At 66.4% G+C, this 225565-nt stretch carries 208 protein-coding genes, 1 pseudogene and 1 riboswitch (1 of these 210 only partly in view); of the genes and pseudogenes, 122 read left to right on the top strand and 87 right to left on the bottom strand.

The annotated features are described in order from the left end of the window. Window positions 1–924, bottom strand: the 5' portion of a protein-coding gene (locus C8C96_RS04275; RefSeq protein ID WP_121941545.1) for an ABC transporter substrate-binding protein. 666 nt of this gene lie to the left of the window's left edge; 924 of the gene's 1590 nt are visible here — the first part of the coding sequence; the start codon lies at window positions 922–924; its stop codon lies beyond the left edge, outside the window. Window positions 925–1093: 169 nt separating this feature from the next. Next, window positions 1094–1633 carry a BON domain-containing protein gene (locus C8C96_RS04270; RefSeq protein WP_121941544.1) on the bottom strand — a complete coding sequence of 180 codons (540 nt, stop codon included), beginning with the start codon at window positions 1631–1633 and terminating at the stop codon, window positions 1094–1096. A 317-nt stretch (window positions 1634–1950) separates the two neighbouring features. Here C8C96_RS04270 and C8C96_RS04265 point away from each other — a divergent pair, with 317 nt between their 5' ends. From C8C96_RS04265 to C8C96_RS04245, 5 genes are all read left to right on the top strand, one after another. Next, a complete protein-coding gene (locus tag C8C96_RS04265; protein WP_121941543.1) occupies window positions 1951–3015 on the top strand; it encodes a ligase-associated DNA damage response exonuclease in 1065 nt (354 codons plus the stop codon). Then, entirely contained in the window at window positions 3012–4709 is a 1698-nt protein-coding gene (locus C8C96_RS04260; RefSeq protein WP_121941542.1) for an ATP-dependent DNA ligase, read from the top strand. The genes C8C96_RS04265 and C8C96_RS04260 overlap by 4 nt, the downstream gene beginning before the upstream one ends. Continuing rightward, window positions 4706–7438 (top strand): ligase-associated DNA damage response DEXH box helicase, encoded by a 2733-nt coding sequence (locus C8C96_RS04255; protein WP_121941541.1) that lies wholly within the window; start codon window positions 4706–4708, stop codon window positions 7436–7438. Before C8C96_RS04260 ends, C8C96_RS04255 begins: the two co-directional genes overlap by 4 nt. A 5-nt stretch (window positions 7439–7443) precedes the next feature. Next, window positions 7444–8181 (top strand): ligase-associated DNA damage response endonuclease PdeM, encoded by a 738-nt coding sequence (gene pdeM, locus C8C96_RS04250; protein ID WP_121941540.1) that lies wholly within the window; start codon window positions 7444–7446, stop codon window positions 8179–8181. 241 nt (window positions 8182–8422) lie between these two features. Further along, window positions 8423–10660 (top strand): NADP-dependent isocitrate dehydrogenase, encoded by a 2238-nt coding sequence (locus C8C96_RS04245; protein ID WP_121941539.1) that lies wholly within the window; start codon window positions 8423–8425, stop codon window positions 10658–10660. Between the two features lie 107 nt (window positions 10661–10767). Here the strand turns inward: C8C96_RS04245 and C8C96_RS04240 are convergent, their stop codons facing one another. Both C8C96_RS04240 and C8C96_RS04235 read right to left on the bottom strand, forming a co-directional pair. Further along, entirely contained in the window at window positions 10768–12180 is a 1413-nt protein-coding gene (locus C8C96_RS04240; protein ID WP_121941538.1) for a hypothetical protein, read from the bottom strand. A gap of 224 nt (window positions 12181–12404) precedes the next feature. After that, window positions 12405–13304: a LysR substrate-binding domain-containing protein gene (locus C8C96_RS04235; protein ID WP_121941537.1), complete on the bottom strand. Its 900-nt coding sequence runs from the start codon at window positions 13302–13304 to the stop codon at window positions 12405–12407. Window positions 13305–13465: 161 nt separating this feature from the next. On the opposite strand from C8C96_RS04235, the gene C8C96_RS04230 reads away from it, so the two are divergent. Genes C8C96_RS04230 through C8C96_RS04220 form a run of 3 tightly spaced genes read left to right on the top strand, consistent with a single transcriptional unit; the run spans window position 13466 to window position 15391 of the window. Then, complete coding sequence (locus tag C8C96_RS04230; protein WP_121941536.1) at window positions 13466–14092, top strand: FMN-dependent NADH-azoreductase; 627 nt, start codon at window positions 13466–13468, stop codon at window positions 14090–14092. A 46-nt stretch (window positions 14093–14138) separates the two neighbouring features. Continuing rightward, complete coding sequence (locus C8C96_RS04225) at window positions 14139–14450, top strand: YciI family protein (protein ID WP_121941535.1); 312 nt, start codon at window positions 14139–14141, stop codon at window positions 14448–14450. Next, window positions 14450–15391, top strand: coding sequence for an alpha/beta fold hydrolase (locus tag C8C96_RS04220; RefSeq protein ID WP_199737434.1), 942 nt, complete (start codon window positions 14450–14452; stop codon window positions 15389–15391). Before C8C96_RS04225 ends, C8C96_RS04220 begins: the two co-directional genes overlap by 1 nt. Here the strand turns inward: C8C96_RS04220 and C8C96_RS04215 are convergent. Then, window positions 15373–15885, bottom strand: coding sequence for a DUF1993 family protein (locus C8C96_RS04215; RefSeq protein ID WP_121941534.1), 513 nt, complete (start codon window positions 15883–15885; stop codon window positions 15373–15375). The genes C8C96_RS04220 and C8C96_RS04215 overlap by 19 nt on opposite strands. A gap of 144 nt (window positions 15886–16029) precedes the next feature. Further along, window positions 16030–17307 (bottom strand): MFS transporter, encoded by a 1278-nt coding sequence (locus C8C96_RS04210; RefSeq protein ID WP_121943868.1) that lies wholly within the window; start codon window positions 17305–17307, stop codon window positions 16030–16032. Between the two features lie 65 nt (window positions 17308–17372). Here C8C96_RS04210 and C8C96_RS04205 point away from each other — a divergent pair, with 65 nt between their 5' ends. The 3 genes from C8C96_RS04205 (at window position 17373) to C8C96_RS04195 (ending at window position 20717) form a co-directional block, all read left to right on the top strand. Next, entirely contained in the window at window positions 17373–18320 is a 948-nt protein-coding gene (locus C8C96_RS04205) for a helix-turn-helix domain-containing protein (protein WP_056742430.1), read from the top strand. 239 nt (window positions 18321–18559) lie between these two features. Further along, the gene (locus tag C8C96_RS04200; protein ID WP_121941533.1) at window positions 18560–19198 is read left to right on the top strand and encodes a flavin reductase family protein; all 639 of its coding nucleotides are present in this window, start codon (window positions 18560–18562) and stop codon (window positions 19196–19198) included. Window positions 19199–19310: 112 nt separating this feature from the next. Beyond that, window positions 19311–20717, top strand: coding sequence for a hypothetical protein (locus tag C8C96_RS04195; RefSeq protein ID WP_121941532.1), 1407 nt, complete (start codon window positions 19311–19313; stop codon window positions 20715–20717). A gap of 62 nt (window positions 20718–20779) precedes the next feature. Here the strand turns inward: C8C96_RS04195 and C8C96_RS04190 are convergent, their stop codons facing one another. From C8C96_RS04190 to mnmG, 15 genes are all read right to left on the bottom strand, one after another. Next, window positions 20780–21850 carry an alpha/beta hydrolase gene (locus C8C96_RS04190; protein WP_121943867.1) on the bottom strand — a complete coding sequence of 357 codons (1071 nt, stop codon included), beginning with the start codon at window positions 21848–21850 and terminating at the stop codon, window positions 20780–20782. Between the two features lie 116 nt (window positions 21851–21966). Then, window positions 21967–22929, bottom strand: a complete 963-nt coding sequence (locus C8C96_RS04185) for a hypothetical protein (RefSeq protein ID WP_121941531.1) — start codon at window positions 22927–22929, stop codon at window positions 21967–21969. A 170-nt stretch (window positions 22930–23099) separates the two neighbouring features. Further along, window positions 23100–23714: a penicillin-binding protein activator LpoB gene (lpoB, locus tag C8C96_RS04180; protein WP_121941530.1), complete on the bottom strand. Its 615-nt coding sequence runs from the start codon at window positions 23712–23714 to the stop codon at window positions 23100–23102. 47 nt (window positions 23715–23761) lie between these two features. Continuing rightward, a complete protein-coding gene (locus tag C8C96_RS04175) occupies window positions 23762–24175 on the bottom strand; it encodes a YcfL family protein (RefSeq protein WP_121941529.1) in 414 nt (137 codons plus the stop codon). Window positions 24176–24210: 35 nt separating this feature from the next. Beyond that, complete coding sequence (locus tag C8C96_RS04170) at window positions 24211–25734, bottom strand: COG3014 family protein (protein WP_121941528.1); 1524 nt, start codon at window positions 25732–25734, stop codon at window positions 24211–24213. Window positions 25735–26067: 333 nt separating this feature from the next. Next, entirely contained in the window at window positions 26068–26811 is a 744-nt protein-coding gene (locus C8C96_RS04165; protein WP_056742442.1) for a class I SAM-dependent methyltransferase, read from the bottom strand. A 10-nt stretch (window positions 26812–26821) separates the two neighbouring features. Beyond that, window positions 26822–28180, bottom strand: a complete 1359-nt coding sequence (locus C8C96_RS04160; protein WP_121941527.1) for a hypothetical protein — start codon at window positions 28178–28180, stop codon at window positions 26822–26824. Between the two features lie 237 nt (window positions 28181–28417). Beyond that, on the bottom strand, window positions 28418–29335 hold the full coding sequence (locus tag C8C96_RS04155; protein ID WP_056742446.1) for a ParB/RepB/Spo0J family partition protein: 918 nt from the start codon (window positions 29333–29335) through the stop codon (window positions 28418–28420). Between the two features lie 39 nt (window positions 29336–29374). Continuing rightward, the gene (locus C8C96_RS04150; RefSeq protein WP_056056978.1) at window positions 29375–29671 is read right to left on the bottom strand and encodes a cupin domain-containing protein; all 297 of its coding nucleotides are present in this window, start codon (window positions 29669–29671) and stop codon (window positions 29375–29377) included. Window positions 29672–29696: 25 nt separating this feature from the next. Further along, window positions 29697–29903, bottom strand: a complete 207-nt coding sequence (locus C8C96_RS04145; protein WP_233584148.1) for a hypothetical protein — start codon at window positions 29901–29903, stop codon at window positions 29697–29699. A 65-nt stretch (window positions 29904–29968) separates the two neighbouring features. Continuing rightward, window positions 29969–30511: an alpha/beta hydrolase gene (locus C8C96_RS04140; protein WP_121941525.1), complete on the bottom strand. Its 543-nt coding sequence runs from the start codon at window positions 30509–30511 to the stop codon at window positions 29969–29971. Window positions 30512–30545: 34 nt separating this feature from the next. Continuing rightward, entirely contained in the window at window positions 30546–31358 is an 813-nt protein-coding gene (locus C8C96_RS04135; protein WP_121941524.1) for a ParA family protein, read from the bottom strand. A 24-nt stretch (window positions 31359–31382) separates the two neighbouring features. Further along, the gene (locus tag C8C96_RS04130; protein WP_056742455.1) at window positions 31383–31997 is read right to left on the bottom strand and encodes a LysE family transporter; all 615 of its coding nucleotides are present in this window, start codon (window positions 31995–31997) and stop codon (window positions 31383–31385) included. 117 nt (window positions 31998–32114) lie between these two features. Next, window positions 32115–32792 (bottom strand): 16S rRNA (guanine(527)-N(7))-methyltransferase RsmG, encoded by a 678-nt coding sequence (gene rsmG / locus C8C96_RS04125; RefSeq protein ID WP_370107387.1) that lies wholly within the window; start codon window positions 32790–32792, stop codon window positions 32115–32117. Between the two features lie 2 nt (window positions 32793–32794). Then, complete coding sequence (gene mnmG / locus C8C96_RS04120; RefSeq protein WP_121941522.1) at window positions 32795–34792, bottom strand: tRNA uridine-5-carboxymethylaminomethyl(34) synthesis enzyme MnmG; 1998 nt, start codon at window positions 34790–34792, stop codon at window positions 32795–32797. A 326-nt stretch (window positions 34793–35118) separates the two neighbouring features. Here mnmG and C8C96_RS04115 point away from each other — a divergent pair, with 326 nt between their 5' ends. The 9 genes from C8C96_RS04115 (at window position 35119) to gstA (ending at window position 43656) form a co-directional block, all read left to right on the top strand. Next, window positions 35119–35715, top strand: a complete 597-nt coding sequence (locus C8C96_RS04115; protein ID WP_121943866.1) for an NADPH-dependent FMN reductase — start codon at window positions 35119–35121, stop codon at window positions 35713–35715. Window positions 35716–35727: 12 nt separating this feature from the next. Further along, on the top strand, window positions 35728–35994 hold the full coding sequence (locus C8C96_RS04110) for a YkgJ family cysteine cluster protein (protein ID WP_121941521.1): 267 nt from the start codon (window positions 35728–35730) through the stop codon (window positions 35992–35994). Window positions 35995–36171: 177 nt separating this feature from the next. Then, window positions 36172–37050 (top strand): RNA polymerase sigma-70 factor, encoded by an 879-nt coding sequence (locus tag C8C96_RS04105; protein WP_121941520.1) that lies wholly within the window; start codon window positions 36172–36174, stop codon window positions 37048–37050. A 224-nt stretch (window positions 37051–37274) separates the two neighbouring features. Beyond that, window positions 37275–37730 carry a carboxymuconolactone decarboxylase family protein gene (locus tag C8C96_RS04100; protein WP_121941519.1) on the top strand — a complete coding sequence of 152 codons (456 nt, stop codon included), beginning with the start codon at window positions 37275–37277 and terminating at the stop codon, window positions 37728–37730. Window positions 37731–37978: 248 nt separating this feature from the next. Next, window positions 37979–39559: a tail fiber domain-containing protein gene (locus C8C96_RS04095; protein WP_147455642.1), complete on the top strand. Its 1581-nt coding sequence runs from the start codon at window positions 37979–37981 to the stop codon at window positions 39557–39559. Window positions 39560–39573: 14 nt separating this feature from the next. Next, window positions 39574–41271: a tail fiber domain-containing protein gene (locus C8C96_RS04090; protein WP_121941517.1), complete on the top strand. Its 1698-nt coding sequence runs from the start codon at window positions 39574–39576 to the stop codon at window positions 41269–41271. Beyond that, window positions 41268–41987 carry an Ig domain-containing protein gene (locus C8C96_RS04085; protein WP_121941516.1) on the top strand — a complete coding sequence of 240 codons (720 nt, stop codon included), beginning with the start codon at window positions 41268–41270 and terminating at the stop codon, window positions 41985–41987. Before C8C96_RS04090 ends, C8C96_RS04085 begins: the two co-directional genes overlap by 4 nt. A 170-nt stretch (window positions 41988–42157) precedes the next feature. Then, window positions 42158–42931, top strand: a complete 774-nt coding sequence (locus tag C8C96_RS04080; protein WP_121941515.1) for a class II aldolase/adducin family protein — start codon at window positions 42158–42160, stop codon at window positions 42929–42931. A 116-nt stretch (window positions 42932–43047) separates the two neighbouring features. Next, a complete protein-coding gene (gene gstA, locus C8C96_RS04075) occupies window positions 43048–43656 on the top strand; it encodes a glutathione transferase GstA (protein WP_121941514.1) in 609 nt (202 codons plus the stop codon). Between the two features lie 165 nt (window positions 43657–43821). Here the strand turns inward: gstA and C8C96_RS04070 are convergent, their stop codons facing one another. After that, the gene (locus C8C96_RS04070) at window positions 43822–45048 is read right to left on the bottom strand and encodes a YbfB/YjiJ family MFS transporter (RefSeq protein ID WP_121941513.1); all 1227 of its coding nucleotides are present in this window, start codon (window positions 45046–45048) and stop codon (window positions 43822–43824) included. Window positions 45049–45485: 437 nt separating this feature from the next. Here C8C96_RS04070 and C8C96_RS04060 point away from each other — a divergent pair, with 437 nt between their 5' ends. Continuing rightward, window positions 45486–46589 (top strand): alkene reductase, encoded by a 1104-nt coding sequence (locus C8C96_RS04060; RefSeq protein ID WP_099731640.1) that lies wholly within the window; start codon window positions 45486–45488, stop codon window positions 46587–46589. A gap of 104 nt (window positions 46590–46693) precedes the next feature. Here C8C96_RS04060 and C8C96_RS04055 read toward each other — a convergent pair whose 3' ends face one another. The 3 genes from C8C96_RS04055 to C8C96_RS04045 form a co-directional block, all read right to left on the bottom strand. Next, entirely contained in the window at window positions 46694–47281 is a 588-nt protein-coding gene (locus C8C96_RS04055) for a hemerythrin domain-containing protein (RefSeq protein WP_056056944.1), read from the bottom strand. A gap of 153 nt (window positions 47282–47434) precedes the next feature. Next, a complete protein-coding gene (locus C8C96_RS04050; protein ID WP_121941512.1) occupies window positions 47435–49102 on the bottom strand; it encodes a methyl-accepting chemotaxis protein in 1668 nt (555 codons plus the stop codon). 118 nt (window positions 49103–49220) lie between these two features. After that, window positions 49221–51410, bottom strand: coding sequence for a cation-translocating P-type ATPase (locus tag C8C96_RS04045; protein ID WP_233584308.1), 2190 nt, complete (start codon window positions 51408–51410; stop codon window positions 49221–49223). A 238-nt stretch (window positions 51411–51648) separates the two neighbouring features. On the opposite strand from C8C96_RS04045, the gene C8C96_RS04040 reads away from it, so the two are divergent. The 7 genes from C8C96_RS04040 to C8C96_RS24980 all read left to right on the top strand — a co-directional run bounded on the left by C8C96_RS04040 (window position 51649) and on the right by C8C96_RS24980 (window position 55446). After that, window positions 51649–51855 carry a heavy-metal-associated domain-containing protein gene (locus tag C8C96_RS04040; RefSeq protein ID WP_056742486.1) on the top strand — a complete coding sequence of 69 codons (207 nt, stop codon included), beginning with the start codon at window positions 51649–51651 and terminating at the stop codon, window positions 51853–51855. A gap of 36 nt (window positions 51856–51891) precedes the next feature. After that, window positions 51892–52407, top strand: a complete 516-nt coding sequence (cueR, locus tag C8C96_RS04035; RefSeq protein WP_233584147.1) for a Cu(I)-responsive transcriptional regulator — start codon at window positions 51892–51894, stop codon at window positions 52405–52407. A 139-nt stretch (window positions 52408–52546) separates the two neighbouring features. Then, window positions 52547–52741, top strand: coding sequence for a hypothetical protein (locus C8C96_RS24845; protein WP_158605744.1), 195 nt, complete (start codon window positions 52547–52549; stop codon window positions 52739–52741). After that, complete coding sequence (locus C8C96_RS04030; RefSeq protein WP_121941510.1) at window positions 52735–54054, top strand: AAA family ATPase; 1320 nt, start codon at window positions 52735–52737, stop codon at window positions 54052–54054. Before C8C96_RS24845 ends, C8C96_RS04030 begins: the two co-directional genes overlap by 7 nt. Further along, on the top strand, window positions 54051–54620 hold the full coding sequence (locus tag C8C96_RS04025) for a hypothetical protein (protein WP_121941509.1): 570 nt from the start codon (window positions 54051–54053) through the stop codon (window positions 54618–54620). The genes C8C96_RS04030 and C8C96_RS04025 overlap by 4 nt, the downstream gene beginning before the upstream one ends. A 190-nt stretch (window positions 54621–54810) precedes the next feature. Continuing rightward, a complete protein-coding gene (locus tag C8C96_RS24840) occupies window positions 54811–54969 on the top strand; it encodes a hypothetical protein (RefSeq protein WP_158605743.1) in 159 nt (52 codons plus the stop codon). A gap of 30 nt (window positions 54970–54999) precedes the next feature. Beyond that, window positions 55000–55446: a hypothetical protein gene (locus C8C96_RS24980; protein ID WP_199737433.1), complete on the top strand. Its 447-nt coding sequence runs from the start codon at window positions 55000–55002 to the stop codon at window positions 55444–55446. A 70-nt stretch (window positions 55447–55516) separates the two neighbouring features. On the opposite strand, the gene C8C96_RS04015 is transcribed toward C8C96_RS24980, so the two are convergent. After that, window positions 55517–56353: a TetR/AcrR family transcriptional regulator gene (locus C8C96_RS04015; RefSeq protein WP_121941508.1), complete on the bottom strand. Its 837-nt coding sequence runs from the start codon at window positions 56351–56353 to the stop codon at window positions 55517–55519. A 155-nt stretch (window positions 56354–56508) separates the two neighbouring features. On the opposite strand from C8C96_RS04015, the gene C8C96_RS04010 reads away from it, so the two are divergent. The 11 genes from C8C96_RS04010 (at window position 56509) to C8C96_RS03960 (ending at window position 68338) form a co-directional block, all read left to right on the top strand. Further along, window positions 56509–57351, top strand: coding sequence for an ABC transporter ATP-binding protein (locus tag C8C96_RS04010; RefSeq protein WP_121941507.1), 843 nt, complete (start codon window positions 56509–56511; stop codon window positions 57349–57351). Continuing rightward, window positions 57348–58238: a branched-chain amino acid ABC transporter permease gene (locus C8C96_RS04005; protein WP_056056932.1), complete on the top strand. Its 891-nt coding sequence runs from the start codon at window positions 57348–57350 to the stop codon at window positions 58236–58238. Before C8C96_RS04010 ends, C8C96_RS04005 begins: the two co-directional genes overlap by 4 nt. Then, window positions 58238–59275, top strand: coding sequence for a branched-chain amino acid ABC transporter permease (locus C8C96_RS04000; protein ID WP_056056930.1), 1038 nt, complete (start codon window positions 58238–58240; stop codon window positions 59273–59275). Before C8C96_RS04005 ends, C8C96_RS04000 begins: the two co-directional genes overlap by 1 nt. A 17-nt stretch (window positions 59276–59292) precedes the next feature. Further along, window positions 59293–60471, top strand: a complete 1179-nt coding sequence (locus tag C8C96_RS03995; RefSeq protein ID WP_121941506.1) for an ABC transporter substrate-binding protein — start codon at window positions 59293–59295, stop codon at window positions 60469–60471. A 13-nt stretch (window positions 60472–60484) separates the two neighbouring features. Continuing rightward, on the top strand, window positions 60485–61303 hold the full coding sequence (locus C8C96_RS03990) for an ABC transporter ATP-binding protein (protein WP_094289924.1): 819 nt from the start codon (window positions 60485–60487) through the stop codon (window positions 61301–61303). Beyond that, window positions 61300–63099, top strand: coding sequence for a long-chain fatty acid--CoA ligase (locus C8C96_RS03985; RefSeq protein ID WP_199737432.1), 1800 nt, complete (start codon window positions 61300–61302; stop codon window positions 63097–63099). Before C8C96_RS03990 ends, C8C96_RS03985 begins: the two co-directional genes overlap by 4 nt. An 86-nt stretch (window positions 63100–63185) precedes the next feature. Next, complete coding sequence (locus C8C96_RS03980; protein WP_233584146.1) at window positions 63186–64019, top strand: enoyl-CoA hydratase/isomerase family protein; 834 nt, start codon at window positions 63186–63188, stop codon at window positions 64017–64019. Between the two features lie 86 nt (window positions 64020–64105). Beyond that, window positions 64106–64513 carry a DUF3592 domain-containing protein gene (locus tag C8C96_RS03975; RefSeq protein WP_121941504.1) on the top strand — a complete coding sequence of 136 codons (408 nt, stop codon included), beginning with the start codon at window positions 64106–64108 and terminating at the stop codon, window positions 64511–64513. 232 nt (window positions 64514–64745) lie between these two features. Further along, complete coding sequence (locus C8C96_RS03970; protein ID WP_121941503.1) at window positions 64746–65519, top strand: pirin family protein; 774 nt, start codon at window positions 64746–64748, stop codon at window positions 65517–65519. Window positions 65520–65551: 32 nt separating this feature from the next. Further along, window positions 65552–66295: a gamma-glutamylcyclotransferase gene (locus C8C96_RS03965; RefSeq protein ID WP_121941502.1), complete on the top strand. Its 744-nt coding sequence runs from the start codon at window positions 65552–65554 to the stop codon at window positions 66293–66295. A 186-nt stretch (window positions 66296–66481) separates the two neighbouring features. Next, window positions 66482–68338, top strand: a complete 1857-nt coding sequence (locus C8C96_RS03960) for a beta-galactosidase (protein WP_121941501.1) — start codon at window positions 66482–66484, stop codon at window positions 68336–68338. A 12-nt stretch (window positions 68339–68350) separates the two neighbouring features. Here the strand turns inward: C8C96_RS03960 and C8C96_RS03955 are convergent, their stop codons facing one another. Then, window positions 68351–69421: an acyltransferase gene (locus tag C8C96_RS03955; protein ID WP_121941500.1), complete on the bottom strand. Its 1071-nt coding sequence runs from the start codon at window positions 69419–69421 to the stop codon at window positions 68351–68353. Between the two features lie 210 nt (window positions 69422–69631). Further along, window positions 69632–70672 carry a recombination-associated protein RdgC gene (locus tag C8C96_RS03950; protein ID WP_121941499.1) on the bottom strand — a complete coding sequence of 347 codons (1041 nt, stop codon included), beginning with the start codon at window positions 70670–70672 and terminating at the stop codon, window positions 69632–69634. A 334-nt stretch (window positions 70673–71006) separates the two neighbouring features. Between C8C96_RS03950 and C8C96_RS03945 the strand changes: the two genes are divergently transcribed. Continuing rightward, window positions 71007–71579, top strand: a complete 573-nt coding sequence (locus C8C96_RS03945; RefSeq protein WP_121941498.1) for a Spy/CpxP family protein refolding chaperone — start codon at window positions 71007–71009, stop codon at window positions 71577–71579. A gap of 1237 nt (window positions 71580–72816) precedes the next feature. Here C8C96_RS03945 and C8C96_RS03940 read toward each other — a convergent pair. Then, window positions 72817–77709 carry an EAL domain-containing protein gene (locus tag C8C96_RS03940; RefSeq protein WP_121941497.1) on the bottom strand — a complete coding sequence of 1631 codons (4893 nt, stop codon included), beginning with the start codon at window positions 77707–77709 and terminating at the stop codon, window positions 72817–72819. A gap of 310 nt (window positions 77710–78019) precedes the next feature. On the opposite strand from C8C96_RS03940, the gene C8C96_RS03935 reads away from it, so the two are divergent. Together C8C96_RS03935 and C8C96_RS03930 are read left to right on the top strand one after the other, a co-directional pair. Further along, window positions 78020–78475 carry a MerR family DNA-binding transcriptional regulator gene (locus C8C96_RS03935; protein WP_121941496.1) on the top strand — a complete coding sequence of 152 codons (456 nt, stop codon included), beginning with the start codon at window positions 78020–78022 and terminating at the stop codon, window positions 78473–78475. A gap of 105 nt (window positions 78476–78580) precedes the next feature. Further along, window positions 78581–79012 carry a PaaI family thioesterase gene (locus C8C96_RS03930; protein WP_121943863.1) on the top strand — a complete coding sequence of 144 codons (432 nt, stop codon included), beginning with the start codon at window positions 78581–78583 and terminating at the stop codon, window positions 79010–79012. A gap of 53 nt (window positions 79013–79065) precedes the next feature. On the opposite strand, the gene C8C96_RS03925 is transcribed toward C8C96_RS03930, so the two are convergent. The 4 genes from C8C96_RS03925 to leuA form a co-directional block, all read right to left on the bottom strand. Further along, window positions 79066–80166 (bottom strand): 3-deoxy-7-phosphoheptulonate synthase, encoded by a 1101-nt coding sequence (locus tag C8C96_RS03925; protein WP_121941495.1) that lies wholly within the window; start codon window positions 80164–80166, stop codon window positions 79066–79068. 171 nt (window positions 80167–80337) lie between these two features. Next, window positions 80338–80844, bottom strand: coding sequence for a C40 family peptidase (locus C8C96_RS03920; protein WP_056742526.1), 507 nt, complete (start codon window positions 80842–80844; stop codon window positions 80338–80340). A 122-nt stretch (window positions 80845–80966) separates the two neighbouring features. Further along, window positions 80967–81470, bottom strand: a complete 504-nt coding sequence (locus C8C96_RS03915; protein ID WP_121943862.1) for a GNAT family N-acetyltransferase — start codon at window positions 81468–81470, stop codon at window positions 80967–80969. Between the two features lie 11 nt (window positions 81471–81481). Further along, entirely contained in the window at window positions 81482–83182 is a 1701-nt protein-coding gene (leuA, locus tag C8C96_RS03910) for a 2-isopropylmalate synthase (protein WP_121941494.1), read from the bottom strand. Window positions 83183–83622: 440 nt separating this feature from the next. Between leuA and C8C96_RS03905 the strand changes: the two genes are divergently transcribed. Continuing rightward, entirely contained in the window at window positions 83623–83988 is a 366-nt protein-coding gene (locus tag C8C96_RS03905; protein ID WP_056056900.1) for a YciI family protein, read from the top strand. A 1-nt stretch (window position 83989) separates the two neighbouring features. On the opposite strand, the gene C8C96_RS03900 is transcribed toward C8C96_RS03905, so the two are convergent. From C8C96_RS03900 to C8C96_RS03890, 3 genes are read right to left on the bottom strand one after another with little or no spacing between them, the layout of a single operon-like run. Next, window positions 83990–85903: a bifunctional diguanylate cyclase/phosphodiesterase gene (locus tag C8C96_RS03900; protein ID WP_121941493.1), complete on the bottom strand. Its 1914-nt coding sequence runs from the start codon at window positions 85901–85903 to the stop codon at window positions 83990–83992. After that, a complete protein-coding gene (locus C8C96_RS03895) occupies window positions 85900–86448 on the bottom strand; it encodes a YfiR family protein (protein WP_121941492.1) in 549 nt (182 codons plus the stop codon). The genes C8C96_RS03900 and C8C96_RS03895 overlap by 4 nt, the downstream gene beginning before the upstream one ends. Before the next feature lie 3 nt (window positions 86449–86451). After that, window positions 86452–88404 carry a TonB-dependent siderophore receptor gene (locus tag C8C96_RS03890; RefSeq protein WP_233584145.1) on the bottom strand — a complete coding sequence of 651 codons (1953 nt, stop codon included), beginning with the start codon at window positions 88402–88404 and terminating at the stop codon, window positions 86452–86454. Between the two features lie 410 nt (window positions 88405–88814). On the opposite strand from C8C96_RS03890, the gene C8C96_RS03885 reads away from it, so the two are divergent. The 5 genes from C8C96_RS03885 (at window position 88815) to C8C96_RS03865 (ending at window position 92192) form a co-directional block, all read left to right on the top strand. After that, window positions 88815–89231: a YciI family protein gene (locus C8C96_RS03885; RefSeq protein WP_121941491.1), complete on the top strand. Its 417-nt coding sequence runs from the start codon at window positions 88815–88817 to the stop codon at window positions 89229–89231. A gap of 26 nt (window positions 89232–89257) precedes the next feature. Beyond that, a complete protein-coding gene (locus C8C96_RS03880) occupies window positions 89258–89794 on the top strand; it encodes an SRPBCC family protein (protein WP_121943860.1) in 537 nt (178 codons plus the stop codon). A gap of 75 nt (window positions 89795–89869) precedes the next feature. Continuing rightward, entirely contained in the window at window positions 89870–90277 is a 408-nt protein-coding gene (locus C8C96_RS03875) for a VOC family protein (protein ID WP_121941490.1), read from the top strand. A gap of 46 nt (window positions 90278–90323) precedes the next feature. Then, window positions 90324–91616, top strand: coding sequence for an RNA polymerase sigma factor (locus C8C96_RS03870; protein WP_199737431.1), 1293 nt, complete (start codon window positions 90324–90326; stop codon window positions 91614–91616). Window positions 91617–91664: 48 nt separating this feature from the next. Next, on the top strand, window positions 91665–92192 hold the full coding sequence (locus C8C96_RS03865) for a GFA family protein (RefSeq protein ID WP_121941489.1): 528 nt from the start codon (window positions 91665–91667) through the stop codon (window positions 92190–92192). Window positions 92193–92214: 22 nt separating this feature from the next. Here the strand turns inward: C8C96_RS03865 and C8C96_RS03860 are convergent, their stop codons facing one another. The 4 genes from C8C96_RS03860 to C8C96_RS03845 form a co-directional block, all read right to left on the bottom strand. Continuing rightward, window positions 92215–92712: a ribonuclease HI family protein gene (locus tag C8C96_RS03860; RefSeq protein WP_121941488.1), complete on the bottom strand. Its 498-nt coding sequence runs from the start codon at window positions 92710–92712 to the stop codon at window positions 92215–92217. Further along, complete coding sequence (locus tag C8C96_RS03855; RefSeq protein WP_015011863.1) at window positions 92709–92972, bottom strand: DUF3297 family protein; 264 nt, start codon at window positions 92970–92972, stop codon at window positions 92709–92711. Before C8C96_RS03855 ends, C8C96_RS03860 begins: the two co-directional genes overlap by 4 nt. Window positions 92973–93050: 78 nt before the next feature. Continuing rightward, entirely contained in the window at window positions 93051–93632 is a 582-nt protein-coding gene (locus tag C8C96_RS03850; protein WP_056742546.1) for an NnrU family protein, read from the bottom strand. Window positions 93633–93917: 285 nt separating this feature from the next. Then, window positions 93918–94529 (bottom strand): PolC-type DNA polymerase III, encoded by a 612-nt coding sequence (locus tag C8C96_RS03845; protein ID WP_121941487.1) that lies wholly within the window; start codon window positions 94527–94529, stop codon window positions 93918–93920. Window positions 94530–94675: 146 nt separating this feature from the next. Here C8C96_RS03845 and C8C96_RS03840 point away from each other — a divergent pair, with 146 nt between their 5' ends. Beyond that, window positions 94676–96097, top strand: a complete 1422-nt coding sequence (locus C8C96_RS03840; RefSeq protein WP_121941486.1) for a serine hydrolase — start codon at window positions 94676–94678, stop codon at window positions 96095–96097. A gap of 59 nt (window positions 96098–96156) precedes the next feature. Beyond that, window positions 96157–97188, top strand: coding sequence for a M28 family peptidase (locus C8C96_RS03835; protein WP_121941485.1), 1032 nt, complete (start codon window positions 96157–96159; stop codon window positions 97186–97188). A 33-nt stretch (window positions 97189–97221) separates the two neighbouring features. On the opposite strand, the gene C8C96_RS03830 is transcribed toward C8C96_RS03835, so the two are convergent. From C8C96_RS03830 to dinG, 5 genes are all read right to left on the bottom strand, one after another. Then, a complete protein-coding gene (locus C8C96_RS03830) occupies window positions 97222–98493 on the bottom strand; it encodes a PHB depolymerase family esterase (RefSeq protein ID WP_121941484.1) in 1272 nt (423 codons plus the stop codon). Between the two features lie 58 nt (window positions 98494–98551). Further along, entirely contained in the window at window positions 98552–98977 is a 426-nt protein-coding gene (locus C8C96_RS03825) for a CopG family transcriptional regulator (RefSeq protein ID WP_121943858.1), read from the bottom strand. Window positions 98978–99274: 297 nt separating this feature from the next. Then, the gene (locus C8C96_RS03820) at window positions 99275–99778 is read right to left on the bottom strand and encodes a pyridoxamine 5'-phosphate oxidase family protein (protein WP_121941483.1); all 504 of its coding nucleotides are present in this window, start codon (window positions 99776–99778) and stop codon (window positions 99275–99277) included. A gap of 148 nt (window positions 99779–99926) precedes the next feature. After that, a complete protein-coding gene (locus tag C8C96_RS03815; protein WP_116750216.1) occupies window positions 99927–100286 on the bottom strand; it encodes a zinc ribbon domain-containing protein YjdM in 360 nt (119 codons plus the stop codon). A gap of 62 nt (window positions 100287–100348) precedes the next feature. Beyond that, the gene (dinG, locus tag C8C96_RS03810) at window positions 100349–102511 is read right to left on the bottom strand and encodes an ATP-dependent DNA helicase DinG (RefSeq protein ID WP_121941482.1); all 2163 of its coding nucleotides are present in this window, start codon (window positions 102509–102511) and stop codon (window positions 100349–100351) included. A 163-nt stretch (window positions 102512–102674) separates the two neighbouring features. Here dinG and C8C96_RS03805 point away from each other — a divergent pair, with 163 nt between their 5' ends. Next, window positions 102675–102974, top strand: a complete 300-nt coding sequence (locus C8C96_RS03805) for a hypothetical protein (RefSeq protein ID WP_121941481.1) — start codon at window positions 102675–102677, stop codon at window positions 102972–102974. A 100-nt stretch (window positions 102975–103074) separates the two neighbouring features. On the opposite strand, the gene C8C96_RS03800 is transcribed toward C8C96_RS03805, so the two are convergent. The 3 genes from C8C96_RS03800 to C8C96_RS03790 all read right to left on the bottom strand — a co-directional run bounded on the left by C8C96_RS03800 (window position 103075) and on the right by C8C96_RS03790 (window position 106640). Then, entirely contained in the window at window positions 103075–104943 is a 1869-nt protein-coding gene (locus C8C96_RS03800) for a radical SAM protein (RefSeq protein ID WP_121941480.1), read from the bottom strand. 344 nt (window positions 104944–105287) lie between these two features. After that, the gene (locus C8C96_RS03795; protein WP_055401191.1) at window positions 105288–105815 is read right to left on the bottom strand and encodes a gamma carbonic anhydrase family protein; all 528 of its coding nucleotides are present in this window, start codon (window positions 105813–105815) and stop codon (window positions 105288–105290) included. 87 nt (window positions 105816–105902) lie between these two features. After that, window positions 105903–106640, bottom strand: coding sequence for a TetR/AcrR family transcriptional regulator (locus C8C96_RS03790; RefSeq protein WP_121941479.1), 738 nt, complete (start codon window positions 106638–106640; stop codon window positions 105903–105905). Between the two features lie 152 nt (window positions 106641–106792). On the opposite strand from C8C96_RS03790, the gene C8C96_RS03785 reads away from it, so the two are divergent. After that, window positions 106793–107902: an MBL fold metallo-hydrolase gene (locus C8C96_RS03785; protein ID WP_121941478.1), complete on the top strand. Its 1110-nt coding sequence runs from the start codon at window positions 106793–106795 to the stop codon at window positions 107900–107902. A gap of 16 nt (window positions 107903–107918) precedes the next feature. Here C8C96_RS03785 and C8C96_RS03780 read toward each other — a convergent pair whose 3' ends face one another. After that, complete coding sequence (locus C8C96_RS03780; RefSeq protein WP_121941477.1) at window positions 107919–109370, bottom strand: PLP-dependent aminotransferase family protein; 1452 nt, start codon at window positions 109368–109370, stop codon at window positions 107919–107921. Between the two features lie 97 nt (window positions 109371–109467). Here C8C96_RS03780 and C8C96_RS03775 point away from each other — a divergent pair, with 97 nt between their 5' ends. Together C8C96_RS03775 and C8C96_RS03770 are read left to right on the top strand one after the other, a co-directional pair. Further along, entirely contained in the window at window positions 109468–109947 is a 480-nt protein-coding gene (locus C8C96_RS03775) for an OsmC family protein (RefSeq protein WP_121941476.1), read from the top strand. 1 nt (window position 109948) lies between these two features. Next, entirely contained in the window at window positions 109949–110584 is a 636-nt protein-coding gene (locus tag C8C96_RS03770; RefSeq protein ID WP_121941475.1) for an FMN-binding negative transcriptional regulator, read from the top strand. Window positions 110585–110696: 112 nt separating this feature from the next. On the opposite strand, the gene C8C96_RS03765 is transcribed toward C8C96_RS03770, so the two are convergent. The 3 genes from C8C96_RS03765 to C8C96_RS03760 all read right to left on the bottom strand — a co-directional run bounded on the left by C8C96_RS03765 (window position 110697) and on the right by C8C96_RS03760 (window position 112719). Continuing rightward, the gene (locus C8C96_RS03765; protein WP_121941474.1) at window positions 110697–112100 is read right to left on the bottom strand and encodes a homoserine dehydrogenase; all 1404 of its coding nucleotides are present in this window, start codon (window positions 112098–112100) and stop codon (window positions 110697–110699) included. Between the two features lie 122 nt (window positions 112101–112222). Next, the gene (locus C8C96_RS24835) at window positions 112223–112372 is read right to left on the bottom strand and encodes a hypothetical protein (RefSeq protein WP_156358827.1); all 150 of its coding nucleotides are present in this window, start codon (window positions 112370–112372) and stop codon (window positions 112223–112225) included. Between the two features lie 101 nt (window positions 112373–112473). Beyond that, window positions 112474–112719, bottom strand: coding sequence for an ATP-binding protein (locus C8C96_RS03760; RefSeq protein WP_121941473.1), 246 nt, complete (start codon window positions 112717–112719; stop codon window positions 112474–112476). Between the two features lie 70 nt (window positions 112720–112789). Between C8C96_RS03760 and C8C96_RS03755 the strand changes: the two genes are divergently transcribed. Beyond that, window positions 112790–113092: an acylphosphatase gene (locus C8C96_RS03755; protein WP_121941472.1), complete on the top strand. Its 303-nt coding sequence runs from the start codon at window positions 112790–112792 to the stop codon at window positions 113090–113092. On the opposite strand, the gene C8C96_RS03750 is transcribed toward C8C96_RS03755, so the two are convergent. From C8C96_RS03750 to C8C96_RS03740, 3 genes are all read right to left on the bottom strand, one after another. Beyond that, window positions 113070–113882, bottom strand: a complete 813-nt coding sequence (locus tag C8C96_RS03750; RefSeq protein ID WP_233584144.1) for a DUF72 domain-containing protein — start codon at window positions 113880–113882, stop codon at window positions 113070–113072. The two genes, C8C96_RS03755 and C8C96_RS03750, sit on opposite strands and share 23 nt — an antisense overlap. Before the next feature lie 61 nt (window positions 113883–113943). Further along, window positions 113944–115263 carry a HAMP domain-containing sensor histidine kinase gene (locus tag C8C96_RS03745; RefSeq protein WP_121941471.1) on the bottom strand — a complete coding sequence of 440 codons (1320 nt, stop codon included), beginning with the start codon at window positions 115261–115263 and terminating at the stop codon, window positions 113944–113946. After that, window positions 115260–116018 (bottom strand): response regulator, encoded by a 759-nt coding sequence (locus C8C96_RS03740; RefSeq protein WP_116750215.1) that lies wholly within the window; start codon window positions 116016–116018, stop codon window positions 115260–115262. Before C8C96_RS03740 ends, C8C96_RS03745 begins: the two co-directional genes overlap by 4 nt. Before the next feature lie 179 nt (window positions 116019–116197). On the opposite strand from C8C96_RS03740, the gene C8C96_RS03735 reads away from it, so the two are divergent. The 5 genes from C8C96_RS03735 (at window position 116198) to C8C96_RS03715 (ending at window position 121119) form a co-directional block, all read left to right on the top strand. Next, window positions 116198–116710 (top strand): DUF2147 domain-containing protein, encoded by a 513-nt coding sequence (locus C8C96_RS03735; protein WP_121941470.1) that lies wholly within the window; start codon window positions 116198–116200, stop codon window positions 116708–116710. Beyond that, window positions 116707–117429 (top strand): cytochrome c biogenesis CcdA family protein, encoded by a 723-nt coding sequence (locus tag C8C96_RS03730; RefSeq protein ID WP_121941469.1) that lies wholly within the window; start codon window positions 116707–116709, stop codon window positions 117427–117429. Before C8C96_RS03735 ends, C8C96_RS03730 begins: the two co-directional genes overlap by 4 nt. 35 nt (window positions 117430–117464) lie before the next feature. Then, the gene (locus tag C8C96_RS03725; protein WP_121941468.1) at window positions 117465–118037 is read left to right on the top strand and encodes a thioredoxin family protein; all 573 of its coding nucleotides are present in this window, start codon (window positions 117465–117467) and stop codon (window positions 118035–118037) included. A gap of 71 nt (window positions 118038–118108) precedes the next feature. Beyond that, the gene (locus C8C96_RS03720) at window positions 118109–119431 is read left to right on the top strand and encodes a serine hydrolase (protein ID WP_121941467.1); all 1323 of its coding nucleotides are present in this window, start codon (window positions 118109–118111) and stop codon (window positions 119429–119431) included. Between the two features lie 47 nt (window positions 119432–119478). Then, window positions 119479–121119 carry an AMP-binding protein gene (locus C8C96_RS03715; protein ID WP_121941466.1) on the top strand — a complete coding sequence of 547 codons (1641 nt, stop codon included), beginning with the start codon at window positions 119479–119481 and terminating at the stop codon, window positions 121117–121119. Between the two features lie 78 nt (window positions 121120–121197). On the opposite strand, the gene C8C96_RS03710 is transcribed toward C8C96_RS03715, so the two are convergent. Both C8C96_RS03710 and C8C96_RS03705 read right to left on the bottom strand, forming a co-directional pair. Further along, window positions 121198–121611: a YkgJ family cysteine cluster protein gene (locus tag C8C96_RS03710; protein ID WP_121941465.1), complete on the bottom strand. Its 414-nt coding sequence runs from the start codon at window positions 121609–121611 to the stop codon at window positions 121198–121200. Window positions 121612–121745: 134 nt separating this feature from the next. Beyond that, window positions 121746–121955: a Wadjet anti-phage system protein JetD domain-containing protein gene (locus C8C96_RS03705; RefSeq protein WP_121941464.1), complete on the bottom strand. Its 210-nt coding sequence runs from the start codon at window positions 121953–121955 to the stop codon at window positions 121746–121748. 6 nt (window positions 121956–121961) lie between these two features. Between C8C96_RS03705 and C8C96_RS25105 the strand changes: the two are divergent. Beyond that, window positions 121962–122144: pseudogene (locus tag C8C96_RS25105) on the top strand (hypothetical protein); the annotation flags it as partial. 183 nt (window positions 122145–122327) lie between these two features. Next, window positions 122328–123275, top strand: a complete 948-nt coding sequence (locus C8C96_RS03695) for a helix-turn-helix transcriptional regulator (protein ID WP_121941463.1) — start codon at window positions 122328–122330, stop codon at window positions 123273–123275. Window positions 123276–123308: 33 nt separating this feature from the next. Here the strand turns inward: C8C96_RS03695 and C8C96_RS03690 are convergent, their stop codons facing one another. The 5 genes from C8C96_RS03690 to dnaA all read right to left on the bottom strand — a co-directional run bounded on the left by C8C96_RS03690 (window position 123309) and on the right by dnaA (window position 130946). Continuing rightward, window positions 123309–124181 carry a nucleotidyl transferase AbiEii/AbiGii toxin family protein gene (locus C8C96_RS03690; protein ID WP_121941462.1) on the bottom strand — a complete coding sequence of 291 codons (873 nt, stop codon included), beginning with the start codon at window positions 124179–124181 and terminating at the stop codon, window positions 123309–123311. Next, window positions 124162–125181 carry a type IV toxin-antitoxin system AbiEi family antitoxin gene (locus tag C8C96_RS03685; protein WP_121941461.1) on the bottom strand — a complete coding sequence of 340 codons (1020 nt, stop codon included), beginning with the start codon at window positions 125179–125181 and terminating at the stop codon, window positions 124162–124164. The genes C8C96_RS03690 and C8C96_RS03685 overlap by 20 nt, the downstream gene beginning before the upstream one ends. Before the next feature lie 291 nt (window positions 125182–125472). Continuing rightward, complete coding sequence (gene gyrB / locus C8C96_RS03680; RefSeq protein ID WP_056056815.1) at window positions 125473–128091, bottom strand: DNA topoisomerase (ATP-hydrolyzing) subunit B; 2619 nt, start codon at window positions 128089–128091, stop codon at window positions 125473–125475. 155 nt (window positions 128092–128246) lie between these two features. Continuing rightward, window positions 128247–129365, bottom strand: coding sequence for a DNA polymerase III subunit beta (gene dnaN, locus C8C96_RS03675; protein WP_056056813.1), 1119 nt, complete (start codon window positions 129363–129365; stop codon window positions 128247–128249). Between the two features lie 156 nt (window positions 129366–129521). After that, the gene (dnaA, locus tag C8C96_RS03670) at window positions 129522–130946 is read right to left on the bottom strand and encodes a chromosomal replication initiator protein DnaA (protein ID WP_121941460.1); all 1425 of its coding nucleotides are present in this window, start codon (window positions 130944–130946) and stop codon (window positions 129522–129524) included. A 387-nt stretch (window positions 130947–131333) separates the two neighbouring features. Between dnaA and rpmH the strand changes: the two genes are divergently transcribed. The 7 genes from rpmH to C8C96_RS03635 all read left to right on the top strand — a co-directional run bounded on the left by rpmH (window position 131334) and on the right by C8C96_RS03635 (window position 137202). Next, window positions 131334–131468 carry a 50S ribosomal protein L34 gene (gene rpmH, locus C8C96_RS03665; RefSeq protein WP_005798102.1) on the top strand — a complete coding sequence of 45 codons (135 nt, stop codon included), beginning with the start codon at window positions 131334–131336 and terminating at the stop codon, window positions 131466–131468. A gap of 73 nt (window positions 131469–131541) precedes the next feature. Next, the gene (locus C8C96_RS03660; protein WP_121941459.1) at window positions 131542–132045 is read left to right on the top strand and encodes a ribonuclease P protein component; all 504 of its coding nucleotides are present in this window, start codon (window positions 131542–131544) and stop codon (window positions 132043–132045) included. Then, a complete protein-coding gene (yidD, locus tag C8C96_RS03655) occupies window positions 132042–132335 on the top strand; it encodes a membrane protein insertion efficiency factor YidD (RefSeq protein ID WP_082522278.1) in 294 nt (97 codons plus the stop codon). Before C8C96_RS03660 ends, yidD begins: the two co-directional genes overlap by 4 nt. Next, window positions 132332–134029, top strand: coding sequence for a membrane protein insertase YidC (gene yidC, locus C8C96_RS03650; RefSeq protein WP_121941458.1), 1698 nt, complete (start codon window positions 132332–132334; stop codon window positions 134027–134029). The genes yidD and yidC overlap by 4 nt, the downstream gene beginning before the upstream one ends. An 89-nt stretch (window positions 134030–134118) precedes the next feature. Next, window positions 134119–135540 (top strand): tRNA uridine-5-carboxymethylaminomethyl(34) synthesis GTPase MnmE, encoded by a 1422-nt coding sequence (gene mnmE / locus C8C96_RS03645; RefSeq protein ID WP_121941457.1) that lies wholly within the window; start codon window positions 134119–134121, stop codon window positions 135538–135540. An 81-nt stretch (window positions 135541–135621) separates the two neighbouring features. Continuing rightward, entirely contained in the window at window positions 135622–136113 is a 492-nt protein-coding gene (locus tag C8C96_RS03640; protein ID WP_043565827.1) for a Crp/Fnr family transcriptional regulator, read from the top strand. 111 nt (window positions 136114–136224) lie between these two features. Continuing rightward, window positions 136225–137202, top strand: a complete 978-nt coding sequence (locus tag C8C96_RS03635) for a hypothetical protein (RefSeq protein WP_121941456.1) — start codon at window positions 136225–136227, stop codon at window positions 137200–137202. A 60-nt stretch (window positions 137203–137262) separates the two neighbouring features. Here C8C96_RS03635 and C8C96_RS03630 read toward each other — a convergent pair whose 3' ends face one another. Then, window positions 137263–137817, bottom strand: a complete 555-nt coding sequence (locus tag C8C96_RS03630) for an adenine phosphoribosyltransferase (protein ID WP_108498439.1) — start codon at window positions 137815–137817, stop codon at window positions 137263–137265. A 222-nt stretch (window positions 137818–138039) separates the two neighbouring features. Between C8C96_RS03630 and C8C96_RS03625 the strand changes: the two genes are divergently transcribed. Further along, window positions 138040–141093: an EAL domain-containing protein gene (locus tag C8C96_RS03625; RefSeq protein ID WP_121941455.1), complete on the top strand. Its 3054-nt coding sequence runs from the start codon at window positions 138040–138042 to the stop codon at window positions 141091–141093. A gap of 114 nt (window positions 141094–141207) precedes the next feature. Here the strand turns inward: C8C96_RS03625 and C8C96_RS03620 are convergent, their stop codons facing one another. Continuing rightward, complete coding sequence (locus C8C96_RS03620; RefSeq protein ID WP_056056799.1) at window positions 141208–143193, bottom strand: monovalent cation:proton antiporter family protein; 1986 nt, start codon at window positions 143191–143193, stop codon at window positions 141208–141210. 213 nt (window positions 143194–143406) lie between these two features. On the opposite strand from C8C96_RS03620, the gene C8C96_RS03615 reads away from it, so the two are divergent. From C8C96_RS03615 to C8C96_RS03600, 4 genes are read left to right on the top strand one after another with little or no spacing between them, the layout of a single operon-like run. After that, on the top strand, window positions 143407–144408 hold the full coding sequence (locus C8C96_RS03615; RefSeq protein ID WP_121941454.1) for an SIS domain-containing protein: 1002 nt from the start codon (window positions 143407–143409) through the stop codon (window positions 144406–144408). Window positions 144409–144410: 2 nt separating this feature from the next. Further along, a complete protein-coding gene (locus C8C96_RS03610) occupies window positions 144411–144980 on the top strand; it encodes an HAD family hydrolase (protein WP_121941453.1) in 570 nt (189 codons plus the stop codon). Further along, the gene (gene lptC, locus C8C96_RS03605) at window positions 144977–145597 is read left to right on the top strand and encodes an LPS export ABC transporter periplasmic protein LptC (protein ID WP_121941452.1); all 621 of its coding nucleotides are present in this window, start codon (window positions 144977–144979) and stop codon (window positions 145595–145597) included. The genes C8C96_RS03610 and lptC overlap by 4 nt, the downstream gene beginning before the upstream one ends. A 40-nt stretch (window positions 145598–145637) precedes the next feature. After that, window positions 145638–146420: an SDR family oxidoreductase gene (locus C8C96_RS03600; protein WP_121941451.1), complete on the top strand. Its 783-nt coding sequence runs from the start codon at window positions 145638–145640 to the stop codon at window positions 146418–146420. A gap of 118 nt (window positions 146421–146538) precedes the next feature. Here C8C96_RS03600 and C8C96_RS03595 read toward each other — a convergent pair whose 3' ends face one another. Both C8C96_RS03595 and C8C96_RS03590 read right to left on the bottom strand, forming a co-directional pair. Then, window positions 146539–147093, bottom strand: a complete 555-nt coding sequence (locus tag C8C96_RS03595; RefSeq protein WP_056742615.1) for an RNA-binding protein — start codon at window positions 147091–147093, stop codon at window positions 146539–146541. 272 nt (window positions 147094–147365) lie between these two features. Then, window positions 147366–147749 carry an RNA-binding protein gene (locus tag C8C96_RS03590; RefSeq protein ID WP_056056787.1) on the bottom strand — a complete coding sequence of 128 codons (384 nt, stop codon included), beginning with the start codon at window positions 147747–147749 and terminating at the stop codon, window positions 147366–147368. 245 nt (window positions 147750–147994) lie between these two features. After that, a riboswitch (yybP-ykoY riboswitch) is annotated at window positions 147995–148180 on the top strand. 16 nt (window positions 148181–148196) lie between these two features. On the opposite strand from C8C96_RS03590, the gene C8C96_RS03585 reads away from it, so the two are divergent. The 4 genes from C8C96_RS03585 (at window position 148197) to C8C96_RS03570 (ending at window position 151941) form a co-directional block, all read left to right on the top strand. Continuing rightward, the gene (locus C8C96_RS03585; RefSeq protein WP_056056786.1) at window positions 148197–148763 is read left to right on the top strand and encodes a TMEM165/GDT1 family protein; all 567 of its coding nucleotides are present in this window, start codon (window positions 148197–148199) and stop codon (window positions 148761–148763) included. 246 nt (window positions 148764–149009) lie between these two features. Continuing rightward, window positions 149010–150140, top strand: coding sequence for a homoserine O-acetyltransferase (locus C8C96_RS03580; protein ID WP_108498593.1), 1131 nt, complete (start codon window positions 149010–149012; stop codon window positions 150138–150140). Beyond that, window positions 150137–150721 (top strand): methionine biosynthesis protein MetW, encoded by a 585-nt coding sequence (gene metW, locus C8C96_RS03575; RefSeq protein ID WP_055402134.1) that lies wholly within the window; start codon window positions 150137–150139, stop codon window positions 150719–150721. The genes C8C96_RS03580 and metW overlap by 4 nt, the downstream gene beginning before the upstream one ends. Before the next feature lie 83 nt (window positions 150722–150804). Next, window positions 150805–151941, top strand: coding sequence for a glycerophosphodiester phosphodiesterase (locus tag C8C96_RS03570; RefSeq protein ID WP_121941450.1), 1137 nt, complete (start codon window positions 150805–150807; stop codon window positions 151939–151941). Here the strand turns inward: C8C96_RS03570 and C8C96_RS03565 are convergent. Together C8C96_RS03565 and C8C96_RS03560 are read right to left on the bottom strand one after the other, a co-directional pair. Then, on the bottom strand, window positions 151919–152560 hold the full coding sequence (locus C8C96_RS03565) for an NAD(P)H-dependent oxidoreductase (protein ID WP_121941449.1): 642 nt from the start codon (window positions 152558–152560) through the stop codon (window positions 151919–151921). The genes C8C96_RS03570 and C8C96_RS03565 overlap by 23 nt on opposite strands. 72 nt (window positions 152561–152632) lie before the next feature. Beyond that, on the bottom strand, window positions 152633–153103 hold the full coding sequence (locus tag C8C96_RS03560) for a MerR family transcriptional regulator (protein WP_121941448.1): 471 nt from the start codon (window positions 153101–153103) through the stop codon (window positions 152633–152635). Between the two features lie 169 nt (window positions 153104–153272). On the opposite strand from C8C96_RS03560, the gene C8C96_RS03555 reads away from it, so the two are divergent. From C8C96_RS03555 to C8C96_RS03535, 5 genes are all read left to right on the top strand, one after another. Further along, window positions 153273–154106, top strand: a complete 834-nt coding sequence (locus C8C96_RS03555) for a hydroxypyruvate isomerase family protein (protein ID WP_121941447.1) — start codon at window positions 153273–153275, stop codon at window positions 154104–154106. Window positions 154107–154254: 148 nt separating this feature from the next. Continuing rightward, a complete protein-coding gene (locus C8C96_RS03550) occupies window positions 154255–156318 on the top strand; it encodes a methyl-accepting chemotaxis protein (protein ID WP_121941446.1) in 2064 nt (687 codons plus the stop codon). 102 nt (window positions 156319–156420) lie between these two features. Further along, window positions 156421–157647, top strand: a complete 1227-nt coding sequence (locus C8C96_RS03545; RefSeq protein WP_121941445.1) for a GGDEF domain-containing protein — start codon at window positions 156421–156423, stop codon at window positions 157645–157647. A gap of 70 nt (window positions 157648–157717) precedes the next feature. Continuing rightward, on the top strand, window positions 157718–159199 hold the full coding sequence (locus C8C96_RS03540) for a M20 family metallopeptidase (protein ID WP_121941444.1): 1482 nt from the start codon (window positions 157718–157720) through the stop codon (window positions 159197–159199). Between the two features lie 155 nt (window positions 159200–159354). After that, complete coding sequence (locus tag C8C96_RS03535) at window positions 159355–160239, top strand: alpha/beta hydrolase (protein WP_121941443.1); 885 nt, start codon at window positions 159355–159357, stop codon at window positions 160237–160239. A 69-nt stretch (window positions 160240–160308) separates the two neighbouring features. Here C8C96_RS03535 and C8C96_RS03530 read toward each other — a convergent pair whose 3' ends face one another. Together C8C96_RS03530 and C8C96_RS03525 are read right to left on the bottom strand one after the other, a co-directional pair. Further along, window positions 160309–160791 (bottom strand): YidB family protein, encoded by a 483-nt coding sequence (locus tag C8C96_RS03530; protein ID WP_121941442.1) that lies wholly within the window; start codon window positions 160789–160791, stop codon window positions 160309–160311. Between the two features lie 130 nt (window positions 160792–160921). Then, entirely contained in the window at window positions 160922–162292 is a 1371-nt protein-coding gene (locus C8C96_RS03525; RefSeq protein ID WP_121943856.1) for a M20/M25/M40 family metallo-hydrolase, read from the bottom strand. 158 nt (window positions 162293–162450) lie between these two features. On the opposite strand from C8C96_RS03525, the gene C8C96_RS03520 reads away from it, so the two are divergent. Continuing rightward, window positions 162451–163377 carry a LysR family transcriptional regulator gene (locus tag C8C96_RS03520; RefSeq protein WP_121941441.1) on the top strand — a complete coding sequence of 309 codons (927 nt, stop codon included), beginning with the start codon at window positions 162451–162453 and terminating at the stop codon, window positions 163375–163377. Here the strand turns inward: C8C96_RS03520 and C8C96_RS03515 are convergent. Further along, window positions 163363–164547 (bottom strand): MFS transporter, encoded by a 1185-nt coding sequence (locus C8C96_RS03515; RefSeq protein ID WP_121941440.1) that lies wholly within the window; start codon window positions 164545–164547, stop codon window positions 163363–163365. The two genes, C8C96_RS03520 and C8C96_RS03515, sit on opposite strands and share 15 nt — an antisense overlap. Before the next feature lie 240 nt (window positions 164548–164787). On the opposite strand from C8C96_RS03515, the gene C8C96_RS03510 reads away from it, so the two are divergent. The 7 genes from C8C96_RS03510 to ubiD all read left to right on the top strand — a co-directional run bounded on the left by C8C96_RS03510 (window position 164788) and on the right by ubiD (window position 170692). Beyond that, window positions 164788–165840: a peptidase U32 family protein gene (locus tag C8C96_RS03510; RefSeq protein ID WP_199737430.1), complete on the top strand. Its 1053-nt coding sequence runs from the start codon at window positions 164788–164790 to the stop codon at window positions 165838–165840. A 155-nt stretch (window positions 165841–165995) separates the two neighbouring features. Continuing rightward, entirely contained in the window at window positions 165996–166958 is a 963-nt protein-coding gene (locus C8C96_RS03505; RefSeq protein ID WP_121941438.1) for a U32 family peptidase, read from the top strand. Window positions 166959–166975: 17 nt separating this feature from the next. Next, the gene (locus C8C96_RS03500) at window positions 166976–167596 is read left to right on the top strand and encodes a hemolysin III family protein (protein WP_121941437.1); all 621 of its coding nucleotides are present in this window, start codon (window positions 166976–166978) and stop codon (window positions 167594–167596) included. A 15-nt stretch (window positions 167597–167611) separates the two neighbouring features. Then, a complete protein-coding gene (locus tag C8C96_RS03495; RefSeq protein ID WP_121941436.1) occupies window positions 167612–168133 on the top strand; it encodes an SCP2 domain-containing protein in 522 nt (173 codons plus the stop codon). Between the two features lie 2 nt (window positions 168134–168135). Next, window positions 168136–168549, top strand: a complete 414-nt coding sequence (locus C8C96_RS03490; protein ID WP_121941435.1) for a putative zinc-binding protein — start codon at window positions 168136–168138, stop codon at window positions 168547–168549. Further along, window positions 168542–169138 (top strand): UbiX family flavin prenyltransferase, encoded by a 597-nt coding sequence (locus C8C96_RS03485; protein WP_121941434.1) that lies wholly within the window; start codon window positions 168542–168544, stop codon window positions 169136–169138. The genes C8C96_RS03490 and C8C96_RS03485 overlap by 8 nt, the downstream gene beginning before the upstream one ends. A 66-nt stretch (window positions 169139–169204) precedes the next feature. Then, window positions 169205–170692, top strand: a complete 1488-nt coding sequence (gene ubiD / locus C8C96_RS03480) for a 4-hydroxy-3-polyprenylbenzoate decarboxylase (protein ID WP_121941433.1) — start codon at window positions 169205–169207, stop codon at window positions 170690–170692. Between the two features lie 91 nt (window positions 170693–170783). On the opposite strand, the gene C8C96_RS03475 is transcribed toward ubiD, so the two are convergent. Next, complete coding sequence (locus tag C8C96_RS03475) at window positions 170784–171440, bottom strand: HNH endonuclease (RefSeq protein WP_147455641.1); 657 nt, start codon at window positions 171438–171440, stop codon at window positions 170784–170786. Window positions 171441–171775: 335 nt separating this feature from the next. On the opposite strand from C8C96_RS03475, the gene C8C96_RS03470 reads away from it, so the two are divergent. The 7 genes from C8C96_RS03470 to C8C96_RS03440 all read left to right on the top strand — a co-directional run bounded on the left by C8C96_RS03470 (window position 171776) and on the right by C8C96_RS03440 (window position 180142). Further along, window positions 171776–173410: a long-chain-fatty-acid--CoA ligase gene (locus C8C96_RS03470; RefSeq protein WP_121941431.1), complete on the top strand. Its 1635-nt coding sequence runs from the start codon at window positions 171776–171778 to the stop codon at window positions 173408–173410. 50 nt (window positions 173411–173460) lie between these two features. Then, complete coding sequence (locus C8C96_RS03465; RefSeq protein WP_082564848.1) at window positions 173461–174720, top strand: branched-chain amino acid ABC transporter substrate-binding protein; 1260 nt, start codon at window positions 173461–173463, stop codon at window positions 174718–174720. A gap of 615 nt (window positions 174721–175335) precedes the next feature. Then, on the top strand, window positions 175336–175815 hold the full coding sequence (locus C8C96_RS03460; RefSeq protein ID WP_121943855.1) for a rhodanese-like domain-containing protein: 480 nt from the start codon (window positions 175336–175338) through the stop codon (window positions 175813–175815). A 65-nt stretch (window positions 175816–175880) separates the two neighbouring features. Beyond that, entirely contained in the window at window positions 175881–176813 is a 933-nt protein-coding gene (epsC, locus tag C8C96_RS03455) for a serine O-acetyltransferase EpsC (protein ID WP_056742654.1), read from the top strand. Then, window positions 176810–177079: a helix-turn-helix domain-containing protein gene (locus C8C96_RS03450; RefSeq protein WP_056742656.1), complete on the top strand. Its 270-nt coding sequence runs from the start codon at window positions 176810–176812 to the stop codon at window positions 177077–177079. Before epsC ends, C8C96_RS03450 begins: the two co-directional genes overlap by 4 nt. A 75-nt stretch (window positions 177080–177154) precedes the next feature. Then, window positions 177155–178087 carry a family 2A encapsulin nanocompartment shell protein gene (locus C8C96_RS03445; protein WP_094289813.1) on the top strand — a complete coding sequence of 311 codons (933 nt, stop codon included), beginning with the start codon at window positions 177155–177157 and terminating at the stop codon, window positions 178085–178087. A gap of 84 nt (window positions 178088–178171) precedes the next feature. After that, entirely contained in the window at window positions 178172–180142 is a 1971-nt protein-coding gene (locus C8C96_RS03440) for a family 2A encapsulin nanocompartment cargo protein cysteine desulfurase (protein WP_370107385.1), read from the top strand. Window positions 180143–180256: 114 nt separating this feature from the next. Here C8C96_RS03440 and C8C96_RS03435 read toward each other — a convergent pair whose 3' ends face one another. Together C8C96_RS03435 and C8C96_RS03430 are read right to left on the bottom strand one after the other, a co-directional pair. Further along, entirely contained in the window at window positions 180257–181069 is an 813-nt protein-coding gene (locus tag C8C96_RS03435; protein ID WP_121941430.1) for a VOC family protein, read from the bottom strand. 26 nt (window positions 181070–181095) lie between these two features. Then, window positions 181096–181680, bottom strand: a complete 585-nt coding sequence (locus C8C96_RS03430) for an OsmC family protein (protein ID WP_121941429.1) — start codon at window positions 181678–181680, stop codon at window positions 181096–181098. A 324-nt stretch (window positions 181681–182004) separates the two neighbouring features. On the opposite strand from C8C96_RS03430, the gene C8C96_RS03425 reads away from it, so the two are divergent. The 7 genes from C8C96_RS03425 to C8C96_RS03395 are packed head-to-tail and all read left to right on the top strand — an operon-like array spanning window position 182005 to window position 189666. Further along, entirely contained in the window at window positions 182005–183663 is a 1659-nt protein-coding gene (locus tag C8C96_RS03425) for a TIGR04028 family ABC transporter substrate-binding protein (protein ID WP_233584143.1), read from the top strand. A 60-nt stretch (window positions 183664–183723) separates the two neighbouring features. Further along, the gene (locus C8C96_RS03420) at window positions 183724–184665 is read left to right on the top strand and encodes an ABC transporter permease (protein ID WP_121943853.1); all 942 of its coding nucleotides are present in this window, start codon (window positions 183724–183726) and stop codon (window positions 184663–184665) included. Between the two features lie 11 nt (window positions 184666–184676). Then, window positions 184677–185657 (top strand): ABC transporter permease, encoded by a 981-nt coding sequence (locus C8C96_RS03415; RefSeq protein WP_116748394.1) that lies wholly within the window; start codon window positions 184677–184679, stop codon window positions 185655–185657. Then, window positions 185654–187372, top strand: a complete 1719-nt coding sequence (locus C8C96_RS03410; RefSeq protein WP_121941427.1) for an ABC transporter ATP-binding protein — start codon at window positions 185654–185656, stop codon at window positions 187370–187372. The genes C8C96_RS03415 and C8C96_RS03410 overlap by 4 nt, the downstream gene beginning before the upstream one ends. Further along, entirely contained in the window at window positions 187305–188408 is a 1104-nt protein-coding gene (locus C8C96_RS03405; protein ID WP_121941426.1) for a putative FMN-dependent luciferase-like monooxygenase, read from the top strand. The genes C8C96_RS03410 and C8C96_RS03405 overlap by 68 nt, the downstream gene beginning before the upstream one ends. Continuing rightward, window positions 188405–189061 carry a CMD domain protein gene (locus C8C96_RS03400; protein ID WP_121941425.1) on the top strand — a complete coding sequence of 219 codons (657 nt, stop codon included), beginning with the start codon at window positions 188405–188407 and terminating at the stop codon, window positions 189059–189061. The genes C8C96_RS03405 and C8C96_RS03400 overlap by 4 nt, the downstream gene beginning before the upstream one ends. After that, window positions 189058–189666 carry an alkylhydroperoxidase domain protein gene (locus C8C96_RS03395; RefSeq protein ID WP_121941424.1) on the top strand — a complete coding sequence of 203 codons (609 nt, stop codon included), beginning with the start codon at window positions 189058–189060 and terminating at the stop codon, window positions 189664–189666. The genes C8C96_RS03400 and C8C96_RS03395 overlap by 4 nt, the downstream gene beginning before the upstream one ends. Before the next feature lie 45 nt (window positions 189667–189711). On the opposite strand, the gene C8C96_RS03390 is transcribed toward C8C96_RS03395, so the two are convergent. Beyond that, a complete protein-coding gene (locus C8C96_RS03390) occupies window positions 189712–190473 on the bottom strand; it encodes an SOS response-associated peptidase (RefSeq protein ID WP_121941423.1) in 762 nt (253 codons plus the stop codon). 208 nt (window positions 190474–190681) lie between these two features. On the opposite strand from C8C96_RS03390, the gene C8C96_RS03385 reads away from it, so the two are divergent. Together C8C96_RS03385 and C8C96_RS03380 are read left to right on the top strand one after the other, a co-directional pair. Further along, window positions 190682–191980: an acyl-CoA dehydrogenase family protein gene (locus C8C96_RS03385; RefSeq protein WP_121941422.1), complete on the top strand. Its 1299-nt coding sequence runs from the start codon at window positions 190682–190684 to the stop codon at window positions 191978–191980. Between the two features lie 129 nt (window positions 191981–192109). Next, window positions 192110–192664, top strand: coding sequence for a DUF3617 domain-containing protein (locus C8C96_RS03380; protein WP_121941421.1), 555 nt, complete (start codon window positions 192110–192112; stop codon window positions 192662–192664). Here C8C96_RS03380 and C8C96_RS03375 read toward each other — a convergent pair. The 3 genes from C8C96_RS03375 to C8C96_RS03365 all read right to left on the bottom strand — a co-directional run bounded on the left by C8C96_RS03375 (window position 192648) and on the right by C8C96_RS03365 (window position 196012). Further along, on the bottom strand, window positions 192648–193805 hold the full coding sequence (locus C8C96_RS03375; RefSeq protein WP_056056740.1) for a diguanylate cyclase: 1158 nt from the start codon (window positions 193803–193805) through the stop codon (window positions 192648–192650). The genes C8C96_RS03380 and C8C96_RS03375 overlap by 17 nt on opposite strands. Window positions 193806–193993: 188 nt before the next feature. Further along, a complete protein-coding gene (locus tag C8C96_RS03370) occupies window positions 193994–194758 on the bottom strand; it encodes a 16S rRNA (uracil(1498)-N(3))-methyltransferase (protein WP_121941420.1) in 765 nt (254 codons plus the stop codon). 99 nt (window positions 194759–194857) lie between these two features. Further along, complete coding sequence (locus tag C8C96_RS03365) at window positions 194858–196012, bottom strand: aminoglycoside phosphotransferase family protein (protein ID WP_233584142.1); 1155 nt, start codon at window positions 196010–196012, stop codon at window positions 194858–194860. A 153-nt stretch (window positions 196013–196165) separates the two neighbouring features. Between C8C96_RS03365 and C8C96_RS03360 the strand changes: the two genes are divergently transcribed. Genes C8C96_RS03360 through rsmA form a run of 3 tightly spaced genes read left to right on the top strand, consistent with a single transcriptional unit; the run spans window position 196166 to window position 200819 of the window. Continuing rightward, complete coding sequence (locus C8C96_RS03360) at window positions 196166–198547, top strand: LPS-assembly protein LptD (RefSeq protein WP_056742682.1); 2382 nt, start codon at window positions 196166–196168, stop codon at window positions 198545–198547. Window positions 198548–198550: 3 nt separating this feature from the next. Then, window positions 198551–199984 carry a peptidylprolyl isomerase gene (locus tag C8C96_RS03355; RefSeq protein WP_121941419.1) on the top strand — a complete coding sequence of 478 codons (1434 nt, stop codon included), beginning with the start codon at window positions 198551–198553 and terminating at the stop codon, window positions 199982–199984. Between the two features lie 55 nt (window positions 199985–200039). Beyond that, window positions 200040–200819, top strand: a complete 780-nt coding sequence (rsmA, locus tag C8C96_RS03350; protein ID WP_121941418.1) for a 16S rRNA (adenine(1518)-N(6)/adenine(1519)-N(6))-dimethyltransferase RsmA — start codon at window positions 200040–200042, stop codon at window positions 200817–200819. A 275-nt stretch (window positions 200820–201094) separates the two neighbouring features. On the opposite strand, the gene C8C96_RS24590 is transcribed toward rsmA, so the two are convergent. The 7 genes from C8C96_RS24590 to C8C96_RS03320 form a co-directional block, all read right to left on the bottom strand. After that, a complete protein-coding gene (locus C8C96_RS24590) occupies window positions 201095–201304 on the bottom strand; it encodes a hypothetical protein (protein ID WP_015016367.1) in 210 nt (69 codons plus the stop codon). Beyond that, window positions 201283–201708 (bottom strand): barstar family protein, encoded by a 426-nt coding sequence (locus C8C96_RS03345; RefSeq protein WP_015016366.1) that lies wholly within the window; start codon window positions 201706–201708, stop codon window positions 201283–201285. The genes C8C96_RS24590 and C8C96_RS03345 overlap by 22 nt, the downstream gene beginning before the upstream one ends. 138 nt (window positions 201709–201846) lie before the next feature. After that, window positions 201847–202254: a ribonuclease domain-containing protein gene (locus C8C96_RS03340; protein ID WP_056056729.1), complete on the bottom strand. Its 408-nt coding sequence runs from the start codon at window positions 202252–202254 to the stop codon at window positions 201847–201849. A 154-nt stretch (window positions 202255–202408) separates the two neighbouring features. Beyond that, window positions 202409–204751 carry an NADP-dependent malic enzyme gene (locus tag C8C96_RS03335; RefSeq protein ID WP_056742688.1) on the bottom strand — a complete coding sequence of 781 codons (2343 nt, stop codon included), beginning with the start codon at window positions 204749–204751 and terminating at the stop codon, window positions 202409–202411. Between the two features lie 405 nt (window positions 204752–205156). Further along, a complete protein-coding gene (locus tag C8C96_RS03330) occupies window positions 205157–206674 on the bottom strand; it encodes a CoA-acylating methylmalonate-semialdehyde dehydrogenase (protein ID WP_121941417.1) in 1518 nt (505 codons plus the stop codon). 70 nt (window positions 206675–206744) lie between these two features. Further along, on the bottom strand, window positions 206745–207374 hold the full coding sequence (locus tag C8C96_RS03325) for a DJ-1/PfpI family protein (protein WP_121941416.1): 630 nt from the start codon (window positions 207372–207374) through the stop codon (window positions 206745–206747). 29 nt (window positions 207375–207403) lie between these two features. Further along, complete coding sequence (locus tag C8C96_RS03320) at window positions 207404–208765, bottom strand: aspartate aminotransferase family protein (RefSeq protein WP_108496902.1); 1362 nt, start codon at window positions 208763–208765, stop codon at window positions 207404–207406. A 129-nt stretch (window positions 208766–208894) separates the two neighbouring features. Between C8C96_RS03320 and C8C96_RS03315 the strand changes: the two genes are divergently transcribed. Beyond that, on the top strand, window positions 208895–209875 hold the full coding sequence (locus tag C8C96_RS03315) for a LysR family transcriptional regulator (RefSeq protein ID WP_099731720.1): 981 nt from the start codon (window positions 208895–208897) through the stop codon (window positions 209873–209875). 94 nt (window positions 209876–209969) lie between these two features. Beyond that, window positions 209970–210275 (top strand): flagellar basal body protein, encoded by a 306-nt coding sequence (locus C8C96_RS03310; RefSeq protein WP_015016359.1) that lies wholly within the window; start codon window positions 209970–209972, stop codon window positions 210273–210275. A 218-nt stretch (window positions 210276–210493) separates the two neighbouring features. Here the strand turns inward: C8C96_RS03310 and C8C96_RS03305 are convergent, their stop codons facing one another. Further along, complete coding sequence (locus tag C8C96_RS03305) at window positions 210494–210766, bottom strand: DUF2061 domain-containing protein (protein WP_121941415.1); 273 nt, start codon at window positions 210764–210766, stop codon at window positions 210494–210496. Between the two features lie 275 nt (window positions 210767–211041). On the opposite strand from C8C96_RS03305, the gene C8C96_RS03300 reads away from it, so the two are divergent. The 7 genes from C8C96_RS03300 (at window position 211042) to C8C96_RS03270 (ending at window position 222255) form a co-directional block, all read left to right on the top strand. Continuing rightward, entirely contained in the window at window positions 211042–212091 is a 1050-nt protein-coding gene (locus tag C8C96_RS03300; RefSeq protein WP_056056717.1) for an SPFH domain-containing protein, read from the top strand. A 114-nt stretch (window positions 212092–212205) separates the two neighbouring features. Continuing rightward, a complete protein-coding gene (locus tag C8C96_RS03295; RefSeq protein ID WP_121941414.1) occupies window positions 212206–213720 on the top strand; it encodes a DUF4178 domain-containing protein in 1515 nt (504 codons plus the stop codon). Between the two features lie 70 nt (window positions 213721–213790). Continuing rightward, window positions 213791–214009, top strand: coding sequence for a DUF350 domain-containing protein (locus C8C96_RS03290; protein ID WP_015016355.1), 219 nt, complete (start codon window positions 213791–213793; stop codon window positions 214007–214009). Between the two features lie 77 nt (window positions 214010–214086). Next, a complete protein-coding gene (locus tag C8C96_RS03285) occupies window positions 214087–215661 on the top strand; it encodes a polyamine aminopropyltransferase (protein ID WP_370107347.1) in 1575 nt (524 codons plus the stop codon). A 122-nt stretch (window positions 215662–215783) separates the two neighbouring features. Then, window positions 215784–219536 (top strand): PAS domain S-box protein, encoded by a 3753-nt coding sequence (locus tag C8C96_RS03280; protein ID WP_121941412.1) that lies wholly within the window; start codon window positions 215784–215786, stop codon window positions 219534–219536. Continuing rightward, on the top strand, window positions 219533–220525 hold the full coding sequence (locus tag C8C96_RS03275) for a two-component system response regulator (RefSeq protein ID WP_056742703.1): 993 nt from the start codon (window positions 219533–219535) through the stop codon (window positions 220523–220525). Before C8C96_RS03280 ends, C8C96_RS03275 begins: the two co-directional genes overlap by 4 nt. A gap of 11 nt (window positions 220526–220536) precedes the next feature. Then, complete coding sequence (locus tag C8C96_RS03270) at window positions 220537–222255, top strand: NAD(P)-binding protein (RefSeq protein ID WP_199737428.1); 1719 nt, start codon at window positions 220537–220539, stop codon at window positions 222253–222255. A gap of 20 nt (window positions 222256–222275) precedes the next feature. On the opposite strand, the gene C8C96_RS03265 is transcribed toward C8C96_RS03270, so the two are convergent. Next, window positions 222276–222527, bottom strand: a complete 252-nt coding sequence (locus C8C96_RS03265; protein WP_056056709.1) for a hypothetical protein — start codon at window positions 222525–222527, stop codon at window positions 222276–222278. A 194-nt stretch (window positions 222528–222721) separates the two neighbouring features. Between C8C96_RS03265 and C8C96_RS03260 the strand changes: the two genes are divergently transcribed. The 3 genes from C8C96_RS03260 to C8C96_RS03250 all read left to right on the top strand — a co-directional run bounded on the left by C8C96_RS03260 (window position 222722) and on the right by C8C96_RS03250 (window position 225377). Next, window positions 222722–224077, top strand: coding sequence for an esterase-like activity of phytase family protein (locus C8C96_RS03260; RefSeq protein ID WP_199737427.1), 1356 nt, complete (start codon window positions 222722–222724; stop codon window positions 224075–224077). Window positions 224078–224154: 77 nt separating this feature from the next. After that, complete coding sequence (locus C8C96_RS03255) at window positions 224155–224859, top strand: riboflavin synthase subunit alpha (protein ID WP_121941410.1); 705 nt, start codon at window positions 224155–224157, stop codon at window positions 224857–224859. Window positions 224860–224876: 17 nt separating this feature from the next. Continuing rightward, window positions 224877–225377 carry a GNAT family N-acetyltransferase gene (locus C8C96_RS03250; RefSeq protein WP_121941409.1) on the top strand — a complete coding sequence of 167 codons (501 nt, stop codon included), beginning with the start codon at window positions 224877–224879 and terminating at the stop codon, window positions 225375–225377. Window positions 225378–225565: the final 188 nt, after the last annotated feature.

Here is a 225565-nt window from a genome sequence, read left to right as displayed (position 1 = left end):
CAGCGCCCTGCGCACGCGCAGGTCTTTCAGCGGATTCTTGCCCTTGATGTTGCTGCCCGCCAGTTCGTCGCGGAACTGGTCCATGGCCAGGTACACGGTGCGGTTCTCCACCATCTCCATGACCTTGAGATTGGGGTTGGCCTTGATCCGCGCCAGGTCCTGGATACTGGTGTCACGCACCATGTCCACCTCGCCGGACAGCAACGCGGCAATGCGCGTGGCCTCGGACTTAATGGGCAGATAGGTGATCTCAGTCACGTTGCCCTCTACCTTGCCTGCGTTCCACCAGCCCGGATTGGCAGCGAACATAATCTTCTGGTCGGGCACCCATTCCTTGAGCACGAACGGGCCTGTCCCCATGGCGTTGCGGTGCGAATAGGTCTCGTCCTTGGCCTTGATGTCCTTGGGCTCCACCGCGTTGTTTTTCTCGGCCCAGGCCTTGCTCATCACGCGCAGCTCGGTCAGCTGGTTGAGCAGCACCGGGTTGGGGTTCTTCAGAAAGATGTCGATGGTCTCGCCATCCACCTTGGCAATGCGGTCTATGCCCTGGGTGTAGATGGCGTAGGTGGAGGTCTTGCTCATCGCACGCTGCAGTGAATACACGACGTCGTCCGCCGTCATGGCAGAGCCATCACTGAACTTCACGCCCTGGCGCAGCTTGAAGCGCATCTGCGTGGGGCTGACCTGCTGCCACGACGTGGCCAGCAGCGGCTCCACCCTGAGCGTGCGGCTGTTGAACATGACCAGCGACTCGTACACCGCCGCATGGATGCCGTTGCCCAGAGCGCTGTTCTGCGAGTGGATGTCCATGGTCTGGATGTCGCTGGAACCGGACCACTTGAACGGCTTGGCCAACACGGCAGGAGATGCAACAACTGCCAGGGCCAGGGTGGCTGCCACCGGCAATGAGAACTTGAATGGCATGAAAAGTCCTCCGTGAAGAATGAAGCATGACAAACCGGCAATATGCAGCAGGACGCGCGCCAGCCAAAGCGCCTGGCACGCTAGTGTGGTGCTGGCGATTCATCGTTGACGCCAGGACCATTGCGCAATCACTGCACCTGGGATAGGCACAGCCAACTGGCCCAGCATGTCACGGCTTTTGCGGCACAGCCAACGGGTACCGCGCCGCCGCCGCATCCGTACCCACCTGCAGCAGGTTGATCACCCCCATTACATCGTCTACCAGCCACACAGCCTTCTCCAGCGCATCAGACTGCGCTTGCGACTGCACGCAGCCCTTGAGCGTCACCAGCCGCCGCTCGCCCAGCACCCACACGCTGGTGTCGTCAAAGCGGCCGTCCTGCTGGATGTAGCGCTGCACGCGCGGGATGATCTCGGCGTCGTACAGGTAGGAGTTGGGCAGGCGACAGCGCCCCACGCGGTGGCAGCTGCCGCCATGCTGAGAGCGCACATGCGCCAGTTCGCGCACCTCGGCCTCGGTGTACAGAGGCCCTTCGGGAACGGGGCATTGCGGGATGGCCCGGGTGACCTGGACGAAGGGGTCGTTGAAGGCGTTGGTGCGCGGCGCGGCGCCCGAAGGGGCCTGGGCAGCGGCTGATGCGGCCACGAGGCCCAAAACCGGGCCGTAGAGCACGACAAAAAGCGACCGATACGACGGATACAAGCGCATGGATGAGTCCCTGGCTGCGGGTCTGGGCCGCAGGCGACCGCCATCGTACGGGCGTGGTTTTCTGCCGTAAAGACAGCCGACCATGCGCAGAACGCGGCGCAGTCCTGCAGACGGCGCAACCGATGGCGGGATGATGGGCAAGGACGCGCCTTCAGCGGCACGGCCCAACAGCTCAATATGCTTCATTATTGATAGCAAATGAGACATAAAACACCGGCGCTTGCTGCAGATTGGACGTCAAAAGTGCCTGCAACACCCCACCGGGCAAACCCGGGCAGCCCCACCGGCTTTGCCTTGCCGCCTACGATGCCACACGCATGTCCTGCAACGAATTGATCGTCCACCGCCCCGAAGGCCTGTACTGCCCACCCGGCGACTTCTACATCGACCCCTGGCGGCCGGTGGAGCGGGCCGTGATCACGCACGCGCATTCGGACCATGCGCGCATGGGTTCGGCCCACTACCTGGCACACCACGACAGCGCGGGCACGCTGCGCAACCGGCTGGGGGCGGACATCGCGCTGCAGACGCTGGCCTACGGCGAGGTCATCAACCACCATGGCGTGCGCGTTTCGCTGCACCCGGCCGGGCACGTGCTGGGGTCGGCCCAGGTGCGCGTCGAACAAGGTGGCCAGGTGTGGGTAGCCTCGGGCGACTACAAGCTCGAAGACGATGGCACCTGCCCGCCCTTCGAGCCCGTGCGCTGCCACACCTTCATCACCGAATCGACCTTTGGCCTGCCCATCTACCGCTGGCCGTCGCAGCCCGCGCTGTTTGCCGACATCAATGCCTGGTGGGCTGCCAATGCAGCGGCGGGCAAGGCCAGCGTGCTGTATGCGTACGCCTTCGGCAAGGCGCAGCGGCTGCTGCACGGGGTGGATGCCAGCATCGGGCCCATCGTGGTGCATGGGGCGGTGGAGCCGCTCAACGCCGTGTATCGCGCGGCGGGCGTGGACCTGCCGCCCACGCTGCGCGCGACGGACCCTGGCTTCACCAAGGCCGACCTGAAACGCGCGCTGGTGCTGGCGCCGCCCTCGGCAGCGGGCACCCCTTGGCTCAAGCGCTTTGGTGATTTTTCCGACGCGTTTGCCAGCGGGTGGATGCTGGTCCGCGGCGCACGCCGGCGCCGTGGGGTGGACCGGGGCTTTGTGATGAGCGACCACGCCGACTGGCCCAGCTTGCAAAAAGCCATTGGCGCCACGGGCGCGGAGCGCGTCATCGTGACACACGGCAGCACGGCCGTGATGGTGCGCTGGCTGTGCGAGCAAGGGCTGCACGCCCAGGTGTTCGCCACCGAATACGGCGCCGATGACAACGAGGACGATGCAGGGGCGGCGCTTGAGGTGCCAGGCAGCACACCCACACCTGAGGCAGCCGCATGAAGGCCTTTGCCCAGCTTTTCCAGGCGCTCGACGCTACCACCGCGCAGTCGGCCAAACTCGCGGCACTGGTGGCTTACCTGCGCGTGGCACCGCCCGCCGATGCAGCCTGGGCCACGTACTTTCTCGCAGGCGGCAAACCCCGCCAGATGGTGCCCACCAAGCGCCTGAAAGCGCTGGCGCAAGAGGCCGCAGGCCTGCCCGAGTGGCTGTTTGAAGAAAGCTACCAGGCCGTGGGTGACCTGGCCGAAACGTTGGCGCTGCTGCTACCCCCGCCTGCCCAGCCCACCGAACTGACACTGGCCGAATGGATGGCCCAGCTGCTGCCCCTGCGCACCCTGCCGCCCGATGAGGCCGATACCCGTCTGCGCACGCAATGGGACAGGCTGGCACCTGAGCAGCGCTTTGTGTACTTCAAGCTCATCACCGGCAACTTCCGCGTGGGGGTGTCGCGCCTGCAGGTGACGCACGCGCTGGCCACGGTGAGCGCGCTGGACCCCAAACGCATCGCGCACCGGCTGATGGGCTACACGCAGATCGGCCGGCAGCCGCAGGCCAGCGACTACCAGGCGCTGATCGCGCCGGTGGACGACGATGCCGGTACGCAGGATGCTGCCGATGCGGGCCAGCCCTACCCGTTCTTCCTGGCCCACCCGTTCAACCAGCCCGTGGCTGAGATGCCCGCACTGCTGGGCACGCCCGGCGACTGGCTGGTGGAATGGAAGTGGGACGGCATCCGCGCGCAGATCGTGCGGCGTGCGGGCGCGGTGTGGATCTGGTCGCGCGGGGAGGAGCTGGTGACTGACCGCTTCCCCGAACTGGCCGAGGCCGCGATGGCGCAGCTGGCCGATGGCACGGTGGTCGATGGCGAGATCCTGGTGTGGCTGCCGGGCGAGCCCCAACCCCGCCCCTTTGCAGATTTGCAAAAGCGCCTGGGCCGCAAGACGCTGACCCCCAGGCTGCTGCGCGAGCTGCCCGTGGTGCTGATGGCCTACGACCTGCTCGAACACGCCGGGCAGGACCTGCGCCAAGAGCCGCAGCAGGCCCGCCGCACGCTGCTGGAGGCCACGCTGCAACAGCCTGATGACACCACCATCGCACCCGCACCGCACCAGGCCCTGCACCTGAGCGAGTTGCTGCATGGCGCCGACTGGCAAGACCTGGCACGCCAGCGCGAGGCCGCACGCAGCATGGGCACCGAGGGCTTCATGCTCAAGCACCGCAGCGCCCACTATGGCGTGGGCCGAACCAAGGAGGTGGGCGTATGGTGGAAGTGGAAGATCGACCCCATGAGCGTGGATGCGGTGCTCATCTACGCCCAGCGCGGCCATGGCCGCCGCGCCAGCCTCTACACCGACTACACCTTTGCCGTGTGGACCGGACCGCAGGGCGACCCGGAGCGGCAACTGGTGCCGTTTGCCAAGGCCTATTCGGGCCTCACGGATGCCGAGATTGCGCAGGTGGACGCCATCATCCGCAAGACCACGCGCGAGAGCTTTGGGCCCGTGCGCAGCGTGGACGCGACGCTGGTGTTTGAGCTGGGCTTCGAAGGCATTGCGCGCAGCCCGCGCCACAAGAGCGGCATTGCGGTGCGCTTTCCGCGCATGCTGCGCTGGCGGCAAGACAAACCCGTGGCCGAGGCCGATACCTTGCAAACGCTGATGGCATTGCTGCCGGGGCAGGACGCGGCCATATGAGCACGAAACGCCGCCCGCGCAAGCCCCTGCCCCCGGTGGCAATTAGTGCCGCAGCCGCCTGGATGGCGGCGCGCGGGTGGCAGCCCTTCGGCTTCCAGCAAGACGTGTGGCGCGCGATGGGCGAGGGCCGCTCGGGCCTGCTGCATGCCACCACGGGCGCGGGCAAGACCTATGCGGTGTGGCTGGGCGCGCTGCAGCATCTGGTGCAGGCAGATGCTGCACCACCACCCGAAGAAGCCCCCAAAGTCCCCAACGCCCGCACCGCCTTGCGCACGCGCCGCGCTGCGGCTCCACCGCTCACCGTGCTGTGGATCACGCCCATGCGTGCACTCGCTGCCGATTCGCTGCGCGCCCTGCAGGCACCGCTGCCCGAACTGGCCCCCACCTGGACCAGCGGCCTGCGCACCGGCGACACCGCCAGCGGCGAACGCGCTGCGCAAGACCGCCGTCTGCCCACGCTGCTGGTGACCACGCCCGAAAGCGTGTCGCTGCTGCTGGCCCGCGCCGATGCGCGTGAGCGCTTGGCCAGCGTACGCCTGGTGGTGGTGGACGAATGGCACGAACTGGTGGGCAACAAGCGCGGCGTGCAGGTGCAGCTGGCGCTGGCGCGCCTGTCGGGCTGGAACCCGGCGCTGCAGGTGTGGGGCATGTCGGCCACGCTGGGCAACCTGGAGGAGGCCCTGCACACCTTGCTGCCGCAGCCCGTGCCCAGCGCGGCGGGTGCGCCACTGCCACCGCCTGCCGTGCTGGTGCAGGGTCGCATCGACAAGCGGCTGGAGGTGCAGGTGATGCTACCCGCGCGTGCCGACCGCTTTGCGTGGGCGGGCCACATGGGGCTGAGCCTGTTGCCGCAGGTGGTGCAGTCGATCGAAGCGGCGGCGTCCACCTTGGTGTTCACCAACACCCGGTCGCAAGCAGAGCGCTGGTACCAGGCGCTGCTGGAGGCGCGGCCCGACTGGGCGGGCGCCATTGCGCTGCACCATGGGTCGCTGGGGCATGAGGTGCGCGACTGGGTCGAGCAAGGCCTGAAGGCCGGGCAGCTCAAGGCCGTGGTGTGCACATCGAGCCTGGACCTGGGCGTGGACTTTTTGCCGGTGGAGCAGGTGCTGCAAATCGGTTCGGCCAAGGGCGTGGCGCGGCTGGTGCAGCGTGCAGGCCGCTCGGGCCATGCGCCGGGGCGCAGCTCCAGCATCACGCTGGTGCCCACGCACAGCCTGGAGCTGGTGGAGGCAGCCGCTGCGCGCCACGCACTGGCGCAGGGCCGCATTGAAGACCGGCACACGCCGCATGCGCCGCTTGACGTGCTGGTGCAGCACCTGGTCACCGTGGCGCTGGGCGGCGGCTTTGTGCCCGATGCGCTGCTGGCCGAAGTGCGGCGCGCACCGGCCTATGCTGCATTGGCCGACAACGACTGGCAGTGGGCGCTGCAGTTCGTGCGCCAGGGCGGCGCATCGCTGGCCACCTACCCGGATTTTCACCGCGTGGTGCCCGACGACGAGGGTGTGTGGCGCGTGCCCGATGCGCGCCTGGCGCGCCGCCACCGCAGCAACATCGGCACCATCGTGAGCGATGCCAGCATGCAGGTGCAGTTTGTGAGCGGCGGGCGTCTGGGTTCGGTGGAAGAGAGCTTCATTGCCCGGCTGCGCAAGGGTGATGTGTTCATGTTTGCAGGCCGGCTGCTGGAGCTGGTGCGCACGCAGCAGATGACGGCCTATGTGCGCATCGCCCCCAAGGGCAGCGCTGCGCTGCCGCGCTGGAGCGGCGGGCGCATGCCGCTGTCGAACACGCTGGCCGATGCGATGCTGGAACAGCTGGCGCAGGCCGAGCACGGCGAATTCACCACGCCCGAGATGCGCTGCGTCCGGCCGCTGCTGGAGCTGCAGCAGGCCTGGTCGGCCCTGCCCACCCCGGGCCGCCTGGTGGCCGAAACCCTGCACACGCGCGAGGGCTGGCACCTGTACCTGTACCCGCTGGCGGGGCGCCTGGTGCACCTGGGCCTGGCCGGGCTGCTGGGCTGGCGCGCGTCGCAGCAGGTGCCCAACACCTTCTCCATCGCGGTCAATGACTACGGGCTGGAGCTGCTGTCGGCCAAGCCGGTGGACTGGGCCACGCTGCTTCCGCGGCTGATTGGCGAAGGCACGCACACCACCATCGGTCGCGGGCTCGAAGACGAAGTGCTGGCCAGCCTGAACGCCACCGAGATGGCGCGCAGGCGCTTTCGCGAGATCGCGCGCATCGCGGGCCTGATCTTTCAGAGCCACCCGGGCGAGCAGCGCAGCAGCCGCCAGCTGCAGGCCTCGTCGTCGCTGTACTACGACGTGTTTGCGCAGTACGACCCCGACAACCTGCTGCTGGCCCAGGCACGCGCCGAGCTGCTGACGAACGAGCTGGACATGGACCGGCTGGCCCGCACGCTGCGCGGCATGCAGGCGCAGACCCTGTCCATTCACGCCCTGGAGCGCCCCACCCCGTTTGCCCTGCCGCTGATGGTGGAACGCTTTCGCGAGCGCCTGAGCACCGAGACCCTGGCCGACCGTCTGGCGCGCATGGTGCAGGCGCTGGAGCAGGCGGCCGACGCGACCACGGGCACCCACCTGGCGCAGCACGCGGTGCAGTCCACAGATATGGCGTGGGATCTGCCCGATAGATCCGACGCCCGCACACAACGCGCGCGCCGTGCAGCGGGCGGGGACACCCCCCGCCGCACCCGCAGACGCCACGGATTCTGAGGACGATGACCACGCTCCCTCTTCACACTGCAGCCCTCGGCACGCGGGCTGTCCCTACGCCCCCCATCGGTGCGCACGCCATTACCCTGCCCTGCGGCACCGCACTGCAACTGCTGCCCCAGCGCGCCCTGTGGTGGCCCGCCGCGCACATGGTGCTGGTGGCGGATGTGCATTTCGGCAAGGCGGCCACTTTCCGCCGCGCGGGCCAGCCGGTGCCCCACGGCACCACGGCCGACAACCTGGCGCGGCTGGACGCGGTGCTCGCTGCCACCGGCGCCGATCACCTGGTGTTCTTGGGGGACTTCCTGCACGCGCGCAGCGGCGCGGCCGATGCGCTGTGGCAGCAGCTGCTGCCCTGGCGCCAGCGCCATGCCCGTGTGGCGATGACCCTGGTGCGCGGCAACCATGACCTGCATGCGGGCGACCCGCCGGCCGCGCTGGCAGTGGCGCTGGTCAACGAGCCCTGGTTGCCCTGTGCCGATGCGCCGGTGCTGGCCTGTCACCACCCTCAGGCTGTGGCAGGCCACACGGTGCTCGCCGGGCATCTGCACCCCACGCTGCGGCTGCGCGGCCCGGCGCGCGATACGCTGCGGGCGCCTTGCTTTGGCTGGGGCGACGGGCAGTTGATCCTGCCCGCCTTCGGGGCTTTCACCGGCACGGCGCCCGACACCCTGCCCGCGCACTGGACGCAGTTTGCCGTCCTGCCTGGCCGGGTGGTGGCGGTTCCTGGGGGGAGTTCATAGGGTCTGCCAGGGGTGGCGCGCGAGCGCCAACGGGGTCAAACTGCAGAAGGCCGCAGGGTGATTACCACCTATTTGGTGAAAAAAAGTGCCCTGGGCTTATGATAATTTTGCATTGTGAGATTCGATTGCAAAAACAGCGGGCAGTGACAGCCCCGAGCAAGGAGAATCAGAGAGCATCCGCGTTTGGCCCCGCTGCGACGCAGCCGGGGGCATCTACCTACTCTGTTTCGTGAGACAAGCCATGACGACCCAGCAACCTTCCATCATCTACACCCTGACCGACGAAGCACCCCGTCTGGCCACGGCTTCCTTCCTGCCCATCATTCGCACGTTCGCGGCACCGGCAGGCATCAACGTGCTGGAGAGCGACATCTCGGTGGCAGCGCGCATCCTGGGTGAGTTCTCCGACTACCTGACCGAAGAACAGCGCGTGCCCAACAACCTGGCCGAGCTGGGCAAGAAGACGCTGCAGCCCGATGCCAACATCATCAAGCTGCCCAACATCTCCGCGTCCGTGTCGCAGCTCAAGGCAGCCATCGCCGAGCTGCAGGCCAAGGGCTACGCCCTGCCCGACTACCCGGACCAGCCCAAGGACGACAAGGAAAAGGAAATCAAGGCCCGCTACAGCAAGTGCACCGGCTCGGCCGTGAACCCCGTGCTGCGCGAAGGCAACTCCGACCGCCGTGCGCCCAAGGCCGTGAAGGAATACGCCCGCAAGAACCCGCACAGCATGGCCGAGTGGAGCCAGGCCTCGCGTTCGCATGTGTCGCACATGCACGCCGGCGACTTCTACCACGGCGAAAAGTCCATGACGCTGGACCGCGCCCGTGACGTGAAGATGGAGCTGATCACCAAGAGCGGCAAGGCCATCGTCTTGAAGCCCAAAGTCAGCCTGCTCGACCGCGAAGTGATCGACAGCATGTTCATGAGCAAGAAGGCGCTGCTGGAGTTCTACGAGAAGGAAATCGAAGACGCGCGCAAGACCGGCGTGATGTTCTCGCTGCACGTGAAGGCCACGATGATGAAGGTGTCCCACCCCATCGTGTTCGGCCACTGCGTGCGCATCTTCTACAAGGACGCGTTCGCCAAACACGCCAAGACCTTTGAAGAGCTGGGCGTGAACGTGAACAACGGCATGGTGGACCTGTACACCAAGATCGAGACCCTGCCGCAAAGCCAGCGCGACGAGATCAAGCGTGACCTGCACGCCTGCCACGAGCACCGTCCCGAGCTGGCCATGGTCGACTCGGCCAAGGGCATCACCAACTTCCACTCGCCCAACGACATCATCGTGGACGCCTCCATGCCCGCCATGATCCGCAACGGCGGCAAGATGTGGGACGCCAACGGCCGCCTGAAGGACGTGAAGGCCGTGATGCCCGAATCGACCTTCGCCCGCATCTACCAGGAGATCATCAACTTCTGCAAGTGGCACGGCGCGTTCGACCCCAAGACCATGGGCACGGTGCCCAACGTGGGCCTGATGGCGCAGCAAGCCGAGGAATACGGCAGCCACGACAAGACCTTCGAGATCCCCGAAGACGGCGTGGCCAACATCACCGACCTGGCCACCGGCGAAGTGCTGCTGAGCCAGAACGTGGAGCAAGGCGACATCTGGCGCATGTGCCAGGTGAAGGACGCCGCGATCCGCGACTGGGTGAAGCTGGCCGTGAACCGCGCCCGTAACTCCGGCATGCCCGTGGTGTTCTGGCTCGACTCGTACCGTCCGCACGAAGCGCAGCTGATCACCAAGGTCAAGATGTACCTGCACGAGCACAACACCACCGGCCTGGACATCCAGATCATGAGCCAGGTGCGTGCGATGCGCTACACGCTGGAGCGCGTGATCCGTGGCCTGGACACCATCAGCGCCACCGGCAACATCCTGCGTGACTACCTGACCGACCTGTTCCCCATCATGGAACTGGGCACCTCGGCCAAGATGCTGTCCATCGTGCCGCTGATGGCCGGTGGCGGCATGTATGAAACCGGTGCAGGCGGCTCGGCCCCTAAGCACGTGCAGCAGCTGGTGGAAGAAAACCACCTGCGCTGGGATTCGCTGGGTGAGTTCCTGGCGCTGGCCGTGTCGCTGGAAGACCTGGGCCTGAAGACCGGCAACGGCAAGGCCAAGATCCTGGCACAGACGCTGGACGCCGCCACAGGCAAGCTGCTGGACAACAACAAGAACCCCTCGCCCAAGACCGGCCAGCTGGACAACCGTGGCAGCCAGTTCTACCTGGCCCTGTACTGGGCGCAAGAGCTGGCCACGCAAACGGCCGATGCCGAACTGGCCCAACTGTTCGCCCCACTGGCCAAGCAACTGGCAGACAACGAGCAGACCATCGTGGCCGAGCTGGCTGCCGTGCAGGGTGCACCCGCCGACATCGGCGGCTACTACCTGCCCGACGTGGCCAAGCTGGACGCCGTGATGCGCCCCAGCAAGACGCTGAACGAAGCCCTCAAGGCCGTGGCGGCCTGAGTCCGGCCCCACCGCTGCTGCGGCCCTGTGCTGCAGCGGCAAATGAAAAAGGCCCCGCTCTGCGGGGCCTTTTTCATGGCGCGGCGGGAACCGCAAGAGAAAACAATCTACGGCCGCTCGCGATCGGCCACGCGGGTGTTCAGCGCCGCCGGCACATAGCCAGGCAGGAAGGCGCAGCCCTTGCCGAACGTGGCCTCCATGCCTGCGCACTGCTGCGCAATGCCCTCGGGCGTGGGCTTGTCGCCCGCTTCCACCCAGCGCAGCAGCGCGGTCATGAGCGTGGGGTAGGTGGGGTCGCTCAGGTAGCTGTGGGTGTTGTGCTGGGTGAAGGTCTGCACCAGGCGCGCCGCGCTGCCGCCTTGCGCCATGGTGGCCCGGAAGGCTGCGTCCAGCTCGACAAAGGCCGTGGGGTCGTCCACGCCTTTCACGGTGAGCACGGGCACGGGGATGCGGCCGGTCAGGTCGGTGTCCTGCGCAAAGCTGGCCACAGCGGCAGGGTCTGCACGGTAGCGCAGCACGGCGGCGTTCAGAGCTGCGTCGTCGGGCGAGCCCCGGTACGACACCCCCCGGTTGCCAAACGGACTGGCGCCGCCCGTGCGGTGCTGCACCACGTCGCGGAAGTGGAAGGTGGCCCAGTTCATGTGGCCCTGGATGGAGCTGGCCGGGATGCGGATCACATCCACGATGGTTTTGACTTTGCGCTGCTGCTCGGGCGTGCGCTCGGCCACCGGCTTGTTCAGCGCCAGGCATTCGTTCACGCGTGCGGCCAGGTCCGCCTGAGTCATCGCCGCATCGGCAGGCAGGCCGATGTTCAGCGGATACTGCACCTCGGTGGGCCGGGGGTGGTTGTTGCACAGGTACTGGTAGACCACGCGCAAGTCGGTGCGAAAGTCGTAAGAGCGCGTTCCGCCCGCCAGCACGCCGCTGGTAAGCAGCACGGCGTCGTAGGGGCGCTTGCCATCGGCCGTGGTCTGGAACATCTCGGCCCCCTTGGCCGCCACGCTGGCGCCCCAGGACTGGCCGTGCAGGATGGTGCGCTGCGGCTGGGCGACGTGGCGCACGAAGATCTGGCGCAGCCGCTCGGTGTCCTCGGCCGCGGCACGCACCTCCACACCGCCCTGGCGGAAGGTGCTGCCCGCCCAGGCGTACCCCGCGCGGACCATGATGGCCCAGCGCTCCAGGTCCTCCACCGACCGCTCCATCTTCGGCGCGCCGAGTGCCGGGCCACCGTGGGCGTGCAGCACCAGGTGGCCGTTCCACTGCTGCGGCAGGGCGATCAGGTAGTAGGCGCCAGCACTGTCCCGGCCCGCCAGGCAGCGCGCCAATTGCGCAAGCTCCGCAGGGCATGTGCTTGCTTGGGGCGCCGCCTCGGGCGTTGCGAGTCCTTGCACCGGCGCAGGCGGCGCAGCACCCGCGCAGCCCCAAAGGCTGGCACATAAAGGCAGGGCCAGCGCCAGCCGCCGGGCAACCAGGCGGGCACGGAGCGGGCTACCGGGGGGATATCGCAGGGTGTGAGGCATGGTACGGGCGAGTAAAAAAGAAAAAGCAACGTGCGTACGGGCACATCGTAGGGGCGCCGGGGAAATGCCGGCTTCGGGCCGACCCGCAGACGATGCCGAGGGGGCGATCTTTTCGGTGTTGGAACTTCTGTCGGCAGCACACGGAGAAGATGCTACTGAGAGACATTGCAGATGTATATGGCGCTGCGCCACCGCGTGTGCTGTGTAAGCCCTCTTTCCTGGGGCTACGCAGAAGAAGCCGCCTTCGCCACGGCTTGGCGGAACTGCGCTACCCAGGGCCGGGGGTCATCCGCGCGCCACACCAGATGCACGCTCACGCGCAAGTCCAGCCACGGCAGCTCGCGCAAGAGCACGTCCCGAGGTGCATGGGCGGTACCCAGGCTGGCCTGCACTACGGCCAGTCCCAGGCCGGCCCCCACCAGTTGCAGCGCGGACTGCGGGTCTGAGGTTTCGTACACGATGTCGGGTGTGAACCCGGCGCGCTGGCAGCCCGCCAGCAGCGCGGGACGGATGGTATCCACGGGCTGGCGGGCCACGGCAATCCAGGGGCGCTCGTGCAGCTGCGCGGGCTGCAGGTGCCGCACCTTGCGCAGCGGGTCGTCCGGAGGCAGGGCCAGAACCAGGGGTTCATCCACCACCTGGGCGCTGTGCAGCCCGGATGCCTCGGGCGGGGCCCGGTAGGTCAACCCAAGGTCCAGCGTGTGCTGGTGCAGGCGCTCGAACTGCACGCCCGAGCCCAGCCCCTGCAGAGACAGCGCCACCCCGGGGTGCGCGCGCCGGAACCGGCGCAGCGCAGGGCCCAGCACGTTGGCCTGCATCGCCCCTTCCACGTAGCCCACCGCCAGATGCCCCGCCCCCCCGGCGCCGAGGCGGCGACCGAAAGCCTCCACACGCTGGGCGTTGGCCATCAGCACGCGCGCCTCGACCAGAAAGTCGCGTCCCTCCTGCGTGAGGTGGAGGCGCTTCTTGCTGCGCTCGAACAGCTGCACACCCAGCTGCGCTTCCAGTTGCTGGATCTGCCGGCTCAGCGGCGACTGCGAGATGTGCAGCAGCTCCGCCGCACGGCCCACGTTTTCGGTTTCGGCGACGGCAATGAAGTAACGCAGCTGGCGCAGTTCAAACATGGCGGGTTCAGTCCTTTCAGGTCTGAACTGTCCCACATTCCGTCTTGGACAGGTGCGGCGCGTTTGCGGATGCTTGGGGCCTGGACACCGCGCTCACGCGGCCGGCCGTTCCGGGCCCCGCGCCACCGCTTTTCGACGACCTCTTCACAACCAGGCATTCCATGCAGATTCTCCATCTCGACTCCAGCATCCTCGCCGACAGCTCCGCGTCCCGCGCACTCAGCCAGGCCATCGTGGCCGGGCTGCTGCGTCAGCACCCCACAGCGACCGTGACCTACCGCGATCTCGTCGCGGAAGCCATACCACACCTGGACGGCGCCATCGCTGCGGGCTTTCGGCCCATCACGCCACCCGCGCAGGCGGCCACGGTCGCCGAACACGCGCGTTCGCAAACGCTTGTGGCCGAACTGCTGGCCAGCGACATCCTCGTCATCGGCGCCCCGATGTACAACTTCTCAGTGGCCAGCCAGCTGAAGGCGTGGATCGACCGTGTGGTGCAGCCGGGTCGCACGTTCCAGTACACCGCGCAGGGTCCGGTGGGCCTGGCCACAGGCAAGCGGGTGTTCATTGCGTCGAGCCGCGGTGGCCTGTATTCGAGCGGCGCGCTGGCGCCCATGGATTTCCAGGAGCGCTACCTGCGCGCCGTCCTGGCGTTCATCGGCATCACCGACGTGCAGGTGGTCCGGGCCGAGAACCTCTCCCGCGGCCCCGAGGCGCGGGAAACGTCCATGCGAGGGGCCTACGCCGCCGTGGCCGAGCTGTCACCAGATTCCTCCGCAGCGCACTGAGCGCAGCACCGCTACAGCCATTTTTTTCAATCCACAGGAGAACCCCATGCTTTACCTTGTCACCTTGCGCTACATCCGCCCCGTTGAAGAGGTCCACGCGCACCTGGATACCCACCGCGACTGGCTGGTGGAACACACTCGCGCTGGCCGCATCCTGGTGGCGGGTCCGCTGGAGGACCGCACAGGCGGCCTGGTGCTGGCGCGCTGCGAGAACCGCGAGGCACTGGACCAGATGCTTGCGCAGGATTCCTTTGCCCAGCACCGCCTGGTGGAGCACGCTGTGCTCGGCTTTGGCGCAGCCCTGCGCGCCGGGGTTTTTCCGGCAGACTGGGCCCCCGAGGCCAAGGTGGTGGCGTGATGCGCGCATCAGCCATGCCGGGGGCATCCTGGCTCAAACGCTGGCCTGCATCGCTGCTGGTCATGCTGGCGACCAGTTGTGTAGTGCCGCAGTCAGTCGCCTGGGCCGGTCCCGCTGTGCCTGGCGTGCGCAACATCGTGCTGGTGCATGGCGCTTTTGCCGACGGATCGAGCTGGGGGCCCGTAATAGAGCGGCTGCAGAGCAAGGGCTACCACGTCACGGCGGTGCAGAACCCGCTGACCTCGCTCGCGGAGGATGTGGCGGCCACACGCCGCGTGCTGGCGCGGCAGACGGGCGACACCCTTCTCGTCGGCCACTCATGGGCTGGCGCCGTCATTACCGAAGCCGGCATGGCCGACAACGTCCGCGGCCTGGTGTATCTCTCTGCACTGGTGCCCGACGCAGGTGAATCGGTCACCGACCTGCTCGCCAGGCTGCAAGCCCCCATGGACGGGCTCGCGCCCGATGCGCAGGGGCTGGTCTGGCTGGACGATCCGGAGGTCTACCGGCATGTCATGGCCGCCGACGTGCCCGCAGCCCGGGCCGCACAGCTGGCGGCTGTGCAGCAGCCGATCTCGGCCCGCGCATTTGGCGACAAGCTGGGTGCCGCGGCCTGGCGCCACAAGCCCAGTTGGTACCTCGTCACGGAGAACGACCGGGCCTTGCCGCCTACGGTACAGCGCGCCATGGCGCAAGGCATCGGCGCCACAGTGGCCACCGTGCGCTCCAGCCACATGTCGCTGGTGAGCCACCCGCAGGCCGTGGTGGCACTCATCGAGCGGGCGGCGTCGGGCAGGCGATGGAAAGCGCTGACGGGGCCCCTCCTACGGGGCGTGGTGTGGGTCTCTTTGGGCGTGAGCGGTTCCGGTGGATGGATGCCGAACCACGATGGTTCAGCAACCGCGGAGCCGCTCAAGCGGCATCAAATCTTGCCCATGTAGTCGCGCTTGCCCAGTTCCACGCCGTTGTGGCGGGCGATGGCGTAGGTCGCGTTCACGTGGAAGAAGAACTGGGGCAGGCCGTAGTGCAGCAGGTAGTGTTCACCCACAAACTGCTTTTCGCGCGGCGTGCCGGGCTGGATGGTGATCTGGCGCGTGGCGGCCTCGGCAAAGGCTGCCTGCGGCAGGCCTTCGATGAACGCCAGCACCGTGCGGATGCGCTCGGCCAGGTCGGCAAAACCGGGGCGCTCGGCGTCGGGCAGCGAAGGCACCTCCACACCGGCCAGGCGCGCGGCAACGCCCTTGGCAAAGTCGCAGGCGATCAGCACCTGGCGGGCCATGGGAAACATGTCGGGGAACAGGCGGGCCTGCAGCAATGCGTCCGGCTCGATCTTGCGGGCCGTGGCATGGGCCTCGGTCTTGGCCAGGATGTCCTGGAGCGAGCCCAGCATCTGGCGAAAGACAGGGATGCTGGCGTTGTACATCGGGTTCGTCATGGGCGGTGTCCTGGAAGTGTGTTGAAAACAAAGGGCGCCGTTGCGAACCCTGCCAAACAGGGCCCCGGCGCCACCGACCGCGATTGCAACACAGGCCCGCGCGGCGTGCTGGGCGCCGTACAGAGCCCCCGCCCCGTGGACCCTTCAGGCCGCTGCAGGCACGGGCCGTGCCGCCCGCGCTGCCACGCCCACCCCCACGAGCGCCGCCGATACCACGCTCAGGCCCAGCGTCACGGCCGAGCCGTAGAAGATGCCCGCCGTCATGCCGTGGTCCAGCATGGCGCCAAACACCGGTGCCGCCAGGCAAAAGCCCAGGTCCAGCCCCGAGTACACCGTGCCATACACGCGGCCCGTGGCACCGGGGGGCGCGGCGCGCTTGATCAGCATGTCGCGCGAGGGGCCCGCCAGGCCCGTGCCCAGCCCCGCCACCGAGGCCACCACCAGCGCCGCCATGCCGGGCAGCAGCCCCGAGGCCACCACCACCAGCAGCGCGGCCGAGCCCAGCAGGCACACGGAGATGATCTTCTCCAGCCGCTGCACACGCCCCACCAGAAAGCCGCCCACCAGCATGCCCGCCGCGCCACACAGCATGTAGCCCGTGACCACCATGGCCGTCACGCTCAGCGGCAGGCCGTACATGGACTGCAGCGCCGGGCTGGCAAAGCTCTGGATGGCGCTGAGTGCGCAGGTGCTCCAGAAGAAGAACGAGAAACACAGCCACACCGAGGGCAGCCTGAGGAAGGCCATGGGGTGCTCGGGCTGCGCCGCCGCGGCGCCGCCCTTGGCCTGGTGGGCCCAGGCTCCCTGGCGGTCGTCAATGGCATCGCGGTTCCACACCATGATGGCCAGCACCGTGAGGGCCAGCAGCGCGCCGCACAGGCAGGCCGTGCGCCACGAGCCCGTGGCAGTGGCAATGCCCGCCATGAACACCGGCGCCGTCGCCCAGCCCAGGTTGCCGCTGATGCCGTGCACCGAGAAGCCATGCCCGAGGCGCTGGGGCGACACGCGCTTGTTCAAAATGGTGAAGTCCACCGGGTGGAACGGCGCATTGCCCAGCCCGGCCAAAGCCGCCGCGAGCAGCAGGCCCGTGTAGCCCTGCGCCGTGCCCGCCGCCAGCCCCGCCGCGGCAAAGCTGGACAGCGCAAAAAACATCACCGGCCGCGCGCCCACACGGTCCACCAGGAAACCCGACAGCGCCTGGCCCACGCCCGAGATCACGAAGAACACCGACACCAGCAGGCCCAGCTCGGAATAGCTGAAGCCGAACTCCCCGATCAGCCACGGAAACAGCGGCGGCAGCAGCATGTGAAAGAAGTGCGAGCTGCCGTGGGCCAAGCCGATGAGGCCAATGGTGCGGGCGTCCTGCCGCAGGGGGACGGGGTTGGCAGTGGTGGCGGTAGCGCCGGAGGTGGAAGCAGTCATGGGTTGGATCTTAGGCAGCATGCCCTCGGCAGGTTTACGATAGACGGCCAATTTCTATCGCAAACATGCCAAACCCACCCACCAGGCCCCCCACCCCTACCGAACCGGTGGTGGAACACTTCGCCGCCGAGGTCGTGCCTCGCGCCCAGGCCGGCAAGCCGCGCGGGATGTCGTACGTGGACTCGCTCACGCCCGAGCTTTTTGTGCCCACCGCCGCCCGCCCGGTGCGCGCCAAGCTGCGCTGGCTGGCCGCCGACACGCAGGTGATGCCCCACAGCCACCCCTGGGCGCAGGTGGCAATATCGACCACGGGCGTGATCAGGCTCACGGTGAACCACGGCACCTACATCGTGCCGCCCTCGCGCGCGCTGTGGATTCCGCCCGGTGTGGAACACGCCGTGACCATGGTCGAAGACGCCGATCTGCGCACGCTGTACTTTCACCAGCCCCGGGGGCGCTGCGGCCCCGGCGTGCCGCGCGACCAGGAAGACGCATGGCGCCAGTGCCGCGTGCTGGAGGTGTCCGACCTGCTGCGCGCCCTGGTGCGCGAGATGCCTACCGCACCCGACGGCGGCGCCGCGATCAGCCCCGCCGACCTGCGACGCGAGCAGCACCTGAGCGCCCTGGTGCGCGACGAACTGGCCCGCGCCGCTGCCGTGAAGCTGGGCGTGGACCTGCCCCAGGACAAGCGCTTGCGCCACCTGTGCGAGGCCGTGCTGGCCGACCCCACGCGCCACGACACCCTGGCCGACTGGGCGCAGGACACGGGCGCCAGCCCCCGCACGGTGGCACGCCTGTTCCGCTCCGAGCTGGGCAGCACCTTCACCCAATGGCGCCAGCAGGTGATCCTGGCCAAGGCCGTGTCGCTGGCCGCCGGCCGCATGCCCATGGGCCAGATCGCCGCCGAGCTGGGCTACAGCGCGAGCGCCTTCAGCGCCATGGTGCGCAAGTCGGTGGGGCAGCCGCCGGGGCGGTTTCTGGGGCAGCAGCAGCCGGCAGCCGTGGTCCCGTAGCCCCGTGCGGTGCGTGCTACCGAGGCTGCCGGGCGTTACGGCATGACCACGCCGTGCTGAGCCTTAACCAGGGTATACGGGAGCTCTGTAGGCCGATATCTGCCTCCTGTTGCCCCTGTGCGCTAGAACCATATGCCCGGACAGCTATGAAAAAGTGAGCAACCAGATATCCTGATGACTGCAGCGCGCCGCGACTGCCGCTAAGGTGTCGGCCTGTTCGCCCCACCCTGCCGAGCCCCATGACCACTCCACAGCCCCCACGCACCTTCCACAGCTACGAACCCCGCCAGGGCCACGGCCTGCCGCACGACCCGTTCAACGCCATCGTGGGGCCGCGCCCCATCGGCTGGATCTCCACGCAAAGCGCCACGGGCGCGACCAACCTCGCGCCCTACAGCTTCTTCAACGCCTTCAACTACGTGCCCCCCATCGTGGGCTTTGCCAGCATTGGCTACAAGGACACAGTACGCAACGTGCAGGCCACGGGCGAGTTTGTGTGGAACCTCGCCACCCGCGACCTGGCCGAGGTGATGAACCAGAGCTGCGCCGCCGTGCCACCTCAAGTGAGCGAGTTCAACCTGACCGGTCTGACCCCCCTGCCCTCCACCCGCGTGCGCCCCCCACGCGTGGCCGAAAGCCCGGTCACCTTTGAATGCCGCAGCACGCAGATCCTGCAGCTGCAGGGGGTGGACGGGGCCCAGGTGGATACCTGGCTGGTGCTGGGCGAGGTGGTGGCCGTGCACATCGATCAGGCGCTGCTGAAGGACGGCGTGTACGACACCGCGAACGCGGGGCACATCCTGCGCGGCGGCGGGCCGGCGGACTATTTCACTGTGGGGCCAGAGCAGCTGTTCAGGATGTATCGGCCCCGGCCCTGACTGCGGCCAGCAGGTAACAGGCTGTCACGTGATAGCCCTGGCACCCCCTGGAGGTTTGCGCTATACCCACCTGTCGGGAGGCTGTTGCCCTCCCCCCTCGGCCGGAGACCCTATGAAGTTCGTACGTGCAACCCTTGCCTGCCTGTCGGCCGCCCTGGTGCCGCTGGCCATGGCCGGACCACCGCTCATCGGCAACTGCCCGGTGCTACCGCCAGACCACCTCTTCAATACGCCCATCGACAACTTTCCGGTGCACCCTCAGTCGGCAGCTTTCCTGCAGACCATCAGCAGTACCCCACGACGCCTGCACCTGGACCTGGGCCAGAGCGAGGACATGCGCAGCCCCGAGTACTGGGGCATCCCGTACAACGTGGTCCAAGGCCGCAGCTTCGGGTGGCCGACGGTGCACTTTGATGGCGATGGAGCCCCCGACGAGAGCGACTGCGCGCGGGGTGACGGAAGCCTTGCGCGGCCTTGCACAGGCCTGCGCGAGCCCGCACGCTTGCCCATTCCGCCGCAGCCCCTGGTGGAGGGCGGCATCAGCGGCAACAAGGCGGTCTACAACGACCACCATATCCTGACCGTGGACACCGACACCTGCACGCTGTGGGAAAGCTACCTGAGCTACACCCGGCCCGATGGGGGCTGGGACATCTACGGCAGCGCCGCCTTCGACCTGCGGTCCAACGCGCTGCGGCCTGCGGGATGGACTTCAGCAGACGCGGCCGGGTTTCCGATACTGCCCCTGCTGCTCAAGGCCGACGAGGCGAGCGCTGGCGACATCCGCCATGCGCTTCGCTTCACCATCCAGAGTCACAAGATCCGAACCAGCTACACCTGGCCCGCACGGCACCTCACCCGCAATGGGGACGCCTCGGCCAGCAAGCCCCCCATGGGCCAGCTGTTCCGGCTGCGTGCGGACTACCCCGTGCCTCAGACCTACAGCGTGCAGGCACGGGCCATCCTGCAGGCACTCAAGACCTACGGCATGTACATCGCCGATGGTGGTTCGGACATGTACATCACCGGCGACCCCAGCCGCCTGTGGAGCGATGCCACCATCTCGCAGGTCCAGTCCGTGCCGCACACGGCTTTCGAGGCGGTGGACCTCAGTCCGGTCATGGCCCAACCCGGCTTTGACAGCGACAGTGCGCGGGTACCGTACACCAGTGCCACCCCTGTGTTTTCAGCCTCCACATCGGGTCCACTGCAGCAGCTGAACCTGTGGGCGGTGATCCAGGTTTCGGCACCCGACGCCGGGCGCGCCGGAGGCCTGTACGTGGCAGCCCTGGTGCCAGGCGCGGGACTGTTTGCGCTGTCGCCCGGAGGCTGGGTGCCTGTAGCGGACGGGAACCTGCCCGCAGCCAGCCCCGCCACGCTGGGCAGCCACATGGTGCCCATCCTGGCAGCTGCCGATGTGTCGGGCTTGCGCGGCACGCGGGTATTTGCGGGCTATGGCACCTCACCCAGCGAGATGCTGGAGCGCGGAACGTTTGGGCAAATCTACGCCGTGCCTTGAGCAACCGCCGACAGAGTCCCAGGCCCGTTCAGGGTAGGTGACCTGGCCGGGCGAGGCAGGCGTCACTGGGCAGGCTTGATGACGCCCTGGGCGCCCAGCAGCGAAGCACACAGACCTGCTGTGGGGGCCCGCGCCCACTGCTCCGTCCAGGCCCACACCTGCTGCACACCATCCTCTGTCCCCTCGCTGGCATGGCGGCGTTGCAGTCCATGGTCGGCGCCGTCGATGCGCCGCGCACAATAGGGCTCAGTACGGGCGGATGCCAGCACCGCAAAGCGTTCGTACGCCACCTGCGGCACCAGGGCATCGTCCCCGCCCCACACCTGCAGGAGCGGCCAGGGACTTTGCACCAGCGGCAGGGCCAGTGGCCAGTTCCACAGGTCACGCCAGTAGCCCAGGCTGCGGCCTTGCAGCACGGTGCTGTCGGGCATGCGCCCCCGCTGGGAACGTCCCAGCGCATCCCAATCGGCCTGGGCACCCAGGCGTTGCGCCTGCAGCGCGCCCGCTTCCTGCGGGTCCAGGCCGCTGGAAGCCAGCACCACCAGGCCAGCGAGCCCCGGCACCTCGGGCGCCAGGGCCGTCAACAGCTCCGCACCTTCCGAAATGCCCACCAGCAATTGCGGCAGCGCCGGGGCACCATCGCGTTCGCGCTGCAGGGCATCGGCCTGCAGCGCGACGCGGGCGTGCGCAACCCACGCCGACAACCGGTCTTGCTGCACAAAGTCGGGCCCGCAGTCTGCAGATGCCGTGCGGGTCTGAGGGTCTACGCCGGGCTTGTGCAGCACCAGCACCTGGGCATGCAGCAACCCCGCAAAGTAGCGCTCCGCAATGGGCCCCATGCCTGCACAGCCGGAGCCAGGGATCACGATCACCCGGTAGCGCAGCGGCGGCGTGCGCCCGTTGCGCTGCAGTGCCTGCAGCGTGGCCCCTTGTGCACCCGGCAGAGGCCGGGAGGTGAAAGTGGAGGGCGACATGGCATCCGGGTCCGGCGCTACGGTTCGCGCTGCTACAGCGCCTGACGGATCGTTGCCATACACCTGGACCAGCGGTTCAGAGGCCGCAGCCGCATAGAAGGTCTGGGGCGGTTGCGTGCACCCGGCCAGCACACCCGCCATACCCATCAGCACAGGCATAAAAAAAGCCAGCACATGGCTGGCCTGGGCGGACCGAAGCGCCCTGTTTGCCGCAGCAATGTGCGGCGCAGGGGCCGAGCAGTGCGTCATCCTCAAGAGGTGGTCAAAAATCTCGGCTACTTGAGGATCAGCACCTGCTCAGGCTGCTGGGGCTGGGGCACGGGCATGGGCTGGCCGCCCTGCTGGTACACCGGTGCCGGGCGCACGCCGCGCGCCAGGTGGGCGTCGGTGTAGCCCAGTTGCATGGCCATCTGCTGGTACACGTCCTGCGCCAGCGACAGCGAGGTCTCGCGGATCACCTTGGCGCGGTTGGGCGGGGCGATGTCGCCACGGATCGACAGGATCTTGGTGTCGTTGCCCTCGCCCTGGGCGGAGAACGCCGCCTTGATCTCGTACGTCTTGGTGTTGATCAGCGAGAAGTCCGCCAGGAGCTGCAGGCCGTACTGGCGCGTGGCGCTGGTGGTGCCCTGCAGCGGCGAGAGCGCGTCGGTGAAGTCGATGCTCGAGACCACGCCGAACAGCACGTAGTCGGCGCCGTTGAACTCGCCCTTCTTGATGCGGCTGATCACGTCGTTGACCTGGGGCTGCACCTGCGGCGTGGCCATCTTGCCGCCCTGCACCTGGTTAAGCACCTGCTCCGCCTTGGAGGGCTGGGGCTTGCCTGCGTCGAAGCCCTTGCCCTGGATCAGGCGGAAGTAGGTGCCCTGCAGGATGGCGCCCTTGATGTCGTTGGTGTAGCCGCCCAGTTCGCGCTGCTCGATGTAGCTGTAGCGGCCGGCCACGTAGGTGCCGCTGGCCTGCTCGGACGCCTGCATGGACTGCTGGCCGGAGTACGAGCCCCCGCCGCCATACATGCCATGGCTGTAGCCACCGCCCTGGCTGCCCTGGGCGCTCATCTGGCTGCTGCGCTGGTAGGTGCCGGCCATGAAGTACTCGGACACGCGCTGGGCGTAGGCCAGGTCGGTCACGGCGATCTTGGGCGCCGCGCCGGGCTGCTGCGCCAGGGCGGTGCCGCCCCAGGCCATGGTGGTGGCGGCGATCACGGCCAGGGCCGTGTGCAAAGTGGTTCTGCGTTGCATGGTGTGCTCCTTGTGAGCGTCTTCAATGATTCATTCGGACGGCGCCGGAGGGACCCCCACGCCGCATGAAGTGAGCGCGCCGCCCGCCAGCGCCACCGTGGAACTGGCTCCGCCAGGCCACGGGTGGCGTCCCCCTCGGGGAAAGGCGCGCAGCGACTCAGGGGGGCTTCTTACCTTTTGCTTGTTTTGCGGATCTCTTTTTCATCCTGCCATTCGATCGTGCCTTCCTGCACATCAAACAGCTTCAGCGTGAACTTGTAGTACACGTCCTTGGTGTTGTTGTTCTGCTTGACGATGCTGGTCAGCTCGCCTTCCATGGTGTACTTGGCGGCCGTCATCTGGCCGACCTTGGCGGTGGTGCCCTGCTTGTACAGGCCGCTCTGGTTCTGGCGCTGCAGCTCGTCCACGCCCTGCTGCATTTCGTTGATGGAGCGCACGAAGCGCACCTTGCCCGACTTGACCAGCGCGGTCTGGATCGAGCTCATCACGTTGGTGGTGTCGATGTATTCGCTGGTCTTGTTCTTCACGGTCGAGATGGTCACCGTGGGGCGGCCCTGGAAGATGCCGGTTTCCAGCAGGCCGCCGGTCATCTTCTCGGCAATCATCTGCAGGTCGGTGGAGCCGAACTCGTTGGTCACCAGCTCGACCGCCTTGGCGTCGCCGTAGTTGACCTGGCGGTCAAAACGCACGGTGGGCGAAGACAGGTTCTGGCAGGCCGACAGGGCCAGGGTGCTGGCCGCGAAGGCCAGGACGAGCGCACTGCGCCGGATGGTGTTCTTTGTCATGGTTTTCTACTCCTCACTCAACAATATTTCGATGGGACAGCGCTGGTTCAGCGGGGCTCAACGTTCATTTCAAGGCGCAGGTCGACCGCGGCGGCGGTAGGGGCCACGCTTTTCACGGTCTGCTGGCCCAGGCCCAGCACGCTCATCTGCTTCCAGGATTCGCCGTCGCCCACCTGGTTGCCGACGTTGTCCAGCCACTTGAAGCGGTAGAACACGGTGCGGTCGGTGCGGCCCATGTTGGCCATGTCGGCCTGCACCACCAGGATGTCGTTCTTGCGCACGATGCGCATCTCGCGCACGGCGATGCTGTTGGCTTCGCCGCGCAGGGCGACCTTGGAGGCCACGGCCAGCGGGGTGGCCGGGTCGTGCAGCTGGGCGCGGGCCGCGGTGGCCAGGGTCAGGGTGAGCGCCGCGCACGCAATGGCAGGTGCTGCGGCAGCAAGGGCGATACGGGTTCTCATGCCAGAGGCTCCTTGGATGTGGGACATGGTGGTTTTCAGTTCTTCGCGGCAGGCGCGGGCTTGGTCGAGGTGGACTTGACCGCCGACCGCGGCACTTGGCGGGCGCGGTTGTTGGTGGTGGTCGTTGTCGTCGTTGCGGCAGGCTCTGCGACGGGTGCGGCGGCCACCGTGGGCAGCTGGCCCAGCATGGCCACGTCGCCGGTCAGCACGCTGTTGTCGTACATGCGCAGGGGCACCAGGGCGTACTGGCCGTCGATCTTGATGGGCTGGGGCAGTGCGCGGCCGTTCACCGTCACCACGTGCTCGCCCGGTGGCAGGTAGCCGCGGGCCACGTACACGCGGCCGGGCAGCATGCGCCACATGCGGTCGTCCGCCTGCTCGGTGGCCACCGAGGCGGCTGCGCCGATCAGGCCGCCGACCAGGCCGCCGCGCTTTTGCAGCTCGTTTTGCAGCACGCCCTTGGCCACGGCGCGGGTGAAGCCACGCAGCACCATGCCGGGCATTTCGTCCTTGAGCGCACGGCGGGCCATCACGTTCACGTCCACCACTTTTTCCAGCTTGAGGTTGGTGCCGGCGGCAGAAATGGTGGTCAGCGGCGCGTCCTTGGAGGGCTCGATCACCGGGTAGGAGATGCTGGCCGTGACCAGGCCCCGGCCCGTGGGCACGGGCAGCGTGAACGCCTTGGGCTTGCGGGCGGGCGCGTCACCGGCTTCGACGATGAAGAGCACGTCCGTCATGCGCTGGCGGCGCTTCCAGGTGAAGCCGGTGCGCGTGTCCAGGCCGCGCAGGCCTTCTTCGAGCACGCCGGTTTCGGGCTTGAGCTCGATGGCCTTGCGGTAGCCGGGCGCTGCCAGGCCAGGCTCGTTGAGCATTTCGTACAGGAAGCCGGCCAGGTAGTGGCTCAGGGCATTCGAGTAGCCGTTCTTGAGCGCCAGCACTTCGGGGTCATTGAGCGTCTCGACGGGGTAGCCGTTGAGCTCCTTGCCGCCCGAGGTCGCGCCCTTGGACTTGGCTTCTTCTTCGGCCGCCAGGGTTTCCTTGGCGCGGAACTCGGCAATGATGGCTTCGCGCTCGTGCGTGCGCTTGATGTCCACGCGGGCGTTTTCAAAATCACCCACGGCCATGCGGTTGAGCGCCAGGCGCGTGGTCACCCACACCTTTTCGTAATCCTGGCCTTCGTAGACCTTCAGGCGTTCGCTGATCAGCGCCGCGCCCACGGTGCCCATGAGTTTGCTGGGGTTGGTCTTGGCGGTTTCTTCCCATTCCTTGACCTTGTTGTCGGCCAGCAGGAAGGCGTTGGTGCTGTCGGGGTAGCGGCGGTCCATGCGCAGCAGTTCGCCGCGTTCCATGTTGTAGAGCAGCGCCGTTTTTTCTTCTTCGGTCTTGGCCGTGCTCTCCAGGCTGGCCAGCGCGGCAGGGATGCCGCCACTGCGCCCCGCGGTTTGCATGTCGGTGGCCAGCTTGTCATGGCTCTGCATGGTGGCGCAGCCGGTGAGGGCCGCGCTCAGTGCCAGGGCCCATAGCAGGCGCGGACGGAAACGGGGTGGGTGGGCGGTCATGGATGCTCCTTGCAGATCGGTCGGTTGCTCACCAGAAACACCCCGCGCTTACCACGCGCAGCCGTGCAACAGCCCCGCCAGAGGGAGGGTGCTGTGAATACGGCGTGCGTGGTGGAAGTCCGGTCAAGGCGGGTGCTGGCAGCCCGTGCGCCCCCTCCCGGCGCGGATACGTGCTGTGTGCGGCCCCCTCTGGCTGTGAGTTTCTTGGTTGTTGTGTATGGGGTTGTAGCCAGCCGCGCAATGTAGCAAAAGCTTGTATCTTTTCTGTAACCGTGTGGGGCCGGTGACACAGACGGACACAGGGACCGGCACAGTGGGAGCATGGTGTGCATGTCATCCCTCCTGCTGCTGGCGCGGCATGCGGTACAGCCACACCACCCGCCCGCCGGGCGCGCGCAGCTGGGCGCTGGGCAGCCAGCCAGGCACCGCAAACTCCAGGCTCACCAGCCACGCGCCGGTCGCCAGCTCGGCCTGGGCCTTGGCGGCCGCGCGGGCCATGCTCTCGGGCCGCTGGAACAGGTACACCATCTGGTAGGCGCTCCAGTCGGCCTTCCACATGTCGGCACGCTGCACCCGCGCCCAGGGGCAGCGCAGGGCGCACAGCAGGCGCAGCGGCCAGCTCCACTCCAGCCCGTCGAGCTGGGCGGCAGGGTAAGCATGGCGCAAGGCCTTGAGGCCATCGCCCAGGCCACAGCCTGCGTCGAGCACCCGCGCACCCAAAGGCAGCGGCGCCTGCACGGCCAGAGACTGCAGCGCGTGGCGCGGCGTGGGGAACAGGGGCGCATCGCGCCACGCATTGAGCGGGTAGACCAGCAGCAACAGCGAGAGCGGCACCAACCACGCCCAGGTGGGCAGGCTGGCCGCCCCCAGCAGCGCCAGCGACAACGGGAACCCGGCGGCAATCAGCCCGCGCCGCCACCAGCTGTCGCCCAGCACACTGGCAGCCGTGCCAAGCAGGCAGGCGACCAGCAAAGCGGCCACCGGCGGAACCGCCCGCTGCAGCGCCACAAAGATCAGCCATGCGCACGCCCACGCCGCCAGCGCGGGCAGGGGCCAGGGCATGCGCAGGGCCAGCATGGTTCCGTTCTCAGCGGCCAAAAATGCCGCGCAGCAGATTGACGGGGTTGACCACGTTGCCCGCGTCCGTGCCGCCGTCGCCCGCAGGTGGCTGGCCTGCGGGTGCACCGCCCATGCCGCTGGAGTAAGCGCCTGTGCCGCCCGACGGTGCGCCGGGTGCCGCGCCCATGCCGCCACGGCGCCCCTGCATCTCTTCACCCAGCATGGCCATAGTGTGCGACTTCACGCGCACGCGCACCGACCATTCAGGCTCCCACGCAGCCTTGGGGTCGGCCGGGCGGGGTGGGTACACGATGTGGCTCTCGCCACCATAGGCCATCATGCGCAACATGGGCGTGGCATCGCGCCCGCCACCCGCAAAGATGCCCTGCGGGATGGCGCATTGGGTGGTCTCGGGCTGCAGCAGCACGCGCTCCTTGAGCCAGCGGTCGATGGTGGCGGGCGAGAGGTAGTCGAACAGGCCCATGCCGGTGTCCGGCGTCTCGGCGCTGGACCACATGATGAGATCGTCCCCGCTCTGTGACATGGCATGCAGGTAGTAGGCACGCGCATTGCGCACGGGCTGCCAGCTGGTGCCCATGCTGTCCTGCGGTTTGCCGGTGGTGCGCAGGTCGATGGCGGGCATCAGGTCCTGCGCCGCGCCCAGGGTAAATTTCATGGACGCAGGCACGCCGTCGCCACGCACCTGGTGCTCGCCCGCCACCGAGCTGTCCCGCGACAGGCTGACCTGGTTGCGTTCGTTGGGGTACAGCGCATAGGCCGGGCCCACGCGCGGGCCCCGATCCGGCACGGCACGGCCCGCGAAGGCCTGGGCGTAGTCGGAGGGCTTGGCACGTGCCAGATCGATCACGCGGGGCTGGCCCGCACGCACCGCGCTACCGCAGCCCCAGTACAGCAGGATGCGGCCCTTGGGCTGCTGTTGCTGGTACTCACGCGGCACTTCGCCCGGCTCGGTCTGGGTGGGCTGGGCACGCGGCGGGATCAGCGGCAGGGACTCGCCCATGCGCATGCCGGGCGGGATGGACTGGCTGGCCTCGACGCCGGGGCGCAGGCTGTTGTGCAAAGCGATATCGATGACGCGCGGCGGCATGATGGACATGGCGCGGGCGTTGCCATACGACGTGTTGCTGCCGCCCCCCATGCCCGGCGCAGCGCCGCCGCCGCCCATGCCCCCCATGAGGCCGCCGAGCATGCCGCCACCACCGGGCAGGCTGTCCATCTCGGGCATGCCGGCCATGGTGCCGGTGGACAGGTCCATCCACAGCTGCACCTTGGGAGCTTTGGTGTTTTGGGCCTGGGCGCCCAGGCTGGCAATGCACAGGCCAGCGGCCAGGCAGGCGGGGGTCAGGTAGCGCAAAGGGGTTGTCATCGGGTCTGCTCCAGGAGATACATGGATCACCCGGCAAACCATCATGGGCCGCAAAGCAGCGTCGTCGCCGCCCTGTGAAAAGGCCTTGCGGTCAACCCGGGTGTGTTGAACGCAGCGCAGTGTAGGCCCCGCAAGGACGCATTTTGCCCCTGCAAGTTACTTGTGGAAACCGTTTGTGTGCGCTATTTCACGCCATCTTGCGCGGCGACAACGCCGCACCCCGGAGCGATGAGAGGGTCAGCCGCGCAGGCGGTCGATCAAGCCGTTCAAAGCCTCCAGCGACCCGAACTGGATCGCCAGCTCGCCCATGTCCTCCACCCGGCCGTTGCGCTTGACACGTTTCTTGACGCGCACTTCGACCTCGGCCATGAGCAGGTCCGACAGTTCTTCTTCCACACGCTTGAGGTCGCGCGACTTTTCCTTCTGGGGCTTTTGCGGCACCAGGCTGAACTCGGCACCGATCTTTTTGACCAGGGCCTCGGCTTCGCGCACCGACAGCTTCTTGGCCGCGATCTGGTTGCCGGCCGTGATCTGCGCGGCGCGGTCCAGCGACAGCAGTGCACGCGCATGGCCCATGTCGATGTCGCCCGCCATCAGCATGGTCTGCACCGGCTCGGCCAGATTCAACAGGCGCAGCAGGTTGCTGGCGGCGCTGCGCGAGCGGCCCACGGCCTGGGCAGCCAGCTCGTGCGTCAGGCCAAACTCCTTGACCAGGCGCTGCAGACCCTGGGCTTCTTCCAGCGGGTTGAGGTCTTCGCGCTGGATGTTTTCGATGAGCGCCATGGCGGCGGCCGACTCGTCCGGCACATCGCGCACCAGCACCGGCACCTCGGCCAGGCCCGCCAGGCGGGAGGCCCGAAAGCGCCGCTCGCCCGCAATGATTTCGTACTTGCCCGCGTGTTCACCCCCCGTGAGGCGCCGCACCAGGATGGGCTGCATGACGCCCTGGACCTTGATGGACTCGGCCAGCTCGTACAGCGCGCCCTCGTCCATGCGCGTGCGCGGCTGGTAGACACCCGGCACCAGCTCGGAGAGCGGCAGGCTGCTGGGCAGGCCCGCTTCGGCGGCCTGGGCCTGCTCCACTTTGTCTTCGACCTTGGGGCCCAGCAGGGCTTCCAGGCCTCGGCCGAGGCCCTTGGGTTTTTTGGTGACCATGAAATGCGTCTCGCGAAAGGAAAAGGAAAGGGCTAAGAATCAGCGGTCGATGATGACCAGCGTGCCGTGGCTGCCGGGCGCCACGGCGTGGGGCACGCCAGCGGGCACGATGAACACCTCGCCCGCGTTCACCTCGGTGACCTGCCCTTGCAGGGCGAGGCGCATGCAGCCGTCCAGCACCAGCAGGGCTTCGTCAAAGTCGTGCGATTCATCGGGGTAGGCCGCGTCGTCCATGCGCAGCACCTTGACGTTGGCGCCCGCAGCCTGGCCCACCACCGTGGAGTTCCAGGCGCGGGGCAGTTGGTCGGCAATGGCGGGCAGGCTGATTTTGGTCATGGGTCGGCAACAAGGGTTCAAAACATCAACGCGCAGAGCGGCTCGCCACGCGGCGCCGCATGCGACTGCGCCACAGGCGCAGCCACACACCGAACCCGATGGCCAGCATCACCAGGGCCAGCATGAACTGCCCCAGCGCGCCCACCACCACCGCCCCGCTGGGCAGCAGCCAGGCGAGCACCACTTGCAGCGCATCGAGCGGCCAGTAGAGCGCCGCAGGACGCCGCGCCATCGTGGGTAATTGGCTCTGTGCAGCACCCGCCGTATCCGGGCGCTTGCGCCAAAAAGCCCAGCGGCTCATGCCGGGGTGGCGAGCTGCATCAGCCAGCCGCGCCCCTCGTCCCAGTCGCCCAGCCCGGATTCGGCATTGATGTGCCCGCGCTCGCCATAGTCCTCAAACCGCGCACCCCAGGCCTGGGCCAGACCTTCGGCGCGCTCGAAGCTGCAGTACGGGTCGTTGCGGCTGCCCACCAGCACGGCCGGAAACGGCAGCGGCTGGCGCGCAATGGGCGCCCAGCCGTGGATCTGCGCAGCCAGGTCGGGCCGCTCCACATCGCCCGGCGCCACCAGCAGCGCGCCGCGCACCTTGGCCGCGTGGCGGGTGTGCGCCGCCCACCAAGCGGTGAGGATGCAACCGAGGCTGTGCGCCGCCAGCACCACGGGGCCATCCGCATCGGCCACAGTTTCTTCCAGGCGCGCAGACCAGTCGCCGCGCAACGGGCGCATCCAGTCGTGCTGCTCCACGCGCTGGTAGCCGTGCGCGGCCTCCCAGCGGCTTTGCCAGTGGTCGGGGCCAGAGTTCTGCCAGCCAGGCAGCAGCAGGATGTTGGAGGCCTTCATTACTATCAAATTAATAGCTGCTGCCGCATATTCTTCAAGCGCCTGCGGCCATTCTGGCCATGGAAGAGGCTGCTGGAGGCATGGTTTGCACGCGCTCGACCATCTCCTGCGCAAACTCCACAAAGGCTTGGCTGCCCTTGGCGGCCGGGTCAAACACCACGCCGGGCAGGCCATAGCTGGGCGCCTCGGCCAGGCGCACGTTGCGCGGAATCACGCTGTTGAACACCTTGTCGCCAAAGTGGCCCTTGAGCTGGTCGCTCACCTGCTGCTGCAGCGTGATGCGCGGGTCGAACATCACGCGCAGCAGGCCGATGATCTGAAGGTCGGCATTGAGGTTGGCGTGCACCTGCTTGATGGTGTTGACCAGGTCGGTCAGGCCTTCCAGCGCGAAGTACTCGCACTGCATGGGCACGATCACGCCGTGGGCGCTGCACAGGCCGTTGAGGGTGAGCATCGACAGCGACGGAGGGCAGTCGATCAGCACGAAGTCGTAGTCACCATCGGCCTCCGCCAGCGCGGATTTGAGGCGCTTTTCGCGGTGCTCCAGCGCCACCAGTTCCACCTCGGCCCCGGCCAGTTCGCGGTTGGCGCCCAGCACCCAGTAGCCACATTTGTCCGACAGCACGGCCGCCTCTTTGACCGAGGCGGATTCGAGCAGCACGTCGTACACCGTGAGGTCGAGGCTGCGCTTGTCCACGCCCGAGCCCATGGTGGCGTTGCCCTGCGGGTCCAGGTCCACCATCAGCACGCGCTGGCCGATCTTGGCCAGGCCGGCGGCGAGGTTGACGGTGGTGGTGGTCTTGCCCACCCCACCCTTTTGATTGGCAACGCAAAAGATCTTGGCCATGTGGGTGCTGCAGTTCGTGTGGTGTTATTTGGAGATGGCCAGCTTGATGCCAAAGCCGATCAGGAAGACGCCTGCCACTTTCTCCAGCACGCGGCCGATGCGCGGGTTGGCGCGCATGCGCTCGGCCAGGTGGTGCGTGAGCAGCACGGCCGTCAGGCCATAGAGAAACGTCAGTGCCGCCACCGTGGCCGCCATCACGCCAAAAGTCAGCATGCCCTGGTGCCGGGCCGGGTCCACGAACAGCGGAAAGAACGCCATGTAGAAAACGATGGCCTTGGGGTTGAGCAAGGTGATCAGCCCGGCCTGCTTGAAATAGTGGCGCGGCTCGATGTTCAGGATGGGCTGGGCGCCCGGCTTGGCCGTGACCATCTTGAAACCCAGCCACGCCAGATAGGCGGCCCCCAGCCACTGCACCGCGTGGAAGGCCGTAGGGTAGGTGGCGAGCAACGCAGCCACACCGGCCACTGCCGCCCACATCAGCACCTGGTCGCCCGCAATCACGCCCATGGTGGCCGCCATGCCGCCGCGAATACCGCCCTTGCTGGTGGAGGTGATGAGCGCCAGATTGCCAGGGCCCGGAATGAGCAGGAACAACACGATGGCGGCGACAAAGGCGCCGTAGTCTGCGATGCCGAACATGGTTTCTCCTGGTGCGCGGGGAGGGTGCGACCGAAAGATGCACCCGGGTGAGGAGCCGAGTTTACGCGAGCCCCCTGCCCCACCCGCCGAAAAGTCGGCGCACTGAGGACAGAGCCATCAGGCCGGCTTCATCCAAATGATGCAGCGTTCCGCGTCCAGACCCGGCACCGTGAGCTGTTCCACGTGAAACACTGCCACATCCTCAGGCAGCGCAGCGATTTCCTCATGGGGATGTTTGCCCTTCATGGCCAGCCACGCGCCATGGGGCGCGGCCAGTGCGCTGCGCGACCAGGTCACGAAGTCTGGCAACGAGGCAAACGCACGGCAGCTGATGACATCGAACGGCGTGCTCAACATCTCAACCCGAGCATGCACGCCGTGCAGGTTGCGCAACTTGAGCGCCACTGCTGCCTGCTGGATGAACGCTGCCTTCTTGCCCACGGTGTCCACGCAACTCACATCCACATCCGGGCAGCAGATGGCAAACACCACGCCGGGGAGGCCGCCGCCCGACCCGACATCCAGCAGCTTCACCGCCGCCACCCCACCCTGCTGCAGGCCCGCCACATGCCGCCGCAGCGGCGCCACGGCGGCCAGGCTGTCCAGCAGGTGGTGCGTCATCATCTCCTGCGGGTCACGCACGGCGGTCAGGTTGTAGACCTTGTTCCACTTTTGCAGCAGAGCCAGGAAATCCATCAACAGGGAAACCTGCGCATCGCTCAGGCCCAGCGCCAGAGCGTCGACCCCGGCTTGCAATTGTTGGTGCAGGCTGTCGTGGTTGCTGTTCACCGCCATCGTCATGCCGCCACTTCGCCTTCTGCCTTGGATGGCATGGCGGGTGCCACGGCGAACTCCTTGAACCCACCCTTCTTCAGATGCACCAACAGCAGCGAGATCGACGCAGGCGTAATGCCCGTGATGCGCGAGGCATGGCCCAGGGTCTCGGGCCGGTGGCGGGTGAGCACCTGGCGCGCCTCGATGCTCAGTGCGGTGACCTGCATGTAGTCCAGGTCGGGCGGCAGGCGCAGCTTCTCGAAGTGGGCAGCGCGCTCCACCTCGCCCTTCTGGCGGTCGATGTAGCCTGCATACTTGGCGGCAATCTCCACCTGCTCCAGCACAGGGTCGCTCAGGTCACCCAGGGTTTCACGTGAAACATCGGCCGATGCGTACTTGCCGCCGTCCATCGACACCAGGTTGGCGTAGCTCACATCGGGGCGGCGCAGCAGTTCGAACAGGTTGTATTCGTGCTCGATGCTCTTGCCCAGCACCCGCTCCGACTCGGCGGCAGGCAGATTGCGCGGGTTCACCCAGGTGGCCTTCAAGCGCTCTGTTTCACGTGAAACCGCATCGCGCTTGCGGCTGAAGGCATCCCAGCGCGTATCGTCCACCAGGCCCATCTGGCGCCCCACTTCCGTCAGGCGCATGTCCGCGTTGTCCTCGCGCAGCTGCAGGCGGAACTCGGCCCGGCTGGTGAACATGCGGTAGGGCTCGGTCACGCCCTTGGTGATCAGGTCGTCCACCAGCACACCCAGGTAGGCCTCGTCGCGGCCGGGCAGCCAGGGCGCATCGCCCCGACACTGCAACGCGGCGTTGATGCCGGCAAACAGCCCCTGCGCTGCCGCCTCTTCATAGCCCGTGGTGCCATTGATCTGCCCGGCAAAGAACAGGCCCTGGATCTGGCGGGTCTCGAAGCTGCTCTTGAGCGAGCGCGGGTCGAAGTAGTCGTATTCAATGGCGTAGCCAGGGCGCAGGATGTGCGCGTTCTCCAGCCCCGGCATGCTGCGTACCAGGTCGTACTGGATGTCGAACGGCAGGCTGGTGCTGATGCCGTTGGGGTAAAACTCGTGCGTGGTCAGGCCTTCGGGCTCCAGAAAGATCTGGTGGCTGTCCTTGTCGGCAAAGCGGTTGATCTTGTCTTCCACACTCGGGCAGTAGCGCGGGCCCACGCCCTCAATCTTGCCGGTGAACATGGGGCTGCGGTCAAAGCCACTGCGGATGATCTCGTGCGTGCGTTCGTTGGTGTGGGTGATCCAGCAGGGCACCTGCTTCGGGTGCAGGGCGGCCCCACCGTACGCATGCGCCATGAAGCTGAACACAGGCACCGTGCCCTCGTTCACGCCGCCGGGCATGCCGTCGCCGGGTTGTTCGGTGCACTTCGAGAAGTCGATGCTGCGCCCGTCGATGCGGGGCGGCGTGCCGGTTTTGAGGCGCCCTTGCGGCAGCTTCAGCTCCTTGAGGCGCGCCGACAGCGACACCGCCGGCGGGTCCCCTGCCCGGCCAGCCGCGTAGTTGTTCAGGCCCACATGGATCTTGCCGTCCAGAAAGGTGCCCGCCGTGAGCACCACGGTGCGGCTGCGGAAGCGGATGCCCACCTGCGTCACGGCGCCCACCACGCGGTCGCCTTCCACCATCAGGTCGTCCACCGCCTGCTGGAACAGCCACAGGTTGGGCTGGTTCTCCAGCATGCGGCGGATGGCGGCCTTGTACAGAATGCGATCGGCCTGGGCGCGCGTGGCCCGCACGGCCGGGCCCTTGGAGCTATTGAGGATGCGGAACTGGATGCCACCCTCGTCCGTGGCCAGCGCCATGGCCCCGCCCAGCGCATCCACCTCTTTCACCAGGTGGCCCTTGCCGATGCCCCCAATGCTCGGGTTGCAGCTCATCTGCCCCAAGGTCTCGATGTTGTGGGTCAGCAGCAGCGTTTTGCTGCCCATACGGGCAGCGGCCAGCGCGGCCTCGGTGCCTGCATGGCCACCGCCGACAACGATCACATCAAATTCCTGGGGGTACAACATGGGGGTGCTCCGGGGCCCGGGGGGCCCGACATTCAAAACCGCCCTCCCTCCTGCGACGGCCCAACGAGGGCGGGTCGCACGACGGCGGGATGCATCATTCGCCAGCCATCGGGGCGGCAAGGGTGCAAGGGGAAACCCACGATTTTCCCACCTTTGCATGCTTTTTGTGCAAAGCCCTGGTGACAGCGGTTGCGCCACCCATCCGCGGCGCTACCAGCCCCTGCTGCCTTGGGCAGGTGTTTCACGTGAAACAAGCGCCCGCCCCACACGCCGGAGGGCGGCAGCTTGCAGTATTCCTGCCGTGGCTTTGTGCTCCAATGGCCCGCATGACCACCCAACTTCTCATCTTCGCGGGAAGCACCCGCCAGCAATCCTTCAACCGCAAACTGGCCCACGCCACCGCTGCCATCGCGCGCGATGCAGGGGCCAGCGTCACGCTGATGGAGCTGTCGGACTTCAACATCCCGCTGTACAACGCCGACCTCGAAGCCCAGGGCACGCCTGCCGACGTGATCCGGCTCAAGGAAATCCTCTGGCAGCACCCGGCCTGGATCATCTGCTCGCCCGAGTACAACGGCAGCTACACCGCCCTGCTCAAGAACACCATCGACTGGGCCTCCAGCCCCGTCAAGGGCAACCCCGACTGGCAGGACGGTGGCAAGAGTTTTCGCGGCAAGGTCGTGGGCATGCTGAGTGCCTCGCCCGGCGCACTGGGCGGCCTGCGCTCGCAAAGCCACCTGGCACCCCTGCTGATCAATGCCGAATGCTGGCTGGCGCCCAAGGCGTTTGCCCTGGGCTCGGCAGCCAGCGCGTTTGACGATAGCGGCGCCCTCGTCCAGCCAGCCCACCGCGACCGCGTGCGTGCCGTGGTGGACCAGGTGCTGTGGGGCGCCAGCCGCCTGCAGCCCGCTGGCGGCCAATAAGGCGGCCCGCCCGTGGACTGCCGCCCCGGTTGCGGCGCCTGCTGCACCGCCCCCTCCATCAGCTCGCCCATCCCCGGCATGCCACTGGGCAAGCCGGCCGGGGTGCGGTGCATTCAGCTGGCGGATGATGCGCGCTGCCGCATCTTTGGCCAACCCGAGCGCCCGGCGGTGTGCGCGGGGCTGATGCCCTCTGCCGAGATGTGCGGCAGCAGCCAGGCGCACGCCCTGCGCTACCTGTCGCGGCTGGAATCGCTCACGCAGCCGGCCGCGCGCCCGTAGCCTGTCTCCCGGTGCCACGGAGGGACACTGCAGGCGTTTCAAGCCCCAAAGTGAACTCAAGCGCTAGTGCCACATGCACTAGCAGCTATAAAAACGATAGTTCCAAGCCAGGCTGTCACAAACCGCAGGTGTGCGCCGTCTGTGCTTCACTGAAAGCACTCCACCGCCGCCATTGCCATGACCACCTCTACCGACCCCTTCACCACCCTGCGCCCTCGCCTCTTTGGCATTGCCTACCGCATGCTGGGTGTGCGGGCCGACGCCGAGGATGTGCTGCAGGACGCCTGGCTGCGCTGGAGCCGCACCGACGCCAGCACCCTGCAGTCGGCCGAGGCCTGGCTGGTGACCATTGTCACGCGGCTGTCCATCGACCGGCTACGGGCGGCCAAGGCCGAGCGCGAGGCCTATGTGGGCTGGTGGCTGCCCGAGCCGCTGGTGGAGCTGGACGCGCACACCCCCGAGTCGGCGGCGGAACTGGCGGGCGAGCTGTCGGTGGCGTTCATGTATGTGCTGGAGCGGCTGGGGCCCGAGGAGCGCGCGGCCTTTTTGCTGCGCCAGGTGTTCGACTACGACTACCCCGAGATCGCCGCCCAGCTGGGCAAGACCGAGGCCAGCTGCCGCCAGATGGTGCACCGCGCCAGCGAGCGCGTGCAGCAGGCGCGCACCCGCTTTGAGGTGCCGCAGGCGGTGCACCACCAGCTGCTGCAACGCTTCATGAATGCCGCCCAGAGCGGGGACCGCCACGCCATCGAGGCGCTGCTGAGCGAAGACGCCCAGCTCATCGGCGACGGCGGCGGCATCGTGCCCTCGTTTCCCAAGCCGCTGGTGGGGCCGTTTCGCATCACCAACCTGTACTGGGCGGTGTTCCGGCGCCTGGGCGCGCAGGTGGTCTACCGCATGGCGCTCATCAATGGCGAGCCGGGCCTGCTGCGCTATGTGGACGGGCGCATCGAGTCGGCCCAGGCGTTTGTGACCGATGGCGAGCGCATCGTGGCCATCTACGCGGTGCGCAACCCGGACAAGCTGGCCGGCATCCCGGCCATGCTGCCGCTGTAAAGATACGGGCATAGCACCGTTCGCGCAGACCATCACGCGGGCAGCTCCGGCGAGTGCGCCAGGGCAGAAAAAACGCAGTCCACCTGTCACAACCCGGCACGGTGCAGCGTCTTGAAGGGTATGGAAGACGGCAGTGTGGCCACACGGTAGCAAGGCCACAAGGCTACACACGAGCGCCGTCTTTCACCACCGTTATCAACACCCTTTCACACCAGGAGTTTTCCATGTCGCAACACAGTGCCCGCCTGCCCTACCACCAACTGTCGTCCAAGGCCTTCATGGGCTTGGTCAACGTCTCTGAAACCATCAAGAAAGGCCCACTGGGCACCCGGCTGGCCGAGCTGGTGTTTCTGCGCATCTCGCAGATCAACGGCTGCGCCTACTGCATGGACATGCACTGGAGCGCGCTCGTCAAGGACGGCGCCGATCCGCGCCACCTCAACGCTGTGGCTGGCTGGCGCGAGGCACCGTTCTTCAGCGAACGCGAACGCGCCGCCTTCCGCTGGGCCGAGATCATCACCGCCACACCCCACAGCGACGCGAGCGATGACGAATACGCCAAGCTGAAGGCCCTGTTCTCCGACGCCGAGATTTCCGACCTGGGCTTTGCCATCGCCATCATCAACGCCTGGAACCTGCTGAACGCGGGCATGCGCGCACCGATTCCAGGAGCAGCCTGACCGCGCTCGGCAGGGCGGCAAAGCGGCGGCGCGCTCGGCGAGAACACACCCGCCAACCCGCCCGCATGATGTATCACAAAAACAACAATCGCCCTCGCGCATTTCTCGATTGACGCATCAGCACTGGTCATTCAGACTCAATTTGTTTCTACGAGTAACCAACGGCAAGCACGCGGCGAACATGCCACCCTGACCGTGTCGGTGCTCCTTGGTAGCCCTTCTCCGCCCGCGCTTTCGAGAACACCGCCATGAACCTTCTGCACCGAGCCTCGATGGCCCTGGTGGCGAGCCTGATCGCCACCACCTGCGCTGCCCAGAGCGCTGCCCCGTCCATCGCCACCACCCGCCAGGCCGATCGCATCACCTGGACCCCCAGCACAGCCCACGGCGCGGCCAAGCTGCGGCTGGCGCGCCCCGACGGCAGCACCACCGATCTGGCGTTCGCGCGCGCGCCCATCGTGCTGGAACCCCGCAGCGCGGGCCTGGCCGACGGACGCTACTTTTATGAACTGAGTCTGGACCCGCCTCCGCTCATGGACCCCGCCCTGGCCCAGGCCACGCTATCCCAGCGCATCGTGTCAGGCTCCTTTGTCGTGGCTCAGGGTCAGTTACAGGTGGGCGGCACCGAATACAGCGTGCCGGCGCCACGCACCAAGGCGGCAGCCACGTTCTCCACCAAGGACCAGGTGGTTGCCGACGACCTGATCGTGCAGGGCAGCCTCTGCGCCGGGCTCGACTGCGTGAACAACGAGTCCTTCGCCTTCGACACGGTGCGGCTCAAGGGCGCCAACCCCATCATCCATTTTGAGGACACCAGCACCGGCGCCTTCCCCACCAACGACTGGCGCATCAGGGCCAACGACGCTGCCTCGGGCGGCGCCTCCTACCTCGCCATCGAGGATGCGGCCACTGGCAACCAGGTTTTCAGCGTCAGTGCCGGGGCCCCCACCAACAGCCTCTACGTCAGCTCCGGCGGCGACCTGGGCTTGCGCACCGCCACACCGGTGCTGGACGTACATGCCCTGACGGGTGACACGCCAGGGGTCCGCCTGGAGCAGTCCTCAGCGGGCGGCTTCACGGCGCAGACCTGGGATATCGCTTCCAACGAGGCCAATTTCTTCGTACGCGACGTCACAGGTGGCTCACGCCTACCGCTGCGCATACGCCCTGGAGCACCCACCAGCAGCCTGGACATCGCGGCATCGGGCAATGTCGGCCTGGGCACTGCCTCGCCAGCCGCTGCACTGCATGTGTTGCGCACCGACGGCACGGCCCAAGTCCTGGTCCAGGAAACCAGCGGCACAGCCGCACAGCGCACCCTGCTGAACCTGACCAACAACGGCCCGGCCACGCTGCGCTTCACCACGGCAGCGGCCACCGGTTGGGACATGACAGCCGGCACCACGCTCACACTGGCCACACAGGGCGCGGGTACCCCTCAGTTCACGCTGGCGGCCAACGGCAACCTGGCCATCACCGGAACGCTGAGCACCGGCTCCAGCCGCACGCTCAAGACGGGCATCGAGCCCATCAACGGCAGCAGCCTGCTGGCCAAAGTGCTGAGCCTGCCGCTGTACCACTGGCGCTACACCGCGAGCCCCACACAGGAACGCCACGTCGGCCCCATGGCCGAAGACTTCCGCAAGATCTTCCAGCTCGGCCAAGACGACAAGAGCCTGGCGCCCGGCGACCTCGCGGGCGTGACCCTGGGGGCCGTGCAGGAGCTGGCTCGCAAGGTGACAGAGCGCGAGGCCGACATTGCGGCGATCCGGGCCCGCATCTCCCTGCTCGAAGCCCAGATGGCGGTCCCCGCCAAGCCCGTACGCTGAAGGGGTCGCTAGCCATGCACCACCACAACCCCTCGCAGAGCCGGCCAAAACCGCGCACTGCCGCCCTGCTGATGATGGCCACGGCACTCGCAGCGTCGCTGCTGTGCCAGAACGTGCAGGCACAACAACCGGAGGCCGCCGCCAGCGCCGCCGCTGTCACAGTCCGCCTGCTGGCCCAGCGGCTGGAGTGGACACCCGCCGCGCCCCATGGCCGTGCCGTGCTGCGCGTCGCGCGCGACGGCGGCACGCCCCAGGACTTCGTGCTGCGCAGCCCGCTGGTGTTCTCCCTGCAGGACACCCCTCTGCCCGACGGGCGCTACGTCTACGAACTGACACTCGCACCTGCCACCAGCGCAGTGCGGCGCGACGATGCCGCTGTAGCTCCAGCAGCGCCCGCAGCCAGCCCCTTAGGTGCCCAGTTCAGCGGCTACGTGACCGTGGCCGGTGGCTCTTTCGTGCTGCCGCCTCAGGCACCGCCGCGTGGCGAGGTCGGTGCGGCGGACAGCACCACCACAGCACCTGCCGCCATCCGGGCCAGCACGCGCATGACCACCAAGGACCAAGTGGTCGCCGACGACCACATCGTCCAGGGCAGCGTCTGCACCGGACTCGACTGCGTCAACAACGAGGTTTTTGGCGATGACACCCTGCGGCTGAAGGAAAACAACACCCGCATCGGTTTCTGGGACACCCGGCTCACGCCATTTCCCAACAACAGATGGACCCTGGTCGCCAATGACACCGCCAGCGGTGGGGCCAGCTACATGGCCATCGAGGATGCCACGGGCGCCAAACTCCCCGCACGCTGGATGGCCGGCGCACCGGCCCACAGTCTTCACGTGAGCCCACAGGGGCGGGTGGGCATCCGAACGGCCGTGCCCGCGCTGGACCTGCACATGCTGACCACCGATACCCCAGGGGTACGGCTCGAGCAAAGCAACACCAGCGGCTTCACAGCCCAGACCTGGGACATTGCCGGCAACGAGGCCAATTTCTTCGTGCGCGACGTCACGGGCGGCTCGCGCCTGCCCCTGCGCATCCGGCCTGGGGCACCGCACTCCAGCCTCGACATCGCCGGCAGCGGCAACGTCGGCCTGGGGACTCCCCGCCCCGTGGCGTCGCTGAACCTGCGCCGAAGCGACGGCACCGGCACCTTGCTGATTGACAACAGCGCGGCGCCCCCCGCCACGCGCGTGCAGATGGAGCTACAGAACAACGGCGCCATCGCAGCGCGCCTGGCGCATGGCACGGGCTCAGCGTACTGGACCCAGCACACCACTACGTCCAGTGTCAGCCTGGCCCCGAGCGGCAGCGGCAGCAACGCGTTGTCGGTACAGTCGAGCGGCGGCCTGGTGATCGCCGGTACGCTCAGCCAGGGCTCCAGCCGCACGCTCAAGCACCACATCACAGCGGCGCCGGTCCATGTCATTCTGGGCGAGGTGGCGCAGCTGCCGCTGTATGCCTGGCGCTACCTGAGCGACCTCAACGCCAGCCTGCACCTGGGCCCCATGGCCGAAGACGTGCACCACCGCTTCCAGCTGGGCGCTAGCCCGCAGACGCTTGCACCCAGCGATGTCGCGGGTCTGGCCGCCGCGACAGTCCAGGCTTTGCACCAGAAGCTGGCTGCCAAGGATGAGGAACTCCTGGCCTTGGCGGAACGCCTCTCAGCCCTGGAACGGCAGCTCCAACGCAAGCGCGGAGGTGCGCAATGATGGCCCGCGCAGCCCGGGCTGCGGCCACCTGGTGCCGACAACTCCTGGCAGGAGCAGGGGCCGCAGGCCTCTTGCTGTGGAGCGCTACCGCCGCAGCCCAGAGCATCAACGTCACGCCCTCCTCCATTCCCGTCCCGGTGCAGGGTGTGCCTTATAGCGTGACCTTCGTGGGCAGCAATGGCGTGGCGCCGTACCAGTTCCTGGTCAGCACCGGTGTGCTACCCGTCGGCCTGAGCCTGTCAGCCAGTGGCGCCCTCACGGGAACCCCTACTACCGCAGCGGCCTACAGCTTCACCATCACGGTGTCCGACTTCCTGGGCCGCGAGCTGGACCTGACAGGCACGGGCGCCGTGACCAGCACGCTGGTCATCACCCCGCCTCCCGCACTCCTTGTCAACATTCCCTACAGCGGACAGATACAGGTGACTGGCGGCACAGGTCCCTACACCTTTGCCATCAACTCGGGCACGCTGCCACCAGGCATGTCGCTCAGCGCCAGCGGCATGCTGGTCGGCACACCCACGGCTCCCGGCAGCTACGTGCTGGTCATCCAGGTCACAGATGCCAATGGCCTGTCCTCGGTCATCACGCTGAACATCAATGTGACGGCCCTAGCCACGGGGATTCCTGTCAATGAGCCCTGGATGCTGGCTCTGGCGGCGCTGGGACTGGGCTGGCTCGGGCGGCGGCAACTTCGGCAGCGTCAGCAGTACTGACGCGCTGACGCTGAACGCACAGGCGGTCAGACTGCAGTGTGGCTGCTCCTGGACCACAGGGGCGGCCATTCCGTCCGTTGTGCGTCAGGTGTAGCCTGCCTGACAGACCCTCGGGCAAGACCGCCCTACAGTGGCGTTTCCCACCTCTACAAAAAGCGGAGACACCACCCATGCTCAACATCCCCTCGCTGCAAGGCAGCGTCAGCCCAGAAGAATGGCAGCTGCGCTGCGACCTGGCCGCCTGCTACCGGCTCGTCGCGCTGTACGGCTGGAGCGACCTGGTCTTCACCCACATCAGCGCCAAGCTGCCCGAATCGGTGTCGGGTGCGGGCGAGCACCACTTTCTCATCAATCCCTACGGCCTCATGTTCGACGAGATCACGGCGTCGAGCCTGATCAAGGTGGACATGCTGTGCAACAAGCTGCACGACTCGCCCTTCCCTGTGAACCCTGCCGGGTTCGTGATCCACAGCGCCGTGCACGAGGCCCGGCCCGAGGCGGGCTGCGTGCTGCACACCCACACACGCGCCGGCGTGGCAGTGAGCGCGCAAAAGGGCGGCGTGCTGCCCATCAGCCAGCAAAGCACCTTTGTGCTGGGCTCGCTGGCGTACCACGAGTACGAAGGCGTGGCCTTCCGCGACGAAGAAAAGCCGCGCCTGCAGGCCGACCTGGGCGAAGCCAACTTCCTCATGCTGCGCAACCACGGGCTGCTCACCGTGGGCAAGACCATTGCCGACGCCTTCCTGTCCATGTATACCTTCGAGAACACCTGCCGCATCCAGATCGACGCGCAGGCCGGCGGCGAACTGACGCAGGTGAACCCGCAGATCGTGAGAGGCGTGGCCCAGGCCATGCGCGTGCAGACCGGCGGCCTGGGCGGCGCTTTTGCCTGGCCCGCGCTGCTGCGCAAGGTGCAGCGCGACCTGCCTGGATACGACAGCTGACGCGACCCCTCCCCGCTGCACCACGCAGCGGGCGCCGGGGTTGCGCCCCGGCGCCTGCAAGAATCCGGCGCAGCGCATAGGATCGGCGGTTTCCGACCGTTTTCAAGGACCGATCCATGAAGCTTTACTACTCCCCCGGCGCCTGCTCCCTGTCCCCCCACATCGCCTTGCAAGAGGCCGGCCTGGCCTACACCCCCGTGCTGGCCAGCACCAAGAGCCACAAGCTGCAGGACGGCACCGACTACTACACCATCAATGCGCTGGGCTACGTGCCCGTGCTGGAGCTGGACAACGGCGACCGCCTGCGCGAAGGCCCGGCCATCGTGCAATACATCGCCGACCAGGTGCCCGACAAGCAGCTCGCCCCTGCCAACGGCACCCTGGCGCGCTACCGCCTGCAAGAGTGGCTGACCTTCATCGGCACCGAGCTGCACAAGGGCTTCAGCCCCCTGTTCAACCCCGCCACCCCCGAGGAATACAAGCCCATGGTGCGCGAGCGCCTGCTGCAACGCCTGCAGTGGGTGGATGGCCAGCTCGCCGGCAAGCAGTACCTGATGGGCGACCAGTTCACCGTGGCCGACGGCTACCTGTTCACCGTGACCAACTGGACCCAGCCCACCAAGCTCGACATCTCCGGCCTGGCCAACCTGGCGGCCTACCGTGAACGCGTGGGTGCGCGGCCTGCGGTGCAAGCGGCGATGAAGGCAGAAGGCCTGCTGAAATAGGGACACCCCCCTGAGGGGCTGCGCGCCTTCCCCCCGCTCTCGCTACGCGGGCAGGGGGACAACGCCATCGCTGCGGGGCGGCCCTTGCTCGGCGTTCCTGGCCTAGGCCCCGCCAGTATCGATTGGGAGCGCGCAGCTCGACGCGCAGCCAAAACTCCAGATGCGCTACAGCGGCTTCTGCCTCCAAGCCACCAGCGCCCCCACCCACAACGCGCAGGCTGAGAACACCAGCCCGCGCGCGAGGCCTCCAGCGCCATCGGCAATCCAGCCCACCACCGTGGGCCCCACGATCTGCCCGGCCGCAAACACGATGGTGAACGCGCTGATGCCGCTGGCCCACAGCGCCTGCGGCAGGTTGTGCCGCACCAGCGCCGTGGTCGAGGCCACCACCGACAGGAACACCCCGCCAAACAACAGCCCCGAGGCCAGCACCACGGGCCAGGCGCCCGTGATGGCGGGCAGGATCGTGGCCACGCCCAGCAGCGCATTGAGCCGCGCAAGGGCCTCTCCGCCCCGGCTGCGGTCCAGCAGCCCGGCCCAGATGCGCGACGACAGCACCACGGCCAGCCCCAGCAGGGCGTAGAACAGCGTCACCTCGCCCGCACCCCGGCCCTGCTCGCGCAGCAGCGCCACCACAAAGGTCATGTAGCCGATATAACCCACGCCAAACAGGCCGTAACCCAGCAGCGCAGGGGCCAAGGCCCGCCAGCGCACGCGGTCGGGCGCCACAGCCCCCGGTTTGCTCCCGGATGCAGCTACCACAGGTGCAGCCAGCCCGCTCAACACCCGCGCCGGCCACAGCAATGCAACCGTAGCCACCACACAGGCCAACGCCAAGGCCCACCAGGCCCAGGTCCAGCCATGCGGCGCGGGCGCCACACCCAGCACGGCTGGCACCAGCAAAGCCGATAGGCTGATGCCCCAGCCCGTGCCGCCGTAGTACAGGCCCAGCAGCAAGCCGCTGCGCCCCGGCACCTGGGCACCCAGCCGCGCCGCGAGCAAGCCCCCGGCAATGAACACCAGCGCACTGGCCCCGCCGGCCAGCAGGCGCTGCACCAGCAAGGGCGCTGCCTGTGTGAAAAAGCCGCTCAGACCCATGAACACCGTGGCCATCACCGCACCCGCCAGCAGCACTGCCCCGGGCGCCGCGCGCCGCAACAGCCAGGGTGTGGCCAGAGCGCCCAGCAGATAGCCCAGCGCGTTGGCCGTGTTCATGCCCCCGGCCAGCGTGTACGACCAGCCCAGGTCTTCGCGCATGGGCGGCAGCAACAGGGCATAGGCAAACCGCGTGATGCCCAGCGAAATGGCGGCGCCCATCGACAGGGCCACGGCGAGCCACAGGCTGTGCAACGGGGAGATGGAAAGCGGTGCGAAGGACGGTGGCGAAGGCATGGCGGTCCATTCTCATGCAACAGCACCCGCGCCGCTTGCCCCGCCGGGACAGCACGGGGCTAACACAAAACCGGAGCCCTTGTTGACGCCAGTGCGCTGCACGTTTTGCGCTGCAGCATTAAGCTCCAAGAGCCTGTTGGCGATCTCGCAGGGGATCGCGTTGGAGCGCAATCGGGATGAGTGGATGCTTCGGATGCGCCGCATGGGCTCATGCCCATGCAAGCAGCTGGGGCGTCCAATCACCCGATTTCGCTCCAACCCTTCGGGCAGTGGCCTTTGCGGGCGGTCTGCGGCGTTGCGGCGCTTGTGGATAGCGGGGCTATCCACTGCGCCGCGCCTTGCATCCCCTCCCGCAAAGACCGCTGCGCGACCCCTGGGAGATCGTCAACAGGCTCTTTGCTGCTTTTTTTGCACTGAGCTTTTCAGGACCACTCACCATGACCTCATTGTTTGAACCCACCCGCGCGGGCGACCTCCAGCTGGCCAACCGCATCGCCATGGCGCCGCTCACGCGCAACCGCTCGCCCGAGGCCATCCCCACCGACCTGGTCGCCACCTACTACGCGCAGCGCGCCAGTGCCGGCCTCATCATTTCCGAGGCCACGGCCATCAGCCCGCAAGCCCAGGGCTATGCCGATGTGCCCGGCCTGTACGGCACCGAGCAGCTGGACGGTTGGAAGAAGGTCACCCGCGCCGTGCACGACGCCGGCGGCAAGATCGTGGTGCAGCTGTGGCATGTGGGCCGTGTCTCGCACACCGACCTGCAGCCGGGCAACGCCGCACCCGTCGCACCCTCGGCCGTGCAGGCCAACACCAAGACCGTGCTCATCAAGGACGGCGTGCCCACCTTCACCCCCACCTCCATGCCCCGCGCACTCGACGCCGAAGAGATCCCCGGCATCGTGCAGGACTACCGCCACGCCGCGCGCAACGCCATTGCGTCGGGTTTTGACGGTGTGGAAATCCACGCGGCCAACGGCTACCTGATCGACCAGTTCCTCAAGACCGGTGCCAACCAACGCACCGACGACTACGGCGGCAGCATCGCCAACCGCGCCCGTCTGCTGCTCGAAGTGACCCGTGCCATCGTCGAGGAAATCGGCGGTGGCCGCACCGGCATCCGCCTGTCGCCCGTCACGCCCGCCAACGACATCGTGGACGCCGACCCACAACCCCTGTTCGACCACGTGGTGCGCCACCTGGGCCCGCTGGGCCTGGCCTACATCCACGTCATCGAAGGCGCCACCGGCGGCCCGCGCGAGGTGGAAGGCCGCCCCTTCGACTACGCCGCGCTCAAGGCCGCCTACCGTGCAGCGGGCGGCAAGGGTGCGTGGATGGTCAACAACGCCTACACCCGCGAGCTGGCCGATGCCGCCCTGGCCAAGGGCGCCGACATCGTGGCCTTTGGCCGCCCCTTCATCGCCAACCCCGACCTGGTAGCGCGCCTGAAAGCCAACGCACCGCTCAACGAGGTGAACCGCGCCACGCTGTACGGCGGCGGGGCCGAGGGGTACACGGACTACCCGGCGCTCAGCGCCTGAGTCCGCACCGCGCCGGAACGGCCCCATGGGGCCGCACCGGTTGCAGCTGCCGCTGCACGAGCCAGCGATCGCCTGCCGCAGTCAGCACCAAGCGGCGCAGTCGGTCAGGAGGGTGAGCCGAGCCCGATCGGACTGGGCGCCCGCATGACGATGCGGGTGAAGAGCCGGTCATAGGCCGCGTCGCGCGGCTTGCCCGGGGCCAGCGGGTTGGTGTTGCTGGCAAAAGCTGCGTCGATGGCAGTCCAGTCGCCCGGCTGCAGAGTCTCCTGGGCGGCGGGCAGCACCACGGTTTCTTCCAGGCGCATGTGCTCCAGGTAAAAGCGGATGTAGCGCTCCAGCGCCAGCGCAAACGCCTCGCGGCGCGCGTCGCCCATCAGCTCCCAGCCCAGCAGCAGGTGCTGCAGTTCGCGCACGGCGGCCTCGCCGCCCTCATGGTCACGCTCCAGCTGGGCGATGGCCTCGGCCGCCTGGGGTGAGCGCTCAGCCACCCTGGGGAACAGCCACTGCGACTCCTTGGGGTGGTGCTGGCGCTCGGGAAACTCGTCGATGTAGAACAGCATCGCCCGCATCACGTCAAAGAACGCGGCGGGCTCGTCGCCCGGGCCCTGGTCCAGCATCAGGCGCAGCGAGTGCAGCACCGCCGCAAGCGACGCATGCTCTTCGCGAATGGTTCGCAGACTGATCGACGGCATGGCGCACTCCCCAGGTTCAACAAGGCCCCAAGGGTGCCACGCGCGCACGGGTGCGCCCATGACGCAGGTCAATAAACTGCCGGGCAGCTCTGCCCACAAAAAAGCCCCGCAGACCAGGCCTGCGGGGCTCATCGGAAGAAAAGGCCAGTGCGGTCAGTGCGTCAGGCGCGCCTGCGCGGCGCCTGTTGCCAGCACCTGGGTTTGCGGCCCTGCATACGGTGCGGCCACGGCACCGCCGTGGCCGTAGCCGGCGGCCGATTCGGCCAGGCGGAACTGCTGCACCACGTGCGACAGGCGCGCGGCCTGCTCGCGCAGCGACTCGGCAGCGGCGGCGGATTCTTCCACCAGCGCCGCGTTCTGCTGCGTCATGCGGTCGATCTCGCCCACCGAACTGTTCACCTGGCCGATGCCAGCCGACTGCTCGGACGCAGCCGCCGTGATCTCGCCAATGATGTCGCCCACGCGCTGCACGCTGCTCACGATGTCCTTCATGGCCGTGCCAGCTTCTTCCACATGGCGCACGCCGCCGTCCACGGCCGTCACGCTGCTCTGGATCAGGCCCTTGATATCGCTGGCCGCCGCTGCGCTGCGCTGCGCCAGGCTGCGCACCTCGCTGGCCACCACGGCAAAGCCCCGGCCCTGCTCGCCCGCACGGGCGGCTTCCACCGCAGCGTTCAGCGCCAGGATGTTGGTCTGGAAGGCAATGGAGTCGATCAGGCCGATGATGTCGCCGATCTTGCGGCTCGATGTCGAAATCTCGTGCATGCTGGCCACGGCCTGCTGCACCACGCCACCACCCTGTGTCGCCATCTGCGAGGCCGACGCGGCCAGCTGGTTCGCCATCTGCGACGACGATGCCGTCTGCTGCACCGTGGACGTGAGCTGCGACAGCGACGACACGGCCTCCTGCGCGTTGCTGGCCGTCTGCTCGGTGCGCTGCGACAGGTCCTGGTTGCCTGTGGCGATCTCCTGGCTGGCCGTGGCGATGTTGCCGCTGGCATCTCGCACCTGCGCCACCAGCGCACTCAGGCCCTGCTGCATGTCGCGCAGCGCGCGCTGCAAATCGGCCACTTCGTCCTTGCCCTCGGCAGCAATGTGCTGCGACAGGTCGCCGCCCGCAATCGCCTGGGCCATCTTGCGTGCGTCTTCCAGCGGCTTGCAAATGGAGTTCATGTTCATGAGCGTGGTGGGCACCACTACCACGACGGTGATCAGCACCGCCAGCACAAACAGCCACTTGGTCTGGTTGGACACTTCGCTCTGCTGCGCCACGGACTTGGCCACCTCCGCGCGCAGCACCGAGTCCAGCTCGGCCATCAGCTTGTCGGCCTCGGCAAACTCCGCCACGGCCTTGCCGCTCATGCGGTTGGCAATGGTGGCGGTGTCATAGCCACCCGCCTCCAGCTGGCGCGCCACGTGCGCAAACAGCTCGCGATAGCTGTCCAGGCGCTTGACGATGTTGCGCACCACCGGGTTGTCAGAGTCCTCCTCACCTTCCAGGAACTTGTTGGCAATCTTCTTGGCCTTGTCCTGGCTCTCCACCCACTTGGCATACGCGGCCTTCACGGCTTCGGGCTTCTCGTAGCCAATGATCATGTCCTTCTCGAACTGGCGGATGGCACCCATTTCGCCCCGCAGCTCGGCCATGTAACCCACCTCGGCGAACGAGTGGTCCATGAAGTCCTGGCTCATGTTGTGGATGCGGAACATGCCCAGCATGCCCGCGCCCCCCAGCAGCCCCAGCAGGCCCAGTACCACGCCAATGGCACCCAACATGCGCAAACGTATGGTGAACTGCCGCATGAGCGAGAAGAGATTCATGATCTGTCGTCCTTGATATAGCTATGCCAATGCGGTCGCCGCACCTCCCCCGAGGCGACGGATTCGCAACAAATCGTTGCAGTTTGCCAGACATCGATGACCGTGCTGTACGTATTTATCACATGCGCCACCGCTTGAGTAAGAGGGCATTCGCCATCACGCTGACCGAGCTCAGCGCCATGGCCGCGCCCGCCACCACTGGGTTCAGGTAACCCAGCGCCGCCAGCGGAATGCCCGCCACGTTGTATGCAAACGCCCAGAACAGGTTCTGGCGGATCTTCATCACCGTGCGGTGCGAAATGTCCAGCGCCGCCGCCACCAGCATCGGGTCGCCGCGCATCAGCGTGATGCCCGCTGCGTGCATGGCCACATCAGTCCCGTTGCCCATGGCCATGCCCACATCCGCTGCCGCCAGCGCGGGGGCATCGTTAACGCCGTCGCCCACCATCGCCACATGATGGTGCTTGCCATCGGTGCCCTGTTGCAACGCAGCCACCTTGGCGGCCTTGTCGCCCGGCAGCACCTCGGCCATCACCTCGCCCGCGGCCGGGTCCAGCCCCAGGCGCCGGGCCATGGCCTCGGCCGCGCCCCGGTTGTCGCCCGACACCATCACGGTGCGAATGCCGCGCGCCTTGAGCGCCGCCAAAGCTTCGCGCGCGCCCGGCTTGGGCTCGTCGCCAAAGGCCATCAATGCCCGCAGCGCCAACCCTTCCGTGACCCGCTGGGCCACGGCGGACACGGTGGCGCCTTCGCGCTGCAACGCCTCCGCGCGGTCTGACAGCGGGCCCAGGCCCACCCCCAGCTCCTGCATCCAGCGCAGGCTGCCCACCAGGTAGCTCTGGCCGTCCACCTCGCCCTCGGTGCCGCGCCCAGGCACGGCGCGCACGTCCTGCGCGGTGGCCACGTTGATCTGCCGCTCGCCCGCAGCCGCCACCACTGCGCGCGCCAGTGGGTGTTCGCTGCCACTTTGCACAGCGGCCACCGCCGCCATCACCGCGCTGTCATCCAGGCCGGGCACCACCTCAAACGCCGTGAGCCGGGGCTGGCCCACGGTCAGCGTGCCGGTCTTGTCAAAGGCCACCGTGTCCACCTTGTGCGCCAGCTCCAGCGCCTGCACGTCCTTGATCAGGATGCCGTTTTTGGCCGCCACGCCCGTGCCCGCCATGATGGCCGCGGGCGTGGCCAGCCCCAGCGCACAGGGGCAGGCAATCACCATCACGGCCACGGCGTGGATCAGCGCCGCCTCCAGCCCCGCGCCCATGGCCAGCCAGCCCGCCAGGGTCACCAGCGCCACCACCAGCACCACCGGCACAAAAATAGCCGACACCTGGTCCACCAGCCGCTGGATGGGCGCCTTGGCTGCCTGCGCGTCTTCCACCAGCCGGATGATCTGGGCCAGCACCGTCTCGGCGCCCACGGCCGTCACCGCCATCACGATGCGGCCATCGCCGTTGATCGAACCGCCCGTGAGCGCTGCACCCACATCGCGGGCCACCGGCAAGGGCTCGCCCGTCAACATCGATTCGTCCACCTGCGTGTGGCCCTCATGCACCGTGCCATCCACCGGGATGCGTTCACCCGGCCGCACCACCAGCCGGTCGCCCACCAGTACCTCGGACACCGGCACATCCACCTCGCCCTGCTTAGTCAGCAAATGCACCACATCCGGCCGCAGCGCATGCAGCGCACGGATGGCCGCCGTGGTCTGGCGCTTGGCGCGCGCCTCCAGCCACTTGCCCAGCAGCACCAGCGTGACCACCACGGCCGAGGCCTCAAAGTACAGATGCGGCACATGCCCCGGGTGGTCCGTGGGCGCCGTGAGCCACAGCCACATCGACAGGCCCCAACCCGCGCTGGTGCCCAGCGCCACCAGCAAGTCCATGTTGCCGCTCAGCGCCTTGGCCGCATGCCAGCCCGCCTTGTAAAACCGCGCCCCCAGAATGAACTGCACCGGCGTGGCCAGCACAAACTGCACCCAGGCGGGCAGCATCCAGTGCTGGCCGAACAGGTCGCCGATCATCGGCAGCACCAGCGGCGCCGACAGCAGCAGGCCAATGCCCACGGGCATAAAGCCGGCCCAGGGCGACAATTCCTCCGGAGCATCCTCCTGCCCCGCCGCACGCGGCTCGTAGCCCGCATTGCGCACCGCGCGGCGCAGGACCGCCTCCATGGCCGCGGCGTCAGCGCCCACCTGCGTGACAAAGGCAATGCGCGCAGACTCGGTCGCCAGATTGACCGAGGCCTCCTGCACGCCCGGCACCTTGCGCAGCGCGCGCTCCACACGGCCCACGCAGCTTGCGCAGGTCATGCCAGAAATGCCCAGGTCCAGCGAGTGCACAGACCCGGGCGCGGTGTTGGGGGGGTGGTGATGGTGTTCATGGCCGGGATGCTGATCCTTGACGTGATGGCAAGGTCAAGCATTGATATTGATCAACCCTCACATCATGAGTGTCTTGAACGGCGTTTGACTCTGCCACGATGTCAAGCTTCAACATTCGCTTCGGTCGCATCCACGGCCACATTTCCAAACCCAACAAGGACACCCCATGGCAACCACCACCACGACTTTCCAAGTGCAGGGCATGACCTGCGGCCACTGCGAACGCGCCGTCACCCAGGCCGTGCAGCAGGTAGACCCCAATGCCCAGGTGCGCATCGACCGCGCCAGCGGCAAGGTGGACGTGGACAGCACCGCCCCCCGCGAAGCCCTGGCCGCCGCCATTGCCGAAGAAGGCTACACCGTCGCGGCCTGAGCGCCGCGCCACCACGCACCCAGCGAGGGCCACACCATGACCACGCCCCATTCCCCCGATGCCGCGCCGACCACGCGCGCCAAGGCCACAGCACCCCGCCCCATCGCCTGGCCCGTGCCCATCGGCGTCGCTGCCAAGCGCGCAGGCATCTCGGCGCGCATGGTGCGGCACTACGAATCGCTGGGCCTCATCAACGGCGTGGCGCGCACCGACAGCGGCTACCGCCAGTACACCGAGGCCGACGTGCACGCCCTGCACTTCATCCGCCGCAGCCGCGACCTGGGCTTTTCGATGGAAGAAATCGCCGAGCTGCTGGGCCTGTGGCACGACCGCAGCCGCGCCAGCAGCCAGGTCAAGCGCATCGCGCAGCAGCATATCGACGACCTGAGCGAACGCATCGCCCAGATGCAGGCCATGCAGCGCAGCCTGCAAACGCTGGTGTCCTGCTGCCAGGGCAACGACCGGCCGGACTGCCCAATCCTGGACGACCTGGCAGCGGGGCACAGCGATCCCCGCAGCATGGCACCGCGCAAGACGCTATCAAACAAATAGCTACCAAGGCTTATCCATCGCGCGGTGGAGGCCAAAAAAAACCTCAAAACTTCTGCCCACTGCACGGCCCACATCTCCGCGGCAAGCCCCACATGGCAGACTCTCAGGCTTTCTAACAGCCTGCTACTGCCTGCCCTCCATGCTCACCGGTGACCTGCGCAACAAAGTCGATCAAGTCTGGAACGCCTTCTGGTCCGGCGGCATCGCCAAGCCACCCACCGCCGCGCCCTGGCTGCGCTGGATGCGCCGTTTGCCTCGCTGCAGCAGCAGGCGTTTGCGAGGCAGTTGTAAAGTCTGCCCCACCAATCTCTTCACAACACCACACCTATGCTGAAGTACCTGCATTTGAACCACGTCGGGCTGGCCCCGGATGTCCAGGTGGAATGGGCAGACCGTTTGAACCTCATCGCAGGCGATAACGGGCTGGGCAAGAGCTTTTTGCTGGACTTGGCTTGGTGGGCTCTCACCCGCACCTGGGCGGGAGCAGTGGCCCTGCCCACAGGCACCAAAAAGGCCACGATCACCTACGGGGTGCAGGGCAAGACCTCCAGGGTCACCGAAGTGCAGTCAGTGTTTCACCGCCCCGACGCCAGTTGGACGCTGCCCGCCGCCCGGCCCGTGATGCCGGGCATCGTGGTCTACATCCGCATCGATGGGGGCTTCTCGGTGTGGGACCCCGCGCGCAACTATTGGCGTACCGACCCCAACCGCCCTGCGGCGTATCACTTCAAGGCCGACGAAGTGTGGAACGGGTTGGAAGTGAACGGCCAGCGGGTGTGCGAAGGGCTGGAGCGCGATTGGGTGAACTGGCAGGAAGGCCGCAAGCCACAATTCACCGCCCTGGCCAAGGTGCTGGAGGTCATGTCGCCCCTGCAAGAGCCCCTGCGGGCGGGGCCACCGCAACGCGTGTTCATCGGCGAGGGGCGTGACCGCCCCACCCTGCTGGCGGGCAACCAGACCGTACCTGTTGCTCTAGCATCGGCGGGGGTGAGGCGCATTTTGGCGCTGGTGTACTTTTTGGTGTGGGCCTGGCACGAGCATGCCGTGGCGGCCAAGCTGCTAGGCAAGAAGCCGGAGGATCGTTTCGTCATTCTGTTTGACGAGCCCGAAACCCACCTGCACCCCCGCTGGCAGCGCACGGTGTTGCCCAGTCTGTTCAAGGCGGTGGATGAACTGCGCGGCCAGGCCAGCACCTTGCCACAGGTGTTGGTGGCCACGCATTCGCCCCTGGTGGCGGCTTCTGTCGAGCCAATCTTTGAAGAGTCACAAGATGATTTGGTGCACCTTTCACTGCACAACGGCGCTGTTGCCATTGAGCAAGGTGGCTGGGCGGTGCAAGGGGACGTGACGAACTGGCTGGTGTCAGAAACCTTTGGCCTAGAGCAGGCGCGCTCTAAAGAGGCCGAAGAGGCCATTGAAGCGGCAGAGGCCTTCATGCGCGGTGAAGGCCATTTGCCCAAAGGGCTTGGCACCAAAGCCGCCATTCATGCACGCTTGCAAAAGCTGCTGCCTGCGGGCGACGTGTTCTGGCCACGCTGGATTGTGAACACGCAGCTGAACACCCAGACCGCAGCACGCAAGCGGGCCCAGAGCACCGAAGCACCCAAGGCCACCCGCAGCAAAAAGAAGCCCAAGGCCAAGCCATGATTCCGGTCGCCAAAGTAAAGAAGCCCAAACGGTTTGATGCCGAGGTGCAGACGCCTGGCAACCAATGGCTCAAAGCCAGCCCCCATGCCAAGCGCCCCAAAGCCCTTTGGCTACCGTACACAAAGGACCTCAGTGACGGCTTTGCAGGCCTGTGCGGCTACGCGGCCATGCACGACCCGACCGGCGGCACGGTAGACCACTACCTAAGCTACAAAAACCACCCCGACAAAGCCTACGCGTGGGATAACTACCGGTTTGCCTCCGGCACGCTCAACTCCTCCAAGCGCACGTTGGACGACACCGTGCTCGACCCTTATGAGGTGGGCGCTGGCTGGTTCGAAATCGAGTTGCCATCCCTGCAAATGCGTGTGACCAACGCCGTACCGGCCAGCCACCGCGCCAAAGCGGAGTTCACGCTGAAAAAGCTGAAGCTACGCGATGGTGAGCGCGTCATTCGCTGGCGGCAGTCGTGGTACCAGTTGTTTTTAGCTGGCGAGCTGAATCTGGAGGGCTTGCGAAAAATGGCACCGCTGATTGCGCAAGCCGTTGAGAAAGCTGGTGGGTAGCCGATGTCTCCCTCATTCATGAGGGAGACATCGGGACAAACCAAGGTTCAACACGCAACGATCAACTGCCAGTCAAATCGAGGGTGCTCGGTAACCTTTTATCAGCCAAAGACTTTTCTTGGTTCCTTTGACCGGAAAGCGTCTCCGATCAAATACCAATCAAACAAAGTCAATGCACTGGGAGAGGTGCATGAGCACGTTGTCATCGAACTTCAGCTTTCTACAACCCGACTCGCCCGACCTGTTGGCCGAAGCCCGCCGTGCCGAGGCCGCTGCCCATGTCGACCCGCGCACAGCCTGCTTCTACGCCCGCCGCACGCTGGAACTGGCGGTGGCCTGGCTCCACTAGGCAGAAGGGGGCCGGAGTGGCTGCCTGCGCATGCCGTACAAGGCGGATTTGTCAGCGTTTTTGTTTGAGCCGCGCTTTCAGCAACTGGTGCGTCCCCGGCGCCGCTGGGTAGAGGCCTGGGCTGGGCCGGATGCGTGGAAGCGACCCAGCCCCGAGCAGCTGACTGAGGTATCCACCCACCTTTCCGGCCTGCCCACCGCAGTACGCGATGACGACGAAGACGCCAAGCGCTTTGACGCCATGCTGCTCAACACCCAGCTAGCCCTACTACGCACCGAGCCCGCCCTGGCGCGGCTGCAAACCAAGGTGCAGCAAATTGCCAATGCTTTGCTGAAGAAAGCCAACATCCATATGCCGACAAACACAACTCACACTGCACACGCCAAGTACCACGTGAGGTTGTTACAAGCTCAACTTAGACGGGTGCACAAGCATCAGGGATGCAAACGCAACGCCCTGCAAAACGCTATCAAATAAATAGCTATAGAGACATACCCATCGCGCGGAAGAGGGCAAAAAACCTTGAGATACTAGCCCCTGGAAAGCATCAGGCCTTGCCGGACCGCGCCGGGGTCTTGGCCTTGGCACCCCCCACCTTGCGCTGGGCGGCAGGGACAGGCCCCACCTCCGGCACAGCAGCCTGGGCAGGCCGCCGCAGCACACCGTCACACAAAGTCGCAATGCACTGCTGCGCGACCTGCTCGGCCGTGTACTCGCCGCCGGGCTGGTACCAGCGGCCGATCCAGCTCAAGGCGCCCGCAATCACAAAGGCCGTGATCTTGGGGTCGCAGGGCTGGATCGAGCCCTCGGCCACGCCCTCGGCCACCAGGCGGCGGAACTCCTGGTCGATGGCGGACTTGAGGCGGCGCAGCTCCTTGCGGCTTTCGGGGGGCACCTGCTCGTCGCCCACGCGGATCAGGCACATGCCGAAGTCCATGGTGACGATGCGCGCATACACCTGCATGCAGGTCATGAGCTGGTCGATGGCCTTGCCGCCTGCGGCGCGGGATGCGTCGATGCCTTCGAGCATCATCGCCAGCCCCTTGCCCACGCACTGCAACAGGATCTCGTCCTTGTTCTTCACGTAGTAGTACAGCGTGGGCTTGGTCACGTTCAGGCGCGCAGCGATGTCGTCGAGCGAGGTGGCGTGAAAGCCGCGCTCGTTGAACAGCTGGGCCGCCGCCTGCAGCACGGCGTTGCGCTTGGCCTCACGCTGTCGTTCGCGGTGCGACACAGGGGCCCAGGGCGAAGCGGCGTCGGGCGCGTCTTCGGGCCCGGGGGCCGGGGCTGAGGATGAGGGCTTGGGGGCCGCGCGCTGGGGGCTGCTGCCGCTCGTGCTGCTTTTGCTGCTACGTCGGGTCGATGCCGCTTTGGCCTGGGGCATGGGTGGCGATTCCTCGGGAAAGTACGGATGCTGAATGGGGTGGCGGCTTCCAGAATCTACTCACGAGTAAACAGTTTACGCACAAGTAGGAAATTTCTGCAGGGTTCCAGAGAAATTTCTGTCAGAAGCTGCGAACAACCCGTATTAGAAAGCCAATGGAGACAACCCCTTCCGGCCCCTTTGCTGCCACGCCCCTGCTCCAGGTGCAGGGCGTGACCCTGGCGTTTGGTGGCGTCAAGGCGCTGACCGGTGTGGGGTTTGATGTGCAGCCGGGCTCCATCACCGCCGTCATCGGCCCCAACGGCGCGGGCAAGACCTCGCTGTTCAACACCATCTCGGGCTTTTACCGGCCCAGCCAGGGCTCGATCCGCTTTCAGGGGCAGGACATCACCCGCGTGCCCGCGCCCCAGCGCGCCAAGCTGGGCCTGGGCCGCAGCTTTCAGAACATCGCGCTGTTTCGCGGCATGACGGTGCTCGACAACATCAAGCTGGGCCGCCACGCGCACCTCAAAACCAACGTGCTCGACGCGCTGCTGTACTTCGGCCGCGCGCGCCGCGAAGAGGCCGAACTGCGCCGCGACATCGAGGAGCGCATCATCGACTTCCTCGAAATCGACCACATCCGCCACGCACCCGTCTCGGCCCTGCCCTACGGCCTGCAAAAGCGCGTAGAGATGGCCCGGGCCCTCGCCATGCAGCCGCAGATCCTGATGCTGGACGAACCCGTGGCCGGCATGAACCGCGAAGAGACCGAAGACATGGCGCGCTTCATCCTTGACGTGCGCGAGGAGTGGGGCGTGACGGTGCTGATGGTCGAACACGACATGGGCATGGTGATGGACCTGTCGGACCACGTGGTGGTGCTCAACTTCGGCCAGGTCATCGCGCAGGGCACGCCCGCACAGGTGCAGGCGGACCCCGAGGTCATCCGCGCCTACCTGGGCGCAGGCGACGTGGGCGACCTGCGTGCCAAGCTGCAGGGGGTGACCACCGCATGACCGGCAACTTCGACTGGGCCTACCTGTTTGAGATCAGCCTCACCGGCATCGCCGGTGGCGGGCTCTACGCACTGGCCGCACTGGCTTTCGTCATGGTCTACAAGGCCACGCGCGTGGTCAACATTGCCATTGGCGAGCTGCTGATGGTGGGCGCGTACCTGTTCTTCACCTTTGCATCAATGTTTGCGCTGCCGCTGTGGCTGGCCATCCCCGCCGCCGTGCTGGGCACGGGCCTGCTGGGCGCGGTGATCGAGCGCACCATGATCCGCCCGCTGCTGGGCGAACCGCCGATCTCGGTCTTCATGGTCACCGTGGGCCTGGCCTCGGTGCTCGTGGGCCTGGTCGAGATGATCTGGACGGCCGACCAGCGCCGCCTGCCCGACTTCATGCCCACGCAGCCCATCATGGTGGGGGATGCATTCCTCGCACCCAAGGTGTTCTGGGGCGCCGTGATCGCCATCGTGTTCATCGCGGCAGTGCTGGTGGTGTTCCGCTTCTGGCGCGGCGGCGTGGCCTTGCGCGCCACGGCCAGCGACCAGGCCGCCGCGTACTCGGTGGGCATCAACGTGCCGCGCGTGTTCTCGCTGGCCTGGGTGGCCTCGGCCATGCTGGCTGCCATCTCCGGGATCATCGTTGGCTCGATTGGCGGCATCTCGTCCAGCATGGGCGTGTTCGGTCTGTCGGTGCTGGTGGTGGTCATCGTGGGCGGGCTCGACAGTGTGCTGGGCGCGCTCGTCGGCGGCATCCTCATCGGCCTGATCGAGGCGCTGGCCGGGGCCTACCTAGGTGGCGAATACAAGCTGCTGGCCACCTTCATCGTGCTGGTGGCGGTGCTGCTGGTGCGGCCGTACGGCCTGTTCGGCACCCATGAGATAGAGAGACTCTGATGCGCATCGGAACCCTCAAGGAAACCTACATCGCCGACGCGGCGCTGTTCGACTCGCGCACGCAAAAAGTGTGGCTGGCCGTGGGCGCTGCGCTGCTGGTGCTTTTCCCCTTCATGGCCAGCGACTACTGGCTCTACCTGGCCTGCCTGGTCAGCATCAATGTGGCCAGTGCCACGGGGCTCAACATCCTCACAGGCTACACGGGCCTCGTCAGCCTGGGGCAGGCGGCCTTCATGGGCCTGGGGGCTTACACGGTGGCCGTGCTGGAAACCAAGGTGGGCACGCCCTTTGTGCTCAACCTGCTGGCAGGTGGCTTTGTCGCCATGCTGGGCGGCATCGTGGTGGGCATTCCTTCGCTGCGCGTGAAAGGGCTGTACCTGGCGATTGCCACCATTGCCGCATCGTTCATCGCGCACTTCATCTTTGCCAACTGGAAGTTCACCGGCGGCACCGGTGGCCTGAGCGTGCCGCCCGCCAAGCTGTTCGGCATGGCGCTCGACACCTCGTTCAGGCTGTACTGGCTCATCGTGCCAGTCACCATCCTCATGCTCCTGGGCGCGGCCAACCTGTTTCGCACGCGCGTGGGCCGTGCCTTCATCGCGATTCGCGACCGCGACATCTCGGCCGAGGTGCTGGGCATACCGCTGCTGCGCTACAAGCTGCTGTCGTTTGGGCTGTCGTCGTTCTATGCGGGCGTGGCCGGGGGCCTGTGGGCGTATTTCTTTCGCGTGGTCACGCCCGAGAGCTTTCCTCTGCTCATGTCCATCTTCTTCCTCGCGGCCATCATCGTCGGCGGCATGGGCTCCATCCTGGGCGGCATCCTGGGCGCGGTGTTCATGACCATGGTGCCCGAGCTGCTCAAGCTCGTGGTGGACCTGATGCCCGGCGGCAGCGAACTCACCGTGTTCCTCTCGCCCGTGCGCACGGTCATCTTTGGCCTGCTCATCATCGGTTTTCTCGTCTTCGAGCCCCATGGCCTGGCCGAAGTGTGGCGGCGCGTCCGTCGTTTCTTCCATCTCTGGCCTTTCAGAAACTAACCCCCAAGGAGACACGCATGCAGCCCACCCCCACCTCCCCACGCCGTCGCACCCTACTGGCAGCCGCTGGCGCCGCCGCCCTCACCAGCCCGCTGTCGGTGCTGGCCCAAGGCGCTGAAGAGATCGTGATCGGCGGCTCCATCCCGCTCACCGGCGTGTTCGCGTTTGCGGGCGTGGGCATCAACGCGGGCATGGGCGACTACGTGAAGATGCTCAACGACGCGGGTGGCATCAAGGGCCGCAAGGTCAAGTACGTGCCCGAGGACACGGGCTACAAGGTCGATGTGTCGGTGGCTGCGTTCAAGAAGATCACCAGCCAGAACAAGGTCAACCTGTACTACGGCGACTCCACGGGCTTCTCCAAGACCATCAATCCCGAGCTGGACCGCAACGGCAACATCCTGATGGCGGGCGCGTCGTTTGCCACCGAACTCAACGACCCCAAGAAGTACCCCAACCAGTTCCTTGTGGGCCCCGACTACACCGAAATGTTCGGCATCCTGCTCAAGCACATCGCCAAGGAAAAGCCAGGTGCCAAGGTGGCCTTCGTGTACTCCGATTCGGAATTCGGCCGCGACCCCATCGAGTCCAGCGAAGCCATGGCCAAGCAGTTGGGCCTGTCGGTGCCCATCAAGATCATGACGCCCGCCGGCAGCGTGGATGTGTCCACCGAGGTCATCAAGTTGCGCCGCGCGGCTCCCGACTACACCATCTTTCACGGCTACATCCTCGCGCCCATCCCTGAGTTCATCACCCAGGGCAAACAGCAGGGCATGACCAGCAAGTGGATGGGCACCTTCTGGACCATGGACAGCTCCACCGTCATGAAGATGGGCGACGCCGCCGACGGCTTCATGGGTGTGATGCCCTACCGCTACTACTACGACACCGAGAAGGCGCCGATGCTGGAGAAGATCCGCGCGCTGCGGCCCGAGTACCAGAGCACGGCCTACATCCAGGGCTTCCTGGCCGCGATGCTGTTCACCGAGGCAGCCAAGCGCACGCTGGATGCGGGCAAGCCCCTCACAGGCCCCAACCTGAAGGCCGCGCTCAACTCCATCAAGGACTTCGACACCGGCGGGCTGATCGGCGTGCCGATCACCATCAGCGGGAATTCGATCCCCGTGGGCCGTGTGTACCGCGCCGATATGAAGGCGCAAAAAATGGTCGCGGCATCGGACTGGATCAAACTCTGACACTGCCTGCGCCATGACCCAGCCAACCCCGGCCCACGTCCTCGAAGTCAACAACATCGAGGTCATCTACAACAAGGTGGTGCAGGCCCTGCGTGGCCTGTCGCTGGCTGTGCCGCGCGGGCAGATCGTGGCGCTGCTGGGCAGCAATGGGGCTGGCAAGAGCACCACGCTCAAGGCAATCTCGGGCCTGCTGGCGCTGGAGGATGGTGTGGTCGAAAGCGGCAGCATCCACTTCAATGGCCAGCCCACGGCCGCCGTGGCCCCGCAGCAACTGGTGCGCAACGGCCTGAGCCACGTGATGGAAGGCCGCCGCGTGTTTGAAGACCTCACGGTCGAAGAGAACCTGGTGGCCGCCACCTATGCACTCACGGGGCGGAAAGACGCAACACCGGATTTCGACCTGGTCTACAGCTACTTTCCGCGTCTGCATGAGCGGCGCAAGGGCCTGGCCGGGTACCTGTCGGGCGGCGAGCAGCAGATGCTGGCCATTGGCCGCGCGCTCATCGCGCAGCCCCAGCTCATCCTGCTCGACGAGCCCTCGCTGGGCCTCAGCCCCAAGCTGGTCGAAGACATCTTCACCATCATCGCGCGCATCAACGCCGAGCGGGGCACCAGCATGCTGCTGGTGGAGCAGAACGCCACCGTGGCGCTGGCCGTGGCGCACCGGGGCTACATCATGGAGAACGGCAAGATCGTGATCGACGGCACAGCCGAGCGCCTGGCCAACGACCCCGATGTGCGCGAGTTCTACCTCGGCATGGGCGGTGGTGGTGAGGCGAAAAGCTTCAAGGACATCAAACACTATAAGCGCCGCAAGAGATGGCTGTCATGACGCTCCCCGACCTCACTCTGCCCCAGATGCTGCGCGAGCGCGCACGCACCGACGCGCAGCGCATCGCCATCCGGCAAAAGGACTTCGGTATCTGGAAGCCCTTCACCTGGGCGCAGTACCACCAGCGTGCCAGCCACTTCGGCCTGGGGCTGCGCGCTCTGGGCCTGCCTGCGGGCGGGCATGTGGGTGTGATCTCCGAGAACCGCATCGAATGGGTGCTGGCCCAGATGGGCGCAGGCCTGGTGGGCGCCGTGACCGTGGGTGTGTACCCCACCAGCCCCACCAACGAGGTGGCCTATGTGGTCGGCCATGCCGACATCGAGATCATGGTCTGCGAAGACCAGGAACAGACCGACAAGCTGCTGGCCGCGCTGCCCGATCTGCCGCGCCTGAAAAAAATCGTGGTCATGGAGACCAAGGGCCTGCGCAGCTTTGCGCCTGAGGTGCGGCAGTTCATCACCACCTTTGACGAGGTGGAGCAGCTGGGCGCGGCGTCGGGCCAACAAGCCATCATCGACGACGCCCTGGCGCGCCAGCGGCTGGATGACGTGGGCCTGATGATCTACACCTCGGGCTCCACCGGCAAGCCCAAGGGCGCGATGATTTCGTACCGCAACATCCGAGGCGTGGTGCCCGGCATCGTGGACCGGCTGGAGCTGTCGCGCGAGACCACCCACCTGTCGTACCTGCCGCTGTGCCATGTGGCCGAGCAGATGCTCACCAGCTTTGTGCCCGTGTACATCGGCTCGCAAGTGAACTTTGGCGAGTCCATCCGCACCGTGCAGGAAGACCTGCGCGAGGTCGCTCCCACCATGTTCCTGGGAGTGCCGCGCATCTGGGAAAAGCTGCACGCGGCCATCCACATCAAGCTGCAAGAGACTGGCGGACTGCGCCGCGCGCTGTTCCACAAGGCCTACAACGCCTGCAAGCCGCTGGCCGAAAAGCCGCGCAGTGCCTGGAGCGCTGCCGACAAGCTGACCTTTGCCGCCAGCTACTGGCTGGTGTTCCGTGCGCTGCAGAACTTCATCGGCCTGCGCAATGCCCATGTGGCACTCACCGGCGCGGCGCCGATTCCGCCCGACGTGGTGCGCTTTTTCCGCGTGCTGGGCGTGCCGCTCATCGAGGTGTATGGCCTGACCGAATCGACTGGCATGGTCACGGGCCACCGGTTTGACCACGTGGTGGTGGGCACCGTGGGCGTGCCCACACTGGGCGTGGAGCACCGCATTGCCGACAACGGTGAGCTGCAACTCAAAGGCGACATGGTGTTTGCGGGCTACTACAAGAACCCCGAAGCCACGGCCAGCAGCATCGTGGACGGCTGGTTGCACACGGGCGACGTGGTGCGCGAAGAGCAAGGCCAGATCAAGATCGTGGACCGCCTCAAGGACATCATGATCACGGCCGGCGGCAAAAACCTCACGCCGTCCGAAATCGAGAACACCATGAAGGGCAGCCCCTTCATCAAGGAATGCATCATCGTGGCCGAGGCGCGCAAGTTTGTCGGCGCGCTGGTGATGATCGACTACGAGACCGTGGGCAAGTGGGCTGAGGCGCGGCGCATTCCGTTCACGCACTTTCGCTCGCTGGTGGAGCACCCCGAGGTGCGTGGCCTCATTGACGCCGAAATCAACCAGGGCAACCAGCGCCTCGCGCAAGTCTCGCAGATCCGCAAGTTCCACCTGCTCACCAAGGAGCTGGACCACGACGACGGCGAAGTGACCGCCACCATGAAGGTGCGCCGCGCAAGCATCTACAAGACCTACGCGGCCGAGATCGAGGCGCTGTACCAATAGCCCAGGGCTCAGCGCATGGGGACCTATTCACTATCAAAACAGGAGCCGATAGCGCAATATCCACAAGCGCTTGAAGCGGATTGGACATGAAGAATACCGCCACAGACCCTGCAGCATCCTCCAATGCACCGTCCGCGCCCGCCCCACAGCCGCCCCTGCTGCTGGAGCGCCACGGCGCCGTCGCCACGCTGCGCTTCAACCGGCCCGAGGCACTCAACGCCATCGACGTGCCCATGGCCAATGCCTTCCTCGCCGCCGTGCAGGCCATCGCTGCCGACCCCGGTGTGCGGGCCGTGGTGCTGCGTGGCAACGGCCGGGGCTTCATGGCCGGGGGCGACCTGGCCACGCTGCGCGCGGACCCGGTGCAGGGCGCCATCGACATCCTCACGCCGCTGAACCAGGCACTGCTGCTGCTGGCGCAGATGAACGCGCCCGTCATCGCGCAGGTGCACGGTGCGGCCGCCGGCGCGGGCTTGAGCCTGGTGCTGATGGCCGACTACGTGATCGCTGCAGAAGGCACACGCTTCAACTTGGCCTACATCAACCTGGGCACCAGCTGCGACGTGGGTGCATCGTGGGCGCTGCCGCGCATCGTGGGCGTGCGCCAGGCGCTGGAGATTGCGTTGCTGGGCGAGGCCCTCACCGCCGACGACGCCCTGCGCCTGGGCCTGGTCAACCGCGTGGTGCCCGGCGCCGAGCTGGACAGTGCCACCACCGCCCTCGCCCAGCGCCTGGCCAGCGGCCCCACACTGGCCTACGGTGCGATGAAGCGCCTGATGCGCGCGTCGATGGACCACACGCTGCCCGAGCAACTGGCCGCTGAAAAGGACGCCTTTGTGCACTGCGCGGGCACCGAGGACTTCCGCGCTGGGGTAGAAGCGTTTCACCAGCGCCAGAGCCCGCAGTTTGTGGGGCGGTAAAGCAAGCGCAACTGCATCGCCGGCAGCCTCTTTCTTATCTTCAAGCAGAGCCCTTACACTCCCGCCAAAACGGAGGGAGAGAGGGTATGAAACCATCACGCCAACAAGGCAAGCTGCTGTTCAAAATCGCGGGCGTCCTCGCCGGAGTCGTGTTCGTTGCTTTTGGAATGCAGGAGCGGTCCGAGCTTTCCAGAACGCTCAAGCTCGGCAAACACGCCGTGGTCGAGCCCATCACGCAGTACACAGAGTTCAAGAAAAGCGGTTCTTCCACCTACACCGCCGAGTTCCACTACAAGACCGACAGCGGCCAGCAGATGGTGGTGAAACATAGTTTCCCGGAAGAGATCCTGGCCGAATTCAAGGCCCATCGCCCGGTCGAGATCGCTTACATGCCCAACGACCCCAGCACGTTTGTGTTTGTGAAGCAGCAGTCTTCATGGACGCTGGTGGCGGTGGGCTGCGCATTGATGCTGGCCGCGCTGCTGCTGGCCTGATCGACGGTCCAACCTTCTGCACCGTACGCTCCTTGTGCCAGGGGCGGGGCTGGGGGAATGCCCCGGCACACAGCATTGGACTGAATCGCGGAACAGTGAGTTGAGCTGCCAGCCATTGATGGCGAACCCATCGGCCCTTAGAGTGAGGCCATGGCGACGACAACCTACACGGCTCCACGCACTCTCTTGCCCCTGTGGTGCAACATCGGCCGGATACCCCCGCAATAAAGCCATGATCACCGTCCGCCCCTCCTCCGAACGGGGCCGGTCCTCCACCGGCTGGCTGCACAGCGCCCACAGCTTTTCGTTTGGCGACTACTTCGACCTGCGCCACCAGGGCCATGGCAATCTGCTGGTGCTCAACGATGACACGGTGGCGCCCGGCAAAGGCTTTGGCACGCATGGGCACCGCGACATGGAGATCGTGAGCTACGTACTCGACGGCGCCCTGGCCCACCAGGACAACCTGCACGAACGCACCGGCCAACAACCTGGCGGCCCAGCGGCCTCGGGGGCGCCAGGGGCTGATCCGGCGGAGGCCCCCACCGGCATCCTGCACCCGGGCGACGTACAGCGCATGAGCGCCGGCTGGGGCGTGCGCCACAGCGAATTCAATGCACTGCCCGACCAGCCCACCCATTTCCTGCAGATCTGGATCAAGCCCCTGTTCACAGGCATCCGCCCCAGCTACGCACAAAAACACTTCCCGTCCGCAGACCGCCGGGGCCGCCTGGTGCGCATTGCCTCACGCCGGGGAGAGGACGGCTCGGTGACCATGAACGCCGACGCCTCCATCTGGGCAGGCCTGCTGGATGGCAGCGAAACCGCCACCCAAGTGCTGAACCCTGAACGCCTGGCCTATGTGCACGTGGCGCGGGGGGCGGTGCAGGTCAACGGCATCGCGCTGTCGGATGGCGATGGCGCCTTGCTGGACGGCGAAAACACGCTGACCCTGCACGACGGCCACCACGCCGAGGTGCTGGTGTTTGACCTGGCGCGGTGTTGAAACGCGTCACCCCAGCGCATGGAACTGGCACGATGACCCCCGACAAAGCCTTCCTTCACCTGCCTGAGCTGCAAGGCCGGCTGACCCCCGCCCATGCCTCGGGCCTGCGCCTCACCGACGAGGTGCTGGCCGAGTGGGACGCCCAGGCGCGCTGCCAGGGCCTGCCCGCCCATTGGCGCCTGCCAGACCACGAGGTCGAGCAATCCCGCCGCGAGGTGCTTTCCACGATCACCGCCGAGCAGCAGGATCTGTGGGTGTTTGCCTATGGCTCGCTGATGTGGAACCCAGGCTTTCACTTTGGCGAAGTGCGCCGCGCCTGCCTGCCCGGCTTTGCACGCCGCTTTGCCCTGAGCACCACCATCGGCCGGGGCACCCCTGATTGCCCGGGCCTGGTGCTGACCTTGCAGCGCACGGGCGACGAAGAGCCACAGGGCTGCGAGGGCCTGGCATTCCGCATCCCGGCGCCCCTGGTGGAGGACGAGTCCCGCATGCTGTGGCGGCGCGAGATGATCACCGGCGCCTACTGCCCACAACTGCTGCCCCTGCCAACGCCCCAGGGCGAGGTGCAGGCGCTGGTGCTGGTCGCCAACACCGCCCATACCCATTACCGGGCCGATCTGTCGCTGCAGGCCACGGCCGCGACCATTGCCACCGCCTGCGGACGCATCGGCAGCAACCGGGACTACCTGGAGCAGCTGGTGCAGCAGTGTGGGGTGCTGGGAATCACCGATCCCTACGTACACAGGCTATCCGCCATGGTGCGGGCCGCACACTGAAAGCCCCCGCTGACCGGTCTGTGCAAGGGAGCCATCGCGGCCGTGTGTGCCCCAGGCCGACCAGCAGTTCATGGAACAATGGAAAAATCGCCCCGGTTGACCAGAATGCCTGGCTCAACCGACGGACTCCTCTCTCCGGGTCCCACGCGGCCACCAAAGCGCCCGGGTCCTTTCGCCAGTGATTCCATGAAAAAAATCCTTCGTACCGCAGCCGTCCTGTTTTCTCTGGTTGCCTCGGTCTGCCATGCGGCTGCGGCATCTCCCGTGTCCAGCATCATCGTGATGCCGTGGGACCTGAACCAGAACAAGAACCTGCCCAGCGAACTCAAGGCCCAGGGTGTGAGCCATGCAACGGTGTATCTCAACTGGTCCGACATCGAGAGCCGCAAGGGACAGTACGACTTTGCCCACTACCACCGCTATGTGGATGCCATCGTCCAGGGCGGACTGTCGCTGCTGCTGGTGATAGACATGGGCGGACGCCCCTACAAGGACGAAACCGGGCAGATCGTCCCCAACCTGTCCACCGTGCCCCAATGGATTGTTGCGGCACACCCGGACATGGCCATGCGCAATTTCTCAGGCGAGGCAAGCTGGCAGCCCGACTTCGCAGATCCTGCGGTCAGAAAGTACGCTGACCCGTTCATCGCGCAAACGGTAGAGCATTTTTCCAAACGCTACCCGGGCAAGGTGCTGGGCTACGCCATCGGCCTTCAGGAAGAACACGAAATCAAGTACGGCCAGATGGGCTACCAGTGGAGAGACTACAAAGACTCCACACAGCAAGCGTTCGCCAAAAAATACAACGCCAAGCAACCGGTCATCAACTACAACAACAACATAGCCGCAGGCGTGCCGAAGGCAGAGCCACTGCTGCATGCCCACAAGGAATTCCGGGAGGCCCGCCTGCAGGAAGCCACCTGCGCCTATGCCAACGTGATCCGCAGCAAAGGCGCAGAGGCCATCGGCTATTTTGCTGAAACCTTCACATCGCACGACGCCATCTACGCCACCGGCATCGTGGAAAAACTGGCCCCCTGCATCGACATCGCCGTCATCGATTTCAATTTCTACGATGGCTATGGCCTGGTGGCCGATTCCGACGTATTGCCGACGCTGGCCAACTACATGGGTTCGCTGGGCTACAAGAAAGTCATGGTCGGCGCCTATGCAGAACGCTGGGAGGCCGCCAAGAAAACCCAAGAGCTGATGCCCGTCATCCGACGCTCTATTGCCCAGTCGCTATCGCAAGCCCACGTGATAGGGTATGAGATCGGGGGATTCCAGCACCAGGCAAATGGCGGCGCGCTGGCCAGTCTGGAGATGGTCAAGCTCAATGCTTCCAATCCCAAGCCCCTCCCCGCCACATCCGGCAAGCCCGTCGGGCAAATCAAGATCGGCATCCTCGGCTCCACCACCAACTTCCATGTGTGGCACGGAGAACGAAGCGCTGGCAGAAACCCCCACCGCGATGCGCTGTTCGCGTCCTACAAAATCCTGAGCCAAGAGCCAGGGATGGACGTTCACATCATCGGCGAAAAGAACCTGTTGCAGGACGACCCCATCATCCAGCAACTCGACGCCATCCTGGTCCCCCACCAAGCGGCCATGCCACAAAGCATCAAGGCCAAACTCACCACTTACTGGAAAAATGGCGGAGCACTCATTCAGGACATGCGTCTGGGTGAGTTTGACGAAAATGGCAAACCCACCTTTGACTGGATGCATGAGGTGTTTGGGATTGCCGATATCGAGTGGAAAAAATCCGGTGGGATATTTCTCATCGACGGCACCATTTATCGACTCAAGCCAATGCCCGGACTGTATGTGAGCTACGCAGCCATCACGCCTCGTCAAGGCTACAAGGTCTTGGCTACCGAACTGCTCAACCGTGACAAGGGCATCGTCGTGCGCGGCGAGCGCACACTGGCTTTCGGCTTTCTGCCTCAACTGCTAAAAGACAAAAATGGCCCAGCGTGGAAACGCTTGTTTATCGATGAGATCAAGAAAATTGCAAGTACCAGGCCGCTTGCAAGCAAATAACACTGAATTTTATTAATTTATCTGCGCTTTGGGCATTAATTCTTTTATTTTTCTTTTGGAAAGATTAATAAAAGGCTGTTCGATAAACCGATGACTCAGATAGGAGATCAACAAAGTCACTGTGATCGAGAAGAAGACAATCGACAATTTATTGCCAGTAATCTTGGTTATAAGAACAATCACGGGATAGTGAACGAGGTAGAAGGAATATGAAACTTCCGAAATAAACCTTACAATCTTCGGATTTTCACAATCCATATCCTTCAGCATCAGAAAGAGCGACGCTACTCCAAAGCCTGTGATAAAAATGGGGTCTGGAAAGTGGGATTTCCAAGATGACGAAAGCACCACCGTCAACAAAAACATGGTTGCCAGACCGGCTTTGTCGAATTTTGGGTTCTTGATGGCAATAAGTGCGCCAAAAAAGAAGAACGGAAGCTGATTGAAGAAATTGTTATCAACAAAAAAATGCTTCACGTTCGAGTCCATTTCCTTGTAGTGAGGGAAATAGACCGCTCCCCAGAAAATCCACAAATATGAGATTCCCATAAAAATCAAGGTTATTTTTATTGGGCTTTTCTTGAACTGGGTTGCGCATGCGAAAGCCACGATATACCAAATCAATTCGATGGTCAGCGTCCAGCTGACAAACAGAGCATTGTATTTATAGTAATGCAGTGGAAAAAAGTGCTGAAGAAACAGCAAGTGGACAGACAGCGCTTCAAGATCAAGGCTCTGCCAAGTAAGTTGCTTGGTAATAATTGAAAAGACAAAGAACCAGAACAGGTATGCCGGATAAATTCTGGCAAGGCGGTGTATTGCATACTCCTTGAAGGAATAACGTACGGCACTCAAAATGATCAGATAGCCACTGATCACAAAAAATATCTGCACCCCCAGCCATCCCCCCGCATGTGCAATATAGGGCAGCGTTATATTGGCACCCGAGTGAAGATGGTGAAGAAACACCAGCACAACGGCCAGAGCCCTCAGTGTTTCGATGGAGGAATTCTTGTGGGATACCGAGGTGTCCATTGCGGTTTTCAGTTGTTCTGTATGCATGTTTTTTGACGTAATAGCCATGGATAGCCAACCTTCAAGCCACCGCCTTGAAATCCCTTATTCGTGGCAGAAAAATTAGCAGAAGCAAATGGCACACGGAATGGGTGTTCATCATCCAGACCGACGACATCGATCGCTGCAACCAAGGCGGGCACGGCTGGGACAAAAATCCCAACCGCCAACATTGCACCGGCGCGACAACTCAAGCACCGGTTCGCTCGCCATTCCAACTCAAAATGGCGCCGACTCAGGATCCAGATCCACAGGAGCGTCAGCCGGCCCGGTGATGACTCCAACTCCCTGCCTGCGCGAGGCTGCTGGACTGGGCACGCCCTGAACAGCTTCTGCCTTTGATGGTTCCTGGGACACCTCACCCGCCACCCCACTCTCCGACTCCCCCCCCAGCGCATCGATCAGGTCCGGAATCAGCTTGACCAGCTCGCCCGTGGCAATCGCCACGTCAGTGTCAAACCCGCCGTCGTCTGCCTTGGTGCCTTCAAACACCGTGTCCAGGAACGACACCTTCTTGATCTGCAGGCCTTCGGTGAGCATGAAGCTCACGCGGTCGTCCCAGGTGAGGGCGAGCTTGGTGGGCAGCTTGCCGGCGTCGATGTGGGCCTGCACCTCCTCGATGTCCAATGGGTGGCGGGCGTAGCGCACCACGGCTTTTTCCTCGTTGGCGCTTTTGAGTTCGCACTCGCGGTCCACCGTGAAGCCCACGGGTGGCTCCTGCTCCTTGAGCCAGTGGGCCATGGCGGCCTGGGGGCTGGTCTGGGTGTCGAGCAGCGACACCGACAGGCCCGGCAGCGATTCGACCAGCAAGGTCACCACTTCATCGGCACGGCCTTGGGCTGACGTGTCCAGCACCAGCAGGCGCGAGGCCGTGTCGATCCAGATCCACATCGAGCCCTGCTTGGTGAAGGCCATGGGCAGCAGGTCCAGCTTGGCCTCGTCTTTCAGCTCCTTGCTTTCCTTCTTGCCGGGCTTACGGCCGGTTTCCTTTTCGATGCGTTCGGCCTTTTCCTTGACCTTGCGCGCCAGCACGCTGCCGGGCAACACCTTGGTCTCGACCATGAAACGCAGGATCCACTGCCCGCCCACCGATTCGACCAAGGGGCCATGTAGTTCACCCCGGGGGGGCACCCAGCCCAGCGACTTCTCTTGCGTGGCGCCACATTCCTGGAACGGGGCCTTGGCCAGGGCATCCTCTACTTGCGTCAGCTCGACCTGCCATTGCGGAGCAATGCGGTACACGATCATGTTCTTGAACACGGAAAACCTTTGGTTGGGGTCGCTGCGGACAACGACACGGACACGGAACCCGCCATTGTCGGCGGTCGCCACCCAGGCGCCGGGCCGCTAGGGCACAGGCATCCCTTGAGGGACTAAAAACGCTACACAATCAATAGCAAACAAGGCATATGCCACTAGCGCATCGCCGACTATTAGCCCAAAATTATCTCGGAGGCCACTTTGCAAGCGTTCGCTGCAACTTTACACAGCCTCACCCAACGCGCACGGTGGCGATACGTGGGCGGCTGACACTGGACTCCAATCGCTGAAACGGTCGTTGCAGCGAGCTCACCACCGCGAAAGGACTTTCACCATGGCATCCCGTTTCTCCCACACCATCTCTCACCGCATTGCTGCCACCGCCCTGCTCGCCGCCATGGCGTTGCCTGTGCTGGCCCAGCAACCCCCAGCTGCGCCTGCGGCATCCCCCACAGCCCCTGCCAAGGCCGCCGAGGGCCGCCATGAACGCCACCATGGCGACATGGCCCAGCGCCATGCCAAGCGGCTGGCAGACCTCAAGGCCCAGCTCAAGCTGACGCCTGCCCAGGAATCCGCCTGGACCACCTTCACCACCGCCGTGCAGCCCGGCGAACGCCCCGCCCGCCTGGACCGCCAGGACATGGACAAACTGACCACGCCGGAACGCATCGACCGCATGCGGGCCCTGCGCGCTCAGCACGCTGCCGAAGCCGACCGCCGTGGCGAGGCCACCAAGGCCTTCTATGCGACGCTGACGCCCGAGCAGCAAAAGACCTTTGACGCCCAGGCCCACCGGGGCCACCCCATGGGTGGCATGCGGGGTGGCGAGGGCCGCCACGGGCACGGCGACCACCACGGCGGCATGCGCGGGGGCGAAGGCCGTCCGGCCCCCGCTCCGGCCAAATAAGGCCCCCCGGCCAGGCTGACAGGCGCTAAGGCGCACACCCGCCAACCCGGCGTTCTTCACTGAACGCCGGGTTTTTTGTTGTGGCGGCCAGCCCGATGGGGAGCAGCGAACGGCAGCATGCGACGCAGCTGTGGATAACTCTGGGCACAGTTCTGGCACAACCGGGCAGTTATCCACACAAAAATCCGACACCCGAAAGTTGTTGTCGGTGAGCCCCGCACTTTGTGCGAGCCGCCCCACACACTTTGCAGCGACGCAAGTACGCGCCAGCATTGAAGAAAAGACGCTTGTCCACACAAACAGGCGTTCTCTACTACTACTGCTATTTATATATAAAGCTATTAAAGAATAACCAGAACCCCAACTCCGGGGTACCCATCACACGCCTGCGACGTGCGGTTCTGCTTGTGGGGGCCTGTCTGCACAGACATCACCACCAGGCCGTGGTGGCGACCGCTCAGCCTGCCCTGCGGATCACTCAGGTTCTCTTGGGCACCCACAGGCAGTCGTTAACCGCACGAAGCGGCTTTGCGGCCTGGTACGAGGGATGTGCTGTGCCAAGGCCCTGTGCGCTGCATCGACCGTCGTCTGGGCAGGTTCTGACAGCCTCGCTGGCGCCCCCCAAGCCCCTGCAGTACCGGAAGTGGAGCTTCACATCTTCCTTTTCGCTATCAATTAGAGAGCAATCAAGGAATACGGCCGTAGCGCTACGGGTCGTTTTGATTGAAATTCTTGCTGCCCACGCGCCCGGTGCGTAAAACTGGGGATAGTTTTGGCACAACCGGGGGCTTATCCACAGAAAAGGGCGACGCGCCGCTTTTGTCCCCGCTCGAGCGACAACGGGAGCAGGGCTGGGTGCACAGGGTTGGCAGCGGGCTAAGTGCTTGCCAGCGCTGGCAAAAATGCAGTTGTCCACACGCCAGGCCGCCCTCTACTACTACGACTATGTATTTATAAAAGACATAAGAAGAAGACAGAGGACAACTGGAGCCACGCAAACGGCGGGGGTGAATGGAGGGGGCACCCACATACCGGGTGTACCCGCCCCAACCGGGATGAATGAGGGGATCTGGAGACGTCCAGAAGGCCGTGGAGGGCCTTGGGCGCAAAAGCAGGCCCAGGGGGCCGAAACGTACCCACAGGTTCCTCACGGAGCTTCTGGGGCCCTCAGGAGGGAGTTAGGGGTTAAGGGCGCCTTGGATGTGGACAAGAGCCAGGAACACCTGGCGGACGCCGCTTATGCCTGCGAGGTGCGCAGGAAGCTGTCCAGAACGTCCACCGACAGCGCCTTGCTGAACAGGTAGCCCTGGTAGAGCTGGCAGCCGGCGCGGGCCAGCAGCGCGCATTGCTCGGGCGTTTCCACGCCTTCAGCGATCACTTCCAGCCCCAGGCTGCGCGACAGGCCGATGATGGTGTCCACAATGGCGGCGTCGTTGGGGTCGGTCAGCAGGTCGCGCACAAAACTCTGGTCGATCTTGAGCTGGTCGAGCGGCATGCGCTTCAGGTAGCTCAGGCTGGAGTAACCCGTACCAAAGTCATCCAGCGAGAAGCCCACCCCGTACGACCGCAGCGCGGTCATGGTGGCGATGGTGGTTTCCATGTCTTCCACCAGCAGGCTTTCGGTCAGCTCCAGCTTGAGCTGGGCCGAGGGCGCGCCGGTGATGGCGAGCACGCGGGCCACGTCGTCCACAAAGCTGGCATGGCGGAACTGGCGCGAACTCACATTGACGGCCATGGTCAGGTGCGAAAGGGCTGGGTCGCCCTGCCAACTGGCCAGCAGCTTGCACGCGGTGTGCAACACCCAACGGCCCAGCGGCAGGATGAGGCCGGTTTCTTCGGCTAGCGGGATGAACTGGGCGGGCGACACCATGCCGCGCTGCGGGTGGGCCCAGCGCACCAGCGCCTCCACCCCCACACAGCGGCCCGACTGGTGGATCTGCGGCTGAAAGTGCAGCAGGAACTCTTCCTGCATCAGCGCGGAGCGCAGGTCGGTTTCCAGCCCAGCGCGTGCCGTGACCACGGCCTGCATGTCGGGGTCAAAAAAGCGCAGCGTGTTGCGGCCCGCCGTCTTGGCCTGGTACATGGCCAGGTCGGCCTGTTTGAGCAGCTCGCCCACCGTGGTGTGTTCGCCGGTGAAGGGCGCAATGCCGATGCTGGGCGTGCTGCGGTACTGGTAGCCCTGCAGCGCATAGGGCACGGCCAGCATGGCCAGGATCTTTTCACCCACGCCCCGGGCGTGCAGCGCCAGCTCGTGCGGCTTGGGACTGAGTTCTTCCAGCATGACCACAAATTCGTCACCCCCCAGCCGGGCCACCGTGTCCACGCTGCGCACGCAGGTGTTCAGGCGCTGCGCCACCTGTTGCAGCAGCAGGTCGCCCTGGTCGTGGCCCAGGGTGTCGTTCAGGGTCTTGAAGTTGTCGAGGTCGATGAACAGCAGCGCCCCGCCCTGCTGGCGCCGCTGCGCGGTGGCCAGGGCCTGGTGCATGCGGTCCATGAGCAGCATGCGATTGGGCAGGCCGGTGAGCGCATCGTAGAACGCCAGGCGCTGGATCTCGCGCTCGCTGGCCTTGCGCTGGCGGATATCGGTGTTGATGGCCAGGATGGACTGTGGCTGGCCGTCATCGCCCCGCACCAGCGTCCAGCGGCCTTCCACCTCGATGGTGCTGCCATCGCGGTGGCACTGCACGATCTCGCCGGTCCACTCGCCCTGCTCCAGCACCGTCTGCGTGGCGTGCCGGAAGTGCGTGGGGTCTTCGTAGAGCAGCGTCTCGATGGACTGCCCCAGCGCCTGCAGCTGCGACCAGCCGTACAGACGCTCTGCGCTCTTGTTCCAGAAAATGATGCGGTGGTCCAGGTCCCGCACCAGGATAGCGTCCTGGGCCTTGTCCAGCAGCGAGGCCTGGTGGCGGATGCGGATATCGGCCAGCTGCCGCTCGATCTCGGCCGACGCGCGCGAGGCAAAGATCTGCAGCGTGGAGGTGATGAAGTCCGTGTCGGCAATCGCGTGGCGGAACAGCACAAAGACGATGCCCACCACCTCGCCGTCGGCATTGCACAGCTGCTGGCCCACATAGGCCTGGGCACCCACCGCGCGCAGCACGGGGGCTTCTGGGTACAGCTGCTGCACCTTGTCGGTCACCACATGGGTGCGTTGGGACATCAGCAACAGGCTCGGTGTGCCATCCAGGCTGTATTCGTCGTTGGGCAGCATCTGGCCGTCGAGCACGGCGGCCAGCGTGACCACCCGGGGCGCCTGGTCTTGCGAATGCGGCAGCAGCCGCACCACGCAGCCGCCCTGGGCATCCAGCGCATCGGCCATGTTGCGCACCAGCTGCACAAAAAATTCGGTGCCGGTGCTGGCCGACACGGCCGCCGCCACCTTGAGCACCGAAGCCTGCAGCCGCTGCTGCGCCTTGTGCGCGCGCAGGCTGGTGATGCCGATGGCCAGGTCGTTGGACAGCTCCTGCAGCAGCGCGGCTTCTTCGGGGCTGATCTGCAACACGTCGGGTGCATACAGGTACAACAGGCCAAAACTGCGGTCCTGTGCGTGGTCGCGCGCATGCTCGCGCAGCGGCAGGCAGATCACCCCGTGAAAGCCATGCTCCAGCATGCGCTCGGTCCAGTCGGCAAAGTCGCCTTCGGTGCGGATGTCCTGCACGATCACCGGCTGGCCGGTGCGCACCGCAATGCCCGCCGGGCCCCGGCCATAGGGGTCGTCGGCCGACCAGCTCAGTTGCAGGTTTTCCAGGTAGTTCTGGTTGTAGCCCGCATGGGCCACCGGGCGGATGGATTTGCGCTCGTCGTCCAGCGCAAACCCCACCCAGCCCATGCGGTAGCCACCGATGTCCACCGCAATCTGGCAGATGGCCTGCAGCAGTGTGGCCTCGGACGTGGCGCGCACCAGGGTTTCGTTGCATGCGCTCAGCAGGCGCTGGGCACGGCCCATGCGCGCCAGCTCGCGCTCGGTGCGCAGGCGTTCGGTCACGTCGGTGGCCAGCACCTGGCGGGCCGGGCGCCCGTTGAAGCTGATGCTGCCCGCCGTGATCTCCACATCCATGAAGCTGCCGTCCTTCTTGATGTGGCGGCTGATGACCGGCGCGTTGCGCTGTTCCATCGGAACGGCGCGGATGTTGGCCTCGACGTTGGGGCGCCGGTCGGCGGGCCACAGGTCCAGCATCGACATGGTCAGCAGCTCGGACTCGGTGTAGCCATAGTGGCGTTCCATCGACCGGTTCACTGCCTGCAGTTGCAGGGTTTCACGGTCGTACACCCACATGGGGTGCGGGTGCTCGTCAAACAGCATGCGGTATTGCTGCTCGGACGCATGCAGCTGCCCCGCCACATGCCGCAACTGCACCATGGCACCCAGCGACTCGGTCAGGATCTCCAGGTGCGCCACATCGCGGCGTGAAAATGCATTGACTTTGTCCGACGTGACCTTGAGCGACCCGACGATGGCGTCGCCACTGCGCAGCGGCACCGCCATGACCGACCGCACGCCGTGGCGGTGGGGCATCGAAGCCATGTCCCAACCCTCGGCCTCGGTGTCGTTGCACACCACGGTCTGACCCTTGCTGAGTGCGGGCCAGAGCAGGCTCTGGTCTACTGCCAGCGGGTTGCCCACTGGGCGCACGTGGTCGCCGGCTGACGCCTGCGCCACCAGCTGGCGGCCTTGCAGCAGCTCCACCATGGCGCCGCGCGCTTCGGTCTGGCGCAGCACGGTGCTGGCCACCAGCTGCAGCACCTCGGGCAGCGGCATGTCCAGCGACGAAATGCGCTGCTGCACCTGCAGCAGCTCGGCATGGTTCTGTGCGTCGCGCTGGGCGTCCAGGTCGGCCAGCTTTTGCGCGCTGATGTCGGTCATGCCGCCCACCATGCGCACGGCCTTGCCCTGCAGGTCGCGGATCAGGAAGCCCCGGTCCAGCACCCAGGCATAGCTGCCGTCCTGGCGGCGAAAGCGGTATTCGTCCGACCAGTGGTTGGCCGTGCCGTCAATGGCGGCATGGATGCCTTCGAGCACTTCTTCGCTGTCATCGGGGTGCAGTCGCAAGGTCCACGAGGTGCTGTCGGGCGGCAACTGGTCGAGGGGCACACCGAACAGGGTCTGCATGCCTTCGTTCCACCACATGGCATCGGTGTGCAGGTTCCAGTCCCACACCGCGTCTGCCGTGGCGCGTGAGACCAGGTGAAAGCGCTCTTCGCTCTCACGGCGGGCCTGCCGGGCCTGGTGCTGGGCCGAGATGTCCTGAAACGCCCCCTGTATCCGCACGATGCGGCCCTCGGTGTCGCGCACCGCCTGCCCGGTGGTGCGCACCCAGAAGTGACGACCCGCGGGTGTGACAAGTTCGGCCTCCAGGTCAAACTGTGTGCCGTGGCGGATGCAACTCTCAAACGCTGCCTGCATGGCCTGCCGGTGTGGGGGCAGGTACAGCTCCATGATCTGTTCCACCGAGCCCATGCGTCCCGCAATGCCGAAGGCGGCGGCGATCTCCTGCGACCAGTTCAGCTGCAGGCTGGGCAGCTCCACGATCCAGCCGCCAATGCGGGCCATCTGCCCGGCCACGCGCAGGGTCTCGCTCTGGGCCAGCAGTTCGGCATGCATCTTGTCGCGCTGCTGCACAAGGTCGGCCAGCACCTGCTTTTGACGGCGCAGCTCCAGCTGCACCATGGCCTGCTCGGCCAGTATGCGCAGGCCCTCCAGCTGCTCAGCCTCGATGTGCCGGGGAATGGAGTCCAGCACCGCCAGCGTGCCCAGCGCCTGCCCCTCGGGGGTGACCAGCGGCACACAGGCGTAAAAGCGCACATGGGGGTCCTGCGTGACCAGCGGGTTGTGGGCAAAAACCGGGTGCTTGTGGGTGTCGTTGACCACCATGGGCTCGCGGCTGCCGCTCAGTGCATGCGCGCAGAACGCAATCGCGCGTTCGGTCTCCTTGAACGGTACACCCACTGCGGCCTTGAACCACTGCCGGTCGCTGTCCACGAAGTTGACCACCGCCATGGGGCACTGGCATACACGCGCAGCCAGCGTGGCCAGCTGGTCAAAGCTGTCTTCCGTCGGGGTGTCGAGGATCGCGTAAGACTGCAGTGCCTGGAGCCGGGCGGCTTCTGCGGTGGCTTGCGCTGGTGGCATGGTCAGTCCACCGTGGCACCGCTGCGCGCGCACCCATCCAGCCTGGTCAGTGCGACCAGGCCATCAGTAGTGGGGCGGAGCAACTTCGGCAAGGCAATCGGGCAATAGGTGGGTGCGTGCAATGCTGCCGCAACGCGCGCATGGGACCACAGGGCCACAGGCACTGTGGCAAAGAGGGTCAATGCTACACCGCACAGACCTTGCTTGCGACGTGCGCCTATGGGGGTTTGTCCCAAAAAACACAGTGTTTTGACCTCGGGCAGTCACCCAGGCAACCTTCGCGCAGCACGAGGCTTGCTAACGTGGCCCCATGCAGATTTCCGAACTCGCGCAACAGGCCTCCGTGTCCGTCCACGCGCTGCGCCACTACGAGCGGCTGGGGCTCATCCACCCCGACCGCCGGGCCAACGGCTACCGCGACTATCCGGCCCGCATGCGGCGCGAGGTGGTGTTCATCGCCATGTCCCGCCAGCTGGGCTTCAGCCTGCCGCAGATTGCCCTTCGCCTGGATGAATACCGCGCCGGCACCCTCGGCATTGACGACATGGTGCAGGCCTTGCAGGCGCGCGTGGACGCGATCAACCAGCAGATCGCTGCACTGCAGTCCCAAAAATCCACCGTGCAGGCGCACCAGGCCTGGTTGCGTGGCCAGTTGCTCAAGAAGCAGCGATCAAAAACCCAGGGTCGGCAAACACCCTCGGGTGCAGCTACTGCATCTACCAAGCCCTGGCCGCGTGTGCGTGCCCCGTCGGCCCGCAAACCCTAGACCCCTCGCAGCACCCAAACACCCCATCCCCAGGAGACCCCGACCATGACAGCCCCACTCACACCCGCGCCCCGCGATGCTTTGTCCAGCGCACCCCGCAGCACCATGGAAACCCTGCAGGCCGTGGTGCTGGCCATGCCGATGGCCCGCACGCTGGGCCTGCGCTTTGTCCATGCCGAGCCCGGCCGGGTGGAGGTGGAGATACCGGTGAGCGAGGCCTTCAGCTTTCGCCCGGGCCAGTTGCAGGCCACGGCGGTGTTTGCGGTGGCCGACTTTGCGGCGGTGGCGGCAGCAGGCAGCGTGTTGCCACCCGGCTGGACCAATGCCACGGTGGACACCACCTTGAAAATTGTGGCCCCTGCCCAGGGCGAGTGCCTGCGGGCGCGGGGCCGCGTGGTGGATGCGGGGCGCCTGCTCACCGTCTGTGCCGCCGACGTGTGGGCAGTGGATGCGGCCGGTCAGGAGCGGCTGTGCGCTACGCTGCTGGCCACGGCGCGCAACATCGACATGGGGGCCACGAGGCCGCCCCAGGGCTGATAGCGCAGCCTGACGCCAAGCGTGCCAGCCGAGTACAAGGTGCGTCGGATGCGTCAGGCCTTCTGGCGCCGTGCCCGCACTGCTGCTGCCAGTCCTTCAAGGACCGGCACGGTTTGCGCCATGCTGATGCAGGCATCCGTCACCGACACGCCATGCGCCAACGGCTGGCCGGGCACGATGTCCTGGCGGCCTTCCTGCAGGTGGCTCTCGATCATCAGGCCGGTGATGCGTGTGTCGCCTGCGGCAATCTGCTGCGCCACTTCTGCCGCCACCGTGATCTGGCGCTGGTGCTGCTTGCTGCTGTTGGCGTGGCTCACGTCAATCATCACCTGCTCGCGCAGGCCGGCAGCCTTGAGCACGGCGCAGGTCGCATCCACATCGGCGGCGCTGTAGTTGGGCTGCTTGCCGCCGCGCAGGATCACGTGGCAGTCCTGGTTGCCGCGCGTTTCAAAGATCGCGGCCTGGCCCATCTTGGTCATGCCCATGAAGGCGTGCGCGGCGCTGGCCGCCAGAATGGCGTCGCTCGCCACCTTCACGCCACCATCGGTGCCGTTCTTGAAACCCACGGGGCACGACAGGCCGCTGGCCAGCTGCCGGTGACTCTGGCTCTCGGTCGTGCGCGCGCCGATGGCACCCCAGCTCACCAGGTCGCTGATGAATTGCGGTGAGAGCAGGTCCAGGAACTCGGTGCCCACGGGCAGGCCCAGCGCCAGCACGTCCAGCAGCAGCTTGCGGGCCAGCTCCAGCCCCTCGTTGATGGCAAAGCTGCCATCGAGATGCGGGTCGTTGATGTAGCCCTTCCAGCCCACGGTGGTGCGCGGCTTTTCAAAGTACACCCGCATCACGATGAGCAGGTCGTCCTGCAGTGCATCGGCCTGTGCTTTCAGCTGGCGCGCATAGTCCATGGCCTGGCCATGGTCGTGGATGGAGCAAGGCCCCACCACCACGATCAGCCGGTCGTCCTGCCCATGCAGGATGCGCGAAATGGCGGCGCGGCTGGATTCGACCAGGGTCAGCGCTGCATCGGGCGTGGGCAGCCATTCCTGCAGCAGTGCCGGTGTGATCAGTGGGCGCACGGCCTTGATGCGCGTGTCATCAATGCGGGTGGTGTCGTGGGTGGAGATGGGGGTGGCGGAGCGGTGTGCGTGGGTCATGGTGGCCCCGATTGTCGCGCGGCGCGGTGGGCTTCCTTGCGACAGCCCATCCCGCGCGCATCCTGAACGACTGGCGCGGCCCAGGCGAGTGACGCAGAGCAAGGGCCGCCCCGCAGCGAGTGCGTCGTCCCCCTCAGGGGGAAGGCGCCGAAGGCGACTCAGGGGGAGCTGCTACGGCCTGCGGAACGCCGCATTCTGCCGCGCCCAGTGGCGCGACTGCAGGTGGTCCAGCCGCACCGTGCCGCCGGTGGACGGCGCATGCACGAACCGCCCTTCGCCCACATAGATGCCAGCGTGGCTGGGCTGGCGGCCCGTGCCAAACACCACCAGGTCGCCGGCACGCAGCTCGCTGCCGTCGATGGGATAGCCCCAGGTGTTGAGCTGGGCCACCGTGCGCGGCGGTGGTGTGCCCACCTGGTTGCGGTACACGTAGCCGATCAGGCCGCTGCAATCAAAGCCTGAGTCCGGGGTGTTGCCGCCGTAGCGATACGGCGTGCCCACCAGGCCCAGCGCGTGGATGGCAATGTCGTGTGCCTGCTCCGGCGTGAGCGGCGGCGCCGTGCGTGTGGAAGCCTGCGGTGGCGACGAGGGGGACGGAGGCCGCGATGTACTGCAACCGGCCAGCACCAGCAGGGCGGCGGTGCAGGCGGCAAGGCTCAGGCTGTGAAAGGCGCGCATGGGCCCGAGGTTACTGGACTTACGCGGCTCCCTGCACTTTACCCAGGCTCCCCAAGGTCTTTGCGCGCCAAGCCTTGCGCAGGCCGTTGGCAGTGCCTGAGAAAACCCCCTGTCGATCCCCGTCAGAACGGGGTATTCCCTGCGGCCTGTTTGTACGCCATGCTGGATGCATCGCTGGCGCGCCGCATCGGAATGAATGCAACCCCGCGGGTCTCCACCTTGGGACCCGTTGCCAAAAACCCCATGCGCTCATAGAAGCCCCGGGCATGGGGTGTCGCGTTGACTGTGATGCCCGGTGCAGGGCCGGTAGCGATATGGGACAGGGCGTGTTGCCACAGTTGCTGCCCGTAGCCAAGTCCCTGGAAAGCCTCGGCCACAAACAGATGGAACAGGTGGCTGTCCTCCCGCACCACCACGACGCCCGCCAAGGTGTTGTTGCGTGTCCACCCCACCCAGGTCTTGAACGATGGACTCTGCAGCCGTAGCGCCACCGCCTCGGGCTGCAGGGTCTGTAAAAACGCCTCCGCACCACGCCCGTCTTTGTCCAGCGTGAAGAAGTGCGCCACCGACAACGCAAGCGCGCTGATGGCGGGCGCATCCCGGGTCGATGCGGTAAGAATTTCCATGCGGGTTTCGGTCACTCGGCCAGGGAAGTTGCTTCTGGATGCAACGCAGGCCGCCGCGCCATCAACCGGTTGGCCACGCTCACAATCGCTTGCACCGAGGCAGTCACGATGTTGTGGCTGGCGCCTGCCCCAAAGGTGGAACCTGCCACGCCGTCCATGGCTGCTTCCACAATGGCCATCGCCTGCGCGTTGGCGCCCGTGCCGGTGGCGCGTTCCTCGTAGTGGTCCACCCGCAGTGGCAGACCGAGCGCGTCCACCGTAGCTGCAATCGGCCCGTTGCCCTGGCCGCGCAGGGTCTGGCGCGTGCCGTCGATGGTCACGTCCAGCTCGATGCCCTGGCCGTCTTCATCGATGCGGTGGCTGTGGCAGGTGATGGCGGCCTGTACTGTGGCGTGTACGGGTGCCTGCAGGTAAGTGGCCTGGAACAGGCTCCACAAAGCGTCGCCCGTCATCTCGCTTTCGCTCGCGTCCGTCTGGCGCTGCACCACGGCGCTGAACTCCACCTGCATGCGGCGCGGCATCACCACGCCATGTTCACGTTCGAGCAAGAACGCGATGCCGCCCTTGCCCGACTGGCTGTTCACCCGGATCACGCTGTCATACGTGCGGCCGAGGTCGGCCGGGTCGATGGGCAGGTAGGGCACTTCCCACAAGGCGTTCGGGTCTTGCGCAGCAAAACCCTTCTTGATCGCGTCCTGGTGCGAGCCCGAAAACGCGGTGAACACCAGGTCGCCCGCATACGGGTGGCGGGGATGCACGGGCAGCGAGGTGCATTCTTCGGCAATGCGCGCGACCGAGGTGATGTCCGAGAAGTCAAGGTTCGGGTGCACGCCCTGCAGGTACATGTTGAGCGCCAAGGTCACTATGTCCACGTTGCCGCAGCGCTCACCGTTGCCAAAGAGGCAGCCTTCCACACGGTCGGCACCGGCCATCATGGCCAACTCGGCCGCCGCCACGCCCGTGCCCCGGTCGTTGTGCGGGTGCACCGACAAGACGATGTGCTCGCGTGGCGACAAGTGGCGATCCATCCACTCGATCTGGTCGGCAAACACGTTGGGCGTGGCGTTTTCCACGGTGGTGGGCAGGTTGATGATGATGGGGCGGCCAGGGCCCGCATTCCATGCTGCAACCGCCGTCTGGCAGGCCTTGAGGGACACGCTGAGTTCGGTGGCGCTGAAGGTTTCGGGCGAGTACTGCAGGGTCCACTGCGTTTCGGGCTGTGCGTCGGTGAGCTGCTTGAGGTAGCCCACATGGTGCGCGATGAGCTGCATCACCTGCGTCACGTTCATGCCAAAAACGATGCGGCGCCACGCGGGCGCGGTGGCGTTGTACAAGTGGACGATGGCACGGGGTGCGCCTTTCACGGCCTCCACGGTGCGTGCGATCAGGTCCTCGCGCGACTGGGTCATGACCATGATGGTCACGTCGTCGGGGATGAGGTTTTCGTCGATGAGGCGGCGCACAAAGTCGAAATCGATTTGCGACGCGGCGGGAAAGCCGACTTCGATCTCCTTGAAGCCGATGCGCACCAGCTCGTGAAAGAGCTTCATCTTGCGCTCGCCGTTCATGGGCTCGAACAAGGCCTGGTTGCCATCGCGCAGGTCGGTGGAGAGCCACACGGGCGCGTGGGTGATGCTGCGGTTGGGCCATTGGCGGTCGGCGAGCGCAATGGGGGCGATGGGTTGGTATTTGGTGGCGGGCTTGGCAATCATGAGGGGCTCCACGAACGGTGTGTGCGGTGTGCCAATCAGGCACGGTGCACGGGTCAATCGGAATCGAAAGAAATCAAAACGAATGACATCCCCTGCAGCCCTTTGCGTGTGCAAAGGCTGGTTCGCGGGCCGGGGTCAGGGGGAAATCAGGTGTTGCGCAAAACGGCAACGGTGGCGAACGCAGGCAGACCCCGGCCAGGCACTAGGCCTAGCGATAGGGTGGATAGGAGCATGCTGCGTTGCATAGGGAACCGAAGATAGCACAGCGATGCTGCAGCGCGCAACCCTTTGCATGAAATCTGCCTATGGCGCTGGTCGAACATGCCCTATTAGCTATTGAAAACATAGCAAATGAGGCTGTTAGCATGGCGCCCTTGCAGCCCCCACCGATGGCGTAGTCCGTGCGGGTGGGCACAACCGGCCCCGATTCAGGAGACCCAATGCCTTACCTGTTGCTCATCATGGAACCCCACGGCCAGCGCGCCGAGCGGGGCCTGGCCGGTGGCCAGGAGGCCTATGCCCGCATGCAGCGTTTTGGTGCCGGTCTGCAGGCCCGCGGCCTGTTGCGCGCCAGCGAGTCGCTGGCCTCGACCGAGCAGGCGGTGCGGCTGCAGGTGCGCGAAGGGCAGACCCGTCTGACCGACGGGCCGTTTGCCGAGACCAAGGAAATGGTGGGCGGCTTCTTTCTCATCGACTGCGCCACGCGCGACGAGGCCGTTGCCATTGCCCGCGAATGCCCGGCCGCCGAGTGGGCCACCGTGGAGGTGCGCGAACTGGCGCCCTGCTACCACGGCGCGGTGGATTGAATCAAGCCGAAGCGCCTGCCTGCAGCGCCAGGAACTGCGGCGCAGGCATGGGGCGTGCAAACACATAGCCCTGCAGCACATCGCAGCCTTGCCGCACCAGGTAGTCGGCCTGCTCCTGGGTTTCCACGCCTTCGGCGGTCACCTGCAGCCCCAGGCCGTGCGCCAGCGCCACAATGGCGGTGACGATGGCACGGCTGTGCTCCTGCCCCGGCAGGTCTTTGACAAAGCTGCGGTCGATCTTCAGGCGCCGCATGGGCAACTGGCGCAGATATGCCAGTGACGAGTAGCCGGTGCCAAAGTCATCGATGGCCAGGTGAATGCCCAGCTGGCTCAACCGGTGCAGCGTGTGGGCGCCGGCCTCCATGTTTTCCATCAGCACGGTTTCGGTCAGCTCGATTTCCAGCAGGTGCGCGGGCAGGCCCTCTTCGCGCAGGATGTCCATCACGCGTTCCAGAAACTGTGGGTCACCCAGCTGCCGCGCCGAGATGTTCACGGCCACGCGCAGGGGCGGGCCCCCTTTCCACTGTGCGGCGTCGCGGCAGGCGGTACGCATCACCCAGTAGCCCAGCGGGGCAATGAGTCCGCAGTCCTCGGCCACCGACACGGCTTCGAGCGGCGACACGGAACCCAGCTCCGCATGCGTCCACCGCAGCAAGGCCTCGGCGCCGACCAGGGCCCGGTCGCTGGCGGCAAACAGGGGCTGGTAGTGCAGCGCCAAACCGGTGCCCTGCTCCAGCTCGGCACGCAGCGCCTGTTCAATGGCCTGGCGCCGCACCACGGCCAGGTTCATCGACGCATCAAACCGCACACAGCGGTTCTTGCCCATCTCCTTGGCGCGGTACATGGCGGTGTCGGCGTTGCTCACCAGCGCGTCCATGTCCATCGCATCGTCGGGAAACGTGGCAATGCCTGCGCTGCAGGTCACGTTGACCTGCTGGCCGACCTCGGTGTAAGCGGCCTGGAAGACGCTGACGATGCGCTGCGCGTATTTCTCCAGCGCCGCGTCATCCATGTCCAGCCGCAGGATCAACGCAAACTCGTCGCCCCCCAGGCGCGAGATGGTGTCGGTGCTGCGCACCACGGATTGCAGGCGCCGGGCCACCTGGCGCAACAGGCCGTCCCCCGCCGCATGGCCGAAGGTGTCGTTGAGTGTCTTGAAGTTGTCCAGGTCGATGTACACCAGTGCCACCCGGTAGCCCGCACTGCGTGCGCCCTGCAGCTCGGCGGCCAGCCGCTCGTTGAACGCGTGCCGGTTGCCCGTGCCGGTGACGGCGTCGGTGTGGGCGAGCGCGTGCAAGCGGTTCTCGGCCTCGCGCACAGCAGCGCGGCTGCGCAGCACCATGGCGGTGGCCATGGCCATCACGCAAATGGCGATCAACAAGGCGGTGCCAAACCGGATGCCCAGCCGCATGTACACCGCTGCCATCGACTTGCGGATGTACAGCGTGCCCCAGTTGGTGCCAGACGCCTCGACGGACCGGGCGATCTCGAGCATGCGCCAGCCAGCGCGCTCTGCGGCGCCGTTCAGTCCCGTGGCACGCAGCGTGGTGGGAAAGTCCGGGTCGCGGTCGCGCGCGTAATGCGCGAACAGCACGCCATCCTTGTCGTACACCGTGGCGCTGATCACCATGGACGATGACCGCAGCGCGCCCAGCATTTCGTTGGCGGTGCTGGTGTCGCGGAACACCACGGCCGCAGAGATGTTGTCGGCCACGATGGCGGCTTCCACCCGGCTGTCTTGCAGCATGGACGCGCGGGTGCTCCAGTAGTCCACGCCGGTGAGCGCCAGCACCACGGTCAGCAGCGCCAGGCCTGCGGCCAGGATGCCGGTGACCACCAGGCGCGATGACAGCAGGGCATGTGTCGCCGGGCTTGCTGGCGCTGCGGTGTCGGCTTCAGCGGGGCGTGTTTTCACCGGCCTCCCTTGGCCAGCCGCAGCAGCCGTGAGCTGATGATGAGGCCGGCCTTGTTGGCGGCGTCGGGGCTGATGCCGAACACCACACGCCCTTCCTGTTGGGCCAGTGCGATGACGATTTCGGGATTCACAAAGGTGATTTCATCCGACACGGTGAGGATGCCGTGGGACGGCGGCAGGGTACGCAGCAGTCGCAGAACAGGCTCCACTTCGGCGTTGTGGATGATGAGCACGCGGCAGCCACGAATCGCTGGCAGATCCAGCAACCGCACGCGCACGGTGCGGCCCTTGGTGGCCGGTTTGCCATCGAGCGCAGTCAGGGCGCGCTTGAGCGGGCTGAAGGCAGACACGCACACCGTGACGTCATTGCAGGGCGCGCCATCGCTGTCGGGCCAGTCGATGAACTGGATGAAGTTGAAGATGTAGGCGGCCTTGAGGTCCAGGTCAGCCACGGGCTCGTTGGCACGGGCTGCACTGGTGCCCACGCCACACACCGTCCACAGGCAGATCGCCAGCAGCGTGCGCAATCGCAGGAAATAGGCCATGGCTCAGAACGCGTACGTCAGCTTGATGCGGTAGGTACGCCCGTCCTGCCGGATCGCATCTTCCCGCACCTCGAACGAAGCGGGGTCTGCGTAGCGGCGGTTGAACAGGTTGTACACCCCCAGCGATACATCCACATCCGCGATGCGCGTGGAATAGGTCAGATGGGTCAGCACATGCCCGGGCAGGCGGGCGTTGAGCACGGTGTTGCGCGGGCCGATGCCGATGGCCTCGATGGCATAGCGGCCCGGGTTCCAGCCCCAGTTCGCAGGCGTGTGCAGCACATCGGACCACTGGAGCTTGAGCAGGTGCCGGGGCGAGTTGGTCAGCGCGCCGTCCGTTGACGGGTCCCGCGCCTTTTGCCACCCATAGGCCACGCGCAGGCGCCGCCCGCCCGCCCAGCGTTGTTCGGCCTCGGCTTCCAGGCCATGCACTTTGACGGTGCGGGTGTTGTTGAAGGTGAGCCGGTCCGAGTGGCCCAGGCTGTCCAGCGAGATCAGGTCGCTCACCCCCGACCGGAACGCCGTCAACAGCAGGCGCGTGGCCCCGGTCGGGGCATGCTCCACGGCCAGTTCGGTGGTGCGCACACGCTCGGACCGGATGCTGGTGGTGTCCACCACGCCGCCAGGCAGGTTCACGCGGTAGTCGCGTTCATAGGCATTGGCCGGACGGTAGGCCGTGCCGTGCAGCAGCTTGACAGCAGTGGCCGCGTCCCACCAGTACACCAGCCCCAGGCGGGGGTGCAAGGCACCCGCGCTGCCCGATTGCTGCCCCCAGCGCAGGCCGGTGTGCAGCGTGAGGTCGGGGCGCAGTGCAAACTCATCCTGCACATAGACGCCCAGCACATTGCCGTTGCGGCGTGTGTCAAGGTACTGCGCGGGCGGATCCAGGTCGTCATTGCGCTGAGCGATGCGGGTGTCGCGCCGGTAGTCCAGCCCCCACGACAGCTTGTGCCGCGCCAAGGCCGTGCTCACCCATTGCCATTCGGTGCCCCACCACTGGCCGGTGCCGACGTCGCGGTTCACCGTCACGGGCGGGTAGTCGTACACGTAGTCGCCCACGTACTGGTAGCGCCCGGCGTGCAGGCGTGCAGTGAAGGCCAGCGTCGGCTGCCATTGCGCGGTGTATTCGGCGGCCACGCGCGTGCTGGTGTCGATGTACCGCGAGCGCGGGTCGTTGAAAACCTGTGAGAACGCTGCGGTCGGGATGCCCTTGGTGCGCTCGCCGTGGGCCAGTGTCAGCGTCAGCCCATCGCGTCGCATGCGGGCGAACAGCTGGGTGCTGCGGTCATAGTCCAGGCCGTGCGCCACGCCCTGGTGGCTGGCGGGCGCATCGAACGCGGGGTAGTACTGGTCGGCCCCGCGTGCGGTGGAGCGCGTGGCCGCGATCAGCCAGTCGCCTCCCAGCGCATCGACGGCACCTACCGAAAACCGCAGCTTGGCGTAGCCATGGCTGCCGGCCTCGGTGCTCACCTGGCGCCCGCCCAGCTGGCGACCGTCGCGGGTGATGACATTGACCACGCCAAAAAACGCATTGGCTCCATACACCGCCGACCCGGGGCCAGGCACAAATTCCACCCGTTCCACCAGGTCCAGGTCGATGGGAAAGTCCGTGCCGATGCTCGCCTGGTCGTAGAGGTTGTCGTTGAAGCGCACGCCATTGACCAGCAGCAGCACCCGCGTGTTGTAGTCGCCCGGCGTGGCAAAACCCCGTGTGCCCAGATAGTGGTAGCTGCGGTCGTAGGACACGTACAGCCCGCGCATGCTGGCCAGCACATCGGCCAGCGTGCGGTAGCCAAACAGCTGGATGTCATCGGCGGTCACCACGCTCACGGCCGCCGGGGCCTCCAGGGCCGTCTGTGCATACCGGCTGGCCGTGGTGACCTGCATCTGCATGAGCTGCTCCAGCGGCAGGTCGGCCATGGCGGCGATGTCGGACTGCGCGTGGGCTGCCGCCATGCCAGCGCACAGCCCCAATACCACCCATCGGCGGTGTGGCCGCTGTCGATAGGTCGATCCTCGTTTCATGGCAAAGGCACTGCGTGTGGCTGGCGGTTGTCCCCCCGTGGGGACCTCGCCGGCGGGCGGGCGGAAGGATGCGGTGGCGAAGTCTCGGGATCGATGAATCAGTCTTTACAAATTGTATCGACCAGGGGTTGCAAAACCCAGTGCGGGCGCTCAGTAGTCTCCCTATGGCGGCCCCTCGCCCGCCCCGCGCGCCAACCGGCCGGGATAAGTGTTAACCCTTGTTTCACGCGGGCTTGTCCATCCGGATGTCGATTTCGGGCGCTCCCATTCGTCGTCACTGTGAAGCACCTGGCAAGGACCGTCGGCGCTTCCGCATTTTTTACTACCCTGAGGAGAACCCCATGCGCTTCATGATCATCATCCAGGCCACCGCCGAATCCGAGCAGGGCTGCCAGCCGACCGCAGCCCTGATGACTGCGATGGCCCGCTACCACGAAGAACTCGCGCGGGCCGGCGTGCTGCTGGACGCCAGTGGCCTACAGCCCTCCTCCAAAGGCTGGCGCGTGGGCTACGCCGCCAGTGGCACCCGCACCGTCACCGACGGCCCGTTCACCGAGACCAAGGAGCTGATCGCGGGCTACACACTCATCCAGGTGCGTAGCCGCGACGAGGCGCTGGAATGGACCCGCCGTTTTCCCAATCCACGCGGCGAGGGCTTGGATGCCGAGATCGAAGTGCGCCAGCTCTATGAGATGGAGGACTTTGCCGGGGTGGATGGCGTCGAGCAGTTCCGCGACCTCGAAGCCCTGCGCGGCTGATGCCCTGCGTGAAGGACAACATCCCCATGATCAAGACCATCGCCCTCGTGCTGCTGGCGGCCCTGGCGCTGCTGCTGGCGTTTGCCGCCACCCGCCCGGACACCTTCCGCGTGGAGCGCAGCCGCGTGATTGCGGCGCCGCCCGAGCGGGTGTACGGGCTCATCCACGACCTGCGCCAGTTCAACACCTGGAACCCGTATGAACGAAAAGACCCGGCCATCCAGGGCCAGTACAGCGCCGCCACCAGCGGCCCCGGTGCTCGCTACGCCTGGCAGAGCGAGAAGGTGGGCGTGGGCAGCATGGAGATCGTCGAGGCCACCGCACCCCGCCGCGTGGGCATGAAACTCGACTTTGTGAAGCCCTTTGAAGCGCACAACCAGGTCGAGTTCACGCTGTTGCCCGAAGGCGCAGAGGCCACCCGCGTCACCTGGGCCATGCAGGGCCCCGTGCCCTACCTGGCCAAGATCGCCCACCTGGTGTTCAACATGGACCGCATGGTGGGGCAGGACTTCGAGGATGGCCTGGCCAACCTGCAGGCCGTGGCGCAAAAGCCCGCAACGTGAATGCCGTCCACCGCCCCTCCACCTTTGCCAAACCCTCCGTTTCCCATTACCGTCCTCACCCTTCAGGAGTCCGTCATGCACCAACAGATTTTTGTGAACCTGCCCATCGAGAACATGGCCCGCTCGCAGGCGTTTTTCCGCGCGCTGGGCTACGAGTTCAACCCCCAGTTCACCAACGACCAGGGCGCCTGCCTGGTGGTGGGCGAGAACCTCTTCGTGATGCTGCTGGTCAAGAGCTTTTACCAAACCTTCACCGACAAAACGATTGCCGACGCACGCACCACGTCGGAGGTGCTGATGTGCTTCTCGTGCAGCAGTCGCGAAGAGGTCGATGCGCTGGTGGATAAGGCCGTGGCCGCAGGCGGCACCACACCGCGCCCGGCGCAAGACCTGGGCTTCATGTACTCGCGCAGCTTTGACGACCTCGATGGCCACACCTGGGAGTTTGTGCACATGGTGGATGCCAGCAAGGCGCTGGGCTGAGAACGTGTGAATGAATGCGCCGGATTCATTCACACCTTTTGATCGCGTGAAACCTTCTGCCCTGCCCGGCCGCGATGCCCTGCACCGCAGCATCGACTCGGTGTGGCGCATCGAGGCCGCGCGCATCATTGCCAGCGTGGCGCGCATGACGCGCGACGTGGGCCGGGCCGAGGAATTGGCGCAAGACGCCCTGGTGGCCGCGCTGGAGCACTGGCCCAAAGACGGCCTGCCCGCCAACCCGGCCGCGTGGCTCATGACCACCGCCAAGCGCCGCGCCATCGACCACCTGCGCCAGCAGGCCCTGCACCAGCGCGAGCACGAGGCCCTAGGCCATGACCTCGAAGCGCTCGAGGCGCAGTACGCCCCCGACGTGGTGGACACCCTGATGCACGCCGAGCAGGACGACATTGGCGACGACCTGCTGCGCCTGATCTTCACCGCCTGCCACCCCGTGCTGCCCACCGAGGCGCGGGTGGCCCTCACCTTGCGGCTGCTGGGCGGCCTCACCACGGCCGAGATCGCGCGCGCCTTTCTGGTGCCCGAGCCCACCGTGGCCCAGCGCATCGTGCGCGCCAAACGCAGCCTCACGGCCGCGCAGGTGCCGTTTGAAGTGCCCGGCGCGGCCGAGCGCGCGCCGCGCCTGGCCTCGGTGCTGGAGGTGATCTACCTCATCTTCAACGAAGGCTATGCCGCCACCGCGGGCGACGACTGGATGCGCCCCGCGCTGTGTGGCGAGGCCCAGCGCCTGGTGCGGGTGCTGGCCAGCCTGGCGCCCGACGAGCCCGAGGTGCAAGGCCTGGTGGCCCTGCTCGAAATCCAGGCCTCGCGCCTGCCCGCACGCACTGATGCACAGGGCCAGCCCGTGCTGCTCATGGACCAGGACCGCGCGCGCTGGGACCACCTCCTAGTGCGCCGGGGCCTGGCCGCCCTGGACAAGGCCGAGCAGCTCGCGCGCGCCGGCAAGCCCTGGGGGCCGTACGCATTGCAGGGCGCCATCGCGGCCTGCCACGCACGCGCCCGGCAGGCGCAAGACACGGACTGGCCCCACATCGTGGCGCTGTACGACGCACTGCTGCAGGTGGCGCCCTCGCCCGTGGTGGCATTGAACCGTGCCGTGGCCGTGGGCATGGCCGAGGGGCCGGAGGCCGCGCTGGCGCTGGTCGATGCCCTGGCCAGCGACCCTCTGCTGCGCCACTACCACTGGCTGCCCAGCGTGCGCGGCGACCTGTTGGCCAAGCTGGGCCGGGGAGATGAAGCGCGTGCCGAGTTCGAGCGCGCGGCCAGCCTCACCCGCAACGCGCAGGAAAAGGCGCTGCTGCTGGCCCGCGCCTGCGGCTGAAGGCCGGTGTTGTGCCCACCCTCACCCCGCTGCAAGGACACCCCCCTCATGCCCCACCCTGCCCCTGAATACCCGCTGGAAGGCGGCTGTACCTGCCGCCATGTGCGCTACCGCCTGTTGGCGCCCGCACTGTTTGTGCACTGCTGCCACTGCCGCTGGTGCCAGCGCGAAAGTGGCGCTGCCTTTGCGCTGAACGCGATGATCGAGGCCGACCGTGTGGAACTGCTCGCAGGCACCCCGGCGATGGTGCATACCCCGTCAGAAAGCGGCCAGGGCCAGCAGATCGCGCGTTGCCCGCACTGCCAGGTGGCTGTGTGGAGCCACTACGCAGGCGCGGGGCCCGTCATGGCGTTTGTGCGCGTGGGCACGCTGGATGCGCCTGACCACCTGCCGCCCGACATCCATATCTTCACGGCCTCGAAACAGCCCTGGGTGGTGTTGCCGCCCGGGATACCCGCCGTGGCGGAATATTACGAACGCGAGGGGTTGTGGCCTGCGCAAAGCATCGCCCGTCGCCAGGCGGTGCTGCCGCGCATCCAGGCCTACCGTGTGGCTGCAGGGCTCGACCCGGCCTGATGGCCTGTGCCCGGCGGGGGGCTCAGCGCCGGCGGCGCTTTTTGATGGTCTGGCCTTGCGGCGTGGCGGCCTTGGGTGCCAGCCCCAGGGCGGCGCGGGCCAGCGTATCGGCCGCGCCATTGCGGTGGCGGGGAATCCACTGGACCTGGGCTTGTGGGAACTGCCGCAGTGCCTGGCGTGCTTCGTCAAACAGCGCTGCCAGCCGCTCAATCGGTGCCTTGGGGTGGCTGCCCAACTGTTCCACCAGCACACTGTTGTCGCTGAACACGTGCACTTGGGTTGATGTGGCAATGCCCTGCTGCGCGAGCCACTGCAGCGCCAACATCAGCGCGCGCAACTCGGCCTCGTTGTTGCAGCCGGTGAAGGTGGTGGCTTCGGAGATCTGGTGCCGCACGGTCCCGTCGGGGCCGGTCAGCACGGCCCCCAGGCCCATGCGCCCTGGGTTGGGCCAGGCACTGCCGTCGCAGTGGATCACCCAGGCACCAGGGGCGAGCGGCGCGGCCGCCCGTGCAGCGGTCACTTGTAAAAAGCTTCGACCGTGCCCTTGATCTTGATGAGCAGCGGCTGGCCCTTGCGGTCCACCGTCTTGCCGGCGGGCACCTTCACCCAGCCTTCGCTGATGCAGTATTCCTCCACATCAAAACGCTCCTTGCCGTTCAGGCGGATGCCGATGTCGTGCTCGAACACGGCGGCCACATGGTGCGGGCTGCGGGGGTTGACCGACAGGTGGTCGGGCAGGGGCGGCAGGGCGGGGGTGTTGGGGGTGGTGGCTTCGGTCATAGAGGTCTCAGCGAGAAAGGAGAAAACGCAAAGCGCGGATTCTCCGGCATTTGGGGTGCCGGCCTTCCCAGCGTTCGATCATCGCCCCAGCGGCGCCACGCCGATCAGCCACGCATGGCCCCAGAACGCAAAGCCCGCCCAGGCCACTGCACCCACCACCACAGCCGCCGCCGTGCCTGCAGCGCTGCCTGCCGCGTACACGGTGCCCTGCGCCCGGTCGCGCTGGCGCGCGGCGCGAAAGCTCAGCACGGCCCACAGCAAGAAGCTGCCAAACAGCAGCACGTCGGCCAGGTTGCCGTTGGACAGCAAATGCGCCAGCGCCCACACCTTCACGCCCAGCACCATGGGGTGGTGCAGCCGCGCCTTGAGGGCATTGCGCGGCACATAGGTGGCGGCGAGCAGCACAAAGGCGATCAGCGTCAGCAGCGCTGCGGCGTGCCGCATGCCGATGGGCGGCACCCACAGCACCACCGGCTGCTGCCGCGCCAGGCCGTAGCCCCAGACGATGAATGCCAGGCCCACGGCCGACACCAGCGAATACAGCCCTTTCCACGGCATCTCGCCCAGGCGCGCCCGCGTCTGCGTGCGCCAGCCATCGGCCACGATGCGCACCGAGTGCACGCCCAGAAACAGCACCAGTCCCAGTACCAGATACCCCATGGCCAAGCCTTTCATGTTGTCGTCGTGAACAGGTTATGAGGACGAAGGCGGGTCTGCGCCATCGGTGGCACCGCTCCGTCGTGCAAGTCCCGATCGATTATCTGCAGAGCAGGCCAGTACAACCGCTGCGGAGGGACTTGCGCGGCCCCTGCAGACGCATGCTCTGGAGATTGGTCGTCAGCCCTGGATTCGAGTCAAAAATGCCGCAAGCGCTAGTAAATCATGCGCTGGCAGCTATTAATTCAATAGTAAAAGTGCGGTGGCATCCCCAGCGGGCAAGTCGGATCAGGCGCCCGCATGCTGCGCCAGCAGCGCCCCCACCTTGGGCTTGGCGCAGCGCTGCAGCGTTTGTAGCAAGGCGTAGCTGGGCTCGGCCACCCGCCAGCGGGTGCGCAGGTCGTGCTGCATGCGGGCCAGCAGCGCAGCGGCCATCTCGGCATCGGCCAGCGCCCGGTGGGCCTGGCCTGTGCGCGGCAGGCCGTGGTAGTCCACCAGCGTGCCCAGTTGGTGGCTGGGCGCCTCGGGGTACAGGCGCCGCGACAGCAGCACCGTGCACGCAAACGGCTGCGGTGCAGGCAGCCCGGCGAGGGCCAGTTCGGCCTGCCAGAACTTGCTATCGAACGACGCGTTGTGCGCCACCATGGGCGCATCGCCCACAAAGCGCGCGGCATCCTGCATCACCTGCGCCGCGTCGGGCGCGGCGTTCACCATCGCGTTGGTGATGCCGGTGAGCTGGGTGATGAAGGACGGAATCCACACCCCGGTTTTCATCAGGCTCTGGAACCGGTCCACCACTTGGCCGCCTTCCAGCAGCACGATGGCCACCTCGGTCGCGCGCGCGCCCTGGCCGGGCGACACGCCGGTGGTTTCAAAGTCGATGACGGCGATGGGGGGCATGGGCTTGCGTGCGAAAAGGAAGGATTGTGCCGCTGCACCTGCGCGCCATCCTGTGCGCCCTGCGGGCCTGTGTGTCCACGTGCCTATCCAGGTGTGTGGCCTACACTGCCCCACCCCGTTTCTGGATGCATGGAGCCGAGCAACCCATGAAGAACCACACCACCCAACCCGCCTGGCTCCACGCCGCCCTGGACTACCTGCCGCAGTGGCTGGACCTGCAACTGGAGCGCTACCGCCAGCCCGGGTGTTCCGTGGCCATTGCACGCGGCGGCGAGACCGTGGCCGAGCTGGCCCTGGGCGTGGCCGACATGCGCACCCACCAACCCCTCACGCCCCGGCACCGCCTGCGCATCGCGTCGCACTCCAAGAGCTTTACGGCAGCGGGCGTCATGCTGCTGCGCGAGCAGGGGAAGGTCGGGCTCGACGACCCCATTGGCCGCTATGTCGATGGCCTGCACAAGGACCTGGCCCGGGCGCGCATTGGCGAGCTGCTCTCGCACAGCGCGGGCGTGACGCGCGACGGGCCCGATGCCGGCCAGTTCCTCGACCGGCGGCCGTATCTCTCCCGCGCCGAGCTGCTGGCGGATCTGCGCCACAAGCCGCCGCTGGAGACGGGGGTGCAGCTCAAGTACTCGAACCACGGTTACGGCCTGCTGGGGCTGATGATGGAGCAGGTCACCGGCACGGAGTACGCCAGCTGGATGGTGCGCCACGTGATCGATGCTGCGGGCCTGCAGGAAACCGTGCCCGACATGCCGCGCCTGGCCCGGGGCGCCCCGATGGCCGTGGGCCACAGCAGCGAGTTTCCGTTCGGCCAGCGCCTCATCGTGCCGGGCGACAACCGGTGCGACGCCATGGCCCCGGCGGCCGGGTTTGTGTCCACCGCGTCGGATGTGGCCCGCTTCTTTTCGCAGCTGGCGCCAGACAGCCAGCGCAGCATCCTGTCGCCCGCCAGCCGCCGCGAGATGGCGCAGCGCCGCTGGCGCGACCCCTGCAACCTGTTCGAGTCCCACTACGGCCTGGGCACCATGCTCAGCGCGCCGGGCCCGCGCGAATGGATGGGCCACACCGGCAGCCTGCAAGGGTTCCTGTCACGCACCGCGCGCTACCCCGCGCTGGATCTGACGGTGACGGTGCTCACCAACGCGCAGGACGGCCTGTCCACCGAGTGGGTGGAAGGCATTGCCAGCATCCTGTTCGCGTTCCAGCAGCATGGTGCGCCGGGCAAAAAGGAAGCCGCCTGGGCGGGGCGCTGGTGGAGCCTGTGGGGCGCCAGCGACCTGGTGCCCATGGGCAAGGTGGTGTGCCAGGTGGTGCCCGCCATGTTCGTGCCCTTTAACGCCGCCACCACGGAGCTGGCCATCACCGGGCGCGACACCGGCGTGGTCCAGAAAGCCTCGGCCTACGCCAGCCCCGGCCAGCCGGTGCGCCGCGTGCGCGATGCCAGCGGCACTGCCACCGAGCTGTGGGTGGGCGGCACCCAGCTGTTGCCCAAGGACGCCATGGTGGCCGAGGCCACCCGTCGCTATCGCAAGGCGCGCCCGCGTCGCAGTGGTCCATCAAAGTGACGGATGCGCTCGGGGCATGTGCTTGGTAACAGGCACGCAGTGCCGATGAATACAACGCTATGAGAATTTCACAGATCGCCCTGCGCCTGGGGCAAAGCCTGCTGCGCATCACCGGGGCCCTCGCCACCGTGTTGGGCCTGCTGCTGGCGGCCATCCTGGCAGTCACCACCATGCCCGGCAGTTCGCACCGCGGCGCGCTCCTGCCCGCCACCGCAGAGCAGCAGGTGCTGGCACAGCAATTGCGCCAGCATGTGGCCGTGATTGCAGCGCAGGAACACAACACCCAGCACCCTGCCGCCCTGGAGGCCGTGGCGACCTATCTGGAGTCGGAACTGGCATCGTACGGCTACCGAGTCCGGCGCGACGAGTTCAAGGCGCGCGGTGTGGCGGTGCGTAACCTGGAGGTCACGGTGCCCAGCCAGAGTGCACCGGGCCAGCGGCTGGTGGTGGTTGGCGCCCACTACGACTCGGCGCACGAAACGCCCGGCGCCAACGACAACGCCACGGGCACCGCCGCCGTGCTAGCGCTGGCCAAAAGCCTCAAGCACCTGGGCGCCACCGCGCAGGCAGACGTGATGTTTGTGCTCTACACCAACGAAGAGCCGCCCTTTTTCAAGACCCCGCTGATGGGCAGCCAGGTGCACGCCCAGGCCTTGTTGGCTCGTGGGGCGCCGGTGGTTGCGATGCTGTCGCTGGAGACCATGGGGTACTTTTCCAGCGCCGAAGGGTCGCAGAAGTACCCCTGGCCCCTGAACCAGTTCTACCCCACGCAGGGTGATTTCATCGCTTTTGTGGCGACGCCTGGCGACCTGGGGTTGGTGCGAAAGGTGGTGCGGTCCTTTCGGTCCCACGCGGTGTTTCCGTCCGAGGGCATTGCGGCGCCCCGCTTCATCCCCGGCGTGGACTATTCAGACCATGCGGCCTATCTCGACGCGGGCTATCCCGCGTTGATGGTGACCGACACCGCCCCTTATCGCTATCCCCACTATCACACCGGCCAGGACACTCCTGACCAGGTGGACTTCGACCGCCTGGCCCGCTTGGTTCAGGGGCTAGAAGGTGTTGTGCGCGATCTTGCACACCGGCCTTAGCGCGTCGAAGACCGAGCGGACGCGTGCGGGGAGTCAATGCCTCGCAGCGCGCGGATGCTCCAGAAAAAACCGCAGCATCTCCTGCGTGGCGTCCACGCCGCACGGGTCGGTGTGGCTGCCGCCCGCGTGCCCACCGGCCCACGCGTGCCCTGCGCCGTGCAGCACCCAGTGTTCTGCCACCACCGTGCCAGTCAGTGCGCTGGCCGACGGGGCGCCACCCGCCACGGTGTAGGCCTTGCGGGTGTAGCTCTGGCCACCACGGGACTGGCCCTGGTGCACGGTCTCCACCGTCGTCTGGCCGTCACCTGGGGCCGTGGCCAGTGCTGACAGCGTTGCCTCGATGAGCTGTTCACCGTTGTGTGCATGTACGGTGGTGTCGGCGTCGCCGTGGAACACGATCACCGGTGGGGGTGGCAGGGCTGGTGCGTCAGCGGCATGGTGGGTCGCCGCACCGGGTTTGGCCCCGTTCTTCATCGCCGACAGTGCGCCCATCACGTTGTGCGCGGCACCCGCCTGCAGGCCGGAGTGCACGCCCACGGCCGCAAACAGGTCGGGGTATTCGCGGCCCAGCAGTGCGGCCATGGCGCCGCCGGCGGACAGGCCCGCCACGTAGACGCGTTGCGCATCCACCGGGTGGCGCGCCATCACATCCCGCAGCATGGCCACGATCAGCGCGGGCTCGCCGCTGCCCCGGTGCTGGTCGCCAGGGCGAAACCAGTTCCAGCAGCCGTTGGGGTTGGCGCTGTGGGGTTGCTCGGGGTACAGCACCAGTGCGTTGGCGGGCACTGCTGCGTCGTTCATGCCCGTGCCCGTCGCAAAGTCCACCGGGTTCTGCGTGCAGCCGTGCAGCATCAGCACCAGGGGCATGGGGGTGCCTGCCGTGGCGCCCGGGGGCACGTACAGGTGGTAGTGGTGCGGGTTGTGCCGAGCGCCCGGGTGGGTGAAGGCCACGCGGGTGAAGCTGCCGGCGGGCTCCGCCAGCGGGTGGTGGCTGGCGGCGGGGCGTGGTGTGGTCGTGGGCTGTGCCTCTGCGGGCGGAGCGTGGGTGCTGCGGTCGATGACCACGGCGTCTTCCACCTCTTGCGCGGTGTGGGCACTGCGCCAGCGGGGGACGTTCCCTGCCGTGGGTTCGGGCGCGTGCAGTGGGGGGGCGCTTGTGCTGGCGGGTGCGGGAGGGGGGCTATGGCGCGCCACGGCCTCGCCCAGGGTTTGCTGGATGGCCCGCGTGGCGTCGGCCAGTTGGCCGCTGCGCACCAGCTGGGTGGCTTCGCCCATCAGGCGCTTGAGGTTCAGGTTCCAGTCCATGGGGACTCCTTGGTGGTGGGTGCGGGCACGGGCGACGCGCTGCGGTCTGTGTACGGATTCAATGCATGCGCCCGGCCAGCGCGGCCTTGACGGCTGCACTGGCGTGGAACGCGCCCAAGACCGTCACCGAGGCGATCGTGGCCTGCGCCAGTGCGGGCGGCACGTCGTCGTCGATGCTGGCCAGGCCCAGCACACGGATCTCCAGCGCCTGGCCTGCTGCCAACACGGCCTCCAGCTCGGCCCGGCCAAAACGCTGCAGTCCCAGCACAAGCATCTTGCGGGCCACCACCTGGCGCACCGCGTCGTTCTGGGCGGTCAGCTGGTTGCGGATGGCGGTGCGGATGAAGTCGGTGCGGTTGGCGTAAAAGCCTTCGGACACCAGCAGGTCAATGTGGCCCAGGTCCACAAAACCGAGGTTGATGGTGACCTTCTCCGACTCGGGCACCTTGCTGCGTGCGGGGGCGGTGGGAATCAGGTTGCTCATCAAGCGCACTCCAAAAAACATCCATGCAGATGGTGTATGGATGGAATATGGATGGTGGTTGGCTGCTTTGCAAGAGCTGCCCAAAAAGAATGGGGCCTACGGGCCCCAGGAGGTACTGCATGTGTTTACTACCAAAATAGTAGCAAACAAGCCATGTTTCCGTAGCGCTAGCGCCCGGTTTTGCCTGAAATTTGCCCCGGGGACCTGCAGGATGGCGGTGCAGATGCTGCACCGCCCTGGGGAACGGCGCTGAACTCACACCCTGCAGGCCGATCCCGAGGGATCGTCCACAGGCGCTCAGAACAGCGTGAGTTCCTTGTGTTCACCCAGGCTGCGCGGCGGCTCGCCAGTGAAGGCCGCCTTGGCCATCTGGAACAGCTGCACCATCTTGCTCTCGTCCACGTTCCAGTATTCGGCGTGGCGAACGCGCACCACCAGCAGTGCCAGGTCCGGGTCGGTCGCTCCGCCAGGGAACCACGCCTTGGCCGGGGGCGACCACAGGGCTTCCTTGAGCGCGCGGTCGTCCACAAAACGCGCCTGGCCTGACACGGACACATAGCGGTCCTCGCCCGGGTCGGCGTACGACACATTCACCTCGCCATCGGTCAAAAGGCGTTCGTACAGCTCGCCCGACTGGGAGATGAAGAAGTAGAGCTCGGCCTGTTCATCGAGCTGCCGGTTTTGTGTGGTGAGCGGGTGCGCGTGCAGCATGCCTGTGGACGTGCGGTGCGTGAGCATGCCAAAACGGATGTCCTTGATGAGCTTCCACAAGGTGTCGTGGGCGGGGGAGTTGGGGTGCATGGGGCCTCCAGCAGGTGGTAGGGAATCAATCGAAGAGTGCGGGCACTGCAATCGATTGACTCTAGGCACCACGGGGCGGCCAGGGCGTCGGCGGGGAACGCCGATGCCTGTGGGCGGTTGTCTGACACAGGGGCGCCGCCCTCCTCCATCAGGCCTTCTTCAAGAACTCCGACTTCAGCAGCATGCTGCCCAGGTCCGTCTTGCAGTCCACGTTGTGGCCATCGGCACCATCCACCAGGCGGATGCTCTTGATCTTGGTGCCCTTCTTGAGCGTGGACGACGAACCCTTGACCTTGAGGTCTTTCACCAGGATCACCGCGTCGCCGTCTGCGAGTGGATTGCCGTTGGCATCGCGCACCACGCCGTCGCCTGCTTCTGCGGCATCGGACTCGGCAGCATCGGCCACTTGCGGCCATTCAAAAGCGCAGTCGGGGCACACATAGTTGCTGCCATCGGGGTAAGTGTTCTCCAGGCCGCATTGGGGGCAGGCAGGGGTGGTGTGGGGCATGGTGGGGTCCTCTCTGTCGTTGTTGTAGTGGTTGTGAAATCGGTGCGCAAAGTGTCGCCGCTTCACAGCGGCGCGCGTTGCTCCAGCGCAAACGGCGGCAGCCCTTTGAGCAGCCGCTGGCCGTAGCTCGTGCGCGTCAGGCGCTTGTCGTAGCAGTACACATGCGCCATGTCTTCTTCGGTGCGGATCGCGCGGCCCACCCATTGCGCCAGGCGGATGGCGGTGGCGGGCACCACCAGTTCGCTGAACGGGTCGCGCCCCACGGCGCGCAGCCACTCGGCGCGGGCCTCGCCCACTGGGTCGTCGGGCGGGGCAAAGGGCAGCTTGGTAATGAACACCGACTCGCACAGCCGCCCGGGCAGGTCCAGCCCCTCGCCAAACGACTGCATGCCAAAGATGACCGAGGGCTCGCCGTTCTCCACGCGCTCGCGGTGGCGCTTGAGCAGCTGCGTGCGCGGCAGCGCGTTCTGCACCAGCACCACGCTGCGCATGGCGGTGGGCAGCGCGTCCACGGCCTGTCGCATCTGTTCGCGCGAGGTGAAGAGCACCAGCGCGCCGTATTCCACGCGGGCAATGTCGTGCAGCAGCGCATTGACCATCTCGGTGGTGAACTGCGCGGCGTTCTTGGGGTCCGCCCGGGTTTCGGCGGCAATCAGCGTGCCCTGCGCGGCGTAGTTGAAGGGGCTGGGCACCTCCAGCGTGGTGGTGGCTTCATCGCCATGCAGGCCCGCCTCGCGCAAGAAGAAATCAAAGTGCCCGCAGCTGGTGAGCGTGGCCGAGGTCAGCACCGCACCGCGCACCGCGCTCCACAGGTGGTTGCGCAGCGTGGTGCCGGGCAGGATGGGGCTGGCATGCGCCTTGACCACGATGAAGTCGCCATCCACCTCCAGCGTGAACCACTTGGCCGCCGGTACCGCGCCTTCGGGCGCATCCTGCAGCAGCAACTGGGCCGTGGCGTGCAGCTCTTCCAGGCGCGGGGCCAGCATGCCAATTTGTGCATACAGCGTGGACAGGCGCTTGGCCTCGTCGGGCTTGTCGCGCATCTCGGCGCGCAGGGCTTTGCTGATGGCGCGCAGGGCATCGAGAAAGCCCTCGGCACTGGCGGCCAGCAGGCCCAGCGGGGCAATCAATTGCTCTGGCAATTCGCCGCGTGGCACGCGCACGCGCGCCGGGCCCCAGGCGCTGGGCTGGCTCTTGAGCTGGGCGCCGTACACATCCATCACGATGCGCGCCAGGTCCTGCAGCGTCTGCCGCAGCTGGGCCGAATGTTTGGGGATGTCGGCAATCTCTTCGACCTCCAGCAGTGCGCCAATGCGCAGGCCCCGGCTGGCAAGCCGCTCGATCCAGGTGATGCGCGACAGGTCCATGCTGCACGCAAACTGGTCGAGCGCCGTGGCGGGCAGGTGGTGGGCTTCGTCCAGCACCAGGAGGCAGTTGTCGAGCTCGGGCAACACGCGCGCGCCCAGCGATGACAGCAGCAAATCGTGGTTGGCCACGATCACCTGCGCACCCACCAGCTCCTTGCGCTTGTCGTAGTAGGTGCACTGGCTGAAAGCCGGGCAGTGTTTGCCGGTGCACGATGCGCCCTCGGCTGCCACGGGGCTCCACACCTCGGGCTCGGGCGGCGTGTCCAGGCTGTCGCGGTCACCATCCCAGGCGCCTTTCGACAAGGTTTGCGCCATCGTCGAATAGAACTGGATGCGCGCCTCGGTCTCATGCCGGGGGCGCTTGGCGCGGGCGGCGGCTTCCTCCTCGGCAAACAGGTCGTCGTCGGCCTCTTCCTCGGCCTCGCCCGTGCCCGCCAGGCGGTCGAGCTTGAGCTTGCACACATAGCGCCCGCGCCCCTTGGCCAGCGCAAACTTGAAGGGCTGGGGCAGCAGTGCGGCCAGTGCGGGCAGGTCCTTGTTGACCAGCTGCTCTTGCAACGCCACCGTGGCGGTAGAGATCAACACCCGCGTGCCGCGCGACAGCGCCAGCGCAATGGCGGGTGCGCAGTACGCCAGCGACTTGCCCACGCCTGTGCCCGCCTGGATAACGGCAATGGAGCGCGTGGGCGCGGCCTCGCCACTTTCTTCATCCACCTTGCCCAGCGTGGCGCTGCTGAACGTGCGTGCCACCTGCTGTGCCATCAGCCGCTGGCCAGCACGGCTGCGAAAACCCTCGGTGGCCGACACCACCGCATCGAAAGATTCAAGGGCCTGTGCGGCCCACACCTGTTGAGACATACAGTAGTGTCGCATGGCTTGGGGGGGCCGCCGCGCCAAGGGCGTGTGTGCGCCGTCTCCATCGCCCGTCGGGTAGATGGCCTCTGGGCCTACATGGCGACGAGGGGGGCGTTTCTACGATCCACAGGACGGGACCCGCTGCGGTTCCCACCCAGGAGACCCCATGCCCCGCAACACCAACCTCGACGAACCCACCCCCGCCCCCACCGGCCCCGAACCTTCCGTCGACACCACCAAACGCCAGGCCCCCGGCCCCGACACGCAGGGACCGCTGAAGGCAGGGCAGTCTGCCGCGAAGGAAGAAAAGCCCAAGCTGCCCCATGAGCGTGACGAGTCGGTGGACATGACCCATGGCAAGCCCGACGCGCAAATCGAGCAGGCCTACCGTGACCTGCAGCGTGGGTTGCAAGACACCGATCGGGGACCACCGGCCGACAAGGCTTACCAGAAGCAAAAGCGTTGATCGCCTTGTGAATGCTTCGTTATTGATAGCTATCAGCGCTTATACAGAAAGCGCTAGCGGCCACTTTCGTTGAAGGTGGCCGATTTATCGCCTGTTGCATTCACCCCCGCTCGCGCAGCGCCCGCTCGATCCGGTCGCGCCGCACCGTCGTCTTGGGCACCTTGAACGGGAACCACGTGCGCACGTCTTCTTCCAGACCAATGCCGTGCATGTAGTTGTAGATGGCCTTCTTGAGCGCGCCGCCCAGCGCGTCGTGGTCAACGCCCGTGGGGTCGATGAAGGCCACGTCGTTCTTGGCGAAGTCGCCGGGCGGCAGGGGCGCCAGCGTGACGCCGTATTCCTCGGGGTTTTTGCCGACGGGCGAGTGCACGGTGCAGGCAAAGCGGTGGAAGAACCCGCTCTGGATGCAGCCGTTGGCGAACAACTGGCGCACGTATTCGAGCGCGTCCACCGTGTCTTGCACGGTCTGGGTGGGAAAGCCGTACATCAGGTACGCATGCACCAGGATGCCCGCGTCGGTGAAAGCCCGGGTCACGCGCGCCACCTGGTCCACCGACACACCTTTTTTCATGAGCTGCAGGAGCCTGTCCGATGCAACCTCCAGCCCGCCCGAGATCGCAATGCAGCCGCTGTCGGCCAGCAGCTCGGCCAGGTCGGGGGTGAAGGTTTTTTCAAACCGCACATTGCCCCACCAGCTGATGCCTGCGTTGCGCGCGATCAGCTCGGTAGCCAGCGCCTTGAGTGCCTTGGGCGGTGCGGCTTCGTCCACAAAGTGAAAGCCGGTCTGTCCCGTCTCGCGCACGATCTGCTCGATGCGGTCGGCCAGCACGGCGGCGCTGGCGCCTTCGTAGCGGCTGATGTAGTCCAGGCTCACGTCGCAAAAGCTGCACTTCTTCCAGTAGCAGCCATGCGCCACAGTGAGCTTGTTCCAGCGCCCGTCGCTCCACAGGCGGTGCATGGGGTTGAGCATGTCCAGGAGCGATAGATAGCGGTCCAGCGGCAGGCCGTCCCAGGTGGGCGTTCCCACCTCGGCAAAGGCGATGTCGGCTTCCATCATGTTGATGTACTGCACCGCGCCATCGTCACCGCGCACGAAGGTGCGCACCAAGCGCTGGCGGCCGCGCTCGCCGCGCAGGTGTTCCAGCAGCGCCAGCAATGGGCGTTCGCCCGCGTCCAGCGTCACGTAATCAAAGAAGTCGAACACACGCGGGTCGGCCAGCTCGCGCAGCTCGGTGTTCACAAAGCCGCCGCCCAGCACCGTGGCGATGTGCGGGTGCCGCGCCTTGATGGCCTGCGCAATGCGGAACGCCGCATACACGGACCCCGGGAACGGCACGGACAGCAGCACCACGCTGGGCTGGTGCTGGGCAATCGCTTCGTGCGTGAGCTGCTCCAGCAACTCGTCCACCAGCGTGGGCGGCGCAGCGAGTGCTTGGGCCAGCGGGTCAAACGTGGGCTGGCTGCCGGCCAGCGATTCGGCATAGCGCACAAACTCAAAGCGCTCGTCCACCGCGTCGCGCAGCACATCGGCCAGGTCGTTCAGGTACAGCGTGGCCAGGTGCTTGGCCTTGTCCGTCAGGCCGAGCGCGCCAAAAGCCCAGCCCAGCGGGTCGCCGCCTTCGTCATCCACATACACATCCAGCGTGGCAAAGCGCGGGCCCTCGGGCAGGTAGTTCCGCCCCACGATGCGGTGCGCCAGCGTGCTGTCGCGGCCTTGCAAGAAGGCAATGGCGGGGCCGATGGTGGCGAGGTAGCGGTCCTTTTGCGCCGCAAAACTTTGCACGGCGGGGCTCTGCTTTTTGGCGGGCAGCGCATCCACCTGGGCCGCCACCGCGCGCAGCCCTTCGGGCGAGAGCAGGCGCAGCACCAGCGCCAATGCCAGGTCTTCCTGGAACGCCGTCACCCCCCGCGAACGCAGAAAGCCCGTGAGGTAGGCGGTGGAGGGGTACGGCGTGTTCAGCTGCGTCATCGGGGGGATGACGGAGAGGACGCGCTGGGCGGGTGAGGCGGGGGCGACGGCAGACATGGTGGAAACAGGCAATGGGGCGATGCGGTGCCGCCGCAGGGGTCGTGGAACCCCCGATTATCCCGGCCCGGCTTTATCCCTGGTGGGTGGGGGGCGCCGGGGGCACCGCAGCCGCGTGGGGTGTGCCGCTAGGGATGTCCTGCATCACCCTCGCGAGTCGGTGGTAGTGCGGATCAGGACAGGCCGCAAGGCGTCTTTTTGCAGCCAATAGCGGGCTATTGGCAAGAAAAGCAACGCAGCGGACTGCCTGAGACCGCGCTATCACAGACCGCAGGGAGTGATGCAGGTCATCCCTGGTAGTTGTTCTTCACCCGCACATAGTGCTCGGCTGAATATTTCAGGTACGCAATCTCTGCATCGGTGAGCGCGCGCTGGCGCACCGCAGGGCGGCCGATGTAGAGGTAACCGCTCTCCAGCACCTTGCCGGGCGAGACCAGGCTGCCTGCGCCCAGCATCACGCGGTCTTCGATGATGGCGTCATCCATCACGATGGAGCCCATGCCGATGAGGCATTCGTTGCCGATGCGGCAGCCGTGCAGGATCACCGAATGGCCCACCGTGACGTAGTCGCCGATGACCAGCGGCGAGCCTTCGGGCTTGCTGGCGTTGCGGTGCGACACATGGCCCATGGTCAGGTCTTGCACGTTGCTGCACACGCCCACGGTGATGCGGTTCACATCGCCGCGCAGCACGGCGTTGCACCACACCGAGCTGTCGCGGCCCAGCGTGACGTCGCCGATGACCTGGGCAGAGTCGTGGATGAAAACGCCGGTGTCCAGGACCGGGGCGGTGTCGAGGTAGGGAGCGAGGGGCATCTTGGTGTCAGGCTGCGTGGAAAGAACGGGCGAGCGTAGTGCAAATTGCACCTCACGCTGGTTTGCTGGCCAGGGTGGTGGCGTGGGTCAGCGCGCTGGGGCGCGGCGAGGGGCAGGTTTCGCAGAGGTGGCAACAGGGGCTGCCGCTGCCTTGCCCGTGCTTCCAGCCTGGGATTTTTTTACGGGGGCCTTGGCCTTCTGGGTGGGCGCGGCGTAGAACCCCAGGAACATGTCCACCGCATCCCCTACCACTTGCGCTTGCTGTGCGGCGCTCAAAGGTGGCTGGCCCATGGCCAGTTGGGGCCAGAACGCAAATGCCTTGACCATGCCCTGCAGTTGCTGCGCGGCGTAGGGAACATCCATGGTGGCGCTCAGGCGGCCATCCTGCTGGGCCGCGCGCAACCAGCGCGGCAAGCCCTCTTCCTTGGCCGAGAGCTTGGCGGTGATGCCGCGCGCGCGCTCGGGGGTGTGCATCATGTCGGCCATGGCCACGCGGCTCAGGTCGATGAAGCTCGCGTCGTTGAGCAGGCGCATCTTTTGCGCCAGCTGCTCCAGCAGCTGGTCGCGCAGCGGGCGTGTGGGGGTGTAGGCCAGTTCGTCGGGTGACTGGCTGCGCTCCCACATCAGCAGCAGGATGGCTTCGAACAGTTCTTCCTTGCTTGGGAAGTGGTTGTACACCGTGCGTTTGGACACATCCGCCGCTGCGGCCACGCGGTCCATGCTGGTGCCGTTGAAGCCGTGTTCGCGGAACTCGCCGATGGCGGCCTGCACGATGGCATCGCGCTTGCGGTCGGTCAGGCGAGGGGTGGGCTGGGAGGCGATCATGGGCAAATTTTACACCGGGTAGTTTACTTTTCTAAAAAGTGAACTACACTGTGCAGTGTAATTTCTATGTCGCAGATCCGGTGTCACTCTCCATCGCCCGCCGCCGCCGTCTGCTCCCGGCACTTTGTGTCGCCTTTGTTGTACTGATCGCCATGGCCTACAGCCTCTTTTCCCGCGCCGCCCAGCCGGTGGCCGCCTATGAACAGTCGCCGCAGTTTGCGGGTGGCAAATTTCGCAACGTGGCACCCCGCCATGCGCTGGGCGCCCTCAAGACGCTGCAGGTGATGTGGCGCTTTGCCACCGGCAAGCCCGACGACTCGGTGCCGCGCCAGCCCGTGCCGGTGTACGCGGTGATGCGGTCAGACCTGCTGGCCGCGCCCGACCTGAGCCTGTGGCGCCTGGGGCACTCCACCCTGCTCTTCAAGATCAACGGCCAGTTCTGGCTGACCGACCCGGTGTTTTCCGAGCGCGCCTCGCCGTTCCAGTTCATGGGGCCCAAGCGCTTTCACGCGCCGCCCATCACGATTGACGAGCTGCCGCCCATCACCGGCGTGATCCTGTCGCACGACCACTACGACCACCTGGACTACGCTGCCATCCAGAAACTCGCGCCCAAGGTGGAGCACTTCATCACACCGCTGGGCGTGGGCGACCGGCTCATCGCCTGGGGCGTGCCGGCGGCCAAGGTGCAGCAGTTGGACTGGTGGCAGGGCACCACCATCGGCGGGCTGCAGCTGGTGGCCACGCCTGCGCAGCATTTCTCGGGCCGGGGCCTGTCGGACGGCAACAGCACGCTGTGGGCCTCGTGGGTGCTGATCGCGGGTCAAGGCGCTGACCAAGTCCGCGTCTTCTTCAGTGGCGACACGGGCTACTTCGACGGCTTCAAGGCCATTGGCGAGCGGTTCGGCCCGTTCGATCTGACGCTGATCGAAACGGGCGCCTACAACGCCGACTGGCCCGACATCCACATGCACCCCGAGGAGAGCCTGCAGGCCCATCTGGACGTGAAGGGGCGCCATCTGTTCCCCATCCACAACGGCACGTTTGACCTGTCGCTGCACCCGTGGGTGGAGCCGTTCGAGCGCATCACCGCGCTCGCAGCGGCAGCGCAGGTGCCGCTGGTGGCGCCCATCATGGGCGAGCGGCTGGACATCGGCGCGCCCGCGCTGTCCACGCACTGGTGGCGCAAGGTGCAGCCGCAGGCTGTGGTTCAGACGGAGGGCCTTGGCACGGCCCTGGCCCCGCAGCCCGGCGCGTGGTGAAGCACCAGCGCCCGCATCACCGCTGACGCACGAGACCGCCCACCACGCGAGCGGCTGCGCGGATCTCTGCATCATCAAACCCCGCATAGCCCAACAGCCAGCCCCGGCGGGCCGACTGCATCGCATAGCGCGACAGCGGCGCCAGCATCACGCCCGCCGCCAGCGCCTGGCGACTCAGGGTTTCGTCGTCGGTGCCGGGTGCCACCTCGTGCAGCAGGTGCATGCCACGATCGCTGGTGGCCAGTTGCCAGGCGCCGTTGCTGGCCTCGGCCAGTGCGGTGCGCAGCGTGTGCTGCCGCTGCAGGTACAGCTCGCGCATCTGCCGCAGGTGTCGCAGCAGGTGGCCTTCGGCAATGAAGCGCGCCAGCACCGCCTGGGTGTCGCCGGGTGCGTGCCGGTCGGTGATGGCGCGGGCCATGGCAAAGGCCTCCACCAGCGCGGGCGGCACCACCACAAAGCCCAGGCGCAGGCCGGGGTGCAGCGTCTTGCTGAAGGTGCCCACGTACAGCACGCGCTCCGAGCCCGGCAGGCTGCACAGCGCGGGCACGCGCTGGGCCTTGCCATCGTTCTTGCCGTACTGGAACTCGCCGTCGTAGTCGTCCTCGACCACCCAGGCGTCATGTGTGCGCGCCCACTGCAGCAGCGCCTGCCTTCGCGCCAGGCCCATGCACGCGCCGGTGGGGAACTGGTGCGTGGGTGTGACGACGGCCATGCGCGCGTTCGGCCATTGCGCCGCAGCGGTGTCGATGCGCAGGCCGTCTCCATCCATGTCCACCGGCCGCGCCAGCGCGCCGTGGCCCAGCAGGCTGGCGCGGATGCCGGGGTAGCCGGGGTCTTCCACCAGCACCTCGTCGCCCACGTCCAGCAGCAGCCGCGCAATCAGGTCAATGCCCTGCTGCGAGCCCGAGCACACCACCACCTGCGCCGCATCGCAGCGGATGCCGCGCGAAGCCCACAGCCATTGCGCCACGGCCTGGCGCAGGTCGGGGTCGCCAGCCGGGTCCAGGTACTGCGCGCGGTGGCTGCGCTGGCCTGAACTGGCCTGGCGTGTCAGGCGGTCCCACAGCGCAAACGGAAAGGTGGCGACTTCGGGGGCGCCAATGCGAAACGCCTTGGCCGCCGCCAGGGGCGGGCGCCAGCGCGCCGCCGTGTCGGCTATCAACTGCCCCCGGCGAGACAGGCCCCGGGGCGGCGCCACCAGGCCTTGCGGGGCAGGCAATGTGGCGGCCACGGCCTGCGACACATAGGTGCCGTCGCCCACGCGGGCTTCCACATAACCCTCGGCCTGCAGGCGCTGCACGGCCCACAGCACGGTGTTGCGCGACACGCCCAGGCTGGCCGCATGCTCGCGCGAGGGTGGCAGGCGGGTGCCCGCGCGCAGGCTGCCCTGCTCGATGGCGCGGCGCAGTTGCGCATACACCTGCTGGCGCAGGGTGGCAGTGGTTCGATTGGTTCCGGGGCTGGGCACAAATTGGCCCTTTCAATGGGGTGACGCACTCATAAACTGAAGAACCATTGTAGAAACCCGGGCCCCCTAACGGGTCCGATCCTCTTGAAAGCACCCCATGGCCGAGCACACCGCCACCATCACCTGGTCCCGTGGCACCGACGACTTTCTGGACAAGCGCTACCACCGTGCCCACACCTGGCAGTTTGACGGCGGCGCCACCGTGGCCGCGTCGTCGTCGCCCCATGTGGTGCCGCTGCCGTACTCCGACGCGGCGGCGGTGGACCCGGAAGAAGCCTATGTCGCCGCGCTGTCGAGCTGCCACATGCTGTGGTTCATGGACTTCGCCAGTCGTGCGGGCTATCGGCTCAACCACTATGCCGACGCGGCCGTGGGCACCATGGCCAAGAACGCCGAGGGCCAGCTGGTGGTCACCCATGTGCAGCTGAGGCCCGTCACGCGCTTTGACGCAGCGCACGTGCCCAGCGCTGCCCAGCTGGACGACCTGCACCATCGCGCCCACACATCGTGTTTTCTGGCCAACTCGGTCAAGACGCAGATCGACTGCGCCCCGGTGCTTGAAGTGGAAGGGGGCTGACATGGCCAACCCCAACCGGCAGTTTCAGGTGGCCGATGCCGCCGCCCAGCAAGCCCTGGTACGTGCCCAGCCTTTGGCCACACTGGTCATTGCGCACGAAGGCGCGCAACACGTCAATCACATCCCGCTGTACCTGGACCCGGCGCGCGGCCCGCAGGGCACGCTCATCGGCCATGTGGCGCGCGCCAACGCGCTGTGGCCGCTGTTGCCCCAGCAGGCGGTGGCGGTGTTCCACGGCCCGCAGGCCTATGTGTCGCCCTCGTGGTATCCATCGAAAGCCCTGGACGGCAAGCAGGTGCCCACCTGGAACTACGCCACCGTGCACGCCCACGGCGCTTTAAGCGCGTTTGACGACCCCGCACGCCTGCGCGGCATCCTGCACGCCCTGAGCGAGCAGCACGAGGCCCACCGCGCCGACCCCTGGCGCATCGACGACGCGCCGCCCGACTACATCGACAAGCTGCTGCGCGCCATCGTGGGCATCGAGCTGGCGGTGGAGCGCTGGGAGGGCATCTGGAAGGTGAGCCAGAACCGCACCGACACCGATCGCGCCGGTGTGGTGCAGGGCCTGATGGCAGAGGGCACCAGCACGGCCGAGGACATGGCGGCGCTGGTGCTGGGCCGGTTGATGGCGTGATGGCTGCGACCGGAAGGGGCTATCAAAATTGATAGCATCTCAGGCATGGTGCACTAGCGCTACAGCCCGTTTTGGCGCCAAAACCTCGTGCTAACACGTTTTCAGGTGCCCTTCACCCCTCCAGCGTCTCCACCCGCAGCGTGACCACCGGCCCCGCCACCGCAGGGTGCGCCGCCAGTGCAAACACGGCCAGGTCCACGGTGGACTGCGCCACGGCATCGGTCAGCACCAGCACCTGGGGGCCGCTGCCGGGGGGCAAGGCCTTGTCATGCGCCAGTGCCACCTGCAGCACCGGCACGTGCTGCGCAGCCAGCCAGGCGCCCACGGCCTCGATCTGCTGCGCGCTGTGCACCGGCACGCGCAGGTAGTGGCGTGTGTGCACGGCCGCGCGGGGCAGTACTGCCAGTTGCTCGTCCACGGCCTGGGGGTGGAAGCCCAGGTGTGGCACGCGCTGCGCCGCGTGGGTGCCATCGAGCCGCGCCACGTCCACCAAGTCCGCAATCACGGCCGACGCGGTCTGCTCCGACCCCGCACCCGCGCCGTAGTACATCGTCACGCCCGACGCATCGCCCTTCACCATCACGGCGTTCATCGACCCGTTCACATGCGCCAGCAAATGTGTGGCGGGCACCAGCGCGGGCTGCACGCGCAGTTCCACCCCCTCCACATTGCCTTCCGAGTCACCCTCCTTGCGCCGCTTGGCCACGCCCAGCAGCTTGATGCGAAAGCCCAGTTGCTCGGCGCAGGCCACGTCCAGGCCCTGCAGTGCGGTGATGCCCTCCACCTGCGCATCGGCAAACCGCACCGGCATGCCAAACGCATTGGCCGCCAGCAGCGAGATCTTGTGCGCCGCGTCGATGCCCTCGATGTCAAACGTCGGGTCGGCCTCGGCGTAGCCCAGCGCCTGGGCCTGGGCCAGCGCTTCGGCAAAGCCCACACCCTCGTCGCGCATCTTGCTCAGGATGAAGTTGGTGGTGCCGTTGATGATGCCCGCCACCCACTCGATGCGGTTGGCCGTGAGGCCCTCGCGCAGCGCCTTCACGATGGGGATGCTGACCGCCACCGCGCCTTCGTACGCCACGGCCACGCCGTGCTGGCGCGCGGCGGCAAAGATCTCGTTGCCATGCTCGGCCAGCAGCGCCTTGTTGGCCGTGACCACATGTTTGCCCGCACGGATGGCGGCCAGCACCCAGTCGCGTGCGGGGCCGGTGCCGCCAGCGGCCTCCACCAGCACATCCACGTCGGGGTGCGTGGCGACCTGCATCGGGTCGTTGGTCAGCGCCACATCCTTGCCCACCAAGCTCATGGCGCGGGCCAGGCTGCGGGCGCAGACCACCACCAGCTTGATGCCGCGGCCCGCACGGCCCGCAATCAGCGCCTGGTTGCGCGCCAGCACGCGGAAGGTGCCTGCGCCCACGGTGCCAATGCCAATCATGCCCACGCGCAGGGGGCGCATGGCCGTGGCGGACGACGGCAACAACGGGGCTTCGAGGGACTGGACGGGATCGCGGTACATGGACTTCTCCGGCTAACGAACAAACAAAAAAACCCAGCTGCCAGAGCTGGGTTTCGTGCATTCGTCTTGGGGGAGAAGAGAGCGATCACCAGGTGGCTGCCGAAACGGCCACCTGCGCGTGCTCAGGTGGCCGCGGTGGTAATGGTGGTAATCATTCGTGCACCCAGTGCCCGCTGTTCACCATTGGCCCGCGTGAGTGCGGGCGGCATCATGCCCATGCCTTGGAAGGCAGCGGCGCGTGCGGTGGTGATGGGGAGAGAGGTGAACGACATGAAGAGCGCAGTGTACCGGATGCAGGCCGGGGCCTGTCAACCCGCCTGTACGCGCTTATGCGCATCTGTGTGCGCCTGTGTGAGCCTGTGGCGCAACGGCCTCATCGGGCCTGGGTGGCCGCCACCCGCACCATGCGGATCGCATCGAATGGGCAGCGCACCGCACACAACGCGCACCCGGTGCAGCCGGGCGCATCGTGCAGGGTGGAGCACTTGGGGCCCCAGGGCCCCGTGCCCAACACCTGCAGCGACAGCACATGCGGCGGGCACACCGCAATGCACCAGCCGCAGCCGGTGCAGCGCTGGGGGTCGATGGTGGGCAGGGCCTTGGGGGCGGTGGTGGTCATGTGGTGCGGTGTTGCTGGCAGTGTGCCCCTGGAGCGGGCTCCCCACAAGGAGCGCGCTACAGTGCCCCCCATGAACGCAGAACCCCACTCCACCATCACCCGCCATCTGTTGATCACCGGCCAGGTGCAGGGCGTGGGCTACCGCTGGTCCATGGCGCAGGCCGCCAATCGACTGGGCGTGACGGGCTGGGTGCGCAACCGCCAGGATGGCCGCGTGGAGGCCTGCGCCTGGGGCCCGGAACCCGCCGTGCTGGCGCTGATCGACTGGGCGCACCAGGGGCCAGCACATGCGCGGGTGGACCGCGTGGTGGTAGGCAATGTGCCCGATGGCGGCGCGGCCCCGCAGGGCTTCACGCAGCGCGAGACGGTGTAGCGCTCAGCTGCCTGAGCAACTCCATCGCCCCTGCCGGCGCCCGCTCTTTGGCGCCGTTGATGAAGTACACAAACGCATCGCGTGGCCGGTCGCCGCTGGTCCAGGTGCGCACGCCCTGTGCCCATTGCGCAATCGCATCGGCGGTGTAGCCCGTGGGCACATCGGCCTGGCTGCGCATCAGCCGCAGGTAGGCAAAGTCGGCCTCTGCATCCGCGATGGCGGGAAATTGGTTGGAGTCGGTGTACACAGGCACGCAGCCATACCGTCGCGCCAGCGCCACAAACGCTGGCGTCGCAAAACTCTTGTGGCGCACATCCAGCGCGTGGCGCAGGCGCAGGCCCTCCACCTGCTGCGGCAGCAGGGCCAGAAAGGCCTCGAAGTCGCCCGGCTCAAACGCCTTGGTGGGCATGAACTGCCACACGATGGGCCCGAGCTTGTCCTTCAGTTCCGAGATGCCACTGTCGACAAACCGCGCGATCGAATCGCCCGCGTCCGCCAGCACGCGCCGGTGCGTGGCAAAGCGGTTGGCCTTGAGTGAGAACACAAAGCCTTCGGGCGTTTCATCGCGCCATTTGGCAAAGGTGGGTGGTTTGAAGGTGCTGTAGTAGGTGCCGTTGACCTCGATCGCCGTGAGCTGTCGGCTGGCGTATTGCAGCTCCCTGCTGTGCGCAAGCCCTGCGGGGTAGAAGCTGCCGCGCCAGGGCTCGAAGGTCCAGCCGCCGATGCCGACGCGGATGCGTGGGTTGCTGGCGCTGATCTCGCTCTGCGGGGTGCTGACAGGTGTGTCCACGGCGTTGCCCTTTTGAGAGTCCACGTAGCGGCCACTGTAGCAGCGGCGCTGGTGCGCATGCCTATGCCGGGAGCGCTTCTGGCAGCTCTACCCGCGCCTCCAGCCCCTGCGCGCCGTCCGCGCGCGGCCCCAGCACCAGGCGGCCGCCCAGGGCCTTGGCCAGCTCGCTGGCAATGGCCAGGCCCAGACCGGTGCCACCGGTGCCCCGGTTGCGCGAATCTTCCAGCCGCACATAGGGCTGCAGCACGGCGGCGAGGTCCGCCGGGGGGATGCCGGGCCCATGATCGATGACGCGCACCAGGCACTGGCCTGGCCTTTCTGCCTCCAGCGTCAGCTCGGCGGCACCCGCAAACTTGAGCGCGTTGTCCACCAGGTTGCACAGCAGGCGGCGCAGGGCCTGGGGGCGGGTGTCGCAGGTCACATCCACTGCCTGCAGCACTTGTACCGGCAGGCCGGCATCGGCGTAGTCGCGCGCAATGCTCTCCACCAGCGCGCGCAGGTCCACGCGCTGCGGGGGCTCGCGCACGGCCTGCGATGAGCGCGCGTAGGCAATGCCCTCTTCCACCAGCGACTGCATTTCGGCCAGGTCGGTGTGCAGCTTGTCGCGCAGCGTGGTGTCGTCCAGCAGATCCGCGCGCAGGCGCAGCCGGGTGATGGGTGTTTGCAGGTCGTGCGAGACGGCGGCCAGGATCTGCATGCGTTCCTGAAGATGTGCCTGGATGCGCTGCTGCATATGGTTGAAGGCAACGGCGGCGCGCACCACTTCGCGCGGGCCGTCTTCAGCCAGCGGCACGGTGGGGCGGTCGGCGCCCAGCGCATCGGCCGCATCGGCCAGCGTGCTCAGGGGCCGCGTGGCTGCACGCACGGCCCACGCGCACAGGCCCACCAGCAGCGCCAGCTGCAGTGCCAGCGCGCCCAGCACCCAGGGCGATATCTGCAGCCGGGGCTCGTCCATGTCCACGGCCAGGGGCGTACCGTCGGCCAGGCGCAGTTGCAGCCGCAGCTCGATGCCCGGCACATGGGGGTCGATCACCTGCATCGGGCGGTCAGTGGGCAGTGTGGCCGCCACAGCGCTGGCAACGAGGCGGGCCAGCTGGGACGGGTCGGCAGGTGCGTCCAGCGGTTCGGCCAGTGCAAAGCGGTAGTTGCGGCGCGCCAGCCGGTCCACCCACTGTGCGCGCTCGGTGGCAGGCAGGCGTTCCAGCATGGCGACCGAGCTGGCCACGTCGCTGGCGAAATACGACACCATGGCCCGCCGCATGGTCATGCTGCGCTCGGTGAACGCCAGCACAAACGTCAGCGCATGCGCCAACGCCAGGCCCAGTGCCATCACCAGCAGAATGCGCCCGAACAAAGAGCGCGGCCACCAGCGCGACGTCATGGCGCAGCTCCTGCGACTGCTGCCGCAGTTTGCACATCGGCGCAGAACACATAGCCTTCGTTGCGCACGGTCTTGATGTAGCGCGAGCCCCGCGCGCCGTCGCCCAGCCGCTGGCGCACACGGCTCACCAGCAGGTCGATGGAGCGGTCGAACACATCGGCATCGCGCCCCTGTGTGAGCTGCAGCAGCTGGTCGCGTGTGAGGATGCGCTGCGGGTGGTCCAGCAGCACACGCAGCAGGCGGTATTCGGCGCCCGACAGCGCCACCACTGCGCCCGTGGCATCGAGCAGGTGGCGTGCGGTGGTGTCCAGCCGCCAGTCGCCAAACGTGAGGTGGCGCGCGGGCTCGGCCTTGGCCAGATTGGGCGGCAGCATGCGCGTGCGCCGCAGCACCGCGTGGATGCGTGCCAGCAGCTCGCGCGCGGCGAAGGGTTTGGTCAGGTAGTCGTCCGCACCCAGCTCCAGGCCCAGGATGCGGTCCGCCTCGTCGCTGCGTGCAGTGAGCATGATGATGGGCAGCGGCGGCGCGCCGGGGCTGCGCAGCTCGCGGCACAGTGCGATGCCATCGGTGCCCGGCAGCATCAGGTCCAGCACCAGCAGGTCGATGCGCTGCGTGGCCAGCACCTCGCGCATTTGCCGCCCGTCGGCGGCCACACTCACCTGCAGGCCCTGGCGCTGCAGGTACTCGGCGGCCAGTTCGCGGATGCCGGCGTCGTCATCGACGATCAGGATGTGGTCGGGAGCGGGCGTCGTCATGGCGGCCATTGTCCGGGCTTTGGTGGTGCAGCGGTACGGGCTGGGTGGGCAGATATGTATCTCAACTTGTCTGCCCGATGCATCGACAAGCGCGCATACCAAAAGCCCCTGGCCAGACAAATCGCCGATACCTGCGCTGGCTTCAATGAGGTCTTCCTGAACTTCACGAGGACCTTGCCATGAAACCATTCATCGCCGTGACCGCCCTGCTGACCCTGGGCCTGGCGCAGGCAGCCAGCGCGCAAGAGGCTGCGGCAGCGCCGCCAGCCGCTGTGGCACCAGCGCCGGGCACCGCCCACCCCAAAGCCCCCCTGGGTCGCTGGATCACCGAGAGCGGCAATCTGGAAGTGAACATCGCTCCTTGCAATCCCGCTGGTGGCAACGCCCTGTGTGGCAAGGTGGTGCGCGTGCTGGCCAACCGCTCCATGAGCGCGCCGGGCGCCGACATGGCGGCGGCCGACGCGCGGCCTGCGCTGGGCATGACCCTGCTGTCGGGCCTGCGCCCGGCGGAGGGCGGCAGCAGCGAGTACCAGGGCGAAATCTACAACCGCGAGAACGCCAAGACCTACCGCGTCAACCTGACGCCGGCCGAGCCGGAACAACTGCTGGTGCACGCGTACGTGGGCATTCCGCTGTTCGGCAAAACCCAGGTGTGGCGCCGCCCGGCGGCCGAGCAGGGGAGCGGGCAATGACCATGGCCACCACCTCGCCCTGGCTGGCCGTGGCTGCCGGCATGCTCACGGTGGGGGCGCCCTGCGTGTTGCCCATGCTGCCAGTGGTGCTGGGGGCCTCGGTGAGCGGCGCCGACTCAGCGCGGCGCACACGCCCCCTGTTCATTGCCCTGGGCTTTGCGCTGTCGTTCGCGGCCGTGGCCCTGCTGTTCAGCAGCTTCACGCAGGTGCTGGGTGTGTCTCAGGAAGGCCTGCGCCGGCTTGCCGCCGTGATGCTGCTGGTGTTTGGCGTGCTCACGGTGTGGCCCCGGCCGTTCCAGTGGCTCAGCCAACATGCAGGCGGCGTGCTCAACCGCATGGCCAGCCTGGGCATGGGCAGCGGGGGCGGCAACTGGGGCGGACTGCTGCTCGGCCTGAGCCTGGGCGCGGTCTGGACACCCTGCGCCGGGCCGGTGCTCGCCTCCATCCTCACCCTCATCGCTACCGAGCCACCGGGGGTGGGCACCGCCCTACTGCTGCTCGCGTATTCCACCGGCGCAGCACTGCCCATGCTGGCCATTGCCTACGGCGGCCAGGCCGCGGCCACCCATGTGCGGCGCATTGCGCGCCACGCACACCGCGTGCAGCAGGTGTTTGGCGTGGTGGTCATTGCCATCGCGCTGGCCATGCTGTGGGAGGTGGATGGGCAGATCACCGCCTGGCTTACGCAGTTTTATCCCTCGGGCTGGGGCGGCCTGTAAGGGGCGCACTCCACCGATTGCAAGGAGCTTTCACCATGACATTGCACCCCTCTTCATCGCGCTTTTCCGAGCGCCGCGCTTTCCTGGCGTCGATGGCCGCTGCGCTGGCGGCCCCTGGCTTGGCGTACGCGGCGGGCCCCGCCAGCCCCGCCGCAGCGCTGCCCGACTTGGGCGCTGCGCCCGAGTTCACCGGCATCGAGCGCTGGCTCAACTCCGAACCGCTGAGCCTGGCGCAGTTGCGGGGCCGCGTGGTGCTGGTGGACTTCTGGACGTACGCCTGCATCAACTGCATCCGCACCCTGCCCCATGTGAACCGCTGGGCCGAGCAGTACACGCCCCAGGGGCTCACCGTGGTGGGGGTGCACACGCCAGAGTTTCCGTTTGAGCGCCCGACCGCCAACGTGGAAGCCGCCATGCGCCGCCATGGCGTGAAGCACCCCGTGGCACAGGACAACCGCTACGGCACTTGGAAGGCCTACAGCAACCAGTACTGGCCCGCCACCTACCTGATCGATGCGCAAGGCCGCATTCGCTACAAGCACTTTGGCGAAGGCGAGTACGAGCGCACCGAGGGCGTGATCCGCACCTTGCTGGCCGCGCGGGGCTGATCGGCCCGACCGATTCCGTGTCCTTTTTTGTTCTTCCCTATCCCACGTTTCTTGACCGAGGCCTTCTCACCATGCGCTCTTTTCATCGCCACCTCACCCCTTCCTTCACCGCCGTCGCCTTGGCCTGCACCCTGCTGGGGGCCGCGCCTGCCAGCCAGGCCCAGGCTCCGCAGCTGCCGCCGCCGGACGCCACCAACCCTGTGACCCTGCAGCTGATGCAGGGCTTCCCCCCGGCGCCCGACAAGGTCGTGCGCCTGGCCAACATCCTCAAGTACCCCAACGTGCGCTGGGCCGCGCAGCACCTGCGCGAACTGGGGCCCACGGCCACCATCTGGCGCGGTGCAGCAGCGCCCAGCGCACTGCCCGCAGCGCCGCGTGCCTTGCCCGACACGCTGGCGTTTGCCGACGACAAGGGCGCGCCCACCACGCTGGCCGACTGGCAGAAGGCCACCTACACCGACGCTCTGCTGGTGCTGCACCGGGGCCGGGTGGTGTATGAGCGTTATCACATCGGCATGCAGCCGCAGCAGCCACATGTGCTGTGGTCCATGAGCAAATCGCTGGTGGGGCTGCTGGTGACCGAACTCATCCAGGAAGGCGCCATCGACCCCAGTGCGCGCATCGTGCGTTACCTGCCCGAGCTGGCCAACAGCGCCTGGGCCGATGCCACCGTGCAGCAGACCCTGGACATGACCACCGGCGTCAAATACGCCGAAGACTTTGCGGACCCCACCTCCGGTGTCTTTCAGTACCTGGCCGCTGCGGGCCTGCAGCCTGCGCGCCCCGGCAGCAACAGTGCCAAGAGCATGGCCGAGCACCTGCCCACCGTGCAGAAGGACGGCGAGCACGGCACCGCGTTTGCCTACAAGTCGGTGGACACGGAAGTGCTGGGCTGGCTGCTGCAGCGCGTCACTGGCAAGAGCTACGCCACGCTGTTGTCCGAGCGCATCTGGTCCAAGCTGGGCACGCAGGAGGACGCGTATGTGTTTGCCGATGCCAGCGGCGGCCAGGCCACCAGCGTGGGCGTGAACGCCACTTTGCGTGACCTGGGCCGTCTGGGCGAGATGCTGCGATCCAACGGCCGCTTCAACGGCCAGCAGATCGTCTCGCCCGCCACCATTGCCGAGCTGCGCAAAGGGGCCGACCCCGCCCAGTTCAGCAAGGCCCCGGGCACGGCCATGCGCGCGGGCTACTCGTACCACAACCAGTGGTGGATACCCCACGATGCCGATGGCACCTTTGAAGCCAAGGGCCTGATGGGCCAGCACATCCACATCAACCCGGCGGCCGAGCTGGTGGTGGTGAAGTTCTCCACGCACCCGGTGCCCAACACCGCCTTCACCCACGCGCTGGACCGGCAAGCCTTTGCGGCACTGGCCAAGGCCGTGCGCTGAGCCTGCCCGCACGCTGTTGCTCCACCCCCCACGAGGACCGATTCACCATGTCCCCCCAACCCTGGCTGGCCAGCTATGGCGCCATCCCTGCCCACATCGATCCCGACAGCCATCCCAGCATCGTGCACCTGCTGTGTGCCGCCATGCAGCGGTATGCGCACCGGCCCGCATTCACCTGCCTGGGCCAGACGCTGACCTATGCACATGTGGACCAGCAATCCCGCGCGTTTGCGGCCTACCTGCAGAACGTGCTGCGCGTGCGCAAGGGCGATCGCATCGCCGTGATGTGCCCGAACCTGATGGCGTTTCCCATCGCCATGCTCGGCATTGCGCGCGCGGGCTGTGTGCAGGTGAACGTGAATCCGCTTTACACCCCGCGGGAGCTGGAGCACCAGCTACAGGACGCAGGAGCGAGGGTGATGGTGATCTATGCAGGGTCTACCGCCACCCTGGCCGCCATCCAGGATCGTGTGGAACTGCACAGCATCATCACCGTGGCGCCCGGCGACGGCACCGCAGCCGACCTGCCCGGGCCGCCGCTGGATGCCCACCTGCACACCACCACCTCGTTTGCGCGCGCCCTGGCCGAAGGCGCCACCCTGCCCTTTGCGCCGCCCGTGCTGGAGGGGAGCGACCTGCTGTTCCTGCAGTACACCGGGGGCACCACAGGCCTGTCCAAGGGCGCCATGCTCACGCACCGCAACCTGGTGGCCAACGTGGAGCAGTTCAAGGCCTTCGTACCCGATGCCCTGCGCCCCGCGCAAGAAGTCATCGTCACCGCCATTCCGCTGTATCACATCTTCGCGCTGATGGTGAACCTGATCAGCTACTTTGCGGTGGGCGCACGCAACTGGCTGGTGCCCAACCCGCGTGACCTGGACGGGCTGATTGACGTGTTGAAGGTTGCGCGCCCCAGCGTGTTCATGGGCGTCAACACGCTGTACGCCGGGCTGGCGGTGCACCCCGGCACGCAGGGCGTGGACTTCTCCAACCTGCGGCTGGCGGGCGGTGGCGGCGCTGCCATCCTGCCCTCGGTCTCTGCCCGCTGGCAGGCCATCACCGGTCAGTTCATCCGCGAAGGCTACGGCCTGAGCGAGACCAGTCCCGTGGTGGCCTTCAACCCCGCATCGGTCACGGCTTTCAGCGGCAGCACCGGCCTGCCCCTGCCTTCCACCGACGTGCTGCTGCTGGACGACCAGGGCCACCCCGTGCCCCTGGGCCAGCCCGGCGAGGTCTGCGTGAAAGGCCCCCAGGTCATGGGCGGCTACTGGCAGCAGCCCGAGGCCAACGCCGCCGCCTTCACCCCCGACGGCTACTTCCGCACCGGCGACATCGGCCAGCTGGACGAGCGCGGCTTTCTCAAGATCGTGGACCGCAAGAAGGACATGGTCATCGTCTCGGGCTTCAACGTCTTTCCCAACGAAGTCGAAGCCGTGGCCACCGCCTGCCCCGGCGTGCTGGAATGCGCCTGCATCGGCGTGCCAGACGAGAAGACGGGCGAGGCGCTGCGACTGTATGTGGTGCGCGCGGCGGGTAACGCGCCACCGGTGGATGCAGACCACATCGCAGCCCACTGCCGCGCTGCGCTCACCCCCTACAAAGTGCCCCGGCAGATCGTGTTTGTGGAGGCCCTGCCCAAGTCCAGTGTTGGCAAGATCCTGCGCCGCGAGCTGCGCGACATGGCGTGACCATGGGGGTCGACGGTTTCAGAAGGCGGCGGGCTTGCGCAGATGAGAGATGCGAGACACCTCAGCGCTTGTATGTAGTCAACCCCGCCGCTGCAGATCCCGCGCCCCATAAGCGCAGTAACCCGGCTTGGGACTCTTCTTTTGCGGGTGCAGGCGGCAGGTCTCGGGCCGCTTGTCATACACCGTGCACAGCCGCGTCTTGGGGTCGAGAAAATTGCAGTCCCCACTGGCCCGCCGCGCCATCGTGAAGACCGCGTTCTTGTGGTTGAAGTGGTCGATCAGCCGCGCCTTTTGCAGCCGCTTGGCAATGTGGCGGATTTCTTCATGCTCGGCCTCGAACGGGTCCACCAGTTCAAGCCGCACCAGGTCCGAGAGCTGCACTTCCAGCGGCATGGTGCAGCAGTTGGCCGCGCAGGTGTCGCACAGGCCCGCGCGGTAGCGGGTCCAGGTGTCCAGGCAGTCTACGTCGACGATGGCGATGGGGGAACGCATGGGGTGGGATTGTGCCCGTGGATTGGCATGAAGCCACTGGGATCGTTCACGCTCAGCCTGTCGAAGCTCACTGCAGGGCGGCGATCAGCGCAGCCCACACGGATGCTTCCGGTTCATAGAGGCCTATTCACTATTCAACCCGCTTCCTCGGTCAAGGTGCGCTCAGCGCGGTGCACGGTGTCTGCGGACACAAACTCCTGCTCCAGCCGCCCCTTGGCTTGCGCACGCAGTTGCGCGTTCAACGCGGCCTCTTCGGGTGTCCATGTGTCTGCAATGGTCTCGGGGGCATGCACCGGATCAGCCACGGCCAGGTTGTGGTGGGCGGTAAAGGTGGCGCGGTCCATCAGCAGCGCGTGGTCGCGCAGTTTTGGCGGGTGGTATTGCGGCGGGGTTACGGCAACCACAGCACGTTGGCGAAAAAGTAGCAGGAAGCGCTGGTGCGCCAGGCGTTCACCTCATCCTTGCAGTACCAATACGTCGCGATAACAAACACGTCTGACCTTGCATTGGCGCTGGATGCGATGGAACCGATGCACACGGGACCACTGCGGTTTTCGCCGCTGTTCTGGGTTCACTTTGCTCCAAGCCGCCGTAGCGCTGGCAATGGATATGCGGACTGCTGGTCAGCGCATTCGCGGCGCACTTCTGTCATTTCGATTAGGAGAAAATTTACTTAATACGAATAGAATTAAGTAAATTATTACCAAGGAACCCGCATGAGCACAACGTCACTGATTACCCTGGCACTCGCCCATCAGGGCTGCAGCCAGAAGGAGTTGTCACTCCGCCTTGGTGTCTCGCCCGCACAGATCAGCAAGTGGAAAAACGGCGAGTACATCTCGATGGACATGAGCACAAAGCTGGTTGAGTTGGCCGGTATCGGAAGCAACGATCCCGACTTTGTGCTCTTGGCTGGGTCGGTGCGCGACGCAGAGAAATGGGCGTTGTTGCTGCGATATTTGGCCGATATGGCGGTCCAGCAGGCGGAAACGGGATATCACACCTATCGACTAGAAGAGGAGGAAGAAGCCGATCTTTTGAATTGGCACACCTTCCACGTTCTTCAGCAGATGGGCGTCGAGATTCCCAAGCCCTTCCCATCAGAGCTGGAGTTTGACTATCAGGACAGTGATGCGCTGGATGAGTGTCTGGACGACATATTTTCCCAGCCACATGTCGCGCTCATCATGGCGATCTATAAGTCATACACGGATGTCTATGGGTTCTACGCAGCCTACGTCGACCATCTCATTGAAGAACTAGAGCTTTACGACTCTCCCGCATGTGACATCGAGCCTTGTCTTATGGAACTTGCTGCGTCCAAAATCGAAGAGCCTCCTGCCCTCGCGACAAGGTTCAGTGAGTTTAAGTACGAAACAATCAAGTCCTATACGGAATGGCTGACTTTCGTGAAGGAGAAGGCGTTCCAAGCGGGGCTTCCCCTGCGGGCAGAACTGCTCGAACTTGTCTATGGAACGCATGGCAGCTTAGGGGCAGACGCAGAAGCTGAGAGCCTTGGGGTCCATGAATCGCGACTGCACCCGGACATCTACATGAACGAATTGCTCGTTGGCATGCGCGTCATTCACCAAGTTTTGCCAGCAATCATGGACAAATTGGGTATGGACAAATTCGAGCTTGACCCATCGAACCTGCGGCTTTGATGAAGCCTCACCAACCTGTAAAGAGCCTCCTCGTTACTGACCGGGCTCACGCAGTTGCTTGAGGAAGCCTGTGCTGAAACCTTTCAGGTACTGGGTATACCTCTGCTCATCTTCGCGACTGTGCGATGCAGCTTTCGCTCGGACGATCTGGTCAATCAGCTCCTGCTGCAGCATCTCGCTTTCAAGGATGGCTTTGGCGATAGCTGCTGTGTCGTTTCCAGACTGCAAAGCAGCATCCTTGCCAAGCAAGTAAGCGCCTGCTAATTCAGGGTTGTAGTCGGCGGCCTCCATCAGCTCCGGCTCCCTCTCGTAGAGCCGATCCATGTTGTTGGCGGCGGCGTAGTTCTGTGTGATCAGCAGCAGATCGGTGGCGTCCTTGTTGGAAAATTTCCGACGGTCCTGCCATGCGATCAATTTGAGCACTGCCAGGGACGGAAGGGCACATGTCCTGATGACTAGCCCTCCACCGAGATCTACCACCAGCGCACTTCGAAACGCGTCCTCAAACCCTGCAACGTTGAGCACTACGTCATTGCCTGGAGGCCACGCAATCTCGCCCGCAGGGTGCTCTATCCGGCCAAACGGGATCAGGTCTAGGGGGATACCTTTTGGAGACCCATAGTGCAGCCGATGGGGTTTGCCATCCGTAGCGTGGAACAAGCCCGTGCGCACCAGCGCATCCTTCAGGTGCTGGAAGCGGTCCCAGCCGTCAAGGTAGAGCCCGAGGTCCACGTCGCGTGTTGCGCGTTTCACCTCTTGCCCAAAAATGTGGGTCAAGATGATGTCCCTAGCCATGGCGCCGCCCACAAAGAACGGGATGTCCAGAGCGTCGGTGGCGCTGCGCGCCTGTTTCAGGATCGCTCGCAGTGCCGGGTCTATGTCGCGGTCAGGGAGTCGCTTCAGCATCGAAGATTTCCTTTCTCAGCATGCTTGCCACCTCTCGATTGCGGCCGTCCAGGCTGGTCATGAGATCTGCGTATATCAGCAGCAAAGGTGCGATGGGCTCAGCGCTAGAACTGGGAGGCACCCAGAAGGCGTCGAGGATTTCAACGCTGCCGTTGGGATCGGGCCGTAGGCGATGTTGCATCAACAGCTTTCCTCTGTCCTTCCAGCAATAGATGGTGATCTGCTCGGGCTGGAGATATGAGGTCTTGAGCGCGGCACCCACCTCGCCCCCCCAAGCCGCTTCTTCCGGCTGCAGCTTGGCATCCTTCCACCACTGCACATTCTGCGGTGCGTATCGCTGAGGTTGGAGCTTGTTGCGCAGTCCAATAGGGTAGTTGCGGGCCCACTCCGTCTTCAGGGCGTCAACGGCGAGAAGTCTGCGGCTTCTGGTATCACCGGGGCTCAAGTGGCCCAGGCGTCGAAGGCCCTCCATGGCCTTCGCTGCGGAGCCAAGTGATACCCCCGCCTTGGTGGCGATGTCGCGTATCGGGCTTTCCGGCATGTCGGGTGCTGTCAACAAAGTGAAGATGACCCGCAAGGCGCTTGCAGATCCCATGACCTCATGGCCAGATCCAACGGGCTCTTGCTCAGGCCTTTGCTTGCCAGTGATAAAGACATAGCAACCGGGAACGTCGATGAAGGCGTTCCCTGCAGTGTCTATGAAGTTCAAACCGGCCTCCTGGCAAAGGGCGGCATTGTTCTTCGACATGTAAGGAACAACAACAAGCCAACTCGGGTGACGAGAGTTGGTTGAACTACGGGCTATCTGTGCTCGCAGGGTTTCAATCCGCACAACGGTTTTTATTTCCACCGCGAACCGGTGAGCTGGGCCTTCTTTGAGGTGTAGTGCAAGGATGGCATCCGCATCGCTCGATGATGAAAGAGCTTCTTCAAGAACCTCCCAGCTCAAAGGAGGCCTTGTGGCCTCAATTGCCTTAGAGAGAATATCTCTATTGTTCATTTTTACGCTGTGTTCATTTTTAACGAACGTAAATGGTAAATGAACAAAGCCTCCACAGAAACTCACCCATAAAAGGTTTACAAAACCTTCCTGCCACCCATTCGTTCAAGCAATTTGGTGCGTCGCCTGTCTGAGATACACCAGCGGTAGATCTGTTCAGGTTCCCGAAGATACTCTGCCCATACATACTTTTCCAAGAAAAAGCGCTCAATTTGAGCGCTTTTTCTCTTCTCTAGCAGTGCTTTTGCACTAGTTCGGCTAAGTTTGTGCTTTTTCTGTCATTTGACAAGATCAGACGTCAATATTCCCCGCCCGCAGCGCATTCGTCTCAATGAAATCCCGACGCGGCTCGACCTCATCGCCCATCAGCATCGTGAACACGCGGTCCGCTTCGATCGCATCGTCGATCTGCACGCGAAGCAGGCGGCGCACATTGGGGTCCATCGTCGTTTCCCACAGCTGCTCGGGGTTCATTTCGCCCAGGCCCTTGTAGCGCTGGCGGCTGGTGGTGCGTTCGGCTTCGGCAATCAGCCACTTCATGGCCTGGCGGAAGTCGCTGACCTTTTCTTCCTTCTGCTTGTCGCCTTCGCCGCGCATCGCCTTGGCGCCTTCGGCCAGCAGGCCGCGGAAGGTTTCGGCAGCTTCGGCCAGGGCGGCGTAGTCGGCGCCGTGCACAAAGTCTTGCGTGATGACGCTGCTCTTGATGTTGCCGTGGTGGCGGCGGCTGATGCGCAGCAGGGGCTTGTCGGTGCGGGCGTCGAATTCGCCGGCCACTTCGGCGGGGGCGCCGGTGGTGTTCAGCTCGCGCAACTTGGCTTGCAGGGCCACGGCGCTGGCTTCGGCATCGGCCACGGAGTCGAGCTTGAGGCTCACGCCATCGGCAATGGCGCGCAGGGCTTCGGCGTCCATGAAGTTGCCCAGGCGGGCGATGACGCTTTCAGCGATCTGGTGCTTGCGCGCCAGTTCAGCCAGGGTCTCGCCGGTCAGGGTTTGCGGGTTGGCGCCGCCGGTGGTCACGCTGGCGTGGTTCAGCGCAATGCGCAGCAGGAAGCCGTCGAGCGCGGGGGCGTCCTTGAGGTACAGCTCTTCCTTGCCGGCCTTGACCTTGTACAGCGGCGGCTGCGCGATGTAGATGTGGCCGCGCTCCACCAGTTCGGGCATCTGGCGGTAGAAGAAGGTGAGCAGCAGGGTGCGGATGTGGGCGCCGTCCACGTCGGCGTCGGTCATGATGATGATGCGGTGGTAGCGCAGCTTGGCTACGTCAAAGTCGTCGCCGCCGGTGGTGCCGCCCGCCTTGCCGATGCCGGTGCCCAGGGCCGTGATCAGCGTGAGGATTTCGTTGCTGGTCAGCAGCTTTTCGTAGCGGGCTTTTTCCACGTTCAGGATCTTGCCGCGCAGGGGCAGGATGGCCTGGAACTTGCGGTCGCGGCCCTGCTTGGCAGAGCCGCCGGCGGAGTCACCCTCCACGATGTAGATCTCGCACAGGGCGGGGTCTTTTTCTTGACAGTCGGCCAGCTTGCCGGGCAGGCCCATGCCGTCCAGCACGCCCTTGCGGCGGGTCATTTCGCGGGCCTTGCGGGCGGCTTCGCGGGCACGGGCGGCCTCCACGATCTTGCCGCAGATGATCTTGGCGTCGTTGGGCTTTTCTTGCAGGTAGTCGGTGAGCAGCTTGCCCACGATGTCTTCCACCGGCGCGCGCACTTCGCTCGACACCAGCTTGTCCTTGGTCTGGCTGCTGAACTTGGGCTCGGGCACCTTCACGCTGAGCACGCAGCACAGGCCTTCGCGCATGTCGTCGCCGGTGACTTCGACCTTGGCCTTCTTGGCCAGCTCGTTTTCTTCGATGTACTTGTTGATGACGCGGGTCATCGCGGCGCGCAGGCCGGTCAGGTGGGTGCCGCCGTCACGCTGGGGGATGTTGTTGGTGAAGCACAGCACTTGCTCGGTGTACGCGCTGTTCCACTGCATGGCCACTTCCACGCCAATGTGCGTGCCGGGGATGCCGCCGTACGTCTCTGCCGGGCGCTCGCCTGCGGCGTAGAACGAGGTGGGGTGCAACACCGTCTTGCCCTTGTTGATGAACTCGACAAAGCCGCGCACGCCACCGGCGCCCGAGAAGTCGTCTTCCTTGCCGCTGCGTTCGTCCTTGAGGCGAATGCGCACGCCGTTGTTCAAAAACGAGAGTTCGCGCAGGCGCTTGGCCAGGATCTCGTAGTGAAAGTCGTTGTTCTCTTTGAAAATCTCGGTGTCGGGCAAGAAGTGCACTTCGGTGCCGCGCTTTTCGGTCTCGCCGGTCACCTTCATGGGGCTGACTTCAAAGCCGTCCACGGTGGACAGCAGGCGGTCTTGCACAAAGCCGCGTGCAAATTCGATCTGGTGCACCTTGCCTTCGCGGCGCACGGTCAGGCGCAGCCATTTGCTCAATGCGTTCACGCAGCTCACGCCCACGCCGTGCAGGCCGCCGGAGACCTTGTAGCTGTTCTGGTTGAACTTGCCGCCTGCGTGCAGTTCGGTCAGGGCGATTTCGGCAGCCGAGCGCTTGGGCTCGTGCTTGTCGTCCATCTTCACGCCGGTGGGAATGCCACGGCCGTTGTCGGTCACGCTGATGGAGTTGTCGGTGTGGATGGTGACGACGATGTCGTCGCAGTGGCCGGCCAGAGCCTCGTCGATGGAGTTGTCGACCACTTCGAACACCAGGTGGTGCAGGCCGGTGCCGTCACTGGTGTCGCCGATGTACATGCCGGGGCGCTTGCGCACGGCCTCGAGGCCTTCGAGGATGGTGATGGCGCCTTCGCCATAGCTTTCGCTGGCGCCGGCCTGGTTAGTGTCGATCTTGTTGACGGTGGGCTCCACATGGCCGGAGACGCCGGAGGATTCGGGCTCGGAGGGAATGTTGTTGTCAACGGTCATGGTGGGCCTTGGGATCCGTGGAAACCGGGGTTTCCAATATGTTCAATGGTCTAATTGGGTGCAAGCGCATATTGAATATGCGCTTGCAGCTATCAATAAAGTAGCGTTCGCGGTGTGGCGCTGCGACTGTGGTGCACGGCGGGTGTCACGCAGCCTCAGATGCGCATGGGCATCACGACGTACTTGAAGCTGTCGTTGTCGGGGATGGTCAGCAGCGCAGAGCTGTTGCCATCCGAAAGCTCCACCTTCACCATGTCCTGGCCCATGTTGGCCAGGGCGTCGATGAGGTAGGTCACGTTGAAGCCGATCTCGATGGTGTCGCCACCGTAGTCGATGTCGAGCTCGTCCACGGCCTCTTCCTGCTCGGCGTTGTTCGATGCTACGCGCAGGGTGCCGGGCTCCAGGTTCAGGCGCACGCCCTTGAACTTGTCGCTGGTCATGATGGCCGTGCGCTGCAGGCTGGCCAGCAGCGGGGCGCGACCCAGGGTGATGCTGTTCTTGTGGTTCTTGGGGATCACGCGGTTGTAGTCGGGGAACTTGCCCTCGACCAGCTTGGTCACGAACTCCATGCCGCCAAAGGTGAACTTGGCCTGGTTGTTGGCGAACTGCATCTCGATGTGCGGCTGGTTCTCGCCACCCGCATCAGACAACAGGCGCTGCAGCTCGATCACGGTCTTGCGCGGCAGGATGACTTCCTGCTTGGGCACTTCGACGTCCAGCGTGGCGCTGGCAAAGGCAAGGCGGTGGCCGTCGGTGGCGACCAGGCTCAGGGTCTTCCCCTCGGCCACGAACAGGATGCCGTTCAGGTAGTAGCGGATGTCCTGCACCGCCATTGCGAACGACACCTGGCCGAGCAGGTCCTTCAGCGTCTTTTGGGGCACGGCGAACACGGGGCCAAAGGCGGCGGATTCCTGCACCAGCGGGAAGTCTTCGGCCGGCAGGCTTTGCAGCGTGAAGCGGCTCTTGCCGCCCTTGAGGATGAGCTTGGACTGGGCCGATTCGAGGCTGACCGTCTGGTCACCGGGCATGGTGCGCAGGATGTCGATGAGCTTGCGCGCCCCCACGGTGGTGGTGAAGTCGCCAGTGTCGCCACCCAGTTCGGCCGTGGTGCGGATCTGGATTTCGAGGTCGCTGGTCGTCAGCTGCAGGGCATTGCCCGTCTTGCGGATCAGCACATTGGCCAGGATGGGCAGCGTGTGGCGGCGCTCCACGATGCCAGCCACGGACTGCAGAACCGCGAGAACCTTGTCTTGTGTTGCCTTCAGGACGATCATGTCATCAACCTCTTGTGGTTTTGGGACGGTGCGTGGACAGCGGCACAGGTCATGCCTCCCCCTGCTATCTATAACCCGCCATTTTGCCCCTTAACGGGGTCGCTTCTTCGTGGGGCTGCCCGACGGGCGTTTCCCGCTGGTTATCTACCCTTGGCGCTACCCTTTGAGCGTCTGCTCCAGCACGTGCAGCTGCTGGTTCAACTCGGTCAGCTGCTGGCGTTCGCCCGCAATCTTGCGCACAGCATGCAAAACCGTGGTGTGGTCGCGCCCGCCAAACAATTCTCCGATCTCGGGAAGGCTCTTTTGCGTCAGCTCCTTGGCCAGGTACATCGCAATCTGGCGCGGGCGAGCAATGCTGGCCGGGCGCTTCTTGCTGTACATGTCGGCGACCTTGATCTTGTAGTAGTCGGCCACCGTCTTCTGGATGTTTTCCACAGAAATCTGCCGGTTCTGGATGGACAGCAGATCACGCAGCGCCTCGCGGGCGAGCTGGATCGAAATCTCTTTCTGGTTGAAACGCGAGTACGCCAGGATCTTGCGCAGCGCGCCTTCGAGCTCGCGCACGTTGGAGCGCACGTTCTTGGCCACGAAGAAGGCGACTTCTTCCGGCATCTCGGTGCCTTCGACGCGCGCCTTGTTGATCAGGATGGCCACGCGCATTTCGAGTTCTGGCGGCTCGATGGCCACTGTGAGACCTGAGTCGAAGCGCGACACCAGCCGCTCGTGGATGTTGGCCAGGCCCTTGGGGTAGGTGTCCGACGTCATCACAATGTGCGACTTCTTGGCCAGCAGGGCCTCGAAGGCATTGAAGAATTCTTCCTGCGTGCGGTCCTTGTTGGCGAAGAACTGCACATCGTCGATCAGCAGCAGGTCGAGCGAGTGATAGCGCTCCTTGAACTCATCGAAGGTGCGGCGCTGGTAGGCCTTAACCACATCCGATACGAACTGCTCGGCATGGATGTAGAGAACTTTGGCGTCGGGCTTGTCCTGCAGCAGGCGGTTGCCCACAGCGTGCACCAGGTGGGTCTTGCCCAGGCCCACGCCGCCGTAGATGAACAGCGGGTTGTACAGATGCCCGGGCATGCCGGCCACGTGCATGGCCGCAGAGCGCGCCATGCGGTTGGCCGTGCCTTCCACCAGGGTCTCGAACGTGAGGGCGGCGTTGAGGCGGTTGCGGAACGCGCCCGCCGAGGCCTCATCGTTGCTACTGGCGGGGGTTTCGGCTGGCGCTGCGGGGCTGGAGGGCTCCTGCGATGTGGGCCGTACATAAGTCCTGGCAACGGATTCGCGCTGAGCGAGTGCTAACTCCAGTGTGACCGGTTGGCCATACAGGCCTTCGAGCAGCGCGGCAATGCGGCCGGCGTACTGGGCGCGGATCCAGTCGAGCTTGAAGCGGTTGCCCACGAGCAGCGTGACTTTGGAGAAGTCTTCGGCCACTTGGGCAATCAGGGGCTTGATCCAGGTGTTGAATTGTTGTTCTGGCAGGTCTTGTGCCAGTTGCTCAACGCAGGCTTGCCACAGGCCCTGACCGGCATCTGAGCCGGGCGAATTGATAGGGCTGCGGGTGGGTTCCTCGGTCATTTCTGGGGAATTCTTATTGTGGATAGGAGGAACGGGGTAAGGCGGTGGATTGTAGCTTGTCAAGGAGTTATCCACAATTTGAAGGCAGCTGTCATCCGGGGGAATCCGGGGTTGCCATGCGGGGAAGAAGTGGCCTGAAAGGGTCGGGCGCTGCAGCCTCTGCGACGCGCTGGTAAAGGCCTGCCCATCGAAAGGCATTGCCAGTCGGCCACAAGCCTGCGATAATTTTGGGTTTCCCTGAATGTGTTCAGGGTGATTTGACCCGGCGCGCCGTTATTTCTGCCCCGTGGGTCTGCCTCCAGGCGATGTTTCATACATAGTGTGGGTGTGCAGATTGCAGGGGGTTCAAGAGCAGCAGTCCGGAACTGAACCTCAAGGAATAGCACCATGAAACGTACTTACCAGCCCTCCAAGACGCGCCGCGCGCGCACCCACGGTTTCCTCGTCCGCATGAAGACCCGCGGCGGCCGTGCCGTTATCAACGCACGCCGCGCCAAGGGCCGCAAGCGCCTGGCCGTCTAAGGCCGATACGGTCTACGGCCTGCTCCCCGCCTGTTCCCGGTTTGTACCGCCAGGTTCCAAACGGGGCGCTTGCATGCACAGGCTAAAAACCCGGCCGCAGTTCCAGGCTGCGATGGCGGGGGGCACTGTCTCCCGCACGGCGCATTTTGCGTTGCACCGTTTGGCACTGGACGCCAACAGCACCGCAGTTGCCAGCCAAGCCGCCGCTGTTGCACCTACAGGGCCCGGCTCCTTGCCGCACACGCAAGGGCCGCAGGCCCTGTTTGTCGTTCAGGGCGTCTGGATGGGTGCCATGGTGCCCAAGCGCTGGGCGCGCCGCGCCGTGACGCGCAACACCATCAAACGGCAGATCTACACCGTGGGCGCCACGTTTGAGGCGCGTTTGCCGCAGGCCGCCCATGTGGTGCGCCTGCGCTCGGCGTTTGATCGCAAGCAGTTCCTGAGCGCCACGTCCGACCAGCTCAAGCAGGCGGTACGCGCGGAGCTGCTGCAGCTGTTTGGATATGCCACCCGGCATTCGGGCGCAGCGGTTGCTGCGCCTGTGCCGCCGGTGGCAGAGCCGGTGACTGCCCCATGATGCAGCGCCTGCTGATCGGCGTGGTCAAAGGCTATCGGTTGTTTCTCAGCCCCTGGCTGGGTTCGGCCTGCCGCTTTGAACCGACCTGCTCGGTCTATTCGCTGCAGGCGCTGGAGCAGCACGGCGCTGCGGCAGGCAGTTATCTGACGGTGCGCAGGCTGGTACGCTGCCACCCCTGGTGTGACGGGGGCCATGATCCGGTCCCGCAAGATCTGCCGCGCAGCCTGCGGCTTTTCTCCAGGCTCACCCCTTCCACCACTCCCCCATCCTCACCAAAGAAGTCTTCATGAACGACATTCGCCGCACCATCCTGTGGGTGATTTTTGGCTTTTCCATGGTTCTGCTGTGGGACAAGTGGCAGCTGCACAATGGCAACAAGGCCACTTTTTTCCCGACCACGCCCGCAGTGACAGCCCCTGCTGCTGCCGCAGGCGCGGCCTCCGGTGCGACCGGGGCTGCCAGCGTGCCCGCAGCCACAACGGCCGCGCAAGGCGCGGCAGCCGTGCCCGGGCAGCCTGCCGCAGCGGCTGCGCCTGCCAAGCGCGAACGCATTGAGGTCAAGACCGACCTGTATCGCCTGGTGTTCGACAGCGAAGGCGGCTCGCTCACGCAGGCCGAGCTGCTCAAGCACGCCGACATGACCGACAAGGCCCGCAACTTCCTGTTGCTGGATGAAAGCGCGCAGCGCGTCTACGTGGCGCAGACCGGCCTGGTGGGCGGCACTTTCCCCACGCACAAGACGGTGATGACGGCCGTTCCCGGCCCGCGCGAACTCAAGGACGGTGAAGACTCCATGAGCATCCGCTTCGAGTCGCCCGACCAGGGCGGCGTGAAGCTGGTCAAGACCTGGACCATCAAACGCGGCGCTTATGACATCGCCGTCAAGCACGACATCGTCAACACCGGCAGCGCCGCTGTATCGCCCCAGCTGTATCTGCAACTGGTGCGTGACGGCAACAAGCCGCCAGGCGAGTCGTCGTTCTACTCCACCTTCACCGGCCCGGCGGTTTTCACCGAAGCCAAGAAGTACCAGAAGATCGAGTTCAAGGACATCGAAAGCGGCAAGGTCGACATTCCCAAGGACTCGGCCAATGGCTATGTCGCCATGGTGCAGCACTATTTCGCCACCGCATGGCTGCTGGCCGACGGCGTGCAGCGCGAGCCCTTCACCCGCAAGGTGGACACCAACTTGTACTCCGTGGGCATGCTGACCTCCCTCGGCACCATCGAGCCGGGCGCCACCAAGACCATCGACGCGCGCCTGTTCGCCGGCCCGCAGGTCGAGACTATGATGGAAAAGCTGTACCCCGGCCTGGAACTGGTCAAGGACTACGGCTGGCTGACCATCCTGTCCAAGCCGCTGTACTGGCTGCTCGACAACCTGCACAAGCTCCTGAACAACTGGGGCTGGTCCATCGTCGCGCTGGTGCTGCTGCTCAAGATCGCGTTCTACTGGCTCAATGCCAAGGCCTACGCCAGCATGGCCAAGATGAAGGCCATCAATCCCAAGATCATGGAGATGCGCGAGCGCCTGAAGGACAAGCCGCAGCAGATGCAGCAGGAGATGATGCGCATCTACCGCGAGGAAAAGGTCAACCCGATGGGCGGCTGCTTCCCTATCATGATCCAGATCCCGGTGTTCATTGCGCTGTACTGGGTGCTGCTGTCCAGCGTCGAGATGCGCAATGCGCCCTGGATCGGCTGGATCCACGACCTCTCCGCGCCTGACCCATTCTTCATCCTGCCCTTGCTGATGACGGCCAGCTCGCTGCTGCAGACCGCCCTGAACCCCGCGCCACCAGACCCGATGCAGGCCAAGATGATGTGGTTCATGCCGCTGATCTTCAGCGTGATGTTCTTCTTCTTCCCAGCCGGCCTGGTGCTGTACTGGCTGACGAACAACATCCTGTCGATTGCGCAGCAGTGGATCATCAACACCCGCATGGGCGTGCCACCGCAGTTCAATCTGCCCAAGTTCAAGTGATGTGGCAGCGGCAACGCTGACATCCACGAACTGACCCCCAAAGGCCGCGCAAGCGGCCTTTTTTCTGTCACCTTGTAAAGTCCCTGCCCATGCTTGCCCGCCACCACGACCCCATCGTTGCCATCGCCACTGCCCCCGGGCGCGGGGCCGTCGGCATCGTGCGGGTGTCGGGCAAAGGGCTGGAGGGTCTGGTGCAGGCGCTGTGCGGCCGCACCCTCAAGGCCCGCGAGGCGACGTACCTGCCCTTTCGGGATGCACAGGGCCAGGCCATCGACCAGGGGCTCGCGCTGTACTTCCCCGGCCCGCACAGCTACACCGGCGAAGACGTGCTGGAGCTGCAGGCGCATGGGGGCCCGGTGGTGCTGCAGCTGCTGCTGGCGCGCTGCCTGGAGGCGGGGGCTGCCACCCAACCGGCCACCGGCCAGCCCTGTCTGCCGGGCCTGCGCGTGGCCCAACCCGGGGAGTTCACCGAACGGGCTTTTCTGAACGACAAGATCGACCTGGCCCAGGCCGAGGCGATTGCCGACCTGATCGACGCCAGCACGGAAGCCGCAGCCCGCAGCGCCAGCCGCTCGCTGACCGGCGCGTTTTCTGCAGAAATCCACAGCCTGCGCGACGCGCTCATCCACCTGCGCATGCTGGTGGAGGCCACGCTCGACTTTCCTGAAGAAGAAATCGACTTCTTGCGCAAGGCAGATGCGCATGGCCAGCTATCGAACTTGCAGCAAAAGTTGGCCTCGGTGATGCAGCGCGCGCGCCAGGGCGCTTTGCTGCGCGAGGGCATCAAGGTGGTCATCGCCGGGCAGCCCAATGCTGGCAAAAGCTCGCTGCTCAATGCGCTGGCAGGGGCCGAGCTGGCCATCGTCACGCCCATTGCCGGCACCACGCGCGACAAGGTCCAGCAGACCATCCAGATCGAAGGGGTGCCGCTGCACATCATCGACACCGCCGGCCTGCGCGACAGCAGCGATGAGGTCGAGCGCATCGGCATCGCCCGCGCCTGGGACGAGATTGCCGGGGCAGACGCCGTGCTGTTCCTGCACGACCTGTCGCGGCAAAGTGCTCCTGAATATGTAGCTGCCGACGCAGATATCGAAAGCGCCTTGGGGCATAAATTGCCAAAAAACATCCCCGTGATCGATGTCTGGAACAAGCTGGACTGCGCGGCCGGTGTTGCCCCTACGGCCAACCCCGGGCGCCCTGCGGTGCATCTGTCGGCCCGCACCGGTCAGGGGCTGGACGGCTTGCGACGGCTGCTGCTGGACGTGGCGGGCTGGCAGTCGGCACCCGAGGGCATCTACATTGCCCGGGCGCGGCATGTGCAGGCGCTGCAGGCCGTGTCGTTGCACTTGCAGGAAGCTGCTGACCAACTGCAGGCCCAGGGCCCGGCGCTGGACCTGCTGGCCGAGGAGCTGCGGCTGGCCCAGAACGCCCTGAGCGCCATCACCGGCGAGTTCACCTCCGATGACCTGCTCGGCGTGATCTTCTCCAGCTTCTGCATCGGTAAATAGCGACCGTTGGTCGCCCTATCTTGTAAACGGACGTAAACAGCGCTTGTGTCCGATCTGTAACAGGGTTACTTTCGGCGGACCATGAATGTTCCCATGCCCGTTGCCTCCAAGGTGGACCTCAAAGGTCTGATCGACGCCATTGCCCAGACCACGGCGGAGGACAGCATGACCAACCCGCTGACGGCCGCCCAGTGGGAGGTGCTGTCGTCCTACCTGCTCCCGGTGGTGTTGCCGGCGGGCCAAGTGCTTTTCAGCCAGGGTGCTACGGACCGCACCCTGTACCTGGTCGAAAGCGGCAGCCTGAGCGTGCACTACCAGGACGAAAAAGAACGCCTGCGTCTGGCGATTGTGGGCGCGGGGTCGGTGGTGGGTGAAGGCGCTTTCTTCTCGCACCGCGCGCGCAGTGCCACCGTGCAGGCCAGCGCGCCGTGCAAACTGTGGAGCCTCACGGCCATCCGCTTCACCGAGCTGACCAACCGCCAGCCCGCCATTGCCCTGGGTCTGGCCATGGCTGCAGGGGCTGTGCTGGCCAAGCGCCTGGGCAACCGCCGCCGCCGCGTTGCGGCCACCTGACAGGCGGGGCCTGTCGGGGGTTTCCCTCGGGCTTCTTCCGCCTTCTGCGGGGGGATGGCGCGTTACACTCGATTTGGATTTTGTCCAGGCACCATCCGAAGAAAGCAAGCCATGTCCCTGTTCAGTTGGTTCAGCCGCAAACCCGCTCCCGCCAAGCCCCGCGCAGCGGCCGAGCCCTCCGGCCTGTTCAACGCCGACGCCACCGTGCCCCTGCAACCCGGGCGCCAGGGCAAGCCGCTCGTGGAGCCCCAGCCCCCAGAGCACGCAGCCAACCGCAAGAACGAGCGCATGGAGCGCCGTGAGCTGCTCTATACCGTGGTGCGCGACGCCATGGTGCGCGCTGGCGTGCTGTCGGCCAGCTACAAGTTCAAGGTGCTGTCGCTCGACCAGCGCGGCCGCCAGTTCCTGGTGATGATGGACTTGGCCCGGGAATACGGCGGCGAGACGGTGCGCCTGAGCGAGATCGAGGCGCTCATCGCCCAGACCGCCAAAACCCGCTACGACATCCTGGTGACGGCCGTGTACTGGCGCATCAACGACCATGTGGCGGTGGGCATTCCACAAAAGGGCGTGGCGCCCCAGGGCGCTGCGCTGCCGTTGCAGGCGGCTTCTACGGCGGTGCGCCGTCCGCCAGCAGCAGCGGCCACTGCCCCGGCTGCCCCGGCACCCCTGGCCTCATCGCCTGCACCGCAGATGGGCGCACGCCCCGCCGCGGCTGCTGCGGCACCTGTTTCCCCTGCTCCTTTGGCGCCCGCTGCGGCCCCGCTGGCTGCGCGCCGCCCGCTCGGTGCGGTGTCGGCCCCCGCGCCCCTCGTGTCTGCACCCGCACCGCTGGCTGCCGCGCGGCCTGCCTCTTCTGCCCGCTTCGAACCCATCGAGGCCGACGAGGTGGCCGCGTTCAAGCGCGCGCTGGCCAATGCGGCAGGGTCATCGGCGGCCACGGCTGCGGCCGCCAAGCCAGGCGTGCCGGTGCGCTCCGGTCCGCTGCTGCAACCGTCCCAGCCCACAGGGTTTGAGGACACCGAAATGCCCGGTGCCGAAGGTCCCGCTCCCGACCTCAGCAGCACCCAGTACGGCGAACTCAACTGATCCAGGGGTCATGTGGTGCACGCCCACAGGGGGCTGTGCACCCATGCCACGGCCCTCGGGTCAGTGCCCTGCAAAGTCCACCAGGGTGTACAGCGGCAGGCCCGCATCGCGCAGGCGCTGCGATCCGCCCAGCTCGGGCAAATCGACAATGGAGGCGCCTTCGGTGACGGTGGCCCCCAGTTTTTCCAACAGCTTCTTGCCGGCCATCATGGTGCCGCCGGTGGCGATCAGGTCGTCGATCAGCAGCACGCGGTCGCCAGCCTTCACGGCGTCGGTGTGCAGCTCCACGGTGGCGCTGCCGTATTCGAGTTCGTAGGTTTCCTCCACCGTGGTGAAGGGCAACTTGCCTTTCTTGCGGATGGGCACGAAGCCCACGTTCAGTTCGTAGGCCACCACAGCGCCCAGGATGAAGCCCCGCGCATCCAGTCCCGCCACCACGTCGGGGCGCAGCGCCTTGTCCATGTAGCGGTGCACGAACGCATCGATCAGCACACGGAACACTTTCGGGTCCTGCAGCAGTGGCGTGATGTCGCGGAACTGCACGCCGGGCGCAGGCCAGTCGGGGACGGTGCGGATGTGCTGGCGAAGGTACTGGTTGACGCTGAGGGGCTGCATGGGCGGGTGGGGAGTGATGACGCGGGGGAGGCCCGGGCAGGGCCAATGCCTGGGTGTGCGCCAGGGGCTGGCCAGTGGCGCGAGGCACGGAAAGTGCGTGAGTGTAAACAGCCCGGCGGTCCCCGCGCGCGCCTGCACCAGACGCCATAATGTGTTTCACTGGCGTTACAAACTCGCGCCGCCTACTGCGGGCGGTGCCCCAACCCCCACGACGATCGGCCCATGCCCATCTCCGTCCTGCTGATCGAGAGTGATCACCCCCACGCACAGGCTGTGGCGGGGGCGCTGGCCGATCCCTGGTCGGGCTGGCGCGTGGACGTGGTGGATTCGATCGCCCAGGCGCGCGACCACCTGCTGCGCCACCGCCCCGACATCGTGCTGGCCGCCCAGCGCACCCTGGACGGTTCGGCCTTTGACCTGCTGCAGCTGCTCGACGGCGTTCCGGCCATCATCATCGTGCGCATGGGGGCAGAAACCCACGCGGCGCAGGCCATGCGCCACGGGTTTGACGATTTCACCGTGCAAGACCCGGGGCTTGATTACCTGCTCACCCTGCCCGCGCAGATCGAGGCGGTGCTGGAGCGCAGCTCCAGCGCCCGTGCCCGCCGCGCTGCCGAGGCCATGCTGGCGCGCCAGCACCGGCTGCTGCAGGCCATCTCGCGGGCCCAGGGCATGTTCATCGCCAGCTCAGGTCCCCGTGCAGCGTTCGAGGCGCTGCTGAACGAGCTGATGACCCTGACCCAGAGCGCCTTCGGCCTGGTGGGCCAGGTGCAGCGTGCTGACGATGGACACCCCTATCTGCGCGTGCATGCGATGACCGACATCAGCTGGGACGAGGCCTCGCGCCAGCGCTACGCCCAGCATGCCGAGGATGGCATGGTGTTCGACAACCTGCACTCGCTGGTGGGCGCTGCGCTGGTGACGGGCGAGCCGGTCCTCAGCAACGATGCCAACCACGATGCCCGCAGTGCGGGCACGCCGTCCGGCCACCCCACGCTGCGCACCTACCTGGGCCTGCCCATCCATGCGGCGGGCGAGCTGGTGGCCATGGTGGGGCTGGCCAACCGCAGCGGCGGTTACACCAACGCCGATGTGCAGTTTCTGCAGCCCTTGCTGAACACCATTGGCCAGCTGGAGACCGCCCGCCGCGCCGAGCTGGCCCGCAGCCATGTGGAGGCCGAACTGGCCCGCACCAGCGCCCTGCTGGCCGAGAAGACCCGGGCCCTCGAAGGCACCCTGGACAACATCTCGCAGGGCATTACCAACGTCGACGCCGAGGGCCGCATCCGCGTCTACAACCAGCGCTATCTGGAGCTGCTGGACCTGCCCGAGTCCCTGCTGGCCACGCAGCCGCTGGTGGAAGAGGTGGTGCGTTTTCAGACCGAGCGGGGCGACTTCGGCCCCGAGTTCCAGCTCATCGAACCCATGGCCCGCAATTACGTGGCGTCGGAATACGCAGCGCATGGCGACCGCCTGACCATGCCGCAGAGCTACGTGCGGCGCACTCGGCAGGGCCGCTACATCGAGGTGCGCACCCGTGCCCTGGAGCCCGGCGGGCGCGTGCGCACGTTCACCGATGTCACCGATTACCTGAGCACGCTGGAGGCCCTGCGCCAGAGCGAGGCGCGCTGGCGCAGCCTGACGGACCTGTCGTCCGACTGGTACTGGGAGCAGGACGACCAGTTTCGTTTTGTGCGGCTGGACGGCAACCCGTACCACACGGAGGGCGTGCCCGATGAGATGCACTACGGCCTGACCCGCTGGGAGTTGCCCGACACCTTCGTCAACGAAGGGCAATGGCGCGAGCACCGCGAGCAGCTGGAGGCGCACCAGGTCTTTCACGACTTCGAGATGCAGCGCCTGTCCCAGGACGGCAAGCCCGTGTGGGTGTCGATCAGTGGCGAGCCCATCTTTGACGAAGAGGGCCGCTTTACCGGCTACCGGGGCGTGGCGCGCGACATCACCGAGCGCAAGCTGGCCGAGGCCGAGATCCAGCGCCTGGCGTTCTACGACGAACTCACCGGCCTGCCCAACCGCCGGCTGCTGATGGACCGGCTGGAGCGCGCGGTGGCCACCACCCAGCGCGACGGCCGCCATGGCGCCCTGCTGTTCCTCGACCTGGACAACTTCAAGGGCATCAACGACACCATGGGCCACGAGTGGGGCGACCGCCTGCTGGTGCAGGTGGCCGCGCGCATCGGGGCCAGCGTGCGGGCCACCGACACCGTGGCGCGGCTGGGTGGCGATGAGTTTGTGGTCGTGGTGCAGGGCCTGCACGGCCATGAGGTCGAAGCCGCGGCCGAGGCCGAGGCCGTGGCCCAGAAGGTGTTGCTGGCGCTGAACCAGCCCTATGTCGTGGATGGCTGCGACATGCACAGCACCCCCAGCATCGGCATTGCGCTGTTCCAGGACGCGCAGCAGCCCGTGCAAGAGCTGCTCAAGCGCGCCGACCTGGCCATGTACCAGGCCAAGGCGCAGGGGCGCAACACCCTGTGCTTTTTCGACCCCGCCATGCAGGCTGCCGCGTCGGCGCGTTCGGCGCTGGAGGGCGACATCCGCCAGGGCCTGGCGCGCAACGAGTTCCTGCTGCACTACCAGCCGGTGGTGGACGCCAGCGGCCACCTGCTGGGGGCCGAGGCGCTGGTGCGCTGGCAACACCCGCAGCGCGGCATGGTCTCGCCCGCCGATTTCATCCCGCTGGCCGAGCAGACGGGTCTCATCCTGCCCCTGGGGCGCCAGGTGCTGGCCCTGGCCTGCCGCCAGCTAGCCCAGTGGGCCACCGCCCCGGCGAAAGCCGCGTGGACGCTGGCCATGAACGTGAGTGCCCAGGAGTTCCGCCAGCCCGATTTTGTGGAGCAGGTGCTGGCAGCGCTGCGCGATGCGGCCGCCAACCCGCGCCTGCTCAAGCTCGAACTCACCGAAAGCCTGCTGCTGCACGATGTGGAGGACAGCATCCTCAAGATGCAGGCGCTGCGCACGTTGGGGGTGGGTTTTTCGCTCGACGACTTTGGCACCGGGTACTCATCGCTCAGCTACCTCAAGCGCCTGCCGCTGGACCAGCTCAAGATCGACCAGAGCTTTGTGCGCGACGTGCTCACCGACCCCAACGACGCCACCATCGCCTGCACCATCATCACGCTGGCCCGCAGCCTGGGCCTGGACGTGGTGGCCGAGGGCGTGGAAACCGAAGGGCAGCGCAGCTTCCTGCTGCGCAACGGCTGCCGCCAGTTCCAGGGCTACCTGTTCGGACGGCCTGGGCCTGAAGAGCTGTTGTAGTTTGCTATTAATTGTGTAGCTGTCAGCGCATATTGCACTAGCGCTACAGGCCGATTTCATTCAAATGGGGTGCCCAACCACCCGCTGAGCTGCCAGCGGCGGGCCGTGGGCCAGTCAGCCTTTCAGCAGCTTGTCTTCCGCCAGCGCCAGCGCGGCCGGATGGCCCGACAGCACCAGCGTGTCGCCTTCGGCCAGCAGGGCCTCGTCCACTGCTGCGCTCACATGGCCATTGCCGCGCCGCAGGTTGACCACGCGCACGCCCATGGCGGGCAGGGCCAGCTGGCCCAGGCTGCGGCCCAGGGCGGTGGAGCCCGGGGGCAGGTTGATGGTGGACAGGCGCTCCTGGTCGCGTTCGTTCACCGTGTCGTCGTCCGCGCCATGGAAGTAGCCGCGCAGCAGGTTGTAGCGCGCATCGCGCTGGTCCTGCACCAGCCGCAGCACGCGGCGCATGGGCACGCCCACCAGGGCCAGGGCGTGGCTGGCGAGCATGAGCGAGCCTTCGATGGCCTCGGGCACCACCTCGGTCGCACCGGCCTCCTGCAGCTTGTCCAGATAAAGGTCGTCCTGCGTGCGCACCACCACCGGCACCTGTGGCGCGTGCGACCGGGCATTGGCCAGCACCTTCAGCGCGGCGGGCACATCGATGTAGGTCACGGCCACGGCGCTGGCGCGCACCAGGCCCGCCGCCATCAGCGCCTGCAGACGGGTGGCGTCGCCATACACCACCGAGTCGCCGGCCGCAGCGGCCTGGCGCACGCGGTCCGGGTCCAGGTCCAGCGCCATGTAGGGGATGCCCTCGTGCTCCAGCATGCGCGCCAGGTTCTGTCCGCAGCGGCCGTAGCCGCAGATGATCACGTGCTTGCTGGTGTTGATGGACTTGCGCGCAATCGATGTCATCTGCAGCGACTGCTGCAGCCAGTCGCTGGCCACCAGCTTCATCACGATGCGGTTGCTGTACATGATGAGGAAGGGCGTGGCCAGCATCGACAGCACCATGGCCGCGAGGATGGGGTTCATCAGCGCTGGCTGCACCAGCCCGTTGTTCTGCGTGAGCGACAGCAGCACAAAGCCGAACTCGCCCGCCTGCGCCAGGTACAGCCCGGTGCGCAGCGCCACACCAGTGGTCGCGCCCATGCCCCGCGCCAGCACCAGGATGATCCCCAGCTTGAGCACCAGCGGCACCGTGAGCAGCATCAACACCAGCGCCCAGCGGTCCACCAGGATGTGCCAGTCCAGCATCATGCCGATGGTGATGAAGAACAGGCCCAGCAGCACATCGTGAAAGGGCCGAATGTCCGTGCCCACCTGGTGGCGGTACTCGGTCTCGGACACCAGCACGCCCGCAATGAAGGCGCCCAGCGCCAGGCTCAGGCCCGCCAGCTCGGTCAGCCAGGCCAGGCCCAGCGTGATCAGCAGCAGGTTCAGCATGAAAAGCTCGTCGCTCTTGCGCCGCGCGACCAGCGTGAGCCACCAGCGCATCAGCCGCTGGCCGCCCGTGAGCAGCAGGCCCACCAGCACCGTGGCCTTGATCAGCGCCCAGCCCAGCGAGGTCAGCAGCTGGTCGGGCGACGACCCCAGCGCCGGAATCAGCACCAGCAGCGGCACCACTGCAAGGTCCTGGAACAGCAGGATGCCCATCACCCGCCGGCCGTGCTCACTCTCCAGCTCGGCCCGCTCGGCCATCAGCTTGACCACAATCGCCGTGCTGCTCATGGCCATCACGCCCGACAGCGCCAGCGCCGTCTGCCAGCCCATGTCCCACACCCCACCCGCCCAGCGCGACAACGCCAGTGCCATGCCGGACACGACCGCCATCGTCAGCACCACCTGCATCAGCCCCAGGCCAAACACCTGCTTGCGCATGGCACGCAGCTTGGGCAGGCTGAACTCCAGCCCGATGGCAAACATCAGGAACACCACGCCAAACTCGCCCAGGTGGCGCACGCCTTCGGAGTTTTGCGCCAGTGCCAGCGCGTGCGGGCCAATGAGCACCCCGGCGGCCAGGTAGCCCAGCATGGGCGGCAGCTTGAGGCTGCGGCAGGTCACCACGCCCAGCACCGCGGCCAGCAGGTAAAGCAGTGTGAGGGCGAGTGAAGACATGGGTTCGATGCTATCCGAGGCTTGCGTTGTGTAACACAGGATTCAAGCAAGCCATTGGCCGGGGCTGCAGGCCGCTGCTGCCTCCCTGTTTGTGCAAGTCTGGCAAGCCTTGTGGGCCGGGCAAGGGCTTTTCTACCCGGATGCACGGACCGTGCCAGTGGACTTGGCCCATGCGACGGCCCGGCAGGCATGCCCGGTCGATAGAATCCTTGCATGACTCCCGCCCCCGCCGCGCTGCCCCCTTTTGATGCCGACCAGGCCCTGCGCCTGGCCCGCGAGACCTTCCACATCGAGGTGGAAGCCCTGAATGGCCTGGCGGCCCGCGTGGATGGTGTGTTTGCCCAAGCGGTGTTGATGGTGCTGCAGGCCCGGGGCCGCGTGGTGGTGATGGGCATGGGCAAAAGTGGCCACGTGGGGCGCAAGATCGCCGCCACACTGGCCTCCACCGGCACTCCCGCGTTTTTTGTGCACCCTGCCGAGGCCAGCCACGGCGACCTGGGCATGGTCACCGGCGACGATCTGGTGCTGGCCATCTCCAACAGCGGCGAAAGTGGCGAACTCACGGCCATCCTGCCCGTGCTGCGGCGCCTGGGCGCGCCCATGATCGCCATGACGGGCGGCCTGCAGTCCACCCTGGCGCGTTATGCCGACCTGGTGCTCGACTGCAGCGTGGCGCGCGAAGCCTGCCCGCTGAACCTGGCCCCCACCGCCAGCACCACGGCCCAGCTGGCCATGGGCGACGCGCTGGCTGTGGCCCTGCTGGACGCCCGGGGCTTCCGCCCCGAAGACTTTGCCCGCTCACACCCCGGCGGCGCGCTGGGCCGCAAGCTGCTCACCCATGTGAGCGACGTGATGCGCTCGGGCACCGAGGTGCCGCGCGTGGCCCCCGATGCCTCGTTCAGCGACCTCATGCGCGAGATGAGCGCTAAGGGCCTGGGCGCCTCGGCCATTGTCGATGCCGACGGGCAGCTGTTGGGCATCTTCACCGACGGCGACCTGCGCCGCCGCATCGAGGCCGGCGCAGACCTGCGGTCTACCACCGCCGCCCAGGTCATGCACGCCAACCCGCGCCGCATTGCGCCCGACGCGCTGGCCGTGGACGCCGCCGAAATGATGGAGGCCCACGCCATCACCAGCGTGCTGGTGGTGGACGCAGCGGGCGTGCTGGTGGGCGTGGTGCACATCGGCGACCTGATGCGGGCGAAGGTGATCTGACGATGGCGCTGTCCCCGCAGACCTCTCCCTCTCCTGCCCTGCAGATCGATCCTGAGCTGCTGCTGCGCGCCCAGGGCGTGCGCGTGGCCTTTTTCGACGTGGACGGTGTGCTCACCGACGGCGGCCTGTACTTCAGCGAAGCGGGCGAAACCATCAAACGCTTCAACACCCTGGACGGCCACGGCCTCAAGCTGCTGCAAAAGGCCGGCATCACCCCCGCCGTGATCACCGGCCGCGACTCTGCCCCGCTGCGCCTGCGTCTGAAGGCCCTGGGCGTGGAGCACGCCGTGTTCGGCACCGAAGACAAGCGCCCCGCCGCCGAGCAGATGCTGGTCACCCTGGGCCTGACCTGGGCGCAGGCCGCAGCCATGGGCGACGACTGGCCCGACCTGCCCGTCATGTGCCGCTGCGCCTTTGCCTGCGCGCCCGCCAATGCCCAGACCGAGGTGCGCCACGCGGCCCACTTCGTCACCCAGGCGCGCGGGGGCGACGGCGCGGCGCGTGAGCTGTGCGACCTGCTGCTCGTGGCCACGGGCCGCTACGCGGCGCTGCTGGCGGACTACACCGCATGATCCGCGTGATCCGCCAGGGCTGGGACCAGCTTTCGATCTACCTGCCCGTGGTGCTGATGGGCCTGCTGGCGCTGGGCACCTGGTGGCTGGTGCGCAACGCGCCCATGCCGCAGTTGCCGGCCATTGACCGGCCTGTGAAGCACCAGCCAGACTACTTCATGAAGTCCTTTTCGGTGAAGACCTTCGATGCCACAGGCCGCCTGCAAAGTGAGGTGCAGGGTGACGAGGCACGCCACTACCCCGACACCGATACGCTGGAGATCGACCAGGTCCGCATGCGCTCCGTCAGCCTCGATGGCCGGGTCACCGTGGCCACGGCCAACCGGGCCCTGAGCAATGCCGATGGCTCCGAAGTGCAGTTGTTCGGCAATGCCATCGTCACCCGAGAACCGCTGCCTGCCAAGCCCGGGTCGGCGGCGCAGCCCCGCATGGAGTTCCGGGGTGAGTTTTTGCACGCCTTCACCAACACCGAACGGGTGCGCTCGGACCAGCCGGTCACGCTCACCCGTGGCAACGACCGCTTCACCGCCGACAGCATGGACTACGACAACCTCGACCAGGTGCTGCAACTGCGCGGGCGCGTGCGCGGCATGATCCTGCCGGGCACCACGCGATAGCCCCACGCCACCTCGCTTTGCCGCCACAGCCGGAACGCACATGACCCAACCCCTTGTCTTCATCACCGGCGCCTCCAGCGGCATTGGCCAGGCCCTGGCCCACCGCTACCACCAGGCGGGATTCCGCCTAGCGCTGGTGGCTCGACGCACTTCCGAGGTCAAAACATGGGCAAGCGCACAAGGAATAAGCCATGATAGCTATGAAATTTATAGTGCTGATGTGTCGGTGACTGACAGCATCGTCGCTGCGGGGCGTGACTGCATCGCACGCCAGGGGGTGCCGGATGTGGTGATTGCCAACGCGGGCATCAGCGTGGGCATGGACACGGCCGTGCTGAGCGACATCGACGTCATGGCCCGCACCTTTGCCACCAACAACATCGGCATGGCGGCCACCTTCCAGCCATTTGTGGATGCCATGGTGCAGCGCGGCAGCGGCACCCTGGTGGGCATTGGCAGCGTGGCCGGCATCCGCGGCCTGCCGGGCCATGGCGCGTATTGCGCCAGCAAGGCGGCGGTCATCAGCTATTGCGAGAGCCTGCGCGGTGAATTGCGCCCCCATGGCGTGCGCGTGGTGACGGTGTCGCCGGGCTACATCGACACCCCGCTCACGCAGCAGAACCGCTACAGCATGCCGTTTTTGATGCAGCCTGCCGATTTTGCCGACCGGGCGTTTCGCACCATTCGGGCGGGCGTGAGCTACCGGGTCATCCCCTGGCAAATGGGCGTGGTCGCCAAGCTGCTGCGCATGCTGCCGAACCCACTGTTTGACAAGGTGCTGGCGGGCCGCCCGCGCAAGCGCCGCCAGAGCGAAATGCAGTAGGGGCGGGATTGCACAAGGCGCCCCAAGGCGCCGGGGGCGATGGAGATTGCTATCTCGACGTGCAGCTGCCATGAAAAAGGGCCCTGAAGGGCCCTTGTGACAGAAAAACGGGTGTGGTTCAGTAGCCGCCGTTGCCGCCGCCACCGTAGCCACCACCGCCGCCATTGCGGCCGCCGCCACCACCGTTGCGCGAACCCGAGCCGTACGGGCTGCGAAAGCCACCTTCGCTGCGGCCACCGCCGCCATAGCCCCCGCCACCACCTTCGCGGCCGCCGCCGTATCCACCGCCGCCGCCCTCGCGGCCACCACCATAGCCACCGCCGCCTTCACGGCCGCCGCCATATCCGCCGCCACCGCTGCGGCCGCCGCCGTAGCCGCCGCCACCACCACCACCGCCGAAACCACCGCTACGGGGTGGGCGTGGTTCCATGGGGCGGGCTTCGTTCACCACAATGCTGCGGCCGCCGAGGGGTTGGCCGTTCATGCCGTTGATAGCGGCCTGGGCTTCTGCGTCGCTGCCCATCTCCACAAAGCCGAAGCCTTTGGAGCGACCCGTGTCGCGCTCCATCATGACCTTGGCGCTGGTCACGGCACCGAACTGGCCAAAGGCCTGTTCCAGATCACCGTCGCGCACCGAGTAAGGCAGGTTGCCGACGTACAGTTTGTTGCCCATCGAGGGACTCCTCAAAAACACATGGATAAAGCGATGGAGTCCCCAAAACGCAGCCAGCTAATCTCAATGACGCTCTCAGCGCGAAACTGACGGATCACCGCAAACTTGAAATGCGGGCCAAACCCGCCAGACCATTATGCGCCACACTTTTGGAGAAAAAGCAAGGGGGCTTTGCGCGCTGTGGTGTCCGTGCCGCGCCAGAACGCAAAAAGGAGCCCGAAGGCTCCTTTTTTTGCCGTCGGCAGGCCCTGAGGACTGCCGATAAGGACTTATTAGTAGCTGCTACGGCCACCGCCGTAGCCACCACCGCCGCCACCGCCGTAACCGCCGCCACCGCTACGGCCACCGCCGTAACCGCCGCCGCCGCCATTGCCGCCACCGAAGCCACCGCTACGGGGAGCGCGGGGCTCCATAGGACGGGCTTCGTTGACCACGAGGTCACGGCCACCGAAGTTTTGACCATGCACGCCTTGGATGGCGGCTTGGGCTTCAGCATCGCTGCCCATTTCGACAAAGCCGAAACCCTTGGAGCGGCCGGTGTCACGTTCCATCATGACCTTGGCGCTGCCAACCGAGCCGTACTGGCTGAAGGTCTGCTGCAGATCTTCGTCGCGGAAAGAGTAGGGCAGGTTGCCCACGTAAAGTTTGTTGCCCATGAAGGACTCCTGAAAAAACACAAAAACGCGATGGAGCCCGACGCAATCAACAAACCTGTGACGACTTCAAAGACGCGAAACTGACCATTCACCGCTAAGCTAACTGCCCTTCTGCAAGCAGAAAAGCGAATCCATTATTAATCACTTTATGGGGCCCGTGGGGTTTTATTTCTGGGCAGATGGGCTCAAAACACCGGGTCGGCGTGGTTTTTCGGGGAATTTCAGGGCAAACCATAGGGTAAAATCCGTGGGTCTTTGGGGAGTAGCCCGCCCGGCCGCGCAATGCGCCGGGGGCATGCGTCAACACACTTGGGTTCTTTGAGACCTATGGCGTATGCGGCTTTTGAGCTGGGCGAGACCATTGACTGCAAACCGATCCACATGGCCGGAGTCGGGGTGCAGTCAATGCGTTTTCCACCCATCCGGCCGGATAGGACCCCCTCCCCCATGGAAGCCTTCTTCATTTCCACCGCCATCGTCGCGCTCGCCGAGATGGGCGACAAGACGCAGCTGCTCGCTCTGGTGCTGGCAGCACGCTTTCGCAAACCCTGGCCCATCGTGCTGGGTATCCTGGTGGCCACGCTGGTCAACCACGGCCTGGCAGGCGCTGTCGGTGCCTGGGTGACCACCTTCCTGGGCCCCCAGGTGCTGCGCTGGATTTTGGGCGCCTCATTCATCGCCATGGCGGTCTGGATGCTGATCCCCGACAAGCTGGACGAAGGCGAAGCCGACGGATCGCCACGCTGGGGTGTGTTTGGCACCACCGTGGTCGCATTCTTCCTGGCTGAGATGGGCGACAAGACCCAGATTGCGACGGTCATGCTGGCTGCCAAATACAACGCTTACCTCTGGGTGGTGGCGGGCACCACGTTGGGCATGATGCTGGCCAATGCGCCCGTGGTCTGGCTGGGCGAGCGCATCACGCGCAAGGTGCCGATTCGCGCGGTGCATCTGGTGTCTGCCGCCATCTTTCTGGTGTTGGGGCTGCTGGCGATTTTTTCGTCCGCAGGCTGACCTGATCGGTGCGACGGGCTGGGCGACGCGGCGCTGCTTTGGTATATTTGCCAGACGCGCCGATTTGCCACAGCTTGCGGGCGCTTTATAAATTCTGCTAAAGACCCGTCCGACACACCTGCCCGGCCTCGTTTTTAGCGACGCCGGGTATTTTTTTGCCGAGGTTTTGCCCTCGGTGACAGCGGCTCCTCAAGGGGCTTGCGGCGTGTGCAAGCGGTGGAACGTGAGGGCTTACCAGTTCCAACTATGTCGTTCATCGCCACACCCCAGTCCATGCATTTCCCGGATGCGCTGCCGCTGCAAAGCGGCGCGTCCATCCGCGACTACCACCTGGCCTTTGAGACCTACGGCACGCTCAATGCCGACCGCTCGAACGCCGTGCTCGTGTGCCACGCCCTCAACGCCTCGCACCATGTGGCGGGCGTGTACGCCGGGCAGGACAAGAGCGAGGGCTGGTGGGACAACATGATCGGCCCCGGCAAGCCCGTGGACACCGACCGCTTCTTTGTCATCGGCGTGAACAATCTGGGCTCTTGTTTTGGCTCCACCGGGCCCATGCACCACCACCCGGACACCGGCGAGGTTTATGGAGCGGACTTCCCCGTGGTCACGGTGGAAGACTGGGTCAACGCCCAGGCGCGGTTGCTGGACCGTCTGGGCATCCAGCAACTGGCGGCGGTGCTGGGTGGCAGCCTGGGCGGCATGCAGGCGCTCAGCTGGACGCTGCAGTACCCCGAGCGCATGCGCCACGCGGTGGTGGTGGCCAGTGCGCCCAACCTCACGGCCGAGAACATCGCCTTCAACGAAGTCGCCCGCCGCGCCATCGTGACCGACCCGGACTTCCACGGCGGCCACTTTTACCGCCACGGCGTGATCCCCAAGCGTGGCCTGCGCATTGCCCGCATGATCGGCCACATCACGTACCTCAGCGACGACGTGATGAACGAGAAGTTCGGGCGTCAGCTGCGTGAAGGCATCGACCTGAAATACAGCACGCAGGACATCGAGTTCCAGATCGAAAGCTACCTGCGCTACCAGGGCGACAAGTTCAGCGACTACTTCGACGCCAACACCTACCTGCTCATCACCCGGGCGCTGGACTACTTCGACCCCGCGCGCACCCATGCCGGCAACCTCACGCGGGCCCTGGCCCGGGCGCAGGCCAGGTTCCTGCTGGTGAGTTTCACCACCGACTGGCGCTTTTCGCCCAAGCGCAGCCGTGAGATCGTGAAGGCCCTGCTCGACAACCGCCGCAGCGTGAGCTACGCCGAGATCGATGCGCCCCACGGGCACGATGCCTTTTTGCTCGATGACGCCCGGTACATGGGCGTCATGCGCTCTTACTTCGATAGCATTGCCAAGGAGTTGCAACCATGACCGAAAAAGCGGCGATGCAAGCCCTGGCGCGCCTGGTGCCCCCCGGCTCGCGCGTGCTCGACCTGGGCTGTGGCAACGGCGCCATGCTCGACTACCTGCAGCGCGAGCGCGGCTGCAGCGGCTATGGTGTGGAGATCGACGACGCCAACGTGCTGGCCTGCGTGCAGCGCGGGGTGGATGTGATCCAGCTCAACCTCGACGAGGGGCTGGCCATGTTCGACGACAACAGCTTTGACGTGGTGCTGCAGATCGACACGCTGCAGCACCTGCGCAATGCCGAAACCATGCTGCGCGAGACGGCGCGCGTAGGCCGCACGGGTGTGGTGGCGTTTCCCAACTTTGCGCACTGGCCCAACCGCCTGTCCATCCTGCGCGGACGCATGCCCGTGACGCGGCGCCTGCCCTACCAGTGGTACGACACGCCCAACATCCGCGTGGGCACCTACAAGGACTTCGAAGTGCTGGCCACCAAGAACAGCCTGCGCATCCTGGATGCCTTCGGCCTGCAGGATGGACAGGAAGTGCGCTGGCTGCCCAACGCACGCGCGGGCACCGCCGTCTTCCACTTCGAACACGCGTAGCGCTTACCGGGGTGTACGCCCCGGCGACACGCCGCTGTCAAGCGCATCGGCTAAGGTGCGGGCTCCGTTTGTAGGAGACCCGCATGAAACGCATTGCACTGCGCGCAGTGACCGCTGCCGCGCTGTTGACCACCTGGGCGCTGGGCGCCGTCGCCCAGGCCTGGCCGCCCACCCCCACCGTCATTGCCCACCGGGGCGCCTCGGCGCTGCGGCCCGAGCACACGCTGGCCGCGTACCAAAAGGCCATTGACGACGGTGCCGACATCATCGAGCCCGACTTGGTCATCACCAAGGACGGCGTGCTGGTGGCGCGGCACGAGAACGCCATCGCCATCCTGGGCGCCGATGGCTCTGTGAAGGAAGCCACCACCGACGTGGTGGACCGCCCCGAGTTCGCGGGCCGTAAAACCACCAAGACCATCGACGGCCAGGCCATCACCGGCTGGTTCACCGAAGACTTCACGCTGGCCGAGCTCAAAACCCTGCGCGCCCGCGAGCGCATCCCTGCACAGCGCCCGGCCAACGTGGCCTATAACGGCCAGTTCGAGGTGCCCACCTTGCAGGAAGTGATCGACCTGGCCAAGGCGGCCACGGCCAAGACCGGTCGCACCATCGGCATCTACCCCGAGACCAAACACCCCACCTATTTCCAGTCCATCGGCCTGCCGCTGGAGGCGCCGCTGCTGGCCGTGCTGGAGAAGAACGGCTGGAACCACAAGGACGCGCCCGTGTTCGTGCAGTCATTCGAGGTCAGCAACCTGCAGGCGATCCGCAAGCTCAGCAGCGTGCGCCTGGTGCAGCTGGTCGCCCCTTCGGGCCGGCCCTATGACTTTGTGGCCCAGGGCGCGGCCAACACGCGCGCTTATGCCGACCTGATCACGCCCGAGGGCCTGAAGCAGGTGGCCACTTACGCCAACGCCATCGGCCCGTTCAAGACCCTGGTGGTGCCGGTGAAGGACGGTGTGCCCGGCGAGCCCACGCCGCTGGTCGCGCAGGCCCATGCCGCCGGGCTGGCAGTGCATATCTGGACGCTGCGGCCCGAAAACGCCTTCCTGCCCGCCGGTCTGAAGAAGGCGCCGATCACTGATGGCACCGTGCGCGGCGACAGCGTGGCCGAGATCACGGCCTACCTGCGCGCAGGCATCGATGGTTTCTTCACCGACGACTCGGCGGTGGGCCGTGCTGCAGTGCAGGCCTTCACGGCGAAGGCGACGAAGTAACAGGTGCCGGGCGCGGCTTGCCCGGTGCGGAACGCGCCCCCTGGCGCAACCCCAGTTGCCGCGCCTTCTCCACCCACAGTGCCAGCCGGTCGGCGCTGGCGCTGCGCACCGGGCCAAAGCTGTGCACCTGCACGGGCCGGATGCCGCAGAACTCCAGGATGGCTTTCTTCATCTGGTGGTGCCCCGGCATGCGCGTGACCCAGCGGAAGTACCAGGGCGACGAGTCCATGGTCACCAGCAGCTCGGCCGATCGGCCGGTCAGCAGCTTGTCCCACAGCGATGAGCCTTTGCGGTACTTGAAGGCATAGCCGGGCAGCAGCACGCGGTCGATAAAACCCTTGAGCAGCGCGGGCATGGCGCCCCACCAGATGGGGTACACCCACACCAGGTGGTGCGCCCAGCTGATGTCAGCCTGTGCGGCCAGCAGGTCGGGTTCCAGCGGCTGGGTAGCGCCATAGCCCTGGAACAGGGGGTTGAAGGTCAGCTGACCCACGTCCAGAAAGCGCACCTGCGCCCCGGCGTGCCGGGCGCCCTCGGCATAGGCACGTGCCATGCCCGCGCACAGGCTCCCGGCGGCGGGGTGGCCCAGGATGACCAGAATGTTGTGTTGCTCTGCCACAGACGCTCCATCTCGGTGTTGTTGATGGCGCCATGGTCACCTTGCCCCACGGGGCAGAGTCAAGCGGTCAGGTCAAGTCCCGGTGGATCTCGCAGCGCCCGCTGTGGTCGCTGCACCAAATTGCGCGGGGCTGTGCGCTGGAGGTGCCACCGCCAGTGTGGAGGGTGCAGTGCAGGCTTCGGGTGCCACGGGCACGGCCAGCGTGTCGCAGGTGTGCAGCTCGGCTTCCAGTGCGGCCAGTTGTGCGTCCAGCGCTGCCAGGCGTGCCAGCTCCTGCGCCACGGCGGCCCGCCGTCCGGCCACCAGTTGGGCCATGCGGTCCCAGCCTGCAGCGGTGTCGATGTGGGGCAGTCCGTCCAGCTCCGACAGCCGAAAGCCCAGCGCCTGGGCCCGGCGGATCAGCAACACGCGGGCCACATCGGCCTTGCCATAGTGGCGGTAGCTGCCCGCGCGCGCCACCGTGCCCAGCAGGCCCCGCGACTCATACAGCCGGATGGCCTTGGGCGTGGTGCCGGTGCGTTGGGCGAGTTCTCCGATGCGCATGGGTGATCCTGAGATTGCTATAAAATATATAGCTGTAAAGGCATATGAAACTAGCGCTAGAGGCGAATTTGGCACAAATTCAGGCTCCACAGCGCTCTGGGCGGGCAATGGGCTCGTTGGCTACACGATAAGCTGCGTCGCTTTGAAGTTGCCTCTTCGCACTGCCCCCATGCCCCAGTTTGCCGCCCACCTGAGCCTGATGTACACCGAGCTGCCCTTGCTCGACCGTTTTGCGGCGGCGGCGCACGACGGGTTCCGGGCGGTGGAACTGCACTTCCCCTACGCTTTCGAGCCCCGCGAGATCGCTGCCCGGCTGCAGGACAACGGCCTGCAGCTGGTGCTGTTCAACGCCCCGGCGGGCGGGTTCGCGCCCACCGACATGGCCCACGCCTGGGACCAGGGCGCACGGGGCCTCGCAGCGCAGCCGGGTCGGGAGGCAGAGTTTCGCGCCGGTGTGCTGGAGGCCCTGCGGTATGCCGAGCAACTGCGCTGCCCGTTCATCAACCTGCTGTGCGGCACCGTGCCGCCGGGGGTGGAGCGCGAATCGCTCAAGGCCCTGTGCGTGGGCAACCTGCGCTGGGCGGCAGAGCAGGCCGCGCGTGTGGGGTGTGACATCCTCATCGAGCCCACCAACCTGCGCGACGTGCCGCGTTATTTTCTGAACCGGCAGGACCATGCGCACGAGCTGCTCGACGCGGCCCAGGTGCCCCACCTGAAGGTGCTGATGGACCTGTACCACTGCCAGCTGGTGGAGGGGGACCTGCACGGCAAGCTGCAGCGCTACCTGCCCACGGGCCGCGTGGCCCATATCCAGGTGGCGGGCGTGCCCGCACGCAATGAGCCCGACCGGGGCGAGCTGCACTACCCGTTCCTGCTCGACACCATCGACGCCCTGGGCTACACGGGCTGGGTGGGGTGCGAATACACCCCGGCGGCAGGCACGTCACAGGGGCTCGGCTGGCGGGACTGGGCCCTGCGCAGCCGCGCCCCGCACCCCGCATAGATCGTTTCGGCGGTCGGCACCAATACGCGCGAATGCGTAAGGGAATGCGTAAGGGAATGCGTGAATAAATGTAACAAGGTGCTGCGCTTAGAGTGAATGCAGACCGGCCCAGCCGGCTTTTCGCATTCCATTCCAGGAGACACCCCGCATGCCCGCATCCCTTGCCAACAACCGATCCGTCGCGCGCCAGGTCACGTTGACCGCCATTGCGCTGGTGGCCTTGGTGCTGGTGCTGGTGGGGCTGGCGATTGCCGTGCTGACCGAGCGCAGCACCCGCGCGCAGGTGGTGGCCAGCGTGGGCGACACGGCACAGAGCGTGGCGCAGTCGCTGGACGCGGCCGACAACACCAACCGCGAGCTGGTGCAGCTGACCATGAAGGGCTTTCAGCGCTACTTCGAGGCCGCCATGCAGCTCGACGAAGCCTCGGGCGAGCTGCGCAGCTACGGCGCGCTGGTCAACGAGGACTACGGCTCGGTCGACAAATTCGCCAGCGAGACGGGCGGCATTGCCACCGTGTTCGCCAAGAAGGGCGACGATTTCATCCGCATCACCACCTCGGTCAAGAGCGACAAGGGCGAGCGCCAGATGGGCACGCCGCTTGGCCGCACCGACCCGGCGTATGCCACCGTGTCCAAGGGCGAGCCCTTTACGGGCGTCACGGTGGTGAACGGCAAGCCCTTCATGGGCCACTACCTGCCCGCCAAGGACGCCTCGGGCAAGGTCATTGCGCTGCTGTTCATCGGCAATGACATCAGCGTGTTCCACGCCATGCTGCAAAAACAGGTGGCGCAGACGAAGTTCTTCGAACACGGCGGCACCTATGTGATCAACCCTGGCACCTCGCTGGACCAGGCCGTGTTTGTGTACCACCCCACCGCGCGTGGCAAGCGCGTGCTGGAGGCCTACCCGCAGGCGCGCCCCTTCTTTGAAGCGCTGGCCGCATCGCAGGACGGCTTTGTGCGCGAGGCCGCAGACGTGCTGGGCACCGGCGCCGAGAACCCCTGGGCGCTGGTGCGCAAGACCGGTGGCGGCTGGTGGGTGGTGGCCGAGGTGGCCGACGGCGAGGCCATGGCCAGCCAGCGGCGCGTGACGCTGGCCGTGTGGGGCCTGATGGCCGTGGCCGTGGTGCTGCTGGCCATCGGCCTGTTTGTCATGCTGCGCCGGGGCGTGAGCCGCCCGCTGCAGGACCTGACCCAGGCCATCACGCTGGTCGCGCAGGGCGACCTGACCGAGGCCTTTCACACCACGCGGCGCGACGAGATCGGCGCGCTGGTGCAGGAGGTGGAGGGCATGCGCCAGCGCTATACGCAAATGCTGCAGCAGGTGCGCAATGCCGTGGACAGCATCACCACCGCCAGCGCCGAGATTGCCAGCGGCAACCAGGACCTGTCGGCCCGCACCGAGGCCACGGCCAGCAGCCTGGCGCAGACCGCACAAAGCATGGAGCACCTGACCTCCACCGTGCGCCAGTCGGCCGACGCCGCGCGCCAGGCCAACCAGCTGGCCAGCACCGCCGCCGAAGTGGCTGCGCGCGGCGGCCAGGTGGTGGGCGAGGTGGTCACCACCATGGGCGACATCAACCAGAGCTCGCGCAAGATCGCCGACATCATCGGCGTGATTGATTCGATCGCGTTCCAGACCAACATCCTCGCGCTCAACGCTGCGGTGGAAGCCGCACGGGCGGGTGAGCAGGGCCGGGGTTTTGCCGTGGTGGCCAGCGAGGTGCGCAACCTCGCCGGGCGCAGCGCCGAGGCGGCGCGAGAGATCAAGGCGCTGATTGGTGCGTCGGTGGAGCGGGTGGAGTCGGGCGCGCGCCTGGTGCAGAACGCGGGCAGCACCATGGACGAGATCGTGGGCTCGGTCAAACGGGTGGGCGACATCATCGGCGAGATCACGGCCGCATCGACCGAACAGTCCGACGGCATCGGCCAGGTCAACACCGCCGTCAACCAGCTCGACCAGATGACGCAGCAGAACGCCGCGCTGGTGGAGCAATCTGCCGCCGCTGCGCAAAGCCTGCGCGAGCAGGCCACGCGGCTGGCCGGGGCGGTACAGGTGTTCAAACTTTCGCGGGGCGACGGCACGGCGACCCACGGTGGCCTGGGTTACTCGGCGCGCGCGGCCCTGGCTGCGCCCATGGGGCAGACCGGCGACGGAGAGGGACAGCACGCGCCCGGCAGCGGCGCCCGGGCGCCCGCCCAGCTGCAATAGGGCCTGACAACCGGCCGGGCGGTCATCTGGCGGTTTGCGGTCTGCAAAGCTTGGTTTATGCTGGCTTGATTCCCCCACCCATCTCCCTGTCCACCCGCATCCATGGCTGCCCACGTCCCCACCATGCTGGCAATGATCATTGCCAGTTCCCTCATGATGGCGGCCTCCATGGCCGTGGTGGGCTGGGGGCGGCGGCGCGATGGCCTGGGCCGCTGGGCGGCGGCCCTGCTGGTCAACGCCATCGGCCACCTGCTCATCATGCTGCGCGGCCTGATCCCCGATGTGTTGTCCATCGTGGTCGGCAACCTGATGCTGTCCAGCGTTTTCGTGGGCCTGATTGCGGCGGTCTACCAGTTCCAGGGGCGGCCGGTGCGCTGGCCGCTGCTGCTGGCCCCACCGGCGCTGGTGCTGGTTTTTGTCTCGGTGTTCATCGACAACTTTCCGGCGCGGGTGAGCTTTGTGGGCCTGGCCATCGGGCTGCAGGCGGTGTGGGCGCTGTTGGCGGCGTTGTCGCAGCGGAACGTGACCGTAGGACGCGGGCAATGGCTGCTGGTGGCAGGACTGGCGCTGGAGGCCCTGGTGCTGGGCGGGCGCGCTGTTGTGGCCCTGAGTACACACTCCGACGCCACCAGCATCCTGCAAAGCAGCGCGCTGCAAACGCTGACCTTTCTGGCCACGTTCTCGGTGGTGCTCGTCAGCTCGGTGGGTTTTGTGTTCATGTCGCGCGACCGGGCCGACGAAAACAACCGCGTGCTGGCGGCGCTGGACCCGCTCACCGGCGTGGCCAACCGCCGCTCGCTGATCGCCGCGCTGGACCGCGACGTGGCCCGTGCCCAGCGCATGCGCGAGCCCATGGCGCTGATGATGGTGGACATCGACCACTTCAAGGATGTGAACGACCAGTACGGCCATCCGGCGGGTGACCGCGTGCTGTGCAGCGTGGTCAACGTCCTGCGCCAGCGCGTGCGTGCGCAGGACCTGGTGGGCCGCTACGGGGGCGAAGAGTTCATGGTGCTGCTGCCCGACACCGGCCTCACGGGCGCCGAGCAACTGGCGCGCGAGCTGTGCAAGGCGGTCGAGGAGTCCCGCTGCCCCGCCGATGGCGTACCCGGCCCCGGCATTGCGGTCACGGTGAGCATTGGCGTGTTTGGCGGGCGGCTGGAGTCGGGTGACAGCTGGGACATGCTGATTGCTGCCGCCGACCGCGCGCTGTACCAGGCCAAGAACAACGGCCGCAACCGCGTCGAGGTGGCCACGGGCTTGCGCCGCCCCAGCGCCCAGCTGGCGGCCCAGGCCAATCCTGAGACCCTGCCCGAGTCTCTGTATTGATCGATGGCGCCCGGCGGGGGGTTGTGTTGGAATGGCGGATTGATCACCTTCTGCCTTCAGGAGCCCCACCATGAACGCCCGTGTGCCCTCCCAAGCCCTTCAGCCTGAGCTTGCCCTGCAGCGTGTCAGCCAGGCCTGGGACAGCGACATTGTTCGCCAGCTCACCGACTACATCGCCATCCCCGCCAAGTCCCCCACGTTCGCTGCCGACTGGGCCGAGCTGGGCTTGCTCGACACCGTGGTGCGCAACGCCGCCGCCTGGGTGGAGTCGCAAAAGGTCGAGGGCCTGACGCTCGAAATCGTGCGCCTGGAAGGCCGCACCCCGGTGCTGTTCTTCGAGATCGCCGCCACCCAGCCAGGCGCCACCGACACCGTGCTCATGTACGGCCACCTGGACAAGCAGCCCGAGTTCTCCGGCTGGCGCAGCGACCTGGGCCCCTGGACGCCCAAGTACGAAGACGGCAAGCTCTACGGCCGGGGCGGCGCCGACGACGGCTATGCGGTGTACGCCAGCATCGCTGCGGTGCAGGAACTCAAGCGCCAGAACGTGCCGCACCCGCGCATCGTGGGCCTCATTGAAACCTGCGAGGAAAGCGGCTCGCGCGACCTGCTGCCCTACATCGATGCACTGAAGCCCCGCATGGGCAACGTGGCGCTGGTCGTGTGCCTGGACTCGGGCGCCGGCAACTACGACCAGCTGTGGCTCACCACCAGCCTGCGCGGCATGGCCAGCGGCACGCTCAAGGTCGAGATCCTGACCGAGGGCATCCACTCGGGCGACGCCTCGGGCCTGGTGCCCTCGTCGTTCCGCATCATGCGGCAGGTGCTCGACCGGCTGGAAGACAGCGCCACCGGCCGCCTGCTGCCCCAGAGCTTCCATTGCGAAGTGCCCGCCGACCGGCTGGCCCAGGCCCGCGCCACGGCGGCCATCCTGGGCGAAGAGGTGTACCGCCGCTTCCCCTGGGCGCACTACGACTGCGGCGGATCCACCACGTTTGCACTGCCCACCACCACCGACCCGGTGCAGGCCCTGCTCAAGCGCACCTGGGAGCCCACGCTCAGCGTCACCGGTGCCGAGGGCTTTCCGGCGCTGCAGGACGCGGGCAACGTGCTGCGGCCCTACACCGCCTTCAAGCTCAGCCTGCGCCTGCCCCCGCTGGTGGACGCCGCGCAAGCCGTGCAGGACCTGAAAGCGCTGCTGGAAGACAACGCGCCCTACCAGGCCAAGGTCACCTTCCAGAGCGGCGGCGGTGCCACGGGCTGGAATGCCCCGGCCACCACACCCTGGTTCGAGCAGGCGCTCAACGAGGCCTCACAGGCGCACTTTGGCGCACCCTGCGGCTACATCGGCCAGGGCGGCACCATCCCGCTCATGAACATGCTCAGCGAAGGCTTTCCCACCGCACAGATGATGGTGTGCGGCGTGCTGGGCCCCAAGAGCAACGCGCACGGCCCCAACGAGTTTTTGCACGTGCCCTATGCCAAGCGCCTCACCGCCTCCGTGGCACACGTGATGGCGGCCATGGCCCAAAGCTCGGGTACAACCCCCTGAGTCGCTGCGCGCCTTCCCCCTTCTCTCGAAATCGCTGCGCGACTTCGGGAAGGGAGACGATGCCCTCACTGCGGGGCGGCCCTTGCTCGGCATCCCCGGTATTGCGCCCCGCCTGATCCGCGTTCTGTTCCCTAGTCCGTGCCAGCCCTTTCACCATGACCCTCAACGACGAAGAACTTGCGCCCTCCACCCTGACCACCTTCACCGCCAGCGATGGCGAGAACCTGGCCGTGCAGGACTGGCCCTTGCCGCAGGGCGAGCCCTGCCGGGGGACGGTGTTGCTGGTGCACGGCCTGGGCGAGCATGTGGGCCGCTATGACGCGCTGGCCCGCCGCCTCAACGACTGGGGGTTTGCCGTGCGGGGCTATGACCAATACGGCCATGGCGAGTCGGCCGGGCCGCGCGGTGGGCTCACGTCGGACATGCGCTTGCTGGACGATCTGGCGGACCTGGTGGACGCCACCCGCGCCCGCATGCCGGCAGGGCAACCCCTGGTGCTACTGGGCCACAGCATGGGCGGCTTGGTGGCCTCGCGGTTTGTGTCCCTGCACCTGCGGCCGGTGGATGCACTGGTGCTGTCCTCCCCTGCACTCGATGCCGGCCTGGGCGCCGTGCAAAAACTGCTGCTGGCCACGCTGCCGCGCATCGCGCCCAACCTGCGCGTGGGCAATGGGCTGGACGCACAGTACCTTTCGCATGACAGCGCCGTGGTGGCGGCCTATCTGGCCGATCCGCTGTGCCACGACCGCATCAGCGCGCGCCTGGCCCGCTTCATTGCCGAGGGTGGCCCCGCCACCGTCGCCCGTGCTGCGCACTGGAGCGTGCCCACGCTGCTGATGTGGGCGGGCAGCGACAAACTGGTCAACCCTGCGGGCAGCCGTGCCTTTGCGGCCGCTGCACCCAAGGCTGTGGTGCATTCCCACTGCTTTGAGCCCTTGTTCCACGAGCTGTTCAACGAAAGCCCGGAACTGGCGGAGCCGGTGTTCGACCTGCTGCGGCAATGGCTGGTGCGGCGCTGCGCGGTGCCTGCAAGGCCGTAGGCAGGCGCCGGGTGGCCTGATTTCAGAGAAAACGGCTGGTTGCGCTAGTGCAATATGACCCGGTTGCTATTATTTTTGAAGTAGGCCGCCGAGCATCCCCAGCAGATCGTTGGCATTGCCAAACCCGCCATGGGGCGCCTGGCCCTGGGGGCTCAGGTGGTCTACCAGGCCCGGCAACACCTGCGCCAGTTGCCCCGCCGCAGCGCTGGGGCCCACACCCAATTGCGACGCGATCTGCGCCAGCGGGCCACTGCCCAGCACCTGGGACAGCTGCTCGCCCGATATTGCGTGGTTCGGCCCCGTGCTCAGCCAGGACGCCATCACATTGCCCAGCCCAGCCTGCTGAAACTTGGCCATCAGCCCCGGCAGGCCGCCCACCGGGCCATCGTTGCTGATCAGGGACATCACGGCCTGCACCAGCTGCGGGTTTTGTGCGGCCAGGCTGATCAGCCCTCCCAGGCCACCACCGGCCCCACCGGATGCAGCGGCGCCGTTACCGCCTTGCGACGCATTGTTGATGACGGCACCCAGAACGGAATCGAGCAAACCCATGGTGTTCTCCTGTAGAGGAATGAAGGGCGGCAGTGCGCCAGCCCGGACGGAACCATCCATGGTACGCACCTCGGAGGCGCCTTCGTGTCAACAATCGTGAACGGGGTGACGCCGCTGGGGTGCCGCGCCACTACTTGGTGCGGGGTGGGCGCTTGTCGAGCAGCGGCGCACTCACACCTTGTACCCCCACCAGCCCCAGCACCGTGACCAGCGAGGTCTGGGCGCCCTTCCAGGCATCCGTCAGGTCGATCCACTCCGACAGCGCGTGGAAGCCGCCCGTCTTGCCACCACCCCCGATCACGATGGCGGGGATGCCCAGCGCCATGGGCACGTTGGCATCGGTGCTGGCACCAGCCAGCACGGTCTTGCGGCCAAAGGCCGTGTTGGCGCGCACGGCGGCCTCGACGATCAGTGTGTCGGCGGCGGTGCGGCCACCGGGCCGGTCGCCGATGAGCTTGGTCGATGCGCTCAGCGTGTTCACGCCCCAGCGTGCGTTCTCTTCGGTCACGGCGCTGTCCACGGCGGCCAGCACCTGCTTTTCGGTGGCCAGCAGCGGGGCCATTTCGTCGGAGCGGATGTCCACCGCCATGCGCGCATCGGGCGCGATGGTGTTGACGGACGTGCCGCCGCCCACCGTGCCCACGGTGAAGGTGGTCTTGGGGCTCTTGGGGGTGCGGATCTCGGCGATCTTGGCAATGGCGCGGCCCATGCCGTGGATGGCGCTGGGCACCTCGCCGAACGCGGCGTAGCTGTGGCCGCCCGGGCCCTTGAAGGTCACCTCGTGGCGGTGGCTGCCCGTGCCCAGCACCAGCACCGTGCCATCGGGCGCTGGCTCCAGCGCCACCATGCCGTCGATGTCCAGGTGTTCCTTGAACAGGTGCTTCATGCCGCGCAGGTTGCCCAGCTCTTCCTCGCCCACATTGCCCACAAACACCAGGTCGCCCACGGTGGCGATCTTCTGGTCGTTCAGCACCTTGAGCCACGACAGCAGCACGGCCAGTCCGCGCGTGTTGTCGGAAATGCCGGGCGCATACAGCTTGCCGTCGCGCTCCTTCACCTTCACGTCGGTGCCGGAGGGGAACACGGTGTCCAGGTGGGCCGAGATGACCAGCTTGGGCCCGTTGCCCGTGCCCTTGCGCACCCCCACCACATTGCCTTCGGCGTCAATGGCGGCGTTGGTCAGGCCCAGGGCCTGCAGCCGGGCCAGGAAGGCTTCGGCACGCTTTTGTTCCTTGAACGGCGGCGCCTCGATCTCGGTGAGCATGCGCAGGTCTTCGGTGGCGCGGTCGTGGTCGGCCTTCACGGCGTCGAGCAGCTGCAGGATCTGGGGTGCGGCCATCAGCTGGCCATAGGCCTTGTCCACGGCAGGGCGCAGCACGGTGGGCGTGGGCGCCACGGCGCCGAACTGCGCATGGGCGGCACCGGGCAGCAAGGCGGCACAGGCGAGGGCCATGGCACCCGCAAGGGCTGTGGCACGGAAGGTACGGAGAGGGAGAGTCATGGTGATCCAGCGAAACACGAACACAAACGGAAGGAGTGACCGGCCTGTCCAGCCATCGTGGATGGAGCCGCGGGCCGGCATGCAGTGCCATGCAATTGTTGGACCGAACCCCGCCCCCGGGCTCTGCTTTAATCTGCCGAGCCGACAGTTTTTCTTACATGCGCAAACACATCCCCAGCACCCGTGCCCTGCTTGTTTTTGATGCTGTGGCGCGCCACCACGGCGTGAGCAAGGCCGCCGAAGAACTCTGCCTCACCCACAGCGCCGTGAGCCAGCAGCTGCGCCTGCTGGAGGGCCAGCTGGGCTTGCAGCTGGTGCAGCGTGGCGCGCGGGGCTCCACCCTCACTGACGTGGGCCGCCGCTACCACGCGCAGATCGTGGGCGACCTGCTGCGGCTGCAGAACCACACGCTCGAAGCCATGGCCCAGCGGCCCGATGGCGCGCGTCTGCTGGTGGGCTGCGTGCCGGTGTTTGCCGAGCGCTGGCTGCTGCCCTGTCTGCCGGCCTTCCTTGCACAGCACAAAGGCTGCAGCCTGCACCTGCAGGTGTACCCCACGCAGATCTACATGGCGGAGATCCCGTTCGACGTGGCCGTGCAGTACGACGACGCGGCCTGGCCCGGCGTGGTGCCCGCGCCGCTGATGCCCGAAGTCTGCGTAGCGGTGTGTGCGCCGCAGTCGCGCCACCGGCGCGCCACAGAGCGCGGCGACTTCCGCGCCGTGCCGCTGCTGCAGCTCAGCTCCCGCCTGGGTGCGTGGGACGACTGGCTGGGCCGTGCAGGCATCACGCGCGTGCCGGCCCACACCCTGGGTGGCCACCGTTTTGATCTGTTCTCGATGCTGGTGGAGGCGGTGCGCGCCGACTTGGGGCTAGGCCTGGTGCCGCGTTATTTTGTGGAGCGCGAACTGCAATCGGGCGAGTTGGTGCTGGCCCACCCGCACCACGACAGCGGTGCGCGGGGCTACAGCCTGTTCGTGGCGCCGGGGCGGCTGGAAGACCCTGCGGTGGCGGCCTTTGCACAGTGGCTGCGCACCACGGCGCAGGCCGAAGGTGCTGTGGCCGACCGCGCTTCAGGCACCGCTTGAAACGCGCTGGCGTTGCAGGCCCAGCCAGGCCAGCGCCAGCCCCGTCACCACAATCGGCACCAGCGAACCGGCGTTCAGCAGCGTCCAGCCCTGTGTGGTGACCAGCACACCCGACGAGAACGCGCTCAGCGCCAGCGTGGCGTACACGCAGAAGTTGATGGCCGCCTGTGCGCGGTCCTTCTCCTCCGGCCGGTAGGCCGTCATGGCCAGCGTGGTGGAGCCCGTGAACAGGAAGTTCCAACCCACGCCCAGGAAGAACAGCGCAATGCCGAAGTGGTGCAGCTCCACGCCCATCAGCGCCACCGCCACGCACGCCAGGTTGAGCAACACCCCCGTGCCCATGATGGGCAGCACGCCAAAGCGCTTGATGAGGTGGCCGGTGACAAAGCCGGGCGCGAACATGCCGATCACATGCCACTCCAGCACCAGTGCCGAGGCATCAAAGTCAAAGCCGCACACCTGCATGGCCAGCGGTGTGGCGGCCATCAGCAGGTTCATCACGCCATAGCCCAGCGCGGCGCCCACAATGGCCACAATGAACGCAGGCTGACGCATCAGCACCTTGAGCGGGCGCCCCTGCTCGCGCTGCCCCGCCGCATTCAGCACCACGGGCTGCGCCTCGAAGCGGATCGCCGCCATACACAGCATGGACAACAGCGCCACGCCGATCAGGGCGATGTAGGCGCCCGCAAACGGCACCGGGAACAGCGTGCGCGTGGCACTGGCCAGGTTGGGACCTGCCACGGCGCCCAGCAGGCCACCGGCCAGCACCAGCGAGACGGCCTTTTCGCGGTAGTCCGGCTTGGCCAGTTCGGCGGCGGCAAAGCGGTACAGGCCACCGTTGGCGCTGTAGTAGCCCGCCACCACCGTGGCCGTGCACAGCAGCCAGAAGCTGGCGCTGAACGCGGCCCAGGCACACAGCGCGGCCGACACCACGGCCACGGCCAGCCCGATCTGGAACGACACCTTGCGGCCCCAGCGCATTTGCGTCCTGGCCACCAGGGGCGTGGACAGCGCACCGCCCACCACATAGCCCATCACCGGCAGTGTGGCCATCCAGCCAAAGGGCGCGAGCTGCAGCCCCACCAGCCCGTTGATGGCGATGAAGACGACGTTGTTGGTCAGGAAAAGGCCTTGGCACAGGGCCAGCAACCACAGGTTCTTGTTCACGGCAGAGGGCGCCTTTTGGCGTCTTTATGAAATGGATGTCCCACGCAGGGCACTGGATGAAAGTCAAGGCCGGTGGGCGGTGTGGAACGCCGGGAAGGCTGGAGCACATCAAAACCCGACTGCTTTGCTCCGGCATTGTGCACTGCCGTTGATGAAGATCAGCGGATGCGCGGAGAGCCCCCCGTATGGTGGCGCCCAGTGCTGTGGCTCCCCACCGGGGCCAGCGTTTGAATGCTTGTGATGGACCCCTTGAAATCGACGGCCGCTGCCTTGCCCGAGGCAGCGAGCCCTGCCATGGAACTGGTTTGCCCCGCAGGCAGCCTGCCTGCCCTCAAGGCCGCCGTGGACCATGGCGCCAACTGCGTCTACCTGGGCTTGCGCGACGCCACCAATGCGCGCAACTTTGCGGGCCTCAACTTTGACGAGGCAGCCATTGCCCAGGGCATTGGCTACGCCCACGCGCGCGGCTGCAAGGTCTTCATGGCACTCAACACCTATCCGCAGGCCGCCAACCCCGGGCCCTGGCGCAGCGCGCTGGACAAGGCGGTGGACCTGGGGGTGGACGCCGTCATCCTGGCCGACCCCGGCCTCATGCAGTACGCAGTGCAGCACCACCCCCGGCTGCGGTTGCACCTGTCGGTGCAGGGCTCGGCCACCAACTACGAGGCCATCAACTTCTACCGCGAGCAGTTCGGCATCGTGCGTGCCGTGCTGCCACGCGTGCTGTCGATGGAGCAGGTGCGCCAGGTCATCGACCGCACCCAGGTCGAGATCGAGGTGTTTGGCTTTGGCAGCCTGTGTGTGATGGTCGAGGGGCGCTGCGCGCTGTCGTCGTACGTGACCGGCGAATCGCCCAACACGCACGGCGTGTGTTCACCCCCGAAGGCCGTGCGCTGGATGGAGACGCCGCAGGGCCGCGAGTCGCGCCTGAACGGTGTGCTCATCGACCGCTATGCGCCCGGCGAAAACGCGGGCTACCCCACGCTGTGCAAGGGCCGCTTTGACGTGGGGGACGACGAGAACTACTACGCCATCGAAGAGCCCACCAGCCTCAACACGCTGGAGCTGCTGCCCCAGCTGCTGAAGATGGGCGTGCGCGCCATCAAGATCGAAGGCCGCCAGCGCAGCCCGGCCTATGTGGCGCAGGTCACCCAGGTCTGGCGCGAGGCCATGGACCAGTGCCTGGCCTACCCGCACCGCTATGCGCCCAAGACGCGCTGGATGGCCAGCCTGGACCAGGTGGCAGAAGGCCAGCAGCACACGCTAGGCGCCTACCACCGCCCCTGGAAATGATGAGCGACTCACAAACCTCTTCTGGCGTCGTTGCCGCGTCTTGTCGTACTGGCCGTACTGCCTGCGACGCAGCGCCTAGCCAGAACCGCTTCGCTGAGGTTTGTGAGCCGCTACTAGCGTCTGGATCCCACGATCAAACCCCCGGAGACCGCTCCATGAAACTCTCTCTCGGCCCGCTGCTGTACTACTGGCCCCGCGACACTGTGTTCGCGTTCTACGAGGCCATGGCCGCCACGCCCGTGGATGTGGTGTACCTGGGCGAGACGGTGTGCTCGCGCCGCCATGAGCTGCGCCTGGCCGATTGGCTGGCGCTGGCGCGCATGCTGCGGGACGCGGGCAAGGAAGCGGTCTTGTCCAGCCAGGTGCTCATCGAGTCCAGCGCCGACGTGGGCGTGATGCACAAGATCACGGGCAATGGCGAATTTCTGGTCGAGGCCAATGACATGGGGGCGGTGAGCTGCCTTGCGCGTGTACCCGCCGGGCCGCAGGCCTTTGTGGCCGGGCCGCACCTGAACCTGTACAACGCGCCCTCGTTGCAATGGATGGCGCAACGGGGCGCCACGCGCTGGGTGATGCCGCTGGAGATGTCGCAGGACGCGCTCGCTGCTGTGCTGGCGCAGCGGCCCGCAGGCATCGAGACCGAGGTGTTTGCCTACGGCCGCATGCCCCTGGCCTATTCGGCGCGCTGCTTCACCGCCCGCCACCGCAACCTGCCCAAGGACGACTGCCAGTTCAGCTGCCTGCAACACGCCGACGGCCTGCCGCTGCGCACGCGCGAGGGCGAGGGTTTTCTGGTGCTCAACGGCACACAAACGCAATCGGCGCGCGTCTACAACCTGGCCAACGAACTGGCGACGATGCAGGCCCAGGGCGTGGACGTGGTGCGGCTGAGCCCGCAGGCGCAGCACATGGCGCAGGTGATCGCCGCGTTTGACGAAGCCCGCCGCGCAGTGCTTGCGCAAGAGACTGCTGAAAAGACCCCCGACTTTGTGGAGCGCATGCAGCCCTTCATGCCCGATCTGCCCTGCAACGGCTACTGGTTCGGGCGCCCGGGGCTGGAGCAGGGGATGCACGGCGCGGCGGGCGGTGCAGCCGCTCAGCCCTCCATGCACCCGTAACCACAAGGCAGATCACCATGTACCCCGGAGAACGTTTCAACAGCATCAGCCACCTGGTGGGTGCCCTGCTCGCCACGGCAGGCACGGCCGTGCTCATCACCCTCGCGGCGCGCCTGGGCGACCCGTGGAAGGTGGTGGCGTTCAGCATCTACGGCGCCATGCTGGTGTCGCTGTACGCGGCCTCCACCGCGTACCACAGCGTGCGCAGGCGCACCATCAAGGCCGTGCTGCAAAAGCTGGACCACTGCAGCATCTACCTGCTGATTGCGGGCAGCTACACGCCGTTTGCGCTGGTGTCGCTGCGCGGCGCCTGGGGTTGGTCGCTGCTGGGCGTGGTGTGGGGGCTGGCCCTGGTGGGCATTGCGCAGGAGATCTGGTGGGCTCGGGGTGCACGCGTGCTGTCGCTGGTCATTTATGTGCTCATGGGCTGGCTGGCGCTGGTGGCCGTGGTGCCGCTGTGGCAGGCGCTTACGCCAGCTGGGTTTGCCTGGTTGCTGGCGGGTGGGGCCTGCTACACGCTGGGCATCGTCTTCTATGCGCTGGACCACCGCGTGCGCCACGGCCACGGGCTGTGGCACCTGTTTGTGCTGGGCGGCAGCGTCTGCCACTTTTTCACCGTGTTTTTCTACGTGGCCTGAGGGCCCTTCTGTCTCATGGCGGCTTCTCCCCTTCCTTTCCCCCTGGTCGTTCCTGCGCCCGTGGGCGCTGTGCTGGCGCGCCTGCCCGCCTACCCTGGCTCGCAGCTGCTGGTAACCGCGCTCAACCTGGCGCTGGCGCGGCACCTGCCTGCGGACGTGGGCCAGGTGCTGCTGCACAAGAAGATGCGGGTGCAGGTGCGCGATGCGCGCGTGGCGTTCGACTTTGCCTGGACGGGCCAGCGCTTCGCCCCCCATGCACCGCTGGTGCCGCCGCAGGTGGCCGATGTCACGCTGAGCGCTACAGCCCATGATTTTTTGCTGCTGGCCCAGCGCCAGCAAGACCCCGACACGCTGTTCTTCAGCCGCCGCCTGTCGATGGAGGGCGACACCGAACTGGGCCTGGTGGTGAAGAACGCGCTCGATGCGATCGAGCTGCCCGTGCTGGACCCGCGCCAGTGGGTGCACAAGCTGGCGCCGCGCCAGGTGCTGGGCCACCTGCGCCGCCGCCTGGACCCCACTCCACGCAACGGAGAGTGAGCATGACCACCGACACCCATCCCCAGAACCACCCCTTGGTCTATTCCTGCTCCGGCTGCTCCAGCGCCGCGCAGCTGGCCAACCACGTGGCGCTCCAGCTCGACCGGCGCGGCGTGGCCGAGATGTCGTGCATCGCGGGGGTGGGCGGCGACGTGCCGCACCTGATGAAGACCGTGCGCTCGGGCCGGCCCATCATCGCGCTCGACGGCTGCCCGCTGGTCTGCGTCAAAAGCACGCTCGCGCGCCACGGCATCGCAGCCGACCGGCATTACCAGCTGCAGCAGTACGGTGTGAAAAAGCGCACGCACGAAGACTTTGACCCCGTGCAGGCCACGCTGGTGTTGGAGCAGGTGGAGGCCGACCAGCAGACCCAACCCCTGCGGCGCCCTTCTGTGGTGGAGCCCTCGCATGGCTGATGCTGCCCACACCCGCCGCCTCATCGTCGCGATCTCGGGCGCCAGCGGCGCCGTGTACGGCGCGCGCCTGCTGCAGGTGCTGCAGGGCCAAAGCGGCATCGAGACCCACCTGGTCGTCTCCGACGCCGGCTGGCGCAACCTGCAGCACGAGCTGGACATGGACCGCCCCGCCGTCGAGGCCCTGGCCCACCGCGTGCACGACGTGGCCAACGTGGGCGCGGCCATCGCCAGCGGCTCGTTCCAGTGCCATGCCATGGTGGTCGCGCCCTGCTCCATGCGCACGCTGTCTGCCATAGCGCATGGGCTGGCCGACAACCTGCTCACGCGCGCGGCCGACGTGGCCCTCAAGGAGCGCCGCCGCCTGGTGCTGATGGTGCGCGAGTCGCCCCTGCACCTCACGCACCTGCGCAACATGGTGGCCGTGACCGAGATGGGCGGCATCATCTGCCCGCCGCTGCCCGCCTTCTACCTGCGCCCGCAGACCGTGGGCGAGGTGGTGGACTACAGCGTGGCGCGCGTGCTCGACCTCATGGATGTGCCGCACGCCCTGGCGCCTCGGTGGCAGGGCCTGGAGCTCAATGCTCCTTAATTTATAGCTGCTAGCGCAATCAATACATGCGCTACCGGGCGATTTCATTCAAATCCTGAACCTGACATGGCCTACAGCGACCTGCGCGACTTCATGGCCCAGCTCGAAGCCACGGGCGACCTGCGTCGCGTGGCGGAGCCCGTCTCGCCCCACCTGGAGATGACTGCGCTCAGCGACCGCGTGCTGCGCGCAGGCGGCCCGGCGCTGTTGTTCGCCCAGCCCACGGGCCACCGCATGCCGGTGCTCACCAACCTGTTTGGCACCACAGACCGCGTGGCCCGCGCCATGGGTGTGGCAGACCTGCGCGGTGTGCGCGCCCTGGGCGAACTGCTGGCCACCCTCAAGGAGCCCGAGGCGCCGAAAGGCTTCAAGGACATGCTGGGCATGGGCCAGCTGCTCAAGACCCTTTGGAACATGGCGCCGCACACCGTGGCGCGCGGCGCACCCTGCCAGCAGGAGGTGTGGGAAGGGCCCGATGTCGATCTGGCCCGCCTGCCCGTGCAGCACTGCTGGCCCGGCGACGTGGCCCCGCTCATCACCTGGGGTCTGACCATCACGCGTGGCCCGCGCAAGGCGCGGCAGAACCTGGGCATCTACCGCCAGCAGGTGCTCTCGCGCAACCAGGTCATCGTGCGCTGGCTGGCCCACCGGGGCGGCGCGCTGGACTTTGCCGACCACTGCGCCGCCCACCCCGGCCAGCCCTACCCCGTGGCCGTGGCGCTGGGGGCCGACCCGGCCACGCTACTGGGCGCCGTCACGCCCGTGCCCGACAGCTTGAGTGAGTACCAGTTCGCAGGTCTGCTGCGCGGTGCGCGCACCGAAGTCACGCCCGCGCTGGGCGTGCCGCTGCAAGTGCCCGCCACCGCCGAGGTCGTGCTCGAAGGCCACATCCAGCCCGATGCCCATCACCCGAGCGGCTGGCAGCATGCGCTGGAAGGTCCTTACGGCGACCACACCGGCTACTACAACGAATGCGCCGAGTTCCCCGTGCTCACGGTGGACCGAATCACGCTGTGCAAGGACGCGATCTACCACAGCACCTACACCGGCAAGCCGCCCGACGAACCCGCCGTGCTGGGCCTGGCGATGAACGAGCTGTTCATCCCGCTCCTGCAAAAGCAGTTCCCCGAGATCGTGGACTTCTACCTGCCGCCCGAAGGCTGCAGCTATCGGCTAGCGGTGGTCAGCATCCGCAAGGCCTACGCAGGCCACGCGCGGCGCGTGATGATGGGCGTGTGGAGCCACCTGCGCCAGTTCATGTATACGAAATTTATCGTGGTGGTGGACGACGACGTGGACGTGCGGGATTGGAAAGACGTGATCTGGGCCATTACCACCCGCATGGACCCGGCGCGCGACACCCTGCTGGTGGAGCACACGCCCATCGACTACCTGGACTTCGCCTCGCCCGTGAGCGGCCTGGGCAGCAAGATGGGGATGGATGCGACGAATAAATGGCCGGGCGAGACGCAGCGGGAGTGGGGGAGGCCGATGCGGATGGACGAGGGGGTGGTGAAGCGGGTGGAGGTGCTGTTTGCGGGGCTGAGGTTGTAAGAGAGATCTTTGCAGTGCCACGCGACCTGTCGGCCTGAACTTGTCTAAAAAGGCGTTGGCAGAACCGAACCTTGGCGTTTGCTTGATATCTTCATTGCGGCCTGTTGTCGAGAATCTGCTGGAGTAACGCGTCATCGATGGTGATGGTGATCCCAATCTGCTTCTCTTCTTTGCCTACATATCCAACAAAGTCCTCGTCATGAAGCGCCGCGTGCACGACGTCTTGATCTACGCCGACAGCGAGTAGGTAAGTTTCTCTGTCGTGAGTCCACTGGTCCCAGTCAAAGGAAAAGGCGAAGAGGCGCTTTTGAGAGTCGAGTAGCGGCTGGAGGCGCTCCAATTCCTCTTGCGTGTAGAAGTCAGCCGGATCTCTGTCGAGCTTTAGTCCATTGCATTTTCGGCATAAGGACACAAGGTTGCCTGGAGCTAGGTGCCCGCCAAGAGCCATTGGAAGATGATGGTCCATACAAAGGTTGGGAGGAGCGCCGATTTCCTGTCTTGCCTTCTCCAGCATTCCGCACTTGAAGCAGCGATTGCCGAAGTGCTCAAAGAACCGGCGCTTGTATAGGTCTTCAATTACGCGAAGTTGGTATGGACCGAATAGCTCACGCTTTTCTTTATTGCGTTGTCCTGAATACTTTTCCAAACTCTTTCGGCTCATCGCGTCCCCTTCTGCATTTAGCGGCCCCAACTGGCTAAATCCCATAAACCTGCGAAGCAACTTTACCGTGCGGAATGTTCTGAACACTTACTTCTTCTGCAAGTGGTTCTTAGCGTGGTGCCGCATGTGCAGGGCTGCGAAGTTTTGAAGATAAAAGTTGCTCCAACAGCCTTTTCCGAATACGACCAAGCTCGGGTTGCGGTTGCATAGTTTGGGAAAGTGATCACCGTGGAGCCAGCCGATAGCCGCCAAATCGACGGGGCGGGCATGTCCTTTTCGGATTGCTTGGCTGAGTCGCGTACACGACAAGCACGCCCCGCGTTGTTTGCGACGATGCGCCAGCCCCGGCAAAGAGGGCTCTGCACCGGCATCCCACGGATGCCGCGATGCAGCACCGCGCACACCACAAGGAGACGACAGCAATGCAGCAGCCCGGCAGCATGATGGATCGGCCGTTACTGGTCTCGGCCATCCTCGAGCACGGTGAGAACCAGTACGGCGACCAGCAGATCGTCTCGCGCGACACCAATGGCAGCCTGCACCGCTACCGCTTTGCCGACATGGCCCGGCGCGCCCGGCAGCTGGCCAAAGCATTGCAGGCGCTGGGCCTGCGCCCTGGCAGCGTGGTGGGGTCGCTGGCCTGGAACAACCACCGCCACCTGGAGGCGTACTACGCCGTGTCCGGCAGCGGCATGGTCATGCACACCTGCAACCCGCGCCTGCACCCCGAGCAGCTGGCCTACATCGTCAACCACGCCGACGACGAGGTGGTGCTGTTTGACACCACCTTTGCACCGCTGGTGCGCGCCATCGCGGCGTCGTGCCCCCGCGTGCGGCACTGGGTGGCCTTGTGTGATGCCGACACGCTGGGCAGCATCGACCTGCAAGGGGTGCCCGGGGTCGAGGCCTACGAGACCCTGGTGGCCGGCCAGCATGACCGCTTTGAGTGGCCCGAATGTGATGAAAAGACCGGCGCAGCGCTGTGCTACACCTCGGGCACCACCGGCAACCCCAAGGGCGTGCTGTATTCGCACCGGGCGCTGGCGCTCAGCGCCCTGTCGGCCTGCATGCCGGGGGTACTCAGCATCAGCGCGCGGGAGACCATCCTGCCCGTGGTGCCCATGTTCCACATCAACGCCTGGTGCCTGCCCTATGCGGCCCTGATTGGGGGGGCCAAGCTGGTGCTGCCCGGCCCACGCCTGGACGCCGCCAGCCTGTACGAGCTGATGGAGACCGAGCGCGTCACCGTCAGCGCGGGTGTGCCCACCATCTGGATGGGCCTCATCCAGCATGTGGAGCAGCACGGGCTGCGCTTTACCACCATGCGGCGCACGGGCGTGGGGGGCTCTGCCATGCCCAAGGCGCTGATCGCCAAGTTCAACGACCTGTACGACGTGGAGGTGCGCCATGGCTGGGGCATGACCGAGACCACGGCGATTGCCACCATGAGCGTGCTGGGCGCGGCCGATGCCGAACTGCCGCCCGAGGAGCGCCACGCGCTGGTCGCCAAGCAGGGCAAGTCGGTGTTCGGCATCGAGCTCAAGCTGGTGGACGAAAACGGCGCCCGCCTGCCGCGCGATGGGGTGGCGCAGGGCGAGCTGATGGTGCGCGGCCAGTGGATCGTGGACCGGTACCACAAGGCCGAGCGTTCGGCGCTGGCCGATGGCTGGTTCCCCACCGGCGACATCGCCACCATCAGCCCCCAGGGCGTGGTGCAGATTCGCGACCGCACCAAGGACGTGATCAAGTCGGGCGGCGAGTGGATCAGCTCCATCGATCTGGAGAACGCCGCCGTGGCGCATCCGGCGGTGGCCATGGCCGCTGTCATCGGCGTCAAGCACCCCCGATGGGACGAGCGCCCGCTGCTCTTCATCGTGCGCAAGCCCGGCCAGTCACTCGACAAGGCGCAGATCCTGGACTTCCTCGCAGAGCGTGTTGCCAAGTGGTGGCTGCCCGACGAAGTGCTGTTTGTCGAAAGCCTGCCGCTGGGCGGCACCGGCAAGGTCCAGAAAAACGAGCTGCGGCAACACCATGGCTCGGTGTTCGGCGGCGACTGACATCGCCCTGCATTGACGCAGTTTCTACCCACCACCCCACGGAGACACACATGAACATGGTTCCCAGGAAATGGCCTCATCAATGGCTCAAGGCCGGCGCATGCGCCGCAGCGCTGGTGATGGCTGCGCACGCCGGGGCTGCCGAGACGGTGAAGATCGGCTTCATCGACCTGCTGTCCGGTCCGTTTGCGCTCACCGGCCAAAGCTCGCTCAACCAGCTGCGCGAGGTGGTGGCGCAGGTCAACGCCAAGGCCGGGCCCAATGAGCCCAAGTTCGAGGTGATGGACTTTGACAACAAGGGCACGCCGCAGGAGAGCCTGAACGCCCTGAAGGCTGCCACCGACCGGGGCGTGCGCTACATCACCCAGGGCGGTGGCTCGGGCGTGGCGCTGGCGCTGGTGGATGCGCTGAACAAGCTCGCCGAGCGCGACCCCGAGCGCGCGACCGTGTACCTCAACTACGCCGCCATGGACCCGCAGCTCACCAACGAGCGCTGCAGCTTCTGGCACTTTCGCTTCTATCCGTCGAGCGAGATGAAGATGGAGGCGCTGACCACCTACCTGCAAGGCCGCAAGGACGTGAAGCGCGTGTACCTGCTCAACCAGGACTACACCCACGGCCGCCAGGTCTCCAAGGCTGCCAAGGAATACCTGGCGCGCAAGCGGCCTGACATCGAGGTTGTGGGCGATGACTTCATCCCCATCGCCCAGACGCGTGACTTCGCCTCGTACGTGGCCAAGATTGCCGCCACCAAGGCCGACACCGTCATCACCTCCAACTGGGGCAGCGACCTCACACTGCTGTTCAAGTCCTCGCGCGACTATGGCCTGAACATTAACTACTTCACGCTCAATGCCAACAACCCCGGCACGCCCGCGCAGATCGGGCCCTGGGGCGAGGGTAAGGTCGGGGTTATCTGGAACTGGGTGCACAACGCCCCCACCCCCGAGCTCGAAAAGATCTACGTGGACTACAAGAAGAAGACCGGTGAAGACTTTGTGTTTGCCGCCCACTGGAACAGCGTGCACATGCTGCGCGAAGCCATGCGCAAGGCCCAGTCCACGGACGCCAAGAAGGTGGCCCTGGCGCTGGAAGGCATGACCTACAAGAGCCCCATGGGCGAGGTGCGCATGCGCAAAACCGACCACCAGCTTGAAGCCCCGCTGTACCTGGGCATCTGGGCCAAACAGGGCAGCAAGGGCGTGAAGTACGACGCGGAGAAAACCGGCTACGGCTTCCGCTCCGAAGTGGCGTGGGACAACTACATCAGCGCCCAGCCGACGTCCTGCCAGATGAAGCGGCCGTCCTGAGCGCCCTGCCATCTCTGCGCCTGCACGCCACGCACTGTGCGTAGCTGCTGCAGGCGCAAACGCTTTCCTCAAGGGCACGCTCGTTGCGGAGCCTTGCCATCGGCGCGGCATCGGTCCGCAGCGCAAACGGCCGTGCATCGGGATAAGCCACCTTTAACTGCTGGCGCAAGCCGGTGATTCTCTGGCTGGCGTGGCCGGCATCGGCCCCGCTCTTTCTCGCTTGTGAGCGGGGCGTGCACACGGCCCACGCTCGCGGGCTCTGTGCGTGATCGCATCCACGCGCCAGCCCAGGCCCCCAGTCCGCAGCCCTCGCTGACGGGCACCCCGTACCTCCAAGACCCCTTGCCCGCACGCCCTGGTGGGGCGTGCGCCGCCTCGGCGCTTTTTGCTCCCCTGGCTCCGTGCGGGAGGCGCAAGCCCCATGCAGGCGAGCCCTTGCTCCACAGGGCGCGCGGCACGCCTGGTCTCCTTCTTTCGGTCTTTGCACCTGCCGTCAGATGATTTGGTTGTAAAGAAAACGATTTTTATTCGTTTGGTTTTGGCTGACCACGGCATAGATTGGTGGCTATCCCCATCCAAAACCGCTTTACCCGCACGTTCCAGGAGACCCTGTCCATGTCCGCCGATGCCCATGAGATCACCTTGCCCGAAGCCCTGGAGGCTGCCCGCGCAGATGCCGCTGCCCAGGGGCTGAACTACGCTGGTGGCGTGCGCCCGGCCGTAGCGTGGGCGCTGGTGCAGTCGGGCCAGGCCGTACTGGTGGACGTGCGTTCGGCCGAAGAGCGCAAGTTTGTGGGCCATGTGCCCGGCAGCCAGCATGTGGCCTGGGCGACGGGCACGGCGCTCACGCGCAACCCGCGTTTTGTGCGCGAGCTGGAAGCCAGGCTGGCCAAGGACGGCGGCAAAGATGCCGTGGCGCTGCTGCTGTGCCGCAGCGGCAAGCGTTCGGTGCTGGCGGCCGAGGCAGCAGCAGCAGCGGGGTTTCGCCATGTGTTCAACGTGCTCGAAGGCTTCGAAGGAGAGATCGATGCCCAGCAGCACCGCGGCGGTGGCGATGGATGGCGCTTTCACAACCTGCCGTGGGTGCAGGACTGAAGAGCGGCGCGCGGACCTCCCGAACTTTGCAGACTGGATGAACCGGTTCGACCGGTGTGAAACCCATGGCCCTTTTTGACATTGAACAGATCGCGCAGTCGTTGAGCGCGGCCCGGCGCGAGTGGCGCGATGCGCACAACCGCGTGCAGGATGCGGGCGAACGCGAGTTCCCCTCGCGCGACGCGCTGGCCCAGGTGGTGCACCAGCTCAAAGGCGCGCTTTTTCCCATGCGGCTGGGCCCTTACGACCTGCGCCAGGAGAGCGAAGACTTCTACGTGGCCCACACGCTGGACAGCGCCTTGCATGCGCTGCATGTACAGATCGGTCTGGAGCTGCGCTACAGCGCCCGCCGCCAGGCGCTGGATGGATCGGATGTGGAAGCGCAGGCGCGCCGCTCGGCCCAGGCGTTTGCGCAGTCGCTGCCCGCCATCCGCCGCCTGCTCGACAGTGATGTGCTGGCGGCCTACCAGGGCGACCCTGCGGCCCGCAGTGTGGACGAAGTGCTGCTGTGCTACCCCGGCATCCTGGCCATGATCCACCACCGGCTAGCGCACCGGCTGTACCAGCTGGGCTTGCCGCTGCTGGCGCGCATCGTGGCCGAGCTGGCGCACAGCGAAACCGGCATTGACATCCACCCCGGCGCGCAGATTGGCGCGGGCTTTTTCATCGACCACGGCACGGGTGTGGTGATTGGCGAGACCGCCGTCATTGGCCAGCGCGTGCGGGTCTACCAGGCGGTCACGCTGGGCGCCAAGCGTTTTCCCACCGATGCCGAAGGCCACCTGCAAAAGGGCTTGCCGCGTCACCCGGTGGTGGAAGACGACGTGGTGATCTATGCAGGGGCCACCATCCTGGGCCGCGTCACGCTGGGCCGGGGCGCCGTCATCGGCGGCAACGTCTGGCTCACGCACGACGTGCCGGCCGGCGGCAATGTCACCCAGGCCAGCTCACTGGAGTCGGGCCGTTTTGCCTCCGTGCTGGCGGGGGCTGCGCTATGAGCACGCTGGTCCAGGGTTTTGGCATCGCAGTGCGCCAGTCGCGCGAGGCCCGGGGCTGGTCGCAGGAGCGCCTGGCGGAACACTCCGACCTCAACCGCTCCTATGTGGGCGAGATCGAGCGGGGCAGCGTGATTGCCTCGCTGGCCACCGTTGAGAAGCTGGCCGGTGCGCTGGGCGTGGCGGCTTCGGGCCTGGTGGTGCGGGGCGAGGCTGTTCAGCGTGCCCAGCTGGTGCGTGGCATCGAGTTGGCGGCTATAGCCTGTTGAGGCGGCCCACCCTGCCACGGGACACTGCGCCCATTCCATTTTTCATCACTGATTTTTACCCCAGGGAGTTTCACTATGTCGGCAACAGTGGGCGGCACGACCGCACTCGGCGATAGCGCCGCACGGCAACTAGCCAATGCAACCAAGACCGTCCCCCAGCTGGAGACCATCAGCCCACGCTGGCTGACCCACCTGCTGCAGTGGGTGCCGGTAGAGGCGGGCATCTACCGCCTCAACAAGGTCAAGAACCCTGAAGCCATCAAGGTGGCGTGCACCGCTAAAGAGTCGGAGAACCAGCTCCCGCGCACCTTTGTGGACTACGAAGAAACCCCGCGCGAGTACCACCTGAATGCCGTGAGCACCGTGCTTGACGTGCACACCCGCGTGTCGGACCTGTACAGCAGCCCCCACGACCAGATCAAGGAACAGCTGCGCCTGACGATCGAGACGATCAAGGAAAACCAGGAAAGCGAACTCATCAACCACCCCGACTACGGCCTGCTGGCGCAGGTGACGGAAGAGCAGCGCATCTTCCCGCTTACCGGCGCACCCACGCCGGACGATCTGGACGAACTGCTGACCAAGGTCTGGAAAGAGCCCGCGTTTTTCCTGGCGCACCCGCTGGCCATTGCCGCTTTCGGGCGCGAAGCCACCCGCCGTGGCACACCACCACCCACCGTGAGCCTGTTTGGCTCGCAGTTCATCACCTGGCGCGGTATTCCGCTGATCCCTTCGGACAAGGTGCCCGTGGCCGATGGCAAGAGCAAGATCCTGCTGCTGCGCGTGGGCGACAAGCGCCAGGGTGTGGTGGGCCTGTTTCAGCCGGGCCTGCCGGGCGAGCAGGGCCCCGGCCTGTCGGTGCGTTTCATGGGCATCAACAACCACGCGATCGCGTCGTACCTGATCTCGCTGTACTGCTCGCTGGCGGTGCTGACCAGCGACGCACTGGCGGTGCTGGATGACGTCGAGGTCAACAAGTACCACGACTACCCTGACACCTACAAGTAATCTGCGGTGAGCAACATCCCTTCCACCTCAGCGGGCGTGCCCGACGCACCCGAGGCGCCGATCAGCCCGGCGCTGCTGGCACAGATGGCCACGGCGTTTTTCTCGGCCCGGCCGGGCGAGACGCCGCGGCTGCCCTCCAGCAACCCCTCCACATCACCGGCCACAGTCCCGAGCTTTGCCCAGGCATCGCCAAGCCCGGCCGGTGTGCAGGCGCCGGTCAACATCGCGCCTGCGGGCTCGCCGCTGGCCAGCCCGGCGGGCTTTGGGCCCAGCGTGCCGGGCACGCCGTTCCCGCAAGGGCAGGTGCCGGGCGCCAACGTGGTGCCGGGCTCGCCCACGCCCGTGTTGTCGCTGGCGAACCGCGCACCCGCCCTGCTGCCCCACGCCACCGCCGCCAATGGCGTGCCCGACACCGTGGTCACTGCCGTGCCAGGCTATGAGCCCCGCTTTGGCAGTGGCGTGCTGGGTGTGCCCGAGGCGGCGGGTGCCAGCGGTGCATCTGCTGGCAGCCACCCTGCAGCGGGTGTATCGCCGTTCTACTTCCTGTCGCCGCAGCACGGGCAGCCATCGCCCGGTGGCCAAAGCGGCACACCAGGCAATGCGCTGGGCCCCACGCGTGTCAGCGACGAACTGGCCCGCCAGCCGTTTGCTAACCTGCAAGGGGTGGACCTGCGCGGCACACCAGCGCCCTCGTCCGCACCTTTGGCGCAGACGTCTCCTGGCACTGCACCGCAGTTCTACTTTGCCGATGCGGTGGTGTTGCCCAGCGGCTATGTCACCCCGGCCAAGCCCGCGCCGCACGCCACGGTGCCGCTGGCGGGGCAGGGGCAGCATCCGCCGTTTGACGTGCATGCCATCCGCCGCGACTTTCCCGTGCTCTCCGAGCGCGTGAATGGCCGGCAGCTGGTGTGGTTCGACAACGCGGCCACCACGCACAAGCCCCGGGCGGTCATCGACCGCATCAGCTACTTTTACGAGCACGAGAACTCGAACATCCACCGCGCCGCCCATGAGCTGGCTGCACGTGCCACGGACGCCTACGAAGGCGCCCGCCAGCGCGTGAAGAACTTCATCAACGCGCCCGATGTGAACGAGGTGATTTTTGTGCGCGGCACCACCGAGGCCATCAACCTTGTGGCCAAGAGCTGGGGGGCGCAACACATTGGCGAGGGCGACGAGATCATCGTCAGCCATCTGGAGCACCACGCCAACATCGTGCCCTGGCAGCAGCTTGCGGCGGCCAAGGGCGCCAGGCTGCGCGTGATCCCGGTGGACGACTCGGGCCAGGTGCTGCTGGATGAATACCAGAAGCTCCTGAACGACCGCACCAAGATCGTGTCCGTCACGCAGGTGTCGAACGCGCTCGGCACGGTGGTGCCCGTGAAGGAGATCGTGGCCCTGGCGCACCGCGCAGGGGCCAAGGCGCTGGTCGATGGCGCGCAGTCCATCTCGCACATGCGGGTGGACGTGCAGGACATCGGTGCCGACTTCTTCGTGTTCTCGGGCCACAAGGTGTTCGGGCCCACCGGCATTGGCGTGGTCTGGGGCAAGCGCGAGGTGCTGGAAGACATGCCCCCCTGGCAGGGCGGCGGCAACATGATTGCCGACGTGACCTTCGAGAAGACGGTGTTCCAGCCCATCCCCAACAAGTTCGAGGCCGGCACCGGCAACATCGCCGACGCCGTGGGCCTGGGTGCCGCCATCGACTACGTGAACCGCGTGGGCATCGAGAACATTGCGCAGTACGAGCATGACCTGCTGGTGTATGGCATGCAGCAGCTGGGCGCCATTCCGGGTGTGCGCCTGATCGGCACGGCGGCGCACAAGGCCAGCGTGATGTCCTTCGTTCTCGCGGGCTACACCACGGAAGAGGTCGGCAAGGCGCTCAACCAGGAGGGCATTGCGGTGCGCACGGGCCACCACTGCGCGCAGCCCATCCTGCGCCGCTTTGGCGTGGAGACCACGGTGCGGCCGTCGCTGGCGTTCTACAACACGTTTGACGAAATCGACTGCCTCACGACCGTGGTACGCAGGCTGGCGGCGCAACGGCGATAGCCTGAGCCCACACCGGCTGCAGTGCCAGCCGGGTGGCGATCAAAAAAAGGGGGAAGTGGATGTTGTGCCCACTTCCCCTTTTTTTTGGTGCGGCAGTGCGTGGATCAGCCGCCATCAGGCCACCGCCAACTCAATGGCTGCTCCGTGGGTCTGGTCCAGTCCCCATGCCGGGGCAGTCTGTGCTGCAGGCGAGCTGGTGCCCAGTACCACGGCAAACGGCCCGGGGCCACGCGTGGCAAGCTGCTGCGCTCCGGCGGCGTGCGGCGCAGCACTTTGGGTTGGCTGCGTCAGTACCAGCGTGGTGGTGCCCAGGGCTATGGTGGCTACCCGCGCGCCGACGCCAGGCAACACCAACGGCGTGCCAATGTGTGCCGCCCGTGCCTCACCCAGCAAGGCGCGGTAGCGGGCCAGGCTGGCATCAAGGTCTTCCACCGCAATCGACAGGCGGAGCACGCCGCGTGCGCCGTTGGGGTGCACGCGGGCGTCGCCCTCTGGCACACGCAGCGCGCGGGGGGTGAGGTCTCCGCACAGAAACGGCAGGTCGGCCGATGGCGGGCGAGCCGTTTGCCATTGCAGGCGCTCGCCATCGGGCCGCAGGCGGCCTCCGTCGTGCGGGCCGCTGTAGGCCAGGCCCCGGGCCTGTGCGTTGCTCACGGTGGCCGCAGTCCCAGTCGGCAGCAGCGCAAAGTCCACGATGCCGTCCCCATGCTGGTTCAGCAGCTCCCACCAGCGGTCGCCAGGCGAGGGGCTGCGCCAGGCGATGAGTTCAAAGTAGGCGCCATCCGCCAACACGACCAGCGCGTTGTAGGTGGGCCGGCCCGGGTGCTCGCCGCCCTGCAGCACGTTAAAGCCAAGGGCGCGGTAGTCGGTGATGGTCTGCTCCAGATCCTTCACCGCGATCACGATGTGGTCGAGTGTCAATGCCATGGGGTTCCTTGTTGCTTTCGTCGAGTTCAGGCCGCCACGGCCTCTGTGGTGGCGCGTAGGGGTGCGGAGGCAACGGAGTTCACCAGCTTCACTTCGGCGTGGATGTGCTGCGGGTTGCGCAGCAGGTTGAGGATGGGGCAGGTCTGCTCGACCGCCTGAAACAGCGCGTCGATGTCGGCCCGGCTGGCGGGTGAGTCGATGTGCACCGTGTAGGCAATGTGGTGCGGCCAGATGGGCGTGGCCTCGTGCCCAGGCTTGCCGCCGCGCGGGTCGATCACACCGCTGACCTCCACCTCCAGGCTCGTCAAAGGCACCTGGCGCAAGGCCGCCTGGATCAGGAAGATGTGTGTCACGCAGCTGCCCAGCACGCCCAGTTGCAACTCGGGCGAGCTGGGTCCCAGGTTGTAGCCCGCGAAGTCGGGCGGGCTGTCGCTGATGACCTGGTGGTCGCGGATGCGGATGCGGCGCACGCCGCTGCGGCCCTCGGCGCTCACGCGCGCCTGCAGGGCGGTCGGTTGTGCAGTGCCTGCGTCGATGGCGGCATTGCGCGCGAGCACGGCGGCACGCTTTTCAGCCAGGTAGTCGTTGAGGTGGCTATTCGAATGGGGCATGGATGTTCTTTCCAACGCCTTCCGCGCCCGGACATCGGGCGTGGGTAAAGCGGCGTCGCACATGCATTGTTCGGGGCCACACCCGCGCTGGAAACAAACAAAACTGCGCTCGCATATGCGGGTTTCAGATATGCCGGGCGGGGCTGTGTGCTGCGGCCTGCTTCGTCGTTTTCCGAATATGCATGCTACGTAATAGGTGCACGTTTGGATGGTGCGTCGATAGCATGCATACACATGAATCGGCCCACTTTGGGGCCGGTGTTTCATGGTCTGTCAATGCCGGTCCGGCGACGAGGTACGAACGTGTTTTCTCTGAAGAAATCAATGGGATGGAGGGTGTGGGGTGCGTCTGCGCTGGCGCTGGGCGTGCTGGTGGCGGGCTGCTCCAAGCAGGCCAGCGAGCCAGCCGCTTCCACCGGTGCCGCCACCGACCAACCCGTGCAGGGCGGCACGCTGGTGTACCTGGAGCAGCAGGCGCACACCAACCTTTACCCACCGGCGGGGGGCTTCTATCCGAACGGCGGCATCCTCAACCAGATCACCGACAAGCTCACCTACCAGGACCCCAAGACGCTGGAGATCCAGCCCTGGATCGCCGAGTCGTGGGAGGTCAACCCTACCGCCACCGAGTACACCTTCAAGCTGAAGAAAGGCGTGACCTTCTCGGACGGCACCCCGCTGGATGCCGTCGCCGTGGCCAGGAACTACGACACCTACGGTCTGGGCAACAAGGAGCTCAAGCTGCCCGTGTCCGAAGTCATCAACAACTACGAACGCAGTGAGGTGGTGGACCCGCTGACCGTCAAGTTCTACTTCAAGAAGCCATCGCCCGGCTTCCTGCAGGGCACATCCGTCATCGGCTCGGGCCTGGTATCGCTGGCCACGCTGGCACGGCCGTTTGAAGAGCTGGGCGATGCGACCAAGATCATCGGCTCCGGGCCCTTCGTGGTGACGGCCGAGACGCTGGGCAAGGAGCTCACGCTCACCGCCCGCAAGGACTACGCATGGGGCCCCGCCAAGCACGCCCACCAGGGCCGTGCGCGCCTCGACGAGATCAAGCTCATCGTCACGCCCGAGGACAGCGTGCGCATCGGTGCGCTGCTGTCGGGCCAGGCGGGCTTCATCCGCCAGGTGCAGGCCTATGACGAAAAGCGCGTGCTCGACCAGAAGTTCGCCATCTACGCGCCCTCCACGCGCGGCGTGAACAATAGCGTGGTCTTTCGCCCGGACAACGCGCTGGTGGCTGATGTGAAGGTGCGCCAGGCGCTGCTGCATGCCACCAACACGAAGGAGATCGTGCAGACCCTGTTCTCGGCCAACTACCCGCAGGCCACATCGGTCATCGCGTCCACGGCCCTGGGCTATGTGAACCTGTCGGCCAAGCTGGGTTACGACGAGGCCAAGGCCAAACAATTGCTGGATGACGCCGGCTGGAAACTCAATGCCAACGGCCTGCGCGAGAAGGACGGCAAGGAGCTGGTGCTGGCCGCGTACGAGTCGCTGCCGCAGCCACAGAACAAAGAAACCCTGCAGCTCGTGGCCCAGCAGTGGGCCAAGGTGGGCGTCAAGCTCAACGTGCTGGCGGGCGACTCTGGCAGCCGCACCGTGGACAGCCTCGATCCTGAAAAGACCCCTGTCGCCCCCGGCATGGTGGGCCGCGCCGACCCCGACGTGATCAAGAGCAACTACTACCCCACCAACCGCAACGTGCTGCTGCAAAAGGGTGGGGTGAGCAGCAAGGTCAAGTCGTTCGAAGACACGAAGCTCAACGGCTTGCTCGAAGCCATTGCCGCCGAGACCGATCCGGCCAAACGGCTCGCGTTCACGGCCGACGTGCAGAACTACCTGATCGACCAGGCCTATGTGATCCCGGTGTTCGAAGAGCCGCAGGCCTTTGCGGGTGCGCCTTCGGTGAAGGGTGTGGAGTTTGAGGCAGTGGGCCGCCCCAGCTTCTACGGCACTTGGGTCGCTGCAAAACACTGACCTTTTGACGGCGCCAGTTTCGCAGGCCCAGCGCCCTTTGCAGCACAAGGAATGATCGATATGTTCATCAAGTACCTCGCCAACCGCACCGGGCAGGCCCTGCTGGTGCTGTGGGCCGCCTTCACGGCGTCGTTCGTGCTGCTCCAGCTGTTGCCGGGCGATGCGATCTTGATCAAGTTCCTGAACCCCGAGCTGGGCCTGGGCCCGCAGGAGATCGCCGACATCCGCGCGGCCTATGGGGCCGACACGTCGGTGTGGCAGCAGTACCAACACACGCTGCTGGGCTTCCTCAGTGGCAACTTCGGTTACTCGGTACAGGCGGGCGTGCCGGTGAGCCAGGGGCTGGCCACCAACCTGCCGCCCACGCTGCGCCTGGCGGGGCTGGGTTCTGCGGCGGCGTTGTTGCTGGCGGTGTTGCTGGCCTTTGCCTCGCAGCTCACGCGCTGGGGCTGGCTGCGCTCGGCGCTGCAGTCGCTGCCTTCGCTGTTCATCTCGGTGCCGGTGTTCTGGCTGGGGATCATGCTGATCCAAGTGGTGTCGTTCCGCCTGGGTTGGATTCCGGTGATCAACCCCGGCAAGTGGCAGGGCCTGGTGCTGCCCACCCTCACGCTGGCCATCCCCATCGCCGCGCCGCTGGCGCAGATCCTGGTCCGCAACATCGACGAGGTACTCACCCAGCCTTTCGTGGCCGTGGCGCGCGCCAAGGGCGCCACACGCCAGTGGGTGTTGTGGAAACACGTGGCGCGCAACGCGGTGCTGCCCACGCTGACGATTGCGGGCGTGCTGTTTGGCGAGCTGCTGGCTGGGGCCGTGGTGACCGAGGCAGTGTTCGGCCTCAACGGCCTGGGCAGTCTCACGCAGCAGGCCGTGGGCAACCAGGACACCGCTGTGCTGCAGGCGGTGGTGGTGGTCTCGGCCACGGCCTTCGTGTTCATCAACCTGGTGGTGGACCTGCTCTACCCCGTGTTCGACCCCCGCCTGCGTTCGCGCCTGGGCACCTGAGGAGATCCCGCATGACCACCACGTCTTCGACCGCCAGCCTGGGCGCTTTCACGGGTACCGCACAGCCGACTCCACACCGCTTTGAACGTGCCGTGGCGGCGCCTGCTGCTGTCGTGGTGCCCACGGTGCCTATCCCTGCCGCCCCGCCGCCGCGCGCGCACAGTGGCACATGGGGCCGCCGCCTGGTGCAGCGCGCGCGCAGGGCACCCATCAGCCTGTGGCTGGCCTGGGGCGTTCTTGCGCTGGTGGCGCTGTGGGCCGTCGCGCCCGGTGCCTTCACCAGCTACAGCGCCACGGTGGGCGTGGCCGGCCAGCAACTGCAGGCGCCGTCGGCTGCGCACTGGCTGGGCACGGATGCGCTGGGGCGCGACGGCTATGCGCGGCTGGTGTTCGGTGCGGTGCATTCGCTGTCAGGCGCATTCCTGGCGGTGGCAGTGGGGCTGGTGCTGGGCACGCTGCTGGGCGTGCTGGCCGGGTCCATCGGCGGCTGGGTGGAGGACGTGATCATGCGCACCGTCGATGTGCTGCTGTCGGTGCCGTCGCTGCTGCTGTCGCTCTCCATCATCATCATCCTGGGCTTCGGCACGCTGAATGCCGCAGTGGCGGTGGGCGTGGCGTCGGTGGCCAGCTTTGCGCGGCTCACACGGTCCGAGGTGGTGCGCGTGCGCCGTTCCGACTACGTGGAGGCGGCCTTTGGCAGCGGCGGGCGCTTTGGTGCCGTGCTGTGGCGCCATGTGCTGCCCAACTCGCTCACGTCGGTGATCGCCATGGCGGCGCTGCAGTTCGGCTCGGCCATCTTGTCGATATCGACGCTCGGCTTCCTGGGCTACGGCGCGCCGCCGCCCACACCCGAGTGGGGCCTGCTCATCGCCGAAGGGCGCAACTACATCTCGACGGCCTGGTGGCTAACCACCGTGCCCGGGCTGGTCGTGGTGGCCGTGGTGCTGGCGGCCAACCGCATCAGCGCGGCGCTGACGAAGGGGCGCGCATGACCACCATCGCCCAGGCCGTGGCGCCGCCGCCGGTGCTGGAGGTGGAGAACCTCTCCATCACCTACCGCGACAAGGACCATGAACAGCGTGTTGTGCACGGTGTGTCATTCGCCATTGCACCCGGCGAGGTCGTGGCGCTGGTGGGCGAATCGGGCTCAGGCAAGACCACCACCGCGCAAGCCCTCATCGGGCTGCTGGCCGACAACGGCCGGGTGGAGCATGGCGCGATTCGCCTGAACGGTACGGACGTCGCTGGCTGGTCGCCCGACCGCTTCGACAGCGTGCGCGGCCGCGTGGTGAGCCTCATCCCGCAGGACCCGACCAGTTCGCTCAACCCCGTGCGCACGGTGGGCGAGCAGGTGGGCGAGATCTTGAAGATCCACCGCTACGGCGATCGCCAGGCCATCGCGCGGCGCGTGGTTGACCTGCTGGCCAAGGTGGGCCTGTCTCAGCCCGAGCTGCGTGCGCGGCAGTACCCGCACGAGCTGTCGGGCGGCATGAAGCAGCGCGTGCTGATCGCCATTGCCATCGCGCTGCAGCCCGCGCTCATCATTGCCGACGAGCCCACCAGTGCGCTCGACGTGACGGTACAGCGGCGCATCCTCGACCTCATCGACGAACTGCGCAGCGAGTTCGGCACCGCCGTGTTGCTGGTCACGCACGACCTGGGCGTGGCGGCCGACCGGGCCAACCGGCTGGTGGTGCTGCAGGGCGGGCGCATCCAGGAGCAGGGCGACACGGCCAGCGTGCTGCGCAACCCGCACAGCGCCTACACGCGCAAGCTGCTGGCCGATGCGCCTTCGCTTTCGCAGGGGACGTTTCGCCCGGCCCGTGGCGCCGCCGCCAACGATGCGCCCGAGCGGCCCGAGGACTTCGCCATCGTGGTGGACGGCCTGGTGCACGACTTCGACGTGGCCGGGCACAAGGAGCCGTTCCGCGCGGTGGACGGCGTGTCCTTCCGAGTGCGACGTGGCACCACGCATGCCATCGTGGGCGAGTCCGGTTCGGGCAAGACCACCACCATCCGCGACGTGGTGGGCTTTCGCCAGCCCACGGCGGGCCGCATCTTCATCGAGGGCACGGACCTCACAACCCTGCGCGGCGAGGCACTGCGGCAGTTCCGCCGCACGGTGCAGCTGGTCTACCAGAACCCGTTCAGCTCGCTGGACCCGCTCCAGACCATCTTTCAGATCATCGAGGAGCCCCTGCTCAACTTCGAGCCCCTGCCCGCTGCCGAGCGCGCGCGCCGCGTGCACGACATCCTGGCGCGCGTGGGCCTGCCGTCCGCCGTGCTGGAGCGCCGCCCGCGCGCCCTGTCCGGCGGCCAGCGCCAGCGCGTGGCCATTGCACGCGCCCTGGTCCTGCAGCCGCGCGTGCTGGTGCTTGACGAGGCCGTATCGGCCCTGGACGTAACCGTGCAGGCGCAGATCCTGGCGCTGCTGGAGACGCTGCAGCGCGACCTGGGCCTGACCTACCTCTTTATCTCGCACGACCTCGCCGTGGTGCGCCAGATCGCAGACACCGTCTCGGTACTGCAGGCCGGCCGCCAGGTGGACGCGGGCCGCGTGGAAGACGTGTTCCTGCGCCCCGGCAGCGACTACACGCGTGAACTCATTGCAGCCATCCCCGGAAAGAAGAACCATCACCATGACCCTATCGACACCCACACCACTCACCTCCGCCAAGCGCCTGGGGTTTTTCAGCAGGCTGCTTGACGACGTGCCAGCCGGTGAACGCTACCGGCTGGTGACCGAGCAGATCGCCCACGCCGAGGCCTTTGGCTTCGACTCCGCCTGGGTGGCCCAACACCACTTCCACGAACACGAAGGCGGCCTGCCCTCACCGTTTGTCTTTCTGGCCCATGTGGCGGCGCGTACGCGGCGCATCCGCCTGGGCACTGGCATCGTGACCCTGCCCATGGAGAACGCCGTGCGTGTCGCCGAGGACGCGATCGTGCTGGACCTGCTCTCGGGTGGACGGCTGGAGGTGGGCGTGGGCACGGGCGGCACGCCCGAATCGTTCGCCGCCTTCGGCATCACCAGCGACGACCGCGCCAACGTCTATGCCAGGCACCTCGCGCTGGTGCGTGAAGCCTGGGCCGGGCGGCCCTTGGCGGGCGGTGACCGGCTGTACCCCGCCGCCGAACATTTGCTGGCACGCATCTGGCAGGCCACGTTTTCGGTGTCGGGTGGTGTGCGTGCGGGGCAGGCTGGCGACGGGCTGATGCTGTCGCGCACCCAGCCGCGCTCGGTAGAGGCGCCTGCGGCCTCGCTGTCAGACCTGCAGCACCCGATCATTGATGCGTACCTGGCAGCGCTGCCGCCCGGCATCACCCCACGCATCGTGGGCTCGCGCAGCCTGTTCGTTGCCGATGACCGCGAGGAGGCATTGCACCTGGCCGATGTCGGCCTGCGCCGCGCCGCCGCGCGCTTTGCCGCCGCTGTGTTGCCAGGACAAGCGCCGCGCCCTGGGCCACAAGCCCCACTGGCCGAGCTGATTGCCGCCTACGACGTGCACGTGGGCACACCGGACGATGTGATCGCCTCGCTGCAGGCCGACACAGCACTGGCGCGCACCACTGACATCGTGTTCCAGGTGCATTCGGTGGACCCGCCGCACGAGCACATCCTGCGCTCCATCGAATTGACTGCGACCCAGGTGGCTCCGGCATTGGGCTGGGTGCGCAAGCCTGTATCTGTGCCCTCCACCCTGGTCCCATCGCCTGCTGAACGTACTCCAGAACCCGCATGACAAACACCCCTGCTCTCCAAGGCACAGTCCCTGACGTGATCGACCTGCTGGTCGGCATCCAGCCGGGCGATGCTCTTGACACCGTGCGCCGCCATCGCTTGCAGGCGCGCACCCATGCCCACACAAGCTACCTGGCGCTGTTTGCGCCCGCAGCGCCGGTGCCCGGCAGCGTGACGCTGGCAGAGCGGCATGCGGTGGCTGCGTTTGTGGCGGGCCTGCACCAGCAGCCCGAGGCGGCGGGCTTTTATGCCGCCGCCCTGGTGGCCCACGATGCACCGCCCGGGCTGGCCCCGGCCATTGCGGCGGAGATTGCGCAAGGCGCGGCGCGTGGCCCGTATGGCCGCTATCCCGCAGGGCCGTTGAGTGCAGAAGATGCCGAGGGGCCGGTGTACCGCGTGGCGCCCACCGCGCGTGCGGTGCTGGGCGCCCGGCTGTCTGCCGCGCTGGAGCACGCGCACCTGCTGGTGTTTCGCCCGCGCGATGCCAGCCCACCAGCGCTGCAAGAGCTGCTGGACGCGGGCTGGTCGGCCACCGACATCGTGATCCTGTCGCAGCTGGTGGCCTTCCTGTCGTTCCAGATCCGTGTGGTGGTCGGCCTGCGGGCACTGGCGGCACACCCTGCACTGCCCCAAACCACCGAGGTCCAGCCATGAGCGACACCCCACTGACTCACCCCGACAACCACGAGCCGACCGCTTTCACGCAGGCCCAGCTTGAATGGCTGCCCTGGCTGGCGCCGCTGCCCGAGGACGAACTGACCGATCGCCACTATGCGGGCCTGGTGGATGCCGCGCGCGCCAAGTCGCCCTACTTTCGCCTGCTGGCGCGCGACCCGGACACTCTGGGCGCCCGCACGCGCACCGACAAGGACATCTTCTACAACCCCGATGCAGGCCTGCCGCGCGCAGAGCGCGAGCTGTCGGCCACGGCCACGTCGCGTTTCAATGGCTGCATCTATTGCGCGTCGGTGCACGCCCGGTTTGCGTCGCACTTTTCGCACCGGGAGGGCGAAGTGCAGCGCCTGCTCGATGAAGGGGTGTCTGCCGACCTGGGCCCCCGCTGGAACGCCATCGTGGCCGCGTCCGCAGCACTGTCGGCCACACCGTCGGACTTTGGCCCGGAGCATATCGACGGCCTGCGTGCCGTGGGGCTGGATGACTACGCCATTGCCGATGCGCTGCAAGGCGCCGCCTTCTTCAACTGGGCCAACCGGTTGATGCTGTCGCTGGGGGAGCCGCAGCTGCAGGTCGGCGGGTAGGCAGAGAGGCCATCGCATGGCGCGGGTGCGCTACAGGGGCCTGGTTCAGTCCAGAAATCCCTTGGGCACCTTGTCCGCCTTTTTTTCCACCGGGTTGGCCGTGAGCCACTGCGCCGCGTACTGGCGCATGAACTCCTTGGCCTTTTCCGGCCGGGCCGTGAGCCACGCGTCGTACGCGCCTTCGTTCACGATGGCGGGCATGCTTTTTTCGCTGCCGGGCTGGCCGTAGCGGTGCAGCAGCGCGTGGTTGTTGGCGTTCACCGTGAGCAGGCAGTAGCTGATGATCACCTCGCCGTCAGCGCCCTGCCAGCGCGCCCACAGGCCTGCCACGCCCATGGGCTTGCCGTCCACGCGCGCGACGCGGGTGGGCACGGCCTTGCCGCTGCGCAGGTCGTCTTCATAAAACGCAGCCATGGGCACGATGCAGCGCTGGCCGTTCAGCCATGCGTCGCGAAACGCCGTACCGGTGGAGGCGGTGTCGGACTTGGCGTTGACCAGCTTGGGTGCGCGCAGTTTCGCGTCGGACGCCGACTTGACCCAGTGCGGCACCAGGCCCCATTGCGCAGGCACCAGTACCCGGTGGGGGGCGGCGTTGCTGGGGGTGTCTGATGCAGTTGTTGGTGGAGCGGTCTCCTCGGCCGGGCTGGTGGGCCCTTGTGCCAGGGCGGCGGCCGTCGCGGCATGCACGATAAAGAAACCTGGCTTGCGGGGCCACAGGTGGCGTTCACCCAGCGCCGCAGGGGGCTCGACCGCAAACGCCTCGCGGTAGGTGTCGGCGTGTTGCAGGGTTTCGTAGTGGGTACTCATGGGGCCATGGTACCCGTGTGCAGGGGGGCGCTCAGCGAGATTTCAAGCAAAAGAGGCTGGTAGCGCTAGTGCAATATGCCTTGATAGCTATCAATAGCATAGCGCTGTGTTTGCCTCCCTGAGGGCGCTCCGGGCAGGCCGTGATGTGCGTCAAGCCCGTTGTCGCTTGCGTTGTGACGTGTGCTGGCGCTGTTTTCACAATGTCCGCATGGACTTCGCACCTTCCCCCCTGGCTCTGCAACTGCGTGATCGCCTGCTGGCGTTCATCGACCGTTATCTGCTGCCCTACAACGCCGCCTGGCATGCGGCCGTGGCCGCGCGCGACTACCCGCCGCCGTTCCTGGAAGACCTCAAGGCGCTCGCCCGCGAGGAAGGGCTGTGGAACCTGTTCCTGCCCACGCTGCAGGACGACGAGCCCGGCACGCGCCTGTCCAACCTCGACTACGCACCACTGGCCGAGGCCATGGGCCGCCTGCCCTGGGCGGCCGAGGTGTTCAACTGCCAGGCGCCGGACACCGGCAACATCGAGCTGCTGCACCGCTTTGCCACACCCGCGCAGCGCGCCCGCTGGCTGGTGCCGTTGCTGCACGGCCAGATGCGTTCGGCCTTTGCGATGAGCGAGCCCGACGTGGCCTCGTCCGATCCCACAAACCTGCAGACCACGGTGCGACGCGAGGAGGATGGCCTGGTGCTCAGCGGCCGCAAGTGGTTCATCACCGGCGCGGCGCATCCGCACTGCCAACTGCTCATCGTGCTGTGCCGCAATGCGGATGCCGATGGTGCAGACAGCCACCACCGCCACAGCATGGTGCTGGTGCCCGTGGACACGCCGGGTGTGCAGATCGTGCGCAACATCCCCGTGCTGCACCACCATGCGCCCGAGGGGCATTGCGAGATCCTGCTGCAGGGCGTGCGTGTGCCTGCGGACCACCTGCTGGGCGACTGGGGGGCGGGGTTTGCGATGGCGCAGGCGCGCCTGGGCCCTGGCCGTGTGCACCACTGCATGCGCACCATCGGCCAGTGCGAGCTGGCGCTGCGCCTGGCCACCGAGCGCGCGCTGGAGCGCACGGCGTTTGGCAAGCCGCTGGCCGATCAGGCCAACGTGCAGGAGTGGCTGGCCGAGTCGCGCATCGAGATCGACCAGGCGCGCCTGCTGGTGCTGCACGCTGCGTGGCTGCTGGACCAGGGCGAATCAGCCGATGCGGCGGACGCGCGCGCCGTGCGTGCCCAGGTCGCTGCCATCAAGGTGGTGGCTGCGCGCCTGCAGCAGCGCGTGGTGGACCGCGCCATGCAGATCTTTGGCGCCATGGGCCTGTCGCCCGACACGCCGCTGGCCGCCTTCTGGACCTGGGGCCGCGCGCTGCGGCTGATGGATGGGCCCGACGAGGTGCACCTGCGCACCGTGGCGCGCCACGAGCTGGCGCAGGCGCGTGCGGGCCTGGGGGCGTCGGCGGCCTACTTCACCACCCCCGAGCAGCTGCGCGCGCCGCCGCACCTGAGTGCTTGAGCGGTCCGGCGTCTTTCTGAGAGTGCGTGCCGTCGATCGTGGCCCCTGAAGTGCTCCGTCTCCACTTGGCAGCCAGGGCGTGCTTGCCGATACTGTGGTCCCAGCCGCTGGCACTGAGGCCCCCACACCATGCACACCACCATCCCCCGCGCTTTCGTGTTTGCCGTTTCCTTCGCTGCGCTCTGCACTGCCCACGCCCAGCCCCAGAAGCTGCGGCCCGGCCTGTGGGAGAACAGCGTGACCATGAAAAGCCAGAGCGGCCAGCTGGAGGCCGCAATGGCGCAGATGCAGAAGTCCATGGCCAGCCTGACGCCCGCGCAGCGCAAGCAGATGGAGCAAGCCATGGCCCAGCAGGGCGTGAGCATGGGCCCCAGCGGCAACACCGTGAAGGTCTGCATCAGCCCCGAGCAGGCCGACCTGGACCGCATTCCGGCGCAGGAGGGCTGCACGCAGAACGTGCAACGCATGGGCCCCAACGCGGTGGCGATGACGTTCAGCTGCAAGGGCGCCCAGGGGCAGCCGCCCACCACGGGCGAAGGAACGATGACCTTCCAGGGCCCCACGGCCTACACGGGCAATTTCAAGGTCAAGACCACGTCGAACGGCAAGCCCGAGCAGATCGACATGGTGCAAAACGGCAAGTGGCTCGCCGCTGACTGCGGCACGATCAAGCCCGTGCGTTAGACCCCGCCGCCACGGTACGGTGGGCGGCAGGCGCCACGACCACACGGTTGCGGCCCAGGGCCTTGGCGTGGTACAGCGCCTGGTCGGCGCGTTCCAGCGTGTGCTCCACGGTGTCTCCGGGCAGGTGCTGCGCCAGGCCGATGGACACCGTGAGGTGCAGTGAGCCTGCGCTGTGGGCAATCTCCAGCGCCTGCACGGCCTGGCGGATGCGTTCGAGCAACTCGCGCGCATGGTCTGCCGAGGTGTCGGTGAGCATCAGCACAAACTCCTCGCCACCCCAGCGGGCCAGCACGTCGGTGTCGCGCACGCTGGCGCGCACCGTGCCCGCAAAGGCCTGCAGCGCGCGGTCGCCGGTGGCGTGGCCGTGCTGGTCGTTGATGGGCTTGAAGTGGTCGATGTCCAGCTGCGCCAGCAGCATCGGGCGGCCACTGCGCAGGCTGCGGCGGTGCTCCAGCGCCATCAGGTCGAGCATGGCGCGGCGGTTGATGAGGCCTGTCAGCTCGTCGCGGGTGGCCAGTTCGCGGTTGACTTCGAGCGCCTGGGCCAGCGCCTCGCGCTGCTGCTGCAGCTTGGCGCGGATGCGCTGGATGCGCAGGTTCAGCGCAATGCAGCCGCTGAGCACGATGAGCACCATCAGTGCGTAGGCGGTGTCGAGGTAGCCCGAGGCGTTGGCGTTGAAGCGCGAACTGACGCCGATGGCGCTGGCAAAGGCCAGCAGCGCATACACGCCAATGCCAATCACCTCGGCCACCGTGAGGCCGAAGGTGCCAAAGAACAGGATCATTGCCAGCACGCTGGGCACCAGCCCGCGCGCATCGCCTGCCAGCACATAGGCCACGGCGCCGCTGGTGATGGTCCAGACCATTTGCGGGATGGTGAGCGAGGGGTCGCGCAGGCGGGCGGTTTCGCCGGAGCGGATGAAGGCCGTCATGACCACCAGGCCGCCCACCGACAGGGCGGCCCACCATTGCACGGCGGTCTGGTCCACGGTGGTGCTGGAATGCGCCACCAGCAGCATCACGCCGGCGCTGCCTGCCATCAGCGTGAGCGCCAGCAAGGCCATGCCCACCAGCGTGCGCCGCCGTGGGTCGGTGGAGAGGATCACATCCTTGAGGCGCTGCCAGCGGGCGGGTGGGCGCAAGGTGGGGGCTCCGGCCAGGAGAGAGGGCCGCGCGGCGCGCGGGCGGGGTGGCCCGAAACCCGTGTGATCCTGGGGTTACCGGCCGGTCGGAGATTTTACGGTGAGGTAGTGCCGTGCGTACAGCCCCCCAGGGCTTGTCCGGGCGTGGGGCCCGCGTGGCGAGCCCGACCTGCGCGCGGGGTGTCGCGCTACAGCGTGAGCGCGGCCAAGGCGGCCAGCGGGGCCGTCTCGGCACGCAGCACACGCGGGCCCAGCGTGACTGGGGCGAAGCCGTGTTGTAGCGCCAGGTCTTCTTCCGCAGCGCTCAGCCCGCCCTCGGGACCCGAGAGGAACAGCACGGGGCGCTGGCCATCCGCGCTGCCCGTGGCCTCGCGCAGCGGCACGGTACCGGCCCGCAGCGACAGCAGCAGGCGCTGGGGAGTGTCCCGTGTCTCGGGAGATGTCAGGCCCTGCCCTGGTGAACGCAGCCAGCCCGCCAGGTCGATGGCGGCGTGCACCACCGGTACGCGGTTGCGGCCGCACTGCTCGCAGGCGGCCACGGCCACGGCCTGCCAGTGGGCGATCTTCTTGTCGGCGCGCTCGCCCTTGAGCTTGAGCACGCTGCGCTCGGCCACCAGCGGGGTGATGCTGGCCACGCCCAGTTCGGTGGCTTTCTCGACCAGCCAGTCCATCCGCTCGTTGGCGGTGATACCCGCCAGCAGGTGCACGGCGCGGGGCGCCTCGCGCTCGATGGCGTGGTGCGCCCCCACCAGCACGCGCACATCGCTGCGGCCCATCTTGACCACGGTGGCATCGAACTCGCCGCCCGGGTCGGCCGAGCTCTGGCCGCCGTGGAACAGCGTGATGCCGTCACCAGGCTGCAGGCGCAGCACCTGCACATGGCGTGCAGCGCCCGGGGGCAGGTCCAGCTCGGCGCCGGTGGCCAGGGGGGCCGGGCAATGGAAACGGGGCATTTGCTATCTTTGTAATAGCTGCTAGCGCATGATTTGTCTGCGCTTGAGCCGGTTTTTGCTTGATTTCTTGGGGCGTGCCGTGGATGCAGAGGGCTGTGGCTACATGCGGCCGTACGCAAACCCCACCACGGGCTCGGTGCCTTCGATCTGGTCCAGCATCTTGAGCAGCGGCCCCAGCTGGCGGTAGCGGTTGGCGGTGGCGCGGATGTAGGCGATGAAGCGGGGCGCATCGGCCAGGTACTTGGGCTTGCCGTCGCGCAGCGTCAGGCGCGCAAAAATGCCCGCGACCTTGAGGTGCCGCTGCAGGCCCATCCACTCCACCGCGCGGTAGAACTCGCCAAAGTCATCGCCCCAGCCGCTGGCGCTGGTGGCGCCCAGCAGTCCGGCCTTGCGCGCCTTTTCCCAGTAACGCACGGTAATGTCGATGACGAATTCTTCTTCCCAGCTGATGAACGCATCGCGCAGCAGGCTGGCAATGTCGTAAGTGATGGGGCCGTAGACCGCGTCCTGGAAATCCAGCACGCCCAAGGGGGCTCCCTGTTCGGCAGGTGCCATCAGGTTGCGGGTCATGAAGTCGCGGTGCAAATACACCTGCGGGGCGGCCAGGTTGTGCGCCACGATGGCGTCAAAGGCGCTGCTCAAGGTGGCCTGTTGCTTGTCATCCAGCGTGACGCTGCGGTGCTGGGCGAGGTACCAGTCGGGGAACAGCGCCAGCTCGCGGCGCAGCAACGGCTCGTCGTAGGCGGGCAGCACACCGGGGGTGGACGCCTTTTGCCACTGCAGCAGCACATCGGTGGCCTGCTGGTACCAGGCGTAGGCGTCCTGGGGGTTTTCGGGGTTCAGCCGCTCGATCACCGTCTGGTGGCCCAGGTCGGACAGCAGCATGAAGCCGGTGGGCGCATCAAACGCCAGGATCTGCGGCACGTTCAGCCCCGCTGCGGCCATCAGGCCCTGCACCTGCACAAACGGCTGGCAGTTTTCCTTGTCGGGCGGCGCGTCCATGACGATGCGGCTGGCGCCCGTGGCTGTGTCGATGCGCAGGTAGCGGCGGAAGCTGGCATCGGCCGAGGCGGGGCGCAGCGTGGCAGGCAGCAGCTGGTGGGGGCCCACGAGAGGCGCCAACCAGGCTTCGAAGGCCGCGCGGCGGGCTGCATCAGGCCAGCTGACAGGGGTGGAGGCGGCGGGCGCAGCAGGTGCGGCCACGGTGGCGCCCAGGGGCTGGCCGGCGGGCGATGGGGGGATGGGGTGGCTCATGGATAATCCGATTTTACAAACCGGTCGTGGCTGGCGCCGTGCGCGCTGGCCAGGACCGGTCCCTTTGTCCGCTACCGCCCCTCAACACCCCACGTGCCACGCTGCCAGCCCCTCACCGTGCAGAACCTCACCTCCCTTCGCGCCCGGCCCGCCATGGCGAAGTCTGCACGGCTGCGGCCCCCCGTGCCCCGCGTGCTGGCCCTGGGCGTTGCGCTGGCCTGGTGTGGCCTGCCGCTGGCGGCTCTGGCCCAGGACGGAGCCGCGCCCAGCGCCTGGGATGCGCCGCCGGTGCTGCGCACGTCACCCCTGCTGCAGGAAAAGATTCCCGACGCCGTGCGTTCGCAATTGCCCGTCTTTGTGAAGGGCGACCACATCAGCGGCCAGACCGACCTGAACGCACTGATTGAAGGCAACGCCGAGCTGCGCCGGGGCGACACGGTCATCCGCGCCGACCGGCTCGACTACAACGTGCCCGAGGACCTGGCCAAGGCCAACGGCAAGGTGCGCATCAATCGCGCAGGCAACGTCTACGAAGGCACGGCGCTGGAGCTGCGGGTGGAGGCCTTCGAGGGCTTCTTCAGCGACGCGCGCTACCGCTTCCTGGCCACGCAGGCGCATGGAGATGCGACGCGGGTGGACTTTGTGGACCGCTACCGCGCCGTGGTGCACAACGGCACCTACACCACCTGCGAGCGTGGCAACGAGGAAAGCTGGCAGCCCGACTGGGTGCTGCGCGCCGCCACCATCCGCATTGACAACGAGGAAGAGGTGGGTACGGCCGAAGATGCGGTGCTGGAGTTCAAGGGCATCTCGGTGCTGCCCATTCCGTACATCAGCTTCCCGCTGTCGGAAAAGCGCAAGTCCGGCCTGCTGCCGCCCACTGTCGGGCTCGACAGTCGGGATGGCGTGACCTACATGCAGCCGTATTACTGGAACATCGCGCCCAACCGCGATGCCACCTTGCGCGCCGCGCTCATGACCAAACGAGGCGCCAACGTGGGCGGCGAGTTCCGCTACCTGGAGCCAACCTACAAAGGCCAGATCAGTGCCGACGTGATGCCCACCGACCGTCTACGGGACCGTGTGCGCTGGAGCTTTAGCGGCAAACACGAAGGCGCGTTCGACACCGGCATCGGCGGGCTGGGGCTGAACCTCAACCTCAACCGCGTGAGTGATGACAACTACTGGCGCGACTTCAGCCGTGCTACGGATCAACTGCGCCAGCGCCTGCTCCCCAACGATGCGATCCTGTCCTGGGGCCGCAACGACATGTCGGCCACGGTGCGCACGCTCAAGTGGCAGACGCTGCAAGACGTGAGCTCGCCCATCGTGCCTCCGTATGACCGCATGCCGCAGGTGCAATGGCGCTACAACCCCTCGCAGCTGGGCGGTGGATTCGATGCCAGCGTGGAGCTGGACACCACGCGCTTTGAAGCGGCCCGTGCGCTCACGGGCCAGCCCAATGCCGATCGCAGTTACGCCATGGCGCAGATCAGTCGCCCCTTCCTGTCGCCGGGTGGTTTCATCACCCCGCGCCTGCAGCTGCACGCCACGCAGTACCAGTTTGACTCGGCCCTGTCCAACGGCCAGCGCTCGGCCAGCCGCACGCTGCCTACCTTCAGCCTGGACAGCGGCCTGGTGTTCGAGCGTGACACCGCCTACTTTGGTCGCGCCTTCCTGCAGACACTGGAGCCCCGGGCGTTCTACACCTACACGCCCTACCGCGACCAGAGCATGCTGCCGGTGTATGACACAGCGGCCAATGACTTCAACTTCGCCACCATCTACACAGAGAACGCGTTTGGCGGCAACGACCGGCTGGCCGACAACAACCTGCTGACCCTGGGCGTGACCACACGCCTGCTGGACCCCGACACTGGTGCCCAGGCAGCGCGCTTCGGCATTGCCCAGCGGGTGCGTTTCTCGGACCAGAAGGTCACCCTGCCAGGGGGCACGCCGGTCAGCGAGCGCCTGTCGGACCTGCTGCTGGGCGCGGGCATCAACTGGACACCGCAGTGGGGCTTTGACTCCACCGTGCAGTACAACCCCAAGACCGGGCAGTCCATCCGTTCGACCATCGGTGCGCGCTACAGCCCCAGCAACTACCGCACGGTGAGCGCGGCCTACCGCCTGCAACGTGGCACCAGCGAGCAGATCGACATCGGCTGGCAGTGGCCGCTGAACGACCTGTGGGGCGACAAGGGCAAGGACCTGGGCCCCGGCCGCGGCCAGGGCGGCGGGCGCTGGTACAGCGTGGGCCGCCTGAACTACAGCATGAAGGACCGCAAACTCGTGGACACCGTGGTGGGCTTCGAGTACGACAGCTGCTGCTGGATCGGCCGCGTGGTGCTGGAGCGTCTGCAAAGCAGCGTGACCAGCTCCAACACGCGCCTGCTGTTCCAGATCGAATTCGTGGGCTTCTCCCGCCTGAGCCTGGGCTCCAGCCCGCTCGACTCCTTCAAGCAAAATGTGCCGCGTTACCAGAACCTGCGCGAGCAGGTCTCCACGCCCAGCCGCTTCAGCAACTACGACTAGACCATGAACCACCGTGTATTCGCACTGGCCTTGACGGCCGCGTTGGCATCCCTCGTGGCGCAAGGCGCTGCGGCCCAGGGCCTGCGCCCCTCGGGGACCTCGTCCTCGGGCAAGACAGGGTTGTCTTCCTCGCCGTCTTCGCTGAATGCGCGCCCTGCTGCCGTGCCCTCCATCACGCTGCCCGCGCCCTCCACCAGCACGGCCCCGCGCTCGGCCGATTTCATTGTGGCGGTGGTCAACTCCGAGCCCGTGACCAACTACGAGGTGCGCTCGCGCCTGGCACGTGCCGAGGCGCAGATCGCCAAGCAGGGCGGTGCCATGCCACCGCGCGATGCGCTGGCGCGCGAAGTCCTCGAACGCATCATCCTGGAGAAGGTGCAGCTGCAGCAGGCCCGCGAATCGGGCATCAAGGTCGATGACTACGCCGTGTCGCAGGCCGAGCAGGGCGTGGCCCGCCAGAACGACATGACGGTGGACGAGCTGTATGCGCGCCTGGCCCGCGATGGAATGAGCAAGGACCGTTTTCGCGAAGAGCTGCGCAACCAGCTGCTGCAGCAGCGCCTGCGCGAGCGCGAAGTCGAAGCGCGGGTGAAGGTGAGCGATCTGGACGTGGACCAGTTCCTGCGTGAAGAGCAAAAGGGCACGGATGTCGCCGCCATGGAGATCAACCTCGGCCATGTGCTGGTGCTGGTGCCTGAAAACGCCACCCCCACGCAGGTGGCCGAGCGGCAGGCACGGGCACAGCGAGCGGCCGACAAGGTGCGCGCGGGCGAAGACTTTGCAGCGGTGGCCCGCGAGTTCTCCGATGCGCCCGAAGGCCAGCGCGCTGGTGGATTGCTGGGCTTGCGGCCTGCGGATCGTTATCCGGAGCTGTTTGTGAACTCCACCCTCGGCCTGCCGGTGGGCTCCATCGTGGGCCCGGTGCGCTCGCCAGCGGGTTTTCACGTGCTCAAGGTGGTGGAACGTGTGACGGCGGGTATGCCGACCACCGTAGTGCAAAACCATGCGCGCCACATCTTGCTGCGCACGGGCCCCCAGTTGTCCGAAGCCGCCGCCGCCGCGCGCCTGGCCGACTACCGCCGCCGCGTGCTGGCGGGGCAGGCCGACTTTGCAGCCCTGGCGCGCGAGCATTCGCAGGACGGCAGTTCCAAGGAGGGCGGTGACCTCGGCTGGGCCAACCCAGGCCGGTATGTCCCCGAGTTCGAGCAAGCGCTGGACGCCCTCAAGCCCGGTGACGTCAGCGAACCCCTGGTTTCGCGTTTTGGCGTGCACCTGATCCAGCTGCTCGAACGCCGCGAGGCCAAGCTCACCCAGCGCGAGCAGCGCGAAATGGCCCGCAGCACGGTGCGCGAGAAGAAGCTCGACGAGGCCTATGCTACCTGGGCGCAGGAGTTGCGCGGGCGCGCGTATGTCGAGTACCGCGAGCCACCCCAGTGAGTGCAGCGCACACGAGCTCCAAGCACTCTCAGACACGACAACAGGTAAGGCCGCGTTGAAACACATTCCCCGCAAGCGCTTCGGACAGCATTTCCTGTCCGACCAGGGCATCATCGACGGCATCGTGCAGGCCATTGCGCCGCTGCCCGGCCAACCCATGGTCGAGATCGGGCCCGGTCTGGCCGCGCTGACGCAGCCCTTGGTGGAACGCCTGGGGCGCCTCACGGTCATCGAACTGGACCGCGACCTGGCGCTGCGCCTGCGCCTGCATGGCCAGCTCGACGTGATTGAGTCGGACGTGCTCAAAGTGGACTTCACCGCATTGGCGCAGACCCTGCGTGACAAGGCAGGACAGCCCGGTTTGCGGTTGCGCGTGGTGGGCAACCTGCCCTACAACATCTCCACACCCATCCTGTTCCATCTGCTGGACCATGTGCAGGTCATCGAAGACCAGCACTTCATGCTGCAAAAGGAAGTGATCGACCGCATGGTGGCCAGCCCCGCCACGGGCGACTACGGGCGCCTGTCGGTGATGCTGCAATGGCGCTACGCCATGGAAAACGTGCTGTTCGTGCCGCCCGAGAGCTTTGACCCGCCTCCGCGCGTGGACAGCGCCGTGGTGCGCATGGTGCCGCATGCAGAGCCTGCGGCCTTGTCTGTGCCGCTGCTGGAAGAGCTGGTGCAGGTCGCCTTCAGCCAGCGCCGCAAGCTGCTGCGCCACACGCTGGGCCGCTGGCTCGAAGCCCGCCAGTTTGCTGGTGAATTCGACACCCAGCGCCGCGCCGAGGAAGTGCCCGTGGCCGAATACGTGGCCCTGGCGCAGAAATGCTCTTGAATTGATAGCTGGCGGCGCTTGCTGAATAGGCGCTGGCGGTCTATGGGGGCAAAAAATGGGGTGCAGTGCACCCGTATCATCCGCATCAATGGCAGGAAAAGAGGCCTGCCTAGGGTGTGGCAGGGCGCTTGATTCAACTCTGCCCTCGACGATGGGCGAGATACCATGCCAGAGACACCGCGCAAGGGCCGCCCCGCCGCGCTGGTGTCGTCCCCCTGCCCGGCGAAGCCGAGAGAAGGGGGAAGCGGCGTAGCCGCTCAGGGGGATGTACCGAGTTATGCGGCGCTGAGCCAATACCCGGCATTGAAAGGGCTGCTCATGCGCAGCGCCATGGGCGACACGTCCACAAGCTTGTCGGTGGGCATCTTTTCAGCGGGTTCACCGTTGATCTCGATGCCTTCCACGGCCTGGGTGTCGCTAGCCTCGTTCGCCCGTTCTGCTTGGCTGGTGGATGCAGAACGGGCTACAGAAAAGAATAGAAACACCGGAAGGGGATCTTGCGATCACCCCAGTAGTCGGCAGCATCACGGAAGATGTCGAGCAACTGCTCGCGCGCTTCCTTGTCGAACTTGCCCGTGGCAGGAATCTGCTCCAGCACCACGATGAAACCAGGCTGCGGGCCTGATTTGTGCAAGGGGTCTGTCATGCAGTCGTACAACGCATCGAAGTTCTTGCCGAAGTGCGACGGGAACGTGAATTGGGCGGCAATCAGATCCAGCACATCCTGCTTGGACTGCGCGTGGGCCAGATTGGCGTACAAGAAATGGTGACCCATGGAGGTGGCTGCATCTTGCAGGTCCTGCACGCGGAAGGCGCGAATGGACTGCACGATGTTGGTGCGCACGCCACGCAGTGGCGTTTCCAGGTCTTTACGAAGTGGCGTCTGCATCTCCGCTACTCTTTCTTTATAAAGTCCACAAACTTCTGGCATCTCACAGGCTGCAGGATGCGGCCTGTGAATGGGGAATTCAATGGGGCGCGGCGTACGCTTTCAGGGATGGGCTGGCTGGCGTACGACGCATTGGGGTTACTCGACGATCTCGCGAAAACTGGCGTAGTGGTCGCTGGTGTAGTAGCAGGCATCCGGCATCCGGGGCTTGCCGCCACACACGATGCGCCGGGCTCCCCGGTCGCGCGATCCTGGTGTTCTGACGGTGTATTCACGGTAGTAGCCTCGCTTTTGGGCGGGCAACAGCCGCTCGCGATTGCCAAAAACCGATCCGTCCTTGTCGTACGGAAAGGGCCCGCCCTCACGAATCAGCGCATACGTTGTCCGCCCTTGGGGCGGCAACTCGGCCAGTGCGATGGGGGTGATGGACCCGTCGGTGGACGGGGATTTCCGGGCATGTCCCGCGACCGGAGACAGCACGAAAGCAACACCCAAAACACACAATAACCCTGCCTTGCGCGCCCGGGTGGCTACAGCCTTCAGCATCAACGAACCTTTCAGAAACTACGGGTTAACCCGAAATTTCGACCCGCTAGTGTCGCTCAACGGTCCCCAAAAAGCAAGCGTCTGCACAAAGATTGGGCAGACGCTGAAGGGCTTTGCAGGGGTTTTAAGTTAGCGCTTGCTATTCTTTTAAGGCTTACCGCAGGGCGTTGGCATCGGCCACGGTGAGGGCTGTCATGTTCACAATACGACGCACGGTGGCACTGGGTGTCAGGATATGAACCGGCTTGGCAGCGCCCAGCAGCACGGGGCCGATGGCAATGCCGCCACCTGCTGCGGTCTTGAGCAGGTTGTAGGCAATGTTGGCGGCGTCGATGTTGGGGAACACCAGCAAGTTGGCGTCGCCGGTCAGCTCGCTGCTGGGCATGAGCGCCGAGCGGGCCTTGCCGTCCAGCGCCACGTCGCCATGCATTTCGCCGTCCACTTCCAGCCAGGGGGCCTGCTGGCGCAGCAGTTCCAGCGTCCGGCGCATCTTCACGGCGCTGGGGCTGTTGCTGGTGCCGAAGTTGGAGTGCGACAGCAGCGCCGCCTTGGGCTTGATGCCAAAGCGCATCATTTCCTCGGCGGCCAAGGCGGTGATCTCGGCCAGCTCCTGCGGCGTGGGGTCGTAGTTGACGTGCGTGTCCACCAGGAACACCTGGCGGCCCGGCAGCATCAGGCCGTTCATGCAGGCGTACACCGGCACATCCTGCTCGGTGCTGTCGGCGCCGCCTGCATGCTTGCCGATGACCTGGTCGATGTACATCAGGTGGTTGGCGGTGGTGCCCCAAGTACCGCAGATCAGGCCGTCCACTTCGCCCTTGTGCAGCATCATCGAACCGATGAGCGTGAGGCGGCGGCGCATCTCGATCTTGGCAACCTGCTGGGTGATGCCCTTGCGCTCGGTCATGCGGTGGTAGGTCTGCCAGAAGTCGCGGTAGCGGTGGTCGAAGTCGGTGTTGACCACGTCGTAGTCCACGCCCTCCTTCAGGCGCAGGCCAAACTTTTCGATGCGCTGGGCGATGATGGCGGGGCGGCCGATCAGCGTGGGGCGCGCCACCTTTTCGTCCACCACGATCTGCGCAGCACGCAGCACGCGTTCTTCTTCGCCCTCGGCATAGGCCACCCGCTTCTTGGCGGCATTGCGGGCCGCGTCGAAGATGGGCTTCATCGTCGTGCCCGAGGCATACACAAAGGTCTGCAGCCGATCGCGGTACGCGTCCATATCGGCGATGGGGCGCTGTGCCACGCCGCTGTCCATGGCGGCCTGGGCCACGGCGGGCGCGATCTTCATCATCAGGCGCGGGTCGAACGGCTTGGGGATCAGGTATTCGGGCCCGAAGGTCAGCTTCTCGCCCACGTAGGCGGCGGCCACCACCTCGCTTTGTTCGGCCTGTGCCAGCTCGGCAATCGCGTGCACCGCGGCAATCTCCATCTCATCGGTGATGGTGGTGGCACCGCAGTCCAGTGCTCCACGGAAGATGTATGGGAAGCACAGGACGTTGTTCACCTGGTTCGGATAGTCCGAGCGGCCCGTGGCCATGATGATGTCGTTGCGCACGCTGTGCGCCAGCTCGGGCGTGATCTCGGGATTGGGGTTGGCCAGCGCGAAGATCACCGGGCGTTCGGCCATGGTGGCCACCATCTCGGGCTTGAGCACGTTGCCGGCCGACAGGCCCAGGAACACGTCCGCCCCCACCATCACCTCGGCCAGCTTGCGCGCGTCGGTCTTCTGCATGAACTGGCGCTTGTCGTCGTCCATCAGCTCTTCGCGGCCTTCATACACCACACCAGCCAGGTCGGTGACGAACACGTTCTTGCGCTGCACGCCCACCTTGAGCAGCAGGTTCAGGCAGGCCAGGGCCGCCGCACCCGCGCCGCTGGTGACCAGCTTCACGTCTTCGATCTTCTTGTTGGCGACCTTGAGCGCATTCACGACGGCCGCCGCCACCGTGATCGCCGTACCGTGCTGGTCGTCGTGGAAGACCGGGATCTTCATGCGCTTGCGCAGCTCGCGCTCCACATAGAAGCAGTCGGGAGCCTTGATGTCTTCGAGGTTCACGGCGCCAAAGGTCGGCTCCAGTGCCGCAATCACCTCTACCAGCTTGGCGGGGTCCTTCTCGTCGATCTCGATGTCGAACACGTCCACGCCCGCGAACTTCTTGAACAGGACGGCCTTGCCTTCCATCACCGGCTTGGAGGCCAGCGCACCAATGTCGCCCAGGCCCAGCACGGCCGTGCCGTTGCTGATCACGGCGACCAGGTTGCCGCGCGAGGTGTAGCGGAAGGCGTTGGCCGGGTCCTTGACGATCTCTTCGCAGGGCGCGGCCACGCCGGGCGAGTAGGCCAGCGCGAGATCGTGCTGGTTGATCATCTGCTTGGTCGCGGCAATCGCCAGCTTGCCGGGCTTGGGAAACTCGTGGTACTCGAGAGCGGCACGGCGCAACTGGGCACGCTTGTCGGAATCGTTGTTGTTCTGGGCCGTGGTGTTCTCAGGCATTCAGTGTCTCCAACTCAGGGGTGAGGGGCCAAAACCGTACTCCAGCGGGTCTGCAGCAGGCTGTCAGCTTTGTAAGGGTCTGCGATTGTAGGGGGATGTGCGTAAAAACCCTAGTAAGCGAATCTGCTTACAGAGGGGCTGTTTGCCCATTGATTGTGTCGTGCGGGCAGGGTTTTGAGACCTCCGTATCCATGCACAAAAGCTATGAAGTGTTTTGCTTTTTGATGGGTAAGACCTCGGCATCCGAAAACGGGTCGCTTCATGGGCTCTTCTTGCGCCAAAAGACGGCATGCCACGCCAGCCATGCGCATTTGCATGGCTCGCCTTCAAACACCCTGGCAGGGCATAGAACGAAAAAAAGGCCCCACTTGGGGCCTTTGTCGTCGAAAAGTGGACGCTGGTGCTTCAGCGGCTGCTCGGGAAGCTGAACACCGCCCCCTCACGCACGCCCGCCGAGGGCCAGCGCTGCGTGATGGTCTTGCGCTTGGTGTAGAAGCGCACGGCGTCGGGACCGTAGGCGTGCAGGTCGCCGAACAGGCTGCGCTTCCAGCCGCCGAACGAGTGGTAGGCAACCGGCACGGGCAGGGGCACGTTCACGCCCACCATGCCGACCTGGATGTGGTCGGTGAAGTAGCGGGCGGCCTCGCCGTCGCGCGTGAAGATGCAGGTGCCGTTGCCGTATTCGTGGTCGTTGATGAGCTGCATGGCTTCCTGCAGCGTCTTCACGCGCACCACACCGAGCACGGGGCCGAAGATCTCTTCCTGGTAGATCTTCATGCCGGGCTTGACGTTGTCGAACAGGCATGCGCCCAAAAAGTAGCCTTCTTCATGGCCCGCAACCTTCACGCCGCGGCCATCGACCACCAGCGTGGCACCCTCTGCCACACCCTGGTCGACATAGCCCTTCACCTTCTCGAAGTGCGGCTTGGTGACCAGCGGGCCCATGTCGTTGCTGTTGTCGGTGCCGGGACCGACCTTCATCTTGGCGATCTCGGTCTTCAGGCCCGCGATCACGGCGTCACCCACTTCGTCGCCCACGGCGACCAGCAGAGGGATGGCCATGCAGCGCTCGCCACACGAGCCGTAGGCCGCGCCCATCAGCGCGCTCACGGCGTTGCCTACATCGGCGTCGGGCATCAGCACGGCGTGGTTCTTGGCACCGCCCAGGGCCTGCACGCGCTTGCCGTGCTTGCAGCCTTCGGCGTAGATGTACTCGGCAATGGGGGTGGAGCCGACAAAGCTCACGGCCTTCACGCGCGGGTCCTGCAGCAGAGTGTCCACGGCCAGCTTGTCGCCGTTGACGACGTTCAGCACGCCGGGCGGCAGGCCCGCTTCCAGCGCCAGCTGGGCGATGAACAGCGTGGAGGAGGGATCGCGCTCCGAAGGCTTGAGCACAAAGGTGTTGCCACACGCCACGGCCATGGGCCACATCCACAGCGGCACCATCGCCGGGAAGTTGAAGGGCGTGATGCCTGCGGTGACGCCCAGCGCCTGGAACTCACTCCACGAGTCGATGCTGGGGCCCACATTGCGGCTGTGCTCGCCCTTGAGCAGCTCGGGCGCGTAGCTCGCGTATTCGACGTTTTCAATGCCACGCTGCAGCTCACCGTGTGCATCGGCCAGAACCTTGCCGTGTTCGGCGGTGATCAGGGCGGCGATCTTGTCGGCGTTTTCTTCGAGCAGGACTTTCAGCTTGCTCATCACGCGCGCACGCTTGAGCGGCGGCGTGTTGCGCCAGGCCGGAAACGCGGCCTCGGCCGAGGCAATGGCCGCCTCGACCGTAGCCTGGCTTGCCAGGGCCACGCTGGTGGTGGACAGGCCGGTGGCGGGGTCAAACACGGGCTGCGTACGGGCGGTGTCGGCGACGATCTGGCCGTCGATGAGATGGCCGATGGTGGTGGTGACGTTTTTGTCGTGGTTCATGGTGTTTTCAAGTAAAAAGTGCCACAAGCGCTAGTGAAACATGCGCTGATAGCTACCAAATTTATAGTATTCAAGCCGCAGCAGCCTGGGGCTCCAGTGCGGGCAGCACATGCCCCAAGGCGCGGTCGATGAACTCCTGCTTCTCGCCCACCGGGGCAAAGTAGTGCAGCACTTCGCGCGCGGCATCCAGCCCCTTGAGGCGGGCGATCAGCCACGCCACCAGGTACTGCGAGGCCAGGCACCCGCCCGCCGTGGCCACGTTGCCGTGGGCCGCAAACGCGCGCGGCACCACGTCCACGCCCGACTCCACCACCCACGGCTTGCTGGTCAGGTCCGTGCAGGCGGGCGTGCCGCTCAGCAGGCCCAGGCGGCTGAGCAGGAAGGTGCCAGAGCACTGCGCCGCCAGCAACTGGCGGGCGGGGTTCAGCACCCTTAGCTGTTCCATCAGCGCGGGGGTGTTGGCCACCTCACGCGTCTTCATGCCGCTGCCCACCAGCACCGCGTCGGCCTCAGCCAGCTGGCTCAGGTCTTCGTGCGCGTCGATGGTCAGCCCGTTCATGGACGTGATGCGGGGCGCGGGACTCGCAATGCGCACCTGCCAGTCCTTGTCGCCCAGCAGAGCGATGCGATTGAGCATGCCAAACGCCACCAGCGAATCCAGGTCGTTGAAGGCATCGAAGGTGAGGATGGAGATGCGCATGGAGGGGCAGGCTGGCTGGCGAAGGAAGCTCAGGCGGTTTCTTGCAGGGCGTCGCCCAGGGCGCTGATCAGGCGGTCGATTTCGGCCTGGGTGCTGATGAAGGGCGGTGCCAGCTGGATGGTGTCGCCACCGTAGCGCACGTAAAAGCCCTTCTTCCAGCAGTTCATGGCGATCTCATAGGGGCGCTTGGCAGGCTCGCCGGGCAGCGCCGCAATGGTGAAGCCGGCCGCCAGGCCAAAGTTGCGGATGTCGGCCACATGCTTGGCGCCCTTAAGGCTGTGCACAGCCTGCTCGAAGTACGGGGCCAGCGCCTTCACGCGGCCGATCATGTCTTCGTTTTGCAGGATGTCGAGCGCCGCAATGCCCGCCGCGCAGGCCACGGGGTGGGCCGAGTAGGTGTAGCCGTGCGGGAATTCGAGCATGTACTCGGGACCGCCGGCGGCCATGAAGGTGTCGTAGATTTCCTTGGTAGCCACCACGCCGCCCAGCGGCTGCGCGCCGTTGGTGACCTGCTTCGCAAAGTTCAGGATGTCGGGCGTCACGCCGAAGGCTTCGGCCCCCGTCCAGGCGCCGCTGCGGCCAAAACCGCTGATCACTTCGTCAAAAATCAGCAAGATGTTGTTTTGGGTGCAGATCTCGCGCAGGCGCTGCAGGTAGCCCACAGGCGGGATCACCACACCGGCCGAGCCCGAGAAGGGCTCGACGATCACGGCGGCGATGTTGCTCGCGTCGTGCAGTGCAATCACTTCCAGCAGGCGGTCGGCCAGTTCCTTGCCCGTGGGCGGCATGCCCTTGTGAAACGAGCCTGCGGGCGGTTGGGTGTGGGGCAGGTGGTCGGCTTCCACGCCTTGGCCAAATAGCTTGCGGTTGGCCACGATGCCGCCCACCGAGATGCCGCCAAAGTTCACGCCGTGGTAGCCCTTTTCGCGGCCGATGAGGCGCGTCTTGGTGCCCTGGCCCTTGGCGCGCCAGTAGGCGCGGGCCATCTTCAGAGACGTGTCGGCCGACTCGGAGCCTGAGCCGGTGAAGAACACATAGTCCAGCCCTGCAGGCGTCAGTTCCTTCACGCGGTTGGCCAGCTCGAACGACAGCGGGTGGCCAAACTGGAAAGCGGGTGCGTAGTCCAGCTTCATCGCCTGCTTGCCGATGGCTTCGGCGATCTCGCGGCGGCCATGGCCCAACCCGGAGCACCACAGGCCCGACAGGCCGTCAAAAATCTTGCGGCCTTCGCTGTCGGTGAAATAGGCGCCGCTGGCCTCCACGATCATGCGCGGGTTGGCCTTGAACTGGCGGTTGGCCGTATAGGGCATCCAGTGCGCGTCCAGCCACTCGGCGTCCATGCGGGGGCCTTCGGCGCCAGCGGCGGGTTTTTCGATGTTGACGAAGCTCATGGGGTTCTCCAGTGCAAAGGCGGCGACAAAAAGCGGACAGCCCCAGCGGCCTGGGGCTTGATGTAGGGCATTGTTGCGCCGCCTGTTAATCTCTCAAATAATCCAATATCAATGTTTACTTGACGATTTATGCAAGTAAAAGACCCGGTTCCATCCCCCCAAGCTTCAGTGCCCGCAGTACCGGGCAAACACCGCGCCGTGCTGGGCCAGCTCAGCGACATGGACCTGCGCCTGCTGCAGGTGTTCAAGAGCGTGGTGGAGTGCGGCGGCATGTCGGCCGCCGAGCTGGAGCTGAACATCGGCACCAGCACCGTCAGCCGCCACATCAAGGACCTGGAAGCCCGCCTGGGCCTCACGCTGTGCCGCCGGGGGCGGGCGGGGTTTGCGCTGACGGCCGAGGGGCAGCGGGTGTATGACGAAACCCTGCGCCTGCTGGCCTCGGTGCGCAGCTTTCGCGACAGCGTGGACGACATCCACTCGCGCATGGGCGGGCAGCTGGCCGTGGCGGTGTTCGACAAAACCGCCAGCAACCCGGCCGCCCGCATTGGCGAGGCGATTGCCGCCTTCACCGCCCAGGCCCCCGATGTGCAACTGCAACTGCATGTGGGCTCCATCAACGCCATCGAGCGCGGTGTGATCGATGGCAGCTACCAGGTGGGCATCATCCCCGCGCACCGCAGCTCGCAAAGCCTGGCCTACGCCGACCTGTTTGGCGAGACCATGCTGCTGTACTGCGGCGCGGGCCACCCGCTGTTTGGGGCGTCATCGCCTCCGGCCGACTGGCATGCCGTGCGCGGCTACCAGTTTGCGGGGCTGGGCTACCACTCGCCCAATATGGAGTTGAGCCACCAGGCCCGGCTGCAGCGTGCGGCCACGGGGTTTGACCAGGAGTCCATCGCCACGCTGATCCTGTCGGGCCGCTTTCTCGGGTTCTTGCCCGACCACTACGCCGAGGCCTTCGAGCGCCAGGGCCGCATGCAGGCGGTGAACCCGTCGCTGTTCCACTACCACTGCCAGTTTGTGAGCCTGATGCGCCGCTCCCCCGCCCCCGCCCGCGCGGCGCAGGCGTTTGCGCAATGCCTGGAGGATGCGCACCGGCCCGGTCGCTGACAGGGGTATTGCGGGGCTGCGGCTTGCCAGCTGCCGCGGCGCGGCGGACAATTCGCCTTCTTTGCAACATTGTGTGACATCGGGAGCAGCGCCCATGGCCAGCATTTCCTCCATCGGCAGTTCAGGCCTTCAGGCCGCCCAGTTGCGGCTAGACGCGTCGGCCAACAACGTGGCCAACATGAACACCCCCGGCTACCGCCGCGAGGTGGTTGCACAAGAAGAAGTGGCCGAAAGCGCTGGCGTGCGAGCCACCGTGCAGCGCGAACAGGACGCCAAGGGCGTGGCGCTGGAGCAAGAGGCGGTGGAGCAGATGTCGGCCACTTACGCGTTCAAGGCGAATCTGCAGACCATCAAGACGCAGGACGAAATGATGGGCTCCTTGCTGGATGTGAAAGCCTGAGCGCTGCCCATTCACCGCCTGTTTGTGTTCTAACCCTCATGCCCCGCTGGCCGGGGCATGTTCGTTTCTGGCGCAGGCAGAGAGGACTGCCCGTTATCAGTTGGTATCGGCCAGCCCCGCCAGGCGCTGGACCAGCCAGCGTTGAAAGGCCAAGCCCGTGGCGGTGCGGCTGCGCAGTGGAATGGCGTACATGGCGGTGCTCCTTGTCGTGAGTTTGTTCAGGCGCCCTGGATGGCTGGACTGCTGCTGGGCGATGCAGTAGCGCTTTGGCGTGCAGCGCGCCGACCAGCCCGGTCCCACGCCTTTTCATGGAAGAAGAAGGCCACCGCCTGCACCGTGGGCTCCAGCAGGCTCAGGGTGAGCGAGGCCCACAGGTTGCCGGTGACGGCATAGGCCACCAGAGCGGCCACGCAGATGTGGATGAGGTAGTAGCTGCCCGTCTTCATCAGCATGGTTTGGTTCTGGCGGGCAACGCGGCGGATGAGGGACATGGCGGACTCCTTGGTTCAACAGAGCCTGCAGCGGTGCAGCAGGGATGGTTGAATGGTAGTGATCCGCAATAGCGAAAGCCAATTGATCATCGCTAAGGCACAGATAGCCGCTATCCAATGACGCCTTGCGAAGCGCCACAGCGCCTATCCCAAACAGACTGGTTCTGCGCGTGAACTAGTTCACGTTCCGCCACTGAAAAAAGCCGCTGCCACCAAAGCCCCCGTTGCTATGATGGCCGCTCTTTTCAACCCCCTCTTTTGCTTTGGGAGCACACATGGCCCTCATGGACTTCATCAAGAAACAGTTCATTGACATCATTCAGTGGACCGAAGAGGGGGACGGCACGCTGGCCTGGCGCTTCCCCATGCGCGACATGGAAATCCAGAACGGCGGCACGCTGGTGGTGCGCGAGTCGCAGATGGCCATCTTCGTGAACGAAGGCCAGGTGGCCGACGTGTTTGGCCCCGGCACCTACAAGCTCACCACGCAGACGCTGCCGGTGCTCACGTACCTGAAGAACTGGGACAAGCTCTTTGAGTCCCCCTTCAAGAGCGATGTGTACTTCTTCAGCACACGCCAGCAGATCGACCAGAAGTGGGGCACACCCCAGCCCATCACGATCCGCGACAAGGACTTTGGCGCCGTGCGCCTGCGCGCGTTCGGCAACTACGCCTTCCGTATCGCCGACCCCAAGCTGTTCCACACCGAGATCTCGGGCACGCGCGAGTCCTACCCCGTGGCCGACCTGGAAGGCCAGCTGCGTGGCCTGGTATTGCAGAACATCAGCAACGCCATTGCCGGTAGCGGCCTGCCGTTCCTGGACCTGGCGGCCAACCAGGTCATGTTTGCCGATGCGCTGACCAAGGAGCTGGCGCCCATCTTCGCCAAGCTGGGCATCTTGATCGAGTCCCTCACGGTGCAGAACGTCTCGCTGCCCGAAGAGCTGCAGAAGATCCTCGACCAGAAGATCGGCATGGGCATGGTTGGCAACGACATGGCCAAATTCATGCAGTACCAGACGGCGCAGGCCATCCCCAAATTTGCCGAGGGCGCGGGCAACGGTGGCGGTGTGGCGGGTGACGCCATGGGTCTGGGCGCGGGTGTGGCGCTGGGCCAGGTGCTGGCGCAGAACCTGCAGCAGGGCCTGCAAGGCGGCGGCGCAGCAGCCCAGGCAGCGCCCGCAGCGGCGGCCGCTGCAGTGGGCGTCAAGCCCGAAGACGTGATGGCCACGCTGGAGAAGCTGGGCGAGCTCAAGTCCAAGGGCATCCTCACGCAGGAAGAGTTCGACGCCAAGAAGGCCGAACTGCTCAAGAAGCTCGTCTGATCGATCGGATCGATTGCTATCATAAAAATAGCTGTTTGCGCCGGAGGGATAAGCGCTAGAGGCCAATAGGGCTTCAAAGCCGTTTAGCGCGGCGCGGGCAGAACACTCCACACGATGGCCACCGACCCCACCCAGCGCTATTACCGCGCGCCCTGCCCCGGCTGTGGCGCGCCGGTGGAGTTCAAGAGCGCGCAGTCCACCCATGCCGTCTGCGGCTACTGCCAGAGCACCGTGGTGCGCAGTGGCGACGTGCTCACGCGCCTGGGCAAGATGGCCGAGCTGTTCGAGGACCACAGCCCGCTGCAGCTCATGGCCAGCGGGCGCATTCAGCTCGATGGCAAGGACGTTCCCTTCACCCTCATCGGCCGCCTGCAGTACAAGGGCGACGCGGGCGTGTGGACCGAATGGGCGGCCTTTCTGAATGACGGCACGCTGGCCACGCTGGGCGAGGACAACGGTGCTTACGTCTTCACCCGGCCCATCGACCCCGGCCGCGAGATGCCTGCGCCCGAGCGCTTTCGCATCGGCACCACCACGGCCATCAACGGCAAGCCCTACAGCGTGGCCTACACCGGCCAGGCGCAGCTGATCTCGGCCCAGGGCGAGCTGCCCAAGCTGCCACCGCTGGGCCAGCCCTTCGGCATGGTCGAGTTGCGCAGCGCCGACGGCGAAGTGGTCAGCATCGACTACGGCCACACCCCACCCAATGTAGAGCGCGGCAAGGCCGTGCTGCTCGAAGACCTGCAGTTGCAGGGCCTCAAGGACGAATCCGCCAAGGACGAAAAAGGCCGCCAGTTCAACTGCCCGCATTGCGGTGCACCGGTGCAGGTGCAGCTGTCCACCTCCAAAAGCATCACCTGCGGCTCCTGCGCCAGCATCATCAGCCTGGACAGCGGCGTGGGCGGCGAACTGCGCTCGGCCGAGCAGGACGAACCCGTGCAGCCCCTCATCCCGCTGGGCAGCAAAGGCCAGCTGCAAGGCGTGCACTGGCAGGTGGTGGGCTTTCAGCACCGCATGGGCGTGGAGCCCGGCGACGACGAGCACTTTGGCTGGAGCGAATACCTGCTCTACAACCAGAAGCGTGGCTTCGCGTTCCTGGTCGATTCCGAAGAAGGCTGGAGCATGGTGCGCCCCACCACCGGCGCGCCGCAGATGGCGGCCACGGGCCGCTCCGCCACGTACATGGGCACCAAGTACGACCTCAAGTACACCTACGAGGCCGAGACCACCTATGTGCTGGGCGAGTTCTACTGGCAGGTCACGCGCGGGCAGAAGACCACCAACCGCGACTTTGCCAGCAGCAAGGGCCTGCTGTCGATGGAGCAGAGCCCGAACGAGATCACCTGGTCTGCGGGGGACAAGCTGTCCAGCGACACGGTGGCCAAGGCGTTCAAGCTGGACGACAAGAAAGATGTCCTGAAGCGCGACGACCCTGGCCCGTTCGTGGCCAAATCCGGCCTGGGCTGCGGCACCATCATCATCATCGCCGTGGTGATCCTGATCCTGCTCATCTTGCTCAGCCGTTGCTCCAGCTGCGATCCCCGGGTCGAAAACTGTTCCTCGTCCTCCAGCTACCGCAGCTCGGGGGGCTCGTACGGCGGATATTCATCGGGCGGCAGCCACAAGTAGTGCGGCGCTTGCTTCTGTTCATCCGCCAGCCACACTCACCGACACCACGTTTCAAGGAGATCACACCATGATGGGATTCGAATGGCTCAAACCCGCGGCATTTCTCGGGTCCATCCTCTACGCCATCATTGGCGTCATCATCTTCTGGCTGGCCTTTGTCATCGTGGACAAGATCACGCCCTATGACCTGTGGCGCGAGATCGTCGAAAAGCAGAACCAGGCCCTGGGCCTGGTGGTGGCCGCGATGTGCCTGGGCATCAGCATCATCGTGGCGGCTGCCATCCATTGACGCATTGACGCGTTTTCGAGCCCCTACCGCCTGAATGAACGAAGCGGCGCACCCGGCAGGGTGCGCTGACCGCTGCCTTGTCGTCTCCCACCCCGTCTCCCGTCGCGCCCGCGCCTGCGGTGCCGCCCCCATCCTCTGGCCCCCGCCCCATTGACATCGCGCTGCTCATCAGCGTGTTTGTGGTGGCAGCCTGCGGCCTGCTGTACGAACTGGCCGCCGGGGCGCTGGCGTCCTATGTGCTGGGCGACTCGGTGCTGCAGTTCAGCACCATCATTGGCACCTACCTGTTTGCCATGGGCCTGGGGTCGTGGCTGTCGCGCTACTTCGAGCGGCAGCTGCCCGCGCACTTCCTGCGCATCGAGCTGCTGGTGGCGCTGATCGGCGGCGCGCTGCCCGCCACGCTGTTCCTGGCCAATGCGTATGCGCCGGGCGCGTTCCGGTTCCTGCTGTACGGCATGGTGCTGATGGTGGGCACGCTGGTGGGGTTGGAGATTCCGCTGGTCATGCGCATCCTCAAACGCAACGTGGTGCTCAAGGATCTGGTCTCGCAGGTGCTCACGTTCGACTACCTGGGCGCGCTGGCGGTGTCGCTGGCGTTTCCGCTGCTGCTGGTGCCGCACCTGGGGCTCATCCGCACCGGGCTGCTGTTCGGGCTGATGAATGCCGCAGTGGCGCTGTGGGCGGTGTGGCTGTTCCGGCATGAGCTGCGGCGCCTCCAAGCCCATTTGTTCGCCTGCCTGATGGTGGTGGGCCTGTTGCTGGCGGGACTGGCGGGGTCTGAGCAGATCACGAGCTTTGCCGAAGACAAGTTCTACCAGGACCGCATCATCTTCACCACGGCCACGCCCTACCAGCGCATTGTGGTCACGCAGGGCCGCTATGGCCACCGGCTGTACCTCAACGGAAACCTGCAGTTCTCCGAGTCCGACGAATACCGCTACCACGAGGCCCTGGTGCACCCCGCCATGGCGGCCCACGGCGCGCCCAAGCGGGTGGCGGTGCTGGGCGGCGGCGATGGCATGGCGGTGCGCGAAATCCTCAAGTACCCCTCGGTCGAGTCCGTCACCCTGGTCGAACTGGACCCGGCCATGACCCGCATCTTCAGCGAGAACCCCACGCTGGCAAAGCTCAACGGCCACGCGCTGCAAAACCCCAAGGTGACCATCGTCAACACCGATGCCTTTGGGTGGCTGCAGCAGGGGACGGACCTTTTTGACGTGATCGTGGTGGACTTCCCCGATCCCACCAACTTCTCCATCGGCAAGCTTTACACCAACAGCTTTTATGCGTTGCTGGACAAGCGGCTGGCGGCCAGTGGCTACGCCGTGGTGCAGACCACCTCGCCGCTGGTGGCGCGCCAGAGCTTCTGGACGGTGGTGCAGACCATCGAATCCGTGGGCCTCTCGACAGCGCCCTACCACGCCCATGTGCCCAGCTTTGGCGAATGGGGCTATGTCATCGCCAGCCGCAGGCCGTGGCGCCTGCCCGAGGCCCTGCCCCCCGGGCTCCGGTTCCTGAGCGCCCCGTCGCTGCCGCTGCTGTTCGACTTTCCGCTCGACATGGCGCGGGTGCCGGCCGACGTGAACCGCCTGTCCAACCAGGCGCTGGTGCACAGCTACGAGCGCGAATGGGGCAAGGTGGTGGCGCATTGAGCCGCCGGTGGACTGGGCTCCAACAGCCATTCGCCGAGCAATTTGCAGGGGTTCTGCCCGCTGGCATGGGCAGCACAATCGGCTACAAAGCTGCCAAGACCTGATCGCCGTGGGCGCCCCCGATGCTGGACCTTTTTTTCCTTTCTGACGCACAGCCCTATCCGCTGCTTTGGGCGCAGCACGATCCCTGGCTGGTGACGCTGTCGGTGGGCATGGCGGTGCTGGCCTCCGTGCTGGCGCTGCAGATGGCGGGTCTGGCCCGCCGCGCCGACACCCGGTTCATGCGCCAGATGGCGCGGGGGTCCGGGGCGATGGCGCTGGGCGGCGGCATCTGGTCCATGCACTTCATCGGCATGCTGGCCTTCACGGTGTGCGCGCGGGGCCAGTTTGATGCGTGGACCACCGTGCTGTCCCTGCTGCCCAGCGTGGGCGCGTCGTGGGTGGCGCTGGGCTTGCTGATGCGCCGCGAGATCAGCCGCTCCGCCCTGGTGGTGGGTGGGGTGCTGGTGGGCGCTGGCATTGGCGCCATGCACTACATCGGCATGGCAGCGTCGCAGTGGGCGCCTGTCATGCGGTACGACCCCTGGGGGTTTGCCGCCTCGGTGCTGGTGGCTGTGTTGCTGGCCATCGTGGCCCTGTGGGTGCGGTTTGGGCTGGAGCGCGTGGTGCGTTGGCGCGCCCGGTGGCTCAATGCGGTGGCCGGTGTGGTCATGGGGCTGGCGATTGCGGGCATGCACTACACCGGCATGGCGGCCTTGCGTTTCATTGACGCCCCCAACGAGCTGGAACTGCTGACTGCGGCCGACGGCGCGCCCCTGGCACTGGCCGTTGCTGCAGTGGCGTCGGGTATCGGGCTGCTGGTGATCGCCATCAACGCGGGCTTGCGTTACCGGCAGATGTTCCTGCAGATGCGCCAGAGCGAGTCCCGCTTGCGCGCCATTGCCGACACCGCCGTGGACGGCATGGTGATGATCGATGCGCAGGGCCGTGTGCAGTCCTTCAACGCAGCGGCCGAGCGCATCCTGGGCTGGCGTCCCGACGAAGTGGTGGGCCAGAACGTGTCCATGCTCATGCCCGAGCCCGACCGCTCGCGCCACGACACCTACCTGCAGCGCTACCTGCAAGGCCAGGGCGGTGGCGTGGTCGGCGCCAACAGCCGCGAGGTGCTGGCTTTGCGGCCGGATGGCAGTACCGTGCCCATTCGCATCTCCATAGGCCGCGTGCCGCTGGATGGCGCGCCGGTGTTCGTGGGCTTCATCAGCGACCTGACACAGCGCCGCGCCATGGAGCAGGAGCTGCAGGCCAGCGAGCAGCGCCTGCGCTCGCTCATGGCCAACATTCCGGGCGTCACTTTCCGATGCCGCCACGATGCCGACTGGACCATGCTGTTCATCAGCGATGCGGTGACCGCACTCACGGGCTGGTTGCCGCAGGACTTTCTGGACGGCCGTATCAACTTCACCCAGCTCACGCTGCCCGAAGAGGTGGACCGCCTGTGGGCGGAAGTCTCCATGGCCATCCAGGAGCACCGGCCCTACCACGTGGAGTTTGGCCTGCGGGACCGTGACGGGTGCCTGCGCTGGGTGTCGGAAAGCGGCCGCCCCGTGGTCGGCGATGACGGCCAGGTGCTGTGGATCGACGGCGTCATCATGGACATGACCGTCTTTCGCGAGCGCAACGCCGAGTTCGAGAGCACGGTGCGCGCCATCAACCGCGCGCTCGCGGTGGTGGAGTTCGACATGCAGGGCCATGTGCTCAACGCCAACGCCAACTTTCGAGAACTCATGGGCTACCGGCTGGAAGAGATCGTGGGCCAGCACCACCGCATGTTCTGCGAGCCCGCCTACGCGCAGACCGAGGCGTACGCGCAGTTCTGGGAGCAACTGCGAGCTGGCCAGCTCGATGGCGGTGAATATCAGCGACTGGGCAAGGACGGGCGGCGCATCTGGATCCAGGCCACCTACAACCCCATCTTCGACGCCCAGGGCCAGCCGTTCAAGGTCGTCAAGTTTGCGACCGACCTCACCCAGCGCCGTGCCATGGAGCAAGAGCTGCGCGCCGCCAAGGAGCGTGCCGAGCAGGCCGCAGCCGCGCGCAGCACCTTCCTGGCCAACATGAGCCACGAGATCCGCACGCCCATGAACGCCATCATCGGCTTCACCGAGGCCCTGCTCGACACCCCCATGGACGCGCAGCAGCGCCGCCACCTGGGCACCGTGCAGCATGCGGCGCGCTCCATGCTGCGCCTGCTCAATGACATCCTGGACACCGCCAAACTGGAAAAAGGCGCGGTGGAACTGGAGATTGCGGACTTCTCGCTGCAAGAGGTGTGCGACCAGATCCTCGCCTCGCTGCGCATCCATGCGGGCAAGAAGGGGCTCGCGCTGCAGTGCCTGACGGACGACCGGGTGCCGCCCTACCTGCGGGGCGATGCACTGCGCCTGCAGCAGGTGCTGCTGAACCTGCTGGGCAACGCGCTCAAGTTCACCGAGCGCGGCCATGTGCTGCTGCGGCTGGACTACCACGACGGCACGCTGGTGATGGAGGTGGAGGACACGGGCATCGGCATCGCGGCGCAGCACCTGGAGCGCATCTTCGACCCCTTTGCGCAGGCCGACGCATCCACCACCCGGCAGTTCGGCGGCACCGGCCTGGGCACCACCATCTCGCGCCAGCTGGTGGAGCTGATGGGCGGCAGCATCAGCGTGCGCAGCACCCTGGGTGTGGGCACCACGTTCACCGTGTGTGTACCTTTGCCGGTGGGTCAGGCCACGGCGGCAGTGGCCACCGTGAGCCATGCGGTCCAGCTGCCGCCGCTGCGCATGCTGGTGGTGGACGATGTGCCGGCCAACATCGAGCTGCTGCAGATCCACCTGGACCGGGGGCGCCACCAGGTGACCGTGGCGCGGGATGGCGAAAGCGCTGTTGCCGCCTACGAAGGCGGGCGCTTCGATGTGGTGCTGATGGACTTGCAGATGCCCGGCATGGACGGCCTGGAGGCCACGCGCCGCATCCGTGCGTTCGAGCAGGCCCGGCGGCGCAAGCCGGTGCCGGTGATCGCGCTGTCGGCCAGCGTGCTGGAGCAGGACCGGCGCAACGCACGTGCTGCGGGCATGGACGGTTTTGCAAGCAAGCCGCTGGAGCCCGCCCGCCTGTTCCGCGAGATCGCCCGCGTGCTGCATCTGCAGCCCGACACCTCCACATCGGGGTGGAGCAGCCTGCAGACCTTGACGCGCGCCGCCGACATGCCACCGGTCCCCCACGCCACCATCGCCGCGGTGGACTGGGAGCGTGGCACCCGCCTCTGGGGCCAGCGTGCGCTGCTGCGCGATGCCGTGGCGCGCCTGCTGACCGACCATGCCGCTACCCCCGCCACCTTGCAGGCCCTGGTGGCGCAGCCCGACATGGACGCTGCCCGTGCGCTGGCCCACCGCCTGCGCGGTGCAGCGGGCAACCTGGCGCTGGGCCCCTTGCAAACGCTGGCGCAGCGCATCGAGGAAGCCGCCCACAGCCTGGACCGCACGGCACTGCAGCCGCTGGTGGCCGCCCTGCCCGCCGCGTTGCAGGCCGTGGAGCTGGCCCTGGCCCAAGAGGCCGAGGCCGCCGCAGCGCCCGCCCCCGGCGTGGGCCAGCACGCACCGCTGACCGCCGACCAACGCCAGCAGGCCCGGGACGCCGCGCAGGCGCTGCAGCAGGCCCTGGCACAGTCCGAGCTGGCCCAGCCGCCGTTGGACCTGCTGGTGCAGCTGCTGCCTGCAGATGCCACCGAGCGGCTGCAAGAGGCCATCGACCGCTTTGACTTTGACCAGGCCGGGGTGCAGTTGCAGCAGCTGCGCACGCACTGGCTGGACGAACCCCTGGAGAACCCCGCATGACACCGGCCCCTGACCAGCGGCCCCGCCTGTTGCTGGTGGACGATGAGCCCACCAACCTGCAGGTGCTGCGCCACATCTTGCAGTCCGACTACCGCCTGCTGTTTGCCACCGACGGCGAACGCGCGCTGCAGGTGGCGCGCGAGCAGCGGCCCGACCTGGTGCTGCTCGACATCATGATGCCGAACCTGGACGGCTATGCCGTGTGCCGCGCGCTCAAGGCCGATGCCGCCACTGCCTCCATCCCGGTGATCTTCATCACCGCCCTGACCGACAGCCAGGACGAAACTGCCGGGTTTGACGCGGGCGCGGTGGACTACATCACCAAGCCCGTCAGCCCGCCCGTGGTGCGCGCGCGGGTGCGCACCCACCTGTCGCTGGTGCGCATGGACGAGCTGCGTGAAACCCGCCTGCAGATCGTGCAGCGCCTGGGCCGCGCGGCCGAGTACAAGGACAACGAAACCGGCATGCATGTGATCCGCATGAGCCACTTTGCCCAGCTGCTGGCCCTGGCTGCCGGCCACAGCCCGGCCTGGGCCGAAGACCTGCTCAACGCCGCGCCCATGCACGACGTGGGCAAGATCGGCATCCCCGACGCCGTGCTGCGCAAGCCCGGCCCGCTGAACGCCGATGAGTGGGACACCATGCGCCGCCACCCCGAGATCGGCGCCGAGATCATTGGCGAGCACCCGTCCGGCGTGCTGCAGCTGGCCCGTGAGATTGCGCTGGCCCACCACGAAAAGTGGGACGGCAGCGGCTACCCGCGCGGCCTGGCGGGCGAGGCCATTCCGGTGTCGGCGCGCATTGTTGCCGTGGCCGATGTGTTCGATGCGCTCACCACCCGCCGCCCCTACAAGGAACCCTGGCCCGTGCAGGATGCGCTGGACCACATTGCAGCGCAGGCCGGCAAACACTTCGACCCCGCTTTGGTGGCGCTGTTCGCCCCGCTGGTGCCGCAGCTGCTTGAGATCCGCGCCCGCTGGGCCGATTGAGGCGTGACCGCATGACCCCCTGGACCCTGCAGCGCCGCCAGTTCGTGGCGGGCGCCGCCGCCCTGGCCACGGCTGCGCTGGGCGGGTGCGACCGCGCCGTGCCGCCGCTGGAAGGCGGCTTCACCGGCATCAACATGGCACGCGGCCACCAGCTGCGTGAGTGGCTGGCGCGCGGCACCTGGCCCGAGCCCGCCGTGGTGCGCCGCGCGCAGGTCATCATTGCCGGTGGTGGCGTGGCGGGGCTGGCCGCCGCGCGCGCGCTGCGCCTGGCAGGCGTGCAGGACTTTGCGCTGCTGGAGCTGGAAGACACCGCAGGCGGCAACAGCCGGGGCACCGCCGTCAACGGCATCACCTGCCCGCAGGGCGCGCACTATCTGCCTGTGCCGGGCGACGACGCGCGCGAGGTGCAGGACCTGCTGGAGGAGCTGGGCCTGCGCCAGCGTGTGGCCGGGCGCTGGCAGTACGACGAACGCCACCTGTGCCACAGCCCGCAGGAGCGCCTGTACTTCGATGGCGAGTGGCAGGATGGCCTGCTGCCCGTGCAGGGCGTGGGCGAGGCCACGCTGGCGCAGTACCGCCGCTTTGCCCAGGCCGTGGACGCGCAGGCCCACGCCGCCCGGTTTGCCATGCCCGCACTCAAGCTGTGGACCGCCAAGCGCCCACTGGCGCCCAGCCAGCAGGCGCTGGACGCGATGACGTTTGCCGCCTGGCTGGCGCAGGAAGGGCTGGACGATGCCCACCTGCGCTGGTACCTGGACTACTGCTGCCGCGACGACTACGGCGCCGGGGCCGACCGCGTCTCGGCCTGGGCGGGCATCCACTACTTTGCCAGCCGCCATGGCTTTCATGCGCCCGGCGAGGCCGTGGACGAAGCCCGCGAAAGCGTTTTGACCTGGCCCGAGGGCAATGGCTGGATCACCCGGCGCCTGGCCGAGCCGCTGGCCAACACGTCCCACGGCGGCGGCCAGCTGCGCGCCGGCACCAGCGTGCTGCGCATCACCGAAGGCCGCCACGGCGTGGAGGTGGATGCGTTCAACCACGCCACCGACAGCGTGGAGCGCTGGCAGGCGCCACGCTGCATCGTGGCGCTGCCCGTCTTCGTGGCGGCGCGCGTGGTGCAGAACGCGCCCGCCTTCCTCACCGGGGCGGCCCAGCGTCTGTCGTGGGCGCCCTGGCTGGTGGCCAACATCCACATCCAAAGTCCGCTCACCGACCGCCCCGGCGCCGCGCCGGCCTGGGACAACGTCCTGTATGCCGACCCCACGGCGGGGGGCCTGGGCTATGTGAACGCCGGCCACCAGCGCCTGGACACCCGCGCCACGCTGGCCGGCCCCACCGTGCTTACCTACTACCAGGCGCTGGGCGACCGGGCGGACGGCCGCCAGCAGCTGGCCACCCAGCCCTGGCAGCACTGGGCTGACGCCGCCCTGGCCGCCCTGGCGGTGCCGCACCCTGACCTGCGCCAGCGCGCCACGCGCGTGGACATCACCCGCTACGGGCACGCCATGTCCATCCCCACACCGGGTTTGCAGCAGTTTTTGAGCCAAATCGGCCTGGAGCGCAGGTCTTTCATGCCCAAGGTGCTATCAAATGGTGAGCGTGCCGCCTGGCTGCCCACGCCCACCACCGCACGGCTGGCGTTTGCGCATGCCGACTGGTCGGGGTATTCGGTGTTTGAAGAAGCCTTCACGCGCGGGCACCGCGCAGGGCTGGTGGCCGCCGCCAGTTGATGCCTTGGTGCAGAGGATTCCTAGCCGCGCTGCCCGTCCCACCACATTCCCAGGCACAACGCGACGCCCACGGCGTACAGCAGCCAGGTGGCCGAGACCACGTAGGGATAAAACATCAACGCCACGCCCCACCAGCGGGTGCGAGGCTGCTGCGCACGCTTGCCGTGCCAGTACGCCGCCATGCCGATCAGGCCAAACAGGATGGCGCCCACGATGTAGGCCGGGCTGGGCAGCTCCAGGCCGAGGGATTGCAGTGCAGAGAGGGTTTCCATGGCGGGTGCGCAGGCCGTGCGGGTGGGGTGAGGCGGGTGTGACTCATGCCAGCGGCAAAAGGTCCCTGGCAAGGTCCCTGGTGTGTGCCCGATCCGGCGTTACCTGGTGGGGGGCGTTGGAGAACCGCTTTTCATGGCGGTGTCACAGGGCGGCGGCATCGTTCACGGTTTTGGCTCTCTTCCCCTTGACCACCATGTCCCGACTGTCCCTGATTGCCGCCTGCGCAGCGCTGCTGTGCGCAGCCGCCACCCCCGCCATCGCCCAGCAGGCCTACCCTGCCACCCTGGCCGGCCACGCCGTGCTGCCCGCCCTCACCGTGGTTGCTGCGCCCAAGGACGCCCCGCAAGATCTGCAGGTGGCCGGCAAGTTCACCACCCCCCGCCGTGTGGACGCCGTGGGCAGCGTGATGGGCCAGTCGGGCGGCCGCGACACGGGTGTGTCGTTGCCGTTTCAGGGCCAGCCCCTCCAGGGCCACTCGGGCATCAAGCGCATGGCCGACGGCTCGTTCTGGATACTGACCGACAACGGCGCGGGCTCCAAGGCCAACTCGCCCGACTTCATGCTGCACCTGAGCCACTACACCGTGGACTTCCAAAGCGGCCAGTTCAACCGCCTCAAGACTGTCTTCCTGCACGACCCCGACAAGAAGGTGCCGTTTCGCATCACCCACGAAGGCACCGACAAGCGCTACCTGACGGGCGCTGACTTCGACCCCGAGAGTTTCCAGTTCGCCGGTGGCGCACTGTGGATCGGCGAAGAGTTTGGCCCCTTCCTCATCAAGGCCGACCTGAACGGCAAGGTGCTGGCCGTGTTCGAGACGCAGGTGGACGGCAAGGTCGTGCGCTCGCCCGATGCGCCCGGTGTGCTGATGCCCGGTGCCCCCGACGCCAAGCCCACGCCGTTTGAAGTCAAGCGCTCCAAGGGCTACGAAGGCATGGCCTCCAGCAAGAACGGCAGCAAGCTCTATGCGCTGCTCGAAGGTGCGCTGTGGAACGACAGCGCGAAGGCGTACGAAAACGTGGGCGGCAAGCAGTACCTGCGCGTGCTCGAATTTGATGTGAAGACCGAGCAATGGACCGGCCGCCACTGGAAGTACGTGCTGGAGGCCAACCACCACGCGATTGGCGACTTCAACATGATCGACGGCACCACCGGTTTGATCATCGAGCGCGACAACGGCGAAGGCACGGCCGACAAGGCCTGCCCCGAAGGCACCAAGCGCACGGACTGCTTCCACGACCTGGCCAAGTTCAAGCGCGTCTACAAGGTGGAGATGAGCGACGCCAATGTGGGCGGCGAGATCCGCAAGGTGGGCTACATCGACCTCATGAACATCCAGGACCCGCAGCGCCTGGCGCGCAAGCCGCTGAACAGCGGCGTTCTCACCTTCCCGTTCTTCACCATCGAGAACGTGGACATCGTGGACAGCACGCACATCGTGGTGGGCAACGACAACAACCTGCCCTTCAGCAGCAGCCGCGACCCCAACAAGGCGGATGACAACGAGTTGGTGCTGCTCGAAGTGGGCGAGCTGCTCCGGGCCAAGTAACCCGGCGCCAGCGCGCGGTGGGGGCCGGGTGGCAAAATTCCCGGTTCCCCTTCCAACGCTCCACAAGCCGCGCCACCATGTTCACAGGCATCGTCCAAGCCACGGCAGGCATTGCCGCCATCCACGACCGCGCAGGGCTGCGCACCTTCACGCTCGATTTCCCCGAGGGCTTCTGCCAGGACCTGGCCATTGGCGCCAGCGTGGCCACCGATGGCGTGTGCCTCACGGTGACCGAGATCCTGTCGCCCACGCAGGCCAACTTCGACGTGATGCTGCAGAGCCTGAACATCACCACGCTGGGCAGCTACGGCCAGGGCGACCGCGTGAACGTGGAGCGCGCGGCCAAGGACGGTGCCGAAATCGGCGGCCACCCGCTGTCGGGCCATGTGGACTTCACCGGCACGCTGATTGAGCGGCGCGAGTTCGACAACAACCTGGTGTGGCGCGTGGCCGTGCCCGAGGCGTTTCGCCGCTACATCTTTGCCAAGGGCTACATCGCCATCCACGGCGCCAGCCTCACGGTGGCCGAGGTGAACCGGCAGGAGGGCTGGTTCGAGATCTGGATGATCCCCGAGACCCGCCGCGCCACGGTGTTTGAGGCCAAGCAGGTGGGCGACCGCCTGAACATCGAGATCGAGCGCAGCACCCAGGTGGTGGTGGACACCGTGCGCGAGGCCGTGCAGGAGAGCCTGGGCCGCCTGCAGCCGGTGCTGGAGGCGCTGCTGAAGGAAAAGGGCCTGTCGCTGGACGACTTCGTGCAGGCGCCCGTGCTGCCGCACTGATCGAACCAAGCTCACTCATGTCCGTGGTGGTGCGCCCGCTGGCGCTGAGCGACCTGTCCGATCTGCTGGCCGTGCAGCTGGCCTGCTATGGCGAGGGGTTTGTGGAGAGCGGCGAGGTGTTTGCCCGCCGCCTCGCCAGTCCCGCCAATTGTTCGCTGGTGCTGGAGCAGGGCGGCACGGTGTGTGCCTATCTGGCGGCTTACCGCAGCGTGCGCTGCAAGGTCACCCCGCTGCATGGCGACTTTGAAGCCACTGCCCAGCCCGACACGCTGTACCTGCACGACATGGCCGTGCTGCCTGCCCATGCGGGGCAAGGCCTGGCCCACGCGCTGCTGCAGCCCCTGTGGGTGAAGGCCCGCGCAGAAGGGCTGCGGCACAGCGCGCTGGTCTCGGTGCAGGGCTCGCAGGCCTACTGGCAGCGGCAGGGCTATGCGCTGCACCCCTTGCAGGACGCCACCCAGCAGGCCCGCCTGGCCAGCTACGGCGAAGGCGCGGTGTACATGGCGCGAGCGCTTTAGAACGTGTTTACGATCTCCCAGAGGTCGCGCAGCGGTCTTTGCGGGATGGGATGCAAGGCGCGGTGCGTAGTGGATAGCTTGGCTATCCACAAGCGCCGCAACGCCGCAGACCGCCCGCAAAGACCACTGCCCGAAGGGTTGGAGCGAAATCGGGTGATTGGACGCCCCAGCTGCTTGCATGGGCATGA

It is taken from the genome of Acidovorax sp. 100, assembly GCF_003688355.1.
GTDB lineage: Bacteria > Pseudomonadota > Gammaproteobacteria > Burkholderiales > Burkholderiaceae_C > Acidovorax > Acidovorax delafieldii.
This window is presented reverse-complemented; position numbering and strand designations above follow the sequence as displayed.

Excerpts from the sequence above, each read along its gene's own strand:
- C8C96_RS03265 (WP_056056709.1), bottom strand. The coding sequence starts at position 222,527 with ATGGAAACCCTCTCTGCACTGCAATCCCTCGGCCTGGAGCTGCCCAGC.
- C8C96_RS04090 (WP_121941517.1), top strand. The coding sequence starts at position 39,574 with ATGCACCACCACAACCCCTCGCAGAGCCGGCCAAAACCGCGCACTGCC.
- C8C96_RS04015 (WP_121941508.1), bottom strand. The coding sequence starts at position 56,353 with ATGCCCCAGGCCAAAGCGGCATCGACCCGACGTAGCAGCAAAAGCAGC.
- C8C96_RS03690 (WP_121941462.1), bottom strand. The coding sequence starts at position 124,181 with ATGCTGAAGCGACTCCCTGACCGCGACATAGACCCGGCACTGCGAGCG.
- C8C96_RS03555 (WP_121941447.1), top strand. The coding sequence starts at position 153,273 with ATGCCCCAGTTTGCCGCCCACCTGAGCCTGATGTACACCGAGCTGCCC.
- C8C96_RS03660 (WP_121941459.1), top strand. The coding sequence starts at position 131,542 with ATGCACAGGCTAAAAACCCGGCCGCAGTTCCAGGCTGCGATGGCGGGG.
- ubiD (WP_121941433.1), top strand. The coding sequence starts at position 169,205 with ATGGCCTACAGCGACCTGCGCGACTTCATGGCCCAGCTCGAAGCCACG.
- C8C96_RS03805 (WP_121941481.1), top strand. The coding sequence starts at position 102,675 with ATGCCCCGCAACACCAACCTCGACGAACCCACCCCCGCCCCCACCGGC.
- C8C96_RS03965 (WP_121941502.1), top strand. The coding sequence starts at position 65,552 with ATGACCCCCGACAAAGCCTTCCTTCACCTGCCTGAGCTGCAAGGCCGG.
- C8C96_RS03630 (WP_108498439.1), bottom strand. The coding sequence starts at position 137,817 with ATGCAGCCCCTCAGCGTCAACCAGTACCTTCGCCAGCACATCCGCACC.
- C8C96_RS03615 (WP_121941454.1), top strand. The coding sequence starts at position 143,407 with ATGACTCCCGCCCCCGCCGCGCTGCCCCCTTTTGATGCCGACCAGGCC.
- C8C96_RS03745 (WP_121941471.1), bottom strand. The coding sequence starts at position 115,263 with ATGACGTCGCGCTGGTGGCCGCGCTCTTTGTTCGGGCGCATTCTGCTG.
- C8C96_RS03450 (WP_056742656.1), top strand. The coding sequence starts at position 176,810 with ATGAGCACGCTGGTCCAGGGTTTTGGCATCGCAGTGCGCCAGTCGCGC.
- C8C96_RS03820 (WP_121941483.1), bottom strand. The coding sequence starts at position 99,778 with ATGCACCCCAACTCCCCCGCCCACGACACCTTGTGGAAGCTCATCAAG.
- yidC (WP_121941458.1), top strand. The coding sequence starts at position 132,332 with ATGAACGACATTCGCCGCACCATCCTGTGGGTGATTTTTGGCTTTTCC.
- C8C96_RS03845 (WP_121941487.1), bottom strand. The coding sequence starts at position 94,529 with ATGCCCCCCATCGCCGTCATCGACTTTGAAACCACCGGCGTGTCGCCC.
- C8C96_RS04100 (WP_121941519.1), top strand. The coding sequence starts at position 37,275 with ATGTCGCAACACAGTGCCCGCCTGCCCTACCACCAACTGTCGTCCAAG.
- C8C96_RS03625 (WP_121941455.1), top strand. The coding sequence starts at position 138,040 with ATGCCCATCTCCGTCCTGCTGATCGAGAGTGATCACCCCCACGCACAG.
- C8C96_RS03295 (WP_121941414.1), top strand. The coding sequence starts at position 212,206 with ATGGCCACCGACCCCACCCAGCGCTATTACCGCGCGCCCTGCCCCGGC.
- C8C96_RS04115 (WP_121943866.1), top strand. The coding sequence starts at position 35,119 with ATGACCACCCAACTTCTCATCTTCGCGGGAAGCACCCGCCAGCAATCC.
- C8C96_RS04095 (WP_147455642.1), top strand. The coding sequence starts at position 37,979 with ATGAACCTTCTGCACCGAGCCTCGATGGCCCTGGTGGCGAGCCTGATC.
- C8C96_RS03875 (WP_121941490.1), top strand. The coding sequence starts at position 89,870 with ATGCACCAACAGATTTTTGTGAACCTGCCCATCGAGAACATGGCCCGC.
- C8C96_RS03865 (WP_121941489.1), top strand. The coding sequence starts at position 91,665 with ATGCCCCACCCTGCCCCTGAATACCCGCTGGAAGGCGGCTGTACCTGC.
- C8C96_RS03760 (WP_121941473.1), bottom strand. The coding sequence starts at position 112,719 with ATGACCACCACCGCCCCCAAGGCCCTGCCCACCATCGACCCCCAGCGC.
- epsC (WP_056742654.1), top strand. The coding sequence starts at position 175,881 with ATGGCCCTTTTTGACATTGAACAGATCGCGCAGTCGTTGAGCGCGGCC.
- C8C96_RS03410 (WP_121941427.1), top strand. The coding sequence starts at position 185,654 with ATGACCACCATCGCCCAGGCCGTGGCGCCGCCGCCGGTGCTGGAGGTG.
- C8C96_RS24980 (WP_199737433.1), top strand. The coding sequence starts at position 55,000 with ATGCCGTACAAGGCGGATTTGTCAGCGTTTTTGTTTGAGCCGCGCTTT.
- C8C96_RS03885 (WP_121941491.1), top strand. The coding sequence starts at position 88,815 with ATGCGCTTCATGATCATCATCCAGGCCACCGCCGAATCCGAGCAGGGC.
- C8C96_RS04030 (WP_121941510.1), top strand. The coding sequence starts at position 52,735 with ATGCTGAAGTACCTGCATTTGAACCACGTCGGGCTGGCCCCGGATGTC.
- pdeM (WP_121941540.1), top strand. The coding sequence starts at position 7,444 with ATGACCACGCTCCCTCTTCACACTGCAGCCCTCGGCACGCGGGCTGTC.
- mnmE (WP_121941457.1), top strand. The coding sequence starts at position 134,119 with ATGCTTGCCCGCCACCACGACCCCATCGTTGCCATCGCCACTGCCCCC.
- C8C96_RS04150 (WP_056056978.1), bottom strand. The coding sequence starts at position 29,671 with ATGACCAAAATCAGCCTGCCCGCCATTGCCGACCAACTGCCCCGCGCC.
- C8C96_RS04200 (WP_121941533.1), top strand. The coding sequence starts at position 18,560 with ATGACCACTCCACAGCCCCCACGCACCTTCCACAGCTACGAACCCCGC.
- C8C96_RS04105 (WP_121941520.1), top strand. The coding sequence starts at position 36,172 with ATGACCACCTCTACCGACCCCTTCACCACCCTGCGCCCTCGCCTCTTT.
- cueR (WP_233584147.1), top strand. The coding sequence starts at position 51,892 with ATGACCACGCCCCATTCCCCCGATGCCGCGCCGACCACGCGCGCCAAG.
- C8C96_RS03940 (WP_121941497.1), bottom strand. The coding sequence starts at position 77,709 with ATGCCACCAGCGCAAGCCACCGCAGAAGCCGCCCGGCTCCAGGCACTG.
- C8C96_RS04080 (WP_121941515.1), top strand. The coding sequence starts at position 42,158 with ATGCTCAACATCCCCTCGCTGCAAGGCAGCGTCAGCCCAGAAGAATGG.
- leuA (WP_121941494.1), bottom strand. The coding sequence starts at position 83,182 with ATGATTGCCAAGCCCGCCACCAAATACCAACCCATCGCCCCCATTGCG.
- C8C96_RS03775 (WP_121941476.1), top strand. The coding sequence starts at position 109,468 with ATGGCCGAGCACACCGCCACCATCACCTGGTCCCGTGGCACCGACGAC.
- C8C96_RS24835 (WP_156358827.1), bottom strand. The coding sequence starts at position 112,372 with ATGTCGTTCACCTCTCTCCCCATCACCACCGCACGCGCCGCTGCCTTC.
- C8C96_RS03925 (WP_121941495.1), bottom strand. The coding sequence starts at position 80,166 with ATGACCCACGCACACCGCTCCGCCACCCCCATCTCCACCCACGACACC.
- C8C96_RS03360 (WP_056742682.1), top strand. The coding sequence starts at position 196,166 with ATGGCGAAGTCTGCACGGCTGCGGCCCCCCGTGCCCCGCGTGCTGGCC.
- C8C96_RS03430 (WP_121941429.1), bottom strand. The coding sequence starts at position 181,680 with ATGCCCCATTCGAATAGCCACCTCAACGACTACCTGGCTGAAAAGCGT.
- C8C96_RS03790 (WP_121941479.1), bottom strand. The coding sequence starts at position 106,640 with ATGATCGCCTCCCAGCCCACCCCTCGCCTGACCGACCGCAAGCGCGAT.
- C8C96_RS03250 (WP_121941409.1), top strand. The coding sequence starts at position 224,877 with ATGTCCGTGGTGGTGCGCCCGCTGGCGCTGAGCGACCTGTCCGATCTG.
- C8C96_RS03825 (WP_121943858.1), bottom strand. The coding sequence starts at position 98,977 with ATGAGCAACCTGATTCCCACCGCCCCCGCACGCAGCAAGGTGCCCGAG.
- C8C96_RS03370 (WP_121941420.1), bottom strand. The coding sequence starts at position 194,758 with ATGCCCCGTTTCCATTGCCCGGCCCCCCTGGCCACCGGCGCCGAGCTG.
- C8C96_RS03880 (WP_121943860.1), top strand. The coding sequence starts at position 89,258 with ATGATCAAGACCATCGCCCTCGTGCTGCTGGCGGCCCTGGCGCTGCTG.
- C8C96_RS04240 (WP_121941538.1), bottom strand. The coding sequence starts at position 12,180 with ATGCCTCACACCCTGCGATATCCCCCCGGTAGCCCGCTCCGTGCCCGC.
- C8C96_RS03595 (WP_056742615.1), bottom strand. The coding sequence starts at position 147,093 with ATGGGCAACAAACTGTACGTCGGCAACCTGCCTTACTCGGTGCGCGAC.
- C8C96_RS03590 (WP_056056787.1), bottom strand. The coding sequence starts at position 147,749 with ATGGGCAACAAACTTTACGTGGGCAACCTGCCCTACTCTTTCCGCGAC.
- C8C96_RS03500 (WP_121941437.1), top strand. The coding sequence starts at position 166,976 with ATGTACCCCGGAGAACGTTTCAACAGCATCAGCCACCTGGTGGGTGCC.
- C8C96_RS03540 (WP_121941444.1), top strand. The coding sequence starts at position 157,718 with ATGAACGCCCGTGTGCCCTCCCAAGCCCTTCAGCCTGAGCTTGCCCTG.
- C8C96_RS03385 (WP_121941422.1), top strand. The coding sequence starts at position 190,682 with ATGGACTTCGCACCTTCCCCCCTGGCTCTGCAACTGCGTGATCGCCTG.
- C8C96_RS03740 (WP_116750215.1), bottom strand. The coding sequence starts at position 116,018 with ATGACGACGCCCGCTCCCGACCACATCCTGATCGTCGATGACGACGCC.
- yidD (WP_082522278.1), top strand. The coding sequence starts at position 132,042 with ATGATGCAGCGCCTGCTGATCGGCGTGGTCAAAGGCTATCGGTTGTTT.
- C8C96_RS03685 (WP_121941461.1), bottom strand. The coding sequence starts at position 125,181 with ATGAACAATAGAGATATTCTCTCTAAGGCAATTGAGGCCACAAGGCCT.
- C8C96_RS04165 (WP_056742442.1), bottom strand. The coding sequence starts at position 26,811 with ATGCTGGCCCTGCGCATGCCCTGGCCCCTGCCCGCGCTGGCGGCGTGG.
- C8C96_RS03445 (WP_094289813.1), top strand. The coding sequence starts at position 177,155 with ATGTCGGCAACAGTGGGCGGCACGACCGCACTCGGCGATAGCGCCGCA.
- gstA (WP_121941514.1), top strand. The coding sequence starts at position 43,048 with ATGAAGCTTTACTACTCCCCCGGCGCCTGCTCCCTGTCCCCCCACATC.
- C8C96_RS03610 (WP_121941453.1), top strand. The coding sequence starts at position 144,411 with ATGGCGCTGTCCCCGCAGACCTCTCCCTCTCCTGCCCTGCAGATCGAT.
- C8C96_RS03935 (WP_121941496.1), top strand. The coding sequence starts at position 78,020 with ATGCAGATTTCCGAACTCGCGCAACAGGCCTCCGTGTCCGTCCACGCG.
- C8C96_RS04045 (WP_233584308.1), bottom strand. The coding sequence starts at position 51,410 with ATGACCTGCGCAAGCTGCGTGGGCCGTGTGGAGCGCGCGCTGCGCAAG.
- C8C96_RS04255 (WP_121941541.1), top strand. The coding sequence starts at position 4,706 with ATGAGCACGAAACGCCGCCCGCGCAAGCCCCTGCCCCCGGTGGCAATT.
- C8C96_RS03840 (WP_121941486.1), top strand. The coding sequence starts at position 94,676 with ATGAAGAACCACACCACCCAACCCGCCTGGCTCCACGCCGCCCTGGAC.
- C8C96_RS04265 (WP_121941543.1), top strand. The coding sequence starts at position 1,951 with ATGTCCTGCAACGAATTGATCGTCCACCGCCCCGAAGGCCTGTACTGC.
- C8C96_RS04170 (WP_121941528.1), bottom strand. The coding sequence starts at position 25,734 with ATGACCGCCCACCCACCCCGTTTCCGTCCGCGCCTGCTATGGGCCCTG.
- C8C96_RS03970 (WP_121941503.1), top strand. The coding sequence starts at position 64,746 with ATGATCACCGTCCGCCCCTCCTCCGAACGGGGCCGGTCCTCCACCGGC.
- C8C96_RS03720 (WP_121941467.1), top strand. The coding sequence starts at position 118,109 with ATGCGCTCTTTTCATCGCCACCTCACCCCTTCCTTCACCGCCGTCGCC.
- C8C96_RS04085 (WP_121941516.1), top strand. The coding sequence starts at position 41,268 with ATGATGGCCCGCGCAGCCCGGGCTGCGGCCACCTGGTGCCGACAACTC.
- C8C96_RS03715 (WP_121941466.1), top strand. The coding sequence starts at position 119,479 with ATGTCCCCCCAACCCTGGCTGGCCAGCTATGGCGCCATCCCTGCCCAC.
- C8C96_RS03525 (WP_121943856.1), bottom strand. The coding sequence starts at position 162,292 with ATGACTCTCCCTCTCCGTACCTTCCGTGCCACAGCCCTTGCGGGTGCC.
- C8C96_RS04185 (WP_121941531.1), bottom strand. The coding sequence starts at position 22,929 with ATGCAACGCAGAACCACTTTGCACACGGCCCTGGCCGTGATCGCCGCC.
- C8C96_RS03835 (WP_121941485.1), top strand. The coding sequence starts at position 96,157 with ATGAGAATTTCACAGATCGCCCTGCGCCTGGGGCAAAGCCTGCTGCGC.
- C8C96_RS04245 (WP_121941539.1), top strand. The coding sequence starts at position 8,423 with ATGACGACCCAGCAACCTTCCATCATCTACACCCTGACCGACGAAGCA.
- C8C96_RS03490 (WP_121941435.1), top strand. The coding sequence starts at position 168,136 with ATGACCACCGACACCCATCCCCAGAACCACCCCTTGGTCTATTCCTGC.
- C8C96_RS03520 (WP_121941441.1), top strand. The coding sequence starts at position 162,451 with ATGCGCAAACACATCCCCAGCACCCGTGCCCTGCTTGTTTTTGATGCT.
- C8C96_RS04195 (WP_121941532.1), top strand. The coding sequence starts at position 19,311 with ATGAAGTTCGTACGTGCAACCCTTGCCTGCCTGTCGGCCGCCCTGGTG.
- gyrB (WP_056056815.1), bottom strand. The coding sequence starts at position 128,091 with ATGACCGTTGACAACAACATTCCCTCCGAGCCCGAATCCTCCGGCGTC.
- C8C96_RS03335 (WP_056742688.1), bottom strand. The coding sequence starts at position 204,751 with ATGCCTGAGAACACCACGGCCCAGAACAACAACGATTCCGACAAGCGT.
- C8C96_RS03735 (WP_121941470.1), top strand. The coding sequence starts at position 116,198 with ATGAAACCATTCATCGCCGTGACCGCCCTGCTGACCCTGGGCCTGGCG.
- C8C96_RS03415 (WP_116748394.1), top strand. The coding sequence starts at position 184,677 with ATGACCACCACGTCTTCGACCGCCAGCCTGGGCGCTTTCACGGGTACC.
- C8C96_RS04155 (WP_056742446.1), bottom strand. The coding sequence starts at position 29,335 with ATGGTCACCAAAAAACCCAAGGGCCTCGGCCGAGGCCTGGAAGCCCTG.
- C8C96_RS04135 (WP_121941524.1), bottom strand. The coding sequence starts at position 31,358 with ATGGCCAAGATCTTTTGCGTTGCCAATCAAAAGGGTGGGGTGGGCAAG.
- C8C96_RS03985 (WP_199737432.1), top strand. The coding sequence starts at position 61,300 with ATGACGCTCCCCGACCTCACTCTGCCCCAGATGCTGCGCGAGCGCGCA.
- C8C96_RS24840 (WP_158605743.1), top strand. The coding sequence starts at position 54,811 with ATGAGCACGTTGTCATCGAACTTCAGCTTTCTACAACCCGACTCGCCC.
- C8C96_RS03400 (WP_121941425.1), top strand. The coding sequence starts at position 188,405 with ATGACAAACACCCCTGCTCTCCAAGGCACAGTCCCTGACGTGATCGAC.
- C8C96_RS03855 (WP_015011863.1), bottom strand. The coding sequence starts at position 92,972 with ATGACCGAAGCCACCACCCCCAACACCCCCGCCCTGCCGCCCCTGCCC.
- C8C96_RS03890 (WP_233584145.1), bottom strand. The coding sequence starts at position 88,404 with ATGGCGGCAGCCCACGCGCAGTCCGACATCGCCGCCATGGCCGACCTG.
- C8C96_RS03395 (WP_121941424.1), top strand. The coding sequence starts at position 189,058 with ATGAGCGACACCCCACTGACTCACCCCGACAACCACGAGCCGACCGCT.
- C8C96_RS03930 (WP_121943863.1), top strand. The coding sequence starts at position 78,581 with ATGGAAACCCTGCAGGCCGTGGTGCTGGCCATGCCGATGGCCCGCACG.
- C8C96_RS04220 (WP_199737434.1), top strand. The coding sequence starts at position 14,450 with ATGCGCGCATCAGCCATGCCGGGGGCATCCTGGCTCAAACGCTGGCCT.
- C8C96_RS04160 (WP_121941527.1), bottom strand. The coding sequence starts at position 28,180 with ATGACAACCCCTTTGCGCTACCTGACCCCCGCCTGCCTGGCCGCTGGC.
- C8C96_RS03305 (WP_121941415.1), bottom strand. The coding sequence starts at position 210,766 with ATGTCCCTCATCCGCCGCGTTGCCCGCCAGAACCAAACCATGCTGATG.
- C8C96_RS03975 (WP_121941504.1), top strand. The coding sequence starts at position 64,106 with ATGAAACCATCACGCCAACAAGGCAAGCTGCTGTTCAAAATCGCGGGC.
- C8C96_RS03390 (WP_121941423.1), bottom strand. The coding sequence starts at position 190,473 with ATGAGTACCCACTACGAAACCCTGCAACACGCCGACACCTACCGCGAG.
- C8C96_RS03465 (WP_082564848.1), top strand. The coding sequence starts at position 173,461 with ATGAACATGGTTCCCAGGAAATGGCCTCATCAATGGCTCAAGGCCGGC.
- C8C96_RS03510 (WP_199737430.1), top strand. The coding sequence starts at position 164,788 with ATGGACCCCTTGAAATCGACGGCCGCTGCCTTGCCCGAGGCAGCGAGC.
- C8C96_RS03545 (WP_121941445.1), top strand. The coding sequence starts at position 156,421 with ATGGCTGCCCACGTCCCCACCATGCTGGCAATGATCATTGCCAGTTCC.
- dnaA (WP_121941460.1), bottom strand. The coding sequence starts at position 130,946 with ATGACCGAGGAACCCACCCGCAGCCCTATCAATTCGCCCGGCTCAGAT.
- C8C96_RS03425 (WP_233584143.1), top strand. The coding sequence starts at position 182,005 with ATGGGATGGAGGGTGTGGGGTGCGTCTGCGCTGGCGCTGGGCGTGCTG.
- C8C96_RS04025 (WP_121941509.1), top strand. The coding sequence starts at position 54,051 with ATGATTCCGGTCGCCAAAGTAAAGAAGCCCAAACGGTTTGATGCCGAG.
- C8C96_RS03260 (WP_199737427.1), top strand. The coding sequence starts at position 222,722 with ATGTCCCGACTGTCCCTGATTGCCGCCTGCGCAGCGCTGCTGTGCGCA.
- C8C96_RS03435 (WP_121941430.1), bottom strand. The coding sequence starts at position 181,069 with ATGGCATTGACACTCGACCACATCGTGATCGCGGTGAAGGATCTGGAG.
- C8C96_RS03770 (WP_121941475.1), top strand. The coding sequence starts at position 109,949 with ATGGCCAACCCCAACCGGCAGTTTCAGGTGGCCGATGCCGCCGCCCAG.
- C8C96_RS04010 (WP_121941507.1), top strand. The coding sequence starts at position 56,509 with ATGGAGACAACCCCTTCCGGCCCCTTTGCTGCCACGCCCCTGCTCCAG.
- C8C96_RS24845 (WP_158605744.1), top strand. The coding sequence starts at position 52,547 with ATGCTCACCGGTGACCTGCGCAACAAAGTCGATCAAGTCTGGAACGCC.
- C8C96_RS03955 (WP_121941500.1), bottom strand. The coding sequence starts at position 69,421 with ATGGCTATTACGTCAAAAAACATGCATACAGAACAACTGAAAACCGCA.
- C8C96_RS03995 (WP_121941506.1), top strand. The coding sequence starts at position 59,293 with ATGCAGCCCACCCCCACCTCCCCACGCCGTCGCACCCTACTGGCAGCC.
- C8C96_RS03560 (WP_121941448.1), bottom strand. The coding sequence starts at position 153,103 with ATGCGCATCGGAGAACTCGCCCAACGCACCGGCACCACGCCCAAGGCC.
- C8C96_RS03830 (WP_121941484.1), bottom strand. The coding sequence starts at position 98,493 with ATGGACTGGAACCTGAACCTCAAGCGCCTGATGGGCGAAGCCACCCAG.
- C8C96_RS03330 (WP_121941417.1), bottom strand. The coding sequence starts at position 206,674 with ATGAACCACGACAAAAACGTCACCACCACCATCGGCCATCTCATCGAC.
- C8C96_RS03505 (WP_121941438.1), top strand. The coding sequence starts at position 165,996 with ATGAAACTCTCTCTCGGCCCGCTGCTGTACTACTGGCCCCGCGACACT.
- C8C96_RS03980 (WP_233584146.1), top strand. The coding sequence starts at position 63,186 with ATGAAGAATACCGCCACAGACCCTGCAGCATCCTCCAATGCACCGTCC.
- C8C96_RS03270 (WP_199737428.1), top strand. The coding sequence starts at position 220,537 with ATGACCCCCTGGACCCTGCAGCGCCGCCAGTTCGTGGCGGGCGCCGCC.
- C8C96_RS04005 (WP_056056932.1), top strand. The coding sequence starts at position 57,348 with ATGACCGGCAACTTCGACTGGGCCTACCTGTTTGAGATCAGCCTCACC.
- C8C96_RS04040 (WP_056742486.1), top strand. The coding sequence starts at position 51,649 with ATGGCAACCACCACCACGACTTTCCAAGTGCAGGGCATGACCTGCGGC.
- C8C96_RS03640 (WP_043565827.1), top strand. The coding sequence starts at position 135,622 with ATGAATGTTCCCATGCCCGTTGCCTCCAAGGTGGACCTCAAAGGTCTG.
- C8C96_RS03895 (WP_121941492.1), bottom strand. The coding sequence starts at position 86,448 with ATGGCCTATTTCCTGCGATTGCGCACGCTGCTGGCGATCTGCCTGTGG.
- C8C96_RS03345 (WP_015016366.1), bottom strand. The coding sequence starts at position 201,708 with ATGCAGACGCCACTTCGTAAAGACCTGGAAACGCCACTGCGTGGCGTG.
- dnaN (WP_056056813.1), bottom strand. The coding sequence starts at position 129,365 with ATGATCGTCCTGAAGGCAACACAAGACAAGGTTCTCGCGGTTCTGCAG.
- C8C96_RS04175 (WP_121941529.1), bottom strand. The coding sequence starts at position 24,175 with ATGAGAACCCGTATCGCCCTTGCTGCCGCAGCACCTGCCATTGCGTGC.
- C8C96_RS03320 (WP_108496902.1), bottom strand. The coding sequence starts at position 208,765 with ATGAGCTTCGTCAACATCGAAAAACCCGCCGCTGGCGCCGAAGGCCCC.
- C8C96_RS03730 (WP_121941469.1), top strand. The coding sequence starts at position 116,707 with ATGACCATGGCCACCACCTCGCCCTGGCTGGCCGTGGCTGCCGGCATG.
- C8C96_RS04140 (WP_121941525.1), bottom strand. The coding sequence starts at position 30,511 with ATGAAGGCCTCCAACATCCTGCTGCTGCCTGGCTGGCAGAACTCTGGC.
- C8C96_RS04130 (WP_056742455.1), bottom strand. The coding sequence starts at position 31,997 with ATGTTCGGCATCGCAGACTACGGCGCCTTTGTCGCCGCCATCGTGTTG.
- C8C96_RS03340 (WP_056056729.1), bottom strand. The coding sequence starts at position 202,254 with ATGCTGAAGGCTGTAGCCACCCGGGCGCGCAAGGCAGGGTTATTGTGT.
- C8C96_RS03300 (WP_056056717.1), top strand. The coding sequence starts at position 211,042 with ATGGCCCTCATGGACTTCATCAAGAAACAGTTCATTGACATCATTCAG.
- C8C96_RS03785 (WP_121941478.1), top strand. The coding sequence starts at position 106,793 with ATGGCCTACAGCCTCTTTTCCCGCGCCGCCCAGCCGGTGGCCGCCTAT.
- C8C96_RS03705 (WP_121941464.1), bottom strand. The coding sequence starts at position 121,955 with ATGGACCGCGCCACCTTTACCGCCCACCACAACCTGGCCGTGGCTGAT.
- C8C96_RS03440 (WP_370107385.1), top strand. The coding sequence starts at position 178,172 with ATGGCCACGGCGTTTTTCTCGGCCCGGCCGGGCGAGACGCCGCGGCTG.
- C8C96_RS04050 (WP_121941512.1), bottom strand. The coding sequence starts at position 49,102 with ATGAATCTCTTCTCGCTCATGCGGCAGTTCACCATACGTTTGCGCATG.
- C8C96_RS04215 (WP_121941534.1), bottom strand. The coding sequence starts at position 15,885 with ATGACGAACCCGATGTACAACGCCAGCATCCCTGTCTTTCGCCAGATG.
- C8C96_RS03570 (WP_121941450.1), top strand. The coding sequence starts at position 150,805 with ATGAAACGCATTGCACTGCGCGCAGTGACCGCTGCCGCGCTGTTGACC.
- C8C96_RS04060 (WP_099731640.1), top strand. The coding sequence starts at position 45,486 with ATGACCTCATTGTTTGAACCCACCCGCGCGGGCGACCTCCAGCTGGCC.
- C8C96_RS03550 (WP_121941446.1), top strand. The coding sequence starts at position 154,255 with ATGCCCGCATCCCTTGCCAACAACCGATCCGTCGCGCGCCAGGTCACG.
- C8C96_RS03765 (WP_121941474.1), bottom strand. The coding sequence starts at position 112,100 with ATGTACCGCGATCCCGTCCAGTCCCTCGAAGCCCCGTTGTTGCCGTCG.
- C8C96_RS03280 (WP_121941412.1), top strand. The coding sequence starts at position 215,784 with ATGCTGGACCTTTTTTTCCTTTCTGACGCACAGCCCTATCCGCTGCTT.
- lptC (WP_121941452.1), top strand. The coding sequence starts at position 144,977 with ATGATCCGCGTGATCCGCCAGGGCTGGGACCAGCTTTCGATCTACCTG.
- C8C96_RS04210 (WP_121943868.1), bottom strand. The coding sequence starts at position 17,307 with ATGACTGCTTCCACCTCCGGCGCTACCGCCACCACTGCCAACCCCGTC.
- C8C96_RS03620 (WP_056056799.1), bottom strand. The coding sequence starts at position 143,193 with ATGTCTTCACTCGCCCTCACACTGCTTTACCTGCTGGCCGCGGTGCTG.
- C8C96_RS04260 (WP_121941542.1), top strand. The coding sequence starts at position 3,012 with ATGAAGGCCTTTGCCCAGCTTTTCCAGGCGCTCGACGCTACCACCGCG.
- C8C96_RS04145 (WP_233584148.1), bottom strand. The coding sequence starts at position 29,903 with ATGGCGCGGCGTCCTGCGGCGCTCTACTGGCCGCTCGATGCGCTGCAA.
- C8C96_RS04235 (WP_121941537.1), bottom strand. The coding sequence starts at position 13,304 with ATGTTTGAACTGCGCCAGCTGCGTTACTTCATTGCCGTCGCCGAAACC.
- C8C96_RS03815 (WP_116750216.1), bottom strand. The coding sequence starts at position 100,286 with ATGCCCCACACCACCCCTGCCTGCCCCCAATGCGGCCTGGAGAACACT.
- C8C96_RS03920 (WP_056742526.1), bottom strand. The coding sequence starts at position 80,844 with ATGCGCGCCTTTCACAGCCTGAGCCTTGCCGCCTGCACCGCCGCCCTG.
- rpmH (WP_005798102.1), top strand. The coding sequence starts at position 131,334 with ATGAAACGTACTTACCAGCCCTCCAAGACGCGCCGCGCGCGCACCCAC.
- C8C96_RS03850 (WP_056742546.1), bottom strand. The coding sequence starts at position 93,632 with ATGGGGTATCTGGTACTGGGACTGGTGCTGTTTCTGGGCGTGCACTCG.
- C8C96_RS03695 (WP_121941463.1), top strand. The coding sequence starts at position 122,328 with ATGAGCACAACGTCACTGATTACCCTGGCACTCGCCCATCAGGGCTGC.
- C8C96_RS03580 (WP_108498593.1), top strand. The coding sequence starts at position 149,010 with ATGTCGTTCATCGCCACACCCCAGTCCATGCATTTCCCGGATGCGCTG.
- C8C96_RS03755 (WP_121941472.1), top strand. The coding sequence starts at position 112,790 with ATGAACGCAGAACCCCACTCCACCATCACCCGCCATCTGTTGATCACC.
- C8C96_RS04070 (WP_121941513.1), bottom strand. The coding sequence starts at position 45,048 with ATGCCTTCGCCACCGTCCTTCGCACCGCTTTCCATCTCCCCGTTGCAC.
- C8C96_RS03915 (WP_121943862.1), bottom strand. The coding sequence starts at position 81,470 with ATGGAAATTCTTACCGCATCGACCCGGGATGCGCCCGCCATCAGCGCG.
- C8C96_RS04230 (WP_121941536.1), top strand. The coding sequence starts at position 13,466 with ATGCAGATTCTCCATCTCGACTCCAGCATCCTCGCCGACAGCTCCGCG.
- C8C96_RS03420 (WP_121943853.1), top strand. The coding sequence starts at position 183,724 with ATGTTCATCAAGTACCTCGCCAACCGCACCGGGCAGGCCCTGCTGGTG.
- C8C96_RS03355 (WP_121941419.1), top strand. The coding sequence starts at position 198,551 with ATGAACCACCGTGTATTCGCACTGGCCTTGACGGCCGCGTTGGCATCC.
- C8C96_RS03405 (WP_121941426.1), top strand. The coding sequence starts at position 187,305 with ATGACCCTATCGACACCCACACCACTCACCTCCGCCAAGCGCCTGGGG.
- C8C96_RS03495 (WP_121941436.1), top strand. The coding sequence starts at position 167,612 with ATGGCGGCTTCTCCCCTTCCTTTCCCCCTGGTCGTTCCTGCGCCCGTG.
- C8C96_RS03945 (WP_121941498.1), top strand. The coding sequence starts at position 71,007 with ATGGCATCCCGTTTCTCCCACACCATCTCTCACCGCATTGCTGCCACC.
- C8C96_RS03325 (WP_121941416.1), bottom strand. The coding sequence starts at position 207,374 with ATGCGCATCTCCATCCTCACCTTCGATGCCTTCAACGACCTGGATTCG.
- C8C96_RS03535 (WP_121941443.1), top strand. The coding sequence starts at position 159,355 with ATGACCCTCAACGACGAAGAACTTGCGCCCTCCACCCTGACCACCTTC.
- rsmG (WP_370107387.1), bottom strand. The coding sequence starts at position 32,792 with ATGGCGGTGAACAGCAACCACGACAGCCTGCACCAACAATTGCAAGCC.
- C8C96_RS03710 (WP_121941465.1), bottom strand. The coding sequence starts at position 121,611 with ATGCGTTCCCCCATCGCCATCGTCGACGTAGACTGCCTGGACACCTGG.
- C8C96_RS03275 (WP_056742703.1), top strand. The coding sequence starts at position 219,533 with ATGACACCGGCCCCTGACCAGCGGCCCCGCCTGTTGCTGGTGGACGAT.
- C8C96_RS03255 (WP_121941410.1), top strand. The coding sequence starts at position 224,155 with ATGTTCACAGGCATCGTCCAAGCCACGGCAGGCATTGCCGCCATCCAC.
- C8C96_RS03905 (WP_056056900.1), top strand. The coding sequence starts at position 83,623 with ATGCCTTACCTGTTGCTCATCATGGAACCCCACGGCCAGCGCGCCGAG.
- C8C96_RS03380 (WP_121941421.1), top strand. The coding sequence starts at position 192,110 with ATGCACACCACCATCCCCCGCGCTTTCGTGTTTGCCGTTTCCTTCGCT.
- C8C96_RS03800 (WP_121941480.1), bottom strand. The coding sequence starts at position 104,943 with ATGACGCAGCTGAACACGCCGTACCCCTCCACCGCCTACCTCACGGGC.
- C8C96_RS03585 (WP_056056786.1), top strand. The coding sequence starts at position 148,197 with ATGGAAGCCTTCTTCATTTCCACCGCCATCGTCGCGCTCGCCGAGATG.
- C8C96_RS03470 (WP_121941431.1), top strand. The coding sequence starts at position 171,776 with ATGCAGCAGCCCGGCAGCATGATGGATCGGCCGTTACTGGTCTCGGCC.
- C8C96_RS03635 (WP_121941456.1), top strand. The coding sequence starts at position 136,225 with ATGTCCCTGTTCAGTTGGTTCAGCCGCAAACCCGCTCCCGCCAAGCCC.
- C8C96_RS04270 (WP_121941544.1), bottom strand. The coding sequence starts at position 1,633 with ATGCGCTTGTATCCGTCGTATCGGTCGCTTTTTGTCGTGCTCTACGGC.
- C8C96_RS03725 (WP_121941468.1), top strand. The coding sequence starts at position 117,465 with ATGACATTGCACCCCTCTTCATCGCGCTTTTCCGAGCGCCGCGCTTTC.
- C8C96_RS03315 (WP_099731720.1), top strand. The coding sequence starts at position 208,895 with ATGCAAGTAAAAGACCCGGTTCCATCCCCCCAAGCTTCAGTGCCCGCA.
- C8C96_RS03600 (WP_121941451.1), top strand. The coding sequence starts at position 145,638 with ATGACCCAACCCCTTGTCTTCATCACCGGCGCCTCCAGCGGCATTGGC.
- C8C96_RS03795 (WP_055401191.1), bottom strand. The coding sequence starts at position 105,815 with ATGCCCCTCGCTCCCTACCTCGACACCGCCCCGGTCCTGGACACCGGC.
- C8C96_RS03530 (WP_121941442.1), bottom strand. The coding sequence starts at position 160,791 with ATGGGTTTGCTCGATTCCGTTCTGGGTGCCGTCATCAACAATGCGTCG.
- C8C96_RS03310 (WP_015016359.1), top strand. The coding sequence starts at position 209,970 with ATGGCCAGCATTTCCTCCATCGGCAGTTCAGGCCTTCAGGCCGCCCAG.
- lpoB (WP_121941530.1), bottom strand. The coding sequence starts at position 23,714 with ATGACAAAGAACACCATCCGGCGCAGTGCGCTCGTCCTGGCCTTCGCG.
- C8C96_RS04000 (WP_056056930.1), top strand. The coding sequence starts at position 58,238 with ATGCGCATCGGAACCCTCAAGGAAACCTACATCGCCGACGCGGCGCTG.
- C8C96_RS03365 (WP_233584142.1), bottom strand. The coding sequence starts at position 196,012 with ATGAGCCACCCCATCCCCCCATCGCCCGCCGGCCAGCCCCTGGGCGCC.
- C8C96_RS04055 (WP_056056944.1), bottom strand. The coding sequence starts at position 47,281 with ATGCCGTCGATCAGTCTGCGAACCATTCGCGAAGAGCATGCGTCGCTT.
- C8C96_RS04225 (WP_121941535.1), top strand. The coding sequence starts at position 14,139 with ATGCTTTACCTTGTCACCTTGCGCTACATCCGCCCCGTTGAAGAGGTC.
- C8C96_RS03460 (WP_121943855.1), top strand. The coding sequence starts at position 175,336 with ATGTCCGCCGATGCCCATGAGATCACCTTGCCCGAAGCCCTGGAGGCT.
- C8C96_RS04205 (WP_056742430.1), top strand. The coding sequence starts at position 17,373 with ATGCCAAACCCACCCACCAGGCCCCCCACCCCTACCGAACCGGTGGTG.
- dinG (WP_121941482.1), bottom strand. The coding sequence starts at position 102,511 with ATGTCTCAACAGGTGTGGGCCGCACAGGCCCTTGAATCTTTCGATGCG.
- metW (WP_055402134.1), top strand. The coding sequence starts at position 150,137 with ATGACCGAAAAAGCGGCGATGCAAGCCCTGGCGCGCCTGGTGCCCCCC.
- C8C96_RS03960 (WP_121941501.1), top strand. The coding sequence starts at position 66,482 with ATGAAAAAAATCCTTCGTACCGCAGCCGTCCTGTTTTCTCTGGTTGCC.
- C8C96_RS04190 (WP_121943867.1), bottom strand. The coding sequence starts at position 21,850 with ATGCCTGTGCTGATGGGTATGGCGGGTGTGCTGGCCGGGTGCACGCAA.
- mnmG (WP_121941522.1), bottom strand. The coding sequence starts at position 34,792 with ATGTTGTACCCCCAGGAATTTGATGTGATCGTTGTCGGCGGTGGCCAT.
- C8C96_RS03485 (WP_121941434.1), top strand. The coding sequence starts at position 168,542 with ATGGCTGATGCTGCCCACACCCGCCGCCTCATCGTCGCGATCTCGGGC.
- C8C96_RS03290 (WP_015016355.1), top strand. The coding sequence starts at position 213,791 with ATGGGATTCGAATGGCTCAAACCCGCGGCATTTCTCGGGTCCATCCTC.
- C8C96_RS03990 (WP_094289924.1), top strand. The coding sequence starts at position 60,485 with ATGACCCAGCCAACCCCGGCCCACGTCCTCGAAGTCAACAACATCGAG.